The sequence below is a fragment of the Bacillus sp. FSL M8-0049 genome, from assembly GCF_038593355.1.
Classification (GTDB): Bacteria; Bacillota; Bacilli; order Bacillales; family Bacillaceae; genus Bacillus; species Bacillus safensis.
In genome coordinates, this window is the sequence record NZ_CP151986.1 from 286,114 (window position 1) to 516,799 (window position 230,686).

The 230,686-nt window shown below is 43.0% G+C and carries 180 protein-coding genes, 1 pseudogene and 3 riboswitches (2 of these 184 running past the window's edge); of the genes and pseudogenes, 125 read left to right on the forward strand and 56 right to left on the reverse strand.

All coding sequences use genetic code 11. The features are described from left to right. From NSU13_RS01565 to NSU13_RS01575, 3 genes are all read right to left on the reverse strand, one after another. Positions 1–195, reverse strand: partial view of an SAR2788 family putative toxin gene (locus NSU13_RS01565; protein ID WP_073978645.1) — the beginning only. Its footprint begins 672 nt before the window's first position; the window shows 195 of its 867 coding nt (coding positions 1–195); it begins with the start codon at positions 193–195; the stop codon falls past the left edge of the window. Positions 196–210: 15 nt separating this feature from the next. Next, a complete protein-coding gene (locus NSU13_RS01570) occupies positions 211–1,098 on the reverse strand; it encodes a S8 family serine peptidase (protein ID WP_111927573.1) in 888 nt (295 codons plus the stop codon). A gap of 885 nt (positions 1,099–1,983) precedes the next feature. Then, entirely contained in the window at positions 1,984–3,045 is a 1,062-nt protein-coding gene (locus NSU13_RS01575; protein WP_034283205.1) for a DUF4352 domain-containing protein, read from the reverse strand. A 527-nt stretch (positions 3,046–3,572) separates the two neighbouring features. On the opposite strand from NSU13_RS01575, the gene NSU13_RS01580 reads away from it, so the two are divergent. Beyond that, positions 3,573–4,001 (forward strand): cell wall hydrolase, encoded by a 429-nt coding sequence (locus tag NSU13_RS01580; protein WP_024424361.1) that lies wholly within the window; start codon positions 3,573–3,575, stop codon positions 3,999–4,001. Between the two features lie 119 nt (positions 4,002–4,120). Then, entirely contained in the window at positions 4,121–4,900 is a 780-nt protein-coding gene (locus NSU13_RS01585) for a glucose 1-dehydrogenase (RefSeq protein WP_034283207.1), read from the forward strand. 20 nt (positions 4,901–4,920) lie between these two features. Here the strand turns inward: NSU13_RS01585 and NSU13_RS01590 are convergent, their stop codons facing one another. Together NSU13_RS01590 and NSU13_RS01595 are read right to left on the reverse strand one after the other, a co-directional pair. Next, entirely contained in the window at positions 4,921–5,961 is a 1,041-nt protein-coding gene (locus NSU13_RS01590) for an acyltransferase family protein (RefSeq protein WP_098677396.1), read from the reverse strand. A 210-nt stretch (positions 5,962–6,171) separates the two neighbouring features. Next, the gene (locus NSU13_RS01595; protein WP_034283209.1) at positions 6,172–7,164 is read right to left on the reverse strand and encodes an LLM class flavin-dependent oxidoreductase; all 993 of its coding nucleotides are present in this window, start codon (positions 7,162–7,164) and stop codon (positions 6,172–6,174) included. Between the two features lie 414 nt (positions 7,165–7,578). Here NSU13_RS01595 and NSU13_RS01600 point away from each other — a divergent pair, with 414 nt between their 5' ends. From NSU13_RS01600 to NSU13_RS01670, 15 genes are all read left to right on the forward strand, one after another. Further along, positions 7,579–8,181 carry a TerD family protein gene (locus NSU13_RS01600; protein ID WP_061110417.1) on the forward strand — a complete coding sequence of 201 codons (603 nt, stop codon included), beginning with the start codon at positions 7,579–7,581 and terminating at the stop codon, positions 8,179–8,181. Between the two features lie 20 nt (positions 8,182–8,201). After that, positions 8,202–8,783 (forward strand): TerD family protein, encoded by a 582-nt coding sequence (locus tag NSU13_RS01605; protein ID WP_039176267.1) that lies wholly within the window; start codon positions 8,202–8,204, stop codon positions 8,781–8,783. 39 nt (positions 8,784–8,822) lie between these two features. Continuing rightward, positions 8,823–9,401 (forward strand): TerD family protein, encoded by a 579-nt coding sequence (locus NSU13_RS01610; RefSeq protein ID WP_007498343.1) that lies wholly within the window; start codon positions 8,823–8,825, stop codon positions 9,399–9,401. A gap of 139 nt (positions 9,402–9,540) precedes the next feature. Then, positions 9,541–10,320 carry a TerC family protein gene (locus NSU13_RS01615; RefSeq protein WP_034283214.1) on the forward strand — a complete coding sequence of 260 codons (780 nt, stop codon included), beginning with the start codon at positions 9,541–9,543 and terminating at the stop codon, positions 10,318–10,320. A gap of 99 nt (positions 10,321–10,419) precedes the next feature. Beyond that, a complete protein-coding gene (locus NSU13_RS01620; RefSeq protein WP_111927571.1) occupies positions 10,420–11,607 on the forward strand; it encodes an HpcH/HpaI aldolase/citrate lyase family protein in 1,188 nt (395 codons plus the stop codon). Next, positions 11,597–12,928 carry a phosphoribosyltransferase family protein gene (locus tag NSU13_RS01625; RefSeq protein ID WP_046313743.1) on the forward strand — a complete coding sequence of 444 codons (1,332 nt, stop codon included), beginning with the start codon at positions 11,597–11,599 and terminating at the stop codon, positions 12,926–12,928. The genes NSU13_RS01620 and NSU13_RS01625 overlap by 11 nt, the downstream gene beginning before the upstream one ends. Continuing rightward, a complete protein-coding gene (locus tag NSU13_RS01630; protein ID WP_328698998.1) occupies positions 12,921–14,030 on the forward strand; it encodes a cysteine protease StiP family protein in 1,110 nt (369 codons plus the stop codon). The genes NSU13_RS01625 and NSU13_RS01630 overlap by 8 nt, the downstream gene beginning before the upstream one ends. Further along, positions 14,027–14,842 carry an HAD family hydrolase gene (locus NSU13_RS01635; protein WP_111927569.1) on the forward strand — a complete coding sequence of 272 codons (816 nt, stop codon included), beginning with the start codon at positions 14,027–14,029 and terminating at the stop codon, positions 14,840–14,842. The genes NSU13_RS01630 and NSU13_RS01635 overlap by 4 nt, the downstream gene beginning before the upstream one ends. A gap of 70 nt (positions 14,843–14,912) precedes the next feature. Then, complete coding sequence (locus NSU13_RS01640; protein ID WP_041116552.1) at positions 14,913–16,529, forward strand: YceG family protein; 1,617 nt, start codon at positions 14,913–14,915, stop codon at positions 16,527–16,529. Positions 16,530–16,543: 14 nt separating this feature from the next. Then, positions 16,544–17,638, forward strand: coding sequence for a toxic anion resistance protein (locus NSU13_RS01645; RefSeq protein WP_034283225.1), 1,095 nt, complete (start codon positions 16,544–16,546; stop codon positions 17,636–17,638). A 399-nt stretch (positions 17,639–18,037) separates the two neighbouring features. Continuing rightward, positions 18,038–19,306: a glycine/proline betaine ABC transporter ATP-binding protein OpuAA gene (gene opuAA / locus NSU13_RS01650; protein ID WP_034283228.1), complete on the forward strand. Its 1,269-nt coding sequence runs from the start codon at positions 18,038–18,040 to the stop codon at positions 19,304–19,306. 10 nt (positions 19,307–19,316) lie between these two features. Then, positions 19,317–20,162, forward strand: coding sequence for a glycine/proline betaine ABC transporter permease subunit OpuAB (gene opuAB / locus NSU13_RS01655; RefSeq protein WP_034283343.1), 846 nt, complete (start codon positions 19,317–19,319; stop codon positions 20,160–20,162). After that, positions 20,162–21,043 (forward strand): glycine betaine ABC transporter substrate-binding protein, encoded by an 882-nt coding sequence (locus NSU13_RS01660; protein ID WP_034283229.1) that lies wholly within the window; start codon positions 20,162–20,164, stop codon positions 21,041–21,043. The genes opuAB and NSU13_RS01660 overlap by 1 nt, the downstream gene beginning before the upstream one ends. A 107-nt stretch (positions 21,044–21,150) precedes the next feature. Further along, the gene (locus tag NSU13_RS01665; RefSeq protein ID WP_065215364.1) at positions 21,151–21,903 is read left to right on the forward strand and encodes an alpha/beta hydrolase; all 753 of its coding nucleotides are present in this window, start codon (positions 21,151–21,153) and stop codon (positions 21,901–21,903) included. Between the two features lie 110 nt (positions 21,904–22,013). Continuing rightward, on the forward strand, positions 22,014–22,736 hold the full coding sequence (locus NSU13_RS01670; RefSeq protein WP_034283231.1) for an SDR family oxidoreductase: 723 nt from the start codon (positions 22,014–22,016) through the stop codon (positions 22,734–22,736). A gap of 48 nt (positions 22,737–22,784) precedes the next feature. Here NSU13_RS01670 and NSU13_RS01675 read toward each other — a convergent pair whose 3' ends face one another. Continuing rightward, positions 22,785–23,912, reverse strand: a complete 1,128-nt coding sequence (locus NSU13_RS01675; protein WP_065215363.1) for a M20 peptidase aminoacylase family protein — start codon at positions 23,910–23,912, stop codon at positions 22,785–22,787. Positions 23,913–24,065: 153 nt separating this feature from the next. Here NSU13_RS01675 and NSU13_RS01680 point away from each other — a divergent pair, with 153 nt between their 5' ends. The 3 genes from NSU13_RS01680 (at position 24,066) to NSU13_RS01690 (ending at position 28,327) form a co-directional block, all read left to right on the forward strand. Further along, positions 24,066–25,496, forward strand: a complete 1,431-nt coding sequence (locus NSU13_RS01680; RefSeq protein ID WP_034283233.1) for a YfcC family protein — start codon at positions 24,066–24,068, stop codon at positions 25,494–25,496. Between the two features lie 217 nt (positions 25,497–25,713). Next, entirely contained in the window at positions 25,714–26,661 is a 948-nt protein-coding gene (locus NSU13_RS01685) for an L-lactate dehydrogenase (protein WP_070326655.1), read from the forward strand. A 43-nt stretch (positions 26,662–26,704) separates the two neighbouring features. Beyond that, on the forward strand, positions 26,705–28,327 hold the full coding sequence (locus NSU13_RS01690; protein WP_041116558.1) for an L-lactate permease: 1,623 nt from the start codon (positions 26,705–26,707) through the stop codon (positions 28,325–28,327). A 44-nt stretch (positions 28,328–28,371) separates the two neighbouring features. On the opposite strand, the gene NSU13_RS01695 is transcribed toward NSU13_RS01690, so the two are convergent. Continuing rightward, positions 28,372–29,361: a LacI family DNA-binding transcriptional regulator gene (locus NSU13_RS01695; RefSeq protein WP_034283236.1), complete on the reverse strand. Its 990-nt coding sequence runs from the start codon at positions 29,359–29,361 to the stop codon at positions 28,372–28,374. 109 nt (positions 29,362–29,470) lie between these two features. Between NSU13_RS01695 and NSU13_RS01700 the strand changes: the two genes are divergently transcribed. The 7 genes from NSU13_RS01700 to NSU13_RS01730 all read left to right on the forward strand — a co-directional run bounded on the left by NSU13_RS01700 (position 29,471) and on the right by NSU13_RS01730 (position 36,287). Beyond that, entirely contained in the window at positions 29,471–30,796 is a 1,326-nt protein-coding gene (locus NSU13_RS01700) for a DegT/DnrJ/EryC1/StrS family aminotransferase (RefSeq protein ID WP_034283237.1), read from the forward strand. After that, complete coding sequence (locus NSU13_RS01705) at positions 30,771–31,637, forward strand: HAD-IIB family hydrolase (RefSeq protein ID WP_342489778.1); 867 nt, start codon at positions 30,771–30,773, stop codon at positions 31,635–31,637. Before NSU13_RS01700 ends, NSU13_RS01705 begins: the two co-directional genes overlap by 26 nt. Then, positions 31,634–32,680, forward strand: coding sequence for a Gfo/Idh/MocA family oxidoreductase (locus NSU13_RS01710; RefSeq protein ID WP_342489779.1), 1,047 nt, complete (start codon positions 31,634–31,636; stop codon positions 32,678–32,680). Before NSU13_RS01705 ends, NSU13_RS01710 begins: the two co-directional genes overlap by 4 nt. Positions 32,681–32,734: 54 nt before the next feature. Continuing rightward, on the forward strand, positions 32,735–33,925 hold the full coding sequence (locus NSU13_RS01715) for an MFS transporter (RefSeq protein ID WP_034283239.1): 1,191 nt from the start codon (positions 32,735–32,737) through the stop codon (positions 33,923–33,925). A gap of 92 nt (positions 33,926–34,017) precedes the next feature. Further along, positions 34,018–34,647, forward strand: coding sequence for a LysE family translocator (locus NSU13_RS01720; protein ID WP_342489780.1), 630 nt, complete (start codon positions 34,018–34,020; stop codon positions 34,645–34,647). Positions 34,648–34,953: 306 nt separating this feature from the next. Then, complete coding sequence (locus tag NSU13_RS01725; RefSeq protein ID WP_252050056.1) at positions 34,954–35,337, forward strand: UPF0715 family protein; 384 nt, start codon at positions 34,954–34,956, stop codon at positions 35,335–35,337. A 191-nt stretch (positions 35,338–35,528) separates the two neighbouring features. Continuing rightward, on the forward strand, positions 35,529–36,287 hold the full coding sequence (locus tag NSU13_RS01730) for a YqcI/YcgG family protein (protein ID WP_098677409.1): 759 nt from the start codon (positions 35,529–35,531) through the stop codon (positions 36,285–36,287). On the opposite strand, the gene NSU13_RS01735 is transcribed toward NSU13_RS01730, so the two are convergent. Beyond that, the gene (locus NSU13_RS01735) at positions 36,282–37,598 is read right to left on the reverse strand and encodes an amino acid permease (RefSeq protein WP_034283246.1); all 1,317 of its coding nucleotides are present in this window, start codon (positions 37,596–37,598) and stop codon (positions 36,282–36,284) included. The genes NSU13_RS01730 and NSU13_RS01735 overlap by 6 nt on opposite strands. A gap of 112 nt (positions 37,599–37,710) precedes the next feature. Here NSU13_RS01735 and NSU13_RS01740 point away from each other — a divergent pair, with 112 nt between their 5' ends. From NSU13_RS01740 to NSU13_RS01780, 9 genes are all read left to right on the forward strand, one after another. Then, positions 37,711–38,307, forward strand: a complete 597-nt coding sequence (locus NSU13_RS01740; protein ID WP_034283248.1) for an urea carboxylase-associated family protein — start codon at positions 37,711–37,713, stop codon at positions 38,305–38,307. A gap of 198 nt (positions 38,308–38,505) precedes the next feature. Next, on the forward strand, positions 38,506–39,327 hold the full coding sequence (gene nadE / locus NSU13_RS01745) for an ammonia-dependent NAD(+) synthetase (protein WP_342489781.1): 822 nt from the start codon (positions 38,506–38,508) through the stop codon (positions 39,325–39,327). 317 nt (positions 39,328–39,644) lie between these two features. Beyond that, positions 39,645–40,502, forward strand: a complete 858-nt coding sequence (locus NSU13_RS01750; RefSeq protein ID WP_101677021.1) for a citryl-CoA lyase — start codon at positions 39,645–39,647, stop codon at positions 40,500–40,502. Further along, the gene (locus tag NSU13_RS01755) at positions 40,499–41,932 is read left to right on the forward strand and encodes an aldehyde dehydrogenase family protein (protein ID WP_342489782.1); all 1,434 of its coding nucleotides are present in this window, start codon (positions 40,499–40,501) and stop codon (positions 41,930–41,932) included. The genes NSU13_RS01750 and NSU13_RS01755 overlap by 4 nt, the downstream gene beginning before the upstream one ends. A gap of 9 nt (positions 41,933–41,941) precedes the next feature. Continuing rightward, on the forward strand, positions 41,942–42,715 hold the full coding sequence (aroD, locus tag NSU13_RS01760) for a type I 3-dehydroquinate dehydratase (RefSeq protein ID WP_342489783.1): 774 nt from the start codon (positions 41,942–41,944) through the stop codon (positions 42,713–42,715). A 38-nt stretch (positions 42,716–42,753) separates the two neighbouring features. After that, a complete protein-coding gene (locus NSU13_RS01765) occupies positions 42,754–44,514 on the forward strand; it encodes a thiamine pyrophosphate-binding protein (protein WP_034283256.1) in 1,761 nt (586 codons plus the stop codon). Positions 44,515–44,537: 23 nt separating this feature from the next. After that, complete coding sequence (locus NSU13_RS01770) at positions 44,538–44,918, forward strand: cupin domain-containing protein (RefSeq protein WP_041116575.1); 381 nt, start codon at positions 44,538–44,540, stop codon at positions 44,916–44,918. A 125-nt stretch (positions 44,919–45,043) separates the two neighbouring features. After that, on the forward strand, positions 45,044–46,246 hold the full coding sequence (locus NSU13_RS01775; RefSeq protein ID WP_081279508.1) for a CaiB/BaiF CoA-transferase family protein: 1,203 nt from the start codon (positions 45,044–45,046) through the stop codon (positions 46,244–46,246). Between the two features lie 45 nt (positions 46,247–46,291). Next, a complete protein-coding gene (locus NSU13_RS01780) occupies positions 46,292–47,605 on the forward strand; it encodes an MFS transporter (RefSeq protein WP_025092799.1) in 1,314 nt (437 codons plus the stop codon). Positions 47,606–47,644: 39 nt separating this feature from the next. Here the strand turns inward: NSU13_RS01780 and NSU13_RS01785 are convergent, their stop codons facing one another. Then, a complete protein-coding gene (locus NSU13_RS01785) occupies positions 47,645–49,003 on the reverse strand; it encodes a hypothetical protein (RefSeq protein ID WP_268480657.1) in 1,359 nt (452 codons plus the stop codon). Positions 49,004–49,151: 148 nt separating this feature from the next. On the opposite strand from NSU13_RS01785, the gene NSU13_RS01790 reads away from it, so the two are divergent. The 5 genes from NSU13_RS01790 to NSU13_RS01810 all read left to right on the forward strand — a co-directional run bounded on the left by NSU13_RS01790 (position 49,152) and on the right by NSU13_RS01810 (position 54,443). Continuing rightward, entirely contained in the window at positions 49,152–49,925 is a 774-nt protein-coding gene (locus tag NSU13_RS01790) for an IclR family transcriptional regulator (protein ID WP_034283265.1), read from the forward strand. Positions 49,926–50,010: 85 nt separating this feature from the next. Further along, positions 50,011–50,568, forward strand: coding sequence for a shikimate kinase (locus tag NSU13_RS01795; RefSeq protein WP_003214270.1), 558 nt, complete (start codon positions 50,011–50,013; stop codon positions 50,566–50,568). A gap of 344 nt (positions 50,569–50,912) precedes the next feature. Continuing rightward, positions 50,913–51,860 (forward strand): dihydrodipicolinate synthase family protein, encoded by a 948-nt coding sequence (locus NSU13_RS01800; RefSeq protein ID WP_034283267.1) that lies wholly within the window; start codon positions 50,913–50,915, stop codon positions 51,858–51,860. Positions 51,861–51,937: 77 nt separating this feature from the next. Further along, a complete protein-coding gene (locus tag NSU13_RS01805) occupies positions 51,938–52,945 on the forward strand; it encodes a LacI family DNA-binding transcriptional regulator (RefSeq protein WP_041116583.1) in 1,008 nt (335 codons plus the stop codon). A 121-nt stretch (positions 52,946–53,066) separates the two neighbouring features. Further along, the gene (locus NSU13_RS01810) at positions 53,067–54,443 is read left to right on the forward strand and encodes an MFS transporter (RefSeq protein ID WP_342489784.1); all 1,377 of its coding nucleotides are present in this window, start codon (positions 53,067–53,069) and stop codon (positions 54,441–54,443) included. 222 nt (positions 54,444–54,665) lie between these two features. Here NSU13_RS01810 and NSU13_RS01815 read toward each other — a convergent pair whose 3' ends face one another. Next, complete coding sequence (locus NSU13_RS01815; protein ID WP_342489785.1) at positions 54,666–55,439, reverse strand: class I SAM-dependent methyltransferase; 774 nt, start codon at positions 55,437–55,439, stop codon at positions 54,666–54,668. Positions 55,440–55,555: 116 nt separating this feature from the next. Here NSU13_RS01815 and NSU13_RS01820 point away from each other — a divergent pair, with 116 nt between their 5' ends. After that, on the forward strand, positions 55,556–56,473 hold the full coding sequence (locus NSU13_RS01820) for a LysR substrate-binding domain-containing protein (protein ID WP_342489786.1): 918 nt from the start codon (positions 55,556–55,558) through the stop codon (positions 56,471–56,473). 243 nt (positions 56,474–56,716) lie between these two features. Here the strand turns inward: NSU13_RS01820 and NSU13_RS01825 are convergent, their stop codons facing one another. Beyond that, positions 56,717–57,502, reverse strand: a complete 786-nt coding sequence (locus NSU13_RS01825) for a carbon-nitrogen family hydrolase (RefSeq protein WP_342489787.1) — start codon at positions 57,500–57,502, stop codon at positions 56,717–56,719. A gap of 210 nt (positions 57,503–57,712) precedes the next feature. On the opposite strand from NSU13_RS01825, the gene NSU13_RS01830 reads away from it, so the two are divergent. Further along, on the forward strand, positions 57,713–58,669 hold the full coding sequence (locus NSU13_RS01830) for an acetylxylan esterase (RefSeq protein WP_342489788.1): 957 nt from the start codon (positions 57,713–57,715) through the stop codon (positions 58,667–58,669). Between the two features lie 35 nt (positions 58,670–58,704). On the opposite strand, the gene NSU13_RS01835 is transcribed toward NSU13_RS01830, so the two are convergent. Next, positions 58,705–59,019, reverse strand: a complete 315-nt coding sequence (locus NSU13_RS01835) for a hypothetical protein (protein WP_342489789.1) — start codon at positions 59,017–59,019, stop codon at positions 58,705–58,707. Positions 59,020–59,111: 92 nt separating this feature from the next. Between NSU13_RS01835 and NSU13_RS01840 the strand changes: the two genes are divergently transcribed. The 5 genes from NSU13_RS01840 to NSU13_RS01860 all read left to right on the forward strand — a co-directional run bounded on the left by NSU13_RS01840 (position 59,112) and on the right by NSU13_RS01860 (position 65,321). Then, entirely contained in the window at positions 59,112–59,882 is a 771-nt protein-coding gene (locus NSU13_RS01840; RefSeq protein ID WP_046313841.1) for a nucleotidyltransferase domain-containing protein, read from the forward strand. Positions 59,883–60,042: 160 nt separating this feature from the next. Beyond that, positions 60,043–60,960 (forward strand): proline dehydrogenase, encoded by a 918-nt coding sequence (locus tag NSU13_RS01845; RefSeq protein WP_070326669.1) that lies wholly within the window; start codon positions 60,043–60,045, stop codon positions 60,958–60,960. 23 nt (positions 60,961–60,983) lie between these two features. Continuing rightward, entirely contained in the window at positions 60,984–62,531 is a 1,548-nt protein-coding gene (gene pruA, locus NSU13_RS01850) for an L-glutamate gamma-semialdehyde dehydrogenase (protein WP_024424316.1), read from the forward strand. A 126-nt stretch (positions 62,532–62,657) separates the two neighbouring features. After that, on the forward strand, positions 62,658–63,890 hold the full coding sequence (locus tag NSU13_RS01855) for a helix-turn-helix domain-containing protein (protein ID WP_342489790.1): 1,233 nt from the start codon (positions 62,658–62,660) through the stop codon (positions 63,888–63,890). Between the two features lie 132 nt (positions 63,891–64,022). Further along, a complete protein-coding gene (locus tag NSU13_RS01860) occupies positions 64,023–65,321 on the forward strand; it encodes an arsenic transporter (RefSeq protein WP_034283290.1) in 1,299 nt (432 codons plus the stop codon). A 41-nt stretch (positions 65,322–65,362) separates the two neighbouring features. Here NSU13_RS01860 and NSU13_RS01865 read toward each other — a convergent pair whose 3' ends face one another. Then, the gene (locus NSU13_RS01865) at positions 65,363–66,040 is read right to left on the reverse strand and encodes an amino acid ABC transporter permease (protein ID WP_034283291.1); all 678 of its coding nucleotides are present in this window, start codon (positions 66,038–66,040) and stop codon (positions 65,363–65,365) included. Between the two features lie 12 nt (positions 66,041–66,052). Continuing rightward, a complete protein-coding gene (locus NSU13_RS01870) occupies positions 66,053–66,925 on the reverse strand; it encodes a transporter substrate-binding domain-containing protein (protein ID WP_041116601.1) in 873 nt (290 codons plus the stop codon). A gap of 181 nt (positions 66,926–67,106) precedes the next feature. On the opposite strand from NSU13_RS01870, the gene NSU13_RS01875 reads away from it, so the two are divergent. Beyond that, complete coding sequence (locus NSU13_RS01875; protein ID WP_024424311.1) at positions 67,107–67,436, forward strand: YckD family protein; 330 nt, start codon at positions 67,107–67,109, stop codon at positions 67,434–67,436. A gap of 43 nt (positions 67,437–67,479) precedes the next feature. On the opposite strand, the pseudogene NSU13_RS01880 reads toward NSU13_RS01875, so the two are convergent. Next, positions 67,480–68,243 (reverse strand): annotated as a pseudogene (locus NSU13_RS01880) (MBL fold metallo-hydrolase). Between the two features lie 115 nt (positions 68,244–68,358). On the opposite strand from NSU13_RS01880, the gene NSU13_RS01885 reads away from it, so the two are divergent. Both NSU13_RS01885 and NSU13_RS01890 read left to right on the forward strand, forming a co-directional pair. Beyond that, the gene (locus NSU13_RS01885) at positions 68,359–68,775 is read left to right on the forward strand and encodes an Lrp/AsnC family transcriptional regulator (RefSeq protein ID WP_342489791.1); all 417 of its coding nucleotides are present in this window, start codon (positions 68,359–68,361) and stop codon (positions 68,773–68,775) included. A gap of 28 nt (positions 68,776–68,803) precedes the next feature. After that, on the forward strand, positions 68,804–69,610 hold the full coding sequence (locus NSU13_RS01890; protein WP_342489792.1) for an AAC(3) family N-acetyltransferase: 807 nt from the start codon (positions 68,804–68,806) through the stop codon (positions 69,608–69,610). Position 69,611: 1 nt separating this feature from the next. On the opposite strand, the gene NSU13_RS01895 is transcribed toward NSU13_RS01890, so the two are convergent. The 3 genes from NSU13_RS01895 to NSU13_RS01905 all read right to left on the reverse strand — a co-directional run bounded on the left by NSU13_RS01895 (position 69,612) and on the right by NSU13_RS01905 (position 72,372). Next, positions 69,612–69,998: a competence protein ComJ gene (locus NSU13_RS01895; RefSeq protein ID WP_081123966.1), complete on the reverse strand. Its 387-nt coding sequence runs from the start codon at positions 69,996–69,998 to the stop codon at positions 69,612–69,614. Positions 69,999–70,118: 120 nt separating this feature from the next. Continuing rightward, the gene (locus tag NSU13_RS01900) at positions 70,119–71,816 is read right to left on the reverse strand and encodes a methyl-accepting chemotaxis protein (RefSeq protein ID WP_340899379.1); all 1,698 of its coding nucleotides are present in this window, start codon (positions 71,814–71,816) and stop codon (positions 70,119–70,121) included. 127 nt (positions 71,817–71,943) lie between these two features. Beyond that, positions 71,944–72,372: a NucA/NucB deoxyribonuclease domain-containing protein gene (locus NSU13_RS01905; protein WP_024424305.1), complete on the reverse strand. Its 429-nt coding sequence runs from the start codon at positions 72,370–72,372 to the stop codon at positions 71,944–71,946. 367 nt (positions 72,373–72,739) lie between these two features. Here NSU13_RS01905 and NSU13_RS01910 point away from each other — a divergent pair, with 367 nt between their 5' ends. The 12 genes from NSU13_RS01910 to NSU13_RS01965 all read left to right on the forward strand — a co-directional run bounded on the left by NSU13_RS01910 (position 72,740) and on the right by NSU13_RS01965 (position 125,705). After that, a complete protein-coding gene (locus NSU13_RS01910) occupies positions 72,740–74,809 on the forward strand; it encodes a hydantoinase/oxoprolinase family protein (RefSeq protein WP_342489793.1) in 2,070 nt (689 codons plus the stop codon). Then, entirely contained in the window at positions 74,799–76,787 is a 1,989-nt protein-coding gene (locus tag NSU13_RS01915; RefSeq protein WP_342489794.1) for a hydantoinase B/oxoprolinase family protein, read from the forward strand. The genes NSU13_RS01910 and NSU13_RS01915 overlap by 11 nt, the downstream gene beginning before the upstream one ends. Further along, positions 76,784–77,869: an ABC transporter substrate-binding protein gene (locus NSU13_RS01920; RefSeq protein WP_070326677.1), complete on the forward strand. Its 1,086-nt coding sequence runs from the start codon at positions 76,784–76,786 to the stop codon at positions 77,867–77,869. The genes NSU13_RS01915 and NSU13_RS01920 overlap by 4 nt, the downstream gene beginning before the upstream one ends. Positions 77,870–77,877: 8 nt before the next feature. Continuing rightward, the gene (locus NSU13_RS01925) at positions 77,878–78,969 is read left to right on the forward strand and encodes an ABC transporter ATP-binding protein (protein ID WP_098677311.1); all 1,092 of its coding nucleotides are present in this window, start codon (positions 77,878–77,880) and stop codon (positions 78,967–78,969) included. Continuing rightward, positions 78,969–79,838, forward strand: coding sequence for an ABC transporter permease (locus tag NSU13_RS01930; protein ID WP_101677036.1), 870 nt, complete (start codon positions 78,969–78,971; stop codon positions 79,836–79,838). Before NSU13_RS01925 ends, NSU13_RS01930 begins: the two co-directional genes overlap by 1 nt. Next, positions 79,831–80,634, forward strand: a complete 804-nt coding sequence (locus NSU13_RS01935) for an ABC transporter permease (protein ID WP_024424298.1) — start codon at positions 79,831–79,833, stop codon at positions 80,632–80,634. The genes NSU13_RS01930 and NSU13_RS01935 overlap by 8 nt, the downstream gene beginning before the upstream one ends. A 368-nt stretch (positions 80,635–81,002) precedes the next feature. Continuing rightward, a riboswitch (cyclic di-GMP riboswitch) is annotated at positions 81,003–81,096 on the forward strand. A 145-nt stretch (positions 81,097–81,241) separates the two neighbouring features. Further along, on the forward strand, positions 81,242–91,954 hold the full coding sequence (locus tag NSU13_RS01940) for an amino acid adenylation domain-containing protein (protein WP_342489795.1): 10,713 nt from the start codon (positions 81,242–81,244) through the stop codon (positions 91,952–91,954). 22 nt (positions 91,955–91,976) lie between these two features. Then, the gene (locus NSU13_RS01945) at positions 91,977–102,671 is read left to right on the forward strand and encodes an amino acid adenylation domain-containing protein (protein WP_342489796.1); all 10,695 of its coding nucleotides are present in this window, start codon (positions 91,977–91,979) and stop codon (positions 102,669–102,671) included. 43 nt (positions 102,672–102,714) lie between these two features. Continuing rightward, positions 102,715–106,551 carry an amino acid adenylation domain-containing protein gene (locus NSU13_RS01950; protein ID WP_328698980.1) on the forward strand — a complete coding sequence of 1,279 codons (3,837 nt, stop codon included), beginning with the start codon at positions 102,715–102,717 and terminating at the stop codon, positions 106,549–106,551. A 63-nt stretch (positions 106,552–106,614) separates the two neighbouring features. Further along, positions 106,615–116,748 carry an amino acid adenylation domain-containing protein gene (locus tag NSU13_RS01955; RefSeq protein WP_342489797.1) on the forward strand — a complete coding sequence of 3,378 codons (10,134 nt, stop codon included), beginning with the start codon at positions 106,615–106,617 and terminating at the stop codon, positions 116,746–116,748. Positions 116,749–116,762: 14 nt separating this feature from the next. Beyond that, on the forward strand, positions 116,763–124,958 hold the full coding sequence (locus tag NSU13_RS01960) for an amino acid adenylation domain-containing protein (protein WP_342489798.1): 8,196 nt from the start codon (positions 116,763–116,765) through the stop codon (positions 124,956–124,958). Positions 124,959–124,964: 6 nt separating this feature from the next. Beyond that, positions 124,965–125,705 (forward strand): alpha/beta fold hydrolase, encoded by a 741-nt coding sequence (locus tag NSU13_RS01965; RefSeq protein ID WP_065215329.1) that lies wholly within the window; start codon positions 124,965–124,967, stop codon positions 125,703–125,705. Between the two features lie 30 nt (positions 125,706–125,735). On the opposite strand, the gene NSU13_RS01970 is transcribed toward NSU13_RS01965, so the two are convergent. The 6 genes from NSU13_RS01970 to NSU13_RS01995 all read right to left on the reverse strand — a co-directional run bounded on the left by NSU13_RS01970 (position 125,736) and on the right by NSU13_RS01995 (position 130,525). Then, entirely contained in the window at positions 125,736–126,275 is a 540-nt protein-coding gene (locus NSU13_RS01970; protein WP_342489799.1) for a hypothetical protein, read from the reverse strand. A gap of 20 nt (positions 126,276–126,295) precedes the next feature. After that, positions 126,296–126,829 carry a stage II sporulation protein M gene (locus NSU13_RS01975; RefSeq protein WP_061110382.1) on the reverse strand — a complete coding sequence of 178 codons (534 nt, stop codon included), beginning with the start codon at positions 126,827–126,829 and terminating at the stop codon, positions 126,296–126,298. After that, positions 126,786–127,475: an ABC transporter ATP-binding protein gene (locus tag NSU13_RS01980; RefSeq protein ID WP_065215327.1), complete on the reverse strand. Its 690-nt coding sequence runs from the start codon at positions 127,473–127,475 to the stop codon at positions 126,786–126,788. Before NSU13_RS01980 ends, NSU13_RS01975 begins: the two co-directional genes overlap by 44 nt. Positions 127,476–127,483: 8 nt before the next feature. After that, a complete protein-coding gene (locus tag NSU13_RS01985; protein ID WP_342489800.1) occupies positions 127,484–128,908 on the reverse strand; it encodes a hypothetical protein in 1,425 nt (474 codons plus the stop codon). 64 nt (positions 128,909–128,972) lie between these two features. Continuing rightward, positions 128,973–129,272 carry a hypothetical protein gene (locus tag NSU13_RS01990; protein WP_024427284.1) on the reverse strand — a complete coding sequence of 100 codons (300 nt, stop codon included), beginning with the start codon at positions 129,270–129,272 and terminating at the stop codon, positions 128,973–128,975. A 344-nt stretch (positions 129,273–129,616) separates the two neighbouring features. Beyond that, positions 129,617–130,525, reverse strand: a complete 909-nt coding sequence (locus NSU13_RS01995) for a DMT family transporter (RefSeq protein ID WP_251027263.1) — start codon at positions 130,523–130,525, stop codon at positions 129,617–129,619. 136 nt (positions 130,526–130,661) lie between these two features. Between NSU13_RS01995 and NSU13_RS02000 the strand changes: the two genes are divergently transcribed. After that, positions 130,662–131,999, forward strand: coding sequence for a PLP-dependent aminotransferase family protein (locus tag NSU13_RS02000; RefSeq protein ID WP_268456382.1), 1,338 nt, complete (start codon positions 130,662–130,664; stop codon positions 131,997–131,999). Here the strand turns inward: NSU13_RS02000 and NSU13_RS02005 are convergent. The 3 genes from NSU13_RS02005 to NSU13_RS02015 all read right to left on the reverse strand — a co-directional run bounded on the left by NSU13_RS02005 (position 131,996) and on the right by NSU13_RS02015 (position 134,064). Beyond that, positions 131,996–132,688: a 4'-phosphopantetheinyl transferase superfamily protein gene (locus NSU13_RS02005; protein WP_176967326.1), complete on the reverse strand. Its 693-nt coding sequence runs from the start codon at positions 132,686–132,688 to the stop codon at positions 131,996–131,998. The two genes, NSU13_RS02000 and NSU13_RS02005, sit on opposite strands and share 4 nt — an antisense overlap. A 61-nt stretch (positions 132,689–132,749) precedes the next feature. Further along, entirely contained in the window at positions 132,750–133,337 is a 588-nt protein-coding gene (locus tag NSU13_RS02010) for a hypothetical protein (protein WP_342489801.1), read from the reverse strand. 82 nt (positions 133,338–133,419) lie between these two features. Then, a complete protein-coding gene (locus tag NSU13_RS02015; RefSeq protein WP_046314013.1) occupies positions 133,420–134,064 on the reverse strand; it encodes a YitT family protein in 645 nt (214 codons plus the stop codon). Positions 134,065–134,609: 545 nt separating this feature from the next. Here NSU13_RS02015 and NSU13_RS02020 point away from each other — a divergent pair. The 3 genes from NSU13_RS02020 to NSU13_RS02030 all read left to right on the forward strand — a co-directional run bounded on the left by NSU13_RS02020 (position 134,610) and on the right by NSU13_RS02030 (position 139,169). Then, a complete protein-coding gene (locus NSU13_RS02020; protein ID WP_342489802.1) occupies positions 134,610–138,212 on the forward strand; it encodes an isopeptide-forming domain-containing fimbrial protein in 3,603 nt (1,200 codons plus the stop codon). A 6-nt stretch (positions 138,213–138,218) separates the two neighbouring features. After that, positions 138,219–138,779, forward strand: coding sequence for a class D sortase (locus NSU13_RS02025; RefSeq protein ID WP_034283766.1), 561 nt, complete (start codon positions 138,219–138,221; stop codon positions 138,777–138,779). Positions 138,780–138,884: 105 nt separating this feature from the next. Next, positions 138,885–139,169 (forward strand): AbrB/MazE/SpoVT family DNA-binding domain-containing protein, encoded by a 285-nt coding sequence (locus tag NSU13_RS02030; protein ID WP_034283768.1) that lies wholly within the window; start codon positions 138,885–138,887, stop codon positions 139,167–139,169. Positions 139,170–139,209: 40 nt separating this feature from the next. On the opposite strand, the gene NSU13_RS02035 is transcribed toward NSU13_RS02030, so the two are convergent. From NSU13_RS02035 to tcyA, 3 genes are read right to left on the reverse strand one after another with little or no spacing between them, the layout of a single operon-like run. After that, positions 139,210–139,953: an amino acid ABC transporter ATP-binding protein gene (locus tag NSU13_RS02035; protein WP_024424287.1), complete on the reverse strand. Its 744-nt coding sequence runs from the start codon at positions 139,951–139,953 to the stop codon at positions 139,210–139,212. Between the two features lie 12 nt (positions 139,954–139,965). Beyond that, complete coding sequence (locus NSU13_RS02040; protein WP_024427294.1) at positions 139,966–140,658, reverse strand: amino acid ABC transporter permease; 693 nt, start codon at positions 140,656–140,658, stop codon at positions 139,966–139,968. Then, positions 140,645–141,460 (reverse strand): cystine ABC transporter substrate-binding lipoprotein TcyA, encoded by an 816-nt coding sequence (tcyA, locus tag NSU13_RS02045; protein WP_142946756.1) that lies wholly within the window; start codon positions 141,458–141,460, stop codon positions 140,645–140,647. Before tcyA ends, NSU13_RS02040 begins: the two co-directional genes overlap by 14 nt. A 304-nt stretch (positions 141,461–141,764) precedes the next feature. Here tcyA and NSU13_RS02050 point away from each other — a divergent pair, with 304 nt between their 5' ends. Together NSU13_RS02050 and NSU13_RS02055 are read left to right on the forward strand one after the other, a co-directional pair. After that, complete coding sequence (locus NSU13_RS02050; protein WP_046313885.1) at positions 141,765–142,379, forward strand: dienelactone hydrolase family protein; 615 nt, start codon at positions 141,765–141,767, stop codon at positions 142,377–142,379. 356 nt (positions 142,380–142,735) lie between these two features. Beyond that, positions 142,736–144,127 (forward strand): amino acid permease, encoded by a 1,392-nt coding sequence (locus NSU13_RS02055; protein WP_052470343.1) that lies wholly within the window; start codon positions 142,736–142,738, stop codon positions 144,125–144,127. 46 nt (positions 144,128–144,173) lie between these two features. Here NSU13_RS02055 and NSU13_RS02060 read toward each other — a convergent pair whose 3' ends face one another. Next, entirely contained in the window at positions 144,174–145,667 is a 1,494-nt protein-coding gene (locus tag NSU13_RS02060; RefSeq protein ID WP_342489803.1) for a peptide MFS transporter, read from the reverse strand. Between the two features lie 262 nt (positions 145,668–145,929). On the opposite strand from NSU13_RS02060, the gene NSU13_RS02065 reads away from it, so the two are divergent. The 8 genes from NSU13_RS02065 to NSU13_RS02100 all read left to right on the forward strand — a co-directional run bounded on the left by NSU13_RS02065 (position 145,930) and on the right by NSU13_RS02100 (position 154,548). Next, positions 145,930–147,717 (forward strand): right-handed parallel beta-helix repeat-containing protein, encoded by a 1,788-nt coding sequence (locus NSU13_RS02065; RefSeq protein ID WP_342489804.1) that lies wholly within the window; start codon positions 145,930–145,932, stop codon positions 147,715–147,717. Positions 147,718–147,913: 196 nt separating this feature from the next. After that, positions 147,914–149,239 (forward strand): LLM class flavin-dependent oxidoreductase, encoded by a 1,326-nt coding sequence (locus NSU13_RS02070; protein ID WP_065215319.1) that lies wholly within the window; start codon positions 147,914–147,916, stop codon positions 149,237–149,239. A gap of 17 nt (positions 149,240–149,256) precedes the next feature. Then, on the forward strand, positions 149,257–149,760 hold the full coding sequence (locus NSU13_RS02075) for a GNAT family N-acetyltransferase (RefSeq protein WP_024427303.1): 504 nt from the start codon (positions 149,257–149,259) through the stop codon (positions 149,758–149,760). A gap of 21 nt (positions 149,761–149,781) precedes the next feature. Beyond that, positions 149,782–150,573, forward strand: a complete 792-nt coding sequence (locus NSU13_RS02080; protein WP_034283775.1) for an amino acid ABC transporter substrate-binding protein — start codon at positions 149,782–149,784, stop codon at positions 150,571–150,573. A gap of 24 nt (positions 150,574–150,597) precedes the next feature. Further along, complete coding sequence (locus NSU13_RS02085; RefSeq protein ID WP_024427305.1) at positions 150,598–151,272, forward strand: amino acid ABC transporter permease; 675 nt, start codon at positions 150,598–150,600, stop codon at positions 151,270–151,272. 12 nt (positions 151,273–151,284) lie between these two features. Further along, on the forward strand, positions 151,285–152,031 hold the full coding sequence (locus NSU13_RS02090) for an amino acid ABC transporter ATP-binding protein (RefSeq protein WP_025093644.1): 747 nt from the start codon (positions 151,285–151,287) through the stop codon (positions 152,029–152,031). Positions 152,032–152,065: 34 nt separating this feature from the next. Next, complete coding sequence (locus NSU13_RS02095; protein ID WP_342489805.1) at positions 152,066–153,223, forward strand: amidohydrolase; 1,158 nt, start codon at positions 152,066–152,068, stop codon at positions 153,221–153,223. After that, a complete protein-coding gene (locus NSU13_RS02100) occupies positions 153,214–154,548 on the forward strand; it encodes an MmgE/PrpD family protein (protein ID WP_342489806.1) in 1,335 nt (444 codons plus the stop codon). The genes NSU13_RS02095 and NSU13_RS02100 overlap by 10 nt, the downstream gene beginning before the upstream one ends. A gap of 259 nt (positions 154,549–154,807) precedes the next feature. Here the strand turns inward: NSU13_RS02100 and NSU13_RS02105 are convergent, their stop codons facing one another. The 5 genes from NSU13_RS02105 to NSU13_RS02125 form a co-directional block, all read right to left on the reverse strand. Continuing rightward, positions 154,808–155,653 (reverse strand): GAF domain-containing protein, encoded by an 846-nt coding sequence (locus NSU13_RS02105; protein WP_034283782.1) that lies wholly within the window; start codon positions 155,651–155,653, stop codon positions 154,808–154,810. A 163-nt stretch (positions 155,654–155,816) separates the two neighbouring features. Beyond that, positions 155,817–157,193: an aspartate kinase gene (locus NSU13_RS02110; protein ID WP_034283784.1), complete on the reverse strand. Its 1,377-nt coding sequence runs from the start codon at positions 157,191–157,193 to the stop codon at positions 155,817–155,819. A gap of 174 nt (positions 157,194–157,367) precedes the next feature. Continuing rightward, the gene (locus NSU13_RS02115; RefSeq protein WP_046313897.1) at positions 157,368–158,804 is read right to left on the reverse strand and encodes an MDR family MFS transporter; all 1,437 of its coding nucleotides are present in this window, start codon (positions 158,802–158,804) and stop codon (positions 157,368–157,370) included. A 16-nt stretch (positions 158,805–158,820) separates the two neighbouring features. Then, complete coding sequence (locus NSU13_RS02120) at positions 158,821–159,687, reverse strand: TetR/AcrR family transcriptional regulator (protein ID WP_251027254.1); 867 nt, start codon at positions 159,685–159,687, stop codon at positions 158,821–158,823. A 139-nt stretch (positions 159,688–159,826) separates the two neighbouring features. After that, positions 159,827–160,201, reverse strand: coding sequence for a hypothetical protein (locus tag NSU13_RS02125; protein ID WP_326136053.1), 375 nt, complete (start codon positions 160,199–160,201; stop codon positions 159,827–159,829). 126 nt (positions 160,202–160,327) lie between these two features. On the opposite strand from NSU13_RS02125, the gene NSU13_RS02130 reads away from it, so the two are divergent. Further along, positions 160,328–160,639: a metalloregulator ArsR/SmtB family transcription factor gene (locus NSU13_RS02130; RefSeq protein WP_034283858.1), complete on the forward strand. Its 312-nt coding sequence runs from the start codon at positions 160,328–160,330 to the stop codon at positions 160,637–160,639. 31 nt (positions 160,640–160,670) lie between these two features. Here NSU13_RS02130 and NSU13_RS02135 read toward each other — a convergent pair whose 3' ends face one another. After that, on the reverse strand, positions 160,671–162,095 hold the full coding sequence (locus NSU13_RS02135; RefSeq protein WP_342489807.1) for a PLP-dependent aminotransferase family protein: 1,425 nt from the start codon (positions 162,093–162,095) through the stop codon (positions 160,671–160,673). A gap of 109 nt (positions 162,096–162,204) precedes the next feature. Between NSU13_RS02135 and gabT the strand changes: the two genes are divergently transcribed. Genes gabT through NSU13_RS02150 form a run of 3 tightly spaced genes read left to right on the forward strand, consistent with a single transcriptional unit; the run spans position 162,205 to position 166,300 of the window. After that, on the forward strand, positions 162,205–163,521 hold the full coding sequence (gene gabT / locus NSU13_RS02140) for a 4-aminobutyrate--2-oxoglutarate transaminase (RefSeq protein WP_041116674.1): 1,317 nt from the start codon (positions 162,205–162,207) through the stop codon (positions 163,519–163,521). Positions 163,522–163,542: 21 nt separating this feature from the next. Further along, a complete protein-coding gene (locus NSU13_RS02145; RefSeq protein ID WP_111927527.1) occupies positions 163,543–164,931 on the forward strand; it encodes an APC family permease in 1,389 nt (462 codons plus the stop codon). Beyond that, positions 164,906–166,300, forward strand: coding sequence for an NAD-dependent succinate-semialdehyde dehydrogenase (locus NSU13_RS02150; RefSeq protein ID WP_327825452.1), 1,395 nt, complete (start codon positions 164,906–164,908; stop codon positions 166,298–166,300). Before NSU13_RS02145 ends, NSU13_RS02150 begins: the two co-directional genes overlap by 26 nt. A 44-nt stretch (positions 166,301–166,344) precedes the next feature. Here NSU13_RS02150 and NSU13_RS02155 read toward each other — a convergent pair whose 3' ends face one another. The 3 genes from NSU13_RS02155 to NSU13_RS02165 all read right to left on the reverse strand — a co-directional run bounded on the left by NSU13_RS02155 (position 166,345) and on the right by NSU13_RS02165 (position 169,395). Then, positions 166,345–166,941: an NAD(P)H-dependent oxidoreductase gene (locus NSU13_RS02155; RefSeq protein WP_081123987.1), complete on the reverse strand. Its 597-nt coding sequence runs from the start codon at positions 166,939–166,941 to the stop codon at positions 166,345–166,347. 189 nt (positions 166,942–167,130) lie between these two features. Then, on the reverse strand, positions 167,131–167,745 hold the full coding sequence (locus NSU13_RS02160) for a DUF1775 domain-containing protein (RefSeq protein WP_041106532.1): 615 nt from the start codon (positions 167,743–167,745) through the stop codon (positions 167,131–167,133). Positions 167,746–167,760: 15 nt separating this feature from the next. Beyond that, complete coding sequence (locus tag NSU13_RS02165) at positions 167,761–169,395, reverse strand: copper resistance CopC/CopD family protein (protein WP_081123988.1); 1,635 nt, start codon at positions 169,393–169,395, stop codon at positions 167,761–167,763. A 507-nt stretch (positions 169,396–169,902) separates the two neighbouring features. Between NSU13_RS02165 and NSU13_RS02170 the strand changes: the two genes are divergently transcribed. From NSU13_RS02170 to NSU13_RS02190, 5 genes are all read left to right on the forward strand, one after another. Then, on the forward strand, positions 169,903–171,345 hold the full coding sequence (locus NSU13_RS02170; protein WP_034283798.1) for a PTS mannitol transporter subunit IICB: 1,443 nt from the start codon (positions 169,903–169,905) through the stop codon (positions 171,343–171,345). Positions 171,346–171,440: 95 nt separating this feature from the next. Continuing rightward, the gene (locus NSU13_RS02175; RefSeq protein WP_012008933.1) at positions 171,441–171,875 is read left to right on the forward strand and encodes a PTS sugar transporter subunit IIA; all 435 of its coding nucleotides are present in this window, start codon (positions 171,441–171,443) and stop codon (positions 171,873–171,875) included. A 1-nt stretch (position 171,876) separates the two neighbouring features. Further along, a complete protein-coding gene (locus NSU13_RS02180) occupies positions 171,877–172,998 on the forward strand; it encodes a mannitol-1-phosphate 5-dehydrogenase (RefSeq protein ID WP_081123989.1) in 1,122 nt (373 codons plus the stop codon). A 99-nt stretch (positions 172,999–173,097) separates the two neighbouring features. Further along, a complete protein-coding gene (locus NSU13_RS02185) occupies positions 173,098–174,846 on the forward strand; it encodes a methyl-accepting chemotaxis protein (RefSeq protein ID WP_342489808.1) in 1,749 nt (582 codons plus the stop codon). Positions 174,847–175,072: 226 nt separating this feature from the next. Next, on the forward strand, positions 175,073–175,465 hold the full coding sequence (locus NSU13_RS02190) for a RidA family protein (RefSeq protein ID WP_252050089.1): 393 nt from the start codon (positions 175,073–175,075) through the stop codon (positions 175,463–175,465). A gap of 198 nt (positions 175,466–175,663) precedes the next feature. Here the strand turns inward: NSU13_RS02190 and NSU13_RS02195 are convergent, their stop codons facing one another. From NSU13_RS02195 to NSU13_RS02205, 3 genes are read right to left on the reverse strand one after another with little or no spacing between them, the layout of a single operon-like run. Beyond that, a complete protein-coding gene (locus NSU13_RS02195; protein WP_041116688.1) occupies positions 175,664–175,900 on the reverse strand; it encodes a DUF2651 family protein in 237 nt (78 codons plus the stop codon). 25 nt (positions 175,901–175,925) lie between these two features. Beyond that, positions 175,926–176,219, reverse strand: a complete 294-nt coding sequence (locus NSU13_RS02200; protein WP_342489809.1) for a DUF5316 family protein — start codon at positions 176,217–176,219, stop codon at positions 175,926–175,928. A gap of 25 nt (positions 176,220–176,244) precedes the next feature. Continuing rightward, positions 176,245–176,622, reverse strand: coding sequence for a VOC family protein (locus NSU13_RS02205; protein ID WP_211043852.1), 378 nt, complete (start codon positions 176,620–176,622; stop codon positions 176,245–176,247). 184 nt (positions 176,623–176,806) lie between these two features. Between NSU13_RS02205 and NSU13_RS02210 the strand changes: the two genes are divergently transcribed. From NSU13_RS02210 to NSU13_RS02245, 8 genes are all read left to right on the forward strand, one after another. Continuing rightward, complete coding sequence (locus NSU13_RS02210) at positions 176,807–177,073, forward strand: excalibur calcium-binding domain-containing protein (protein ID WP_080943500.1); 267 nt, start codon at positions 176,807–176,809, stop codon at positions 177,071–177,073. A 127-nt stretch (positions 177,074–177,200) separates the two neighbouring features. After that, positions 177,201–177,956 carry a Cof-type HAD-IIB family hydrolase gene (locus NSU13_RS02215; RefSeq protein WP_024425552.1) on the forward strand — a complete coding sequence of 252 codons (756 nt, stop codon included), beginning with the start codon at positions 177,201–177,203 and terminating at the stop codon, positions 177,954–177,956. 183 nt (positions 177,957–178,139) lie between these two features. Then, the gene (locus NSU13_RS02220) at positions 178,140–178,898 is read left to right on the forward strand and encodes a 5-oxoprolinase subunit PxpA (RefSeq protein WP_034283808.1); all 759 of its coding nucleotides are present in this window, start codon (positions 178,140–178,142) and stop codon (positions 178,896–178,898) included. Between the two features lie 26 nt (positions 178,899–178,924). Then, a complete protein-coding gene (locus NSU13_RS02225) occupies positions 178,925–180,142 on the forward strand; it encodes an NRAMP family divalent metal transporter (protein ID WP_065215305.1) in 1,218 nt (405 codons plus the stop codon). Between the two features lie 5 nt (positions 180,143–180,147). Beyond that, the gene (locus NSU13_RS02230; RefSeq protein ID WP_327825456.1) at positions 180,148–180,939 is read left to right on the forward strand and encodes a putative hydro-lyase; all 792 of its coding nucleotides are present in this window, start codon (positions 180,148–180,150) and stop codon (positions 180,937–180,939) included. Between the two features lie 18 nt (positions 180,940–180,957). After that, positions 180,958–181,704 (forward strand): 5-oxoprolinase subunit PxpB, encoded by a 747-nt coding sequence (pxpB, locus tag NSU13_RS02235; protein WP_327825457.1) that lies wholly within the window; start codon positions 180,958–180,960, stop codon positions 181,702–181,704. Further along, positions 181,701–182,747: a biotin-dependent carboxyltransferase family protein gene (locus NSU13_RS02240; RefSeq protein ID WP_327825458.1), complete on the forward strand. Its 1,047-nt coding sequence runs from the start codon at positions 181,701–181,703 to the stop codon at positions 182,745–182,747. The genes pxpB and NSU13_RS02240 overlap by 4 nt, the downstream gene beginning before the upstream one ends. Beyond that, the gene (locus tag NSU13_RS02245) at positions 182,731–183,504 is read left to right on the forward strand and encodes an IclR family transcriptional regulator (RefSeq protein WP_041116704.1); all 774 of its coding nucleotides are present in this window, start codon (positions 182,731–182,733) and stop codon (positions 183,502–183,504) included. The genes NSU13_RS02240 and NSU13_RS02245 overlap by 17 nt, the downstream gene beginning before the upstream one ends. A 33-nt stretch (positions 183,505–183,537) precedes the next feature. Here NSU13_RS02245 and NSU13_RS02250 read toward each other — a convergent pair whose 3' ends face one another. Next, positions 183,538–184,173 carry an FMN-dependent NADH-azoreductase gene (locus tag NSU13_RS02250; RefSeq protein ID WP_024425558.1) on the reverse strand — a complete coding sequence of 212 codons (636 nt, stop codon included), beginning with the start codon at positions 184,171–184,173 and terminating at the stop codon, positions 183,538–183,540. A 406-nt stretch (positions 184,174–184,579) separates the two neighbouring features. On the opposite strand from NSU13_RS02250, the gene NSU13_RS02255 reads away from it, so the two are divergent. The 3 genes from NSU13_RS02255 to NSU13_RS02265 all read left to right on the forward strand — a co-directional run bounded on the left by NSU13_RS02255 (position 184,580) and on the right by NSU13_RS02265 (position 188,600). Next, a complete protein-coding gene (locus NSU13_RS02255; RefSeq protein WP_046313923.1) occupies positions 184,580–185,212 on the forward strand; it encodes a GDSL-type esterase/lipase family protein in 633 nt (210 codons plus the stop codon). An 88-nt stretch (positions 185,213–185,300) separates the two neighbouring features. Then, positions 185,301–186,383: a C45 family peptidase gene (locus tag NSU13_RS02260; protein ID WP_342489810.1), complete on the forward strand. Its 1,083-nt coding sequence runs from the start codon at positions 185,301–185,303 to the stop codon at positions 186,381–186,383. A 129-nt stretch (positions 186,384–186,512) separates the two neighbouring features. Then, on the forward strand, positions 186,513–188,600 hold the full coding sequence (locus NSU13_RS02265; RefSeq protein ID WP_061110665.1) for a transcription antiterminator: 2,088 nt from the start codon (positions 186,513–186,515) through the stop codon (positions 188,598–188,600). Positions 188,601–188,616: 16 nt separating this feature from the next. Here NSU13_RS02265 and NSU13_RS02270 read toward each other — a convergent pair whose 3' ends face one another. Next, on the reverse strand, positions 188,617–189,228 hold the full coding sequence (locus NSU13_RS02270) for a class I SAM-dependent methyltransferase (protein ID WP_046314021.1): 612 nt from the start codon (positions 189,226–189,228) through the stop codon (positions 188,617–188,619). Between the two features lie 156 nt (positions 189,229–189,384). Here NSU13_RS02270 and NSU13_RS02275 point away from each other — a divergent pair, with 156 nt between their 5' ends. Together NSU13_RS02275 and NSU13_RS02280 are read left to right on the forward strand one after the other, a co-directional pair. Further along, positions 189,385–190,254, forward strand: coding sequence for an SDR family oxidoreductase (locus NSU13_RS02275; RefSeq protein ID WP_024425561.1), 870 nt, complete (start codon positions 189,385–189,387; stop codon positions 190,252–190,254). Positions 190,255–190,548: 294 nt separating this feature from the next. After that, entirely contained in the window at positions 190,549–190,971 is a 423-nt protein-coding gene (locus tag NSU13_RS02280) for a pyridoxamine 5'-phosphate oxidase family protein (RefSeq protein ID WP_061110666.1), read from the forward strand. 620 nt (positions 190,972–191,591) lie between these two features. Here NSU13_RS02280 and NSU13_RS02285 read toward each other — a convergent pair. Together NSU13_RS02285 and NSU13_RS02290 are read right to left on the reverse strand one after the other, a co-directional pair. Continuing rightward, positions 191,592–191,774 carry a hypothetical protein gene (locus tag NSU13_RS02285; protein ID WP_046313932.1) on the reverse strand — a complete coding sequence of 61 codons (183 nt, stop codon included), beginning with the start codon at positions 191,772–191,774 and terminating at the stop codon, positions 191,592–191,594. A 13-nt stretch (positions 191,775–191,787) separates the two neighbouring features. Then, a complete protein-coding gene (locus NSU13_RS02290) occupies positions 191,788–192,006 on the reverse strand; it encodes a hypothetical protein (protein ID WP_041116719.1) in 219 nt (72 codons plus the stop codon). Positions 192,007–192,164: 158 nt separating this feature from the next. Here NSU13_RS02290 and NSU13_RS02295 point away from each other — a divergent pair, with 158 nt between their 5' ends. Beyond that, entirely contained in the window at positions 192,165–194,414 is a 2,250-nt protein-coding gene (locus tag NSU13_RS02295; protein WP_235362389.1) for a hypothetical protein, read from the forward strand. Between the two features lie 61 nt (positions 194,415–194,475). Here the strand turns inward: NSU13_RS02295 and NSU13_RS02300 are convergent, their stop codons facing one another. Together NSU13_RS02300 and NSU13_RS02305 are read right to left on the reverse strand one after the other, a co-directional pair. Continuing rightward, positions 194,476–194,772 carry a DUF3817 domain-containing protein gene (locus NSU13_RS02300; protein WP_034664017.1) on the reverse strand — a complete coding sequence of 99 codons (297 nt, stop codon included), beginning with the start codon at positions 194,770–194,772 and terminating at the stop codon, positions 194,476–194,478. A 129-nt stretch (positions 194,773–194,901) separates the two neighbouring features. Then, entirely contained in the window at positions 194,902–195,576 is a 675-nt protein-coding gene (locus NSU13_RS02305; RefSeq protein WP_186365590.1) for a GntR family transcriptional regulator, read from the reverse strand. A 153-nt stretch (positions 195,577–195,729) separates the two neighbouring features. Between NSU13_RS02305 and NSU13_RS02310 the strand changes: the two genes are divergently transcribed. The 15 genes from NSU13_RS02310 (at position 195,730) to NSU13_RS02380 (ending at position 215,369) form a co-directional block, all read left to right on the forward strand. Then, positions 195,730–196,557 (forward strand): AraC family transcriptional regulator, encoded by an 828-nt coding sequence (locus NSU13_RS02310; protein ID WP_268456394.1) that lies wholly within the window; start codon positions 195,730–195,732, stop codon positions 196,555–196,557. Continuing rightward, complete coding sequence (locus NSU13_RS02315) at positions 196,547–197,479, forward strand: DMT family transporter (protein ID WP_268456395.1); 933 nt, start codon at positions 196,547–196,549, stop codon at positions 197,477–197,479. The genes NSU13_RS02310 and NSU13_RS02315 overlap by 11 nt, the downstream gene beginning before the upstream one ends. A gap of 98 nt (positions 197,480–197,577) precedes the next feature. Next, on the forward strand, positions 197,578–198,633 hold the full coding sequence (locus NSU13_RS02320) for a tartrate dehydrogenase (RefSeq protein WP_342489811.1): 1,056 nt from the start codon (positions 197,578–197,580) through the stop codon (positions 198,631–198,633). A 72-nt stretch (positions 198,634–198,705) separates the two neighbouring features. After that, positions 198,706–200,892: a DNA topoisomerase III gene (locus NSU13_RS02325; protein WP_041116726.1), complete on the forward strand. Its 2,187-nt coding sequence runs from the start codon at positions 198,706–198,708 to the stop codon at positions 200,890–200,892. 197 nt (positions 200,893–201,089) lie between these two features. Continuing rightward, positions 201,090–202,172, forward strand: coding sequence for a glycosyl hydrolase family 8 (locus NSU13_RS02330; RefSeq protein ID WP_046313942.1), 1,083 nt, complete (start codon positions 201,090–201,092; stop codon positions 202,170–202,172). After that, positions 202,153–203,004, forward strand: a complete 852-nt coding sequence (locus tag NSU13_RS02335) for a diguanylate cyclase (RefSeq protein ID WP_046313943.1) — start codon at positions 202,153–202,155, stop codon at positions 203,002–203,004. The genes NSU13_RS02330 and NSU13_RS02335 overlap by 20 nt, the downstream gene beginning before the upstream one ends. Continuing rightward, entirely contained in the window at positions 202,994–204,706 is a 1,713-nt protein-coding gene (locus NSU13_RS02340) for a DUF2334 domain-containing protein (protein ID WP_046313945.1), read from the forward strand. The genes NSU13_RS02335 and NSU13_RS02340 overlap by 11 nt, the downstream gene beginning before the upstream one ends. Then, positions 204,699–205,967 (forward strand): glycosyltransferase, encoded by a 1,269-nt coding sequence (locus tag NSU13_RS02345; protein WP_024427352.1) that lies wholly within the window; start codon positions 204,699–204,701, stop codon positions 205,965–205,967. The genes NSU13_RS02340 and NSU13_RS02345 overlap by 8 nt, the downstream gene beginning before the upstream one ends. 4 nt (positions 205,968–205,971) lie before the next feature. After that, complete coding sequence (locus NSU13_RS02350; RefSeq protein ID WP_046313947.1) at positions 205,972–208,059, forward strand: cellulose biosynthesis cyclic di-GMP-binding regulatory protein BcsB; 2,088 nt, start codon at positions 205,972–205,974, stop codon at positions 208,057–208,059. A 69-nt stretch (positions 208,060–208,128) separates the two neighbouring features. Next, positions 208,129–208,273: riboswitch (cyclic di-AMP (ydaO/yuaA leader) on the forward strand. A gap of 112 nt (positions 208,274–208,385) precedes the next feature. Continuing rightward, on the forward strand, positions 208,386–210,212 hold the full coding sequence (locus tag NSU13_RS02355) for an APC family permease (protein ID WP_034283853.1): 1,827 nt from the start codon (positions 208,386–208,388) through the stop codon (positions 210,210–210,212). A 67-nt stretch (positions 210,213–210,279) separates the two neighbouring features. Continuing rightward, on the forward strand, positions 210,280–212,001 hold the full coding sequence (locus NSU13_RS02360) for a pyruvate oxidase (RefSeq protein ID WP_034283856.1): 1,722 nt from the start codon (positions 210,280–210,282) through the stop codon (positions 211,999–212,001). A gap of 192 nt (positions 212,002–212,193) precedes the next feature. After that, positions 212,194–213,789, forward strand: coding sequence for a T7SS effector LXG polymorphic toxin (locus tag NSU13_RS02365; protein ID WP_276531173.1), 1,596 nt, complete (start codon positions 212,194–212,196; stop codon positions 213,787–213,789). Positions 213,790–213,803: 14 nt separating this feature from the next. Beyond that, positions 213,804–214,313: a hypothetical protein gene (locus tag NSU13_RS02370; protein WP_144496850.1), complete on the forward strand. Its 510-nt coding sequence runs from the start codon at positions 213,804–213,806 to the stop codon at positions 214,311–214,313. 296 nt (positions 214,314–214,609) lie between these two features. Continuing rightward, positions 214,610–215,056: a hypothetical protein gene (locus tag NSU13_RS02375; protein WP_211043838.1), complete on the forward strand. Its 447-nt coding sequence runs from the start codon at positions 214,610–214,612 to the stop codon at positions 215,054–215,056. 88 nt (positions 215,057–215,144) lie between these two features. Continuing rightward, entirely contained in the window at positions 215,145–215,369 is a 225-nt protein-coding gene (locus NSU13_RS02380; RefSeq protein ID WP_065215288.1) for a hypothetical protein, read from the forward strand. A 40-nt stretch (positions 215,370–215,409) separates the two neighbouring features. Here NSU13_RS02380 and NSU13_RS02385 read toward each other — a convergent pair whose 3' ends face one another. From NSU13_RS02385 to NSU13_RS02400, 4 genes are all read right to left on the reverse strand, one after another. Next, positions 215,410–215,673, reverse strand: coding sequence for a hypothetical protein (locus tag NSU13_RS02385; protein ID WP_008346966.1), 264 nt, complete (start codon positions 215,671–215,673; stop codon positions 215,410–215,412). Positions 215,674–215,771: 98 nt separating this feature from the next. Then, the gene (locus NSU13_RS02390) at positions 215,772–216,341 is read right to left on the reverse strand and encodes a GNAT family protein (protein WP_034283978.1); all 570 of its coding nucleotides are present in this window, start codon (positions 216,339–216,341) and stop codon (positions 215,772–215,774) included. Positions 216,342–216,412: 71 nt separating this feature from the next. After that, on the reverse strand, positions 216,413–217,690 hold the full coding sequence (locus tag NSU13_RS02395; RefSeq protein ID WP_034283976.1) for an Nramp family divalent metal transporter: 1,278 nt from the start codon (positions 217,688–217,690) through the stop codon (positions 216,413–216,415). Between the two features lie 221 nt (positions 217,691–217,911). After that, positions 217,912–218,172 carry a GlsB/YeaQ/YmgE family stress response membrane protein gene (locus tag NSU13_RS02400; RefSeq protein WP_024427360.1) on the reverse strand — a complete coding sequence of 87 codons (261 nt, stop codon included), beginning with the start codon at positions 218,170–218,172 and terminating at the stop codon, positions 217,912–217,914. 155 nt (positions 218,173–218,327) lie between these two features. Here NSU13_RS02400 and NSU13_RS02405 point away from each other — a divergent pair, with 155 nt between their 5' ends. Further along, positions 218,328–219,158: an EcsC family protein gene (locus NSU13_RS02405; RefSeq protein WP_034283975.1), complete on the forward strand. Its 831-nt coding sequence runs from the start codon at positions 218,328–218,330 to the stop codon at positions 219,156–219,158. Positions 219,159–219,184: 26 nt separating this feature from the next. Here the strand turns inward: NSU13_RS02405 and NSU13_RS02410 are convergent, their stop codons facing one another. Then, positions 219,185–220,282: a DctP family TRAP transporter solute-binding subunit gene (locus tag NSU13_RS02410; protein WP_041116739.1), complete on the reverse strand. Its 1,098-nt coding sequence runs from the start codon at positions 220,280–220,282 to the stop codon at positions 219,185–219,187. Positions 220,283–220,364: 82 nt separating this feature from the next. Here NSU13_RS02410 and NSU13_RS02415 point away from each other — a divergent pair, with 82 nt between their 5' ends. The 8 genes from NSU13_RS02415 to NSU13_RS02450 all read left to right on the forward strand — a co-directional run bounded on the left by NSU13_RS02415 (position 220,365) and on the right by NSU13_RS02450 (position 229,029). Further along, positions 220,365–221,969, forward strand: coding sequence for a sensor histidine kinase (locus tag NSU13_RS02415; protein WP_169737561.1), 1,605 nt, complete (start codon positions 220,365–220,367; stop codon positions 221,967–221,969). Continuing rightward, entirely contained in the window at positions 221,966–222,649 is a 684-nt protein-coding gene (locus tag NSU13_RS02420) for a response regulator (protein ID WP_034283970.1), read from the forward strand. Before NSU13_RS02415 ends, NSU13_RS02420 begins: the two co-directional genes overlap by 4 nt. A gap of 124 nt (positions 222,650–222,773) precedes the next feature. After that, the gene (gene dctP, locus NSU13_RS02425) at positions 222,774–224,042 is read left to right on the forward strand and encodes a C4-dicarboxylate transporter DctP (protein WP_041107478.1); all 1,269 of its coding nucleotides are present in this window, start codon (positions 222,774–222,776) and stop codon (positions 224,040–224,042) included. Between the two features lie 197 nt (positions 224,043–224,239). Next, positions 224,240–225,262, forward strand: a complete 1,023-nt coding sequence (locus tag NSU13_RS02430; protein WP_024425375.1) for an AI-2E family transporter — start codon at positions 224,240–224,242, stop codon at positions 225,260–225,262. Between the two features lie 63 nt (positions 225,263–225,325). After that, a riboswitch (cyclic di-AMP (ydaO/yuaA leader) is annotated at positions 225,326–225,459 on the forward strand. A 76-nt stretch (positions 225,460–225,535) separates the two neighbouring features. Next, positions 225,536–226,777, forward strand: a complete 1,242-nt coding sequence (locus tag NSU13_RS02435) for a dicarboxylate/amino acid:cation symporter (protein WP_034283966.1) — start codon at positions 225,536–225,538, stop codon at positions 226,775–226,777. Positions 226,778–226,904: 127 nt separating this feature from the next. Then, the gene (locus tag NSU13_RS02440) at positions 226,905–227,816 is read left to right on the forward strand and encodes an ABC transporter ATP-binding protein (RefSeq protein WP_120208983.1); all 912 of its coding nucleotides are present in this window, start codon (positions 226,905–226,907) and stop codon (positions 227,814–227,816) included. Then, the gene (locus NSU13_RS02445) at positions 227,809–228,576 is read left to right on the forward strand and encodes an ABC transporter permease (RefSeq protein ID WP_034283983.1); all 768 of its coding nucleotides are present in this window, start codon (positions 227,809–227,811) and stop codon (positions 228,574–228,576) included. The genes NSU13_RS02440 and NSU13_RS02445 overlap by 8 nt, the downstream gene beginning before the upstream one ends. Positions 228,577–228,693: 117 nt before the next feature. Beyond that, positions 228,694–229,029, forward strand: a complete 336-nt coding sequence (locus NSU13_RS02450; RefSeq protein WP_017366657.1) for a hypothetical protein — start codon at positions 228,694–228,696, stop codon at positions 229,027–229,029. A 97-nt stretch (positions 229,030–229,126) separates the two neighbouring features. Here NSU13_RS02450 and fbpB read toward each other — a convergent pair whose 3' ends face one another. Both fbpB and NSU13_RS02460 read right to left on the reverse strand, forming a co-directional pair. Continuing rightward, positions 229,127–229,276: a Fur-regulated basic protein FbpB gene (gene fbpB / locus NSU13_RS02455; protein ID WP_065215285.1), complete on the reverse strand. Its 150-nt coding sequence runs from the start codon at positions 229,274–229,276 to the stop codon at positions 229,127–229,129. Between the two features lie 315 nt (positions 229,277–229,591). Then, the gene (locus NSU13_RS02460; protein WP_034283964.1) at positions 229,592–229,912 is read right to left on the reverse strand and encodes a thioredoxin family protein; all 321 of its coding nucleotides are present in this window, start codon (positions 229,910–229,912) and stop codon (positions 229,592–229,594) included. Positions 229,913–230,096: 184 nt separating this feature from the next. Here NSU13_RS02460 and NSU13_RS02465 point away from each other — a divergent pair, with 184 nt between their 5' ends. Then, positions 230,097–230,686: the 5' portion of a D-alanine--D-alanine ligase gene (locus tag NSU13_RS02465; protein WP_342489812.1), read on the forward strand. The gene runs 493 nt beyond the window's last position; 590 of the gene's 1,083 nt are visible here — the first part of the coding sequence; the start codon lies at positions 230,097–230,099; its stop codon lies beyond the right edge, outside the window.

Sequence of the window (230,686 nt, forward strand, 5' to 3'; positions counted from 1 at the left end):
ATTTGATATTTCAAAATTATCAACAGAAATATTTTCTTCAGATAAACTATCTTCTAACATCTCTGAAACAACTTCTTCATCAACAATCATATTATTATCAATTTCTTCTGCCTTGGTATGATTGTTTGGAAATAGACTAGCAACTAAGAAAAACACCAGTAATATTATAATTTTACTTTTAACTTTTAACCACATATAATAATTCCTCCGTTATTTTTTAAAATTGAAATCCTGAATAATCTTACTTTTATTATCCAGCATTTCCGTAGATGAACTCTCCAGATAGGTATAAACCTGTGAAAAGCTCTTTTCATCTTTATTAATTTTCTCTTTATAAAGATAATCGGCAATTACGCCCGTTATGTAAGCTGTCGAATAAGAAGATCCTGTATAAACAGAATTTTCTCCTTTATTATTTAACGATAAAACATTAACACCGGGGGCAAAAAAATCAACTTTTCCTATAGCAGAGAATTGTGGTACTTTATTCTTTGAATCAATTGCCCCGACAGAAATAACATTATCGTATCGAGCTGGAAATTGACTATTTAAACCATAAGTATTACCGCTAGCAGCAACAATAATAATCCCTTTTTTTACGGCATCGTCCACTAACTCCCTTAATTCGGGAAAATCCTTTTGAAAACCTAAACTTAAATTAATTATATCTACATTTTGAGATATAGCCCATTTAAAACCATCTAAAAAACCCTGTCTTTCAATCTTTCCATCATTTTTGATCACTTTAACAGAATATAGTTCGACATTTTGTGTAACCCCGGTAACTTCACTGTCAGTATTGTTTGCTGTAATTATTCCTGCAATTGATGTACCATGACTTAATTTATTTTCAAACTCAATGGATGAATCTATCGGATTAAATTCTTTTACAACCTTACCTTTTAAATCTTTATGATTCTTATTTATTCCACTATCTAATACCGCGACTTTAATTTTTTCATTTAATTCTCTCGTACTACTAGTTTCATTTTTCAAATCATCTTTTAGCAAAAAACTAAACACTCCAAAGTATAAAATCACCATTATAAAAACAAATAAAATGAACCATTTCTTTAACTTTAGAATTTTATCAATCATATTTTCTCACTCTTTCAGTAATCATTTCCTCCTAGCCTTTTTTATTTAAGTTATGATTCTTTTTTTAATAATAATCGATCGTACCCCCCAATAAGTCTTGGTATGTTTCTGAATTTCCATGATAGATATTACTAATGTATCTCTAAAAAAGATCTTTTCGACAACATCAGGTAACTCTTTTTGTTAATCGAGTAATTGATAACATAACTTTTTTCCTCTTCTGTCAACTAACTTATAGTAGGTCTATTAATATTTCATTTTCGAGATTTGAATTGTTGGATAAACAATATTATTTAGTTCACATTAGTATCTATACATTCGAAGGTTTCAGAAGCCAAGACATTTTATTAGACAAGATCATTTTCCATGGTAAATTTTCTCTTTGATGTGGTTACTAATTCTAGCATAATAATAATGATAAAAAGTTTAAAATTACCTTAAAATGAGCATATAGGACCTTTTTTTGAATGTTTTATAAAAATGGAATTATTTATATTTCGAAGAATTTTATTAAGGAATAACTTAAATAGAAAAAAGAGAGGGTGAATGAAAATGATGGTTTACTTTTATAATGAGTTAGGACATAAATTGTATTTATAATATAGTTCAATAGAAATGAAGAATGGGGAGTATTTTTTACTTCGAGTTTACACTTCATCTTTAACACAAATAAGCAGAAAAAAATCTTAAGTACAAAAAAGAATAATCAGGATTGAATATCTCATAGTGATCAAGCTAAAGAAAGGAACACTGATTATAGAAAGAAATGTTGTCAAGGATAAGATAACTTGACTATATTCTGGCTTTTTATGATAGAGGGGGGTCACGTTCGCCAAACCAGATGATAAATCATAACAAAAAACCCCCGGGATCGGGGGTTTTCCTTTAGTTCTTGATGAATTTCTCAACTAATGAGCTTGTTTTGTAATCGTTCAAATCAAGTTTCCATTGGTCGATATCATTTTTCTTCATGTTGACTTCTACTGTTTCTTCAGAAGATGATGGTCCTAATTTTTTAAACTCATCTGGGTAAATCGATAGTAAGTATTTTTGCGCTTCATCATAAGAAGCTGAACGGTTTTTGCTGTAGAACTCAGTTGCTTTCTCTTTCAAACGATCGACAAGCGGACTTGCATCGATTGGTGTAAGAGTGACAGTCACGACAGCTTTATCACCACTGATCGCTTTTGTTTTTGTTGATACTTTTGATTTTTCAGCTAATGTTTCTTTCACTGCTTTTAAAAGCTTATCAAGGTTTTCGTCCTTCGCTGAGCTAGAAGAAATACCAGAAGAAGTGATATAGCCTTGCTTGAATGATTTATCAAATTCGTTCACAACAGTTGATTTGTTATCACCTGTTAGTTTTTCGAAATCGTCGTTTTTCTTACCAAAAATCATCACATCAATATAAGAAGAAAGAGCTTTTGCAGATGCTTGAAGTGTATCTGCTTTTTTCATTAAGTCTTTACCTTTAATATCGAACTCTAGTGTTTTGTCATCTTTTTTAGAACCACTGCCTGGCTCTGTGTACACAAGCTGATAGTCTTTTTCTTTATCAACAACAAAGAAAAGACCGCCTTTTGTGACTTTGTCTGCATTTAAAGAGCTTGAAGATAATACTTCGTTGTAGTCATCTGGAGAGATCGTAGATACCTGTGCGTCATCTTGGTAAAGCGTGAAGTTGCTTTTATCAACATTGAGAGGCTCTTTGCTGATATTTTTTACAGATACATTCACTTTTAGTACATACTGATCATCCTGTACAGATGTATCGTATTGAGGTGGTAATGTGTACTCAGCACTTTCTACCTTTACCTCTGCTGCATCAAGAGATTTTTTGGTATCGTTTTCTTTCGCAGCTGTTTTGTCTTTTCCACCACTACAAGCAGCAGCGACAACAGTGACACACAAGATCAGAAGAAACAGGGATAATTTCTTTTTAAACATGGCGTGTTTTCCTCCTCGGGTTTATGGTGAATTTCATTGAAAAGCTGTAGTTCATATCATTCTTTTTGCACAAAAAGAAAAATACTGTATGTTTTTTACTGTAGAATGAAGCGAAAGTACTGTCAATACCTCAGTGCGTTTCTGAGGTTGATTGGCTTCAAGTAGTAAAAATGACACTAAGTTGAGAGGAGAAACTTGTAATTTATTATTTGATATCTCCTGTAGAAACTCAACATTTTATATTTTAAGGTTTTGAGTCGGATTATTGAATAGGTTCAAATGACTGTTTTTGAAGATGATGTCGCAATTAGAAGGATTTTTATGACTTGTAAATGAGTATATAGTAATGAATATTTCTTCCTGTTATGTATATGGTCACTTGGTTTGAGTGTTGTTGGCAGCGAGACACATGTCCAGCAAATTTAGACAGGCTGCCGACACTGAACATGCTTTTTCATGTAAAAATGGCAGTCATCTACACAGAAACACTACATAAAATAAAAGAGAAACGAACTGGAGGTGGATATATGGCAGTGGTAAGAGCGACAAGCTCTGATATTGATTTAATGGCCAGACTGCTGAGAGCAGAGGCAGAAGGTGAAGGGAGGCGAGGGATGCTGCTCGTAGGAAACGTGGGCATCAATCGTTTGCGTGCCAACTGCTCTGACTTTAAAGGGCTGCGTACGATTCCACAAATGATTTATCAGGAGCATGCATTCGAAGCGGTCACGCATGGTTACTTTTATCAACGAGCACGAGAAACGGAAAAAACACTTGCGCGGAGAAATATTAACGGAGAACGTTTTTGGCCGGCAAAATTCAGCCTTTGGTATTTTAAACCGCCTGGCGATTGTCCGGCGACTTGGTACAATCAGCCGTTTGTGGCAAGGTATAAGTCGCATTGCTTTTATCAGCCAACCGCCGAAACGTGTGAAAATGTCTATAACACCTTTTAGCTTGATGAAACGCACAATCCTCTTAGAGTACGAATACAGAGGGTTGTGTTTTTGTTTTTTCCAAAATGGGTAACCATTGTGTATCAACAAGATGAAGCACGTGAATGGAGGAAATAAAGATGTATCAAGATTTAAAAGGGAAAACAGCCATTGTCACAGGCTCTTCAAAAGGAATTGGACAAGCGATCGCATTGCGGTTTGGACAAGAGGAAATGAATGTGGTTGTGAACTATAAAGGCGATGAAGATGGAGCTGAAGAGACCGTACAAGCCATTCAGAAGCACGGAGGTGGGGCGGTGAAAGTACACGCAGATGTCTCCAAAGAGGAAGGCATCCAAGCCATCATGGATACAGCACTGGAGCATTTCGGTACAGTAGATGTATTCGTCAATAATTCAGGCTTCAACGGCGAAGAAGCGCTGCCGCATGAGATGACGCTGGAGCAATGGCAAAACGTCATCGATGTGAATATCACAGGTGCATTTTTAGGCGCAAAGGCTGCGCTCGCCTATATGATGGAGCATGACATCAAAGGGTCCATTTTAAACATTTCCAGTGTACATCAGGAAATTCCGCGCCCGTTCAATGTTCATTATTCCACTTCAAAGGGCGGAATGAATATGATGACGAAGACGCTGGCTCTTGATTATGCCGAAGCAGGTATTCGAATCAACGCGATTGCGCCGGGTACCATGGCAACCGAATCGAATGATGATTTACAGGATGAATTGAAAAAACAAAAGCAGCTTGAGAAAATTCCGATGAGAACCTTTGGTGAACCGAAGGAGATTGGGTCCGCTGCTGCATTCCTCGTTTCTAAGGAAGCGGCATATATCACAGGCACCACCTTATTTGTGGATGGCGGAATGACACTTTATCCTTCTCAAATCAATGATTAATCCAAAAAACATCCGCCTGTTCATCCGGCGGATGTTTTTTGTCCGTAGCGTTGTGCGGCTTTGGCTGTTTTGCCGAGCAGCATCGGATACTTGCTCAGGAAGGAGATACATGGCACCATGAGCAGCAATGTGCCGATCGTATAAAAAAGTGTCCAAGAGAGCTGTGCTGTATCAGCAATATTGATACCAAGTCCATAAAAAACAAATGCTTTCATGATATCGATGCCGGCAAACTGCAAGACAAGAATGACAATAGAATTTCGCCCTAGATACGTCAAAATAGGGGAAGTTTTCAATTTAAAGCTTAAATAAATCACGGCAGCTGAACCGAGTAGAGCACATGCATAGAAAATAAAGAGATCACCGTAGTCGTTGACGCGCATATCGATCCGTGAATTAAAGCTCTGCATGTAAGCCGTCAGCACAAGCAGACCTGTACATAAAAGAAGGGTTGGATCTGTTTTTAATTCCACAAACCATTGCTTTGCTAAAAATCCAATTGAATAAAACACAACAGCCGTCAAGGCGACATTGGCGTTCCAAGGAAGACTTTGATCTAAAAGCAAGGTAGAGGCATATCCAGCACCTCCGCAAAGAACAGTCAGCAAGATCACGGCAGCGGGTTTTCCTTTAGAAAGACGATGCATAAAGAAAAATAAAATTTCCACTAAAAAGAGCGTTGTTAAAAACCAAATCGCTGGGTTATGTGTGAGTCTTGCTTCATCTGCATTGGATATGAAAATACCTGTAAACGGAACGAAAGGGTCAATATCCGTTTGTCCCTTGAATGCGAAGAAGCGGGTAACAGAGAACCAAAATACATACGTAATGATGGAGAAATAGAGATAGGGCAAGAGTAAGCTTTTGGCTTTTTTCTGAATAAATGACAGAGCAGGGGATGAGGATGATCGAAACATCATGCCTGATAGTAAAAAGAAAAGCGGCATATGAAAAGAGTAAATGAATTGCTTGAGCGAATCTGGAATGGGCACATGCGCCATGACCACGAGCAGAATGCCAATTCCTTTAGCTGCATCTACCCAATCGAGTCTCTTTTTCATGTCTGTCATCTCCTTCTTTCTCAGCGGCGTAAACCGGTCATTGAATATGTACCTCTACTATATAAAAGGTACACCTCTTATGCGTTTACAGTTCGCTAACGATTAGAAGACACATTTGCGATCAGATGACAGACGGAAGGATTTTGACATCTTGATGTTACATTTCCCATTTTTTATGACAATGTAAAAAAGAAGCCTGGAAAGCTGGCTTCAAAATAATTCTGCTATTCTCTTGAAGGAACGTTGTTTTTCAATCGGATCAAAGGAATTGTTCAGAATCATGATGTCATCCGTTTGATAGCGGTCCATCAAGATCTGTAATTGCTCTTTCACCGTTTCCTTTGAGCCGACAATCATCCGCTGGCGGTTTTGCAGCACTTTTTCCTTTTCCTGTGTGGTGTAGTGATAGGCATTTGCTTCTTCTATAGAAGGAACGCGGCTGTCCAGTCCTTTTTCAACACGCAGCAGCCATAAATCTGTACTGCTGGCGATCCTGTCTGCTTCTTCATCGGTTTCACCGCAGATGACAAAGATGGCAAACATAGATTGTGGCTGGCTGGAAAAGACGGATGGAGAAAAGTGTGATCGATACGTCTCAAATGCTTGTGTGCCGCGTGCAGGATGGATAAAGTGGCCAAAAATATAGTTGATTCCAAGCTCCGCCGCCTGCATGGCACTATTTTCTCCCAGCCCAAGCAGCCAAACCGGCGGATGAGCATCAACAAGCGGAGCAGCTTTCACGCCTGCATGCGGATGGCCAGAAGGCAGGCTGTCTGATAAGTAAAAAAGAAGGTCCTTCAGCTGGCGGTCAAACTGAGACAGGTCTTTATGCACGCCGTCCGTCAAAGCGAGTCTCGTCCTTTCAATCCCGCCCGGAGATTTGCCGACTCCGATCTCAATCCGTCCAGGATAAAGGGCTTCAAGCTGCCGCGTGACCTCTGCTACTTTAAAAGGACTGTACTGAGGAAGTAAAATGCCGCCAGATCCGGTACGCAAGGTTGATGTATGAGCCGCAATATGAGCCATTAATATTTCAGGCGCTGTACTAGCGAGCCCTCTTGTGCTGTGGTGTTCAGCAAACCAATAGCGTTCATATCCAAGCGTTTCAGCCAGCTGAGCCAGCTGCGTTGTGTGAATCAATGTCTCCTGCGCTGTCTGACCTTTAGGAATGGCGACTTGATCTAATATATGAAGTGATGGCATCATCAACATCCTTTCATCAACATGCTGAATATAAGTATAAAGAAATCCATAGGTGGAAGGAAACGAAAGGGTTTATCCTTTTATCCTTTGCTTTTATCTTTTCTATATCGACATATGAAACCACATCAATACACTCCTTATCAGCAAGAGCTGTTCATCGGGAACTTTCGACAATGTTTCACATGAAACACTTCATTAACGATATGAACCATTTCCAATGTGCATCTTTCGTTAAAAAAATATAAAGTGTTTGAAACCTATATTGAACATAGATCGTATATACTAGTAAATAGAAAAAAGAGTAAGAGGCTCCAATGTCATTTCATGAATTTTGTCGAATTTTCATGTATGATGATTTTAATAGGGTCCATCGCTTAATAAATAGATTTTTATTATGCTGGAGGAGTGATTGATTTGGCGATTACATTAGAAAAAGGTCAACGTATTGATTTAACAAAAGGGAAAACAGGGCTAACAAATATTCTTGTTGGACTTGGCTGGGACCCTGTATCAAAAGGCGGCGGATTTTTAGGGAAGCTGTTTGGCGGCGGAGGCGGCGCTGATGTTGACTGTGATGCTTCAGTGCTCATGCTGAAAAATGATAAGTTTACGGAAAATAAAGATTTGATTTATTTTGGCAACCTAAAAAGCAAATGCGGCAGTGTGGAGCATACAGGTGACAACCTGACTGGTGAAGGAGACGGAGATGATGAACAAGTCCTCGTCAACTTGAGCAAGGTGCCGGGTAATGTGAATAAATTGGTGTTTGTCGTCAACATTTATGATGCCCTTAGAAGAAACCAACACTTTGGTATGATTCAAAATGCTTACATTCGCATCGTTGATCGTTCAAACAATCAAGAATTATTGAAATATAATTTAAAAGATGACTATGCAGGAAAAACTTCGTTAATCGTCGGAGAACTTTATCGCCACGAGAATGAGTGGAAGTTTGCGGCGCTTGGAAATGGTACAAATGATGCGAAGCTTGCCGATATTACGAGAAACTATATTTAAACAGAAGGGAGAGGTTCCTAGTGGGAATTTCTTTAGCGAAAGGCCAAAAAATTGATTTAACAAAAACGAATCCGGGTTTAACAAAAGTAGTCGTCGGTCTTGGCTGGGACGTCAATAAGTATGACGGCGGACATGACTTTGATCTAGACGCAAGTGTATTCCTTTTAGATGCGGCAGGTAAAGCAAGCTCTCCATCTGACTTTGTCTTTTACAACCAAACAACTGGCGGAGGCGGAAGTGTCGTACATACAGGCGATAACCGCACTGGCGAAGGGGACGGAGATGACGAGCAGGTCAATGTTGACCTTGCAGCTGTACCAGCAAGTATTGAGAAGATTTCATTTGTCATTACGATTCATGATGCAGAAGCACGCAGTCAAAATTTCGGACAAGTGTCTAACGCATATGTACGTATTTTAAATGCAGCATCGAATGAAGAACTCATTCGCTACGATTTGGCAGAGGATTTCTCAATTGAGACAGCCATTATTGTAGGTGAATTATACCGTCATGGCGGGGAATGGAAATTCTCAGCTGTCGGATCAGGCTATCAAGGCGGTCTTGCCCGCATTGCAACGGACTTTGGCTTAGATATCGGATAACGATAACTTCCTATTTTCAAAGACAGGAGAGATACGAATATGGCGATTCAGCTTTCAAAAGGACAACGTGTCGATTTAACCAAAACCAACCCAGGGCTGACGAAAGTGATGATCGGTCTTGGCTGGGATACGAATAAATATTCTGGCGGAGCCGAATTTGATTTGGACGCTTCGGCTTTCTTGGTGGATGCAAATAATCGTTGTCAGCAAGATACAGATTTTGTGTTCTATAATAACCTTCAGCATCCGAGCGGCAGTGTCACTCATACAGGTGATAACCGTACAGGTGAGGGAGATGGAGACGACGAGCAAATTCTCGTTGATTTCTCGAAAATTCCTGCTAACATTGATCGTATCGGAATTACAGTTACGATCCATGATGCAGAGGCGCGCAGCCAAAATTTTGGACAAGTCTCTAATGCATTTGTTCGTGTTGTAAATGAAGAGGGCGGGGAAGAATTGATTCGCTTCGATTTAGGGGAAGACTTCTCAATTGAAACAGCTGTTGTGGTATGTGAATTGTACCGACACGGAAGTGATTGGAAGTTTAACGCGATCGGAAGCGGATTCTCTGGCGGACTTGCAGCTCTTTGTCAAAATTATGGGTTAGAAGTGTAAATAAGAGAAACAAATCAATTCAAGAGGTGCTGTCAAAAGCTCATATGAGGGCCTTTCCTAAGTGAGAAAGAAACAGCGATCAAGAATAGCAGCAGGCGAAAGCCTGCTGATGCTTCTACACTTATAGGAGGAAAACCAGTTGGACATTTTGAAACATATGTTGGATACATATGCCTCGTTTTTTGATTGGCATATGTGGGCAGAGGTATTAACAGACCCTGTCTCTTGGGGGCTTATTGGGACGCTTGTCGTGCTTGAAGGATTGTTATCTGCAGATAACGCACTTGTATTAGCTGTAATGGTGAAACATTTACCAGAAAAGCAGCGTAAAAAGGCATTAACCTACGGATTAATTGGCGCTTATTTCTTCCGTTTTCTATTCATTGGCGTAGGGATGCTGCTTATTAAGTTCTGGTGGATTAAGGTCCTCGGAGCTGCTTACTTAGCATGGCTTGTTATTAAGCACTTCTGGTTAGGTGACGGCGATGATGAAGCGAAGGAACTGAAAAAAGAAGGCTGGATGGTTCGTGTCTTTGGTGTGTTCTGGGCAACCGTTATTTCTGTTGAAATTATGGACCTTGCCTTCTCGGTTGATAGTATTCTTGCAGCATTCGCTGTATCTGAGGAAGTATGGATTCTACTATTAGGCGGAATGCTTGGAATTCTCATGATGCGTACAGTCGCGCAGTTATTCCTTGTTCTCATTGACCGTATTCCAGAGCTCGAGAATACAGCGTTTATTCTCATCGGGATCATTGCGATCAAAATGGGCTTGAGTGCTGCTCACATTGAAATCCCGCATCTTGTATTCTTTGCGATTATTATCCTAGCATTTATCGGAACGTTTATTGTTCATAAAATCAATAAGAAGAAACATCAAGAAGTGACAAACGAAGCTGCGGCTTCAAAAGAAGAATAGGACGATCAAAAAGGAATGGAGTTGATTAGCGGCTCCATCCTTTTTTGAATCATCAAGTCATTTGTTCGATTTTCTCTCAACAACAGGAGGTGGCACAGCATGCGGTATTTTCAGTTTTTATCAGAGGCGAGGCAGCGTGATATTTTTTTCAAACGGCCGGGGGCGATGCATTTGATGACGCCAAGGCACTTACTTGCGCATGCATTAGGTGCTACTTTGTATATGCCTGCGACAAGACAGGATATAGCAGACATGCTGCTGTCGCAGAAATATGAAGCGCTTTGCTCTGTTGTATTTTGTTTAGAGGATGCCATCGGTGATCAAGAAGTGGAAATGGCTGAACAGAATCTAGTGGTACAACTCGCCAAACTGTCGGACAAATTAACGCATACACCTGAAATGGCTGAACAAATGCCGCTTTTATTTATCCGGGTTCGTTCGCCGAAGCAGCTCCTCAAAATGGCAGCTTTGCTTGGTTCATCTCTTCGTTTATTGACGGGTTTTGTATTTCCAAAGTGTTCTATTCATAATGCGAAGGATTATTTGGACAGCTTGAAACAGGCGTCCGCACAAACGAAGACAACGCTGTACGGTATGCCCATTTTGGAAACACCCGATTTATTAGAAAAAGAAACAAGATATACGGTGCTGTCTGAGTTAAAGCAGATCATGCTGAATGATGAAGAATATATTTTGAATATTCGTATTGGGGCAACGGATCTTTGCGGCCTATATGGCATTCGCCGTGATCGCGACACCACCATTTATGAAATCAGATTGATTGCTGATTTGATCACAGATATTATCAATTATTTTGGCCGTTCCTTTGTTGTATCAGGTGCTGTATGGGAGCATTTTGGCCCTGCACGAAAGGAGCAAAAACCTTTCATCCGTGCGCTCTCTAAGGGCGGTGAGCTGCCCTTATCTGAATTCGATGACGTACAAGGTTTACTCAAAGAGACAAGACTCGATGTAGCCAACGGCATACATGGAAAGACAGTGATCCATCCAACACATCTCAAGCCAGTTCAAAGCATGTACGTTGTGACAAAGGAAGAGTACTTGGATGCATTAAGCATTCTGGAACATGCTGACGGTACAGTTGGCGTGATGAAGAGTGCCTTTTCTAATAAGATGAATGAAACGAAGCCCCATTACAGGTGGGCAGAGCACATATTAATTAAGTCAGACATTTACGGGGTGTTTCATGAAAATAGAAGCTATATCGACATACTCACAGAATCAGAAGCGGCATACGCTGAACATCTTGGAACATATGGAGGTTGAGCTTGACCTCAAAGAAGGTGCGCTTCAGCTGGAAAAAGAGCATCTTTTTGAGATGGCGGCAAGGGTGAACAAAAAAAGAGCCTTTTTATTCGTTAGTAAGGTGCTTGGAAAGCATATTCCTGTTCATCCAGTAAAACCGCTTCTTGTCTCGGGTCTTTTAGCGATGGCATATGCCAAAGCGCAAACGGGAAAGACGCCCCCGCACCAAGATCTTATCGTCGAGGCACTCAAGACGGATGATCACACGGTGTTAACGGCAGCCTATGAAACACTCAAAGAAGAAAAGCTTTCAGCTGGCAATGTGCCTGTCGTCATCGGCTTTGCGGAAACGGCAACAGCCCTTGGACATGGTGTGTATGATGTGATAGAAGGCGCATCATACATTCATACGACACGTGAACAGCTGCTGGGTCTTGATCCGTCATTGGTATTTGAAGAAGAACATTCGCATGCAACAGATCAGCTTTGTTATGCAGACGAAGCATTACTTCGCACAGACCGCCCCATCGTGTTAGTAGATGATGAAGTCACGACAGGCCGTACAAATATCAACATCATTCGTGACCTTCATGCAAAGTACCCGAGGCATTCTTATACCATTCTTTCCATTTTGGACTGGCGGACGGAGGAGCATGAGAAAGCCATGTGCCAGCTTGAAGAAGAGCTTGGAATTCACATTACATCATTGTCTTTATTAAAAGGGCAGATGATTTTTCGAGGCAAAACGCTCGATGAGCCAGCTTATTCGTATGAGATTGCGGAGCAAGAGAATCAGCCAAGTCTCTCTTTTCACTCTCTTCAATCTTTCTTTAAGCAAGTGCCGTATTCATTTTCTCATGCAGCGAATTCGGCGGGTCATTCGCCATATATACATGAAACGGGCCGTTTTGGTTTAAAGGCAGCAGATACGGAAGCGCTCGACCAAGCAGCTGCTGAAGCGGGATTGAGGCTGCGGCAGGAACGCAAAGGAAAACAAACACTCTGCTTAGGGACAGGTGAGCTGATGTATGTGCCGATGAGACTGTCTGCACACATGGGGCAAGGTGTTCTCTTTCATTCAACAACGAGAAGTCCTATTCACCCAGTCGAAAAGGATGGATACGCTGTCCAAAATGGGTTTACCTTTATGAATCCAGAGGATGCCCGAATTCAGCACTACGTGTACAACATTCCAAAAGGTGAATATGATGATGTATTTCTCTTTTTTGAGAAAAAGGTTTCTCAGGAGGCATTGCTTCCGCTTGTTCACTTATTTGCTGAGCGGCATGTGAAGCATGTGCATATTGTGACTTTATCAGACGAGGTGAAGGTGAATGGCTAATGTGTATACAAAGATGGGGAGCTATCCAGAGCAGGATGTAACCTTCTTACTCAAAGATTTATCCTCTATTGAGATGGAGAAAAGTACAGAAGAGCGGGAGCGTTCAATTCAGAGCGGTGCACATTATTCAGAAATGCTGCCAATTGAGTACAAACCAACGGCATCTTATATGACTTTATTCTATCAATCTCTTGAAGAAAGTAAGGAAAAGGTAGCAGAAGCAGTAGCTGTTGTAGCAGAACAGATTGTGAAGAAGCGAGGCTTCCAAACCGTGCTTTGCAGTTTGGCGCGTGCGGGGACACCGATCGGGGTGCTGATCAAACGATATATTCGAAAGACGTATGGTGTCGATCTGCCTCATTACAGCATCTCTATTATTCGCGACCTCGGAATAGACGAGAATGCACTGCATTATATGCTGAAAGAACATCCAGGTTTTGAAATTGCTTTTATCGATGGATGGACTGGAAAAGGTGCGATTTCGAAAGAGCTCCAAAAAGCTGTTTTTGATTTTGAAAAAAAGTATGGTGTACGTCTCTCGAGTGAGCTGGCTGTGCTGGCAGACCCCGGCTATTGTACACATGTATACGGAACGAGAGAGGACTTTCTCATTCCAAGTGCCTGCCTGAATTCGACGGTGTCTGGACTTGTCAGTCGTACGGTACTAAACAACCGCTGGATCAATGCCGATGATTTCCATGGGGCAAAGTATTATAAAGAGCTGCTCGATGAGGATGTGTCCAATCTGTATGTGGATACGATTGAAGAAGCATTTTCCAGCCTTGAACCAAATGTACAAGAGAAAGCAGAAACCATCCTTACGCAGGGGACGCCGGCAGATTGGCGGGGAATGGCATCCATTGAAGCAATCGGTCAGGAGTTTCAAATTGAAAATACCCATTTGATTAAGCCGGGTGTTGGTGAGACGACCCGCGTGCTGCTTAGAAGAATCCCGTGGAAAATCTTAATTCAGCCTGGATCTCAGGAGAAGCTGAAGCATATTTTGCTTTTGGCTGAGGACAGAGGTGTTCCTGTCATTGAATATGCCAATATGTCCTACACGTGCTGTGGATTAATTCGTCCACTGGAGCAAACGTCATGAAGACATATGCATTTGCCAGTGATTTAGACCGGACGCTGATTTACTCACATCGAGTGCTTGAGCAGTATGCGTATGAAGGAGAGTACGATTTAGTTGAGGTGCTGGACGAAAGGCCGCTTTCCTATATGTCTGTTGAAACGAAAAAATCTTTGCAGACGATTCATCAATCAGGCTGGTTCATTCCAGTGACGACAAGAACAACTGCACAGTATGAACGAATCACCTTCTTTGAGCAAGAGCTTAAACCGGAGTATGCTGTCACAACAAACGGGGGCTGTATTCTTCATCATGGCAAGCCGCTTGAGGATTGGCAGGCCATTGTTGATGAGAGACTTAGGGAGTGTATGCCAGTCAGAGAGATGCTGAGGGCGATCTCCGAGCTTCCAGTTGCGGCATGGGTGAAGCGTACCCGTACAGCAGAGGGAAGATTCCTTTATTTGATTATGAAAGAGGAGTATCTATCTCACATTCCGCTTGCTGAATTGAAGCTGTGGGGCGAGGAGAGAGGCTGGCAGGTTTCTCTTCAGGGGCGGAAGCTTTATTTTATTCCACAGCCGCTTAATAAGTGGGATGCTGTTGCTTTTCTAAAGGACAGGCTGCAGCTAAAATACGTCTATGGTGCGGGTGATTCCCTGTTAGATGCGGGGCTCATTCGTCAGTCAGATATGGGCTTTGCCCCAAGACATGGAGAAGTTCTCGGCTTTCATCCAGAACTTGAGCCGACAGCAGCATCTGGCATGGCCGCAGCAGATGAAATCACCGCTTGTGTCATCAAGCATATGATGAACGTAAAAAAGCCTTCGATTCGATAGCAGAAGTAGAAGGCTGAATGATATGATAGTAGTAGCTTTCGAGAAAATATAGGAGAAAGGAAGGAGCGGCGTGAGTTATAAAGAAATCAATGTCACCCATACACGGGCGGAGCAGGAAGCCTGGAAAAACGTGCTGAAAAAGCCGCTCCCTGAAAGAGACGGTTATGTAAAGGACGAGCATACGTTGTCCTTGCCGCGTCTCGCCGCCCGGGTCCTTGGAACTCCGCATGATGCAACCGATTATTTTATTTATTTACATGAATTATACGAAACAGACGGCATGCATATTTTAAGTGAAACACTCAATCGCCATATTGAGCCGGAGCATTTTCAAGCACTGCAGCGTATTCATTTGATTAACCAAGAAGAAAAGGGATTGTCCGTAAATCGCTTTGTGGCTTTTTTAGATGGTGAACAGCTGATTGTACGCCATCCAAACCCTGTGATGAACCGGCATATCCGTCTTTCATTGATCAAGGTGTTTGAGCATTTCAAGCAGCTGCACGAGGGTGGATTTCAGCATCCTGATTTCCGCCGGGTCCTGCTGGATGTCGTGAAGTTTTCAAATAATCATCTAGGTCCATGGCTGAAGGAAGTCAATATCGAAGAAAAAATGCCGGCTGTCATTTGGTATGGAGAGGCGAATAAAAGTCAGCTTTATTTTCTTTACTATGTCATGCTGATTGGCTGTGATGTTGTCCTATTTCATCCAGAAGGCAAGGATTCGTTCCGCGAATTAGATCCAGAAGAAAAGCTGACTTTTATTGATCAGTACCCGGGAACTTCAAAGCTTGAGCCGTTCCCTGCTGAAAAGCCTGAGAGGAAATCAACGGTGGCGTACCGCTCGACAAGAGAGCTTGAAGAGGTGCTTCACACGGAAGATTCAATGCTCTATAAGCCGTGGCAATTCAGAGATCATACTCCTCATTCCATTACACTCAAGACAACGTATGATGAGCTGTTTTTAATTGCAAAGGAACGATCCTTTATCCGCCCCAATTTCAAAGCAGACCGGGACACGATACAGATTCCAAATCTCTTTGCGAAAATGATGGGTGTCACACGAGACAAGCGTGAATACTGGGATCGCATTCACACGTTAATGGAAGGGAAAGAGACGAAGACCATTCGCCATTTTCCTTTTACGAAAGAAGTGACATCGAATTATCAATTTCATTATCAGCATGCACTTTCTTCTGCTGGAGAGATTGATCCTGACTTATTAATGAAAAGCAATGTGTGGCAGTTTTCTCATCTATATGAGGGTACGCAGCGTGCGATTGCAGAGGCGATATCTCGAATCTGTCAGCATCCGAAGCTATTAAAAGAAGGCAATGAAACCGAATTAGATGTCCGTATTTATTTATTCAAGCAGGTTCTGCATTTAAGCCAGGATCTCATTGAACTGATTCAAACCTTTGATTACGCACAAACCGTACCGAAAGTGATTTTATACCATACGGAATATAATGGTGAGCTGACTCGCTCTGATGCGGCCGCCCTGATTTTCCTAAATGAAATGGGTGTGGATCTCTTCGTATATCATCCGGCGGGATATCAGTGTATCGAACGGTATATCGATGACCAATTATTTGATACTCATTGGCTTGATGAGATGGTCATGAACCAGGAGTTTAAAGAGCCGTCCATCGTTAGAAAGTTATTTCAATCCATTAAAAACCGATAAGGAGATCAAAGCTTATGACAAATACAAACGGAAATGACATCATTTCAATTGATAAAGAGGAAATCACGATTGAGAAAGCAGACGATATTCGCGTTCAGCTTCGAAATGAACCAGAAGTGCAAAATATTGCGAGACAGATCGATGCGAAAAATCAGCTTGAACTTCTTGAATACGGAAAACAGCCGGCCGTTGAAATCTCTAAGTTCTCTGATCGTATCCTTTCAATGATGCGTTCAACAAGTGTCACTGACTCAGGAACAATGCTGACGCAGCTTGGCAAGATTATGGATCGCTTTGATAAAAATGATTTTGACGAACCGAAGGGTGGTTTGTTGTCAAAAATCTTTAAGCGCGGCGGCAGCATGATTGAAAAGATTTTTAGTAAATATCAAACCCTCGGTGCAGAGATTGAAAAAATTAATGTAGAAATTAGTAAATATAAAGATGAAATGACCAAATCGACTGTGACGCTTGAAGAAATGTATGAGCATAACATTCAATACTATATGGAGCTTGAAAAGTATGTCGTAGCCGGTCAAATGAAAATCGAAGAATTAAAGCAATTGGTTCCTTCATATGAAGAAAAAGCAGCTAGTGGAAACCAGCTGGCGCAGATGGAGCTTGATACGCTTCGTAATGGCATTCAAGCGCTTGAAGAGCGTGTGTATGACCTTGATATGGCAAGAATGGTGGCGCTTCAAACAGCACCGCAAATCCGTTTGCTTCAGCGCGGGAATACGAAATTAATCGGGAAGATCAACTCTGCCTTCATCATCACGATTCCAATTTTCAAAAATGGGATCATTCAAGCTGTTACAGCGAAGAGACAAAAGCTTGTGGCTGATTCTATGAGTGAGCTGGATAGAAGAACAAATGAAATGCTGAAACGAAATGCTGAAAACATTTCAAGTCAAAGTGTGGAGATTGCCAAATTATCTGGCCGTCCAAGCATCGACATTGAAACGATCGAATCTTCCTTTAATACAATTGTACAAGGGATGAAAGAGACGAAACAGATCGAAGAAGAGAACAAGCGATTACGCGAAGATGGAACAAAACGTATGCTTGAGCTTCAAGATAATATTAAGCGGGCTGCCCTGGAGTCCTAAAAAAACAAGCTGTCTGTAACTAAAGTTGCAGGCAGTTTTTTTATGAATTTAAATAAAATTTGAGAAAAAAGGTTTTTATGTGACCATTTTCGGGTAAATCCTGTTCAGGGGAATGGTTCGCCCATGATTCAAAAAAACGCTATAACGAGGATTCGACTTATTTTTTAGTACAATTAGGAATTTCCAGTAAAATATTGTCTGATGAGAGGAAATACCCCGTAAAATATGTAGTTTATGAAGCATTCTATAGGATTTACGAGTAATACGGCGTATAAACTCTAATGACCAGACCTCTATATGGAATTCATACATATTGTGGGGAAATAAGCGAATTCTAAAGATTGTTCGCATCATAACGCTTATGTTACGGTTATAAAGATGCTAATTTGGAGGGAAAATATGAATTCTGAAGAGAGAAATATCAAAATCAAGATAAATAATGTATCTAAAATTTTCGGTAAAAATGCTAAAAAAGCATCTCAAATGCTTGAAAAAGGGAAAACAAAAAGAGAAATCCTAAAAGAGACCGGCGCAACTGTTGGTGTCAATCGAGCAAATTTTGATGTTTATGACGGCGAGATATTTGTCATCATGGGGCTATCAGGGAGCGGAAAGTCCACACTTGTGCGGATGCTAAACAGGTTAATCGAACCAACCTCCGGTGAAATATATATTGATGGGGATATGATAACAAATATGTCAAAGGATCAATTGCGTGAAGTCAGACGGAAAAAGATCAGCATGGTTTTCCAAAACTTCGCATTGTTCCCGCACCGTACAATTCTTGAGAACACAGAGTATGGTCTTGAATTGCAAGGTGTAGATAAAGAAGAGCGCAGATCAAAAGCGCTTGAATCTTTAAAGCTTGTTGGACTTGAAGGTTTTGAAGAGCAATACCCAAATCAATTAAGTGGTGGTATGCAGCAGCGTGTTGGATTGGCACGTGCTTTAGCAAATGACCCTGACATTTTATTAATGGATGAAGCATTCAGCGCACTAGATCCATTAATTCGGAAAGATATGCAGGATGAATTGCTTGAGCTTCATACATCTGTAGGAAAAACGATCATTTTCATTACCCATGATTTAGATGAGGCGCTTCGTATTGGTGACCGCATTGTACTCATGAAGGACGGAAATATCGTTCAAATCGGAACACCAGAAGAAATTCTGATGAACCCATCGAATGAATATGTTGAACGCTTCGTTGAAGATGTTGACCTTTCTAAAGTATTAACCGCTGGTCATATTATGAAACGTGCAGAAACAGTTCAGATCGATAAAGGAGCCCGTGTTGCGCTTACGCTCATGAAAAACCTTGGGATTTCGTCTATCTATGCAGTAGATAAGAAAAAGCATTTATTAGGTGTTATTTCTGCACAAGCAGCGAAAAAAGCAGCAGAAACGGGAGCGTCGCTTGAAACTGTTCTTGATAAAGAATTTACCACAGTATTGGAATCAACGTATTTAACAGAAATCTTTGATGCAGTGTCTGATGCGGCAAACATTCCAATTGCAGTTGTAGATGAGAAAAACAGAATGAAGGGCATTGTGGTCAGAGGTGCATTGATTGGTGCATTATCAGGTAATGATGAATATATCAACATGTCTTCTAACAAGCTAGAGGAAATTAAGACACAAGAGCCTTCTGCACAGGAGGTAGAATAAGATGTTTAGTATGAGTGATTTACCTAGAATTCCGTTCGCGGATTATATCGATCGATTTGTTGACTGGTTAACATTAACGTTTGGTGGTTTCTTTGATGGCATCACAAATGGATTAGCTGGAACAGTAAATGGAATTGTAGCTGCACTTGGCGTCATTCCATCCATTATTTTAACCCTTATCTTTGCCGGCATTGCTTGGTGGATCAGTACAAGAGGAGTTGCTCTTTTCACACTTATTGGATTTTTACTGATCGACTATTTAGGCTACTGGCATCCAATGCTTCAAACACTTGCGCTCGTTCTGACCGCTGTGGTCATTTCTATCGTGATCGGGGTTCCGATCGGTATTTGGGCATCACAGAAGGAAACTGTGCGTAAAATTGTGACACCTATTTTAGATTTAATGCAGACAATGCCTGCATTCGTTTATCTATTACCAGCGATCTTTTTCTTTAACATTGGGGTTGTTCCTGGGGTTGTGGCATCGGTTATTTTCTCCATGCCGCCAACGATTCGTATGACCATTCTCGGTATTAAACAAGTACCAGCGGATTTAATTGAAGCAACTGAAGCTTTTGGTTCAACGACATTCCAGCGTTTATTCAAAGTTCAGCTTCCACTTGCAACAAAAACCATCTTAGCTGGTATTAACCAAAGTATCATGCTGGCTCTATCCATGGTCGTTATTGCCGCAATGGTAGGTGCACCAGGACTTGGTTCAGAAGTATATAGTGCGGTAACGCAGCTGAAAACAGGTATTGGTTTTGAAGCAGGTATTGCCATTGTTATTGTGGCGATTACACTCGACCGTATTACACAAAATATTAAAACGAAAAAAACCAGGGGGAATGCTTAATGTGGAAAAAGTCTCTCTACATTGGGATGACCGCCCTGCTCGTCTTTTTACTAGCCGCTTGCGGTGCACAATCGGATTCAAATGCAAGTGCAGCACAGCAGGTCAATAAAACGATTATTGGGATTGATCCGGGTTCAGGTATTATGGCCCTAACCGATCAGGCCAAAAAGGATTATGGCTTAGAGGATTGGACGGTTGTGTCTGCATCAAGTGCAGCCATGACGGCAACGCTCAAAAAATCATACGACCGTAAAAAACCAATCATTATCACTGGCTGGAATCCACACTGGATGTTTTCCCGCTATGATTTAAAATATTTAGATGATCCAAAAAAATCTTACGGTGAAGCGGAAGAAATTCATACGATTTCACGTAAAGGCTTTGCGAAGGATCAGCCGGAAGCAGCTAAAATGCTTAGTCAGTTTAAATGGTCTCAAGATGACATGGGCGAAGTCATGATTGATATCCAAGATGGTGTGAAACCAAAGGATGCCGCCTTAAAATATGTGAAAAAACATAAAGACCAAGTAGCGAAATGGACAAAAGGCGTGAAAAAGTCGAATGGTGGAAAAGTGAATCTTGCCTACGTTGCATGGGATAGTGAGATTGCAAGTACCAATGTTGCAGCAGAAGTATTGCGTGAACTCGGGTTTAAAGTAACTTTGACTCAGGTTGAAGCAGGTCCGATGTGGACAGCAATTGCAACCGGAAGTGCGGATGCATCATTATCCGCTTGGCTGCCAAATACGCATAAAACGTATGCAGCGAAGTTTAAAGGAAAATATGATGACCTTGGTACAAGTATGAAAGGTCTTCGAATGGGGCTAGTTGTCCCGACATATATGAAGAACGTAAACTCCATTGAGGATTTGAAAAAATAGTCAATGATGTAGTGGTTCCCTTATAATAGAAGGGAGCATGTTGAAAAAGCAGTCTGCTCAAAAAGCGGCTGCTTTTTTCTTATATAGAAGGATGGAGTTGTCGGGCGATGGATAAGTCAATCATGATTTTTCTGCATGGTGGAGGAGTAAGCAGCTGGATGTGGCAGGAGCAGGTTGAAATATTGAAAAACACGTATGAATGCTTTGCCCCTGATCTCATTGGACACGGGACAAGAGCAAAAGAACAGATATTTTCAATGAATGAAAGCACCCGTGAAGTCATCTCATGGATCAAGGAAAACGCGAATGGCCGTCAAGTGATTCTGATTGGATTTTCTTTAGGTGCGCAGATTGCCGTTGATGTGTTATCAAGAGAGCCGGATATCGTAGACATAGCCGTTATCAATAGCGCTCTTGTGATGCCTTTGCCATGGCTCCACTTCATGGTGAGGCCCCTTTTGCCACTGACGTATCCATTATTAAAGAAAGATTGGTTTATTCAGCTCCAAGCCGAAAAGATGGGGCTCCCGCAACATGTACTGCATCATTATGCGGCGGAATCGAAACATCTGCAAAAGAAAACCCTTCTTACGATGTTTCAGGAAAACCTCCATTACAAGCTCCCAGACACGTTTCAGCAAGCGAAGGCACGCATTCTTGTCACAGTGGGAGAAAAAGAAAAAGGCATCATGAAACGGTCAGCAAAAAAAATAACGAATTCACATCCGAAGGCAACAGGCGTCGTTGTTCCCGGTATTGGGCATACATTTACTTTTGAAAAGAAAGAACTTTTTACAGAAATGGTCATAAACTTTATAGAGGCACGTGCATTACCAGTCGAATTAAAGGAAATCCAGTAGCTGCGCCAATCAATAAGTGAAGACGAGCATAAAAGGGGCGCCGGTCTCTTAGAATCTGTATGATATAGGTATAAAACGCTTACAGTTTGTGTGTCCTAGAAGGAGGAGCTATGAGTAAAAACTATATCATATTCGGTGCAAGTCAAGGCTTAGGAGATGCTTTTGTAAAGGGTCTTCCATCAAGTGGAGATACAGTTTGGATTGTGTCGCGAAGTGAACCAAGCAGTTTGAACATAGATGACGGTGTACATAGAATTTGGCTGAAAATCGACTTATCAAGCCAAACACATATCCCTTATATGCTCGAAGCACTTGAGAACAAGACGATTGATGTACTCATCTATAACGTCGGTTTATGGGAAAAACGAGGCTTTGAAGACGATTATTCCTTTGATCACGATCAGCCAGAGGATATTGCACATTTAATCAATGTGAATGTCACCTCAACCATTACGTACATCCAGGCACTGCTTCCTCACGTAAGGAAATCGGAGAATGGAAAAATCATCGTCATTGGCTCAACGGCGGGTCTCGATCATACGAACCTGCCGCAGGTCTCGTTTGTTGCATCTAAATTTGGCCTGCGCGGAATTGTGAATGCACTGAGAGAGCATGTGAGGAAAGATAAAATATCCGTCACCTGTATCAATCCAGGAGAACTTGCGGCGGAGGTTCCGTATGAAGATGGAGCCGAAAAGGCCATCACTCTTTATGATGAAACGAGAATCCCTGTTCAGGATATTGTGGAGCTTGCGAGATGTGTGATTCATTTATCAAGGGTATCTTGCGTGAAAGAAATCAACGTTCCAGCCATGGCAGATCTGAATGCGTAATATAAAGCAGACCACCCGCCCTGAAGAGAAGGCGGGTGGCTTTTTCATTTATGATGAATGCTGCTGGAGTGTTTGATAGACAGCCTCGGTCAAAATCTCAATGCCAGTAAAGATAGCAGAGCGGTCGAAGGTCATATACGGATGATGAAGACCGGGCTTTAAATCACAGCCTAAACCGAGCATCGTGGATTTGATATGCGGAAGCTTTGCTGCGTAAAAGTGAAAGTCCTCTCCACCTGTTGTGACGATCGGGGGATCTAGCTGCTCTTTTCCTAGAACCTGTTCAATTGCATGAGACATGATCTGGGCAGCTTCTTCATTTAAGGTGGCGGCAGGCAGACGATGGTCTGTTGAAAGTGTAATGGAAGCGCCAAAGGCATCCGCTACAGAATGAACCGCTCTTTCAATTTCTTTTTCTAGTTCATCCATCACTTCGTTTGTTTGTGCCCGTACATCTAATGTAAAAGAGGCTTTGCCTGGGATGATGTTTGAGCTGCCCCCGCCAGCATGTAAATTGGTCATTTTGACAGAATGCGCGACTCTTGGATCGACATGGATATGCGCGAGTCTCTGCACGAGGGTTGAAGCCACTTCTATGACGTTGACGCCAAGGTGTGGACGTGCACCGTGCGCTTCCTCGCCAATAATGGTGCCGACGTAATGATTACTTGATCCGTGCAATATAGCAGGAGCGCAGCGTCCGTTTAATGTTTCTTGGATTGGGCGCACATGTACGCCATATAAGAAATCGACATCTGCGAGCACACCTTTTTCAATCATTTTCAGCGCACCGCCGCCTCTTTCCTCGGCAGGCTGAAAGATGAAACGGATCGTGCCGTTCGGGCGTTCTTTTTCCTTTAATGCCATGAAGGTGCCGAGAGCCATTGTCATGTGTGCATCGTGGCCGCATGAATGATTGGCTTGAAACTCACCATCTACTTCCTGCCAAAGTGCATCAATATCGGCTCTCACAGCGACCACTGGTGCGCCTTCTCCAATTTCACCGATCACCCCTGTACAGTCGTCAAATGTTTGAGTTTTGCAGCCCAATTTTTTCAATATATCTTCAATATAAGCAGTCGTTTCTGTTTCTTCCCAGCTGATTTCTGGATGGGCATGCAAGTGTTCAAAGATGTCTGTCACGGTTTGTTTCATTTCGTTTGTCAAAGTTGTCATGAGAAGCCTCCTTGCTGACAGATAATCTGTCAAAACATTATTTTAGTGAAATAATATTGCTCTTAAATATCAACAGTGTTTATAATATAACACATCATTTGATTATTCTGAAAATTAAGTGAAATTCCGATCGGGACAAAGGGGTTTTGACACATGAAAACAGCGACAGTATCAGCACCAGAGAAACAAAAACGAAAACTTCAAATGCCGGATGCGTATGTTCTCTTATTTATGATTGCACTGATTTGTACAATAGCAACGTATTTTGTACCAGCGGGTGAGTTTGACCGAAAGACATCTGGGGAGATCACAACAGCCGTTCCTGGCAGCTATCACCGTATTGATCAATCACCAGTGAGTCCAGTTGGCTTTTTCACAGCGATACAAGAAGGAATGGTAGGGTCCTCTTCTATTATTTTTCTGATTCTATTTACGGGCGGAACCATTGCCATTTTGGAGAAGACAGGTGCTATTAACGGGATGATTCACCATGTCATCAGCCGGTTTCAAACGAAGCAATTATTGTTTATTTGTATTGTTGGGGGATTATTTTCAGTCCTTGGAACGACCGGAATTGTCGTGAATTCTGTCATTGGGTTTATTCCAATCGGCATCATTGTGGCACGATCCTTGAAATGGGATGCTGTAGCAGGAGCCGCTGTCATATACATCGGCTGTTATGCAGGGTTTAACGCAACGATTTTATCTCCATCTCCATTAGGTTTATCACAAACAATTGCAGAGCTGCCGATATTTTCTGGCATCGGCCTGCGTGTCATTATTTATCTTTGTTTTCTTATTTCTAGTATTGTGTACATCTATTTATATACAAGACGTCTGAAGAATAAAGAAAAGGGAAGCATCCTTGGCGATCAATGGTTTCCTGCTAAGGGGCTTGGCGGAGCCGATGCGGAATCTGTGGACAAGCCTGCATTTACTGGCAGACATAAGCTGATTTTAGCGGTGTGCGGATTGTCACTTGGAGGTTTCTTATATGGCGCACTTCAGCTTGGCTGGACCGATAAGGAAATGGCGGGTGTGTTCATTTTTATGGCTATCGTCGCTGGACTGCTCGGCGGATTAGCTGCCAATGATATTGCGAAAACGTTTATTATCGGATGCCAAAGCCTTGTATACGGCGCACTTATTGTTGGGATGGCACGCTGTATTTCGGTCATTTTAGAAAACGGGAAGCTGCTTGATACAGTGGTCAATGGCTTGGCGAGTATGCTGACAGGCTTTAGTCCCATCGCTGGTGCGATCGGGATGTATATTGCGAGTGCGCTTCTTCACTTTTTGATTTCATCAGGATCAGGAGAAGCCGTTGTCTTTATCCCAATTCTTGCGCCGCTCGCTGATTTAATGGGCATCACAAGACAGGTCGCTGTAGAAGCGGTAATGCTTGGTGAAGGGGTGGTCAACTGTATCAATCCGACTTCCGGTGTGTTGATGGCTGTGCTTGCTGCAAGTGGTATTCCTTATGTAAAGTGGCTGCGTTTTATGGTGCCGCTTGCCCTCATTTGGTTTGTCATCGGTCTTGTATTTATTTGTATCGGGGTCATGATCAACTGGGGACCTTATTAAATATGTAGGAAGCTGCCGACGAGCGTTTGGCAGCTTTTTTCTTGTGGAAATATGTATGGAGCCAGCGCTTTGAAAGCACAATAAATGTGTTCACAAATTCGCTACATATTTTTTTTGAGCAGCTCCCTTGCAAAAGTTTGTGAAATGTTGCACAATAAGAATGTGAAATACTTCACATAAGAAAAACAGCCTAGTTTTACTCAGGAGGATGAGATAAATGACAAACGAAAAAGTAAACAAAGTAGCCCTTATTGGAGCAGGTTTCGTCGGCAGCAGTTATGCCTTTACATTAATAAATCAAGCAATCACAGATGAATTGGTTGTCATCGATTTGAATCAAGACAAAGCAATGGGTGACGTGATGGATTTAAACCACGGAAAAGCATTTGCGCCGCATCCTGTGAATACATGGTATGGAGATTATGAGGATTGTAAGGATGCAGATATCGTCTGTATCTGTGCTGGTGCAAACCAAAAGCCAGGTGAAACAAGACTTGACCTTGTTGAGAAAAATTTAAATATATTTAAAGGCATTGTAGAAAACGTGATGAAAAGTGGATTCGACGGTATTTTCTTAGTGGCCACAAACCCAGTCGATATTTTGACATATGCGACTTGGAAATTCAGTGGTCTTCCAAAAGAACGAGTGATTGGCAGTGGTACGACGCTTGATACGGCAAGATTTAGATACATGCTCAGTGAGTACTTTGACGCAGCGGCACACAACGTGCATGCGTACATCATTGGCGAGCATGGAGATACAGAGCTTGCTGTTTGGAGTCATGCAAATATTGGAAGTGTACCGATTACAGAATTAATGAAGAGAAATGATCAATACAAACAAGAAGACTTAGATGAAATCATGGAAAATGTTCGTCATGCCGCTTACCAAATCATTGAGAAAAAAGGCGCCACTTATTACGGTGTAGCAATGAGTTTAGCCCGCATTACAAGAGCGATCCTGCACAATGAAAACAGCATTTTAACTGTCAGCACTTACTTAGATGGAGAGTACGGAGCAGAAGATGTCTACATTGGTGTACCTGCCCTTGTGAATCGAAATGGCGCAACAGAAGTAATGGAGCTCACACTGAACGACACGGAGAAAGAAAAATTTGCACACAGTGTGAATGTGTTGAAAGAGATTTTGGCTCCTCATTTTTAATCAATCAAAAGCAACCTATCTGAGCAGAAAAGGATGAATCACTATGTGGCAGCAAATATATGATCCGTTTGGTAATGAATTCGTCAGTGCATTGGTGGCAATGCTCCCAATCTTGTTTTTCCTTCTTGCATTAACCGTTTTTAAGCTAAAAGGTGTTTTAGCCGCTTGTTTTACCTTAATCGTCAGTTTTGTAACAGCTGTTTTCTTCTTTCATATGCCAGTTGAAAAAGCATTATCTGCTGTGCTGCTCGGTATATCTAATGGGCTGTGGCCGATTGGATATATCGTCATCATGGCGGTATGGCTCTATAAAATTGCCGTGAAATCTGGTAAGTTCGATGTCATTCGTTCTAGTATTGCAGGAATCTCTCAAGATCAACGTCTTCAGCTCTTATTAATTGGTTTTAGCTTTAATGCATTTTTAGAAGGAGCTGCTGGGTTTGGTGTACCGATTGCGATCAGTGCTGCTCTCTTAACAGAGCTTGGGTTTAAACCGCTGAAAGCTGCGATGCTCTGCTTAATTGCCAATGCTGCATCTGGTGCATTTGGAGCTGTGGGCATCCCAGTGATTACAGGGGCGCAAATGGGCAATATGACGCCGCTTGCGTTATCTCAAACCCTTGTATATACGATCCCGTTTATTTCATTCTGTATTCCGTTCCTCCTCATTCTGATTGTAGATGGATTCAAAGGAATCAAAGAAACGCTGCCAGCCTTGCTGGTTGTGAGTGGAACCTATGCCATTTTGCAAGCTGTCACAATGGTGACGATGGGACCTGAGCTTGCCAATATTATTTCTGCCTTGGCAAGTATGGGAGTTTTAGCTTTATTCCTTCGGAAATGGCAGCCAAAACACATTTATCGTGAAGAAGGAGCGCCAGATATTGAACAGAAACAAACGTATCGCGGCGTTGAAATACTGAAAGCATGGTCTCCGTTCTATATTTTAACTGCTGTTATTACAGTATGGAGTCTGCCGGCATTTAAAGCATTGTTTGCTGTAGGAGGACCGCTTAACTGGACGACCATTTTAGTGAAAATGCCATTTTTACATCAGCAAATTGTGAAGTTACCACCAATTGCCCAAACGGAAACACCAATTGATGCGATCTTTAAAATTGATGTCATCAGTGCAACGGGTACTGCCATTCTGATTGCGGTCATGCTGACTGGACTGTTTAGCAGACATATTACATTAACAGAAGGCGCTGTCTGCTTAAAAGCAGCGGTGAAAGAGCTTTGGGTTCCTGTTCTTACTATTTGTTTTGTCATGGGCTTTGCCAACCTGGCAAACTTTGCTGGACTAAGTTCAGCCATTGGACTTGCTCTTGCCAAAACAGGCGATTTGTTCCCGCTTGTCAGCCCGGTGCTTGGCTGGATCGGCGTGTTTATTACGGGATCTGTCGTGAGTAACAACGCCTTATTCGGTAACCTTCAAGCGGTCACTGCTTCTCAAATCGGCTCACAAGCAGGTTTGTTAATTGGGGCGAATACGACCGGTGGTGTGATGGCGAAATTAATTTCTCCACAATCTATCGCTATCGCTACAGCAGCTGTTGGAGAAACAGGGAAAGAATCTGAGCTCTTCAAAAAAACCGTGAAGTACAGTTTCATTCTGCTCGGTATTGTATGTATATGGACATTCATTCTTGCTCAATTTGTATAGGTTGATAGACTAAAAAAGACTGAGAGAGATCTCAGTCTTTTTCTTTATGTAGATTCTCTTGTCACGAGCCGGGTAGGCAGCTGGATATGTTCACGCTGCAATGGTTTTTGGTCTTGCAGGAGTGCGATCATTTGCTGTACAGACCGCTGGCCAAGCTCTACGATCGGTATGTCAATCGTGGTGATCGTTGGAGCTGTCACCTCACATATGTCTTGGTTGTCATAGCCGATGACCGCTAGATCCTTGGGAATTTGATAGCCATATGAAATGGCCTGTTTAATGAGTCCTGCTGCGACTTGATCATTGCCGGTGAAAATGGCATCAGGCGCTTCCTTCATGTGATGGATGACCTCCATTAAGCGAAAGCCGTCTTCAATGGTAAAAGCCTCTCCAAACAGCCAATCGTCTTGAAGCGGCAAACCGTGAGCAGAGAGTGCATCAAGATAGCCCTGTTTCCTTTGCTTCTGCGCTTCACTGCTTTCTGTATCAAAACAAAACCCAATCGATTTTCGCCCCGACCGAATCAAATAGTCCACCGCTTTATAGGCGGCTTCCCGTTCATCGTAACCAATAATCGGGATGTTTGCTGTTTGATGATATTCATTTGCCATGACAATGGGGCCGTTTGTTAAAAATGGCTCGATCTTTTCCCACTGATTTTCTAATGCCCCCAATATGACCCCATCTACTTCTTTTCTTTTTAATAATTGAAGCCCTTCAAGCTCCAATGCTTCTTGATAAAACGTCTGAAGCACGATGGCTTTATATCCTTGATCAAGGGCTTCTTTTGAAATGCCTTTAATCAATTGTGCAAAAAAAGGATGATCCACAGCTGGAACAGACACAGCAATGGTTTTTGTCTGATGTGACCTTAGTGTGCGGGCTGCTGAACTCGGTGTATATTCCATTTCTTTCATCACCTGTAAAATGAGCTGCCGCTTTTCTTCTGACACATATGGGTGATGGTTTAGCACTCTGGAAACGGTGGTGGTTGAAACCCCGCAGCGTTTGGCAATTTCATAAATTGTACACATATTAACAAATCCTTTACACAAAGTTATTGTTCTGAAATCGATAACATCATTTACAATGTGAAACAAGTTAAATATTAACAAAAGGAATTGATTAATTGGAGGGAATGGAATGCAAATATTGACGAAGATATCAGGTAAAAGCAAGGATTATCTTCCTTTGCTGGATATGATCAATCAAGGTGTTCAAGTAAAGGCCGATTCAGTTGAAAAGCATCTAGCAAATGAAAAGCTGGTGACGTTCCTTGAGCAAGATATAGAGCGCACAGGTTTGGAAAAAATTCTCTTCCATTATAAACAAAATAAGGAAAAAAAGATACCGTTTCTGCCAGTTGACAAACTGATTTCAGAAGATGAAATCGATGATATTATGCTGGTGCTGAAGGAAGTATTGAGCTCTGGCCGTTTTACTTCAGGGCCATATATTCCGACGTTTGAAAAGGCGATTGCAGAGTACTTAGGGAAAAAATATGTCATTGCCACGTCAAGTGGAACAGATGCATTGATGATCAGTCTCATATCAGCAGGCGTCCATCCAGGAGACGAGGTGATTTTGCCGGCCAACAGCTTTGCTGCAACAGAAAATGCAGTGCTCGCCATTGGGGCTGTTCCGGTATATGCCGATATTGATCCTGAAACCTACTGCCTCTCACCGAGCGAAATAGAGAAGCATATCACAGATAAAACGGTATGCATTCTACCGGTTCATTTATATGGAAAGCAAGCGGATATGAAGGAGATTTCGGCGATTGCGAAACAGCATGGGCTGAAAATCATTGAAGACGGATGTCAAGCGATTGGCAGCAGCGGCCTTGGCGCTTATGGAGATGGACTTGTTCTCAGCTTTAATCCATACAAAAACCTTGGAGTCTGCGGAAAGGCAGGAGCGATCGCTACAAATGATGAGGCCCTAGCGGAAAAATGCATGGAGATCAGCTATCACGGCTTTGAAGCTGGAAAGAAAAATGTCAAACGCAGTGACTACGGCTTTAATTCCAAAATTGATAATTTGCAGGCAGCGATCGGACTCGAACGAATGAAGTATTTAGGATTGCAAAACTTTAAACGTTTTTATTTAGCCAAGCGGTACATTGACCAGCTGCAACCGCTTGAGGATGAAGGATACATGAAGCTTCCGAAGCTGACGGATGATCATGTCTGGCATCTATTCCCGATCAGAGTGCTGAAGGGAGACCGCGATGAACTGGCAGCGAAATTGCTGGAAATGGGCATAGAGACAGATGTCTATTACCCGGTTCTATCGCATCAGCATCAAACAAATCTTGTTTCTCAAAAATATAGACAAACGACACTTCCACACACGGAAAAAGCAGCACAGCAATTACTTCACTTGCCGCTTTATCCAGGAATGCCGCTGCAAGATCAGGAGAAGGTCATCGAGGGGGTTCAACATGTTATCAAGTCTTCCATTCAATAAAAAACTGCTGAATCAGCCGAAGAATCCGCAGTGGATCGTCTTCTGTGACTTTGATGAAACGTATTATTCTCACGGAATGACAGAGGAGCAGAGAGAGGATATCAAGCGGCTGGAAGCCTTTGTAGCAGAAAAGAGTGAAACGGGACAGCTCTTGCTGGGCTGGGTGACGGGAAGCAGTCTCGATTCTGTCACGAGCAAAATGGAAAAAGGCGGTTTTCATCAATTCCCGCATTTCATTGCGTCGAACTTAGGGACTGAGATTGTATATACGTCGGATGCTCATTTTGGACAGCCGGATGAAGAGTGGATGAAGCGGCTGGATGCGCAGGGCTTTTCAGATGAAAAAATCGAAGACATCCTGAAAACTATCCGAGAAAAGGGAATTTCCCTTAGGCCGCAAACGCAGCTGGGCAGCTCAGGGTATAAGAAGAATTTCTATTATCAGGAGCAGGATGAGCGGACGGATCTTCATCATCTATCATTTATCCAAACACTGGCTAAAGAGCGAGGCGTGGCGGTCAACATCAACAAATGCAACCCGCTTGCAGGAGATCCTGCGGATTGCTATGATGTCGATTTTTTACCAGTCGGAACGGGGAAGGATGAAATTGTCCGCTTTATGCTGAACCAATATGATTTATCAAAAGATCAAGGCTTTGCCTTTGGTGATAGCGGAAACGATTTGCGGATGCTTCAATCCGTCACACACGGTTTCCTTGTCCAAAATGCGACAGCCGAAGCCAAACGGCACCATCACCAAATTTGTCATCATGGGTATGCAAAAGGAATCTATGAAACACTGAAAACAGTGATGTATAAACATGAGGAGGCACATTCATGAAGAAAATTGGAATTGTTGGAGCAGGGAATATTGCAAAAGCACATGCAAAAGCATTATCAACGATCAAAGGTGCAGAATTATCCGGTGTCTATGATTTGCATGAGTCGGTCGCACAGGGATTCATTAAACAGTACGGCGGACGTGTGTATTCAAGTATCGAGACACTGGCAGATGCATCTGATGGGTTGATCATTGCTTCTCCTAATTTTTGTCACAAGGACCATGCCCTTCAGTCGCTAAGAGCAGGACAGCCGATTTTATGTGAAAAACCGATGGCTGTGTCGCTGAAGGAAGCGAAGGTAATGGTGGAGACAGCCAAACAGTTCCAAGTTCAAGCCAGTATGGGCTTTAACTATCGTTATTTATCCTTTGTGAATATATTGAAAAACTTGATTGCTAACGGTGAATTAGGACGCATTTTGACCGTTAGAACTCATTTTAAGAAAAACAGTGCCCTCAGAAGAAAGACATTTTCATGGAGAGACAGCGGCGAAAGTCTGCGTACGAGCGGTGCACTAGGGGATCTTGGCATTCATTTGATTGATATGCTGTGGTACTTATTTGGCAGTGAAATGAAGAAAGAATCACTTAACACCAAGATGCTGACACATGTAAAGGAAAAAGAAGAGAAAAAGGTTCAGGTGGATGATCATACCGAAATTTTCGGGCAGATGGAGAATCAAGTGTTCTTTCATTTGGTGACATCCAAAAGCACGCAGCCTGAGGAATGTGGATTTAGTGTAGAAGTCGTTGGACATGACAAGGTATTCAAATACCATACGAACATGAAAAACGAATATGAGATCAGTGATGGATTGTGTGTGGAGCGTCATCAAATGCCGCAAACTTTGCTGACAGATCCGCCAAATGAATTTTACGGATGGTCCGATACATTCCGCGATCAGCTGATGCATTGGGTGAATACTGATCCATACCCATCTCATATGAAGGTCGCTGATTTTGAAGATGGTTATCGCGCGCAGGCTGCGCTCAATACATGCTTTGAGAGGGAAGAGGCAGTCGTCTCTGCCCAGGCATATTAAAGAGGTGGAGCGGAGGATGTGATGACTCCGCTCCTTTTTAGAGGAAGTGAAAAGATGAAAAAGGTATTTTATTTTGGCTGTGTCTTTTATTTTTTTATTGGGACCATTCATGTGTTTTTTGGCAGCTTAACGCCTTATTTGCTGTCGAGTTACGATAAAGGCCCCGGGGAATTATCATCTTTAATTTTTTTTCAGTTTATTGGTTTTTTGACAGGCGTTCTGTTATCCCCCATTCTAGTGAGAAAAAAAGGCTATGGCGCTGTGCTGACCATGGGTCTTTTGCTGATGATCGGCTCACTTCTGCTGGGGCTATTGGTGCCAGGCTGGACAACGCTTGTGCTGGCAGGTTTTTTTCTTGGGAGCGGCGCAGGCAGTCTTGAGACAACAGCTGGTGCATATGTCATTTCGATGGCAAATAGTGCAAAGCGAATCAGTATCATGGAGGTCTTTTTTGGATTAGGTGCGCTGTTATTCCCGCTAGTGATTCTGCTGACTGTCACAGAACAGACATGGCAGTATGTGTTTTTATTTCAGGTGGGTGCGCTGACATTTTTCCTTATGCTTTGGCTTGTTTTTATGAACAAACTGCCTCACGGACAGATGGATGCTCCTTCCACAGAAGGGACGAGGAAACCGTCCTTGCTTGTTGATCGAAATAATCGAATGATTGTGGTGATCATGATTTGCTTTGCCTTTTTCTACGCAGGGATTGAAACGAACTTTGCGAACTTTTTGCCGTCGATCATGCTGGAAAAAGGGGGAGAAAATTGGGGCCTCTTTGCGGTCTCTACTTTCTGGACAGCGATCGTCATTGGCAGAACCGTAATTGCGAGAAAAGCCGATCAGCTGCATCCGCTGCGTTTTTTAAAGCTAAGCGCATCTCTGATGATTCTGCTGCTTGTGATATTCGCTCTGACAACCCACATCACCGCGCAGCTGATTCTCATCTTTTTCATCGGCCTTTGCGCAGCGGGCATGTTCCCAATCGCACTGACAGCATCTGCCTTAATGATTGAAAATGCCATCGATGAGGCGACGAGTTATTTTATTGCAGCCGCAAGCTTAGGCGGAGCCTGCTTGTCCTTTTTGATTGGATTTAGTCTGGAATGGGCAGGAGCGGCAAGTGCCGTCTTTGTATTTGCCTTCTTAGCTGTTCTTCTGTTTGCAGCTGCGATTCAAATGAATCGTTCTAAGAAAAAAGAAACAATACACGCGCAGCAGTCGGCACTGAAAGCAGACCGCTAAGCATCCGCCTGAAATGATGACAAAGGACTTGTACTAAAACGCAGAAAGTTTGAATAACATGTACAAGTCAGCATCAAAAGGAGGACGTCTATGTGGCGGTGTTTTTTGGTTATATCTTTTTAGGGTTGTCACTTTCAGCGCCTGTTGGGCCAGTCAATGCAGCCCAAATCGACAGAGGGATTAAAAGTGGATTTTGGCATGCGTGGATTTTTGGTGTAGGGGCTATGGCTGCGGATATTGTCTATATGCTTCTCATCTATTTGGGTGTCGCCCAGCTTTTGACTGCACCTCTTGTAAAAACCTTTTTGTGGCTGTTCGGCTTTTTCGTTTTGACCTATACCGGCATTGAAAGTCTGCGTAAAATCAATTTGCAGGAGAGTCCGAAAAAAGACAGCGAAAACACATCAATTGGCAAATCGTTTATGACCGGATTTTTCATTTCTCTTTCTAATCCGCTCAGTATTTTGTTTTGGCTTGGCATCTATGGCAGCATCTTAGCCAATACGATCGAAAAGTATGGAGCTTCCCAAATGCTCATGTACAGTATGGCTATTTTTATCGGCATGCTGATCTGGGATTTCAGTATGGCGCTGCTTGCTAGTTCGTTTAGGCGTTATTTAAGTGAACGTGTTTTACATGGCTTATCCGTTCTTGCAGGTCTATCTTTACTTGGTTTCGGCGCCTATTTTGGGTATCAGGGGATCATGGCGTTGATTGGGTAGAAAAACAGACTGACACATTCAGTCTGTTTCAGCGTGTAGACAAACCCTCGCATTCTTTGTCAGGTCTGCGCTCCGGTGCTCACGAATGTCAAATTCGCTCTGCTCCGATGCTCGCCCTTCCTAGACTGCAAAGGTTTTCTATCACGCTGAATAGAAGACAAAGGGCTAAAATAAAGATCATTTTAGCCCTTTGTCAATAATCTGAAGCAGACTGACACATTCAGTCTGTTTTTTTGTAAGGTTTGACAGACATAACACATTCTTGAATAATGGTGGAATATTAAATGGTTTGAAGGAGCTTCTGCTATGCGTATATTTTTGCCAGTATTCAACTATGTGTGTATGTTGATTTTATCAGTCATCACAGCAACATTCGTTTATACGTTTTTATTCATGCCGCCTGAAGTGGGCTTTAGTTATGTGGAGATGACCAGTCTGTTCATTTTGTCCGCTTATGTCATTTTTGCTGCACCGATTCAGTTTGTTTTACACCGGCATCCTAAGAGGTTTCGAAGCCGTGACTTACTGATTTATTTTATTGCAGCATGGCTGGTTTGTTCGGCTTTGGCTTTATGGATTGATTATGGGCTTGTTGTGTTCATGAGCTATAAAGTCTATCTGTTTAGCTTCTGCGCAGCCCTTATTTATTGGGTGCTGGATTCCGTTTTTTTGATGAATAATCGATCGTAGGTATGACGAAAGGCTCTCTATTAACTTACACTAGTCTGATCATACATAATAGAATAAAAGAAACAAATACCTGCTCAATTTGAATGGAAACCCCATTTTGTCATGCGCTAGGAAAGTCGTGGAAGGACAGTCACCACAGCCATTTGCACCTCATAGGCTATGGAGAAGACGCTAAAACGAGGTGTAAAGAAATGGCCCAGCTGTATGCAAAAAGTTGCCTTGATCAAAATCTACGATCACTAGAAGAATGGAAGCAGGATGCTTTCACACAATTTGGCAAGATGGTAGGAGATGAAGCCGATACATTCCCATGTGTACCCGGAAGACAGGGATTTTTTCTCGATCATTTACGCTATGGGTTTGTCGGTGACCCTAGGAAAGAGGAAGCGGTTGATGAATTAGCCCAGCTGCTGAGAGAATATCAAGGCTGTGCGAAAGAAACCGGTCAATATGCTTCATTTATCTGTTTTTTTGAAACACCGCAGGACTTACAGGAAAGTTCGCTTGAAGAGTTTGAGCAGCAGTTTTGGTCGCTGCTTAAGCGGCTGCATCATAAAGATGAAGAACCGTGGCCTGAGGAGATCCCGTTAGATACTCATCATCATGAGTGGGAGTATTGCTTCCATGGTGAGGCGTATTTTATTTTGTGTTCCACACCTGCTCATAAGCTCAGAAAAAGCCGCCACTTCCCTTATCTCTTGATGGCATTTCAGCCTAGGTGGGTGTTTGAGAAAATGAATGGATCGACCAAGTTTGGACAAAAAATGAGCCAGCTCGTTCGCAAGCGGCTCAAAGCATATGATGAGGTCAGTGTTCATCCATCATTAAAATGGTACGGGGATCCGACCAATCATGAATGGAAGCAATACTTTCTCCCAGATGAAGAGGCGGAGAAACCAGCCTCCGCCAAATGTCCATTTACTGCATTAAAAAACATGATGAAATTATGATGCGGTCTGATCCTGCTTCCACTTTTTCCTCATAAATAGCACCATGATGGCAATCACTGCAATGATCCCAAGGCTGATAAAAAAGCCAGGTCGTCCGCTTGCCTCCGTTAATGTGCCTGATACAGCGGCTCCAATTAAGAGCAGCGCAAGAATCATTTCGCACGTTTGGCGGGTGGATGGCTTGGATAGCTTTTTACTTGAGAACAGAATAAAAATCCATGTGTACAGCAGGGTAAGACCGGCTGCTGTTGTGAGATGCTCGTAGATGTGTTTGGACAAAAAGAGTGCAAGCAAAATCGAGACAATTAAGCCAGCAGCAGTTAAGATAATCGAAGACCATCTCACATGCGATGGATCTTTTTGTTTAAAACAAGCAGGTGCATCTTGATGCTCTGACATTGTGCCGAGCAGCGTTGTGACCGCATAGAGAGAGGCAACCAGTGTCGAAAAACCAGCAATAATGAAAATGCCATTAAAGATATGAAGAAAGATCGATAAATGAAACGGTTCTAATGAAGTAATAAATGGACTGCTGTTCTCATTAAAGGCTGTCACTGGGACAAGCAAGAGAGCAAGTCCGATTGAGACGATATAGATGACTGCTAGAATGATCAGCATGACACGTCCAGCTTTTGCCGCATCCTTCGGGTCCTTTAAATGAACCGCCATCAGCCCCATGACTTCAATTCCCCCAAATGCATAAAATGCGTAAATCAATCCATTCCAAAGACCAAGCGGACCAAGAGGCATCCATTCGTGATCCTTGTTAGGCAGATGAAGGGTCGGTTTATGTTCTGTCAAAATGCCGAATAATACAAGCACCGCAAGAATCATAAACAGAAAAATCGCCGCTGTCTTCAGTACCGCAAGAACATTTTCTGTCTTTTGAAAAGAAGAAAGCCCAATGATAATCACGAGCAGGGCAAGAGCGGAATAAATCGCAGAAAACACCCAAAGCGGAACAGAAGGAAACCAGTGGCGGGTAAACAGAGAAATGGCGGTTAACTGACTTCCTGTAATCAGCATTTCTGCAAACCAATACACCCAGCCATTGCTAAACCCTGCCCAGCGTCCGTATGCTTTACGAGCATAGGAACAAAATGACCCTTTATCAGGATTATCAGCTGTCATCGCAGCTAAATGTTTAAAGACGAGATATGTTCCGACTGCAGCAAGCAAAAAAGAGATGCAGACGGAATAACCGGATTTTGTAATGGCGATGCTGGAACCAAGGAAGAACCCAGTGCCAATTGTACAGCCGACTCCGATGAGAGAAAGCTGCCACCAAGATAAAGATTGTTCTTCTTTCAATGCAAGTGCAACACCTTTCTATTTCAATGACATTAGCTTGTGACCGCGTCTTTTTTTTATACATGATCAAGGGGACATTTTGGGCATACTGTCATGGAAAGGAGTGCATGTGATGAACGGAGAACACGTCATTTTACCAAAGGGTAGACTCGGCTTTCGTTTAGGAAAAGGCCAATGTATGCGAGTGGTTGATGTCGAAGGCCAGCAAGTAGCAGATGTGATGGCCTATCATGAAAAAGATTTTTATGAAAAATTTGACCAAGGTGCGACGATGGACAGTTTGTTCTCGTCTAAAGTGAAAAAAGGCGATAAGCTTTATTCTAATTTATATAAACCGATGTTTACGATCATTGAAGATACAGTAGAATGCCATGATTTATACATGCCCGCCTGCCGGCAAGAGATGTATCAGCTTTTATACGGCCGGACGCACTTAGAGGTCATGCATACATGCTACGACAATTTGCGGACTGCCTTTGAGCCCTTTGGGATTCCAAAGGAGGATATGTACTATCCTTTTAATGCCTTTATGAATACAGTCATTGATGAAAAAGGAAAGCTGTCTGTCGAGCTGCCAAAATCGCTGCCCGGTGACTACATTCGCCTGCGGGCTGAAATGGACCTCATTGTGGCCGTGTCTGCATGTCCTGCTGATATTGGGAAGTGTAATGGATCAAGCTGTACATCCATACGGGTAGAAATCGATTAAAAAAGAAAAGGACCAGTCAAAAAAGACATGGTCTTTTTCACTTGTGAATGTTTGATTATCTAAGAAATAGGGGAACGTCTAACAAAATGTTCTTGATGAAAACATGGTATAATGAAGATTCAAAAAACGTTATTAAATCAATGAATTGTGAGTAAAACCTGTTCTCTTCATGTAGAGGATGCTTAGGAGGAAAAGTGTATGAGTTTGCAGAAAAAGATCAGCCAAGAGTTGCATGTGCAGCCCTCAATTGACCCAAAGCAGGAGATCGAAAAACGGGTTGGATTTCTAAAAGAGTACTTGAAAAAAACCGGGGCAAAAGGATTTGTTCTCGGTATTAGCGGCGGGCAGGATTCAACTCTTGCCGGACGTCTTGCACAGCTTGCTGTCAGTGAGCTTCGTCAAGAAGGAAAAGAGGATGCGGTCTTTATTGCGGTACGCCTTCCGCATGGTGTCCAGCAGGATGAAGATGATGCACAGCTCGCCCTATCATTTATTCAGCCAGACAAGTCGTGGAAATATGATATTGCACCTGCCGTGTCAGCATTCAGTGATCAATATCAAAAGGAAACGGGCGGCCCATTGTCTGACTTTAATAAAGGAAATGTCAAAGCTCGCATGAGAATGATCGCGCAATATGCTGTCGGTGGTGAGGAAGGATTGCTTGTCATCGGTACAGATCATGCAGCTGAAGCAGTAACCGGCTTCTTCACGAAGTATGGTGATGGCGGTGCAGATGTTCTCCCGCTCACAGGTTTGACAAAACGCCAAGGACGGGCGCTTTTAGAAGCGCTAGAAGCACCGGAACGCCTGTATTTAAAGAAACCAACAGCCGATCTGCTGGATGATAAACCTCAGCAAACGGATGAAACAGAACTCGGCATTACGTACAATGAAATTGATGATTACTTAGAAGGAAAACCAGTCTCAGGTCAAGCAGCAGAAGCGATTGAAAAGCGTTATGTTCAATCAGAGCATAAACGCCAAGTACCCGCTTCCATGTTTGATGACTGGTGGAAATAAAAAGAAACCTCTCCGATGATGGAGAGGTTTTTTTATGTCGAATTTCAAGTGGATTTGACAAAATAACCAAAAATTCATTAAATTAGTAGAACGATATACTTAAGTCCATTTAACTAAATATCGATTTTTTTGATCAAAAAAAGCAGACATAATTAGTTCGATTCACTTAATTTCACTTCTATTGACAGTATTTTCAGAAAAAATAATTGACGAACAAAAAGAATGCGCTTACAATGAAACCACATTCCGAAAAGTGAAATTAGATTCCACTGAATGGAATAAAGGGGTGATTCACCTCCAAATAAGAAGCTAAAGGAATGATTCACACAATGAAAAATCGAAGTGCACTGGAAATTTACAAAGAGGGAGGCGCATGGTGGGAGACTGAGATTAGTCATATTCAAAAAAATTCAATTGAACTACGAGGGTATCCGATTGAAGAACTGATTGGTGAATTGTCGTATCCACAAATGCTCTATTTACTGCTTGTTGGTGAATTATTGGATGATTCAAAAGCAGCTCTTTTTGAAAGTGTTCTTGTCGCAGGTGCGGACCATGGACCAAGAGCGCCATCTATTGCAGCAGCTAGAATGGCGGTGACTTGCGGCATTTCGTTTAATTCCTCTGTTGCAACAGGGGTGAATCTATTAGGTGACATTCATGGCGGAGCCGGAGAGAAGGCCATGCGTATGTTATACGAGGCCAAAGCGGTCTACGATGATCAAAAGGATATACAGGCTGCGGCAAAGCAAGTGTGTCAAACATGGTTAAATCGCAAGGAAAAAATTCCGGGAATCGGCCATCAGCTTCATGATGATGATCCGAGGGTGAGACGTCTATATGACCTGAGTCACACATATGTCCAGCAAGGTCTTATCAGCGGCACATATTTACGGTTGGCCGAAGCGATTAGACATGAGCTTGAACAACTGAAAGGGAAGAAAATCACGATGAATATAGATGGTGTATCTGCTGCCATCCAATGTGAATTAAACATTCCAGCAGAAGCAGCAAAAGGCATTTTTTCCTTATCCAGAGGAATGGGCATCGTGGCGCATGCATATGAGGAGCTCACAAAGGGAGCCCTCGTGAAAGGACCTTGTCCGAATGAAGAAAGATTGGTTCGTTATGCAGGACATGGAACGCGGCACTTGAAGGAGGGAGAAAAAATTTGAGTGGTTTAAAAGCGTTGTCATATATAAACGGCGAGTGGCTGGATACCGGTCGTGTGAAAACAGATATCATCAATCCTTACTCAGGAGAAAGGATCGGTACATCTTATCTCGCCTCATCAGAGGACATAGAACAGGCACTTTCTATTGCGCAGCAGGCTAAAAAACAAATAGCGGGAATATCGGCAATCGAACGCTCAAAGCTTCTAACAAAAGCAGCCGCCTTGCTTGAAGAACAAAAAGACCATTTTGCAAAACTGATTTCGCTAGAATTAGGCAAACCGCTTAAAAATACAAGAGATGAAGTTTCGCGATCAATCGAGACACTGGCACAGTCGGCGGAAGAAGCGAATCGATTAATAGGTGAGACCATTCCTGGCAATGTATCATCACGCGGACAGGGAGCAATGGCCATGACATTTAAAGTGCCAGTCGGAGTTGTGCTGGCGATTACCCCTTTTAATGCACCGCTCAACTTAATTTGTCACAAAGTCGGTCCGGCCTTTGCGGGAGGGAATGTCATCATTTTGAAGCCCGCACCGCAAACATCAGCTGTTGCCACAGCGTTTGCCAAACTCCTTCTCGAAGCAGGATTTCCTGAGGCTGGTTTGCAGCTTGTGATTGGCGGGGTCGAGGCCGGGAAACAGTTAGTCACTGATGAAAGAACGAATCTCATCTCTTTTACCGGCGGGGCTGCCGGAGGCGAACACATTACAACCTCTGCGGGATTGAAAAAGGTACTGCTCGAACTCGGAGGGAATGGCGCGACGATTGTTCATCACGATGCAGATATTGAACAAGCTGCATCCATGTGTGCCAAAACAGGCTTTAGTAATTCCGGTCAAAGCTGTATTTCTGTTCAAAGAATTTATGTCCATCAGGAAATGATGCCGTCGTTTACTGAGGTATTAAAACAAAAAGTAGAGCAGCTTGTCGTTGGAGATCCGCTGTCCAGTGAGAGTGATATCGGCTGTATGGTTGATGTCCAGGCCGCGCGGCGTGTTGAGGCATGGATACAAGAGGCAGAGAGCATGGGTGCCCACCTTTTATGCGGGGGGAAAAGAAATGGAGCGAGCATCACACCGGCTATTTTGCTAAACCCTCCGAAACAGGCCAAGGTCGTCTGTGAGGAAGTGTTCGGCCCAGTTGTCAGCATTCTCCCTTATGAGGAGCTGGAGCAGGCCATTAAAGAAGCAAATGATAGTCGATATGGTTTGCAGGCAGGGATCTTTACGAATCAGCTGGATGTGGCATTACACGTAGCAAAAGAGCTTGAAACTGGCGGGGTTGTCATCAATGGGACATCGAATTTTAGACTGGATCATTGGCCTTATGGCGGGATTAAGCGAAGTGGCCTTGGAAGAGAAGGTCCGCGTTTCGCCATTGAGGAGATGACCGAAACCAAAATGGTCGTGCTTCCACAGGGTCTGTGAAAGGGGCGTATGGATGTGAATGCATTTCAGCAAAAGGTAAAAAGTGTGCAGGCAGGCGGTCAGCCAATGATTTGTACGCCGCTCATCGGACAAACAAAGGAAGAATTATTTCATGAGGTCGAGGTGTTAACTGAGAAAAATCCTGATGTGATAGAGTGGCGGGCGGATTTTTTTCATCACCTTCATGACAAGGAACAAGTGATAGAAACCCTTAAGGGAATGGTAGAAAAGGCAAAGGGTATCCCATTTTTATTCACGATTCGCTCTGAAAAGGAGGGCGGCGAAAGTATATCACTCTCAGAAACTGAGAAGGTTTCTCTGCTTGCCGAGCTTTGTTCCACTCAGCTTGTGGACGCCGTTGATTATGAATTGATGCATGATGTGACACATATACAGCAAGTCAGTCAGGCGGCTAAAAGAAATGGGGTCACCTTGATTGTGTCGTATCACGATTTCGAGTGTACCCCTGAGGTAGATCGCCTCGTGCAGCTATTCGTCAATGCAGAATCAGTCGGCGCCGACATCGCAAAAATCGCAGTGATGCCGCATTCCTATGACGATGCATTAACACTGCTCTCAGCGACCAGCCATGCGAAAAAGCAGCTGTCAATTCCCGTTATTTCAATGGCAATGGGAGAATACGGGGCTTTTACAAGAATGATTGGCGGACTTTTTGGATCTGTCATGACCTTTGCTGTAGGGAAAGAAAGCTCAGCTCCCGGGCAAGTGGCGATACAGGATTTGAACAATGTTCTATCTATTGTGTTTTCAAAGAATAAGTGAGTAGCAGATTCATAGCTGCACCGTGAGAGGAGAGAAACATGAAGAAGAATATTTCTACACAGGTTATTCAGTACTTAGAAAATCGGGGAGTCGAGCATATTTTCGGTCTCTGCGGTCATACGAATATTGCTTTTTTATCAGCGCTTGAAAAAAGCTCGATTCAATTTGTCAATGTCAGGCATGAACAGATAGCGGCACATGCAGCTGATGGTTATGCGCGGGCAAAGAAACAGACGGCTGTTGTTCTCAGTCATCTAGGACCCGGACTCACCAATGCGGCAACAGGGGTAGCGAATGCAGCACTTGATTCCATTCCAATGGTTGTCATTGCAGGAGATGTCCCAAGTCATTATTACGGAAAGCACCCACATCAAGAGATCAATCTTCATTCCGATGCCTCTCAATACGAAATTTACCGGCCGTTTGTGAAAAGAGCATGGCGAGTCGATATTCCAGAATTATTTCCAGAGATTTTATCAAAAGCATTTCAGTTAGCTGAAAGCGGCCGTCCTGGCCCGGTGCTTATTTCTGTTCCAATGGATGTTTTCTCAAAGGACCTAGATGTGTCCTTGTTTGAACAAATCAACCATCATACACACACCATTGAAAAACCTTCTATTGATGATCAAACGGCCAATCGGATATTGGATCGATTGCTGCAGGCAGAAAGACCGCTCTTATATGTAGGGGGAGGCATTATATTAGCTGATGCAGCTGAAGAATTAAAGGCATTTTCTGACCATCTGAGTATCCCTGTCGCCCATTCTTTGATGGGGAAAGGAGCCATGCCGGATGATCATCCAATGACTCTTGGAATGACAGGGTTTTGGGGGACAAAATTTATCAATGATCAGTGCAAAGAAGCAGATTATATATTGGCTTTAGGCACCCGTTTTGCTGAAGCTGATGCGAGCTCGTGGGAATCAGATTATACGTTCCGCTTCCCATCAACCAAGCTCATTCATATTGACATTGACCCGAATGAAATTGGACGTAACTATCCTGTTGAAATTGGAGCAGTAGCCGATCTTAAGCAAGCCTTGACTGTACTCAATCGAGTGGCGAGAGAGAGACTGCCAAAAGGGCTGGATCGTCCTGAATTGAAAAAGGAAATTGCGTTATATCGTAAGGATTTTCAGGCTAGCAATCTGACGAATGTTCAAGATGAATCCTTCCCAATGAAGCCGCAGCGTATTTTGCAGGAAGTACGGGAAGTATTGCCGCCAGATGCCTTTATTACAACGGATGTTGGCTGGAACAAAAATGGGGTCGGACAGCAATTTCCTGTGCTCACGCCAGGTACCATTTTAACGCCAGGCGGCTTTGCAACGATGGGATTTGGAGCACCTGCCGCACTTGGGGCAAAGATTGCCCAGCCTGACCGTGTTGTTGTGTCACTCGTTGGAGACGGCGGCTTCGGTCAAAATCCATCCGTTCTTGCAACAGCAGTTGAAGAGAACATTCCTGTTGTGTGGATTGTGATGAATAACAGTGCATTTGGAACAATAGCCGGTTTGCAAATGGCGCACTATGAAACGACGTACGGCACTGTTTTCAGAAAAGGTGGAGAAAGCTATTCACCGGATTTTGCTGCCGTTGCGAGAGGTTATGGGATGAAGGGGATTAAAATCACCTCTGCTTCTGAATTCAAAGAAGCTTTAGCTGAAGCCATTGCTTCTCAGGAGCCTTGCGTTATTGATGTAGCGATGAAAAATGATCCTGTTCCTACGGATGGACATTGGAATATTAATGACATTTATTCACCAAATTCAAAGCGCTCACATGTCAGCGTGAATTAAACAGAACGAGGGAGGAATTAACAATGAAAATTAAAGTATTGAATCCGTTTCAAGATGGGAACCCATTATGGTTAGGCTTAGATCGTCCAGAGGAGCAAATGATTCGAAAGGTATTTCAAACCATTACACCAGATACTGTTGGATCAGAGCATATGATGGCGGGTCTCACCATTTTTGAACCGGGGGAAGCAAGTTCAGTGCACAATCACCCGGGTTCAGAGGAATTTGATTATGTGATTAAAGGATCTGGCGAAGTCATTTGTGATGGAGAAAGGCAGTCCTTTAAACAAAATGATTTCATGTTCATTCCAGACGGTGTTCCGCACCAGCATGTCAATACAGGAGATGAACCTTTATGGCTCATTTGGCTCTACACACCGCAAGGGCAGCTTCCGAAGGATTAAAAACCTGCACCGGTAAGCCCTCCTTTTGGATCATCAGGGCTTTCCGGGTCAATCAGAAAGATGAAAAGGGCTAAAATTAGGAATGATTTTAGCCCTTCATCACTTGAATGAAAGGGAGTCAAGCAATGAATATGAATACACCGCTCGAAGGAATAAAAATATTAGACGTCTCTACGATGATTGCTGCACCCTATGGCGCGGTGCTTCTAGGGGATTTTGGTGCAGAGGTCATCAAGGTCGAGATTCCTGGCAAAGGCGATACGCTGCGGCACGTCGGCCCTTTTGCAGATGGGGAACCACTTAGATGGTCAGGTCTCTCACGGAATAAGAAATCCCTTACACTGGATCTGCACAAAGACGAAGCAAAGGACATTTTTAAAAAACTTGCTGGTCAGGTCGATGTGCTGATTGAAAATTTCCGCCCTGGAACACTGGAAAAATGGGGCGTTGGGTACGATGTGTTAAAAGAAATCAACCCTCGTTTAATTATGATTCGTGTATCGGGTTATGGTCAAACGGGCCCGTTTAAGGACAAAGCCGGATTTGGAACACCAGCGACGGCGTTTAGCGGCTTTACATATATTCAAGGGTTTCCAGACCGGCATCCAGTCAGCCCTTCCTTTTCTCTCACTGATTATATTGCTGGCATCTATGTGGCGTTTGCTACTGTGACAGCGATGTATTACAGGGATACAAATCCAGAAGGAACTGGGCAAATGGTGGATTTGGCCCTCTATGAATCTGTGTTTCGTATGTTAGAGTTTTTGGTTGCAGAATATGACAAGCTTGGGAAGGTGCGTGAGCGTTCACCGGGGCTGAGCGGACATTCAAGCCCTGCCGGTACCTATGAGACAAAGGATGGTCATTATTTGGTTCTTGTGACGAGTACAGATTCGACCTTCAATCGATTGGCAGAGGCGATGAATCGATTAGATTTACTAGAGAATGAAAAATTCGCGGTCAATGCATCCAGGCTGAAGCATAACAAAGAAATGGATGCGATCGTTTCGCAATGGATCGCGTCGAAAACAAGGGATGACGTATTAGAAATTTTAGATACACATGGCGTACCTGTGAGCCCAATCTTAAGTATTCGAGATATTTTTGAGCATCCACAATTTAAAGCACGAGAGAATATCGTCGAGGTGCATCACCCTCGTCTTGGAAAAGTGAAGGTGCCTGGGATCATTCCGAAGTTTGAAAAAACACCTGGAAGTATCCGTCACATTGCACCTGATTTAGGCGAACATAATTATGAGATTTTAACAAATATGCTTGGCTTAACAGAAGAAGAGTGTAAGCAGTTAGAAGAAAAAGGGGTAATTTAATACGCTCAACCGAACCGCACGCTGCGGAAACAAAGGAGGATGGTTATGAAAGTGCATTCAGAACTGAAGGGGAATGAATTGCAGCCCGCATATGTGAAACCAACGAAAGCCCGTTTTGGCATATTGATTCTGTTGTTTTTTATTACCGCTATTAATTATATTGATCGAGCCAGTGTATCCATTGTTGCTCCTGCGATTCAATCTTCATTGCAATTAAATCCTGCCTTATTAGGCTTGATTTTTTCGGCATTTAGCTGGACATATACAGCGATGCAAATACCAGGCGGTTTTATTCTCGATAAATTTGGCTCAAAGGTAACGTATGGGATATCACTCGTTACTTGGTCTATTTTCACAGGCTTACAGGCGTTTGCGAACAGCTTTGCCTTTTTATTCGGCTGCCGTTTGTTTATTGGGATTACAGAATCTCCCGCTTTTCCTGCAAATAACCGTATTGTTACCACATGGTTTCCAAGGCGGGAACGGGCTTTTGCAACAGGTGTTTATACTGCTGGAGAGTATGTGGGTCTTGCCTTTGCGACACCTCTTCTATTTTGGATCATGACGACTTTCGATTGGAGAACCGTCTTTATTACGGCAGGTGCGCTCGGTATCATATTTGCTTTCTTTTGGTACAAGTATTATCACGAACCGAAAGAGCATCCGAAGATAAATGAAGATGAGTTAGAATTAATCCGGCAAGGCGATGGGCTGACAGTCGCATCACAGGAGAAGCTGAAATGGGCGGACTTTGCCGCCCTTCTAAAATATCGTAAATTGATCGGGCTTTATATTGGGCAATTCTCTGTTGCGTCTACCCTTTTTTTCTTTTTAACGTGGTTTCCGACCTATTTGGCAGAGGCGAAAAATATGGCGTTTCTCAAGGTAGGTTTTGCTGCTTCTCTTCCTTACATTGCTGCATTCTTTGGCGTCTTGTTTGGAGGTTATGTGTCTGATTGGCTGCTCAAAAAGGGCGTATCAGTGAATGTAGCGAGAAAGCTGCCAGTAGTGGTTGGCTTGCTGATGACGAGTACCATTGTTTTAGCAAACTTTACAACAAATATCCCGCTTGTGCTGACCATTTTATCCATCGCTTCATTTGCGCAAGGACTGTCTAATATCTCTTGGACGATGCTGTCTGAGGTGGCACCGCGGGAAATGGTTGGGCTGGCTGGCGGCGTATTTAACTTTTTTGCTAATTTAGCTGGGATCATCACTCCGCTGATTATCGGATTCATCGTGTCGGCGACAGGCTCTTACAATGGAGGAATTTTATTCGTCAGTTTAGTCGCTTTAGGCGGGGCATTGTCGTACATTTTTATTGTAGGTAAAATTGAACGAATTCAATTGAAACCATAGTGAGAAAGCAAAAGAGAACTCAAAGGTGAGTTCTCTTTTTTATGTATAAAAGATAATGGTGATGATCGCTGCACATGCGATGCCCATGCTGATATAAAGGCTGGCAAACCATATATTCCAGCGAGTGATACGGTAAGGGTTGACCTTCATCAAATCAGCCAATAAGGAGACAGAAACATTAAAAGGGCTAAACATAACAGTTGATGTGCCAGCAACGATCAGCATGATTGCGATCGGAAGAGCAGGCAGTTCATGGATGACTGGCGCCATCATGCTGACTAACAAAGCAAGCGAGACAAGCGGGTGAAAACCGCAAAGGGCGGTGATCAGAAAATACAACCCAATGACACAATAAACCCAAATGGCATGGTCTGATATACTGACAATAAATGCTTGAATCGGCTGCATACTGTTTGTCGCAAGGAGCATATCGACAAAGAAGCCTGCACTTAAAAATAGACACATATAGTTGGAGAGCTGACGGGTTCTTTCTTTCCAATGAGGCACAGAGACAGCGATATATTGTTTTCTTTTTTTGATAATAGAAGAGAATAATAGAGCAAATGGAATAATCGTCAGTACTACAGCGAATAAATAGCCTTTCCCAATCCATGCATCGACAAGTGAGACGACTGTCATAAAACCTAGCAGCATGAAAGCGAGCTGAAGGGTTTTTCGCTTAATTCGATGAGGATTGGCGTTTGTTTCTGAAGACTGAATGATGTTTGGTAATCGTTTGCTTTGACGAGAAAAAAGCATCCAATCTATCGCCAGCACGACGACCATTAAACCAAAAGTAATAGGTGCAATTTGATAATATTTTAGTTTGGTTGCATCAATGGTGACGCTTACCAGCACTTCAACAGGACTCCAGCTTAAACATAATGCATATGATCTTAAGAGGTTCCGTGTATAAAGATGTTGCTTCACTTGTTCTTTTAGAGATTCGAGCGACGGTTTGAGCGATGTATATAGTAAAGGAATCGTCGCGATATTTAAAAACATGCCGAGAATATGAGTGACAAATGAACTCTTGCGATAAAGCTGGTTTGAGCTCGTTGTATGCAGTGTGAGCAGTTTATTTAATTGTGTATCGAAATGTCCAACATGTATGAGAGAATGAATAAAAGGCAGCATGAAAAAGAGAGAAAGCAAGCCCAGCATGGAATGAAAGTGAAGAAAAAACGTGTGCAATGGCTGGCCGGATAAGAAGAATAAGAACAACCCAATGATGAGAAATACAGCACCTGTTTTCAAATAAAGCCCATTTGCTTTCTTAAAAGAAATGGTGAGCGAGGCAGCGGCCAGCAGACCAACAAAATAGGAGAGTATAGGAGCAGGAAATAGTTGATGAACAATATATAGACTGATAAGAAGTGTAAAAACGAGCAGGTACATTCAAATATCTCCTCCATCAAATATCTTCAAGTGATTTTATTCCGACTGGTGGAATTTGTTTTCTTTTAGTGGAACGTTTAAAATGGATTATAGCAAAATCGATCGTTGATGTCGATAAGAAATCAAAGGGGAAAAGGAGAAAATGAACATGGCTGATAAAAAGTCAAAAGAAGAATCAGGACTGCGTACAGTTCAGCGTGCTTTGGATATTCTTTATTGTTTTAGTGAAGAACGTCAAGAGCTGACGCTAACGGATATTTCAAAAGAGATGAATTTAGCAATGTCTACGACAACGAGACTGCTCAAGGCGCTTGAAATGAATCATTTTGTGGAGAAGAATCAAGAAACAATGAAATACCGATTGGGTCAAAGGCTTTATCTCCTTGGATACATTGCAGGAAAGTCCATTAAATTGAGGGAACTGGCTAAGCCACTCATGTACTCACTTCGTGATGAAACAAAGGAAACCGTCAACCTGTATGTACTGGATTCAACAAGCAGGGTTTGTATCGAACAAGCGGAAGGGCTGCAATCGATTCGCCATCTTGTCAAGATTGGTGAGAAGCTGCCATTGTACGCAGGTGCAGGCGGAAAGGTATTATTGGCTTTTCAAAGTGAAGAATTTCAACAAAAAGTATTAGCGTCTGAGGCTGATCATGTGAAGAGAGATGACTGGCAAGAGGAACGTAAACATATTCTTGACACGTATACTTCTTGCAGTATCGATGAACGAGAGGTAGGATCTGCGGCAGTAGCGGCACCAGTCTTTAACATTCATGGAGAAGTGAAGGCTTGTTTATCCATATCTGGTCCAACCCATCGGTTTACTGAAGAAGTCATTCCTAAGCTGCAGCAAAAAGTGAAAGAACAGGCACAGAGGCTTTCTGAACAGCTCGGATACGTCGTCAAACACAATTTTTAAGATTGCCTATCTTTTCGCGCTCCATTTATCATATAATAGAAACATTATGTAGCATTCCTTGTCGTAGGGAGGACGTGTCACGACCATGAAAATCAATAGAGAAATTCCTGTAAGACAGCGGAATATTGTCCTCATTGGCTTTATGGGTGTTGGGAAAACAACCATTGGGCAGCTGGTTGCCAAAAAGCTATATAGAGATTTTATTGATGTCGATCAGGAGATTGAGAAAAAGTACAACATGACGATTCCAGAGATGTTTCAGCAAAAAGGAGAAGCATTCTTCAGGCAGGCTGAAAAGGATTATATCGTCGATTTATGTGAACATACACAGCTCAAGATCGTTTCCCTTGGAGGGGGTGCATTCAAACAGGAAGAAATCAAACGCGCCTGCTTGAAGCATTGTACCGTTCTTTTCCTTGATCTATCGTGGGAGAATTGGAAGCAGCGGCTTGATATTTTAATCGAAAACCGCCCTGTTCTTCACAACCGGACGCTTGATGAGATGAAAGAGCTGTTTGAAGAGCGCCGGGAGATTTATTCTCTTCATAACTCAAGAGTGGAAACAGATCATTTAGAGGCTGAGGAAGTCGCCAATTATATTGTGGACACACTCAAGCTTGGCTGGGATTTATATTCGAAATAAAAAAAGTCTACCATTTAGGATAGACTTTTTTTCTATTGAATTCTTTTCCTTCGTACATATGATGATGTTTTGACAACCAAAATGTATTTATCCTTTTTTTGGTGTGCAGCCGTTTGGAAAAAGCGGTGATCCTCCTTCAATCAGTTCATGATGATGAGGTTTTTGATATAGATCATTTTCTTTTTCGGAAAAATAAAATAGTATCTAAATTTCAATAAGAGTTTTTTGAATTATTATAATCTTTAAAAAATAATGTTGACAACTTCCGTGAGGACATTCTATGATTGTTTACGTAAACGCTTACGGTAAACGTTTACTATAATCGAATGGGGAGGAATTTGTTGATGAAAAATAAAGAAAAATGGAGCGGTGTATTCCCGGCTGTCTTAATTCCTTTTAAAGATGACTATTCAATTGATGAACCTGCATTTCGCAAGCTTGTTCGCTGGGTGGCGGAGCACAAAGGGATTAACGGGATCGTTGTCAATGGACATACGGGCGAGATTATGACCCTGCTGCCACATGAACGAGCTGAAGCTGTGCGTATTGCAGCCGACGAATTAAAAGGGGAAGTACCTGTCATTTCAGGGGTTTCAGCTGAAGGGACAATTGAAGCAATCCAGCATGCAAAAGCAGTTCAAGAAGCTGGCGGAGAAGGTATCCTTCTCATGCCGCCGCATTCATGGCTGAGATTCGGTATGCAGCCTGAATCACCTGTCCAATTCTTTAAAGATGTTGCAGAAGCGATTGACATTTCAATCATCGTCCATCAATATCCAACGTGGACAAAAACCTCATATACAACGAATCAAATACTAGAAATGTCGGAAATTGAAAATGTTGTCTCATTCAAAATTGGTCAAAGAGACATGGCACAATATGAAGTCGATGTGCGCGCACTGAAAAAGCATGCACCAGATGTATCGCTGCTCACATGTCACGATGAATATTTATTGCCAACATTAGTTCAAGGGATTGATGGGGCGCTTGTCGGTTTCGGCTGTTTTGTGCCAGATTTGATCGCTGAACTTGTGAAATGTGTGGAAGAACAAGACCTTGCAGCAGCTAATAAAGTGTACGATAGAATCTTTGAATTAAAGCATGCTGTATATAAAATGGATGAACCTTCCTCTACCTCTCATCTGCGAATGAAGGAAGCGATGTTCCAGAGAGGCTTGATCAGCAGTTCGCTTGCTAGGAAGCCGGTATTACCTTTAACTCAAAAGGAAAAAGAAGAGATTCGCCAGGGCCTTCAAAGTGTTGGTTTGCTTAAGGAAAACGTCAGTAGATAACAGACCATTGATTTCATGATGAAGGTGAGTCAGGTTATAATAGGGTATAAAACAACAGACTCCCGGAGGTATGAAATGTGTCAGTAAGTATTAAAGATGTAGCATTGAAAGCAGGAGTGTCTATAGCCTCTGTTTCCCGAGTATTAAGTGGTAAACCAGGAGTAGGTGCTCAAACGGCTGAAAGAATCAAACAAGTGATTGATGAGTTAGGCTACCGCCCTAATTTAGGAGCGAGAGGGCTCGTGAAAAGAAAGACTGGGAATATTGCTGTAGTGGTTCCCCGCGGTTCATATATTTTGAATAATCCATTTTTTTCAACGATTTTAGATGGAATAGCGAAGGAATTAGATGAGACCGAATTCAATATGCTGATGTCATTTACATCTGTTCAGCAGCAGCGGTTACTTGAGACGCAGGCTGTAGATGGTGCCATTTTATTTTCTCCAAGAAATGAAGAATTGAGCATGGATTGGCTAAAAAGTTTGGCTATTCCCATTATCGTTGTCGGAAGTTACTTAGAGGATTCACCATTTCCATGTGTCAGGCCAGATGATGAAGAAGGTGTTTGTCAATCTGTAACGGCCTTATTTGATAAAGGTCATCGAACCATTGGGCTGGTCAATGGTCCAATGAGTTCGATGCATAGCGTGAGGTACTACAAGGGGTATGAGCGCACACTGAAACGTTTAGGATTAACAATGAACAAAGAGCTTGTGTTTGAGTTAGATGAATTTGATGGGGGAAAAGTAGTAGAAGTGGTTTCTCAATTTCTCCAAGGAAACCAGCACATGACTGGAGTTGTTTGCTCTTCAGATTTTTTGGCGATAGGGGTCATGAAAGCGGCAGAAAACGCAAATGTGTCAATACCTCATGATTTGTCTGTCGTTGGTGCCGATGATGTGCCCATTGCAAGTTTTCTAACCCCTTCTTTATCTTCTGTTCATGTTGATTTAGTTGGAATGGGAAGAAAAGCTGTTTCTTTACTAACACAGTTGTTGGAAGGAGAACAGTTAGAGGCGATGGAGCATATTTTCCCTATGTATTATATAGATCGGGGCACCACGGGAACGCCAAAAAAGATGTGATAGATGCTGAAAACTCGTATGAACGCTGCAGAATTTCAGCTTGATTTAAAATGTAAGCGATTTCTTCAGCGCTCTTCGGCATGTACTTTTGCATCATTTCCTCTCATAAGGAGGAGATACCATGACGTTAGAACTCAGCGGAAATTCAAATTCTCGTGATGAGCAAGTTGTTGATAGAGCTTCACAGCTATTGACCAGGATGGAAAGTGTGCCTTTTTCGAGGTGGCATTTAAAACCTCGGATCATTATGGGATCTGCTACCTTTTTTGATGCTTTTGATGCGCTATCTTTAGCGTTTGTTCTCCCGGTCCTCATCGGCATGTGGAATTTATCACCTGCACAGATTGGTCTTCTTATTGGGTCTGGTTATATAGGACAAGCGATTGGTGCTATTTTCTTTGGATGGTTAGCAGAAAGGCGCGGCCGTGTTTTTAGTGCAAAATGGACGGTGTTCCTCATGTCTATTATGAGTATCGCATGTGTATTTTCAGGTAATTTTATGGCCCTTTTTATTTTCCGTTTTATACAAGGGATTGGAGTCGGAGGAGAGGTGCCGGTAGCAGCCTCATATATTAATGAGTTGTCCCGAGCCCAAGGAAGAGGTCGATTTTTTATGCTTTATGAGATGATTTTTCCATTAGGATTAATGATTTCAGCACAAATTGGCGCATTCGTTGTACCTAGCTTTGGGTGGAAATGGATGTTCTTGATTGGAGGCATTGGAGGTTTAATCGTCTTTGTATTCTTTTTCATGCTGCGTGAATCGCCAAGGTGGCTTATTTCGAAAGGCAGGTTAGATGAAGCCGAAAGAATTATTGAAGAAATTGAAGCTAGTACTGACAAACGAATGCCTGTCGCAAATCAAGTATCCAGCAGTACTGAAAAAGGCGACTGGAAAGAGCTATTTTCAACTTTTTACCGTAAAAGAACATTGGTCGTATGGGGACTATGGTTTTCTGCCTACTTTGTATCGAATGGTTTAAATAACTGGTTACCGAGTCTTTATAATACTGTTTACCATTTGCCAGTCGGAGATTCATTAAGGGCAGCATCTCTCACAAATATTTTACAGACCATAGGGGTATTCGCTTGTGCGTTTTTAATTGATAAAGTAGGACGAAAGCGCTGGGCAACCATTGCATTTGTATTAACAGGTGTTTTATTAACGGCTTTATGGATCAGCGGACCGACTTCACCAGAAAGCGTCATCTATTTAGGGTCTGCTGCTTACGGAATGATGGGGACAATTACAGTTCTCCTCTATCTATATACACCTGAAATTTATCCGACACGTATGAGGGTGATTGGAACAGCATTTGCTACAGCGTGGCTTAGGCTGGCCTCAGCGATCGCTCCTATTATGATAGGTTTTATTTTAGAGGTAAGCGGTGTTTCAACTATTTTTATTCTTTTTGCAAGTGTGACGGTAGTGGGAGCAATTCTTGCTTTTAAAATGATAGAAACGCGCGAGAAAGTATTAGAGGATATTGCGCCGTAAGTGACGCGTGCAGTGAAGAACTTATTCCAAAGAGGGTAGGTTCTTTTTTTATTCAGAGGATCTAAAATGCCTCACCTATCTTCGTTCATTTATCATATAATACAAACATGATCTAGCACTCCTTGTCGTAAGGAGAGACGTGTCACGAACATGAAAAGCAATACCTGTGAGACAGTGAAGATTAAAAAAGTCTACCGACAATGGTAGACTTTTTCTATAAGGTCAATTCTTGATTCCCTGAATCATTGCAGCTTTTAAACAGAAGGAAATGGGCTGATGCTGTGCATCGAATTGAAGCTGAAACAGCTGCTTTGTGTCAGGGTCTGCGGCTTGAAGGTGGGAAACGATCTCCTTTTGAGTATTCTCTGGCGTGCGTCCACGTATAATCCAGTCCTGATAATCAATATGCAGGTCCCAGGAACGAATCTCTTTCTGAGTCAATTGGTTGTCATCGAAAAGCTCTTTCCATTCTGATAACGAGCTTTCCCGCACATGAGAAGGGTCTCTCAGTCTATTTAAGTGATTAATAAATGAATCCTGTGCAGGGTTTTCAGGTGCATAATGATCGACGAGCAGAAATTGGCCGCCTTTTTTTAAGACTCGGCTGATTTCAGACATGGCTGCCGGAAGGTTTGGAAAGTGGTGAGCAGCAAATCGGCACGTCACTAAATCAAATGATTCATCAGAGAAGGGCAATGCTTCTGCGGCTGCCTGCTCAAAAGTAATGTGGTTCAGGCGGCGTTCTTCCGCAAGTGCTGCTGCAATCTCGATCATTTTTTGCGTGACATCAATGCCGACCCCTTTAGAGATAACGTCTGAAAAGGAAAAAACGGTATGTCCTGCCGCGCAGCCAATATCAAGTAAATGCTCATGTCCCTTCGCATTTGCAGTTGTTTTCATCCATTCCAGCTCTTCTCCGGCCGCAAATATAGGTGAATCTCGATAGTTCTCGGCATTTTGTGAAAATTGGTTCTCGGCTTTAGCATATGGATTCATTTCTTTTCCCCCTTTGTGGTCTCTTTATCGTAGAATTCCTTCTGTTATTTGTCTAAGACATAAAAGATATGACATGGATAGTTAAAACCTATGAGGTGATGAAAGTGGATATACGAATGATGGAATATGTCATGGAAGTGTACCGGCAGCAAAGCTTTACAAAAGCAGCGGATCAACTTCATATTGCACAGCCTTCTTTAAGCCAGCAAATGAAGAAGCTGGAAGAGGAATTAGACACACCGCTATTTATTCGAAAGTATGGACAAGTAACGCCCACACCTCAAGGGAGACGATTCATTAAAAGGGCTGAGAATATTTTGAAGGAAAGAGATGATTTGCTGCGTGAAATGGGAGAGGCAGCTTATGAAATCGGGAAAGAGCTGAACATTGGAGCGCCAGCAGTGACTGGGGGCTATGTCTTGCCCGGTTTATTAAAAACTTTTTGTCAAACGTATCCTCATGTTCACGTTCAACTGATAGAAGAGTCTCCTCGTGAGCTCGAAAAACGTCTATTGGCTGGAAAACTGGATTTGGCTATTTTATCTATGCCTGTCGAGCATGAATCATTGAAAACGAAACAAATGCTGACAGAGCCGCTCCTTCTTGCAGTTCCGCAAGCTGCTCAGCCATGGTTATCAGAGGAATTGAACGAGATTATCAAGCAAGCAGGGCAAAAAGAGTCCGGTCACGAAATCGTTTCCTTTCAGCTTCTTGAAGGTACCCCATTTATTATGCTGAAAGAGGGATACGGTTTTCGGCAAGTGGTCATGGAGCTGTGCCGTCATCACGGTTTTCAGCCAAAAGCGGCTTTTGAAACAAGTCATATTCAAACAGCACAGGCATTGGTCAAAAACGAACTAGGGGTGACCGTTGTGCCGAAAATGGTGGCACAAGAGGATAGGAACGAGATCATTTATTTACACATTGATTCATGCCCCACCCGCACACTTGTGTTTGCATATGTGGAAGAAAGGTATTTAACGAAAGCCGCTCAAGCCTTCATGGCCCTTTATCAGAATCAAGGGAAGGCTTAAACAAACGTTTAATTAAACGCAAAAAGCAGGGGAGCACCCTGCTTTAAGATTGGTGACAAAGGGCTAAAATGATCTTGATTTTAGCCCTTTGTCTTCTTTTCAGCGTGATAGAAAACCTTTGAAGTCTAGGAAGGGCGAGCACCGGAGCGGAGCGAATTTGACATTCGTGAGCACCGGAGCGCAGACCTGACACCGAATGCGAGGGTTTGTCTACACGCTGAAAGCAGGGGAGCACCCTGCTTTTTAATATAAGTCGAGACGCTGATCCGTCATAACCGGAATTTGCTGTCTGACTTCATCCACTAGCTGAAGATCAATTTCCGCATAATAAATATCTTCGTCATCGTTTGTTTCAAGCAGGATGCGGCCGAGTGGATCAATCACCATAGAGTGTCCAGGGAATGCCGTGTCTCTGCTTGTGCCTGTTCTGTTAACAGCAATCATAAATGACTGGTTTTCAATCGCTCTTGCGATGAGCAGGCTGCGCCAATGGTCCACTCTTGCTGACGGCCATTGCGCCGTATTGACGAGCACCTTCGCTCCTTTGTTCACAAGTGTTCTGGAAAGCTGCGGGAAACGGAGGTCATAGCAAATCATTGCACCAATCGTCACATCTTCCCCATAGTCAAATAAACCAAGCTGATCACCAGCGGTTAAATAGTTATGCTCATCCATTAAGCGGAATAAATGAATTTTATCATAATCTAACAAAAGCTCACCTTGGCGGTTAAAGACATACATCGTGTTGGTGATATTTTCATCTTCTGTCCGCTTATTTAATACACTGCCTGCGATGAGATACACTTGATGCTTGCGGGCAAAGGAGGAAAAGAGCTGTTTTGTGCGTTCACCGTTTACATCCGCAAGCTGCTCGGCTTGCTCAAGGGCGTAGCCGGTATTCCACATTTCGGGTAAAATGATCAAATCAGGCTGCTCGCGAACCGCTTCTTCTAAAAACGCTGCTGCTTTTTTAAAATTCACTTCTGGTTCTCCAATTTGTACGTCCATTTGGACAAGGGCGATTTTCATACGAGTTCCTCCTTTATTTGCTATATGTCATGTGAAAATCATGAATGTATGTAATGGTTTATTTTAGTCTTCAAGGCCAGTTTCTTTATCATAAAGGTTTCCATCATCTTTGCCAATAGAAATGTCAGAAGGTTTTGTTAAATGGCTTTCTCACTCAAGAAATCGGTGTTATGATACATATAATGAATAAACAAAGGGGGATACTCGGATATGCAATTGTACGATTTACCACTTGAAGAGCTAAAAAAATATAAACCAAAGAAAACAGCACGCCCTGATTTCTCAGATTTTTGGAAGAAATCACTCGAAGAACTGCGCCAAGTGGAGGCAAAGCCAATACTTGAACCGTATGACTATCCAGTGAAAGGCGTCAGGGTGTACCACCTGACGTATCAAAGCTTTGGACATTCTAAAATTGAAGGCTTTTATGCTGTACCTGATCAAACTGGCCCGCATCCAGCGCTCGTTCGTTTTCATGGCTATAATGCCAGCTATGACGGCGGCATTCACGACATCGTCAACTGGGCGCTCCACGGCTATGCCACATTTGGTATGCTCGTCCGCGGTCAAGGCGGCAGTGAAGATCAGACAGTGACACCAGGCGGTCACGCTTTGGGGTGGATGACAAAAGGCATTTTATCAAAAGAGACCTACTATTATCGCGGTGTTTATTTAGATGCGGTTCGTGCACTCGAAGTTATTCAGTCCTTCCCTGAAGTGGATAAACACCGGATCGGCGTAATTGGCGGAAGCCAGGGAGGCGCATTAGCGGTAGCAGCTGCAGCCCTTTCAGATATTCCGAAGGTCGTCGCGGCAGATTACCCTTATTTATCAAACTTTGAGCGTGCAGTGGATGCGGCATTGGAGCAGCCTTATTTAGAAATCAATTCGTACTTTCGGAGAAATAGTGACCCGGAAGTGGAAGAAAAGGCATTTGCGACATTAAGCTATTTTGACTTAATCAATTTAGCTGGATGGGTCAAACAGCCAACATTGATGGCGATCGGTCTGATTGACAAAATTACCCCGCCATCTACTGTGTTTGCGGCATACAACCATTTAGAAACAGATAAAGACCTTAAGGTATACCGCTATTTTGGACACGAGTTTATCCCGGCTTTTCAAACAGAGAAGCTCTCCTTCTTACAAAAGCACTTGCTCAAATAAAAGAACAAAGAGGCCGCTCTATGAGGGCCTCTTTTTTAATAGCTCGTATTTTGTCTCGTTTTTTCATCAGGTACTAACGCGGTGATAATAAGGGCAAGAGCTGTGATGATATGCAGGATGAATCCAAGTATCGGAATCCAGGCGAGGCAGGATGTGATAATCCCAATGATGCTGCCAATCATTGGTCCTTGGTCTCGCTTCGATAAGACGAGTGTGATAATATGCAGAATAAGCATGACCATGAGCGGTGAATAGCCATTGCTAATAATAAATAGTCCTCCGATGACAGGGACGGCAAGACAGGCTTCAAAAATTCCGGTGATCCATTTCATGATGCGAGATATAGACATGAGATCCAACTCCTTTTTCATATATGTCTTATTCGTATTTTACCAAAACGTGAAGAAGTCATGCAGATTTCTATAGAAAGAGTTGATGGATGATGAGAGAGAGAATCAAGGAAGAGCTGAAAATCATCGAAGAAACGTATGACGTGAAAATTTGCCTCGCGGTCGAATCAGGCAGCAGAGCATGGGGATTCCCCTCGACTGATAGTGATTACGATGTTCGTTTTTTATATGTTCCTCGAAAAGAATGGTATTGGGCAATGGAAGAACATCGTGATGTCATTGAACGGCCGATTGATGATGTGCTTGATATCAGCGGCTGGGAGCTTAGAAAGGCACTTCGCTTATTCAATAAATCGAATCCGTCCATCATGGAATGGCTGTCGTCTGACATCATCTATGCTGAATCCTTCTCTTTGGCAAAGCAGCTAAGAGAATTAAAGGATCGAGCGTTTTATCCTGCCGCATTGATGTATCATTACCTCAATATGGCGAAGCGGAATGAAAGCCGGCATTTACGAGGAGAGCAGGTGCGAATCAAGAAGTATTTCTATGTGCTTCGTCCGCTGCTTGCCTGTCAGTGGATTGAACGATACAGGACGGTTCCGCCGATGGACTTTCATAAACTGCTCGAAGAACTAGTGGAGGAAGGTCCGCTTTTAGCGGAAATCCATGAGCTGCTCAAACGTAAAATGGACGGAGAAGAAATGGATGTAGAGAACCGCCTCGCTTATGTCCATCCATTTATCGACAAAGAGCTCGCGCGATTTGATGAATTGGTGAAAAGCTACAATCAGCCGAAAGACAACCTGATGCAAGAATTAAATGAGCTGCTGCAGTCTACCCTTGATGAGGTGTGGGCGTAAGCAGGGAAGAGCCAGCCGGATCGCGGCAGGCTCTTTTTTATCTCTTATTGTGATAAAACCACAAAAAAAGTCAGAATTTTTGTCATCTTCAAATATTGAGCGGACAGCTTATGAGCTTTACAATAAAGACATAGCTTACAAAGAGTGGGAGGTGCCCTTTATGGAGTCGGTCACAAGAAATTTCTTCTTGTTTTTGTCAAAGAGCAGTCTCTTGAACCATATTGCTCGTAATTGGGGAAGTGCTGTTGCATCTAAGAAAATCATCGGAGGGAAGGACTTTGAGAGTGCCATCCCTGTCATCAAACGATTAAATGACCAAGGAATGGCCGTGACAGTTGATCACCTTGGTGAGTTTGTCACAAAGGCAGAGATTGCCAATGAACGGACGACTGAGTGTATTCAAACCATTCAGCGGATTGCAGAGGCGGGACTCAATTCCCACGTGTCACTCAAAATGACATCACTTGGCCTGGATATTGACGACGACCTTGTGTATCGCAATATGAAACGTATTTTAGATACGGCAGAGAAGCACCGTATCATGGTGACAATCGATATGGAGGATGAACAGCGCTGTCAAAAAACGCTGGACATTTTTAAAGAGATGAAATCTCAATATGAGTATGTCAGTACGGTCTTGCAGGCGTATTTGTACAGAACAGAAAAGGATCTTGATGACCTAAATAAGCTGAAGCCATTTTTAAGACTTGTAAAGGGTGCCTATAAGGAATCTGCCGAAGTGGCGTATCCAAACAAAAAAGACGTCGATCAGAATTATCAAAAGCTGATCGAAAAGCAATTGCTCTCAGGAAACTATACAGCCATTGCGACACATGACGATCGAATAATTGAGTTCACGAAAAATATTGTGAAAAAACACAGTATACAGACAAGTCAGTTCGAATTTCAAATGCTGTACGGCATGAGATCAGAAACGCAGCAGGCACTTGTGAAAGAAGGCTATCAAATGAGAGTCTATACTCCGTATGGACGAGAGTGGTATGGCTACTACATGAGACGTCTTGCAGAACGGCCGGCAAACATTGCCTTTGCTCTAAAAGGGATGACGAGAAAATAATTTGAAACGGGAGCGTGACAAAAATGACAACACCTTACAAACATGAACCATTCACGGATTTTAGCCAGGAAGAAAACCGCAAAGCGTTTGAACAAGCATTAGCTAAAGTAACAGAATCACTTGGTCAAACCTATCCGCTCGTGATCAATGGAGAAAGAATTGAAACGAAAGACAAGATTGTTTCGATCAATCCAGCGAAAAAGGATGAAGTGGTTGGAACCGTATCGAAGGCCGGGAAGGAAGAGGCAGAACAAGCGGTTCAAGCAGCAGCGAAAGCATTCGAAACATGGCGCTACACGTCTCCAGAAGAAAGAGCTGGCGTATTATTCAGAGCTGCGGCAAGCATTCGCCGTAAAAAGCATGAGTATTCAGCCCTTCTTGTCAAAGAAGCAGGTAAGCCTTGGAATGAAGCGGATGCAGATACAGCAGAAGCGATTGACTTCCTAGAATATTATGCCCGTCAAATGCTGGAGCTGGCGAAAGGCAAACCAGTGAACAGCCGCGAAGGGGAACGCAATCAATATGTTTACACACCAACTGGCGTGACGCTCGTGATTCCGCCGTGGAACTTCTTGTTTGCGATCATGGCAGGAACAACAGTAGCGCCAATCGTCACTGGGAATACAGTTGTTTTAAAACCAGCGAGTGCGACGCCTGTCATTGCAGCCCGTTTTGTGGAGGAGCTTGAGCAAGCCGGTCTTCCAAAGGGTGTTGTCAACTTTGTACCAGGAAGCGGAGCAGAGGTCGGGGATTACTTAGTAGATCATCCGAAAACAAGCCTGATTACATTCACTGGATCAAGAGAAGTAGGGACACGTATCTTTGAACGCGCGGCAAAAGTGCAGCCAGGTCAGCAGCATTTAAAACGTGTCATTGCTGAAATGGGCGGTAAGGATACAGTGGTTGTTGATGAGGATGCAGATGTTGAATTAGCGGCTAATGCCATTTTCACATCAGCCTTCGGGTTTTCAGGTCAGAAATGTTCAGCTGGATCTCGGGCTGTCGTTCACGAGAAGCTGTATGACCAAGTGGTTGAGCGAGTGAAGGAAATCACAGAAACGAAAACAACAGCCAATCCACTTTCTGCGGATGTTTACATGGGACCTGTCATTGATCAAGCGTCCTTTGACAAGATCACGGATTATATCGAGGTTGGCAAACAGGAAGGCCGCTTAGTCACTGGCGGAACGAGTGATGATTCGGAAGGATACTTTATCCACCCGACCATTTTTGCAGATCTTGAGCCAACTTCCCGTTTAATGCAAGAAGAAATCTTTGGACCAGTCTTGGCTTTCTCGAAAGTCTCTAGCTTTGATGAGGCACTTGAGGTAGCCAACAACACAGAATACGGTTTAACAGGTGCTGTCATTACGAATAATCGTGATCACATCAACCGTGCGAAGCAGGAGTTCCATGTAGGGAACCTTTACTTTAACCGTAACTGCACAGGTGCCATCGTTGGTTACCACCCATTCGGCGGCTTCAAAATGTCAGGAACGGATTCAAAAGCAGGCGGTCCAGATTACCTAGCTCTGCACATGCAGGCAAAAACGATTAGTGAAATGTTTTAATATGGAAAAAGCATGAACCTGCACTGACGGGTTCATGCTTTTTTTGCCTGCTTGCGACTTGTTTCTATACAAATCTGACTGGAAAGAAGTATGATAAATGTATCACTTAATCAGGGAGCAATCGGGATGGAAGAGATATTAGAAAAGCTTCATACATTTTTTGATGTCGATAAATTAATTGCATTTATTAGCGGATATTTAAAAAAACCAGTCATTTTAGAAAGCACAGAGTGTCAGCTCCTTGCTTATAATTCTTACAGCATTCAGCAGTTTGACCCAGTCAATCAGCAAACGATTTTCTCCAAGGAATGTCCAGGATCTGTGGTCGATTGGTTAAAGAAAACAGGGGTAATTGAGCGGCTTCACAAGGAGTCAAAGCCTTTTTATGTGAGCGGCCATGACGAGCTCGGATTTAATCAGCGGGTGGCTGTGAGCGCCAAGCATAAACAAGAGGTAGTAGGCTTTATTTGGGTGCAGGACATTGAGGACTCCCTCTCTCAGGAGGAGCTGCAATTTTTACACGAAGCTTCCTTTCAGGTTGGAAAAGTGATTTATAAGAATAAGAAACAGCTTGAGAAAAAGGAAGGCAAGATTGAAGAGTTTTTCAAAAAGGTCATGGATGATCATTTTTATACAGAAGAAGAGCTGAAATGGGAGGCTGAGAACTTAAGCATTCCACTGCCAGCCGTATTTACCGTCATGGTCGTGCACGCTGCCGATAACAAAAGTGAGACGGCAGAAGATGTGAAGGATGTCATTCGAACGTATTTGCAGCTAGAGGATAAGGTGAATCACGTCTATTCGGTTCAAGCAGATATCGTCGTCATATTAGGCAGCCTGTCAGACCGGCACTCACCGAAAGCGACTGCCGCTGATGTCATCGCACATCTGCAATCAAAAATGCATGCACATCCTTCCCCTTTGTATATTGGGATGGGAAGAGAGTATCGTGATGTCATGAAAATGAGTACAAGCCGATTTGAAGCGATAGAGGTCGTCAAGGCAGTAAAAATTGTCGGAGGACAAGAACTCATTCCATATGATTATGAGAATTTAGGGGTCTTCCGGTTTTTAGATTCCATTTACAGCCATCAAAAAAAGAAAAACGACTTCAATCCAGATTTGTTACGCTTGAAGGAAAAAGACCGCGAGAGTCAAACCTCGTTTTTAAAAACGCTGGAAGTCTACTTATTGAATAACTGCAAGCTAAAGCCAGCAGCGGAGCAGTTGTTTATTCATCAAAATACATTAAACTATCGAATGAAACAAATTTTTGACATGACCTCGATCGACTTAAGTCATTTTAGCCAGCGGTGTGAGTTATTTATTGAATTGATGCTGATGAAAAAAGATCAATAATGATGATGGAATCCGCAGGTCCACGGGATCACCTGCGGATTTTCATGTGACATGCGAAAATGGCATACAACGGGTGCATTTCGTTGTATGATAGATAAAGATTTTATGAGAAAAGTGAAAGGGGGGCCACTTTTGGGATCAGTCACCTTAGCCATTTTGATTTTCATCATGACCCTCGTCCTTGTCATTTGGCAGCCAGGACGTGTCACCATAGGATGGTCAGCATGTGGAGGCGCCATTCTTGCACTTGCCTTTGGTGTCGTTCATCTGGGCGATGTGTGGGAAGTCACGCAAATTGTATGGAACGCTACCTTTGCCTTTATTGGCATTATTATCATATCGTTAATTTTAGATGAGATCGGCTTTTTTGAATGGGCTGCACTGCATATGGCAAAAGCCGCAAGAGGCAACGGTGTCCGCATGTTTATTTATTTAACATTGCTAGGCGCTGTTGTGGCTGCTTTTTTTGCCAACGATGGAGCGGCACTGATTTTGACCCCAATTGTTTTATCTGTGGTGAGAGCGTTGAAGCTGGATGAGCGCATGGTGCTTCCTTTTGTGATGGCAAGCGGCTTTATTGCAGATACAACTTCTTTGCCATTTGTCATTAGTAACCTGGTCAATATCGTATCAGCCGACTATTTTCATATTGGTTTTCTAGAATATACAGCGAATATGTTCGTGCCAAACCTTGTGTCGCTTGGAGCGAGCATGCTGGTTCTGTATGTGTTTTACCGAAAGCTTATTCCAAAAACCTACGATCTGTCTCAGGCAAAGGAACCGGCATCAGCTATTCGAGATATCCGTATGTTCCGTTTGTCTTGGTATGTGCTCGGCTGTCTGCTTGTTGGTTATTTTGCGGGGGAGCTGATCGGTATTCCAGTGTCCATCATCGTAGGCGGGATTGCCCTTGCTTTCTTGTGGCTGGCGAGAAGAAGTCCGCAAGTGGCGACAAAGCGGGTGATCAAAGAAGCGCCGTGGTCCATTGTGTTTTTCTCGATCGGCATGTATGTCGTCGTATATGGACTGAAAAATGTCGGTCTTACAGAAATATTGGCGGCATGGATCCAGCAAGGGGCTTCACATGGCTTGCTTGCAGGAACGATGTTTATGGGCGTGCTTGCCGCAGTGCTGTCCTCTGTGATGAACAATCTGCCGACCGTTTTAATTGATGCGATTGCGATTGGACATACAGATACAGCAGGTGTCATGAGAGACGGACTGATTTATGCCAATGTCATCGGCTCCAACCTTGGACCGAAAATGACCCCAATTGGCTCATTGGCGACATTGCTGTGGCTTCATGTCTTAAAGAAAAAAGGCGTCCATATCTCTTGGGGAGCGTACATGAAAGCCGGAATCATCCTGACCATTCCAACCTTGATTCTCACTTTACTCGGGTTATATGTATGGTTATGGCTCATTCATTAAAAAGAAAAAAGAGCAGATCTCATGGATCTGCTCTTTTTTTGCTACAGATATTTCGCATAGCGTTTTTCTAAAAAGTCCTGAAGCAATGAGACGACACTGCAAATACCCCAGTAAATGAGTGCGACCAAAATATACATGGTCATATAATCGAATTCTCGTCCGCCTACAATTTTTGCTTGCTGGAAGAGCTCTGGTACAGTAATCATTGCTGCCAGTGAGGAAGCTTTGATCAAATCGAGCATGACATTGGTCAATGGCGGCAGGGCGATGCGGACGGATTGAGGCAAAATGACACCACGCATCGTTTGCCAATAGCTGAGACCTAATGATTTAGCGGCTTCCACCTGTCCACTTGGAACAGAGGAGAGGGCTGCCCGGTTAATTTCTGCAATATAGGCAGCACTATTAAAGCTGAACCCAATAATGGCAGCAGTGACCGCTGTGAATTCAATGCCGATATAGGGGAACCCAAAATAGAGAATAAACAAAATCACTAGAATGGGCACGCCTCGCATGAATGAGATATACAGCCGTGCAGGCAGCCGAAGAATCCAAGAATTCGCCATTCTGGCAAGAGCGATAAAAAAGCCAAGAATGGTACCAAAAAACATGCTCACAAAGGAAATGAGCAGCGTCAGCCAGATGCCTTTCATAACAAATGGAAATGACGCCTTTGCCAGTGCAGGATTAAATATATATTCTAAATGAATATCTCCCACGATTGCGGCTCCTTATTTGGAAATGTCGACATCTTCGACATCAGCATCAATTTTCTTAGAGACGTCTGCATGATTAAAGAATTTCTCAGAAATCTTTTTCATTGTTCCGTCTTTTTTCATGTCGCCTAATACACGATTCAATTCTTTTTGAAGCTCTTTGTTGTCCTTCTTCATAACAAAACCTTGTTCATTCGGCATGTACTTCAAGTCAGGGTGAATCGTAATATTTAATTTAGGAAATGCAGCAAGAGCCAGTGTCTGCAAGTAATAATCATTTAGAATGACATCAGTACGGCCGTTTGCAACATCCTTTAAGTATTGCTCGTTTGTCGCATTATCATAAATGACTTCCTTTGCACCGTACTTACGAGCAACATCCATGTAAATCGTTGTGGCAGCCCCTGCTGCTTTCTTTCCTTTTAAATCTTTTAAAGTTTTAATGCCAGATAAATCATCTTTTCGTACGATAGCCGTTCCGTAGGAATATTTATAAGGGGTAGAAAAGGCAAACTTGTCTTTTCTGTCATCTGTGATGTCGATATCATTTGCAGCAGCATCCACTTGACCAGAATTAATGGCGCTCAGCATCCCATCATAGCCCATTTCTTTAAATTCCACTTTCACATCAAGACGTTTAAACGCTTCTTTGACGACTTCTACTTCATAGCCAGTTAATTGATCCTTGCCATTAGAAGTATCATGATAAGAAGTTGGATAAAGGGTGCCTGAAGTTGCAACCACGATTTTCCCTTTCTTTTTAATCTCATCCCACTTTGTGTCCCCAGATTGAGATGAGCCTGATTGACTGCAAGCAGACATGATAAGGATGAAAGCAGATACAACAAGCATGATCCATATAGGTTTTTTATGATAAAAACGACTCATTTAAGAATCCTCCTCTATTTTTTATACAAAACAAAACATAGCACGCTTTTTCTGTAAGGACAACGTTTTCAGAAGAAAAGTGAAAAAGTAAGAATATTATAAGCAATTTGCGTGTTGATATAATGTATAAAAAAGGAAAGTGAGCGCAAAATAAAGGCGAATAAAGGAGGGAACAACAATGATGAAAAAAATAAGTAGTTTGATCATCTTGTCGATGATGCTGTTATTTGGTTTTCATATAGAAACGGCTCATGGAGAAACACCTCAAATGGAAAAGCGCCCGGTGACACATCAAGTGAAATTAACAGCAGAACAACAAAAACAAATTGAAATCCTTGAGCAGCAAATTCTTTCTAAGCGAAAAGAAGTCATTGAGAAATATGTACAGTACGGCGTGTTAACAAAGGAACAAGGCACACACATCACGAAACGAATGGATGAGCATTACACTCATTTGAAAAAGAACGGATTTGTTCCATTGCTGAAAAAACCACAGCACCATCGCCCATGATAATGATGAAACCGGCAGCGAAGTGCCGGTTTTTTATTGTTGATCAGAAGGTGAGACTTTCCCCATCTTGAGGGACAGAAATGGCTTGATCTGCATGATGCTCTTGAATGTAAGCCTCTAAAGCAGCTCTTGTCAACAAGCAATGATTCACAGCTTCAAGATGACAGGCGACAATTTGAGCTTTTGGCTGAGAACGGTGAACGTCTAGAATCTCTTCCTTGGTCATTGTAATCGGATCGCCTTCTAAAAATTGAGCAGCCCCGCTATTGACCACAATGAGTCTGGCTTGCATGTATTCACAACCTCTTTCGGTTCATCACACCAAACGGTATCACCTGCAATATAAAGGGTAGGTTCATCAGGGTGAGAGAAAACAAAACCGCTCACCTGACCCATCCGCTTCGCCGTTTCTCCCGTCCCATGCTGTCCGCCTGTACGTTTAATATGAACGCCGCAAATGTCCATTTCATCTTCAATGCATGTGACATGCTGAAATCCAGCTTCTTCAACTTCTTTTCGATCCTTCTCCGATTGAGTATAAATTGGCCCATCTTGAGCTAATTTTCTTTTGGCCTCGTCGTCAAAGTGGTCCACATGTAAATGAGTGAGTAAGACAGCATCTGGGTGTAACAGACTGTCTAAATCTATATTTACAGGAAGCTCCACAATAGGATTGTTCAAATGTTGATTGGCTGTATGAGGGAACGGTGGATATGTTCCTTTTGCTGCTAAAAAGGGATCGATTAAAAAAGTTGAATGACCATAGTGAAGGTATAAAGTAGCATTGCGAATGAGTGTAATTTTCATAAAAAGGCCTCCTTTTTTTCTCATTAAGTTTACAGTATATTAAAAGAGTTCTATGTGACAGAGGATCATGAAAGTCTTTCATCGGAAGGGCTTGATTTTTGAAAGAGGTGAGCCAATGCTAGACCAAACAGATATGAATATTTTAAAAGAACTATCAAAGAACAGCCGATTAACGATGAAAGCTCTAGGTGAAAAAGTTCATTTAACCGGCCAAGCTGTTGCAAATCGGGTGTTAAAGCTAGAAGAAGAAGGCGTGATTGAAGCATATACCATTTCAATTGATTGGCAGACACAAAAGACGATTCAAACCTTTTTGCAGCTCTATACCCGTAGTCATCAACATGAACCACTTCTGTCGTTTCTTTATGAAAAGGAAGAAATCAAGAATTTGTTCAAGATAAGTGGTGAGAGCTGTTATATGGCTGAAGGACATTTCTCCAGTCATGATGAACTTGATCAATTTTTAACGGAGCTGACAAATTACGCAAATTACAAACTGTCTATTGCGGTTAAACGTCTCATTCATCAGTAATAGAAGAGACGCAGGAGGAAAAGGAACGATGCAAAAATTAATCGAAAATCAAGCTGAACCGATGACAAAGGAAAGAATCAAAGCAGACTTGGTTCAACTTGGTGTGAAAAAGGGCATGATTTTATGTGTTCACTCATCTTTATCATCAATCGGCTGGGTAAACGGAGGCGCTGTAGCCGTCATACAAGCATTGATGGAAACCTTAACAGAAGAGGGGACACTGATTATGCCGGCACAAACGTTAGAGCTTTCTGATCCCGCCGATTGGATCGATCCGCCTGTTCCTTACTCATGGTGGAAATCGATCAAAGAAACAATGCCTGCATTTGATCCAGCTTACACGACGCCAGCAGCAATGGGAAAGGTGGCAGAAACATTTTGGAAATACCCAGGTGTGGCGAGAAGCAATCATCCCAATTTTTCATTCACAGCCTGGGGGAAAAGAAAACATGAAATTCTGAAACACCATGCGCTTTCCTTTGGATTAGGAGAGCATTCGCCTCTTGGCCGCATGTATGATCTTCATGCTCAAGTGCTGCTGCTTGGTGCATCATTTGAGAGCATGACAGCTTTTCATCTAGCTGAATACCGAATTCCTCAGCAGGACCTCATGACAAGAGGAGCCCCTCTTTTAGAGAATGGATGGAGGGTATGGAAAGAGTACCAAGATATCATCACAAGAGAAGAACTATTTGAACAGATTGGCCGTGATTTTCTGCAATCAGGAGGCATCCATCAGCACAATCAAGTTGGACTTGCCAGTTCATATTTACTGCCCATGAGAGAATCGGTAGACTATGCGGAAAAGTGGCTTGATCTATACGATCAGTCGTAATCTACACTGTTTGGAAATTTACATAATAAACGTCTTGATCAGGCTGCTGTGAGGTGTAGCAGGTAAGCTGATAGTTTCCTTTTGGAATGGAGAAAGACAGCACATGGGCCATGACGCTTGTGATATAAACTTGATCATTTGTAAGCGTAAAGGGAACTGTTATGGCTCTATCAACCGAGACTTGGGGCTCATCGCTATTTAATGTCACAACAATAGACGCCTTTCCATTATTGATTCCTTCAAAGGAAACTCCTTGATCTCCTGTTGCAAATCCTTGAAGAATGTCCTCATCTGTCCAATCAATAACAGGTGGTGTTTCGCTTCCGGTGTATACCGTGATTTGGTGGTAGGAGATAGATAGGGAATAGGCTTGATTTAAGTGATTCATATAAAAAACTCCTTTATTTAAGAATTTTTGTTGGAACGTGAATGGTTGAAAGAGTGATTCTTGAGGAGAAAGTTAGGCAGCAAGACGATTGTCGCCGTCTTGCGCTATTTGGTGTGGGATCTAGATGTGAAATTGCGAGACCATTGCTTTTAAATCTCCTGCTAAATGGGCAAGCGCTTCTGATGAAGCTGTTACTTCTTCCATTGCAGCAAATTGCTCTTCTGTTAAACCGGCTACTTGCTGTGAATGTTCACTCGTTCGTTTCACGCCTTCTGTAATAGACGCAAAAGACTGTTTCGCATCGTTTGTATAAGCTGCGATTTTTTGTGATGCACTTGATAAATGTTTAATGCCATTCGCCATTTCTCTCATCGACTGCTGGATATCATGAAATGATTCCTCTGTATGAGAGATAAGGACAGCCCCTTGAGCCGCTTCCTCTCTTACTCGTTTGATGGCATTCGTCGAATGAGTCATCTCTTTTTGTATTTCAGAAATGAGATGGGAAATCATGTTTGATGATGCTTGAGATTCTTCTGCGAGCTTTCTCACTTCGTCTGCGACAACAGCAAATCCTTTTCCGTGCTCACCTGCCCGTGCTGCTTCAATTGCTGCATTAAGAGCTAGCAGGTTTGTCTGGCTGGCGATATCTGTAATGACTTTGGAAATATGATCGATTTCAGCTGAACGTGTTTCCAATGCTTGAATCGCTGTACCATTTTCTTCAATTGATTTGGCAATAGACGTCATTTGTGAATGAACTTCACCGATATTGTGTACACCTTTTTGGGCCACTTCTTGTGCGGAGTGACTTCTTGAAGCCATTTGTCCTGCATTTTCAGTGATGTTTGCCAGCTCGTTTGATACTTGAATCATTTTGTGCTCACTAGCTGTCATTTGAGCGGACTGTTCTTCTGAAGATTGTGCCACTTCTTGAATCGTGTAGGTGATTTTTTCTGATGCTGCACTCGTTTCTTCTGCGCTAGCTGACAGCTGCTCAGAGGATGTGGCCACTAATTCAGACGTGTTCATGACATTTAGAATGGTTTGATTTAGTTTTTCACGCATCTTATTGAAATGGCCAGCCAGATCAGACAATTCATCACCAGCAGTATCCGTCACATTGATGGTTAAATCACCTTCGCCTGCACTCTTAATGGCAGAAGCCATATGCTTGAGACGTGCCTGAATCCGCTTAGTGAAAATAGAAATAATGATGACCGAAACGATCAGACTTAACAAAAGGACGATGACAAATTGTATATAGAATGACTGAAGCATTTGTGAAATCATGCTTTGATTGGCGCCAGTATAAAAAATACCAATTGTTTCGCCTGCTTCATTTTTGATCGGCATATAAGCCGTTTGATAGTCTTTCCCGGCAACATTTGCTGTGCCGTAATAGTTTTCTCCTTTATCTAAAACAGTGGTCTTCACTTCAGGAGAGACTTCTGTACCTACAGCTCGTTTCCCGTTTAACATGACATTCGTAGCAACGCGGGTATTTCCTTGAAAAATCGTGATGGTATCACCGGTATATTCGGCTAATTGGTCAACTAATGTGTCATGATCATTGATTTGCGTATTTCCTTTGAATAGCTTATCCTCTTTAATCTGCCACGAGCCTTCTACTTTTCCATTCAGGTAGGCGTAGCCTAGTTTTAAATCACCTTTTGCTTTTTCAGTTGCCATTTGCTTGATGTTTTCTGTCATCTCGCGATTCACCACATAACCAACAACTGCGGAAAAGATGATGAGGACACTTAAAAAGATCAGCAAAATTTTGGCACCGAGCCTCAGTTTTCCCTTTTTCTTCATGCTTTTTAACTCCTTTAGGTATAAGGTAGGGTATCCCTCCTTAAGGATTATCGGCATGAAAAAAGTGTTTAAAATACCTGCATGCAGTCATGTGAAAATTTTTTTAATATAGAAAAGGGAAAGGCTGCTAATCGATGATAAATTGGATTCTTGTGCCGTCTGGATCATCCGATAATTGATGACTTACCCACGAGCCTGCGCCTCTATTATCAGAAGGGCGTACATATTTGACAGAAGCTCCTGTGCCTCCTTCTTTGCACATCGCCATTGGCCATTCGTCACGATCATACCCGCGCTTTGTTGGAACGCCATGTAATGATCGATCCCTCTGCTCATCACTATGTTTACGGTCAATTGTACAAATGGACGAATGACCTTCATCAATGGCTTCTTCTATGTGCTTGGCTGTTTCGGGATAGCGGTCTGATGGAAAATGAATCGTTTTGTCATAAGATGAATTCGCTGTCTCTTGTTTCCCTTGCTCCAGCTGGATATAGCCTGTTGCTACACCAATAACAATCAATAAAAGCAAGAGAATCATTTTAAGAAGTTTCATAGGTGCTGGCTCTCTTTCTTGTTTGCGTATTTTGTAAACAGAAGTATAGCAGAATTACTTACCAATTTCCCCTGGTTTTGAAAAAACGCCTTTTAAAATTCAAAAAACAGATTTTACAAGATTTCATGCTTTTCATTTTTGTAGAAATTCATAAAAATTTTAATTTTGTAGATCATAAAACGAATATGCTCATTCAAAATGGCTTTATCACTGCTTTTTGAGCTAATTTCAAGAATTTAACACACAGAAATTTCAAAAAAATAAAATTGACTAGACCGATCTGCTTTAATAATATGGAGTCAAATATCAAAAAATGTCGTAATTTATCAAAATATGATTCTAATTACATTGTAGGAGGGAAGTACAAATGGCGGATGTCTCATACCGGCTCGGAATAGACATAGGCGGAACATTTACTGATTTATCGTTGATAAATGAAGCAACAGGGGAGCTGACTGAACTCAAGACACCCACAGTGACTGATGACCCAGCCCAAGGAATTATCAATGGGTTAAATCTTCTAAAAAAAAGAGGTGTTGATTTATCCAACATTCAATACCTCGTTCACGGAATGACAATTGGTCTTAATACATTATTGCAGCGAAAAGGAGCAGGTTTAGCCCTTTTTGTGACAGAAGGATTTCAAGATATATTGTCACTTCAACGTTTACGACTACCCATTCCTTATGACTTCAATTCTCGTTTGCCAGAACCATTGATACCTCGGAAGCATGTATATCCAATCTCTGAAAGGTTGATACACGATGGTACGATCAAAAACCCTCTCCATCTGCAGCAGTTAGATGATGCAGTCCAGCATGTTATATCTAAAAATCTAGCAGGTATCGTCATTTCTTTTTTACATAGTTATCAAAACCCAGTTCATGAATTACAGGCAAAAGCCTATATCAATCATCATTATCCACAGTTAGAAGTCCTTACCTCATCTGAATTATGGCCTCAAATGAGGGAATACGAGCGTACAGTGATGTCTGTTGTTAATTTGTACATTCAACCAAAGGTGAAACAGTATTTGCAAACACTGAAAAGTCGTTTGAAGGAAGAAGGTGTACCAATTTCTCCATACATTACACAATCAAATGGTGGTTTAATGGATGCAGAAAGTGCGGCAACCTCGCCTGTGAAGACTCTCTTTTCTGGTCCGGCAGCCGGTGTCATCGGTGCGGCTAGAATTGCAGCATCATCTAGTGAACCCAACCTGATCACTTTTGATGTTGGGGGGACGAGTGCAGATATCTCGATTATTCAAAATGGAAAGCCTACAATGGCGCAATCGAATCAGCTTTCAGGCTTCCCAATTATTCTTCCATCTGTTGCGATGTATTCAATAGGAGCAGGAGGAGGTTCGGTAGCATGGATTGATCAGGGCGGACTTCTAAAAGCGGGGCCAGAATCAGTTGGCTCAAACCCGGGACCAGCTTCGTATGGAAAGGGAGAAAAAGCAGCTTTAACTGATGCGTTTCTCATATGCGGTTACCTCAACCAAGAACGTTTTGCCGGAGGACATTTACAATTACAGTTGTCTGCGGCGAAAAAGGCTTTTCAGCCAATTGCTGATCAGCTCAACAAAACGGTTGAAGAAGCGGCTGACCAGCTCATTCAAGTAGCCGTAGCCAATATGTACACAGAATTAAGCAATGTGATGGAGCAGCAAGGGTTTGACCCTAGAGATTTTAGTTTGCTGGCGTTTGGCGGAGCAGGGCCGGTTGTGGCGAATTTCCTTGCGAGAGAAATTCATGCGAAAAATGTGGTTGTTCCTCCAAGTCCGGGTACATTATGTGCGTTAGGTGCTCTGACTGCTGACTTTATTCATGATGCGGTGCTGTCGAAGAAAATATGCTTACAAGACTATTCGATCAACCAACTAAAACAAGATTATGAGAAGCTGTCGCGAAAAGCGACTGATTGGGTCAGCCAGCAAAATATTCAGCATATCAATCAGACATCCATTCTATTATTAGCAGACGCACGTTATCAGGGACAGGCATTTGAGATTGAACTGCCATTATCGATTGATTGGCTAAAGCAGGAACAAAATATCCACCAACTCATTGAAGCCTTTCACAAATTGCATCAGCGTCAATATGGTCATAGGGATGATCAGGCAAAAATCGAATTTACTCATTTACGCGTTCGAGTCATAGGCGAGACGCCTCCGCTGCCTTTTTCACCTGTTCATGAAAGCAGCGGACAGTCTTTGAAACCATATGAATATAGACGAATTTTTATTGAAGAAAAAGAATACGAAGCATCGGTTTATAACCGGGATACTCTGTCAGTAGGTTCTATTGTAAATGGGCCTGCCGTTATTGAGCAGGATGATACAACAACATTAATTTTGCCAAACTGGGCAGGCAGCATTGGTCCATCAGGTAACTTAGTGATTTCAAAGGAGGCGGCTTTACATGAGAACTGACCCAGCAAAGCTTGAGATGATGCGCAGTTATTTTAATGCGATTGCATCAGGTATGGGGCATGTTATTGAACGGACGTCATTTACGACCTTCGTTAAAGAATCTGCTGACTTTGCGACAGCATTAGCCACGCCATCTGGAGATTTCTTTGTTTATCCGAAGACAGTAGGTGTGACGATCTTTTTAGGGCTGAGTCTAAAAAAAGCGATTGAAGAAAGCGGGCCGATGCAGCCAGGAGACATTATCATCACTAATGATCCTTATACGACAGACGGTTTGGCGACTCACCTTCCAGATGTCCATATCATTAAGCCGATTTTTGTAGATGGTGAAATCGTAAGCTATGCTTGGTCTTTTGTTCATGTCAGTGATGTGGGTGGGCTTGTGCCTTCGAGTATTTCACCGACAGCAACGGATGTTCATCAAGAAGGATTAAGAATTCCGCCAGTGAAAATTTATGAAGGCGGGAAAGAGAATCAGGTCGTACGTACCTTTTTAAGAGCGAACAGCCGCGCTAGTCATCTAAATGATGGTGATATTAATGCGATGATTGCAGCAGTTAATACAGCAGATATTCGGTTAAAAGAAATGATTGAGAAATTTGGAAAATACGAAGTGAAACAAGGAATGATAGACTTGCTGAAGCAAGCCGAGGATCGTGCTGGAAAGGTCATTGAAGCTATACCGGATGGGACGAGTGAATTTGCTGATTATTTAGATGATGATATGATCTCAGACGTCCCTATTCGGTTGAAAATCAAGCTAACGATCAAAGGGAAACGGCTGACGCTCGATTTTTCTGAGTGTGATCCGCAAGTAAAAACAGCCTTTAACCTCGTTACCAATGGTCAGAAGCATTCCTTTCTTTATCAAGGATTGATTAATTACATCATTAGTAAGGATCCTTTTATACCGATTAATGGTGGAATAACGTATCCAATTGACGTGATCTCTCCTAAAGGAACGCTGGTGCATCCAGAATACCCGGCTTCTGTCGGGATTCGTCATTCGATTACGATGAGGCTGTACAATGTCGTGCTAGGCGCCATTGGTAAGCTGTTACCTGAAGCGGTGCCGGCAGCAGGTGCAGGTCAATCTGCCATTGTGGTTCTCTCAGTACCTGATGATCAAACGGGTGGCAGGAAAATGTCCGTTGTCGAACCATTAGGCGGAGGCGGCGGTGCTCAAAATGGTACTGATGGAGTGGACGGTATTGACCATTCGTCAGGCTTTTTGAAGAATACCCCAATTGAGAGTTTGGAACAGCATATTGATATTCATGTTCACCGATATGAACTTCTGCCGAATACAGGTGGAGCTGGTGAAAATCGAGGCGGACATGCGATTGGTTTGGAATTTGAAATGATAAAGCCTGAATCAATGGTGACAGCACGAGGAATGGAACGGATGAAGTTTCAGCCTTGGGGATTAATGGGCGGCCGAGCAGGATCGGTTGGTGAGGTCAAGCTGATCAAGACTAATGGTGAGAAACAAGACCAGCCCAAAATAGATGTTCTGCGACTTGAAAAAGGCGATATCGTTCAATTGATTTCACCAAGTGGAGGCGGCTGGGGGAATCCATTTGCCCGAAAGAAAGAAAAAGTCCTTCAGGAAGTGGAAGCAGGTCTATTAAGTGAAGAGAGAGCGCTGCAGCAATATGGTGTGAAAGTGTATTTAGACCAAAATAAATGGAAGATTGATGAGGAGCAGACGAGCAGGGTGCGAGAAAAGGTTGATGTTTCTGCATCTACTGACGTGTGGGATTTCGGAGAACAAAGAGCAGCTTATGAGAAAGTATGGACGGACGAAGCCAGCAGTGCGCTGGCCGTTCAGCTTCGTTCCTATCCGGCTAATGAACGTACGCACTATAAACATGCAGTTCATCAACATTTCAGTCATAGAAATGAGCCGTTAACAAAGGAAGATATTACTCAAGCACTTTGTCAATTGAATGGACAAAAAGGGGGAAATAAATCATGAATAGAAGATTAATTGCTATTTTTGCAGGTATCCTATCAATCGTTGTACTGCTGGCTGCTTGTGGTGGAAATGGAAAGGATCAAGGCAAACAGCAGCAGACTGTGATTGTTGGCGTATATGGAGGCGATTGGGAAAAGAATATCAAACCAATCCTCGAAAAGTTTGAAAAAGATACAGGAATTAAAGTGCAAACCGTCTCTGGGGCGGATTCTGAATGGTTTACAAAATTAAAAGCGTCAAATGGAAAAAATCCACCATATGACTTACTAATCTTACAGCCCGATACGATTCAAAGAGGTATCGCAGCAAACGTTCTTGCGCCTATCGATGAAGATCAAGCGCCGAATGTCAAAAAGCTTTACCGTTCTGTCCAAAAGAAGCTTACTGTTAATGGAAAACAATATGCAGCAGGCTTTAGTATGGGGCAGCTTGGAATTGCTTATAGAAAAGACCTCGTCAAGCAGGAACCAAACAGCTGGACTGACCTATGGAGCAGTCAGCTGAAAGGGAAGGTAGCCATTTCATCTCCGACTTATTCAGCCGGTTTGCAATTTTTCTCTGCACTTGTTCATGCGCAAGGGGGGACAGAATCAAATCCTAAGGATATTGATAAAGCATTTAAAAGTCTCGCGCAGTTAAAAGGTCATGTAGCTGCTTTTCCAGATAACCCAGGATCGATTCAAACTTTGTTAGAACGTGGGGATGTCGCGGCTGTTCCATATTGGGACGGGCGAGTATTTGCACTTGAAGAAGAAGGAATGGATATTGGTTTCTCATATCCGAAAGAAGGCGCTGTTGCAGCTGTTGCGAGCTGGGCTTTAACGAAGGGAAATCAGCACGAAGAAGCGGCGTACAAACTATTAAACTACTTGAGCGGAAAAGAAGCTCAGGAGGCATTCTCGGAAAAATCTTATTATGGCATGTCGAATTCTGATGTGAAATACAATGACAAGATTAAGGGGAAAGTGAAAGTTGGAGAAAATTATTACAGCAAGCTGACTTGGGTAGATTATGAAACAGCGACCTCTGAGCTTGGCAATTGGACAAATCGATGGAACGAAGTATTAGGCGGAGGAAAATAGGTGATCGCATGAGTGGAATTCATTTAGAACACATCAGTCAGCACTTCGGTGAGCAAATTGCTCTCAACGATGTCAGTCTTACGGTGAATGAGGGAGAGTTTTTCTCCCTTCTTGGTCCTAGCGGCTGCGGAAAATCAACGTTATTAAACATCATTGGCGGTTTTTTAGAACCAACAAAAGGTGTCGTCTATATTGGTGATCAGGATGTGACAGCTTTGCCGCCTTACCAAAGAAAAACAGGTATGGTCTTTCAAAGCTATGCACTTTTTCCGCATCTGACTGTATTTGATAATGTGGCGTACGGGCTAAAGGTTCAAAAGAAAAAGAAGGCGGAAATCAAAGAGAAGGTGATGGAAAGCTTGTCTCTTGTTCAATTAGAGGCATTTGCGAAACGGATGCCCCACCAATTAAGCGGTGGTCAACAGCAGCGGGTAGCGATTGCAAGAGCGCTGGCGATTCAGCCATCTGTTCTCCTTCTTGATGAACCGCTCAGCAACCTAGATGCCAAACTAAGAAAAAACATGCAGACAGAGCTGCGAAATATTCAAAGGAATGTCGGGATTACAACCATTCTTGTGACACATGATCAAGAGGAAGCCTTAAGTCTTTCTGATCGGGTTGGAATTTTAGGAGAGGGAAGAATTCAGCAGATTGGGACGCCTTTAGAGGTGTACCGCCAGCCAAACAATCGATTTGTAGCTGAATTCATCGGACAGGTGAACATCTTTGAGGCTGTGTACAATGAAGCTGATGCGGCATTTACAGTTCCGCATGTAACCCATTCAAACGGTCAGCATCTTCAGCTGCAGGCTGCGGAACATCAAGAGAAGAGGGAGAAGCAACTGCTTATGCTGCGTCCTGAAAGAATCAGCATCTCTTCTGAGCGGGAGGAAGTAAAGCCGAACCATGTATCAGGCGTGCTGTCAGATGTGAGTTATATTGGGCATTCATTACGTTTGGTTGTGGGACTTGATCATGGTGAAATTATTGTCCATGCTTCTGATGCGGCATTTCCCGAGCTGCCTGAAGTTGGAGAAACCGTCCATATCCATTGGCAGCCTGAAGATATCGTTTTCTTAGATTCGAAGGTGCATACGTGATGCGAATCAAGAAAAAGAATCAACGATTTCATTGGTTTATGCTGCTGCCAGCCTGTTTGTTTCTTATAGTATTTTTACTAGCTCCTCTGGTGATGATGCTCGTTCTCAGTTTTCGCGATGTCGATTCGATGATGAATACATTACAAACGTATAGCTTTTCTCAATATATTCATGTGTTCACGACAGATGCATATGTAAAGGCGATTGGAAGTACTGTGTGGGTGGCTTTGCAGACAACGGTGATTTGTTTATTGATGGCATACCCCGCAGCATACGTGCTCGTCAAAGCACCTAATCCGCGTCTGCGGGCATTTTTCTATATCCTACTTGTGTCGCCGCTTTTGACAAGTGTTGTGATTCGGACATTTGCATGGATTGTTCTTCTTTCGCAAAATGGTCTGATCAATGGCATGTTACTAGATTTACAGGTGATAGAGAAGCCGCTCTCGATGCTGTGGAATATGAATGCGGTCATTATTGCCTATGTCCAAGTCATGCTGCCATTTGCAGTACTGCCGATCGCAACAAGCTTAACCGATATGGATCGTCACTTAAGACCGGCTTCTATGAGTCTTGGAGCTGGCCGGATTCGAACCTTTTTTCATGTCACCTTACCACTGACCATTCCAGGCATGGTGACTGGCGCGATCATCGTCTTCTCACTGGCAGCAGGAAGTTATATCACTCCGCTGTTAGTCGGCGGACGGATGCAGCCGCTGCTGCCGTTGTCAATTTATCAGCAGGTCATGCAGGTGTATAATCTGCCTCTTGCTGCGGCTATGTCCTTTACATTATTGGTTTGTGTGCTTGTGGTAGTCAGTCTATTAAGCTATTTATTGAAACGTTGGGAGGCGAGGATGCATGCGTAAAAAGTCAATAGGTGACCGCTTGCTTTCCATCCTGATTTGGACTGCTGGGTCATTGGTTTATCTTTTTTTAACCATACCTGTTCTTGTGATCGTCCTATCTGCTTTTAGTCCAAATGCCTTTCCTGAATTTCCACCGACTTCGTTCTCTGTTCGCTGGTTTCATGAGGTCGTGTCAAATCCAGAATGGATGGAATCTCTTCGGATCAGTGTGATTCTGCTGTTCATCGTGACGCCTCTCACGGTTCTTTTAGGGACAATGGCTTCGTATGCTTTAGCAAGGCTTTCCTTTAAGGGAAAGGAGGCTGTCCAAGCTTTCATTCTGTCACCTCTCATGATTCCTCAGGTGGTGTTAGGGATTGCGATGCTTTACTTGTTTACGGCTATGGGCTTTACAGGGTCTTTGTGGGCGCTCGTCATTGGTCACGTCATCATTGGTTTTCCCTATGTGGTTCGAACGGTAGGCGTGAGTGTTTCGAATTTAGATCCGCGGCTTGAGCTGGCTTCAATGAATCTTGGCGCAGGACCCATTCGCACGTTTTTTCGAGTCACATTGCCTTTGATTAAGCCGGGAATCATTGCAGGAGGGGTGTTTTCAGCTGTGACGTCATTTGGGGAAATATCGATCAGTTTGTTCGTTTCCTCTCCTCAAACCATTACAATCCCCGTCAGGACCTTTAATTACATTGAGCAGACCTTTGATCCGAGTGTCAATGCGATATCTGTCATATTTATTATCATTTCTATCATTGCGCTGCTCATTATTGAGAAAACGATTGGTCTGTCTAAGGTGATGTAAATATAATGAAGAAACAAGGAGTTGTCATTTGAAATGACAGCTCTTTTTTTGTTGTTTTTACAGTAAAAAAAATTCATTTTTTTAGGGAATATAGTTCTTAAGATTTAAGAATTTGCGGGGAACGCAAGGAGACCTCTATCCTACATTTTCGGTCATATTTTCAAAATTTAAGGGAAAATATGAAATTTTTGCGGTATTTAGTCGATTATTTTCGGTTGAACGCAACTATTATTAGTTATTTTCGGTAAATATCGTCAATTCTCACAGGATCCCTTCGGTATGACGCATGAATCTTTACACCCATTTTTCGGTGAAAAAAACAATATTTTCATATAAAGTGGACGTAAATAGAAAATATCTAAAAGAAAAGAAGAAAAAGGCAAATCTATGGAAACATAGAGACGCAAAGCCATGTCCTAAGGTAAATGATTCTTTTTTTGCTAAGGTCGGCAGGCTACCGAATGAAAATGGGAGTCCCTCCGTTTTATTCGGGGTGGACTCCTTTTCTGTTAAACCGTCTATTTTAATGAAATAGACTTGGTTCTTTTGATATAGAGGGTGCAGGGTGAAATTGGTGGAGAAAACATAGAAGAGGCGGAGGATGAGAATGAATACAGTTTATTACCCCTTAACATATGCGCAAAAGCGAGTATTCTACACGGAAAGATTTTATCCAGGTACAAGTATTTCTAATTTGGGTGGATTCGCCAGGTTGAGATCAGCATCTGGTCTCGATCCTTCTTTGGTCGTCGATGTGCTTCAAGCGTACATTCGACAAACTGACTCTCTTCGTCTGAGGCTCGTGTATCGAGATGAAGAGGAGGAGCCTGTTCAATATATCAAACCTTATGAAAAACAGCCGATTCGCATGGAAAAGGGCTGGAGTGAAGAGGAGGTAAGGGCTTGGGCAAACGAGCAGATTCGTGAGCCAATGCCATTGATTGACAGCCCCTTGATTGAATTTACGGTGTTTCAAATCAGTGATCAAGAGTGCTGGCTGTTCTGTAAAGCACATCATATTGTCGCGGATGGTATTTCCATCATTTTAATGGGAAATCGCATTATTGACTTATATCATGACATGCTGCAAGGAGTAGACATCTCGCCAGTTGAGGAGATTTCCTTCGTTGATCACATCATGAGTGAGCAGACCTATGAATCTTCTAAACGTTTTCAAAAAGACCAAGCTTTTTGGAATGAGCAATTTGCTCATATTCCAGACTTCGCATCGTTAAAACCGCATAAGGGATACGAGATGAGTTTATATGCGGAGCGATTTTCAGGGGATGTTCCAGATTCTTTAAAAGAGAAGCTTCGTGTCTTTTGTGAAGAGCAGAAAGTCAGCATGCTTTCAATGTTTATGTCCACTGTCTATATTTACTTACATCGTTTTAGCGGTATGGAAGATGTCGTTCTTGGAACCTTTATGGGCAACCGGACGAATGCCAAAGAAAAAAAGATGATTGGGATGTTTGTATCCACGATTCCAATGCGTGCATCTGTTCAAGGGTCGCAATCGTTTCTTGATTTCGTAAAGCAGGTCATGGCGGATCAAATGAAGATATTACGTCACCAAAAGTATCCTTACAATCTGCTCATGAATGATTTGCGGGAAAGAGAAGGGTTTACAGGACGCCTTTTTGATATTTCTTTAGAATATCAGGTGATGCAGTGGCAGAAAAAAGAGAATCTGTCGTTCATTACTGAACCGATTTTTAGCGGGAGCGGAATGAATGATATTTCAATACATGTGAAAGACCGCTGGGATACTGATACATTGACCATTGATTTGGATTACCGTACAGATGTATTCACAGAAGAAGAAATGAGTAAGATGTTTGATCGATTCTTGATATTACTAGAAGCGGCCGTCTCTCAGCCTGATCAGCTGATCGGGACACTGCCTTTACTTTCAGCAGGTGAACAAAAGGGGCTGCTGCAATTATCTGAAGGAGAATCGTTTGAAAGGCCAGCAGCAAAACCGGTTCATCACATGTTTGATGAAACAGCTAACAAATATGCAGACCGGACAGCCGTTGTAGCAGAAAATGGAACAATTACTTATGGAGAGCTGCAACAACAGGCAGAAAAGCTGGCACGTTTTTTACAAATGAAAGGTATCTCACGTGATGTGACTGTTGCTGTTTTGATGGAGCGGAAGACAGATGCCATGGTAGCAGTCTTCGGCATACTAAAGGCTGGCGGGGCATATGTACCAATTGATCCGGCATTACCTGAGGAGCGCATTCAATTTATTGTGGAGGATTCAGGTGCTTCTATTGTGTTAACAGATGAATCTTTCATTCAAGAGTACCCAGCCCTCTCGGAAAAATTGATCGTGCAGCAGCAAATATTATTAGATGATGGACAGCTGCCTGAGCTTATAGATCAGACGGCGCCGGAGGATTTAGCCTACATGATTTATACATCGGGTACGACTGGAAAGCCGAAGGGCGTCATGATTGAGCATCTTCAGCTGCATCATTTGGTCCATGCTTTGCATCATGAGATGTATCAAGGGACGAATGAGCTACAAATGGCGCTTCTAGCCCCATTCCATTTCGATGCATCGGTCAAACAAATCTTTGCTGCCCTTTTATTTGGACATACGCTTCATATCATCCCGCGAGAAACGACGAGAAATGGCATGCAGCTAGCGGCTTATTACAGAAAACATCAAATTGAAGCGGCAGATGGAACACCGGCGCATGTACAGCTTTTACTTGCTGCGGATTTGGACGGGATGTCATTGACGCACATGCTGATTGGGGGAGAAGCGCTGCCTGCGAAAGCAGCATGTTCACTCATCGAAGCAGTTCGTATGAGTCAGCCTGATTTTACTCTGTGGAATGTGTATGGTCCAACTGAGACGTGTGTGGATGCGGCGGTGCATCGTCTAGATCTCAGTGAGCTGAGTGAACCAACTGAACAGCGCTATGTGTCGATTGGAAAACCGCTTGGTCATCATCGTATTTATATTTTAAATGAATATGATCAATTACAGCTGCATGGGGCTGCTGGAGAACTGTGCATTGCTGGTATAGGTGTTGGGCGAGGCTATGTGAATCAGCCTGAATTGACGGAGAAGGTATTCACGGCAGACCCGTTTTCTCCGCATGAGCGGATGTATCGAACAGGGGATCTAGTCAGATGGCTTCCAGATGGCACGATTGATTATCTTGGCAGAATGGACGATCAAGTGAAAATAAGGGGTTACCGCATAGAAACAGGCGAGATAGAAGCGGTAATGGAGCAGGTAGATGGAGTTGATAAGGCTGTCGTGCTAGTGGTTGATGAAGCGGATGGGGAAAAGGCGTTAAGTGCTTACTATCAAGCTCGTCAAAAAGGTGTGTCTGTTGACATGCTGCAAGCGGCTATCAAACATCAGCTTCCAGCTTACATGATGCCGCTTTATTTCAAAGAACTCGATGCTTTTCCACTCACAGTCAGCGGCAAAGTCGACCGTCGTGCACTTGCTGCGTTAAAAGGTGATAGAGCGGTTCATGCTGTTTATACGGCACCTAGAAACGATATAGAAACGAAGCTTGTTCATTTGTGGGAAGACATTCTTGATCAAGAGAAGATCGGTGTATATGATTCTTTCTTCGATCGAGGCGGGCATTCGCTCAAAGCGATGACCGTACTTACACAGGTTCAGCGAGACTTGCAAGTGGAGGTGCCGCTGTCCGTTTTATTTGAACAGCAGACGATTGCTGCTTTGGCTGCTTATATTGAGCAGGCAGAAAAGTCTTCTGAAACGGTGATACCAAAAGCGCCGGCTGCTGATCATTATCCATTGTCGCCTCCACAGCAGCGCGTCTACATGGTGAGTCAATTGGAGCAAAGCACTGCATATCATATGCCTGCTGTTGTGAGGTTAAAAGGAACTCTGCAGCTCGAGAAGCTGACTGAAGCCTTTGACAGGATGATCTCACGTCACGATATGCTGCGTACTTCTTTTCATACGATAAAAGGTGTTCCTCGTCAGCGGATAGCATCATCAGTGTCCTTTCAAATAGAACAGCTGACAGGCGGTACGATGGAAGAAAACATGCAGCAATTTGTCAGACCTTTTGATCTTGAGTGTGCGCCGCTTCTTCGAATTGGTTTGCAGTCATTGCATGATCAGGAGCATTTGCTCTTTTTCGATATGCATCATTTGATTTCAGATGGTCTTTCGATCGATTTAATGCTGCGTGAGTTGTCAGATGCTTACGAGGGCTTGGTTAAAGCACCATTGAAGCTTCAATATCAAGATTATGCTGTTTGGCAGCAGGACCAAGGCTTTCAAAAAGAAGAGGCATTTTGGCTGCAAGAATTTTCGGGCGATATTCCGGCTTTACAGCTGCTGACCGATTATCAGCGTCCAGCTGTCCAGTCTTTCGCAGGGGATCGGGTCATCAAAGAAATAGATGAAGTGTTAAAGAATCAATTACAGGAGCTTGCAGCAAACCATCACACGACACTGTATACGGTCTTGCTTTCTGCTTACTATACATTGCTTGCCAAATTTACAGGTCAAAAGGAATTCGTGGTCGGAACACCGGCGGCAGGGCGTGTGCATACAGATTTGAATGACATGATCGGTATGTTTGTCCAGACACTTGCTTTGCGGTCGGAGGTAGATCCGAATGGAACCATGTCTCAGCTGATTGAGCAAGTAAAGGAAAAGACAATGCAGGCATTTGAACATCAGCAATATCCATTTGAACGGCTGCTTGAAAAGCTGAATGTGCCAAGAGATTTTAGCCGTCATCCATTGTTTGACACCGTCTTTACACTCGCGCCGGATCATGGAGCAGCTCAGCATATTGGAGACATGCTGGTCGAGGTTGAAGAAACCAATTTCCATATTGCGAAATTTGATTTAACACTGCAAGCGATGGAGTCCGATCAAGGTTTATCCTTTGTACTTGATTACAGTACGGCTCTATTTAAACGAAGTACGGCAGAGCAGATGATGAAACATTATATTTATCTGCTGGAGCAGATGGTTCAAGCGCCGCAGGAAGCTATTCAATCCTATCGATTACTGTCTGAACAAGAAGCAGAAGCTCAGTTAAATAGGTGGAATCCGTTACCTTCGCCTTATCCAGCAGAAGAAACCATTGTGACGCAGTTTGAAAAACAGGTGCAGCAGCATGGTCATCAGCCTGCATTGCAATGTGAAGATGTGGTTCTTTCTTATCAAGAGCTGAATGACCGAGTGAATCAGCTGGCTCATTATTTGCGTGAAAATGGTTTTGAAAAAGGAATGAAAGCGGCCTTATTCTTTGAACGTTCCAATGAAATGGTGCTCTCTGTTTTGGCTGTGCTTAAGGCTGGCGGTGTCTATGTACCAATTGACCCCGATTTCCCTGATGAGCGCGTGAAGCACTTTTTAACAGACAGCGGTGCACAATTCTTACTGACACATCAAGTGCTGCGCCATCGCTCGGTGCTCACTGCATTTGAGGGAACCATCATAGAAACAGAAGATCAAGCGATTGCTCAGCAGTCAGACAGCCCTATAGATGTTCATATTTCACCTGAGGACTTAGCGAATTTGACCTATACATCTGGTACAACCGGTAAGCCTAAAGGAAATATGGTGACACACCGGAACATTTTGAGAACGGTGAAGCAATCGAATTATCTCACCATTCATCCTGAAGACACAGTGATGAGCCTCTCAAACTATGTATTTGATGCCTTTATGTTTGATGTGTTTGGTGCTCTATTAAACGGAGCGAAACTCATTGTTCTGCCAAAGGATCATATTTTAAACATGAATGAGCTTTCTGGAGCGATTGAGAAGGAAAAAGTCAGTATTTTAATGATCACGACAGCTCTTTTTCACTTACTCATCGATATGAAAAAAGACAGCCTGAAAAACGTAAGAAAAGTGCTGTTTGGCGGAGAACGTGCTTCTGTGCCTCATGTAGTGACTGCACTTGAGACAGTTGGGAAAGACAAGCTTGTTCATATGTACGGACCTTCTGAGAGCACAATTTTCACCACATATTATCCTGTGAATCATATTGAGAAGCAGGCGTTATCCATCCCAATCGGCAAGCCAGTGAGTCAAACGGCTGTTTATATTGTAGATGAGTTTGGACAAGTTCAGCCGCCGGGCGTGGCGGGAGAGCTATGTGTCGCTGGTGATGGACTGGTGAAAGGATATTATAAGCAGCCAGAACTAACAAGCGAAAAGTTTGTCAACAATCCTTTCCGCCCTGGAGAGACCATGTATAAAACGGGCGATCTTGCGCGCTGGCTGCCGAATGGAGATATTGAATTCATTGGACGGATCGATCATCAAGTGAAGATTCGCGGACAGCGTATCGAGCTTGGGGAAATTGAACACCAGCTGCTGCAGCATCCTCAGGTGAAGGAAGCTGTCGTCATTGCTGCTTCGAATGACACCTTATGTGCGTATTTCACAGCGGAAGGATCTGTTTCATTATCTGATTTGCGCGAGCAAGCAGGACGTGAACTGCCTGTATATATGATGCCGGCATTTTTCATGCAATTAGACGAGCTTCCTTTGACGAATAATGGCAAGGTCGATAGGCGGGCGCTGCCGGCACCTAATCTCAGTGAGCAGGGGGCAAATGAATACACCTCTCCTCAAACAGAAACAGAGCGTCTGCTGGCGAACATTTGGGAGGAAGTTCTTGAAGTGCCGCGAATCGGCAGGCATGATCATTTCTTTGAATGCGGAGGCCATTCGCTACGCGGCATGAAAATGCTGAACAGGCTGTATGAAGAGATGCAGGTGGAGCTCACTTTGAAGTCTTTATTTGAATCCCCAACATTAGAAGCGTTCGCCCTTGCAGTTGATCAAGCGGATCAAACGGAGATCAAGCGAGTGGAAGTTGCCAAAGAAGCGGCCTATTATCCAGTGACATCTGCTCAGAAAAGAATGTTTGTTTTGGAGAAAATGACTGATGCGGAGCAAAGCTATCATATGCCGGCTGCCTTAAAGCTAGAAGGCGTCTTTGATGAAAAACAATTTGAAAAGGCAATTGATCAGCTAGTCCAACGTCATGAAGCTTTCCGAACGAGTTTTGATTTTGTTCAGAATGAACCTGTTCAACGGATTGAAACAAATGTCTCTATAGACATAGAAAAAATTGAACAGAACGGCCGAGACATACAGGAATTGATGAATGACTTTATCAGGCCATTTGATGTAGAAAAAGCGCCTTTACTCAGAATAGGGCTGGTTTCTGTCTCCGTAAATGTCCATTATTTACTGATTGATATGCATCATATCATTTCAGATGGTGCGTCTGTTGGCATTTTAATTGAGGAGCTATCAGCCCTGTATCGGGGAGACAAACTAGAGGAATTACCTGTTCAATATAAGGATTATGCAGTTTGGTCAAAAAGTGAGGCATCTGCTGCGCAAAAAGCAGCTGAAGAGGCATTCTGGCTGGATCAATTAGAAGGGGAACTGCCTGTACTGGCACTGCCGGAAGACCTGCCAAGACCAAAAGTGCAAACATTCGCAGGAGACCGTGTCTCATTTACAATCGAAGGTTCGCTTAAAGCGAAATTGGACCAACTCGTTAAAGCGCTCAACAGTACGACCTATACAGTCCTGCTTGCTGGCTACAGTATTCTTTTGAGCAAGCTTTCAAGACAAGAGGATATCATCATTGGTTCTCCGGTTGTTGGCAGAACCCATCCTGATATTCAATCTGTGATCGGCATGTTTGTGAACACGCTGGCACTTAGAACAAGACCAGCAGGACATCAGACAGCTGCTGAATTTGCGTCAAATGTGCATCAGCTTGTGTTAGAGGCAAACGAGCATCAGCTGTACCCATTTGAAGAATTGGTAGATCAGGTGCAAACGGTTCGAGATACAAGCCGCCATCCAATTTTTGACGTGGTATTCTCAATGGAAAATGCGGATATTCGTGATTTATCAATGGATGGGCTTCACATTGTTCCACAGCCATTCGAAGAGAAGATCGCCAAATTTGATTTGACCTTAACTGGAAACGAATCCGCAGATCAAATTGAGCTCGTGTTTGATTTTAATTGTTCTATCTTTCAAAAGTCGTCAATTGAAAAGTGGAAAGAATATTTCCTTCATTTGCTTGAACAAATGGTGTCAGCACCAGATCAATCGTTAGATCAAATGCGATTATTGTCACCGCAGCAGCAGCAAAAACAGCTGAACGAATGGTCAGGGCCAGACCTTGACGTCCCATCAAATCAAACCGTTCATGCCCTGATTGAGGCTAAGGCACAAGAAGCGCCGCACCAAAAAGCGGCAACCTTCTGCGGAACGAGCTGGACGTATAAAGAGCTGAACAGCCGGGCGAATGTAGTCGCTTCAAGACTTATCGCAAACGGCACAAAACCAGGAGACCGCGTCGGTATTCTCACCCGTCCTTCTCTTGACATGACAGCCGCTGTCCTTGGCGTCCTCAAGGCAGGTGCGGCATTCGTTCCAATTGATGCAGACTATCCAGCGCAGCGTATTGCCTACATGCTGGAAGACTGCGGGGCAGAGGTACTTCTAATGCAAAAAGGACTCACTGCACCATCTTCATTTACAGGTCATGTGTTGTTCATAGAAGATGCGGTAGAAGGAGAAGCTCACGAGATTCAGGTTCATATCAAACCAACGGATCTCGCTTATATGATTTACACGTCCGGGACGACAGGACAGCCGAAGGGTGTCATGGTCGAGCACCAGTCCCTTGTGAATCTTGCATTTTGGCACAATGATGCGTTCCAAGTGACGAAAGACGATCGAACTGCGAAATATGCTGGCTTTGGCTTTGACGCCTCCATTTGGGAGATGTTCCCGACGTGGCTCGCCGGCGCAGAGCTGCACATTATCGACGAAGCGATTCGCCTCGATATGATCAAGCTCAATGCTTATTTCAATGAAAAAGGCATCACCATTGCCTTCCTGCCGACCCAGCTATGCGAGCAGTTTATGTCAATGGACAACCATTCTCTGCGTTATTTACTAACAGGCGGAGACAAGCTTAAACAGGTAAAGCCAGTTCCATACAAACTAGTGAATAACTACGGTCCAACTGAAAATACAGTCGTAGCGACAAGCGGAATGATCGATCCAGAAAAAGGCACGATTCCGATAGGAACAGCCATTGCCAATACACGTTTTTACATCATGGGTTCTTTATACGACCTGTCGCCGCCAGGCGTACCTGGTGAGCTCGTCATTGCAGGAAAAGGATTGGCAAGAGGCTACTGGAATCTTCCAGAGGAAACTGACAAACGATTTGTCCCAGATCCATTTTATCCAGGCGAGCGCATGTACCGCACAGGCGATTTAGTGAAATGGACAGAGGATGGTGAGCTGATCTATCTCGGCAGAATAGACCATCAGGTCAATATCCGCGGCTTCCGGATTGAACTGTCAGAAATTGAAGCGCAGCTTTTGACGCTGGATTCGGTCAAAGAAGCCGTCGTGACAACGGTCAAAGATGCGGGTGATCACGACGCCCTTGCCGCTTACGTAATCACGAAGAACGATACAGATACAGAGAACTTAAAAGAAAGCCTAAAACGCACGTTACCAGAATACATGGTGCCATCATGGATCATAAAACTAGATCAATTTCCAATGACGGCCAATGGAAAAGTCGATCTCAAAGCATTGCCAGCACCTGATATCGAAGCGAATCAAACGGTATACGAAGCACCAAGAGACGAAGTGGAAACACTGCTTTGCGGCATTTGGGAAGATGTCCTTGGCGTCAGCCAAGTCGGCATTCACGATCACTTCTTCTTCCTTGGCGGAGATTCGATTAAAGGCATCCAAATGGCAAGCAGACTCACGCAAGCAGGCTGGAAGCTCGATATGAAACTTCTATTCCAGTACCCAACGATTGCGGAGCTGCGCCCATATATCGAGGAAGCTGATCAAATGACAGCAGACCAATCACCTGTCGAAGGAGAAGCCATTTTAACACCGATTCAGCGCTGGTTCTTTGAACGAAACTTTACGAATCAGCATCACTGGAACCAATCGATGATGCTTCATGCGCCAAATGGTTTAAATGAGAAAAACGTTCAGCAAGTACTGGAACAGCTCATGATTCATCATGATGCCTTGCGAATGGTGTATCCGCTCGAAGAAGGGCGCGTCATCCAGCGTCATCGAGGAATCGAGGAAAATAATGTGACAATTGATGTGGTGGAAGTAACAGGAGAGCTGTCACAGCAAATTCAGCAGGTAGAAAAGCTGGCAAATGAAGTGCAGGCGAGTATACCGCTAGCAGACGGGCCTTTAGTGAGACCTGCCATTTTCCGAACGGATCAAGGGGATCATTTATTGCTGGCTGTACACCATCTTGTCATTGATGGTGTGTCATGGCGCATTTTCCTTGAAGATTTCATGGCTCTTTATGAACAGTCGAAGCGCGGGGAAACTCTTACCCTTCCTGAAAAAACACACTCCTTCCAAGAATATGCCCAGAAGCTGACTGAATACGCTGTGTCAGATGAGCTGCTATCGGAAAGAGATTATTGGAAAAAGGTGCTTGCGCATTCCGTTCCTCCACTTCAAAAGGATCATGTCACGGAGGATCAACGAATGCTTCATACACATACCATTCGTTTTACATTGTCTGAAGAGGAAACACGCAGTCTGTTGACGGATGTACATGAAGCCTATCAAACAGAAATCAATGATATTTTGCTGACGGCATTAGGGTTGTCCATGAAAGAGTGGACAGGTGAAGACAGGCACTTTATTCATCTTGAAGGACACGGGAGAGAGGACATCCTTCCTGCAGTCAATGTATCACGGACCATCGGCTGGTTTACTAGTATGTATCCTGTGTTATTGGATATGTCGCATGCAGACGATCTTTCTTATCAGATCAAGTATTTAAAAGAGGAACTCAGACACATTCCGAACAAGGGCATCGGCTATGGCGTTTTAAAATACTTAACACCTGACAAGATGAAGGACGATATCGATTTTCAAGTCACACCAGATATCAGCTTTAACTATCTTGGTCAGTTTGATGAACAGATCGGCGGCGGTGAATTGAGGCGTTCTCCATGGCATGCAGGACAATCGCTGAGCCCTGAATCTGAGAAACCTCATGCGCTGGATATTGTTGGTTTCGTAGAACAAGCAATGCTCCATGTGACGATTTCCTATCATCACCTTGAATTCGAAGAACGTACGATCGAACAGTTCAAGGAACTCTTAGAAAAGAATGTGAAGGCACTGATCTCACATTGTCTATCACAGGATGAGAGTCAGATCACACCTAGTGATGTGGGGGATGAGGATCTCACCATGGACGAACTTGAAAAGCTAATGGATCTATTTTAAGCAAAAATGAAGAGGTGGACTTATGAGCAAGCAGAAAATTCAAAAGGTATATCCTTTAACACCAATGCAAGAGGGCATGCTGTATCATGCCATGCTAGACCCTAATTCCTCCTCTTATTTCACACAGCTTGAGCTTGGAATAAGCGGAGATTTTGATCTCGATCTTTTTGAAAAGAGTCTCAATGAACTCGTACGGACATATGACATTCTGCGTACAGCCTTTGTTTATCAGCAATTACAAAAGCCTCGTCAGGTTGTACTGGCTGAACGTCATTTAAATGTGTATAGAGAAGATCTATCTCATCTGAATCATCAAGAGCAGAAAAAGGTATTGGATCAATATAAAAAGCAAGTGAGAAAGCAAGGATTTCACTTAACGAATGATCTGTTGTTGAAAGTCGCTGTTTTTCAATTAAATGAAACAAACTGGCACCTGATTTGGAGCAACCATCACATTATTATGGATGGTTGGTCCATGGGTGTGTTGATGAAAAAACTGTTTCATTACTATGAATCTTATCGGAACGGCCGAACACCGGATCGCTCACAAGGTAAGCCTTATGCGGACTATATCCAGTGGCTTGGAAAGCAAAACAAACAAGAAGCGGAAGACTATTGGAAGGAGCGGCTGGATGGTGCTGTTCAGCACCAAGGGCTGCTGCAGCAAAAAGAAGCGAACGGACAATATGATCATCGGGAATGGACGTTTACATGGGACGCTCAAACCGTACAAGCCATTCAAGATGCGGCAAGACAATGCCAAGTGACAGCACCGAACCTTTTTCAGGCTGTCTGGTCCGTTCTTTTAGGCACCTATCATGCAGCAGATGATGTCACATTCGGGACAGTCGTATCAGGCAGACCTCCAAGTGTGTCTGGGATTGAGCGGATGGCAGGGCTGTTTATCAATACGATACCTGTTCGGGTGACATTGGATCAGGAGCAGACCTTTAAACAGCTGTTTCAAACGGTTCAGCAGCATGCATTGGAAGCGGAAAACTATGATTTTATGCCGCTTTATGACATTCAGCAGAAAACAGCTGCTGGAGGAAAGCTCTTTGATCATTTGGTTGGGTTTGAAAACTATCCTTTAGATCAGGAGCTGTCTGGTGACACCATGTCTGCACGTCTCGGTTTTGCCATTGATGTAAAGGACGGATTTGAACAAACGAATTTCGATCTCAATGTTCTTGTCTATCCTGGTGAAACGTGGACATTGACATTCAAATACAATGCGATGGCTTTTGAAGAAAAGGTCATTGAAAACATATCAAAACATCTGACCAACCTCATGAAGCAAATCATTCACAATCCTGACGTACGTCTTCATGAAGTGACATGTATTACAGAAGAAGAAAAGCAGCAAATTGAAGCATGGAACCAGACGGAGCGAGATTATCCGAAGCATCTGTCCATTCCTGAGCTGCTCGAGGAACGTATCAAGGCGCAGCCTGACCATCCGGCATTAGTCGAAGGCGAGCGAACATTCACATACGAGAAGCTTGGACAAGAAATCCGTCGTTTAGCCAGCAGTCTTGTTAAAAACGGCGTTCAGCCGGGGGATGCTGTCGCGGTATATATGAACCGATCAGCAGATGCGGTGATCTCTATTTTGGCCATTTTACATGCAGGGGCTGCTTATGTACCGATTGATCCAGCTCAGCCTGAGGAGAGAATCCGTTGGATGCTTGAAGACAGCGGCGTATCCGTTTTGCTCTATGCTGACAGCCAGCCGCCAGTTGATGAAAGTATCAAAGCTGTTTGTGTGACCGGCTTGTCTCATCACTCACAAGCGGAGTTATCAGTCGAGACGTCTCCATCTCAATTGGCATATATCATGTTCACATCGGGATCAACTGGACGGCCAAAAGGAGTTCAAATTGAGCATCAGCATATTGTGAGGTTAGCATGCTCTCAGGAAAAAATAGGCTTGAACACGTCGGATCGTATGGCGCATACAGGAGCTGTCAGCTTTGATGCGATTACCCTTGAAATCTTCACTACGCTTCTGAATGGGGCGACGCTTTATCCTGTTGACCGTGATACTTTATTGGATATTCACCGGTTCGAACAATTTATCCAAACACATCAGATCACAGCGCTCTTTTTAACGACTGGTTTATTTAATCAGCTCGCTCAGCAGCGGCCGCAAATGTTCAAAGGGTTAAAAACATTATTCACCGGCGGTGATGTGATCAATGTGAAAAGTGCGGAGCTTGTGAAAAAGCAGCATCCGTCAATTACCTTGCTGAATGTCTATGGCCCAACTGAAAATACAACCATCTCGACCATTTACGAAGTAAGAGGAGATGAAACGGGTCCGATCCCAATTGGTCAGCCGATCAATCATACGTCAGCTTATATTTTAGATGACTATCAAAGACTGCAGCCGATTGGAGCGCCAGGAGAGCTGTATGTGGGCGGGGATGGTGTTTCAAGAGGGTACATCAAACGTCCAGATTTGACTGATCAAGTATTCATGGCAGATCCTTTTAAGCCGTCAGGACGGATGTATCGAACGGGGGACTTGGCTAGATATGGTGCAGATGGTCAGATTGAATTCCTCGGCCGTGCCGATGATCAGGTGAAAATTCGTGGCTTCCGTATTGAGCTTGGTGAAATTGAATCAGTGCTTCACCAAGAAGCGGGGATAGATGAAGCAGTTGTACTTGTTCAGCAGCTTTCTTCAGATGAAAAGGAAATCATCGCTTACTTCACAGGGTCACTGACAGAAGAAGAGGTACGAGATGTATTCAATCAAAAACTGCCAGCTTATATGGTGCCGCACCATGTGATGAAGCTGGATACCTTTGCACTGACATCGAACGGGAAGGTAGATCGAAAAGCTTTACCTAAGCCTGACGAAGTGCATCGCGAGGAAATCAAAATCATTCTGCCTGAGACTGAGACAGAAAAGGCACTCGCTGACATTTGGGAGGAGCTTCTTGGGAAAACGGTTGGGGTAGACGAGCATTTCTTTATGGCTGGCGGGCACTCGCTTAAAGCGATGATGATGTCTGCAAAGGTTCAAGAAGTGCTTCAAAAGGAAGTGCCGATTCAAGTGATTTTCGAGAAGCCGACGATTCGCTCATTAGCGGCTTACATCGATCAGGATGGTCAAGAAGAAGCCGGACATCCTATTTTGCCAGCAGAGCAGGCGGACGAATATCCGGTATCACCAGCTCAGCGCCGTTTATATATTTTGCAGACACTTGAACCTGACAGCACGAATTATCATATTCCGATCGTCTTAACGCTTGAAGGAACACTCGAATATCAGCGGCTCAAATCAGCATTTAATCAGTTAATCCAAACACATGAAATCTTAAGAACGAGCTTTCATATGAACGGGGAAGACATTGTCCAAAGGGTGCATGAATGGACTGAATTTGACCTTCCTGTTCATCACATCAAGGAAGAAGAGGCGGAGGCATTTCTTACTGAACGTCAATTGCCATTTGATTTAACAGCAGCACCCCTTTTGCGAGCTCAGCTGCTGAAGGTCAGTGAGAACCGTCATCTTCTCGTCTTGGAAGCACATCATCTCATTACAGATGGCAGCTCCATGAAGACATTCATTCAAGATTTGGCGAAGGCCTACGATGGAGAAGCTCTTGCTGAACGAGTCCTTCATTATAAAGATTACGCTGTCTGGCAGCTAAGTGAAGAAGAAACGGAGAAACAGAAGGAGCATGAAGCGTATTGGCTGAAGCAATTTGAAGGAGATTTACCGGTTTTAGAGCTGCCAACTGATTATCCGCGTCCAGCAGAACGTGATTTTTCGGGAGAACGATTCATGTTTGGCTGTGATCAAGCAACGACTCAGCGCATTCATGAACTGCTTCAGAAAACCGATACGACCATGTATATGTTCTTGTTATCCGCCTTTCAAGTGCTTCTTGCCTCCTATAGCGGGCAGGAAGATATCATTGTGGGTTCGCCTGTTGCTGGACGGACACACCCTGATATCCAGGACATGCCGGGGATGTTTATCAACACCATTGCGATGCGCGGAAAACCAGAACAAACCAAAACATTTTTACAGCTGCTTGAAGAAATAAAAGAAACAAGTGTTGACGCTTTTGCACATCAAAGCTATCCGCTCGAAGAGTTAATTGCACATCTTCCATTAGACCGTGATACAACTCGGAGCCCGCTTTTTAGCGTGTCATTTAACATGCAGAACATGGAGGTACCGGCGCTAAAGCTCGGCGATCTGCACATTTCGCCTTATGCCATTCAGCATCACTCGGTCAAATTTGATCTATCTTTAGAAGCATTTGAACGCGAGGGAGCATTAAAGCTGAGCTTTGACTATGCAGCGGCGTTATTTAAAGAAGAGACCGTCCGCCGGTTCGGAACTCACTTCCTGGCGATTATTCGTGAGGCGGTTCGTCATCCAGAGGAACAGATCGGCTTGCTCCATATACTAGATCAGCATGAACAAATAGAGCGTTTGGAGAAAAAAGGCGAAGGGCAAACGAATCGTCATGAGCCATTCTATGTCCAATTTTCACGTCAGGCTAAGGAAACACCGGATGCTATCGCCGTCATGGATGATCAAAGAAAACTCACCTACCGCGAGCTTGAGGATATGTCATATGCACTTAGCTGTGAGCTTAAAAAACGAGGCGTAGAGAAAGAACAAACTGTGGCACTGATTCTTGACCGCTCTGTCTATGTCATCGTCTCCATGCTCGGTGTGATGAAAGCAGGAGGAGCGTTTGTTCCGATTGATCCAGCCTTTCCGGCTGAACGAATCCGCTACACATTAGAGGATTCAGGTGCACAAGTCATCGTGACAAATGAGTCTCTATCAGATTCCTATCAAAATCATAAGTCGATTCAAGTGGTGCAGGTTGAACAAGCAGTGCATCAAAGCCATCCACTAGAATTGCCGGAAGTGTCGGTTGATCAGCTCGCTTATGTCATTTACACATCTGGGACAACGGGGAAGCCGAAGGGTGTACAGCTCACGCATCGTAATCTATCACACTATGTCAGCTGGCTGATAAATGAGGTGACATTGCAGGAATGTGATCGGACGGCACTGCTTTCTTCTTATGCATATGATCTTGGTTACACAAGCATTTTCCCTGTTTTAAAAGCAGGGGGGACACTCTATGTTCCTCGTGAAGACGTATATACAGACCCTGTACGTCTGATGCGGTTGATTGATGAACAAGAGCTGACTTATATCAAAATGACACCATCCTTATTTCATATGATGGCAGATTCTAAGGAACATTCATTTAATGCTTTACGCCTGGTGGTACTTGGAGGAGAACCGGTGATCCCTGAGGATGTTGAGACATTTATGATGCAGCATCCATGCGTGGCAGTCATGAACCATTACGGTCCGACTGAGACAACCATTGGTACAGTGACCAAGCTGATCACAACGCAAGAGCTGGACGCTTTGAAGGAACGATCTTTGATCGGGCAGCCAATTGCTCACACAAGAGCGCTCGTATGCAATCAGCAGCAGCGCCTTGTCCCTTATGGCGCGCCGGGAGAGCTTTATATATCTGGAGAAGGCGTGTCGAGAGGATATTTGAATCAGCCTGAATTAACAGCGGAACGTTTTCTTGAAAATCCATATGATCCTCAAGAGAGAATGTATCGCACAGGGGATTTGGTCAGACAGCATGCAAATGGAGATATTGAGTTTCTTGGACGAGTCGATGATCAAGTGAAAATCCGCGGCTATCGCATTGAGAAACAGGAAATTGAGCATGCCGCACGTGCACTGGCATCTATTCAAGAAGTCTATGTAAAAGTCCTGCACCTGTCCGGGTTGCCGGAGCTTGCACTCTATTACACAGCGCCTGAACACATTGGAACACTGACGTTTAGAGAAAATCTTGCGGAAACACTGCCGGATTATATGATTCCAACGTATTTTGTGAAAGTCGATCACATTCCACTCACCCAAAACGGAAAGGTGGATGCGAAGTCTCTGCCGCTTCCGCATGAGGTGCATATGAACCGTACGGCGCATGCGGCACCAGAAACGGAACTTGAGCAGATGCTGTGTGACATTTGGTCAGAAGTTCTTGGAGTGGAAAAAATGGGCGTTCTTGACCATTTCTTTGAATTGGGAGGTCATTCCCTCAAGGGCATGGTGCTCATTTCGAAGGTGCAAGCGAAGCTGAACAAGCATGTGCCGCTCAAAGTCCTTTTTGAAAAGCCAACCATACGGGCGATGGCAGCCTACTTGGAAGAAACGGATTCTTCAGTGGTGACATCCATTCAGCCGGCGGAAAAGCAAGATTTCTATCCTGTCTCTTCTGCTCAAAAGCGTATGTATGTCCTGCAGCAGCTGCATCCAGAAGCAGTCACTTATCATATGCCAGCCGTGTTAATGATGGAAGGCAGCCTTGATGTGAAGCAGCTGGAAGCAGCGCTTCAAGCCTTGATCGACAGACATGAATCACTTCGGACAGCCTTTGTAGAAATTGACGGCGTACCCGTTCAAAAAGTCTATCGCCAAGTGCCGTTTACATTAGAAGCTGTTGAAATAGAGGGCGATCAGGAGCAGTCTGTCGTCGAGTCATTCATTACACCATTCTCATTACATCAAGCACCATTAATGAGGGCAAAAGTGGCGAAACTTTCTGATGAGAAATATGTATTCATGATGGATATGCACCATATCATTGCAGATGGTGTCACACGCAGTCTGCTCATTCAAGAACTCGCAGAGCTGTATGAGAAAAAGACGTTACCGCCAGTTCAGCTGCATTACAAGGATTTTGCGGTATGGCAGCAGGAAGAAAAGCAGCAGGCGCTGCTTAAGAAACAGCGGCAGTATTGGCTGGAGCAATATGCACAGCCGCCGGAAGACTTAGCACTGCCCCTTGATTTTCCGCGTCCTCAAGTTCAGTCATTTGAAGGAGGGCGAGTCGATAGATGGTTGTCTGCTGAAAAGGTGCAGTCCATCAAAACGCTCATGGCGGAAAAAGGTGTGAGCTTGAACATGGTGATGCAAACGGCATTTGCCATTTTCCTTTCCAAGTTAACTGGGCAGACAGATATCGTCATAGGCGCAGTGACCGCAGGACGTACGCATGCTTCAATCGAGCGGGTTCCAGGCATGTTTGTCAATACACTGGCTCTTCGAAACGAAGTGCAGCCAGAAGAAACGACAGCGCAGCTGCTTGAAAAAATGAAAGATCGCAGCCTGTCAGCCTATGAACATCAAGAATTCCCGTTTGAGGAATTGGTGGCTCAGTTAGATCTTCCGAAAGACACGAGCCGCAATCCATTGTTTAGTGTCATGCTGACAACAGATGACCGTGACCTGACGTTACCGGATTTGAATGGACTCAAGTTGTCGCAAAAGCAGCAAGATACCGTTCATGCAAAATTTGATATAACGCTTGGTGTATTTGAAGAAAATGACCAAGTGGGCTTGCGCTTTGAGTATGCGGCGGCCCTGTTTAAAAAGAGCACCATTCAGCGCTGGAGCATGTATATTGAAAAAATCATAGACGATATGCTGGCTAAGCTGAATCAGCCAATTTCAGCGCTATCTCTCATAACTGAAGAAGAAAAACGAGAGCTGATCAATGAATGGTCAGGACCAGACCTCAACGTTCCGTTAGATCAAACCGTTCATGCCCTGATTGAGGCTAAGGCACAAGAAGCACCGCACCAAAAAGCGGCAACCTTCTGCGGAACGAGCTGGACGTATGATGAGCTGAACCATCGGGCGAATACAGTCGCTTCAAGACTTATCGCAAACGGCACAAAACCAGGCGACCGCGTCGGCATTCTCACCCGTCCGTCTCTTGATATGACGGCAGCTGTTCTTGGCGTTCTCAAGGCAGGTGCGGCATTCGTTCCAATTGATGCAGACTATCCAGCGCAGCGTATTGCCTATATGCTGGAAGACTGCGGGGCAGAGGTACTTCTAATGCAAAAAGGGCTCACTGCACCATCTTCATTTACAGGTCATGTGTTGTTCATAGAAGATGCGGTAGAAGGAGAAGCTCACGAGATTCAGGTTCATATCAAACCAACGGATCTCGCTTATATGATTTACACGTCCGGGACGACAGGACAGCCGAAGGGTGTCATGGTTGAGCACCAGTCCCTTGTGAATCTTGCACTTTGGCACAATGATGCGTTCCAAGTGACGAAAGACGATCGAACTGCGAAATATGCCGGCTTTGGCTTTGACGCTTCCATTTGGGAGATGTTCCCGACGTGGATCGCCGGTGCAGAGCTGCACATTATCGACGAAGCGATTCGTCTCGATATGATCAAGCTCAATGCGTATTTCAATGAAAAAGGGATCACCATTGCCTTCCTGCCAACGCAGCTATGCGAGCAGTTTATGTCAATGGACAACCATTCTCTGCGTTATTTACTAACAGGCGGAGATAAGCTGAAACAGGTAAAGTCGGTTCCATATCAACTCGTCAATAACTACGGTCCGACTGAAAATACAGTCGTAGCGACAAGCGGAATGATCGATCCAGAAAAAGGCACGATTCCGATAGGAACAGCCATTGCCAATACACGTTTTTACATCATGGGTTCGTTATACGACCTGTCGCCGCCAGGCGTACCCGGTGAGCTTGTGATTGCAGGAAAAGGGCTAGCTAGAGGCTACTGGAATCTTCCAGAGGAAACTGACAAACGATTTGTCCCAGATCCATTTTATCTAGGCGAGCGCATGTACCGCACAGGCGATTTAGTGAAATGGACAGAGGATGGCGAGCTGATTTATCTCGGCAGAATAGACCATCAAGTGAATATCCGCGGTTTCCGTATTGAGCTGTCAGAAATTGAAGCGCAGCTTTTGACGCTGGATTCGGTGAAAGAAGCGGTCGTGACAACGGTCAAAGATGCGGGTGATCAGGACGCCCTTACCGCTTACGTGATCACGGAGAACGATACAGAGGACTTAAAAGAAAGCCTGAAACGCACACTGCCAGAATACATGGTGCCAGCATGGATCATAAAACTAGACCAATTTCCAATGACAGCCAATGGAAAAGTCGATCTCAAAGCATTGCCAGCACCTGATATCGAAGCGAATCAAACGGTATACGAAGCACCAAGAGACGAAGTGGAAACACTGCTTTGCGGCATTTGGGAAGATGTCCTTGGCGTCAGCCGAGTCGGCATTCACGATCACTTCTTCTTCCTTGGCGGAGATTCCATTAAAGGCATCCAAATGGCAAGCAGACTCACGCAAGCGGGCTGGAAGCTCGATATGAAACTTTTATTCCAGTACCCAACGATTGCGGAGCTGCGCCCATATATCGAGGAAGCTGATCAAATGACAGCTGACCAATCACCTGTCGAAGGAGAAGTCATTTTAACACCGATTCAACGCTGGTTCTTTGAACGAGCATTCAGCGATCAGCACCATTGGAATCTCTCGATGATGCTTCATGCACCAAATGGATTTGACCTTTCCATTACAGAACAAGTCATGCAAAAACTGCTTTCACATCATGATGCACTGCGTATGGTATACAAGCAGGAACATGGCGGCATCCTGCAATACAACCAGCGGGAGCTCATGGAACCGCTGGCGATTATTTCTCATGATGTCTCAAAAGAGCACGACGTGAAAAAGGCATTTTCCACATATGCCAATGAGTATCAGCGTCAGCTGAACCTCGAAACAGGTCCGTTAATGAAAGTGATTTGTTTCCATGCAGAAGATGGTGAGCATTTACTCATCGTGACACACCATTTAGTCATTGACGGTGTCTCATGCCGGATTTTACTAGAGGACTTTATGTCTCTATATCAGCAGGCAGTTCAGGGACAAAAGCTTGTCCTGCCGCTGAAAACTCATTCCTTTAAAGAATGGGCAGAGGCCATTGAACGTTATGCACAGTCACAGCCTTTAAAAAGTCAGCAGGAGTATTGGGCAGAAATTGAAAGCAAACCATTAACCGCATTACCTGTGGATCATGAAGTGACGAAAAGAAAAGTTGCCGAAACCAAATCGGTTCAAATGCAGCTGACAGAAACAGAAACTGAACATCTTTTGACCGATATTCATCTGCCGTACACAACGGAAATGAACGATATTCTTTTATGTGCTCTCGGTCTTGCTGTTCAAGAGTGGACAGGTGAGTCCCATGTACATGTGCAGCTTGAAGGTCATGGTAGAGAGGATATTTTATCAGGGCTGGATGTCTCTCGCACGATTGGCTGGTTTACGAGTATGTATCCAGTTGTTCTTGAAGCGAAGCCGGATCAGACCATAGCTGATGCTATTAAAGGAACGAAAGAAATGCTGCGGCGTGTGCCAAATAAAGGAATCGGCTATGGGATCTTAAAATACATGACAGCCGCTGAACCGTCAGGGCAGCACGTACATCCTGAAATCAGCTTGAACTATCTTGGACAGATTGATCAGGAAGTGACGACAGAACTCTTTGGGCCGTCGACTTATGATATGGGACGACAGGCAAGCCCTGATTCGGAAGCTGTTTATAAGCTGAACCTTAGTGGTCTTGTTCAACAAAATCGATTCATTTTATCTTGTTCCTATTGTGCACGTGAATATGAAGAACAGACGATACAGCAGTTCATGGCATTGTTGAAGGGGAAAATTCAATCCATCATCACTCATTGCTTAGCGCAGCAAGAACGGGAATTTACGCCAAGTGACTTTTCTGCGGCTGACCTTGAAATGGATGAAATGGACGACATTTTTGACATGCTTGAGGAGAAATTGACTTAACAACACGAGATGAATCATAAAAAAGGAAGGGAGGATGAAATAGATGAGTCAATTTAAAAGGGATCAAGTTCAAGACATGTATTATCTGTCACCGATGCAAGAAGGAATGCTGTTTCATACCCTCCATCATCAAGAAAAGGGCTTTTATGTAGAGCAAATGGATATGAACGTTAAGGGCACACTGCGTTATGACTTACTTGAGAAAAGCATGAATATCATCGTGGAGCGGTACGATATTTTTCGTACCGTGTTTCTCCACGAAAGAGTCAAGCGCCCTGTCCAAGTTGTACTAAAGGAACGTCCTTTTACACTTGATGTTGTGGACTTGCAAGATCTTTCTGAAGATGACCAGCTTGAACGTTTAGAGAAATTCAAACAACAGGATCAGCTGAAAGGATTTGACCTCTCGAAGGATTCTCTCATGCGGGCATCTGTTTTCCAAACGGGACCTGCCAGCTATCGCTGGATATGGAGCTATCATCATATCCTTCTTGATGGCTGGTGCTTTGGACTAGTGGTGCAGGAGTTATTTGCGATTTACCATGCACTTTTACATGACGTCCCTTACAAGCTAGAACCGGTCAAACCATATAAAGAATATATAAAGTGGCTGGAAAAACAAGATAAACAAGCATCACTTCAATATTGGCAGCAATCATTAGCAGGATTTGATGGACAATCGACCTTTAAAGAACAGCGAAAACAAACGAATGAACATGAATTAGGCGAAATTGAATGGTCCATGAGCAAAGAAGAAACGGCCGCTTTATCAGAGTTAGCGCTGCAGCAAAATGCGACGTTAAGCAGTGCGCTTCAATCAGTCTGGTCGGTTCTGCTGAGCAGGTATCAGCGGTCAAATGATGTGCTGTTTGGAACAGTTGTGTCAGGACGTCCGGCAGATTTGGCTGGCGTTGACAGGATGGTTGGGTTGTTCATCAATGTCATCCCAAGAAGAATTCAGCTGACAGATCACATGACATTTCGTGCGCTCCTGTCAGAAACACAGCAGCAGTCTCTTGCAGCCGAGCCGCACCAATATATTCCGATTTATGATATTCAAGCAAAGACAGGCCAGCAGCAGCTCATTGATCATATTGTCGTGTTTGAAAATGTCCCAGCTGCAAAGAAGGACGAGCAAGAGGCACGGTTAGGGTTCACGGTGGAGGATATGAATGTCTATGAAAAATCAAACTATGATCTCAATCTGCTCGCATCGCCTGGAGAAGAATTACTATTGAAGCTTGCCTTTAACCAAAGAGCGTTTGATCCTCAATTTGTTCATAAGTTAAAGGAACAGCTCAGCCTATTGATCAATGAGGCGGTTAAGCATCCCGATCAATCGGTTCATACACTCCCATTCGTCACAAAACAGGAAAAACAGCTGATTCTTGAGGAATGGAATGCACCTGAGCTTGAGCATGACCAGCTGTATTTATCGAAATGGTTTGAGCATAATGTCCGCAAACAGCCAAATGCAGTGGCGCTATCAGCAGAAGAGCAGACAATGACATATGCTGAGCTGAATGAACAGGCCAATCGATTGGCAAGGCATTTGCAAAAAAATGGAGCCGAACATCAAACGGTCATCGCCATTTTAGCCGATCGAACGCCTGAACTCATTGTCAGTCTGCTTGCTGTTTTAAAAGCAGGCGCAGCCTATGTGCCAATTGATCCTGATTATCCAGAAAGCCGCATTCAATACATGCTTAAAGACAGCGGAGCAACACATCTTCTGACTCACTCATCCTTTATTGGTCAGGCGAAGGGACTCGCGTTTGATGGCACGTATCTGTTTGCAGATGATCAGGAGATTTCACTAATGAGCTCAGAGAATCTGCCGCTGGAAGCAGGTTTACACGATACGGCATATATCATGTATACATCAGGCACAACAGGTCAGCCAAAAGGCATCATGACAACCCATTCCAATATTGCCCGGGTGGTCAAAAATACGAACTACTTAACCATTTCAGAAACAGATACACTGCTGTCGCTATCCAACAGCGTATTTGATGGCTTTACCTTTGATGTATATGGTGCGCTTTTAAACGGAGCAAAGCTTGTCCTGCCGAAAAAAGACACCATTTTAGATATGCACGAACTGACGGAGCTGATTAAAAGAGAAAGCATTTCTGTCATGTTTGTTCCAACTGCTTTATTTAATCTTCTTATTGATGAAGAAACTGATTGGATGCGCAGTGTGCGCAAGGTGCTGTTCGGAGGGGAACGTGCATCTGTACAGCATGTGAGAAAAGCCTTTGATGTCATGGGGAAAGGCAGACTAATCAATGTCTACGGCCCAACTGAATCAACGGTTTTCGCCACCTATTATCCTGTAGATGAAGCTCCGCCGATCGAAGCTTATTCTATTCCAATCGGAAAGCCGATTAACCAAACGGGTGCTTATATATTGAGCCAGCAAGGACAGCTTCAGCCGATTGGAATGGTCGGAGAACTTTGTCTCAGCGGCAAAGGACTTGCGAAGGGATATTTGAACCGTCCTGATCTGACAAAAGAAGCCTTTATCACACATCCATTTGCTGCGGGAGAAAGGCTGTATCGTACGGGTGATTTGGCTTATTTTCGAGCAGACGGTCTGATTGAGTATGCAGGCAGAGTGGACGATCAGGTGAAAATTCGCGGACACCGAATTGAGCTGACAGAAATTGAAGCCCACCTTCTCATGCATCCAGGCGTAAAGCAAGCTGCCCTTATAACGGATCAGCATGGCTCGTCGCAGCATACAAGACTGCTCGCCTATATGACGTGTGAGGATGAGTGGAAGGACAAAGTGGATGTGATCAAGTCAGGGCTGAAGGAGAAACTTCCGGCATACATGCAGCCTCATGAGCTGATCAGACTTGAGAAGATGCCGCTGACACCAAATGGAAAAGTTGATAAACGTCAGCTGCCAAAGCCAGAGGCGCCTCAAGGAAACCGCCATGTGAAGCTTCCGGCCAATGAGGTAGAACAAAAGCTGCTTGTCATGTGGCGTGAAGTGCTTGAACGAGATGATATCAGTACAGATGACCATTTCTTTGAGATTGGCGGACATTCTTTAAAAGCGATGTCGCTTTTATCAAAGGTGTCGAAGGAATTCGATGTTCAGGTGCCTATTCACTTGCTGTTTGAGATGCCGACAATTGAAGCCATCAGCCGTTATATTCAACAGCAGGATCATGAAGCTGCCGGCTATCTTGTATTCAATGAATCTCAAACTTCAACAGTCTTTGCTCTTCCGCCATTACCTGGCTACGGCTTTATCTATCAGGAAGCCGCCAAAACGCTTGATAGCGTTCGTTTGATCGCCTTTGACTTTATTGAAGCTGATCACCGCATGACGCAATACGTTCATCATATCCAGCACCTTCAGCCTGAAGGACCGCTGACTTTGATGGGCTACTCTGGCGGCTGCTATCTGGCCTTTGAGCTCGTTCAATCGCTTGAACAAGCAGGACGGACGGTGGAAAAGGTCATTATGATCGATTCCTATAAGAAAATTGGAGAAAGTGATTTAGAAGGACGATCCATCGATGACGATATCGCAGCGATTGTCCATCAATCAAAGCAAAGTGAACTTGCCCAAGAAGAGCTCGTTCAAGAAGCGCTTGCTCAAAAAACGCGGGCCTATTATGAAACATTTGTTAAGGGGGTGAATCAAGGAAAGATACAAGCAGATATTGATTTCATCCAATCAGAAGAGCAAATTGAGATTCCAGATTGGATGGATCATTGGGAAGAAGCGACGACCGGTGCTTATCGCTATTATCAAGGCTACGGTGAGCACGCTGACATGTTCAAAAACAAAGAATGTGCAGCTCAAAATGCCCAGCTGATCCAAAAGATAATTAATCAAAAAAATAGAGAAGCCGTTTTGTAAACTTTAGTTCAGGCAGGGGTGCATATTGGCAGCCCTGCCTGTCAAAAAAGGAAAGGAACTCATATGAAACCATCAATTATGAACGAACCAAATGTACATGAAACAATGGATACGATTTTACAAGATGTACAGAGAACCATTTTACAAACCAACGAAATCGAACGCTTCGCTGTTTTTTCTCGTGAAAAAACCATTCGACCGCGGCCATATCACCTCTCTCATTTATTTCTCGACAATCACATGGAGCAGGAGGCCGCAGCTGAATCGATACAGACGCAAACGGCTTCCCCTGCTTTAGCGGACATGCCGCCCGCCCTTTCCTATGGAGGGGATCTAGATGTTAACGCAGGAGCCCAAACCTTACAGGACGCCTTAACAGAGGCGGCAAAAACGACAAATGGTCTGACTTATATCGTCAATAGTGAGAATGAACTCACGCAATCCTACGCGCAGTTAAAGGAGGACGCTGAGCGGGTTCTGACAGGTTTGAGGGCATTAGGACTTGAACCGGGTGATCCTGTGTTCTTTCAGTTTTCATCCAATCATGCGATGGTAACAGCCTTTTGGGCGTGTGTGTTAGGCGGATTTGTTCCAACACTAGTGTCCGCTGCACCGACCTATCGGGAAATGAATGCCTCCGTGAAGAAACTTCATCATGCGTGGCACCTGCTGGAGCATCCGCTCATTTTAACAGATGACTCGCTGATTGATGAGGTGCAAGGCTTAGCTTTATTGTGGCATACAGACAAGTTACGTGTTGCAGCCGTTGAGCCGATGCTTTCTTTAGAAAGAGATATAGAAACTTATCCCGCGTCACCGGATGATTCAGTCTTTTTTATCTTAACGTCTGGAAGTACAGGGATGCCCAAATGCGTAGAACATTCTCATCGAAACGTGCTGGCGAATGTCAAAGGAACAGTGGCAGCCAATGGGTTTACACAAGAGGATGTGTCGTTAGACTGGATGCCTTTAGATCATATTGGCGGTATTGTGATGTTTCACCTAGTCAATGTGTACACGGGCTGTGAGCAGGTTCGGGCAAGAACAGATGATTTTATCGCTCAGCCGCTGCGCTGGCTTGACTGGATGGACCGCTACCGTGCAACGAAAACATGGGCGCCTAACTTCGCATTTGCGATGATCAATGATTATGAGAAAGACATTTCGTCAGGATCTTGGGATCTTTCTGCTATGACTTGTATGATCAATGGGGCAGAAGCGGTCGTACCGAAGACGATTCACCGATTTTTACACTTGCTGGCTCCGCACGGCTTAAAGGGAGACGTCATTAGACCGGCATTCGGCATGTCTGAAATCTCTTCAGCCGTTGTCTTCTCTTTTGCGATAGAGCGGGGAGATGAAAGCAGCGGGGTTCTAACCTTTGAGGAAACATCACTCACAGAGCAGCTAAGACCAGCGGAGGCACGTGAGATAGGAACCGTCAGCTTTACAGAGCTGGGAAGACCGATTCCGGGTATCACGATTCGTATCGTGAATCATCAGCATGAGCTTCTTCCCGAAGATCATATTGGCAGTGTGCAAATTAAAGGGCCGACGACAATGAAGGGCTATTACAAGAATGACGAAGCGAATCAAGAAGTCTTTCAAACAGACGGCTGGTTTCACACGGGGGATTTAGGTTTTCTGCACGAAGGAAGGCTGACATTAACCGGAAGAGAAAAAGACATGATCATCATCAACGGGAAAAATTATCACAACTATGAAATAGAAGTCATTGCAGAGGAAGTACCCGGCGTCGAAACGAGCTTTGTAGCGGCCTGTTCCGCCCGGATGGAAGCATCTGCATCCGACGAGCTGATTCTCTTTTTTACACCGAAGCTGTATGAACCTTCTTATATCATGAGAGCAAGTCAGGATATTAAATCCCATATTGCGACAAAAATGGGGCTGTCTGCATCGCGCGTGATTCCTGTCCAGAAGCATGCCTTTCCGAAAACAAGCTCTGGAAAAATAGAAAGGGCACAGCTTAAGAAGCGATGGCAGGAAGGCGAATTTGATGAAATCATCAAGGAGCTGGACATTAGACTTGAAAATGAACACACCTTGCCTGATTGGAGTTTACAAAAGGAGTGGACACCTGCTCCGCTTCATGAAGCTGAAAAACAAACAGCAGGGAACATGGTGATCTTTGCAGACACATTAGGGCTGGCAGATCAATTAAAATCCCTTTCAAGCAATGAACAAACGTATATTACGGTTGAACCGGGTCAAGCATTCACACAACTCACACATACACACTTCATCATCCACCCGAATCGGCCGTCTGACTACGAACAACTCTTTGAGACACTCCGTTCGTATGGCGTTTCGGTGAAACAAATCATTCACCTTTGGAACTACACAACTCAAGAAGACACACTTCATGCAGAGTTGGCAAAAGAAGCACAGAAAACTGGCAGCATGAGTGCCTTATATGTAACAAAAGCGATCGCTGCCTATGAGGAGCCGGTAGAGATCACCTTTGTCTCTGCTCATGCGATGAACTTGCCGGAAGATCAAACACATGATGTGGAGAAAGCAACGACAGCAGGACTGATGACAGCTGTTCAGCATGAATGGCCGTTTATCAAGGTGCGATGCCTTGATTTTTCTCTGACAGAACCGGATGCTGGCCGTTCTCATGCATCATCGATCATGACAGAGCTTACACATGACACAAGCCATCATATCGCTGCTTATCGCGAAGGTGTTCGTTATACTCCTCTTTTAACACCGCTTCATCTAGAAAAAGAACAAATGGTGAAGAAACCGCCATTTGAATCTTCCGGGCTTTATGTGATGACAGGCGGGCTTGGCGGCATTGGACGAATGCTAAGTGAGCACCTGCTGACATCCTATCAAGCGCATCTTGTGCTGGTTGGAAGAAAGGCGCGAGAGGCTTTATCTGCGGAGCAGCATGACGTATTGATTTCACTTGAGAATCTAGCGGAAAAGCGCGGCGGCACCGTTCTTTATGAAAAAGTGGACATCACTGACGCAAAAGCCATTGAAGCCCTGATCTCAAGACAGGAGACGGCTTTAGGCAAAAGGCTGCATGGCGTTATTCATTTCGCTGGCATCATTCAAGAAGAACTGCTTCGTGACATGACGTCTGTTTCATTACATGCGATGTACGAAGCGAAGGTATATGGCACGATTTCGCTTCATGAAGCAGCCTCTAAACGGCACAATGTCTTATTCCTTTCCAGCTCGTCAGCTCGAACGTTAAAGGGCGGGATGACCGTTGGCGCTTATTGCGCGGCCAATGAGTTCGTTGAACAATTTGCTCATTATCAGAGGCTGACATCTACTGTAAAGCCGTATTGCTTTAGCTTTAGCATGTGGGATGAGACCGGAATGAGTGAAGGCTCAATGATCAAAGGCATGCTAAAAGAAAGAGGTTATTTCCCGATTCCAAAACGGGCGGGCATTCAAACAATGCTGGCATGCTTGATGACAGATGCTCCTCTCATTTATATCGGGCTGGATCGGTCGAAGCAGGAAATTCAAGAGATGATACAAGGGGAAATACAAACAGAGCAGGCCGTATATGTCTTTTTCAAAACCGATCAAACAAAGGCTTTTGAAGAAAGGCTGTATCAATCCATTTATACGTGTATACAGTCTCGTCTCTCAGGTGAATGTTCCGTCCATCTATATCCTGAAGAATACTGGAAAGAAACAGAGGATGGGATGCCGGACGAAGTGTATTTCAATGAATTAATAGAAGAAAGTGGACATGATTCTGAGGACAGAGCACCTCAAACTAAGACGGAGAAACTTTTGGCACATATTTGGTCCGAACTGCTTGATGTCTCAAACATCAGCTGTGGTGATCATTTCTTTTTACTCGGAGGTCATTCGCTCAAGGCAACGCAAATGCTGTCTGCTGTTAGACAGAAAACGGGATTTGACGTGCCGCTCGCTGTTCTTTTTGAGCATACGAGACTTGGAGAGTTAGCGGACTGGATTGATTCACATGCCAAAGCCGATGAAGCGGTTCCGATACGGAAAATAGAAAAGGGTCAGGAGCTTCCGATGTCCTATGCTCAGCAAAGACAGTGGTTTCTCTATCAATTACAGCCTGATCTGCCATTATACAATAATACGATTTCCTTTCGGATGACTGGACCTTTAGATGTGAAGGTGCTTCAGCGCAGCCTGCAGCAAATGGTGCAAAGGCATGAATCACTCAGAACATCCTTTGCAATGAACGGCGATGAACCGGTACAGATCATACATGAGCATATGACTCTTCCAGCGCTTGAGGTTGTCGATGTATCAGATCTTTCATCACAGGAAGAAAAAGAACAAAAAGCGGCTGAGTGGGCGAAAAAAGAAGCGGGCACACCTTTCCGCTTAGAGCATGATGCACTTTTTCGCGCGAAACTGATTCGGCTGTCAGACACAGATCATTTGCTACTGATGTCCATTCACCACATCGTGTCAGATGGGTGGTCGATTGGCATTGCTGCAAAGGAGCTGTCCGAATGGTATACAGCGATCATCGAAGGGAGAGAGCCTGATCTCTCACCGCTGCCGATTCAATATGCAGATTACGCACTTTGGCAGAAGGAGTATTTGACGGGAGAAACATTGCAGAAGCAGCTTTCCTATTGGAAGGAGCAATTTGCGGTACCTGTGGAAGAGTTGATGTTGCCGTATGACTACACGCGTCCGGCCGTTCAATCCTATAGGGGAAAAACGAAAAAATACCGCTTGTCGAAGCCGCTGTCTGACCAGTTGGCTGCCCTTTCTCAGAAAACAGACAGCACCCTTTATATGACATTACTTTCGGTTTTCTCTACTTTGCTGCATCGATTGTCTTCACAGGATGAGTTTGTCATTGGATCCGTCATTGCCGGGAGAAATAGGACGGAGATGGAGCAGCTCATCGGATTTTTCGTGAATACACTGGCACTTCGGATTGATCATAGCGGCAATCCAGCTTTCACAGAGCTATTAGAGCGAGTGAAGGAAACAACAATGGGCGCCTATGCGCATCAGGATGTGCCGTTTGAGATGGTGGTAGATGAGCTGAATATTGTACGTGAGGCTGGCAAGCAGCCGCTGTTTCAGGTCATGTTTGTTCTGCAAAACCTGCCCCTTGAAGCTTCTCCGATGGGTGAGGCGACATCCGTTTTAGCCATTGAAGATAATGATACGGCCAAATTCGATCTATCCCTGTTTGTTTTTGAAGGAGCGGAGGGTCTTCAATTAAAACTGGAGTATGATGCAGACTTATTTTCTGACGACACGATGGAACGGTTCCTTCGTTACTACGAGCAGCTGCTTGCGTGTATTTGTGAAAATCCAGCACAGCCAATCAGACAAATGAATTACCTGCCAGAGAAAGAGAGGGATCAGCTGCTCTATGAATGGAGCGGCAGCACAGAACAACCAGCAGGCCCGCTTCTCATCACAGAACGGTTTGAAGCGCAGGTGAAAAAGACACCTCATGCGATCGCCCTCGAATCTGGGGGAAAACAGTGGACGTATCAGGAGTTACAAGAGAAAGTCGACCGGCTTGCCGCTTATCTGCAGCAGCGAGGAGTGAAGCCGCATGAACCAGTAGGGCTTCTAATTGACAGGTCGCCTGAAATGATTTTTGGGGTGCTGGCGATTGTGAAAGCAGGCGGGGCCTACGTCCCAATTGATCCTGAATATCCAGATGCACGCATTGATTATATGCTGAGGGATACAGGTATTCAGCTGTTACTGACAAAAAATGAATGGCTGAAACAAGTCTCGATCAGTCAAACCGAGCTCATTTGTCTTGATCAGGGGTATGAAGAGTTTTTATCAGAGGCAGAACTCAAGTCTGCTGCTTTAAAACCTGATGGACTCGCTTATATCAATTACACATCAGGATCAACCGGTCAGCCAAAAGGAGTTTTAATTCCGCATCAAGCGGTCATCCGGCTTGTATGTGAAACAGATTATGTCACCCTTAATGAACAAACGCGTATTTTGCAAATCGCGAGCTTCTCCTTTGATGCCTTTACGTATGAAATATGGGGAGCCCTGCTCAACGGCGGAAGGCTGATACTGACCGATCGAAATACGATCTTATCAATGGATACACTGGCTGACACGCTGACATCTTACAAGATCACAACAGGATTTCTGACAGTACCGCTGTTTAACCGATTAACAGAGGAACATCCAGAAGCTTTAAGTGGATTTGACGCCTTATTGGTCGGTGGTGATGCTTTGTCAGCTGCTCATATCCGTAAAGCGCTACCGTATTTACCTGAAGGCCTATTAAACGGCTATGGACCAACTGAGAATACGACGTTCTCCTGTGTGCATCACATTGGGGCAGTGGATGAGGGGCAGACCTTGGTTCCTATCGGTCAGCCAATTGCTTATTCACAGGCCTATGTACTAGACGACCAGCTGCAGCCGGTTCCGCAAGGTGTCATTGGAGAGATCTACGTAGGCGGTACAGGGCTTGCACTCGGATACCTTGGAGATGAAGAAAAAACATCGCAATCATTTATCCCGCATCCTTTCCAAGAAGGAGCGCGTTTATATAAAACAGGCGATATGGGCCGCTGGCTGCCAAACGGCATCATTGACTGCCTTGGAAGAATCGATCATCAAGTAAAAATTCGCGGACACCGCGTCGAATGCGGAGAAATTGAAGCCGCCATGCTGCGCTTTGAAGACATCATAGAATGTGCGGTCATTCCGCATCAGCATGAGAGTGGTCACAAGCGATTGATCGGTTATTTTGTCCAAAAGGGCAGCATCACCACGCAACACATTCGCCATCAATTAAAAGAAATACTGCCAGATTATATGGTGCCAAGCCTATTAATAGAGCTGGACGAACTCCCGCTCACGGCAAATGGCAAGGTAGACCAAAAACGTCTCCCGCCGCCAGAGTGGAAACAGGAAAAAGTGGAGAAACCGGCTGACAGCGCACTCAGTGAGGAAGAACGCGTACTGGAAAAAGTATGGACTCAGCTGCTCGGTACTCCTTCGATTGGTGTACACGATAACTACTTTGAGCTTGGCGGGGATTCGATTATTGTCATACAAATGGTGGCGCGCTTAGCACAGGAAGGCTATGTCATTCAGCCGAGAGATGTATTTGAAAAACAGACGATTTCACAGCTGGCACTTGCTATGAAAAGGTCAGATGCTGCTGCGTTCTATGATCAGTCGCCTGTCACAGGAGCTGTTCGTCTGCTTCCAATCCAATCATGGTTCTTTGAGCAATCAATGACAAACCAAGATTATTGGAATTTATCAGCGCATATGGAATTCAAGCAATCCATACAGCTAAAGCAGCTGATACAGGTTCTCTCAAAAATTGTCGATCATCACGATATGCTGAGAGCGGTTTATACAAAAGCAGCAGATGGCTCGTGGATTCAAACCATTCGTGCGCCTGGCATCATCCCTTGTGTCACCTTCTTTGATTTGACGGGTGTTTCTCATGAGGAAGCGGTGGAACAAATCCGCATGGAGACCGCCGCTTGTCAAGAAACGTTGTCATTAGAGCGGGGAGAAGTAATCAAAGCCATTCTTTTTCACACAAGTGATGGTACGTCTGAACTCTTTATCGCTGCCCATCATCTTGTGATGGATGGAATCTCATGGCGCATCATACAGGAAGACCTATTAAATGGACTGAAGCAGCTTGCGGCAGGGCAGGAAATCGCGCTTGCAAAGAAAACTGCGTCCTATCAGCAGTGGGCAGATGCTCTTTATGAATACGCACAAACCGATCAATTACAAGAGCAGGTTCCTTTTTGGCAAAAGATCACGAGCCAAGAGGAAGAGGGTTCTCCTTTTCAAACACCTGCACTTTTCAATATAGAAGAACATGCAGAGATTTTGTCTATTCAATTGACGAAGGATCAAACAGATATTTTACTAAGGCAGGCATCACAAGCGTACCGAACAGAGGTAAACGATTTACTCTTATCCGGACTCACGCAAGCCGTTGGAAAGCCGCTGCTCATCACGTTAGAAGGGCACGGACGCGAGGATTTATTTGAACAGATGGATTTGTCACGAACAGTCGGATGGTTTACAAGCTCTTATCCTATTTTTATTCCTTTTATTCAAACCGATATTGAGAGACAAATCAAAGATGTTAAAGAAACCTTAAGAGCTGTGCCGCAAAAGGGAATCGGCTATGGCTTGCTTCAATACATGACAGCATCTCGTTTACTCAAAAAGGCAGCGCCGCAGATGAGCTTTAATTATCTTGGACAGTTAGATCAAATAGACGGTGAAGCACATCTTTATTTAGCAGATGAACGAAATGGACTTGTACATGATCCAAAAGCAGAAAGACAGCATTTGATCGATGTGTACGGATATGTTGTGAACGGTCAGCTTCAGATGAATTTTATGATCCATCGTGAACTGCTTCAGTATGAAGAGGTGCGCCTGTTACCTGAACGGTTCAAAGAAAAAATGGAGGATATTCTGACGCATTGTGTAGAGACAAAAGGCGGCTTTACGCCATCTGATTTTCCAATGGTTCAGCTGACGCAAAAGGAAATCGATGAGCTTCCAGATGGTGTAGTGGATGTGTATCCACTATCTCCAATGCAGCAAGGGATGCTGTTTCATGCATTATTAGATCAAGCGTCACAGGCGTATTTTGGTCAAGTGCATATGACACTCGAAGGCTTAACGGACGGCGCAGCCTATGAAAAGGCATGGAATCTGCTAGTAGAGCGTCATTCGATTTTGCGGACAACATTTGCTTGGGAAGGGCTAAAGGAGCCTGTTCAGTTGATTCAATTAGAAGGAAGTATTCAGCTCACTCAGCACGATGTGCGCCACCTGAGTGAAACGGATCAGAAGGAAGCCATTCAGCAATATTTGCAAACAGATCGGTCAAAGGATTTCAAACTAGAAGATACGGATGAACCGCTGATTCGTATTGCTTTATTCCATCGTGATGAAAACACATGCACGTTTGTTTTTAGCTTTCATCATATTTTAATTGATGGCTGGAGCTTGTTCAGTTTTATTGAAGAATCCTTTTCTTTGTATCGCTCTCTTGTGGATGAACGGGAGGTGGATCTTCCTGCTGTACGTCCATATAAAGATTTTATCGAGTGGCTGCAAAAGCAGGATCAAGAGAAGGCGCTAGAGTTCTGGAAAGGTTATATGTCAGGAGTAGAGGAGGCTACACCGCTTCCAGGAGAAGACGGGCCAGCTTCGGATCAAGAAGCAGGTGTTGATCAGCTAAGTATCAAACTAACGCCCGAAATGCAGCAGAAACTCGAAGAGATGACAGGCACGCAGAAGGTGACAATGAGCACCCTGATTCAAACAGCGTGGGGGCTGCTTTTGCATCTTCATTCAGGATCAGAGGATGTCGTGTTCGGAGTGACAGTATCAGGACGGCCGGCGGACTTACCACAGGTTGAAAGTATGACAGGGCTCTTTATTAACACATTGCCGCTCCGTTTGCCGATCACGCCAGAGTGGACCATTTCCAAGCTGCTGGCACATACGCAGGAAACAGTATTTCAGATGCGGGAATTCGAATATACCGTACTGCCAGATATTCAGCAGCTGACTCACATCCCGAATGGAGATTCATTGTTTAACAGTATTGTCGTGTTTGAAAACTATCCGATTGAATCTATCGAGCCTTACGGTATACGCATTTTAGACATTGCGAGTCATGAAGAAACGAACTATGACCTGACCCTTGTGGCAGTTCCGGGAGAGACGCTGGAGCTGCGGGTCACATACCGCTTCAATCAATATACAGAAAAGCAAATACAATCGCTGATGCAGCAGCTGATCCACACACTTGAAGCGATGACAGAACAAATGGAGACACCCCTCTCTTCCTTCACGATCGTCACGAATGAAGAAAAAGAGCGGATGATCACCGATTGGGCGAAAAATGCACAAGTCAGCGTGCTGTACCCAGATCAAGAAGAGGTCTATTCAGGTGTGCATGATCCTTCCTGTGAAACGGAAATATATGTCCTGAGCGAAGCGCATCAGCTCATGCCGGTAGGATTTCCTGGAGATATTTTTATCGGTGCAAAGGACATCAAAGCACTTTGCGGGGAGCTTGCCGATTGGATGGAGACGCATAAAATTCTGCACCCATTCAAACATCAAACTGGCGAATACCTCTATCCGACAGGGGATGTCGGCGTTTGGACTGAAGAAAACAAGATTCAGATTTTGGATTGGATGTAGGAGGAGAAGAAACGATGTTAGTAAGTAGACGAAAAGGACATGCAGCAAATCATATCGTCAGAATCAACGGAAAACGAATGGATCTCAAAGCATTAGAGCAAGTCATGATGCTTCATTTTCCGCTTAAGGAATGTGCAATCATTCCGAAGAAAAATCAAGAAGGCAGTCTATCGCTTGTGCTATTTGCACAGGCGAAGGACCCTTCGCTGACAAGAGAGGATCTGATGAAAGGTCCGCTTCATCCTCATGAAGTGCCAGCCGCTCTCGTCTTATTACCTTCTTTGCCAAAGACAGAAAGTGGAGCAGTCGACAAAGAGGCACTGCTTTCAATTGAAATCATAGATCAAGAGGAATTAAGAAAGATAGAAGAGCGCACCAAAGCTATAGATGGTGTAGAGGAAGCGGCTGCTTTCATTGAAAGTCAGCCAGAAAAACGAACGCCCTATCACTTAGATGATCTGTTTCCTGATCGACAGCGTACCCAAGGGAATGTACCGCTTTCGAAAAGTGAAGCGAGCGAAACAAAACCATCATCTGTCCATGAGAAGCCGCCCGCACTTGTGTATGGCGGAGATGTGATCAAAAAACCAGGCACACCTGTCACACTGACAGAGGTGCTGATTCGATCAGCCTTTATGTCACCAGACCGCGGGGTGACCTATATGAAAGAAGACGGGCGTACGTTGACCCAAACCTATCCTGAATTACTAACAAGCGCTGAACGGGTTCTGTCTGGTTTAAGGGCAGCAGGACTGACAAACGGCGATCAAGTGTTACTTCAATTGAAAGATCATCAAGATTTTATCACGGTATTCTGGGGCTGTATTCTCGGAGGAATCATTCCGACCCCGGTCTCTGTGCCTCCTGTTTATGATGAAATGAATCAAGGTGTGAATAAGCTGAAGGGCGTGTTTCAGCTGCAAAATGAACCTTTCATTATTACGAATGAAGCAAGTGCTGAGGACATTGCTGGGCTGCGCGAGACATTTGAAGCAAAGGTCATGCCTATCTTAACAATTGAAGCATTGCTGGCGTATGAACCAGATGAACAGCATTATGAGCCGGAGCCGGATGAGCCTGTGCTGCAGCTCCTGTCTTCAGGAAGTACGGGTGTTCCAAAGTGTATCCGTCATCATCATCAAAGCATTTTATCTAGAATTATTGCTTTTGAGCAGGTAAACGGCTTTACACATGAGGATGTGTCGCTTAACTGGATGCCGCTTGATCATGTTGGTGGAATTGTCATGTTTCATGTACATGACGTCTACCTTGGCTGCCAGCAGATTAGTCCATCCATCGATCAATTTATCGAGCGGCCGATGGTGTGGCTGGATTGGGTAGAAACATACGGTGTCACAAGAACATGGGCCCCAAACTTTGCTTTTGCCATGATGAATGAATATGAGGACGACATTCGTAAGGGGAGCTGGGACCTGTCTACTCTGACTTATATCATGAATGCAGCCGAAGCGGTTGTTCCGAAAGTCACGCAGCGCTTCATGCATATCATGAGTCAGCACGGATTAAGCCGTCATGCGATGGTACCTGCTTACGGCATGTCAGAAACATCCTCAGCCATTGTTCAGTCAAAGAAATTTATGCGGAACAGTGAACAGGATGGACAGCTGACGATCGATCAGACCTCGTTAACAAGTGAGATCGAATATGTGACGCACGATCATCCGAACAAGATGACGTTTACAGAAGTCGGCACGCCGATTCCTTCTGTATGGATTCGAATTGTAGATGAGCATCACGAGGTGCTGCCAGAAGATCAGGTTGGGCGCTTGCAAGTGAAGAGTCCAACAATTATGATGGGCTACTATCAAAATGAAGAAGCCAATCAAGAAGTTTTTGCGGAAAACGGCTGGTTTCACACAGGGGATTTAGGTTTTATTCATGAAGGGCGTCTCGTTCTGACAGGTCGAGAAAAAGACATCATTGTTATCAACGGCGCTAACTATTTGAATTACGAAATTGAAGCGGTTGTTGAAGAGGTGGACGGGGTTGAAGTCACCTTTGCCGCTGCGTACGGCATTTATAATCCCGAATCAAGCAATGACACGCTTGCCGTCTTTTTTGTCTCACAAAGGGATTCAATAGAGGAACAAATCACGATAATTCAACAGATGAGAGAGGCCATCATTCGAAAAATCGGAATAGAGCCCGATCACATCATTCCGGTGAAAAAAGACCAATTTCCAAAAACGGAGAGTGGGAAAATCCAGCGTGCCCAGTTAGGCGCAGCACTAAAAGATGGAGCATTCCGTGACATTGAACAGGCACTGGATCTTGCTTCTGAAAATGAACAAACACTCCCAGACTGGTTTTTCAAACGCATTTGGGCTAAGGAGCATATCGGTCCAACTCAGCCTTTTGCTGACCATGTTCTCGTTTTCGAGGATGAAAAAGGACTTTATCAATCGCTTTACGCACAATTTGAGCAAAAGAAACAGCCATATATTTCTGTGAGAAAAGGGCATGAATTTTTGCGTCTGTCCAAAGGGATGTACCAGATAAATCCGAGAATCAAGGGGGATTACGTCAGGCTCGTTGCCGCACTTGAAGCAGATGAACTAAAGACCGGGCGCATGCTCCATCTGTGGAATGTGTCAGGCAAAGAAGACATCGTGGATCCTGCGCAGTTCAAAGAGCTGCATGCCAGCACGGGTCAATCCATTTTGTACTTGTATCAAGCATTGCGACAAGCAAATAAAGAGCCCATCCGTCTTGTCGTTGTGACAAAAGGCGGTCAATTTGTGAAGCCTGGAGACGATCTTCATGTGGAGAAAACGACGCTTGTCGGTCTGCTAAAAACCATTCCGCAAGAATGGGAAGGAGCAGAGGTGTCTCATCTTGATATTGAAGCGGAGGATGTAGAACAGGATGCCAAGCATATTGCGGAAGAATTGTCTGCGATTCATATAAAAGCAGAGGTTTCTTACCGAAATGGGGACAGATTCGTACCAAAGCTGGAAAAAGTCAATATGATTGAAGCGCCTCAAACAGGAGGATTTTTAGAATATGAAGGTCTTTATTTATTGACTGGAGGACTTGGCGGAATTGGGTTTGAGCTGTCTAAGCAGATGCTCCAATTTGGCTTAAAGCTCGTATTGATTGGACGGACATCTCTGGAAGACAGCTTGGAAAAGAAAGAAGCCTTCTCACAGCTAAAAGATGTTGGTGACGTCATTTATATCCAAGCAGATGTGACCAACTTACGTGACGTCGAACAGGCGATTTATCAAGCAGAAAAGCATTTTGGACAATCGATCCGGGGTGTGCTGCATTTGGCCGGTGCTGGTAATGTGTCTGAGCATTTTCAGCAGGCGGACAAGTATACACTGGCTCATACGTCAGAAGAGGATTTCACAAAAGAAATGTCAGGGAAAGCAGACGGGGCATGGGTCCTGCAGGAAGCCTTTAAGTATGATCCGACAGTACCGTTTGTCTTTTTTGGATCGGTCAATGGCTTTTTTGGCGGCACAACATTTGGGGCATACTCTGCGGCCAACAGCTTTTTAGATGGACTCGCGCACGCTCTCACCTTTCAAGAAGGAAGACGAGCAATCTCTTTGAACTTCAGTATGTGGGATAATCTCGGTTTGTCTAAGGGGCATACCGGAGCAGCTCTCACCGTTCGCAAGGGATTTCAATTGATTGGAAAGAAACAAGGTCTCCATTCATTATGTTTAGGTGTCCGGCTCAATGAAGCGCATCTATTTATTGGTCTGGACGGAGCAAACCCAGACATCGCCGGGTATCTTCAGCCAGCTCCAATACCGGTCTTTGAGAAAAAGCTTTTTTACACCGTTCAGCCTGGCAAAGAAGTGCATGTTGAAGAGATCACGAGCGCCGCAGCAGGCAAATGGGACATTCAGCAAGTACAGGAAATACCGAAAAAACAAGATGGCTTTATTGATCATGAAGCCCTCAAACTGAATCATCACAAAAATGGACAAAGTCTTGAAAAGCAATTACCAGAAACGAAGACAGAGCAGGTTCTTGCCGCCATATGGCAGGACATTTTAGATGTAGATCGCGTGTACAAAGAGGATCAATTCTTCGACCTTGGCGGACATTCACTAAAAGCGACTCAAACCATTTCCCGGATCAATCATGTATTTTCAATGAAGGCGCCTTTAAAAATATTATTTGAAAGCAAACATCTGGCACATCTTGCGCAAATGGTTGATGACATCAAAGGGGCGCCAGCCGTTCAGGAGGCTGAAATTCCAAAGCTTGAAAAGCAAACAAGCTATGAACTGTCTCATGCTCAGAAGCGTATTTGGTTCTTATCCACATTAGAAAAGAGCCATCATTACAATATATTAGGTGCTTGGAAGCTGACAGGACCATTACACATTCAAGCATTAACAAAAGCGATTGGTCTTTTAACAAAACGGCATGAAGCACTTCGGGCAGTATTTAAATCACTTGGCGGCAAGCCGGTTCAACTCATTCGTGAAGACCTTCCGCCATCTGTGACAGTGGCAAATTTCTCGTTATTTAATGAAAAAACAAGAGCGAGAAGACTCAAGCAGCTCATTCAGCAAGAGGCAGAACGTGTCTATGATTTAGAAAGAGGGCCTCTTGCGCAGTGGACGATAGTAGATATGGGCAAGGAGGAGTATTATCTCCTTTGCGCGCAGCACCACATCATTTCAGATGCATGGTCACTCAGCCTGCTCATTCAGGAATTAGAAGTGGCATATGACGCACTGCTTGCAGATGAAACGCCGCAGCTCCCAGCCTTAGAAATCGAATGGACAGACTATGTACATTGGGAGAATGAACAATTAAAGCATCATCAAAAAGACCAAACCTATTGGCTCAATACGTTACAAGGTGAACTTCCAGTGCTGGAGCTGCCGTTTGACCGTCCTCGTCCGCCGGTTCAAACATTTAACGGTGCTACAGAGCAAATTGTACTGGATGAACCGCTTATCCGACGCTTGCAGGCTTTGTCCAAAAAGCAGGGCACGACCTTGTTCATGACGATGCTGTCCGCGTACTACGTCCTGCTTCACAAGCTGTCCGGACAGACGGATATCATCATTGGATCGCCTATCGCGGGCCGGGATGCCAAGCAATCAGAGAAGCTTGTTGGGATGTTTGTGAATACACTTGCGCTGAGACAGGACGTCTCAACAGCAGAGACGTTCGCTGATCTCTTGGAAAACGTGAAAGAGATGACGTTAAAAGCGTTTGAGCATCAGCATTATCCATTTGACAAGCTTGTCGATGACCTTTCGTTAGATCGAGATTTAAGCCGGTCACCTATTTTTCAGGCGGCTATGGGGTATGTCACCGATTCGCTCGATGTAAACCTTAAAGGGCTGACAAGTGAACATGTGATGGTCCATCATACAGTATCTAAATTTGATCTCACCCTTCATATATTTGAACAGGAAGAGCAGCTGTCGATTCATGTGGAATACAATACGGATTTATTTGATCAAGAGACCATTCATCGTTATATGAACTATTATCTCCATGTGCTAGATGGCATGACGGCACAGCCTGAGCGAACATTTGCTGATTATTGCTTAATGGACAAAGTAGAACAGGCGGCCATGATTCTAGGAAAAAATCAAACAGATACGCCATATCCAAAGCGGACGCTTCAAGAATTGTTTGAAGAACAGGTGAAGCGTGATCCTTATCGTATTGCCTTGTCCTATATGGATGAACACATGACGTATGAAGCCTTGGATAAGAAGGCGACAAAGCTTGCTGCTTACTTGCAGTCAAAAGGAATTGGACCAGGATCCCTTGTACCGATGCTATTTGATCGCTCCTTTGACATGATTGTGTCGGTACTAGGAATCATCAAATCTGGTGCTGCATATGTTCCGATGTCACCTGAATATCCTGATGCACGCATCCGTCTCATCGTTCGTGATACGCAAAGCGATGTGATCATCACTCAGTCTCATCTTGCAGATCGTCTAGTAGACTTTACAGGTACAAAGATTGACATGGACAAGCCAATACCAGAAACAAATGCAGTGTATCAAAGAGAAGCATCCATCATAGGTGAAGACCAGATAGCCTATGTCAACTACACATCAGGCTCAACAGGTACACCAAAAGGCGTGATGCTCCCTCATGCAGGAGTTGTCCGCTTGGTTAGAGAAACAAACTATATCAAGCTCGGTCCAGATGACAAAATGCTACAGCTCTCAAACTATGCTTTTGATGCCTTTACATTTGAATTATGGGGAATGCTGCTGAATGGCGGTCAGCTGATTCTGCTCCCAAAATATGCAGCACTGAATATGGAAGAATTAACGCAATTCATCAAAACGTATCAAGTGACAGCCAACTGTCTGCCAACCACTTTATTTAATCGACTGGTGGAGCACGATCCAAAAAGTGTGGCAGGCTACCGCACATTACTCGTTGGCGGGGAAGCCATGTCTAGTGAGCATGCACGAAAGGCACTGCCGCATATGGAAGGTGTGCTTGTCAATGCTTACGGTCCAACAGAAAACACGACATTAGCCACAACACATCAAGTCACACACGTGCCAGCAGGCGCAAAATCAGTTCCAATTGGTGTGCCGGTGTCGAACTCAACTGTTGTCATACTAGACGAAGCGCTCAATCCAGTACCAGCAGGCGTCAAAGGAGAAATTTATATCGGCGGAACCGGCCTTGCGAAAGGCTACCTTCATGATCCAAAGCAGACAAAGGAGCGGTTTATTGACAATCCTTTTCCTGAACTAAAGGGAGACAAGCTGTATCGTTCAGGCGACCTTGGTACATGGCGGTCAGATGGCACCATTGAATATCTCGGCCGAAAGGATCACCTGGTGAAAATTAGAGGCTACCGTATTGAATGCGGAGAAATTGAGACAGCCCTGCTCAAGCATCCACAAATCAAAGAATGTACAGTCATCGCCAAAACGTATGGCAGCTCAAAACGGCTGGCGGCCTACCTTGTGACAGATGGAGAAAACCCTGTTCCGAGCTGGAAAGCCTTTTTGCAGGAAAGCCTGCCAGGCTATATGATTCCAAGTTACTTTGTCGTACTGGATGAAATGCCGGTGACAACGAACGGGAAGGTTGATCAAAAAGCACTGCCAGAGCCAACAGAAACAATCACCCTTTCACATGATGACGACAAACCGGTCACCGAAACGGAAGAGCGGATTGTCGCCGCTTTCAAGAAAGTGCTTGGTGTGAAGCAAGTAGGTATGTATGACTCCTTCTTTGATTTGGGCGGCGATTCCATTATGAGTATTCAGGCTGTGGCCAAATTAAAAGAAAAAGGTGTTCGAGTTGATCCAAAATGGATTTTCATGCACCCGGCGCCTGCGCAATTAGCCGCACATTTGGACGCAGTGCCAGAAGCCGCTGAGAACGTCGAAAGGTCTCCGAAGGACTACGTGATCGAGCTGAAAAAAGGCGATCCAGCCGAACCGAGAATATTCTTTGCACCGCCTGCTGGTGGAACGGTGATGGGCTATATTGATGTTACTAAGCTCATGACACATCAAGGTGCTGTGTATGCCTTGCAGTCTCCTGGCCTATATGAGGATGAAGAGCCGCAATTCCTCCATTACACGGAGCTTGTAACCCTTTTTATTGAAGCTATTGAGACGTTCTACCGTCCGGGGATTGACTATCTCGCAGGGCATTCAATGGGCGGGCATCTTGCCTACGGAATGAATCAGCGGCTCTGCCATGCAGGGAAAGCACCGAAAGGGCTCATCATTTTAGATACGGTGCCAGTGCTAAGAGATGAGGCAGATCAGGCACTTCATGCCGATATGAACGAAGAAGAAGTGAAAATGCTCGCGCTTGTCCTTGGAATGGGGAATCTGGTCGGCATTCAGCCAGAAGCTTTACAAGGATTGACCTTCCAAGAAGTGAAGCAGAAAATTCTCAAAGAGGCAGAAAAGGATGAAGTTGTTCATCAATTCATGAATGATCAATATTTAGATAAATATTTGCAAATGCAAACGCATAATACGATCATGTCACAAGCCATTGAATTAGAAAAAGAACCATTCCCTGTGCCATTTTATATTGTCCAAAGCAGTGATCACGCAAGCGATTTCCAGAAGAAGTTCGCAGACTGGGAGGCTTATACGAAAGAGTCGTGCTCGTATTACCACATCAAAGGCGACCATGTCACCATGATGAAAAGACCGCAGGCAGATGAACTGGCACGGATTCTTCAAACGATTATAAAGGGGTAAAGACGTATGAATCAGTTATTGAAAACCTTTGAAAAAAAATCAGATCTCATTCAGCTTATTTGTTTTCCTTTTGCCGGCGGATATTCCGCCTCATACCGTCCGCTCTTTGAACAGCTAAAAGACGTGGCCGAAATCACAGCAGCAGAGCCCCCAGGGCACGGCACCAATCTCATGCCGCTTGAATCAAGCATTGACCGGCTGGCAGAGCTGTACAAAGAAGGACTCACGAACAAATTGAACCGCCCATTTATTCTGTTCGGACATTCAATGGGTGGGCTTGTGGTATACAGACTAACCCAGCTGCTAGAAAAGGAAGGAATTTATCCTGCAGCAGTGGTGATCTCAGCCATTCAGCCCCCGCAAACAAAACGGCAGATGCTGACGCATTTATCCAACGAAGCATTTGTACAGCATATTGCCGAAATGGGCGGGATTCCAAAGGAATTACTAGAGAACAAACCAATGATGGATTACTTTACACCGTCCTTACGTGCAGACTACCGGGCACTGGAAACCTTCCAGCACACAGATCAATCGATCATCGACACACCTGTTTATTTATTCAATGGGAAGCAAGATGAGAAATGCATGCAGGATGCAAGCGGCTGGCTAAAATGGGCAAAAACCATCGAGCGCACTAATTTCGATGGAGGCCACATGTATATCAACACACACCTTGAGCAATTTGCAGAAGAGATGAGACATGTCATTGAGCTTACAGCCAAGCAGCAATTGATCAACAATTAAGAAAAAACGACCCATCAATAGGGTCGTTTTTTACTGAGGAATCATACTTGAAAACGCTGATATGGCTAATGAAAATAAGAATAATAAAACGAAAGGAATGAAAAATTTATAGCTTCTATTTTCTTGATTTTTTACGTAAGAATAGCACCACACACTAAATGATACTATGACGAAAATATTGATGTTCCATAAAAATGGAAGTGTAATCGTTCGTTCAGCATTAGATACTTTTAGTAGGTATAAAATAATAACAATCAAGTTGCCTAGCAAAATGTAATAGTAAGCTAATATCCCTTTTTTAAAAATATTTTTATAGGAATCTTTTATTCCGAAAATGATAAAACTTAAAAAAATGACTAATGAAAAAAATAAAACCTCAACCATTGGCTTGAATATTTCTCCAATCACAGCAAGTGAAATACCTATCCACTTACTAATTTCAATTACATCTTGATTCCCATCAAGTTGTAGTTCCAGTAGGTTTTTGTTTATTTCATCCATTTTTATTATAGAAAGGATGAAAGCTATTATACCAGAAAGCATACATACTAATAAAATGTGTTTTTTCATAATAGCACCCTTTAACAATATCAAATTTTTATAAAATAAAATTCAATCATCGAAGCAATAAATAATAAGAAAACGCCGGTTATAAGCTGACTAGCATAGATTTTCCCTTTTGTTTTAAATGAAATTTTGTTTTTAGATATGATATATCCTATAATCTGTCTTGATATATCAAAAGAGACAAAATAAAAAAGGAACAAACCGACAATCTCCATCGGAGCGTGGAAAATAATATAGTATAATGCTATATCAATTCCATATATATAGGTATACGATATAAAAAATGCACCTAGGAAAAAACCATTTAGAAAAATAATCATGCTAGATAACAAACCTAAACTAACTATTCCAGATATTAATATTAGGAGTGACACAAAAAGGTTATTTAAAAAAATTTCTAGATAGCTATGAATCTCAATGTTGTTTTTAAAATCTATACTATCTATAAATGTTGAAGCAAAAATACTTAAACTAAAACCTCCTAAAAATAGTATGATAAAAACTGAAAAATTTTTAAGATAATTTTTCAAAAAATTTCTTTTCGAGTTGATCTTCATGAAAAGTCACTCCTGAAGATTTTTTTTCTGAGTGAATAATACTACCATTATCAATAAAAAGGATTTCATCACATAAGTCTGCAGCAAATTGAATGATATGTGTGGAGAGCAAAATGATTTTGTTGGCATCTCTGAAATTTCTTAAATGTTTTTTCATGTCAGCCATGTTTGTAGGATCAAGACCTGTAAATGGCTCATCTAATAAAATAATGTTTGGATGATGTAATATTGTTAAAATAAAAGACATTCTTTGTCTCATGCCTCTTGAAAGAGCAGAGGAACGGCGGTGAATTTGCTCTTCTAATCCATATTTGCTCAATAAATCCTTGATTTGTCCATTTTCTAAAGGTTCTTCTACAAGCATAGATTGATATTTTACAAGTTCAAAACAGGTTAAGTTTTCAAATAGAGTTGGATCGTCTTCCATATATCCGACAGAAGAAAAATTTTGCTTTTTATGATTTATTAATATTTGACCTTCATCAGGATTTATTAATCCAGCTACCATTTCTAAAATAGTCGTTTTTCCAGCACCATTTTTACCTAATAGTCCGATTATTCTACCCTCTTGGAAATGCATCTCAGGGATCATAACTTTAAAGTTAGACTCTTTGTATTCTTTAATTAGACCATGAATTGATAACATACAATCCCTCACTCAAATAATGTTTTAAATGATTTGTAGTTTTTATTGATTGTTCTATCCCAAAATTTAATCATTAAAAATAAAATGATGAATGAACAAGCAGCCATAACAGAATTTGTTAAAATGAAATATACTGTGCTGTATGAGGAAATCACTGATAAAGCTAGAATGAAACCATAACAAATATTTAAAGTCAATTTACTAAGAGAACTTGGAACTTGATAAACAAATTCCCAATTAAAATAAGGAAATACAACAGTAGAACCGACAGTACAAATACTGACGAGAATGCAAGTGTTTATTAAAGTAATCATCACGTAAAAAGGCTGATCTAGTTTTAATACAAAGCTTGAAAAAATGATATATAAAATACAAAAAAACAAGTGTAATATAATAGATAAAATAATCTTATTTTTAATTTTATTTTTCACTAAGTTAGGTAGATTCTGTTTCAAAGGAAGAATGGGGCCATCAATATCAAAAGAGACATATGGTTGTATGGCATTCGATATAATAATCATTGGAAAAATTACACTAAAAATAAATAAAAAATCATTTTCTATATTCAATGTTTCAAGTTGATTTGTATTAACACCATAAAGAATGAGACCAAATAACCCCCCAGATAATGTTAATATAAATAATAATACTGACCATTGAATAGGAGGATTTCTCATGAGAAGTGTAATTTCATAAAACAAAATATGATTAAACTCTCTAGATGTTCTTGTTCGTTTTTCTTTTAATTCTTTTTGGGAATTAAAAATTGGTACATTACGAACATTTCTCTTCCAATTCATCAATAACAATAAACTAATGAATGTGAAGATTAAAATAAAATATATTGAATAACTAGATAAAGAATTTGTTAATAAATTGAATCTAAATACAGTGAATACCCATAGAGCAATGAGGCCTGTAGTTATATAACCAATGCTCGATGAAATTGAGAAAAACTTTGGATTAGAAAGTAGCAACAAGACGTGTAATCTAAGTAAGTAACCAAAAATAAAAGAAGTGGCGGCCAGAGCTGCTATTGTAAAAGCTCCCTCGTACCCATTTATAATTAAATTTGCTAAGTAAGACCCTAAAATGAAGAATAATACACCCACAATAGTGCTGAAAAACTTACTCATATCTTTGCCGAAAATATATTGATCTAGATGAACTTTTAAAATAGCCATCTGTTTTTTATCAGAGGAGAAAAGTATTCTCATCAAACTCTTATCAATATTAACTGTAAACATAAATATAAACAGCGATAAATAAATTATTGATAAATCCTTAAAGAAAAAAGGAGTTAATATACCTAGTAATAGTGGTGTTATTATGTATAAAAAAGCAAAAAATACAAAAATGAGAGCATCTTTCCGATGATGTCTTCTTAAATCATTGATTAACAAGATTTTTGTATATGTTAAATATTTATGCATTTACAACACTTCCATTTTAAAGGTGTATAGAGAAGGCTGTTACACCTTCTCTATTAAATCTTTTTTAGAAAGAAATAGCGTATTTCACTCCGTATTTTCTAGCATAACTAATGACCAATGAAGCAATAGCACCAAGTCCAAAAGTACCTAAGACAGCAGCAACAGCACCCACTGTACCTGCTGCATTTAGAATTGCACTAACAGAAGTTATAGCCCAGCCAGGTATTTGAGGATAGTTTGCTACTAGATTTGCAAAAGGTGTAACTGGTTCAAGAGTCAATAAAATCATAGTTGTTAGAGTTAGAGTGAAAATAAGACTCAAGCCTACAATTGCAAAAAATCTATTTTTTAAACTCAATTCCATAATGAACACCCCCTCCCTTGCTTATATGCCCATATTATACAAAAAAAGGATATTTAATAAATGGGTTTTTTATACTGTATTTTATTTCTCTGTAACGAAAGATTTAGTAGTATTTTGATGGAATGAGAAAGGGTAGTAAAATTACTCGAGAATTAATAGCTCCTAAATCGTATTTTTTATATTGATAATGACATTACTTGAGTAACTAGCTATGAAATACAAGGTGAAATCACTTATTATATTAAATATGATATTTAATTTGGACGAAAAAAGATGCTTATACAAGACAATCAACAATTAATAAGACATAAGAAAAGCGGCCTCATTAATGAGGCCGCTTTTACTTATGAATGCTGTTTCTTCACCACATTCCCGCCAATCACCCCGCCAATGACCAGCACCCCTCCGATGAGATGATACCAATCAATCGTTTCGTGTAAAATGAGAACCCCGGCGGCGACCGTGATAAACGCGGATAAATTGTTAAAGATGCTGACCTTTGCCGCTTCTAGTTGTGAGAGTGCATAGTTTGATAAATATGCGGTAAGAAGAGATGAAAGAATACCTAAAAAGAGCATCGACCATACAAAGGATGCTTCTGTAAATGGACTGAAAAACTCCGGCAATGACCCATTGATCGAATGCCGGGTAAGCGCGGCGGCATTGAAAAAGACAAAGCCAAAGAAGGTCATCACAAAGGTGAGTTCGATCACATGGAATCGTTTTGTAATCACTCTGGCAAACACACTATATGCACTGGATGACAGGGCTGAAAGTAAAATCAGCACATAGCCGATGAAGTGAGAATGCTTGACATCAATTCCCTTCATGACAAAGAGAAGCATCACCCCGCACACAGAAAGAAAGGTAAACAGCACTTGTATCCATGTCGCACGTTCCTTTAAAAACCAGGCTGCCAGCAGCATCGTCAGAATGGGAATCGTCGCTTGAATGATGCCAGCCTCTGAAGAAGATGTATACATCAATCCCCACACTTGAAAAGCAAAGAACAAAACAGGATAAAGCAAGGAAAACGGTACGATATAAATGAGATCACGCCATTGAATGGATATGCGATACTTTTTCCGTAGAAACGGATACAGCAATAGAGCGGCTGCAAAAGAAACGGTAAAGCGGTGTGCCAATAAATCGATTGGGTTTGCTGATTCTAATGCTATTTTGACAAACAAAAAGGAAAAACCAATGATAGAGGCGTATGCGATCGCAGCAGCATACGCTTTTTGTTTTGACATATTCACAACGTGACTCCTTACATGAGCATGCATGCTTCAAATGAATTGACCGGTTCTGTTCTTCTATCGTAATCGGATCATCTAACGTGTACAATAAGAGAACGTGATATCTGTACCGGTACAAGGAGGAAAAGGTGTGAGGAAATATGATCAGCTTGTCTTGAGCTTAAAAGAAAAAATGGATTCTGGTGAGTACAGTGCTGGGATGAAAATTCCATCCATTCGCCACTTAGCGGCTCAATATGCAGTGAGTAAAAGCACTGTCATCAAGGCGCTGGATACATTGGAGCGTGAACATCTGCTGTATTCTGTAGAAAGAAGCGGTTATTATGTCGTGAAAACGAAGCAGCGAGCAGGCAAGCAGGACGGCACATGGATTGATTTTGCTTCATCTGCACCTGATCCCGTTGTGTTTCCATATGTCGATTTCCAGCACTGCATCAACCAAGCGATCGATTTATATCAAAATGACTTATTTATTTACGGCACAGCCAACGGCTTACCATCGCTGCTGCCAGTCATTTCAAAGCGATTAATGGATTATCAAGTGTTTGCTCATCCAGAACAGATCGTCATGACCTCTGGTATTCAGCTCGCTTTATCCATTTTAAGCACCATTCCTTTTCCGAATGGAAAACAAACCATACTAGTCGAACAGCCGGGTTATCACTTATATCTCCAATATTTAGAGAAAAATCAATTGCCTGTGCGCGGAATTCAGCGGACGGAAAAAGGGATCGATCTTATCGAATTAGAGCATATCTTTCGAGAAGAGGAGATTCGTTTTTTCTATACGATGCCAAGATTTCAAAACCCGCTTGGAACGAGTTTATCAAAACGAGAAAAAAGAGCGATTGTAGCCCTTGCTGAGAAATATGATGTCTACATTGTTGAGGATGATTATATAGCAGATTTAGAATTCGACACAAAAAGAGACCCGATCTACTCGTACGATCAGGCTGGAAAGGTCATTTATTTGAAAAGCTTTTCTAAAATCATTTTTCCGGGGCTGCGAACAGGAGCGGTCGTCTTACCTGAAGAACTGATTCGGCCTTTTAGCGAACACAAACGGCTGATTGATATCGACAGCTCCATGCTGTCCCAGGCAGCCTTAGAAATATATTTAAAAAGCGGGATGTTTGAGCGGCATAGAGACAGGATGCGGGCGACCTATCGAAACCGCTCCAAGCAGCTCGTGGCAAGTTTAAAAAATGATCAGAGCGCTTATCAGCTGGGAGAACAGGAGCCGGCTACCCATACACATTTACGTGTCGACCGGTCGATTCCCATGAACCAGATTATTCAGCAGCTGAAAAAGGCATCTGTTTCCATTCAGCCAATTGACCGTTATTACCTGTCGGCCTATCAAAAGGACCCCATTCTTCAGCTGAACATTTGGCAGGTGAAAGAAGAGCAGATCACACGCGGAGTCGATCTATTAAAGACGGTATTTCAGCAAAGCACGCGTTATTAAAGGCGGGACAGTACATCGCTGCAAGTGAGTCTCTCAACGCTTTCAGCCGCAGCAGGTTTTCGTGTGCATACCGCCATTTGGTAGGCAGGGTCAAGTGAGTATGTTTGAACAAAGCAAGGCGCTTCATGATCAGGTAATGTTAACGCAGCCTGTCCATCCTCTGACAGACGGGCTGTAAAGGACGAAAGCCCATAGGATAATCCTTTTCCAGTCAGCTTGATAAAGGCCTCCTTCATTGACCAAAGATGAAAGAAATAGGCTTCCTGCCGTTCTGCCGGCTGTGAGAGTAAATCCTGATACTCATCCGCTGAAAAAAATCGTTTGGCAATCGCCAGATCAATAGGCTTGATTTCCTCAATATCAATGCCCACAGGTGCATCATCTACTGCGCAAACGACCCAATCGCCAGAGTGAGAAAGATTAAAATGAAAAGAAGAAAGCTGCCGGACGACAGGTTTGCCATTGCCCTCTGTTTCAAAAACGATCTCGTCCATAGGCAGCTCGTACATATCATGGATCGTTTGACGAACCAGCACTTCACCTAACAAGGTTCTTCTTGCATCGATCAAAAAACGAAAGCGTTCAGCGGCAGCACGCTTTTCAGCTGAAACAAAGGGTTTCAGACGATCTATTTGTTGTCGTGCATCAATTTCATCTAAGTGTTGTAATTGAATAGCAAATATCTTCATAACAAACCTCTAATTTTTTACATTGATTGTACCATTGGAGAGCGGCGTGCAAAAGGGTCCATTAACGATTTACGATGTGAACACCATTCGGATCAGTTGTATCAACTCCATCAACATCCGTCATGATCACGTCAAGCAGGGAAAGCCGTTCTCCTTTTTGCCAGTGAATGGGCTGATGCAAAGGTGATAGCAGCTGATCGACTTTAGGTGTCTGTGACAAATCAGGAACAGCAATTGTCATAGCATGCAGCGCATCGGTTCCAGTTTCAATGACATCTGTACGGCGCTGTAATTCAAGCCTTAAACGAAGAGGTGTCGAAAGAAACGTTCTCCGTTCCCCAGCTTGGATTGGCCAGTTTAGTTCTTTAGCTTGTGCAAGCAGTTGATCATATTCTTCGTCTGAGACAAGAAAGCCGATGTGATCAAAAAGGACTTTTTTGCTATAGCCAAATGTGATATTGATCTGTCCTTTTCTCATTTCGATGATTCGAAAAGTCGGCTGCTCTTCTCTAAAATCATCCCATGTCAGCGGGGGATGATAGGCGCCATCCTTTGTGAAACGGCCTTTAATCTCAAAGCCTAGCGAACGATATGTTTGTTCTGTCTCTTCAACAAATGGTGTCCAGTAATGATAGTGGAAAAGCTGCATAGGTCTCATCTCCAGTATGTGAATATTCTGTTTATTTATTTTAGCACAAGAAAAGCCATTCTAATTATAGAATGGCTTGCTTTCATCTTGTAAGGGTTTGAACAGGTTTTTCTGCTGTTTTTGTAATGAGCAGCTGCAGGAGCCGTGTTGATTGCGGCAAGGAGAAACGAAGGACAAGACCTGTGAAGATCGCAGTCAAAATCGTTCCAATGCCAATCGGTCCACCGAGCATCCATGCAAATAAAAGCACTGTTAACTCAATGCCATTTCGCACCCACTGCACGTTCAGCCCCGTTTTCGCTGAGATGAGCAGCATTAATGAGTCCCGTGGCCCAGCGCCAAGATTGGCTGAAACATAAATGCCAACGCCATATCCAGAAACAACAACACCTGTAATAAATATATATAAGGCCGGAAAATAACCGTGTGGCGCAGGTAATATCGCATTAAAGAAATCAATAAACACGCCAATCAGCACCATGTTCAGTAATGCGCCGACCTTTGGAAATGATTTCGTAAAAACAGAAGTCAGTGTCACAATGAGTGCACCAATAATGATGGACCACTGTCCAATCGTGAGTCCAAAATGCTGAAACAGTCCGTAGTGGAAAGCGTCCCAAGGACCAATCCCAAGGATCTTCCCTTTCACTGTCAGCGATAGTCCAAAAGCTAATACGATCAATCCAACAAAATAAAAAAACCAACGTAAAAGATGTTCCCGCTTCAAAAGCATTCCCTTCTTTCTTAAACACTCGATTTCCATCGTAACATACTCTCACTCCCCTTTAAATGGCTTTGCTCAATTGTAATCGCTTACTTCAAAAAAAGAATTTTGTCGAATTGTAAGGGTCAAAACATCAAAACAGGCAGCAAGACTTTCGGATTGTTTTTTTTAGCAAAAGAAGCCATTAATTTCCGCATTTTAAGAGAAAAAGAAAATAATTCAATATATTTTCCCAAAAAAATAATCTGCACCAATTAAAGAATAATTATCTTTAAATAGAAGAGATTGTATATAAATCATGTCATTAGACCTGTTTGGAGGAAAAGGAAAATGCGAAGGTATACGATAAAAAAGGTCATTTTATTGGAAAAAACATAGGTGAATCAAACATCGAGAAGTGTATGTTACTAAATGACTATTTTTGTCGAAAATAGTCATTTAGTCATGTTGAGGCATTTGAAATGTTACTGATATTCTTTACCAAAGTGTGGGAGGTGAACTGGTACATACCATTACGATATGAAGCGAGAAAAAGGGGAGGTCAAAGAATGAACTTATTAAAAAGAACGAGTCAATTATTTCTTATATTGGTGCTGATCGTTGGAAATCTATTAACGGTCTCACCAGCTGTTACGAAAGCCGCTGGGACGGTTGTTGTCAATAACACGGATTCTTATATTATTGGGAGTAGGCCACTGGTTCTTCAGCAGCTCGATGGAAATAATCCAACAAATGTAAAAGCTAGTGTAGAGGTGAAAGGAATCGATATGGGTGCAGTGAATGGTGTTGCTGTAAGTGATCGAGAAAATGTTGTGTATGCAACTGCAAATAGCACGACCCCTACTCTATATAAAATAAATGCGACATCAGGGCAAGCAGAGAGCGTAACCCAATTACCAGAAGGTGCTTCTAATGCCGTTGTGTATCAAGATAAATATATCTATTCTTATGCTTCTAATGGTGAGTATTTCCTTGGAACATACGATTTAGTTACGGGTCAAAAATCGTCTAAAAAAATTGTCGGATATGACATCGGGTCTGGCGTTGGCGGAGATCTTGTCGTTGATAAGGACGGCTATCTTTGGTTCGCATCAAATGGCAGTGGGGCCATTGCGCAAATGAACCCTGATACAGCAGAAGTCATTCGTGTCATTCCGATTAAAAATGCAGATGGTAGAACGATTGACGGAGGCGTTCGGGGGATTAGCTTTTTGCCCAATGGACAAATGCTATTACAGTCAGGATTAAATGACTCCATTGGCCATTCCACTCTTTTTACACTTGATGCGAAAACATTAAGTACAACATATATGGGCACTGTAGGTGATTCATTATCTTACGATTTAGCTTCGCGGGTTAAGCCAGAATTTGATCCATATCCTCCAGAGCTTGAATCGGAAAAATCAGTTGTTTTACAGAAAAAAGCAGAGGGCAACACAGATGAGAAGCATCCAGAAGTAGGCGACACGTTACTTTATACAATTAAAGCAAAAAATACCGTGCAATATGGTATTGTCAAAAAACTGATCATATCAGATAAGCTGCCAAGCAGCCTAACGTATGTTTCAGGGTCTCTTAAGGTGGATGGAACGAGCGTAACAGATGCAAAAGATCAAGACAAAGGTGATTATACAAACGGCACTGTTTCAGGTCAAATAGGTGACGTGAAAGATACCGATTGGCACACAGTGACATTTGAAGCGACGGTAGGCAAAGGTCAGGCAGGCAAAGATATTCAAAATACCGCGAATGTCAAAGGGGAAAACGCACCTCCGGATGAACCAACAACAAACATAGAAATTTACCCGCGTGACCCAAAGCTTGAATCAAAAAAATCAGCGGTCTTACAGAAAAAAGCAGAAGGTAACACAGATGAGAAGCATCCAGAAGTAGGCGACACATTACTGTATACCATTCAAGCCCGTAATGCGATTGAAGACAGCGTCATTGAAGATCTTGTGATTTCTGACAAGTTACCTCAAGGGTTATCATATGTACCAAATTCACTTCAGGTAGATGGAAATCCAGTCACAGATGTAAAAGATGATGACAACGGGGATATGACAGACGGAACTGTCACTGGGACGTTCGGTGAAGTAAAAGATGCGAAATGGCATACCGTGACGTTTGAAGTCACAGTTGAAAAAGGTCAGGCAGGCAAAGACATTCAAAATACAGCGAGTGTCACAACCGGTAACACACCACCAGACGAGCCGACAACGAATGTAGAAATCTATCCTCGTGACCCGAAATTGACTTCTGAAAAATCTGCCGTCTTGCAGAAAAAAGCAGATGGTAATACAGATGAGAAGCATCCAGAAGTAGGCGATACCCTGCTTTATACAATTAAAACAAAGAATACGATAGAAGACAGTCTCGTTGAAAACTTAGTGATCTCAGATGAACTGCCGGAAGGATTGGCATATGTACCGAATTCACTTCAGGTGAATGGAGATGCAGTCACAGACGCAAAGGATGACGATAACGGAGACTTTACAAACGGAACCATCTCAGGACAATTTGGCGACATTAAGGATACAGATTGGCATACCGTGACGTTTGAAGTGACGGTTGAAAAAGGACAATCAGGCAAAGACATTCAAAATACAGCCAATGTCACAGGCGGCAACACACCGCCAGATAAGCCGACAACAAAAACAGAAATCTATCCGCGTGATCCAAAGCTTGAATCAGAAAAATCAGCGGTTTTGCAGAAAAAAGCAGAAGGTAACAAAGATGAGAAACACCCAGAAGTAGGCGATACCCTGCTTTATACAATTAAAACAAAAAACACGGTAGAAGACAGTCTTGTTGAAAATCTAGTGATTTCAGATCAATTACCAAAAGGGTTGAAGTATGTCACCGGGTCCCTTCAAATTGATGGGGAATCTGTCACAGATGTGAAAGACGACGATAGCGGTGACTACACAGATGGAAAGGTTACAGGTTCTTTTGGTGATGTGAAGGACACGGACTGGCATACTGTGACGTTTGAAGTGACAGTTGAAAAGGGACAGGCTGGTCAAGACATTCAAAACACAGCTGAAGTAACTGGCGAAAACACGCCGCCAGATGATCCAACAACGAAAACAGAAATTTATCCTCGTGAACCAAAACTAGCATCTGAAAAGGCTGCAAGTATTCAGAAAAAGGCAGAAGGCAACAAAGATAAAAAGACACCACAGGTAGGCGATACCCTTCTTTATACAATCAAAACAAAGAATCTTGAAGAAGACAGCATCGTCAACAATCTTGTGATTTTCGATGAACTGCCAGAAGGTCTTGAATACGTCGAAGGATCATTAAAAGTAGATGGACAAGCCGTCACAGATGCAAAAGATGACGACAAGGGAGACTACACAAAAGGTACGGTGACCGGTCAATTTGGCGATATCAAAGATACGGACTGGCATACAGTGACCTTTGAAGCGAAGGTCGCTAAAGGCCAATCAGGTAAAAGCATTCAAAACACAGCCAAAGTAACAGGCGATAATACACCGCCAGACGAACCAACAACCGAAACACACATTGATCCAAGAGATCCAAAGCTTGAATCAGAAAAAACATCAGAAATCTCTCAAAAAGCAGAAGGCAATACCGATGAAAAAGAAGTACAAGTAGGCGACACCCTTCTTTACACCATCAAAACAAAAAATAGTTTAGAAGACAGTATCATCAAAGATCTAGTGATCACAGATAAACTGCCAGAAGGTCTTGAATATGTTGAAGGGTCGTTAAAAGTAGATGGACAAGCTGCCACAGATGCAAAAGATGACGATAACGGAGATTACACAAAAGGCACAGTCACCGGTCAATTTGGCGATATCAAAGATACGGACTGGCATACAGTGACCTTTGAAGCGAAGGCTGCCAAAGGATCTGAAGGGAAAACCATTCAAAATATCGGAGTCGTGAAGGGTGAGAATGTAGATGAGCCAGACAAACCTGAAAACTCAACGACAGTAGAACCACCAAATGTGCCAGAAGTCCCAGCAAATCCAGATCAACCTTCTGAGCCACAACAGGATACACCTGGTCATCATCTTCCGAATACTGCAACAGCAATGTACAACCTTTTACTAGCAGGATTTGCCCTTGTATTAATAGGTGCATCCCTTATTGTATGGAAAAGAAGAAAAAGAAACGGATAATCGTCCATGGTTCAAAAAATCATCTCAACTCTATTGATTACAGCAGGTATTTGTCTTGTGATCATAGGATATATAAGGATCGTTGATGGACAAAGGCAAGTAGATCAATCTTTCCAGTCTGCACAAGCAGCCATTCAGCAAAAGGGGGAAACGGATTCCCCTTTTGTTCCAAAGGCTGGTGAAACCATTGGACTCTTACACATTCCAAAGTTAAACGCTGAGTTACCAATTGTAGAAGGAACAGAAGCAGAGGACTTGGCAAAGGGTGTTGGTCATTATCATGAGAGCAATTTACCAAATGAACAGGGACAAATCGTTTTATCTGGGCATCGTGATACTGTGTTTAGACGAACAGGAGAACTTGTGAAAGGGGATCAACTCGTCATTGAGCTTTCATACGGTCGGTTTACCTATGAAATTGAGAAAACAAAGATTGTAAAAAAAGATGATCAAAGTATTATTACACTACAACAGGAAAAGGAAGAACTTGTCCTGACAACATGCTATCCTTTTTCTTTCATTGGTCCTGCACCAAACAGATATATCATATATGGAAAGCGTGTTTAAGCACTGGATCAGCCTGCAACTTATCCTTTCACTAACCGATTAAAGCGCTTCATTCCTTGATAGAGAGGGAATTGCCTATATCTAGAGATGCAGGAGGGGGTCAATTTGTTAAATCAAGACTATGTAAGATATATAGATAACTTTGGAAGAATTGTTCTTCCGACAGATATAAGAAAACGGCTAAAAATTCTTCCGCAAGATTTTATGGAGATTTATCGAGAAGAAGACCAAATTGTGATGAAGCCATATTGGCAGGACAAACCTTGTATCGTCACAGGGGAAGTGACAAACTCCAATAAGGTGCTATCCGGCGGGGTGGTCATCAGTCCAGAGGGAGCGAGACTGCTCCTGCAAGATTTACTGGCGCTACGCCTGCAAAAAGAGATATAAAAAAAGGCTGTTCTCACCACGTGAGAACAGCCTTTTTTCATCATACTGGATTCAAAATCCGGTTTAAGAATTGTTTTGTTCGTTCTTCCTTTGGTCGTTTGAAGATTTCCTCTGGAGGACCTTGTTCGACGATGACGCCGCCATCAATAAAAATCACTTCGTCTGCTACTTCTTGGGCAAACTTGATTTCATGTGTGACAACCGCCATGGTCCAGCCTTCCTTCGCTAGATCCTTCATGACCTTTAAGACTTCTCCGACAAGCTCAGGGTCAAGCGCAGAGGTAGGTTCATCAAAAAGCATGAGCTCTGGCTGAATGGCAAGTGCACGGGCAATCCCGACACGCTGCTTTTGACCGCCTGAGAGCTGGAATGGATACAGATCCTTTTTATCTTCCAGACCGACCTTTTGCAAGAGCTGAATGGCTTCTTTTCGAACCGTTTCCTTTGGACGGCGCTGCACTTGGACAGGGCCTTCCATCACATTTTCAAGCACTGTACGGTGAGGAAACAGGTGATAATCCTGAAACACCATTCCTGATTTCCGGCGTAGCTTCAGCAGATCAGCTGATTTATTTTTTTTCGAAAAATCAATCGAGAAATCATCGAAGGTAAAGGAGCCGCCATTTGGTATTTCAAGTGCATTTAAACAGCGAAGCATCGTTGTTTTTCCTGAACCAGATGGACCGAGGATGGCCACAACCTGCCCTTTGTTGATCGAAAAATCAATCGACTTTAAAATCTCATTTTCACCAAAGGATTTCTTTAAGCCTTTGACTGTTAGCATGTCGTTCCCTCCTTACCTTGCGACATATCGATCAAGTCGTTTTTCAATTTGATGCTGAACGAGCGATAGAATGAAGCAGAATACCCAATAGATGAGGGCTGCTTCCATATAAATAAACAAGATCTGATCCAAGTTCGCCGCAGCAATCTCCTGTGATTTACGGAACATCTCTGCCACGAGAATTTGGGAGGCAAGGGATGTATCCTTCACCAAACTAATAAATGAATTAGAGAGCGGTGGAATCGATACACGCACAGCCTGCGGTAAAATCACGCGGACGAGCGTTTTGCGATGTGTCATCCCAATGGAATAACCTGCTTCCCATTGCCCTTTTGGAACAGACAGGACGGATGCACGGATAATTTCCGACGCATACGCACCTACGTTTAATGAAAAAGCAATAATGGCACTTGGATATGGATCCAGTGTGATATTAAATGTCGGAAAGAAATAGAAAATAATAAACAATTGCACAAAAAGCGGCGTTCCGCGAACGGCCGACACATAGATGGAGAAAATCCATCTGAGGGCTTTCATTTTAGACATTCTAGCAAGAGCTGTCACAAGCGCGATAAAAATACCAATAATAAAGGCAATGATGGCGAGGGGAATTGTATAATAAATCCCCTGCATCACCATTGGCCAAAAAGATTGCTGAAGAAGATCCCAAGGAATGACGACTCCTAGGATGTTATTTTGTAACATCTTCACCAAACCATTTCTTAGAAATCTTAGCGAGTGTACCGTCTTTTTTCATTTCTTTTAATGCGCCATTCACTTTGTCAACGACTTCGCCGCTGCCTTTTCTGAATGCGAAATACGTTTCTTGAGGATCTCCTGTTTCAAATGCAACTTTTAGGTTTTTGTTACCGCTTGTTTTCAAGTAATTCAATACAGCCAATTTGTCATTGAACGTCAGATCAGCACGTCCTTGCTGAATCAATTGAATGGATTGTGCAAGACCTTCAACGCCTTCAATCTTAGCGCCAGCATCTGTTGCTAGTTTATTGTAGTTACTTGTTAATGATTGTGCTGCTTTTTTGCCTTTCACATCAGATAGTTTCTTGATGTCGTTGTTATCTGATTTTGTCACAACAATAGCTTGAGATGTCGTATATTTATCAGAGAAATCGTATTGATTTTCACGTCCAGTTTTCCCAACTTGGTTCGCTACCACGTCAAAACGTTTTGCATTCAGTCCAGCAAACATACTGTCCCATTGTGTTTCTTTGAATTCAGGTTTTAAGTCAAGACGTTTTGCTACTTCTGTGATGACTTCTACATCATAGCCAGTTAATTTATCTGTCTTTTTGTCATGGAAGGTGAAAGGAGCATAAGTACCCTCAGTTCCGATGGTTAATACACCTTTATCCTGAATGGATTTCCAAAGGTCGCCTGATTCCTTAGACCCAGATTGTTTATTCGCGTTGTCGCTTGCACCAGATCCACATGCCGTGATCAATGCAACACAAACGCCTAACATAATGGCAAAGAACATTTTTTTCATTTTATTCCCCACTTTTCTTGTTGGTATTTACAACATATGATCTTACAGAGAAGCAACCTAAAAGTAAAGCATTTGAAACTAGCTTGAGCGAATCTCACCAACTTTATGCCCTCAAACGGTCGAACGGACAAACGATAGAACTATACCCAAGTTAAAAGGTGAATAAAACCATACACAAGTTCAAGATGATTTGATTGGTGGAAAGTTAGATAAACGATTCGGGTAAAATATGCTATGATCATCCCAACGAAATTTTCCAATCGATTCAATTGACTTCTAAGAAACAAAAGGGAAGTGTGAACATTTGCATACATCGAAACAAAAACCTGTCATGATCTTAATACACGAAATATACGGAATAAATGATCATATGAAGAGTATGATCCATTATTTCGACAAAGCTGGATTTGAGGTTTATTGTCCTCATTTATTGGGACAGGCGAAGCACTTCCCTTATGTCAGTGAAAATGAGGCTTACGACTACTTTATGAATAAAGTTGGTTTTGATAAGCCGGTAAAGAGTGTACTGAATCTGGCAAAAGAGTTAAAGACGAAGAATGCCGCGATAGATATATTTCTGCTAGGTTTTAGTGTGGGGGCAACAATTGCCTGGCGATGCAGCCAAAATGATCAGCTGTTTAGAGGAGTTATTGGATTTTATGGTTCAAGGATCAGAGATGACGTCGATCTTGCGCCCGCCTGCAAAACGCTGTTATTTTTCCCGGAGATCGAAGCATCCTTTCATCCCAGGGAGATTGCGAGTGTTTTGGAGAAAAAGAAAAAGCTTTGCGTGACAATAGTAGAGGGAGAGCATGGATTCGCCAATCCTTATTCTGCGGCTTTTCACGCTGAATCTAAAAATCGCTGCTTTCAGGAAATAGATGAATTTATCAAAGTGTGTTTGCTAAAAGCAGAATGACTTGTGACAAAAGTGATCATAAGAACTGTCTAAAATGAGACTCGAAAAGAATGAAACGAAACCAGTGTGCAACGATAAAGTTTCATGCTGGTTTTTTTGTGCAATATTTTAGATATATGGCATCCTATCAAATGGTTTGATCCACCACATAGTTGTGCGAACATTACTAAAATAAAGACTTTGAGACAGTGACCATAGAAGGAAGCATATTTATTATAAAAGATGTATAATTAGTAGGTTGTTTTGAAAATGGAATGAATCACATGGAGACATGTTTTGATAACAGAGCATCTTAGAAGAAGGAGGGCATCATTGTGGATGTTGGACAAAATCAGCCTGAACAATTGAAAAGGGCGATGACCTCCCGCCATTTATTTATGATTTCACTTGGCGGTGTCATTGGGACAGGCTTTTTCTTAGGAACGGGCTATACGATTGGACAAGCAGGACCGGTCGGAGCCGTTCTTTCATATATTGTGGGCGGATTGATCATGTATTTAACCATGCTGTGTCTTGGGGAGCTGTCTGTTGCACTTCCTGTGTCGGGGTCGTTTCATACGTATGCGACGAAATTTGTCAGCCCGGCAGCGGGTTTTGCTGTTGGCTGGATTTATTGGCTCGGCTGGGCGGCAACGGTCGCCCTTGAGTTCTTATCAGCAGGACAGCTGATGAGGCGCTGGCTCCCGCAGGTGGATGTATGGATTTGGTGTCTCATATTCGGACTCTGTCTTTTCTTATTAAATGCCCGGTCAGCGAAAGCGTTCGGGGAGTCGGAGTTTTTCTTTTCTACCATTAAGATTATTGCGATTTTACTCTTTATTGGCGTAGGCGGAGCGGCGATGTTTGGGTTTATTGATACAACGAGCGGTGAACCCGCGCCTTACTTCAGTCATTTTGTGAATGATGGGCTGTTTCCAAATGGCCTGCTTGCCGTTGTGGTCACGATGATCACGGTGAATTTTTCGTTTCAAGGAACAGAGCTGATCGGGATTGCGGCAGGAGAAAGTGAAAACCCTGAGAAAACCGTTCCCCGTTCGATCCATCAGACCGTATGGCGTACACTTGTCTTTTTCGTCTTATCTATTTTTGTCTTAGCCGGTATGGTGCCTTGGAAGGAAGCCAGTGTGCTGCAAAGCCCATTTGTTACTGTGTTTGAGAGAACGGGCATTCCTTTTGCGGCAGACATCATGAACTTTGTCATTATCATTGCTTTATTATCTGTTGCGAACTCTGGCTTGTATGCATCAACGAGAATGCTGTATTCCTTATCGAAGGAAGGAATGGCAGGAAAAGCATTTAGACGCGTCAATCAGCGCGGTATTCCGATGAATGCCTTACTGCTCACCTTCCTATTTACAGGGATTTCGCTGTTATCCGGCTTCTTTGCAGAGAAAACGGTATTTGCCTGGATCGTGTCCATTGCCGGCATGAGTGCCCAGACAGGCTGGATCACGATTACATTATCGCAGCTGCTTTTCCGTAGAAAATACTTGAAAGCAGGCGGAAAGCTGGAAAACTTAAAATTTAAAACGCCTCTTTATCCTGTGCTGCCGATCATTGCAATTACACTGAATACCATCGTATTGGTCAGTCTTGCCTTTGATCAAGAGCAGCGCATCGGGCTATATGTCGGCGTACCGCTTATGATCATTGGATATGTTGTCTATCACCGCTATGTGAAAAAGCATCAGGCACAAAGTGAGCCGCTGAAGCTGCAAATCAATGGAGATGACGAGATCCGGTTTTAAACCATCAAAAAGAAGCCAACCCAATCGGGAGGCTTCTTTTTTTGATTCAATGAACGCCTTTCATCGCTTTCTTAATCACTGGTGTCAGTAATAGCATCACACCGCATAAAACGATGGCAAGGAATCCGATGATACCGAAATAAACGGTTTCCGGCACTTTATCAAACAGTTTGACTACTTGCGCATTGATCGCCTGTGCCATCGCATTTGAAAGGAACCAAAGGCTCATCGTTTGTGCTGAGAAGGCAGCAGGTGCCAGCTTTGTTGTCGCTGACAGTCCAACTGGTGATAAGCAGAGCTCTCCGATCACGACGAGGAAGAAGCTCAGAACGAGCCATAATGGGCTCACAAGTGTGTTCGGACCAGACATGTATGCAGGAATGATCATGATGATGAAGGATAATCCTGCAAACAGAAGGCCGAGTGAGAACTTAATCGGGGTAGACGGCTGTTTCTTGCCAAGTCTGACCCATAACCAAGCAAACACTGGAGACAGCAGCACAATAAAGATCGGGTTCAATGATTGGAACCACGAAGAGGCTAGTGTCATCCCAAGGAAATTCAAGTTTGTTCGTTGATCTGCATATGTCGCTAAAATGTTTGAACCTTGTTCTTGAATCGCCCAGAACATCACCGCAGCAAGGAACAATGGAATATAAGCGAGAACTCTGGATCGCTCTACTTCGCTCGTCTTTTTACTGAAGTACATGATAATGAAATAAACAATCGGAATGAGCACACCAAGAACACTGACAAACCAAGTGAATAGATTAATCGTGAGTGCGCCTGTTTGAATGCCAATGACAGCAAAAACTGCGAGCAAGATCACAACCAATGATCCGTAAATTTTGAAGTTCTTACGTTCGGCAGCTGATAATGGATTTGTCACATAAGTGCCGGCAAGACCAAGGTTCGGTTTTTTTGTGACCACAAATGTAATGAGTCCAACAAGCATCCCGACGGCAGCAAGTGAGAACCCGAGGTGGAAATTCACTTTTTGACCGAGTGTTCCGACAATTAATGGGGAGATAAAGCCACCCATGTTGATCCCCATGTAGAAAATACTAAATCCAGAGTCCCTACGTGGATCTGTTTTTGTATACAGGTCGCCAACAATGTTTGAAACGTTTGGCTTAAGAAGACCTGTCCCAATAATAATCAGTCCCATACTAATAAAGAGCGCTGTTGCTCCACTTGGCAAAGCCAAAATCACGTGGCCAAGCATAATGAAAACTCCGCCATAAAACACCGTACTGGACGAACCAAATACCCGGTCGGCGAGCCATCCGCCAATAACTCCTGACATATAGACAAGCGCACCGTAGACAGACATGATCGAATTGGCTGTCGTCTGGTCAAAGCCTAGACCGCCTTTTGTCACCTCTGTGTACATATAATAAATAAGCAGTGCACGCATGCCATAATAGGAGAAACGCTCCCAAAATTCAGTGAAAAACAGCGTGTAAAGTCCTTTAGGATGTCCAAAAAACCCTTTTTGAGGAACACTTTTAACAATTTTATCGTGGTCAATTGTAGACATGGCATAGATCCTTTCTTAAAAAAAGAGATATGAGAAAAATGATATTCTTGTATAGTTCTTGTGTCAATATAAAACTATTCTAAAACAGGAAAATGTTAGTTCAATAGGCGTAAAGACTCAAAAAATGAAAAATTCATTGAAGTAAAAATTATCGGAAAGTTATTCCGGAAGAATTTATTTAAAATTTGAAGCAATGTACAAGCAAACCTTTGACACATGCATAGGATGACGAGAGAACATGTGTGAAAAGGAGTGATTTAGGTTGGGGGAATTGAATGAAGCTGATCTAAAAAAACCTGTTGTCAATGTACTAGATTTTGGCGTAATTGCTGACGGGAAAACGGATTGCACAGCTAAGCTCAATGAATGTTTAGAGTGGACAAAAGCACAGGGGTATTCCCATGTCTGGCTGCCGAGCGGCACGTATTTAATCGATGCGGTGTACAGAGGTGATTCATTTTTTCCTTTTCGAGGTGCGGGTATACGGGTGCTAAGTCATATATGCATTGAGATGGCGTCAGACGCTGTGATAAAGGTAAAACCAAATGATTCATGGGGGTATGCAGCCTTTTATATAGGAAAGGTTCAGCATGTGACCATCCGAGGCGGGCGTATTGAAGGGGATCGTCATGAGCATGTATACAAGCCGCTCCCCGCTGAACGAAGAACCCATGAATGGGGCTTTGGGATATGTATTGAAGGTGCCTCACATGTGGAGGTGAATCATGTCCAAATAAAAAATTGTACGGGAGACGGCATCATTGTCAGTCCCCATGGTTTATTGACAGAGGGTGAACCTTACTCTCCTGCTTCATCTATTGATATTTCTGGCTGCACCATCACAGATTCGAGACGCAACAATATTTCGATTACAGGCTGTGATGGGGTTATTGTGGAGGATTGTCTCTTGGAAAGAGCAGGAGTAAATGGGGTCGAGCCAAGAATGGGCATTGATATTGAAGGCTATGGAGAAAATGCCGTTAATATGGAGGAGCCTCTGAATATTCAGATTCGCAACAACATCGTCAGAGGAGGTGCTGCAAGCTCCATCTATAACTTTAACGGCTATGGTGTGATCATTGAAGGCAATCATACAGATAGCAGTATCTCCTATGGCTTCTCCACCGAAACGATCATTGCCAACAATTTGATTCGTGCAGTAGGAGGAGGTGTGACAAAAGCAGGGATTACGAGCTTAGGCGTCTCACTTGGCCAAACGGAAAACAATGTAATGATTATTGGCAATATGATTGAGGGGTTTGAAAAAGGAATTGATGTGAGAGGAGACAGCGTTCACATTACAGGCAATAAGATTAGTCTTTTTGAAGATGCGGCTGTGTCCGTTTATATGGCGAATCGTATTCTAATAGAAGGAAACCATATTGAATCAGGAACGAATACCGGAAAAAGAAGCGCCTCGCTGCGTATCTATCAATCGGATAGTGTCGTCTTTTCAAACAATACGGTCTACTCTGTTATCGATGCGGCCGTGGTGAGAGGAACGAATATCCTGATCCAGCACAATCAATTCAAAGAATTCAGCAGAGGAATCTGGGTGCAGGAAGGGGAAGCTGGGCTCAACGGCAACCACTTTATTCAAGAAGGACACCCGGAGCTTGGGTCTTCGTATACGATCAGTGTCACTGGAAATGCAAAGGCTTTCATTTGGCATAATCGCTTTAAGCACTATCAAAACTACGCTGTATACAGCAGCACGACGGGGGCATTAGAGATTAAAGATAATTCCTTTGAAGAAACATCCTTATATGTGGTGATGTATATTAAAAATGGTTCACCACAAATTGGAGATAACCGTTTCTATTTAAATCGATCGATTGGACAGCCGACGGCGATCTTTATTGACCAGGCCGCCTCAGCCCGTGTGCTGCGCAATAACATCATCAATATTTCTCCTCAAAAAGCAATTGCCGTCCGCACCGCCAATTCCACTCATTCTGTCATCGCTCACAACATGCTGGAGCGTAGTCAACTGGTGACACATACCACAGACAGGCTCATCGGAAATATTGAGATTGATACACCGTCATGAGTGTTTGAAATCCCTTATTTTGGAGGTTCAGAAGGCGGTTGACAATCCTGTAAAAAGGGCATATAGTAATAATTATTTTTCATTTTTCGCAACATTTGCCCTTTTTTTTATTAATAAAACCGATTAATTCAATCAGAAAAATGTATCTAAGGACTTCGGTTTGATACATTTAGGATATAGAAAGGATGAAGAACAAGTGTCACAGCCGAAAAGGAAGCTCAAGCTAGGCGTATTCATCGCAGGAACTGGACATCACGTTGCCTCTTGGAGACATCCGAATGCAGTACCAGACGCAGCCATGAATCTAGATTATTTTAAACAATTAGCGAAAAAGGCAGAGGAAGGAAAGCTGGATTTGCTCTTTTTAGCCGACAGTTTATCCATTAATCAAACCTCTCATCCGAACGTATTAACAAGATTTGAACCGCTCACGCTGCTTTCATCTATTGCTGAGTCTACTTCAACCATTGGTTTAGCAGCAACAGCTTCTACTACATACAGTGAGCCTTTCCATATTGCAAGGCAGTTTGCCTCCCTTGATCATTTATCAGGCGGAAGAGCGGCATGGAATGTGGTCACATCTTCTATTGAAGAAACAGCGAAAAATTTTAGCGGAGAAGAGCATTTAGCACACCATAAACGATATGAGCGGGCAGAAGAGTTCGTCGAGGTCGTCAAAGGTCTCTGGGATTCTTGGGAGGAAGACGCCCTTGTCAGAAACAAGGAAACGGGAGAATTCTTCGAATCTAGTAAGCTTCATGAGCTCCAGCACAAAGGTGAGTTCTTCTCAGTAAGAGGTCCTCTCAACGTATCACGCACGCCGCAAGGGCAGCCCGTGATCATTCAAGCAGGATCTTCTGAAGATGGCCAAAAGCTTGCAGCAAAAACAGCAGAGCTCATTTTCACTGCACAAAACGATCTCGACAAAGCGAAGGAATTTTATCAAAGCTTGAAGGGGAAAGTAGAGGCTGCTGGCCGTGCTAGAGAGGACGTCAGCATCATGCCGGGTATCTTTCCGATCATTGCTGATACAGAGGAAGAAGCCCAAGCGAAATATGAAGAATTACAGGAGCTGATTGTTCCTGAGATTGGACTGAGCATTCTGCAAAATTACTTAGGCGGGATTGATCTGTCTCAGTATCCTTTAGACGGACCGCTTCCAGAGATTGATCCGAGCACGTCAAATGCGGTGAAAAGCCGTTTTGATCTCGTGATGAATATGGCGAGAAAGGATAACCTGACCATTCGCCAGCTCTATCAATCGGTTGCCGGCTCACGCGGTCATAATATTTTCATTGGAACGCCGCAGCAGCTGGCAGATGTGATGGAAACATGGCTTCGTGAAGAAGCAGCAGACGGCTTTAATGTCATGCCGCCGCTCTTGCCAGAAGGGCTGGATGTGTTCGTAGACCGCGTCGTCCCAATCCTTCAGGAGCGAGGCTTATTCAAAACTGATTACACAGGACAAACCTTACGAGAAAATCTTGGATTAACAGAGCCAAAAAATCGCTACACGATATAAGGGTGAGGTGACTAACGTTGGGATACACGTTTCGTCTGGCAACAGAGGCAGATATAGAGGCGCTGCTTGAACTGACAACAAGAGCATACGAGCCAATTCGTGAGCTCGGCATCCAGTTCCAAGCAGCACATGCTGATTTCGCTCTCGTTCAGAAAAATGTACAAAAGAATCTTTGCTATGTGATGGAAGAAAACGGAGAGCTTCTATCCACCTTATCACTCCGTATGCCTTGGGGAGAGCAGCCAGGACCGTTCGGCGTCCCTCATATCTGGTGGTTTGCCTCAGAACCAGCCGCCAAAAAAGGCACAGGCTCAGCCTTGCTGGAATGGGTGGAAACCGAAGTGCTAAGGGATACACTGAAGGTGCCGTACGTGTCGCTCGGTACAGCTGATAAGCATCCATGGCTGATAGAGATGTATGAGCGTAAAGGCTATGTCAGAGCAGGAGAAAAAGATTTAGGCAAAGGTCATATCACGGTTTATTTCAAAAAACAATTAAGATCAGATATCACACAACCATAAGAGGAAGAAGGGTATACAAACATGAAAAACAAAAAGTGGCTAGTCGTTCTATTTGCAGCAATGCTGGCAGTTTTAGCAGCTTGCGGCGGCAATCAGAGTGAAGGCAAAGACGAAAAAGTGTTAAAAGTAGGCGCTACAGGACAAAGCTATCCGTTTGCTTATAAAGACAATGGCAAGCTTGTCGGATTCGATGTTGAAGTAACAGAAGCCATTGCGAAAAAGCTTGGCTACAAACTAGACTGGCAGCTGAGTGAATTCAGCGGACTGATGGGACAGCTGACGTCTGGTAAGCTCGATACAGTGTCAAACCAAGTTGCCATCACAGACGAGCGTAAACAAACATTTAACTTTACAGATACGTACGCTTACGCAGGAACACAAATCATCGTGAAAAAAGACAACAACGACATCAAAGGTCTTGACGATTTAAAAGGAAAAACAGTGGCGGCGGTTCTTGGCTCTAACCATGCTAAAAACTTAGAGAGCAAAGACCCGGACAAGAAAATTAAGATTAAAACATATGAAACGCAAGACGGCGTATTAAATGAAGTGGCAAATGGCCGCGTAGATGCTTATGTCAACGGACGAAGTGTATTACTTGCTCAAATTGAAAAAACAGGTCTGCCGCTGAAAATCGTAGGCAACCCAATTGTATATGAAGAAGTAGGCTACCCATTTGCGAAAGATAAAAAGCATGACAAACTAAGAGAAGAATTTAACAAAGCCATCAAAGAATTAAGAGAAGACGGGACACTTAAGAAATTGTCTGAGAAATACTTCAAAGACGATGTCACAGTGCCAATTAAAAAATAAAGACAGCGGCGGTGAAGAGCAGACATGAACAAAATTGATTGGCAGTATATGGTGACGGTGTTTCCGACATTGCTTCAATACTTGCCGATAACGATCTTCATGGCGATTGTCTCCATGGTATTTGCCATTATTATTGGTGTGGTATTCGCTCTCATTACGAAAAACCGGATACCTGTTTTATACCAATTTGCCAAGCTGTATATTTCTTTCTTCAGAGCGGTTCCAACCTTGGTTCAGCTCTTTCTCATTTATTTTGGTCTCCCGCAGCTATTCCCTGCGATGACCTCAATGGATGCTTTAACAGCGGTCATTATCGGATTAAGTATTAAAAACTCGGCATACTTAGCAGAAATTTTCAGAGCAGCTCTGAACTCAGTGGATGAAGGGCAGCTGGAGGCATGCTTATCTGTCGGTATGACAAGATGGCAGTCTTACGTTAGAATTATTTTCCCGCAGGCCATCAGAAATGCAATTCCAGCGACGGGGAATACCTTTATCGGTCTTTTAAAAGAAACATCTCTTGCCTTTACGATTGGTGTGGCAGAAATGTTTGCACAAGGGAAGATGATTGCATCGGCGAACTATAAATACTTTGAAACCTATTTAGCCGTAGGGATCGTGTATTGGGTGATGACGATCATTTATAGCTTCCTGCAGGACCTGTTTGAACGAAAAATCAGCAAACCTTACCGGAATTAAGGAGGTGTGGACATGATCAAGCTCACCAATTTGAAGAAATCATTCGGCGACCTTGTCGTCTTAGACGGAATCAATCTCGACGTGAAAAAAGGGCAGGTTGTGGCCATTATCGGACCTTCTGGCTCCGGTAAATCCACTTTGTTGCGCTGTTTAAATTTATTAGAAACGCCTGATGAAGGCACGATTGAAATTGGCGATGCGAGGCTCGATGCGTCCAAATATTCACGTAAAGAAGCCCATCACCTGCGTCAACAAACGGCCATGGTGTTTCAAAACTATAATTTATTTAAAAACAAGACAGCACTGCAAAACATAACAGAATCATTGCTTGTGACGAAAAAAATGACGAAGCAGCAGGCGAATGAAATCGGTATGAAACTGCTGAAGCAGGTAGGGTTAGAACAAAAGGCTGACAGCTATCCAGTCACGTTATCTGGCGGACAGCAGCAGCGAATTGGGATTGCCCGCGCGTTAGCGGTTGATCCACATGCGATTTTGCTGGATGAACCAACGTCTGCGCTTGACCCAGAGCTTGTCTCAGGTGTGCTTCAAGTCATTAAATCCATTGCGATCCAAGAAACAACGATGATCATCGTCACACATGAAATGGCGTTTGCAAGAGAAGTGGCAGACCATGTGATTTTCATGGCGGATGGTCATATTATCGAGCAGGGGACGCCAACTGAGCTATTTGATGAAACGAAGAATGAACGGACGAAACGATTTATCCAAAAAGAAGCAGCGGCTGAAGAAGCATAAGCTGCTTTTTATTCTTTAGAGGGGTGAGTGTCTAGTGAAATCAATAGGAAATGAAGATTTAAACAAACGTTTGATTCATATTCGCCGAGCGCTTCATGAGCATCCAGAGCTGGCGTTTGAAGAATATGAAACGACAAAGAAACTGCGCCGCTGGTTAGAAGAGGAAGGGATCACTGTACTTGATATCCCAGCACTTCAAACAGGTGTTGTCTGTGAAATCAAAGGAGAACAAGAAGGGCCGACAATTGCTTTGAGAGCCGATATTGATGCACTTCCGATTGAAGAGGCATCTGGCGAACCATTTTCTTCAAAGCTACCGGGTAAAATGCATGCATGCGGTCATGATTTCCATACAGCTTCTATTTTTGGTGCGGCTCTTTTATTAAAAGAGCGGAAACACGAGATCAAAGGAACGGTCCGTATTTTGTTCCAGCCGGCTGAGGAAGTTGCTCAAGGGGCGAAACACGTCATAGAGGCAGGCGTTTTAGATGGAGTCGATGCAATTTTCGGTATGCACAACAAACCTGACCTGCCAGTTGGCACGATTGGCATTAGAGAAAAAGCATTGATGGCGAGTGTGGACCGGTTTGAAATCGATATTAAAGGAGCGGGTGGCCACGCCGGTATTCCAAATCACACGGTAGACCCCATTGCCATCAGCGGGCAGATCACAAGCGCCCTTCAGCAAATCGTCAGCCGCCGCATCAGCTCCTTGCATCATGCGGTTGTCAGTATCACACGTATCCAAGGCGGTACATCATGGAATGTCATACCCGACCGTGTTGAGATGGAAGGAACCGTTCGGACGTTTGAGCCTGAAGTAAGAGCGATGATTCCGGAGCTTATGAAACAAATCGTCAGCGGAATTGCAGAAGGATTTGGAGCAGAGGCTGAAGTAAGATGGCATCCTTATTTGCCATCTGTCATGAATGATGAGCGTCTGACAAAGGTGGTTGAAGAAACGGCTGGTTCGCTTGACTTACATGTCGTGCAGGCAGAGCAGTCACCGGGCGGAGAAGATTTTGCCCTTTATCAGGAACGCATTCCAGGATTTTTTGTATGGATGGGGACTAGTGGTACGAGGGAGTGGCATCACCCTGCGTTTACATTAAATGAAGACGCACTTCCAGTTTCCGCTGCTTTCTTTGCTGAGCTTGCCGTTCGGGCATTGGAGTCTCGATCATGGAATTAACAAAACAACTGGCAGAAGCAGTGCTTTCTGCTGATCCGCTTCAAGATGAACGGGCCATTCAAATGGCGAGAAATGCACTGTTAGACGCTGCGGCATCAGCGCTTGCTGCGAAAGAGGATGAAGGGATTCAGAAGCTGATGCAACTTGTTGAACAGGAAGGCGGAACCGCTCAGATTCCTGTCATTGGACAAGGAAAGAAGGTGAGCCGCCAATCCGCAGCGATGCTGAACGGCTACCTCATCCATGCCCTTGATTATGATGATGTGCACTCAGATGTGAGAGGACATCCAAGTGCGGTCATCATTCCGGCGCTGCTATCACAGCTGACAGACGGCAAAGGGTATGGCGAGCGGTTTTTAGCTGCCTATATCACTGGTGTTGAAGTGATGGCAAGACTTGGCGAATCCATCGGCAAGGCGCATTATGAGCGGGGCTGGCATAATACAGGAACACTCGGAGCCATTGCGGCAGTATGCGCGATTGGTTATTTGAAACAAGTCACACGAGAAGAACTGATGAAAGCAATCGGCTTTGCCGGAGCGCAATCAGCCGGAATGCGGAAGCAATTTGGCTCTGATATGAAACCATTACAAGCCGGCTTAGCTGCTAAAACAGCCGTTTGGTCTATGGACTTAGCTTGTTCAGGTTTTGGCGGGAATGACTCGGTTCTTGATGGCGCACTTGGTTTCTTTTCACTCTATGGAGATCTTGAACTTGCGGAAAGCCGTTTACTAGAGGGCTATGGTTCTACATGGCGTATCGTTTCACCGGGGCTGTGGTTCAAAGTATATCCATTCTGCTCAGCAGCCCACCATGCAGCAGATGCGATCCAATCTTTAACGAAAGAGCGGGCTTTCTTGCCGGAGCAGGTGAAACAGGTCGATGTCATATTCCCGCCAGGCGGAGATGCAGCGCTTATTGAGCAGACACCTTTGACTGGAGAAGAAGGACGTTTCAGTGTCGAATACGTCATCGCACTGGCAGTGTTTGGACAGACGCTTACGCTGGATGCCTTTACGAAAAAAACCATTCCATCAGACATGCGGACATGGATGAAGCGGGTAAGCAGAGGATATGATCAAACGATTGTACCTCATTCCGATGCTGTTCCAAAAGGCCGCTTTACGATTGTGAAGCTCACCTTATCTGACGGCACCACCATCAGCAAACGTGTTGATGTTCCGCAGGGAGCACCCGGACACGCGCTATCGACAGATGATATCATGAAAAAATTAAACAGTGTGACAGACGATTCTCATGCCCAGCTTATGCGGCAGGCAGTAGAAGAGGGGAACGCTTCTTCCTTTTTGCAGCTTTTGGTATGATCACGAATGAGGCTCATCCATCGGGATGAGCCTCAGCATGTAGACAAACCCTCGCATTCGTTGTCAGTCCTGCGTGCCGGTGCTCACGAATGTTTCATTCGCTCCGCTCCGGTACTCGTCCTTCCTAGACTGCAAAGGTTTTCTATCACGCTGAAAAGAAGACAAAGAGCTAAAATAGAGATCATTTTAGCTCTTTGTCAATCATCTGAGGCTCATCCATTGAGATGAGCCTTTCTTTATGGAGTCACAAAATCACAACTTATTCATTCTTGGTAAACGTCAATCCAATATGAGCAAGTGCCTGTGGTAAGTCTTTCCGGATGGTGATGTCTTTAAACGATATATTGGATTGAATCGCACTTAAAGCAAGGTCTTGCTTAATGCCCGTTAAAACTGCCGAAATTCCTAAAAGTCTCAGTGTTTGTGCATAGCTGACCAAATATTGAATGCTTTGTTCATTCAGGCTTTTTGTTCCCGATACATCAATGACCAAATGAGAGAGCGACAGCCTGTAGCTTTCCTGTAAAATGGTTTCCAAAATATGCTGAGCACGTGTCTCTTCGATATCACCAAGCAGAGGAAGCACGGCGACACCATCAACAACAGGTACGATCGGTACAGACAATTGCTTAATCTGCCGGTTAGCACGGTCTAGTTCGAGAACGTAGCTTAATAAAGAAGCCATCGTTTCAAACATATACACATGCTCTTCTGTGAACTGCTTCGGTCTCAAATCAAGTCCGCAAATCGTCCCGTAGTTCGTCCCATCTGTAAAATCAATGGGAACCCCAATAAACGAGCCGCTTTGAAGGTGTTTCGTGACCTCTAAGTATTTAGAACGGTCATCCCTCGAAATGTCAGGGATCACAAGTGTATCCTGATGATCGACCGCCAGCTTGCAAAATGTTTTTTCATAAGGAAGTTCTTCTCCTTCTTCAAGAAGCTGCTCGTCATGATTTAGCACCTTTACAATCTGATTGGTGTTTTGATCATTTTTAGCAATAAACAGTGTATTCACATCAATGAATTGACTCATCATGTTTAAAATACTAGTAGAAGCATCATGAAAATTGCGAAACTGTTTTAATAGTTGTTGACGAGGCATTGTTTTAGGACTCCTTGTAGCTCCGAACATAGGCCGGAACGTGTAGTTGATGTGTCTCTATCATACAAAATCAAATAAGAAATAGATACACTTTAATGCGCAAAAACACTCTGATCGTCGAGATGAAAAAGACTGCCGATCCAAAGATCTGGCAGTCTGCTGATTAAAGAGAGACAGGGACAGTAGACATGGAGAAAAATTCCTCATACAAGGCTTGGACAGCTTCTTTTTCTTGCGCCGCTTTGACGCCAAACATCATGCTGACCTCTGAAGAGCCTTGATTGATCATTTCAATATTGACCTTCGCTTTTGACAGCGCCTTTGCCGCTCTTGCTGTTGTGCCAACATTATGACGCATCGCTTCTCCTACAACCATAATCAGCGAGAGATTTCGCTCTAAAACGACCTCATCTGCATCAAGCACGAGCTTCAAGCGGTCTAGCAGCTCCTCTTCAATATGCTGCTCCTCCAGCTGATCCTGCCGTAAAATAATGGTCATATCATCAATGCCAGAAGGTACGTGCTCATACGTAAGCCCGTATTCCTCTAATGTTTGCAGCACCTTACGTCCAAAACCGACTTCTCTGTTCATCAAATATTTACTAATGTAAATGCTGCAAAATCCATTGTCTGAGGCGATTCCAACAACAGGTCCATTTGTATGGTCCCGCTGATTTACGATTTTTGTCCCTTTTGCCGACGGGTTGTTGGTGTTTTTAATCTGAACTGGAATACCTGCACGGAAGGCAGGAATAAGTGCTTCATCATGGAACACAGAAAAACCAGCATAGGACAGCTCGCGCATTTCCCGGTATGTCAGCTCTGTAATCTCTTTCGGTTCATGAACAATCGTTGGATTGACGGCATAGACAGCATCGACATCTGTAAAGTTTTCATATACATCTGCCTTCAAACCGTTCGCCAAAATGGAGCCGGTAATATCGGAGCCGCTTCGCGAAAAGGTGACGATGTCTCCCGCGAGACTAAAGCCGAAAAAGCCAGGGAATATAATAATGCCAGAGCGCTCTCTTAATTTGTACAAATGATCATAAGACTCCGGCAGAACTTGCGCTTGGCCAGGCTCATCGCTCACAAACAAACCAGCTTCCTTTGGATTCACATAATGAGCTTCAACACCCTGGTGGCGGAAATAGGCGGCAATGAGCTTAGCGTTATTGTCTTCACCGCTTGCTTTAATGGCATCAAGATAGCACTCAGGGCGGGATGAATCAGCCTGTAATAATGTGTCTAGATCTTGCCTGATGGTATCGATAATGTCTTGACCTAATCCGAGTTCATCCGCTATTGAGGCATACCTCTCGATGACTGCTTCCTTTAAATCATGTGCTTCGCCTAAACGTAAATATTGTTCGCCGCAGCTAATTAATAGATCGGTGACCTTCGTATCCGTTGAATGCCGTTTTCCTGGTGCGGAAACAACGACTGCTTTTCGAGCTGGATCTGCTGTTACAATGTCAAATACCTTTTGCAGCTGCTTGCCAGATGCAAGTGAACTGCCACCAAATTTAACGACCTTCAATGCATACATCTCCTATAGTAAAAATTTTCTCACAAATTGAATAGTTCCTATTATCAACTCTTTTCCTTAAATTATCAAGGTTTTTCTTTACTAGAAATACAAATGTGTTTTCAGAGAGGACGATATTGTATGAGTATATGAAAAAAGAGCCGGCCATATGCCGAGCTCTTTTTCTTATGAAGAAGACGAGGAGGAAGATAGCTCCTGCTTCATCACTTTATTCTCACGTTTTTTTTCCTTTAAGAAAAAAGAGAGGACGAGTCCAATGACCGCAATCAGACCAGAAATGAAGAATGACGTATTCATTCCATGAACGGCCGATTTTAATGGATTGGCCAATTCTGCATTTGCAGCAGAGGTGCTCATGATGGAAACAAGCACAGCCGTTCCAATGGAACCGCCTATTTGTCTCATCGTGTTATTCATCGCTGTCCCATGAGGGATCAAATGAGGCGGTAAAGAGTTAATACCTGCGGTTGTCAGCGGCATCATGATCATCCCAACCCCAATTAAGCGAAGTGTGTAGGCGACCGTAATGAGGGCGATTGATGAATCAAGGGTGAGCAGCATAAACGGCAGGGTGGTAACGGTGAGTATCGTAAAACCGCCTAATGCCAGCCCTTTTCCGCCGACTTTATCAAAAATCCGTCCGATAATCGGTGACAGGAGTCCCATGAAGAGAGCACCTGGCAGTAAGATAAGCCCTGTATCAAGTGCAGACAGCCCTCTGACATTCTGCGTATAAAGCGGCAGAATCGTCTCTGTACCAATCAATAAAGCAAAGACAAGCATCCCAAGGAAGGTTGTTAAGCTAAAGATCGCAAATTTAAATACACCAAACTCAAGCATCGGTCTTGTTAAGTTCGACTGGCGCAAGATAAAGAAGAACAAGCTCACAGCGCCGACAATCAGCGAAATGAGAACCGTTGCACTCGTCCATCCATATGTGCCGACACTAGAAAATCCGTAAAGCAGCCCGCCGAAACCGAAGGACGACAAGATGACAGATAAGACATCAATACGTGTCTCTCTTTGCTGCGTCACATTTTTCATTAAGAAGAAAGCAAGAATGAGATCAATGATACCGATTGGCAGAACAATATAGAACAAGAACTTCCAGCTGAAGGAGTCAACAATCCAGCCGCCAAGTGTTGGCCCAAGTGCAGGTGCGAACGAAATGACAAGTCCGACCATGCCCATTGCCTGCCCGCGTTTTTCTTTCGGGAAAATGGTTAAAAAGATCGTTTGCATCAGCGGCATTAAAATCCCTGCACCGGCTGCCTGCACGATACGCGCAGCAAGTAACACCGGGAAATTTGTTGCAAATGAAGCAAGAATTGTACCGGCTGTAAAGATGCTAAGTGCCGTTAAAACTAAAGAACGGCTTGAAAATTTCTCAATGAGGAAAGCCGTAATAGGGATGAGAATCCCGTTTGTCAGCATAAAGGCTGTTGTAAGCCACTGTCCTTTGCTGACCTCAATATTGAAATCTTCCATGATATGCGGGATCGCTGGAATGAGAAGCGTTTGGTTTAAAATCGCAACGAATGCCCCAACGAGGAAAATCCCAACAATCACAGATCGATTATACGATGTAGTTGATTGGTTCATGTTATCCCTTCTTTATCTATAAAATGATGCTTTTCAGCTGTGACACGTTTTGTGATAAAACGCTGTTTTTGCCTAAATAATCGAGCAGTGAGCTGACTAAAAAGGTTCTCGGTTCATCCTTTGATAATTCTTGATTGAGCAGCTCATACGCAGAGAGGAGATCGTCTTTTTCTTCTCCGTTTGACAGTGCGTGAAGCTCTTGTTTGATCTTCGTTAAGTACGAGATGACAAGTTTTTCTTCATCATATCCGTCCTGTGAGGAAAACAAATAGGATTCCATCAGCTGATCTGTTAACACAGGCTCAATTGAGCAAGGTTTTTTCGATACACGGTCCATCACACCGATAATCATCTCGGCAGCATTTTCTAATTTGATGTTCTTGTGCTCAATCGCCAGCATTAAGATGAATTCTCTCATTAATCCATTGAGAACAATCACGAGATCCCAGACATAAGGAGCGACGGATTCACCATATGTGCTCAAAATAATGTCTCTGTGCCGCTGCATGATAATGGAGCGTGTCTCCCGTAAGTGTTTAATGACAATAGGCGAATGCTGAGAAAAAGCTTCAAAGGACAGCATGTTCAAAAATTTATGATTCTCTTTAAACTCTTCAAGCTCAAGCTTGATCTTCTTTGTGAATTTTTCCTTTTTGGACAGCGTCGTTTCTGAATGAATGATGCGGGAAATCTCTCTCATTTTGCGCTGATTGTATTTAATCAGTTCTAGTAGAAGAGCTTCCTTTGAATCAAACAGTTTATAAATAGACGCTTTTGATATTTTACAGGCATCGGCAATTGACTGCATGGAGACACTCATATAGCCTTTTTGAGAAAATAATTTCTTTGAAACCCGCAAAATCTCTTCTTGCTTTTCGTTCATCTTCATAAGTCCTTTCCGAATCGGCAAAACCATAGGGTCACAATGGAAACCGAGTGGTCACTTTTGCTATGATAACAAAACCAATGCCCTAAGACAAGAAAATGAACTTAAAAAAATACCCGTCTGCATGACAGGTATTTTATCCTTCCGCATGTGCGACATATATTTTTGTTTTGCCGTGAAGTTCGATGACCAAAATGTCTTCTCTCTCTTTCACAGAGTAAATAGCGGTCCCTTTTTGCAGCCTAGAAGCTGTACCATGTTCAAAATTTTTGGCGGCTGTTTTCTGAATGACACCTACTTGCTGATGTTTTGTGACGTGTAAGGATGTCGTCCAATCTACATTTGTTTCATAGACCGTTCCTTCCCATTGAAATAAATCTGCCTGCTGATCCATAGCTAATAACTCTTCCGCACTAGGTGGTTTTGACTGAGAATATTGGACGGACTGGCAGGCGCAGAGGAAGATCGCGAGAATCATCATCAATAAACTAATCCATATATTATGTTTCAAAATGGGTTCCTTCCCTTCAGACAGTCTCATGAATAATGGACGTTTGTGAAGCCATATCGTTACTTGACTAGTCAGCTTCAGGTGAATGAGATTGTATGTTGGCACAAAATACGATACATTTATTGTATGACGAATCCAAACCATCCAAACAAAGAAGATATGAGACTGATTTCTGTGCTGCACGCATTGGCTGATCCAATCCGGTTAGAAATTGTCCGCTGCTTAGCAGAGGCGGGGGAGAGGACATGCGGCACGTATGAGATGAATATTGCCAAATCCACGCTTTCCCATCACTTCAAAGTGCTGAGGGAGGCAGGCGTCGTGAAAGTGAGAATTGACGGGAAGCACCGTTACTATTCTTTAAGAAAAGAAGACATCGAGACCGCTTTTCCTGGACTCATGTCATCGATTCTAGCTATAGATAAAAAGCGGTGGTAAGCCAGCTGTCTGTGAAGGGCAGCTGGCTGTTTTATTTCCCGAAAATGGCGTCATACAGCCGTTTCACTGCCGGCTGAATATCCTCTTGCTTCATATGTGAGAAGCCGAGGACGAGCGGAACAAAGCCTGGCTGATGCCCCGGCAATTGCTCATCAAGGGTAAAGCGATCCATTCCGTACATTTTCAGCTTTCTTTCTTTCGCTCGCTGTAAAATCTCATGCTGCGTTCGATTTGAGCGAAACTCTGCAATAAAATGAAGCCCGGCATTTTCTCCAATAATCCGCACATTGTCAGCAAAAACCGTATTGAGCTCTTCAATAAGCTGCTTCCGTTTTTCCTCATATAAACCATTCATTCGTTTAATATGCCGTTGATACGCCCCATCTTTTATAAAATGAAGAAGGGTGTATTGTGTAAAAAGATTAGCTGTTTGAATGAAAAAATGCTGTTCCTCCTTATAGCGTCTCAATAAATGCTGAGGCAGCACCATATAGCTTAGCCGCAAGCCGGGCAGCAATGATTTTGAAAAGGTGCCCATATAAATGACTTTGTCATATCGGTCAAGACTTTGCAGCGCCGGAATGCTGTCTGTGCCATATTTAAATTCACTGTCATAATCATCCTCAATGATATAACGGTCTGGCTGATCAGCTGCCCAGTTTAAAAGTTGAATGCGCCGGGAAATCGGCATAATCACCCCTGTTGGAAATTGATGTGAAGGGGTAATGATCAACACATTCGGCTGTTTTTTATGAATGTCGCTCATCCGCACACCTTTTTGGTCAATGCCAATCGTTTCAATTTGGTGATGATTGTTTTTCAGCATTTGATAGAGCCGGCGGTAGCCGGGGTTTTCTAGCCCATATACTTGATCGGCTGGAAGAATGCTTGATAACGAATGGATCAGTGACTGTGTGCCTGCACTTAAAATGAGCTGTTCTGGATAGCATTTGACTCCTCGCGCAAGTCCGATCAGCCGGGCAATCGTTTCCCTCAGCTCATACACACCTTGTGGATGCGGAAGCTCACCGAAGGCATCTTGGTGGAGATGGATCGCCTTTTGTTCACTTTTCAGCCAGCTTTTAAATGGAAAGTTCGCTGTATCGACGGAGATATGTGAAAAGGAATACCAGTCGTCTCGTGCAATCGGTTCTTCCTTTAAATCTACAGGAAGAGAAGAGGGTTTTAGCTGACCAGATTCATGAAACGTTTCTAGTGATTCCACGAAAAACCCTTTGCGTTCAATCGAATATAAATATCCCTCGGCAAGCAGCTGCTGATAGGCGCCATTCACTGAATTAACGCTGACGTTTAATGTATCGGCTAACTCTCGTTTGGACGGTAATTGATCTTGCGGCTGAAGGTTGCGGTTTAAGATTTCCCCTTTAATTTTCATATAAATTTGATGATAAATATATCCGTTTTGCCCTGTTTGATCTAGTTGAATTGTCAGCATCTCATCATTCCATCCTCTCTGGTACCATGAAAAAAATGATATTGGTACTTTCTATCATACCAAAAAATATTCAGAATAATAAAAAAGGATATAAAGGGGATGGATGACAATGAGTCAAACGACAACAAACCGTTTTTCAACTGAAGAATGGCAGGGGAAAAGAGATCAATACGTCGCAAGAGGCGTGAGTAATGGCAACCGTCATCTTGCAGCGAAGGGGAAAGGAGCCGAGCTGTTCGATATTGATGGGAACCGATTTATCGATTTTGCAGGCGCCATTGGCACATTAAACGTAGGACATTCACATCCAAAGGTCGTGGAAGCGGTCAAAGCACAGGCAGAGAGCCTGATTCACCCAGGATTCAACGTGATGATGTACGAATCGTATATCGAATTGGCAGAGAAGCTGTGCCATCTCACACCAGGGGATCATGATAAGAAAGCCATTTTTCTTAATTCAGGTGCAGAAGCTGTTGAAAATGCGGTGAAAATTGCACGTAAATATACGAAAAGACAGGCCGTTGTGTCGTTCACAAGAGGTTTTCACGGCAGAACGAATATGACAATGAGCATGACGAGCAAGGTTAAGCCGTATAAATTTGGGTTCGGGCCATTTGCATCTGAGGTGTACCAAGCACCGTATCCTTATTACTATCAAAAACCTGAAGGATTAAGCGATGCTGCTTACGACGAGTACATCATTGATCAATTCAATCAATTCTTCGTCGCAGCCGTTGCACCAGAAACCGTTGCTTGTGTGGTCATGGAACCAGTCCAAGGGGAGGGCGGATTCATTGTGCCATCGAAGCGCTTCGTTCAGCATGTCGCTTCCTTCTGTCAGCAACACGGGATTGTCTTTGTTGCAGATGAAATCCAAACCGGTTTTGCAAGAACAGGGAAATACTTTGCGATTGAGCACTTTGATGTGGTACCGGACTTAATTACTGTGTCAAAATCTCTTGCAGCTGGCTTACCGCTGAGCGGTGTCGTTGGCAGAAAAGAACTGCTTGATGCGGCAGATCCAGGGGAGCTTGGGGGAACATATGCAGGAAGTCCGTTAGGCTGTGTGGCTGCACTGGCTGTCCTTGATATCATTGAAACAGAACAACTGAATCAACGATCTGAACATATTGGACAAGTCATTGAGGACAAAGCCAATGAATGGAGAACAGCGTATCCATTCATTGGGGAAGTCCGCCGGTTAGGGGCAATGGCGGCAATTGAAATTGTGGAAGATCAAACAACGCGTACACCAGATAAGAAAAGAGCCGCAGCGATTGCAGCATATGCAAATGAGCACGGGCTGCTTCTTTTAACGGCAGGGATTAATGGGAATATCATTCGCTTCTTAACACCACTTGTCATCACAGATGAGCTGCTTCACGAAGGACTAGGGATCATCGAGGACGCCTTCAAAGCACGCTAAACAACAAAGGGGGATGGTTGTATGCAAAAACAACAAATGGCAAAAACCATGTCGCAGTCTGACGTACTGTTTTTGTCCATTGGTGCAATGCTTGGCTGGGGCTGGGTTGTACTTTCGGGAGATTGGATTTTAACAGCTGGATTTTTAGGCAGTGTGATTGCTTTCGTTATAGGCGGTATTCTCGTCATCTTTATCGGACTTACGTATGCTGAGCTTTCGTCTGCGATTCCAGAGACAGGCGGAGGGCTCGTTTTTGTCCAGCGGGCATTTGGGATGAAAGCAGCGTTCGTCTCAGCATGGGGCGTATTATTTGGTTATGTGTCTGTGATTACGTTTGAAGCTGTCGCCTTGCCGACCGTCATTGATTATGTGATTCCAACACAGCATGCTGGCTTCTTATGGAATATAGGGGGATGGGACGTTTATTTCACGTGGGTATTGATTGGATCTGGCGGTGCATTGTTTTTAACAGCGCTGAATTACATTGGGGCGAAGCCTGCTGCCATTTTTCAGTCCGTGTTCACAGTGGCGATTATTCTGACAGGTTTTCTCCTTTTAGGCGGCGCAACATTTAATGGAGATTTTGCAAACCTTGAGCCGATGTTTCAAGGCGGGGTTGGCGGTCTTATGGCGGTGTTAGTCATGATTCCCTTTTTATTCGTTGGGTTTGATGTCATTCCGCAAGTAGCGGCGGAGATTAACGCACCAAAAAAAATCATTGGGAGAATCTTGATTATTTCCATCGTGAGTGCGGTCATTTTTTATCTGCTTATTGTTTTTGGGGTAGCTGCTGGAATGTCAAAGGGACAGCTTGAAGCCTCTTCATTAGCAACAGCAGATGCGATGGTTCAGCTTCTCGGTCATCAAGCGTTTGGAACAGTGCTGGTTATCGGCGGTGTAGCAGGGATTGTGACGAGCTGGAATGCTTTTATTATCGGTGCAAGCCGTATTTTATATGCTATGGCGGAAAGAGGTATGATTTCCAAATGGTTTGCGTATATTCATCCAAAGTATAAAACACCGACAAATGCCATTTTATTTCTTGGGGCTTTGGCTTTTTTCGCTCCATTACTAGGGCGCCCTGCCCTCGTATGGATTGTCAATGCAGGCGGTGTCGGAATCATCGTCGGGTACTTAATCGTATCCATTGCCTTTATGAGACTTCGGAAAACAGAACCTGAGCTGGAGCGTCCATACAGCATTAAATATTGGCGGACGACAGGTGTTTTAGCCATCGGACTGAGTCTTCTTTTCCTTTCATTTTACTTTCCAGGAATGCCGGCCTCCTTATCCTGGCCAGCTGAATGGATATTGCTTTTAGGTTGGGTACTCATTGGGTATATACTATATGTAATGAATCCAAGAACGAAGGAGACGATAGAGCATGACAAACGAACTCAAAGTGTATAATCCTGCAACAGGAGAAGAAATTGCTTCAGTTGCTCAGCATACAAAAGAACAGATCCAAGACGCAATTTCCCGCTCACATAAAGCATTCAAATCATGGGCAAAAACGTCAGCACATGAACGTGCCAATATCATTCGCAAGTGGTTTGATCTGATGATTGAGCATAAAGAGAGGCTTGCGAAAATCATCACAGAAGAAAACGGAAAGCCGTATCAAGAAGCATTAGGAGAAATCGTCTATGCGGCTGGTTATATTGAATGGTACGCAGAAGAAGCAAAGCGAATCTACGGCAGAACCATCCCGTCACATACGACGAACAAACGCCTTTTCGTCACAAAACAGCCAGTTGGTCCTGTTGCTGCCATTACTCCGTGGAATTTCCCTGCGGCGATGATTACGAGAAAGGCAGCTCCTGCGCTTGCAGCAGGCTGTACGTTTATTGTAAAACCTGCTGAAGACACACCGCTAACAGCTATTGAACTAGTAAAATTAGGTCATGAAGCCGGCATTCCAGAGGATGCACTGCAATGGGTTGTGGGAGACGGCAAAGAAGTGGGTGAAATCTTCACAGATAGTCTATTGATTCGAAAAATCACGTTTACAGGCTCAACGCCCGTCGGGAAGCACCTGATCAAAAACAGTGCCAGTACAGTCAAACACGTATCAATGGAGCTTGGCGGTCATGCTCCGCTCATCGTAGACAAGGATGCGAATCTTGAACTAGCTGTCAAACAAGCAGTGGCATCTAAGTTTCGGAACGCAGGGCAAACCTGTGTCTGTGCCAACCGCTTAATTGTGCATGAAGACATTCATGAAGCATTTGCGCAAAGATTCAGCAAAGAAGTAGAAAAGCTGAAAGTAGGAAATGGCTTTGAAGAAGGCACATCCATCGGTCCAATTATCAACAAGCGCGGCTTTGATAAAATTGTCGGTCAAATTCAAGATGCAGTGGATAAAGGGGCGAAAGTTCTTGTCGGCGGCGAAACGCATTTCGACGATGACAAATCATATTATTTTGTCCAGCCAACGGTTCTTACACATGTGGACCCTTCGATGAACATTATGCATGAAGAGACCTTTGGTCCAGTGGCACCTATTACGACATTCAAAACGTTAGACGAGGCAATTGAATTAGCCAACGATACACCTTTTGGCCTTGCAGCTTATTTCTTTACAGAAAATTATCGGAACGGACTCTACATTTCAGAACATCTCGATTATGGGATCATTGGCTGGAATGATGGCGGTCCATCGGCTGTCCAAGCACCTTTTGGCGGTATGAAAGAGAGCGGAATTGGCCGAGAAGGCGGCATCGAAGGGATCGAGCCTTATTTAGAAACAAAATATGTATCCATTGGTTTAGACGAATAAACGTGAAAAAGACTGTCAGAGGAATCTCGGCAGTCTTTTTTATGTTATACAGCAGGCGGGAAAAGCTGATCCACCGTTTCTTTCGTTTCTTTCAAAATTTCATGTATGTAATCTGCAGATGCCTGCTCCATGCTGCTGAACAAAAGCCGTTCGACAGGCTGAACGCCAATAAAATTGAAGACTTCAGTATCGGTTGTCATGTGATGGGAGGAGGTGGAAATCTTATTGGAATTAAGAAAAGTCCTCGGTGTATCGTGGGTGTTGATAATGACACCTTTTTTGTGCCGAAGCAGATTTTCAATCTCTCCATCCTCACTGATCTGATAAGCAAAACCTTCAGAAAAGACGCGTTCTACATATCCTTTTAGCATAGCCGGCAAGCCTGTCCACCATATTGGAAAAATAAACGTCAGCACATCCGCTTGCTGAATCAGCGTCTGCTCTCTTTGAATAGCGATTGGGACATCACCGCATTTGATGGCAGCCTTTTCTGCAATGGTGAGCTCTGGCGAAAAACCTAGGGCATAGACATCACGAACAGTCACTTTATGACCATTGTTCAATAGAGTGCTCACAACAAGATCTAATAAGGTTTGATTTAAGCTTTGCTGGGGATGAGCAAATATGATTACATGGTTCATCTCATAGCCTCCTATGTGGTCATCTGTCTCATTATGTCACGCAGCTTTATCCTATTCAATCCTATATTGGTAATAACAAGTTGGGAAAATGGAAAATAATTGATCGTCATAAAAGTAAACAGTGCGATTTGTACATGTGTAAAGGAAGAAAAAGCGATCGTTTCTAAGAAAACGATCGCTCATACACTTTTATTTCTTTCTAAAAGCAAGTCCAAGTGCAATCAGTGCCACGACTAGAGCAGCAATGGACAGACCAAGGACAAGTGGTGAGGAAGAAGCAGTGGCTGTTTCAGAGGCCTTTTCTTCTTTTGGTTTTTCCTGGCCATGTGAATCCGTTACAGTATTAGATGCCACAATGTTTGTGATGGAATGAGGTTTATCAGCATCTTTATCGCCAGTCCATTCAACGACTGTTCCATCCTTATAATATTGATACGCATCCCAAGCAGCTTCACCTGCTTTTTCAGGGTTTTTCGCTACAAAAACGAATTGCTGGAATTGTCCAGCAAGCACACCTTTACCTGTTGCTTCCCAAGTCACTCTTGTTACCTTGCCATCTTTCTCTTCAGTTGATGTTTTCCAGCCAGGTACTGGCTCATATTGCTGGAATTCTACGCCTTTAGGAATTGTCACGACAACCTTAGTCGTCGGGCTGTCACTCTCAGAAGGAACCTTTAATGTATAGGTCTCCCAAGCATTTGTCGCAGATGTATCAGGCTTGACTGTTACGTGCGCACTCACAGGAATCGCCAATAAAAATGAAGCGAGAAGCATTGGTAATAAAGCTTTAACGTATTTTTTCATATGTGATAACTCCTTTTAGTTTCTTCTAATAAATGTGGTATCGATATTCTTAAAAGAACCAGTTAACGCATGGATTTCAATTTTCCATGTGCCTTTTTCATTTAATAAGAGATTTTCAGCAGAGAAATGACCATTTTTTAATCGTTTCAGCTGAAATTCACTCGGTGTCTCATCACCGAATAAAGCCACCTTATGGATTTTGGCTGTCACAGATTGAATATCAGTGATCGTTTCGCCATTCTTCTTTGTAAATGCCACTTCGAATGAGTTTTTCCCCGGGGCATTCGGAGTAATGCTCAAGGACACAATATCACGATGCTCGACCTGATTTGCGCCAAAGAAGGGCTCTGGTGCAGGCGGAGGAGGGCTCGGAATATTGGTAAAGACAGCCGTTAATAACAAAATGGCGATCCCGATCATCCCTTCAGCTCGTAAGGAAATGCTGCGTTTCTGCTTCTTTTCCCATCTCAGCATCAAGTAATGCATAAGCCCAAGAAGGCCCATGATAATAAATAAACCAAGCTTGATTAAAAAGGTGCGTCCGTATGCTGATTGGAAAAGAGCGTCAAACGATTGCAAAATAAAGATCGCATTCACAAATCCTGAAAACACAATGAGTCCAACAGAGAGCAGTGCCCAAGGATGAAATGCTGCTAGCGTACTCCGTATGAGCGGCTCATCTTCATTTGGCAGTTTCTTTATCAATAGAAGGACAATGGCTGTTAAACCACCGACCCAAATCGAAGCAGAGATGAGATGGATGAAATCAAGTGATGTTGTGAGTATTTTATTGTCTGTTGCGGCTGGATGTCCGATTTGTGCCTTCAGCCAAAGAAGCACTATGAAGAGAAGCAGTGGAAACAGCCAAACTCGAAAAGAAGAGAAATCCCCTTTTCTCACCGCCACAATCGTCCAGATGGTGAGAAGAACAAATGACGCCATAAGCATCATCCACAGACTACCGCCAGAAGTGGACGCAATCGTTTCTTGTAAAAGCGAAGGCTGAAATGCCCCCCAAAAGGACACGTCTGCCGCTGATTTTGTCTGAATCGGCAGCTGGAACACAAGTGCTCCGCCCATCATGATCAATGACACGGTCAAAAGCCGCTTCATTCGTTTCTCCAATACAGGTGAAATCGTATTCTTAAACCAAAGCAGTCCAAACAAAATGGTCCCAAGGAATAAGCTGAATGACGTATAAAGAAAGGCTTTATCAATAGTTGAAGCCATATCTATGGATTCATCCGTTTGGCCTTGCCCTAATTGGTCAAAACCGCCGTCCGCTTTTCCAATACTAAACGGAATCATGCCAGAGACAGAGTGTCCGTCCGCTGATACCGCATTCCACTGAATGGTGTAAATCCCTTTTGGTAAATTCTTTTTTAAAGCTGCTTCCATGATCTTTTGATCTTTAATGACCGTATCTCCTTTATCCACACGATCACCTTTTGCATTTAACACCTTAATGGCATGAAAGCCGCTTTCAATTCCTTCACTAAATGTGATCGAGACTGAAGGAGGCTGCTGATCCAGCTCTTCATTTGCCGCTGGGTTCGAGCTCACGACGTATGCGTGAGCAAATGCTTCCTTTGGAATGAAAAAAGCGAACATGACCATAAGAAGCAGAAGCCACTTACTATTTTTAAACAAGGTGAATAACCGCCTTTCTACCTATGAAAATGTCTCATGTATCAGAAAGAAAGCGGCAGTAAACTGTGAGTCACAGAAAAAACCGCTCTTCCTATTGTACCGCCCTCTTTAAAAGGTAAACGAAACAAACAGCAAGATGGTTCACTTTTTCTGTGTCATGTCTGCGCAGACATTTCTTAATTGAATAGGTTTGATCAATTATAAGCCTATTCGATTTAAGAAGAGGAAACAAGAAGAGACCATTTGAAAGTTGTGAAATTCCCATGAATTTTGTTTCAAAACAACGGCAGATCAACCTTTTCGCCCCTTTTGTATTGGGATCTGAAGGTATTTTCACATCATTTTTCAATTTTGTCACACACTATGTGACAAAGTGACATTTAGTTTCAATTGAAGAGAAAGTGAAAGCGTTTTACGATAGGCATAAGGGCTTCACTGAATCTTGTTCTTATATCTTTTGACCTATAAAGCCCTAAATAAAGGGAGAGAAGAAAGGAGTTTTCATAGATGCAGGAAAAAAGCGGATTTCGAGTAAAAGTACAGCGCTTTGGAAGCTATTTAAGCGGTATGATCATGCCGAATATTGGAGCGTTTATCGCTTGGGGACTCATCACCGCATTATTCATTCCAAGTGGTTATTTTCCAAATGAACAATTAAATACACTTGTTGGTCCAATGATCAACTACTTGCTGCCGCTCTTAATCGGTTACACAGGCGGGAAGCTCGTATATGACCATCGAGGCGGGGTACTCGGTGCAACCGCTACGATTGGGGTTATTGTCGGTTCGGACATCCCAATGTTTTTAGGCGCAATGATCATGGGACCGCTTGGCGGTTATCTCATTAAGAAAATCGACCAGCTGTTTAAAGACCGAATCAAATCAGGTTTTGAAATGCTGATTAATAACTTTAGTGCAGGTATTCTAGGTGCCATTTTAGTCGCCATTGCTTTCTACGCCATCGGTCCAGTGGTTCTAGGCCTGAATAAAGCCCTTGCGGCAGGTGTAGATATCATTGTTAATGCACATTTACTTCCGCTGGCAAGTATTTTCATTGAACCAGCGAAAGTATTGTTTTTAAACAATGCAATTAACCAAGGAATTTTAGGTCCATTAGGGGTGGAGCAAGCGGCGAAGACAGGCCAGTCCGTTCTGTTCTTGCTTGAAACAAACCCAGGACCAGGTCTAGGTGTTCTTCTAGCCTACATGTTCTTTGGGAGAGGGACTGCAAAGCAGTCTGCACCGGGTGCGATTGTCATTCAATTTTTAGGGGGAATCCATGAGATTTACTTCCCATACATCTTAATGAAGCCAAAGCTCATTTTGGCGGTTATTGCTGGGGGAGCAAGCGGCGTTCTGACCTTTACACTGTTAAATGCAGGCTTAAAGGCTGTGCCGTCACCTGGAAGTATCATTGCTCTTATGCTCATGTCACCAAAAGGCGGCCACCTTGCTGTTCTAGCAGGTGTTGTCGTGGCAGCGGTCGTATCGTTCCTTGTCGCTTCTGTCATTTTGAAAGCGTCTAAAGCAGTGGACGAAGACTTAACAGCAGCAACTGAAAAAATGCAAGACATGAAAGGCAAGAAAAGTGCAGCAGCAGCTGCTCTTACAGCACAAAAAGAAGGTGCTGAAGCAAGCGAGCAAGCAGCATCTCCAGATGAAATCAATCCAGATAACGTGAACAAAATCATCTTTGCCTGTGATGCAGGAATGGGCTCAAGTGCGATGGGTGCGTCCGTTTTAAAGAATAAAGTCAAAAAGGCAGAGCTAGATATTGATGTAACAAATACATCCATCAGCAACATCCCAGATGATGCCGATGTGGTCTTTACTCATAAAGATTTAACAGATAGAGCCAAGGCAAAACTGCCAGGAGCTGTGCATATCTCAGTTGATAATTTCTTAAACAGCCCGAAATACGATGAGCTGATTGAGAAATTGAAAAAATAACATGACGAAACGGGTTGAGTCCAATTTTTCCTAATTGAACTCCCCGTTTTGGTTGTTTTCTGATTTTCCATTCTAAAAAAGGTGTGTGATCTTTCATGAAACAAGTACTTTCAAAAGACAATATTTTCCTAAACGAACAAGCGGGCTCTAAAGAAGAAGCCATTAAAAAAGCAGGCGAAGTCTTAGTGGCAAACGGTTATGTCACAAGTGATTATGTGGACAAAATGTTTGAAAGAGAAAATATTTCTTCTACATTTATGGGCAACGGAATTGCCATTCCTCATGGAACAGAGGATGCGAAAGCGGCTGTCCTTCATTCAGGAATTTCCATTATCCAAATTCCAGATGGTGTTGAATATGGCGAGGGGAATATTGCCAAAGTTGTATTTGGTATCGCTGGTAAAAACAATGAGCATCTCGATATTCTTTCTCAAATTGCGATTGTCTGTTCAGAGGAAGAAAACGTAGAGCGTATCATTCATGCAAAGGATCAGGATGAACTGATCGCCATCTTTAACGAGGTGAACTAACATGAAGGCAATTCATTTTGGAGCAGGCAATATTGGCAGAGGATTTATCGGATCTTTGTTAAAAGCATCAGGCTTTGAGCTCGTTTTTACCGATGTAAATGAAGCGGTGATCAACGAGCTGAATGAAAAAAGAGAATACACAGTGGAACTCGCAGCTCCAGGGCAGCAGCAAGAAGTAGTCGGTCCAGTGTCCGCCATCAATTCCGCAAAAGATCCAGCTGCATTAACTGAGGCAGTTGCAACAGCTGACCTCATTACAACAGCTGTTGGACCAGCTGTTTTGAACATCATTGCTTCATCGATTGCTGAAGGTTTAAAACAGAAAAAGCCTGATCATATCATCAACATTGTGGCGTGTGAAAATATGATTGGCGGCAGCTCTCATTTAAAGGAAGCTGTTTTCTCTCATTTAACAGCTGATGAACAAGAAGCGCTTTCACACACAGTTGGTTTTCCAAACGCTGCGGTTGACCGCATTGTCCCCATTCAGCACCATGAGGACATTTTGAAAGTATCAGTCGAGCCATTTTTCGAGTGGGTCATTGATGAGACAGGCTTTGTTGGAGACGTTCCTCAGATCGATGGAGCGACCTTTGTACAAGATTTAACGCCTTATATTGAGCGTAAGCTCTTTACTGTCAACACAGGACATGCACTAGCTGCTTATGTAGGGTACGAGAAAGGCGTTCAAACGATTAAAGAAGCTGTCGATACACCAGAGATTCGTCAAGTGGTCGAAGGTGCACTACACGAAACGGGCAGTTATTTAATCGCCACCTATGGCTTTCAAAAAGAAGAACATGATGCGTATATTCAAAAAATCATCAAACGATTTGAAAATGCCTTTATCTCTGATGAAGTCACGCGTGTCGCACGTTCCCCGCTTAGAAAGCTTGGAGCAAATGACCGTTTAATCGGCCCAGCGAAAAAGATCAGACAGCCAGAGTATTTAATTAAAGGCATTGTGGCAGCTTTGGCTTACGACTTTACTGAAGACGAAGAAGCTGTTCGTCTGCAGGCATTAAGAAAAGAAAAAGGCATTGAAGGTGTGCTGGAAGAGGTATGTGGACTCTCGCCAGCAGACGATCTTTATCAAGCCATTCTTAAAGAAGCAGCTCATTAATCAGAAAATCCCTTTCCATTGTGAGAAAGGGATTTTTTCTATGACTTTTTTAATACTTTTCCCTGCATGACGATATATAAAGTAAGGGGGAATTTGTACATGAAAAAGAAAGCGTTTGCGTCAAGAAGTGTCTTTTTTCAATTAATGTCTGCCATTATCGTGATCACGATTTTAACAGGTGGACTAGTTGGAACAACGGGTTATTTGTTAGCGAAACATGTCTTAATTGATGCAGGGAAAGCAGATTTAAAGCACATCGTCAGCGGAGCGATGGCCACACTTGAACAGTTGAATGACCGTGTGGAGAAAAAAGAACTGACGCTTGAGCAGGCGCAAGAACAAGCCCGGCTTTACTTGAGCGGGCCCAAAAATGACAACGGGAAGGGATACCAATCTCAAAAATCAGATTTTATCTATAAAAATAAAGGCTATCTGATCGCTTATGGCACTGACTATTCTACCCAGGTTCATCCTGTCAACGACATCGGTGTCATTCCAGATAACACGACCAATCGTGAAAAAATGGTCGCTGGCGCCAATGCAAAAGGCGAGGATGCACACTATGTGACCTATATGGATAAGGACGATGCAACCGGCGAAGAAAAAGAAAAGCTCGCCTATATGAGCCAGTTTACACCGTGGAATTGGAGTGTAGGTATCGCTGTCTTCCAGGACGAATTTTATAAAGAATTAGAGCAGATGAAGCTTTATATTATTCTCATTACAGCGGGTGTCGCCCTTCTGAGTCTAGGCGTCTTTTATTTAGCTGCTCGAGGAAAAGTCAGACTGCTGAAGCAAGTCACTGCTGCTTCAAAGGAAATTGCGGCGGGGAATATTGAACGCACGAGCTTAAAGGAAACAACGGATGAAATCGGACAGCTGGCAAAAGGCTTTAACCATATGTCAGGAGAGCTCAGAACACTGGTGAGCGGTTTACAGGAAACGAGCAGTCAGCTTGTTGAATCAGCGACAGATTTATCGGCGATATCTGAAGAAACCTCAGCCAGCAGTGAAGAAATTGGACCAGCCATCGGAGATATTTCGACTGGAACACTTCATCAAGCATCTGATCTTGAAGTAGCCAATCAACAAATGACCCAGTTTAATCAATCGATTGAGAATGTCAAAGAACAGAGTGATCAAATTAAACGGATTTCCGACCAATCGAGTCAATCATCACAGCAGGGCCAGCAAATCGTACAGCAATTAAAACAATCGAATGAACAATCGATTCAGGCGTCTCAAGGCATTAGAGCAGGAATCGAGCAGTTAAGTACAAAAGTACAGGATATCTCTCAAATCACAGATACGATTGAGAGCATTTCAAATGAGACGAATTTACTGGCACTGAATGCAAGTATTGAGGCAGCACGTGCAGGAGAGCATGGCAAAGGCTTCTCAGTTGTGGCGAGTGAAGTGCGGAATTTAGCTGAACAGACAAAACAATCAGCCGTTCAAATTCAGCAAATGATTCAAGGCATTAAAGAAGAAACGACGGCAACAGCCGGCATCATGTCGAGCACAATGGATCGTTTTGCCGAGCTGGATGAAGCGGTGCATAAAACAGAACATGAATTCAATGCCATCTCTACATTGATTTCACAAACCATCGTTGAAACAAACGCGATGGCAAAAGAGCTGAATACACTGCTGGAGCAAAACGACCTCATCACAAAAGCCATGCACGGCGCAGCACATGTTTCTCAAGAAAATGCGGCGGCGATCGAGGAAATCACTGCATCCACAGACGAACAAGTGACAGCCATCTCTAATGTGGCAAAAGCAGCAGAAAGACTTAATGAGCTTAGCATGCGATTGAATCAGGACATTGCGCGTTATCGTCTATAAATCATTTTGACGATGTATCACCTGTCAGGTACGATGAAGTTAATCAAAACCTTGCTCACGCAATCAAAAGGAGTTTTCCGGTCATGAAAAAGAAGATATTGATGTTCTTACCTTGTGGCTATGGATATTCCACTGCTGTTTTCTTTTAGGATAGATAGAAATTGGTGAAGTCTATCTACAAAACGAAGAAACTAGCAGAAAAATAAACGTGAGTGAGGGACATATCATGGAAAAAATCACGAGAAAAAACCCAGAAAGTATGCCGAAACCTGTTGGTCACTACAGTCATATCACAAGGGTGCCAAAGGGTGCGGGATTATTTGTTACATCGGGTCAGGTAGGGACAGATATAGATGGGCAGATCCCATCAAGCTTAAACGACCAAGTAACGAATACGTTTGAAAACATTAAAAAAATCCTTGAATCAGAAGGATTGAATGAAGAACATGTGATCAAGGTCAATATATGGGCAACAGAAGAAATCGACTTGGACCATCTATATCCTCAGTGGGATACGATCTTCAAAACAGCTTACCCATCAATGACGGTTGCTTATGTATCAGCTTTAGGATGGCCGGAGCTGAAAATTGAAATTGAACTATGGTGTGCGGAAATATGATTTTAAAAAAAGAACAGCGATGCTGTTCTTTCAAATTGTGGACAAAGGGCTAAAATGATCTTTATTTTAGCCCTTTGTCTTCTTTTTTCAGCGTGATAGAAAACCTTTGAAGTCTAGGAAGGACGAGTACCGGCTCGGAGCGAATTTGACATTCGTGAGCACCGGCACGCAGACGTGACACAGAATGCGAGGGTTTGTCTACACGCTGAGCCGCTTTGTGATCCATCCAGCAAGGAACGTAAAGACGGTGTAGACGATGACCCAAATGAGAAAAGATACATTCCCGCCAATAGAGGTGAACATGAAGATCAAGCTTGCTAACAGCACAATCAAAGTAGGCATCCAAACATTCTTCAAAAAGAGCGTGCCCAATATGCCAATCAGCACAGAGATAATAGGAAAGCCAAATACAATGAATAGAATAAAAACAGCCATATTGCTAACTCCTTTTAATAAGTGTTTACATCAAAACATAAAAGACCGAAGCAGCCATGTGCGGAAGTGCAAAAATCATCACAAGAAAAGCCGTATCAAGGCTCCACATGCGGTGTTCTTTTGTTTCAGAATGATAGGCTGCTCGTGTCTCTTCTCCACTTGTCCAAGCACCCATTAGCACCCCAGACATCACGACCCCAATAATAGAAATCCCGCCGCTGACAAACCCAATCCATTCAAGGTGCTGCAACATCATAGCGGCACTGCAAATCACAATCATTGAGCAAACACCGGCGAAAAAAGCATGTTTTTTTCTCATTCTGGTTCACTCCCTTCAAAGCCCATTAGGAGACCGCATCACATATTTCAATGAAATGACCATCAGGATCAGACACATAAGCGACTGTTTGACCCCATGGTTTTTTTGCAGGTTCTTTGATGATCGAAACCCCTTTTTCCTTCATTGATGCAATCGTTTGCTCCACATCATCCACAACAAAGCCAATTTCAAACGTTTGAGACGCTTGATTTGCTTCAGGGACAGGCAATCCGAGTGCTTCTTTGACATCTTGGCGTGAATTAATCGATAACGTCACGTCTCCAGTGTCAAACTCAACATAGGATTCAACCCTCAATTTTATTGGGAAACCAAGTACTTGCTGATAGAAATGAATACTCGACTCCACATCGTTTACATATAAAATGGTATATTTCATTTTCATGTGAAAAACTCCTCTCTTCATATACGTGTCAAAAACGGAAAGGTTTCCCACTCATTGTACCATATAGGATATAAGGTGTATTTCGTGCCAAAAAAATCAAAATATTTAGCTCGATAGTCTTGAAAAACAAAAAGTGGTGACATATGATAAAATTGTAAAATTAGAAAAAATAGGGGGATCTTACATGTTGAAAAAAATCATGGTGGCTGTCTTGTCTTTAGGTCTTTTACTAAGCTTTACACAAGTCGACACCCACACAGCAGATGCAAAGACAGTGAAGTACAAAAACTGTAAAGCGCTGAACAAGGTATATAAAGGCGGCGTAGCAAAAAGCAAAAACACGAAAAACAAAGGCGGAAAAACAAAGTACAAGCCATATGTATCAAAAGCACTTTATCAAAAAAACATGAAGCTTGACCGCGACAAAGACGGCATTGCGTGTGAACGCTAAGCACATGTGAAAAGACCTGTAATAAGGTCTTTTTTCTATGGGATCAAACTCGTCCCTTTGTGCCAGCTTCCTCTTTATATTAAAATAAAGATAGTTTCAAAAATCGATACAAAGTGGGGTACTCAATTTGTCAACACAAGCTCATAAGAAAGACATCCGATTGATTGCCATTGATATGGATGGCACGCTGTTAAACAGTGAGCACATCATTCCAGAGGAAAATAAACAAGCCATTAAAGAAGCTGAAGCAAAAGGGGTCCATGTGGTCATTAGCACAGGGCGGACACTGATGACATGCCGAGAGCTGGTTGAGCCGCTCAAGTTATCGTCTTACCTCGTGACAGCAAACGGAAGTGAAATCTGGGATTCAAATTTTCAGCTGATCGAACGAGATCTGCTGCATCCTGATCACGTCCAAATGATGTGGGATTTAAAAAATAGGTACGAAACCGATTACTGGGCTTCGACTGTGGATAAGGTGTGGAGAGGTGAATTCCCTGAACGGATTCATGACCATGAATGGCTGAAATTTGGCTTTGATATTCATGATGATGACGTTCGTGAGGAAGTACTCAATACATTGAAAACAAATAAGCACCTAGAGATCACAAACTCAAGTCCAACGAATATCGAAGTTAATGCAGCCGGCATTAACAAAGCGGCAGCTCTTGCAAAAGTAGCAGAACGCATTGGCTGTACGATGGACAACGTCATGTCACTTGGCGACAGCCTCAATGATATGGCCATGATTCAAGAAGCCGGATTAGGCATTGCGATGGGAAATGCCCAGGAAGTGGTGAAAGAGGCGGCTGATTGGATTACGGCTCCTAACACAGAACACGGTGTTGCAAAAGCCATCCAACATTGGGTGCTGTCTAAATAAAGTGCACTTCATTACAAGAAAAAGTGAGAGGACTTTGCCTCTCGCTTTTTTTGTTTTCTCCTAGTTCGAATGTTATATTTTCTGCCAATTTCATGTGTAGTCTATCCAAAGTTGATATAATCAATATAAATTCGAATATTCGGACTTTATATTCCGTATTTCGGAACAACAAGGAGGGATTCTATGTATCAAGTGGATATCAACTGTGATTTGGGAGAAAGCTTTGGTCAATACACAATCGGTGCAGACGAACAAATCTTAGAATATGTCACCTCAGCCAACATTGCTTGCGGTTTTCATGCAGGAGATCCAACGGTCATGAGAAAGACAGTTAGAATGGCACTGGATAAAGGGGTCAAAATTGGTGCGCATCCGGGTTTGCAAGATTTGGCCGGCTTTGGCAGACGTCCAATGGCTATCTCCGCAGAGGAAGCCTATGATCTTGTCATCTATCAAATTGGCGCTCTATCAGCCTTTCTCAAGGCCGAGGGCGGCACGATGCAGCATGTCAAACCACACGGCGCCCTCTACAACATGGCGGCTGAAAATACTGAATTATCTGAATCGATTGCGCAGGCTGTGTATGATGTGGATCCAAACCTTGTGTTATTTGGTCTGTCAGGCAGTGAACTTGCGTTAGCAGGTGAACGAATAGGTTTGCAAGTGGCACATGAAGTGTTTTCTGATCGGACGTATCAAACAGATGGGACGCTGACATCCCGCCGCGAACCACATGCACTCATTGAAGAGGATGAACGGGCCGTCCACCAGGTTGTTCGTATGGTGAGAGAAGGCAGGGTTCGTACAGTTCAAGGAGAAGATATCGAGCTCAAAGCAGATACGGTCTGCATTCACGGAGACGGCAGCCATGCGCTTCAATTTGCAAAAACCATTACAGCGAAGCTAAAAGAAGCCGGGATTCATCTCAAGGCCTTTCAATAAAAATCGTCATCAAAGGGGGAAACAGCATGAAAACAGAGAAAGTCAAACACATGAAGGCACCAAAGGGGAATCGTTCTATGCTGATGGGCGCTGCCTTTTTAATGGCGACGTCCGCGATCGGACCGGGATTTTTAACACAAACAACCGTCTTCACACAGCAGCTTGCGGCTAGCTTTGGGTTTGTCATTTTGATCTCAATTTTATTAGATATTTTTGCACAAACAAATGTATGGCGCATCATTGCCGTTTCAGAAAAACGAGGTCAGGATATAGCGAATATGGTGCTCCCGGGTCTCGGGTATGTGCTGGCCTTTTTGATTGTCATTGGAGGACTTGCCTTTAACATCGGAAATATCGCTGGAGCTGGTCTCGGTTTTCAGGTGATCTTCGGTGTCGATCCGCGAATCGGCGCAGGGATCAGTGCTGTGATTGCCATTCTCATCTTTGTGATCAAAGAGGCTGGGAAAGCGATGGACCGTTTTACGCAGGCAGCAGGCTTTGTCATGATTGGCCTGATGCTGTACGTGGCGATTTCAACAGCGCCGCCAGTTGGAGAAGCAGCCGTGAGAACATTTGTCCCAGAGACGATTGATATTTTATCCATTGTGACACTTGTGGGCGGAACGGTAGGCGGCTATATCGTCTTTGCTGGCGGGCATCGCTTGCTGGATGCAGGTATTAAGGGGAAGGAAGCACTGCCGCAAGTGACGAAAAGCTCTATTTTCGGTGTGTTAATTACATCTGTCATGCGTGTGGCACTCTTTCTTGCCACATTAGGAGTTGTCTCAAAAGGCTTGCAGATAGATCCATCCAACCCGCCTGCCTCTGTTTTTCAATTAGCTTCAGGAAATATCGGATATAAAATGTTCGGGATTATTATGTGGGCTGCGGCTATTACATCCGTCATTGGAGCAGCATACACATCTGTTTCTTTCTTCAAAACCTTCTCACCAAAAATTGAGCAAAACCAGCGTGGTATCATCATTGGCTTTATTGCCCTCTCGACCCTTTGTTTTATTACGATCGGAAGACCAGTGAACATCTTGATATTAGTTGGAGCGATCAATGCATTGATTTTGCCGCTCGCCCTTGGCACATTACTCGTTGCGGCCTATAAGAAAGACATTGTCGGCGATTACCGTCATCCATTCTTTTTGACAGTGTCAGGTGCATTTGTTGTGGTCATCATGACGATGATGGGCGGCTATACCATCATCAATGAAATCCCAAAACTATGGAGTTGATTCAAATGAATGTCTATCAAACATATGAGCCATCACAGATAAGAGAATTGATTCGCAAAAAAAAGATCACAGGCCCAACGGCTGGCTTTGCAGAGGGCTTTGCGCAAGCCAATTTAATGATTGTTAAAAAGGAACTTGCCTTTGATTTTCTTTTATTTTGTCAGCGGAATCCGGCTGCATGTCCATTGCTTGATGTACTGGACCCAGGTGATCCAGTGCCAAGACGGTCGGCGCCTCAAGCGGATATTCGTACGGACTTTCCTAAGTACCGTATTTACCGAAAAGGGATTCTTGAAGAAGAGGTCACAGATATCTCTGCTTATTGGGAGGATGATATGGTTGGCTTTCTCATCGGATGCAGTTTTACGTTTGAGCACGCGCTTATGCTGAATGACATTCCTGTCCGCCATATCGAAGACAGTCATAACGTACCCATGTATCAAACGAATATAGCTTGTGAAAAAGCAGGAGTCTTTCATGGCCCGATGGTGGTCAGCATGAGACCCATTCCGGCGCATCAAGTCACAAGAAGTGTTCAAGTGACATCTCGATTTCCATCAGTCCATGGCGGACCGATCCATATAGGGGACCCAGCGGTGATTGGCATTTCCGATATAGGTCAGCCTGACTTTGGAGAACCATCTGTGATCAAAGAAGGAGAAGTCCCGGTGTTTTGGGCATGTGGTGTGACGCCGCAAGCCATTGTCATGCATACAAAACCCGATATTGCGATCACTCATGCACCCGGTCATATGTTCATCACAGATCGAAGAGATCAAAAGCTAGGTGTACTGTAGAAAGAGAGGTGTTCTCAAGTGGCTTTTTCAACGATAAAAGATTCCATCACCTACCACCCGCTGGGAGATGCAGCGATCGTCATCCAAGCTGGAGCTGACATACGTGAGGAGATTCATGTACGTGTTGAGCAGCTGTTTGCATGTATTGAACAGCACCCATTTGAAGGATATGTAGAAGCGGTTCAAGCCTTTACAAACGTGACTGTTTTCTACGAGCCTTATACCGTTCATCAATCGGCCCAGCTTCAAACACATGACCTATCTCCATATGAATGGGTCAAAGGCTACATTGAACAACTTCTTGAAGACAAATGGCAGGAGGGAGTTCAGGTAAAGCGCCGCATCGTTGACATTCCAGTCTGTTACGGGGGAGCGCTGGGCCCTGATTTAGAAGAGGTTGCCCGTATCAATGGTTTAACGCCAGAGGAAGTCGTGCGTATTCACACTGCGGGCACGTACCTTGTCTATATGATTGGATTTGCCCCAGGGTTTCCGTTTTTAGGCGGGCTGTCTGAAAAGATCGCAGCACCACGCAGAGAAACACCAAGATTGTCCATTCCAAAAGGCTCTGTTGGTATTGCAGGAAAGCAGACAGGCGTTTATCCAATTTCTACACCCGGGGGCTGGCAGCTCATTGGACAAACCCCGCTGCCGCTTTTTCGCCCAGACGATGAAATTCCGAGTCTATTGAAAGCAGGGGACGAGGTCAGATTTGTCCAAATGTCTGAAAAGGAATTTTTCAGCATGAAGGAGGCAGAATGTTGAGTATTCATGTCATCAAGCCAGGGATGTACACAACCATTCAAGATAAAGGGCGTCAAGGCTATCAAAAGTATGGTGTCTTAACGAGCGGCGGCATGGACCCGCTCTCACTTAGAATCGCCAACATTCTCACTGGCAACCAAGAAAACGAAGCCGTGCTGGAAGTGACGTTGATGGGGCCGGGGCCTGTGTTGACATGTGAAAAAGATCAGCTCATTGCCGTCACTGGTGCTGATGTTGAGATTGATATTGATGGAGAGCGGGCACCATTATGGAAGCCGCTTTTTGTCCGATCAGGAAGCACGATCACCTTTGGTCTTTGTAAGAGAGGCTGCCGAGTTTATCTTGCTGTAGCAGGTGGATTTGATGTGGAACCAGTCATGCAGAGCAAAAGCACTTATGTCAGAGCAGGAATCGGTGGACTGAAAGGACGACCGCTTGAAAAAGGCGACATTCTGCCTGTTGGAGAGCCGTCTATCGTAGCGGATCATTTGTTTGATAGGCTAAAAAATAAAGTGAAGCAGGCGGGGTACGGCGCACCCGATTGGACAGTGAGTCATGATCATTTTTTGCCGCTGCGGAAATCGCCAGTGATTCGCGTGCTGGCAGGCAGGCATCTTTCTTTTTTTCAAGAAACATCTCAAACCGCTTTTTTTGAGCAGCCTTATCAGGTCACACCCCAATCAGATCGTATGGGCTGCCGGCTGAAGGGGGAGCCGGTTCATTTAAAAGAAAAGCTGGAATTGATCTCAGAAGCTGTCGCCTTTGGATCTATTCAAATTCCACCCGATGGCCAGCCGATTATTCTGCTGGCAGATCGGCAGACGACAGGCGGATACCCGCGTATTGGAGAAGTAGCAACTGTTGATCTGCCGCTTATTGCACAGGCGATGCCTGGGGCAAAGCTGTATTTTGAACAAATAGATCACCGGGATGCAGAGCAGGCGTTATTTAAGCAAGAAGCAGAACTGAGGGAGCTGGCCGCAAGAATCAAGCTGGAAGCATTCTCGTTTAGAAAAGGTGAAGAAGATGCAAAACACAAATAAAACGGTTGTGAAATCAATGGAGATTTTGCGGCTGTTTATCGCTCACGATCAATTAACATTAAATGAAATGATCGAGCTTTCCGGTATGCCGAAAACATCTGTTCATCGTATGGCGAGCTCTTTAGCTGATATGGGGCTGTTAGAAAAGCAAGAAACGGGTGTTTATCGATTAGGCTTAATGTTCCTTGAATACGGTCAGCTTGTGGCGGACCGCCTTGATATTCGAAGGATTGCAAGACCATTTATGGAAAGCTTACGGGATGAAGTAGGAGAAGCTGTACAGCTCATTGTTCGTGAGGGCGACGAAGCCATTTACGTGGAAAAGATTGAAGGTACGCAGCCTGTTCGTCTCTACACCGCCGTCGGCAGACGGTCCCCCCTATATGCGGGTGCCTGTGCGAGAAGTATTCTCTCCTTTTTGCCAGAGAGCGAGAGACTTGCCTATATTGACTCAATTGAGCTGGGGAAGATCGGAATTGGGACCATCACAGATAAAGAGGTTCTAAGAAACATGCTGGAAGAATCAAATGCACGGGGATATACGCTAAGCTATTCTGAGCTTGAAAACTATACAGCTGCGATTGGAGCCCCAATTTTCAATCATCTGGGGGAAGTGGTAGCAGGTATTAGCATAGCAGGATTTGAAGCAGGATATCAAAAAGAACGCTTACCTTACTTAATTAAACAGGTGAAAAAAGCCGCCAGTGATATTTCGAGGGAATTAGGATTTTCATCTGAACAAATAAAAAGCCAATGACCGTAAAGATCATTGGCTTTTTGCGTGCAGTTATTAGAAAGTTTTTCCTAAAGCTTTCGCACGTTCGATTGCATCTGCTTTAATTTGCTCTGCTTTCGCAGGCTCAGCATTGTGACCTTCAACGATAAGACCTTCGAAAGAAGGAATTCCGAAGAAGTTAGCGATTGTACCAAGGTAACGGTGACCTGCTTCAAGTTCAGCAGCAGGACCTTCAGAGTAGTATCCGCCACGTGCTTGGATGTGAAGAGCTTTTTTGTCTGTTAATAATCCAACAGGACCTTGCTCAGTGTATTTGAATGTTTTACCAGCTACAGCAACAGAGTCGATGTATGCTTTAAGAACTGGTGGGAATGAGAAGTTCCAAAGTGGTGAAACAAATACATATTTGTCAGCAGAAACGAATTGATCACTTAATTCGTTTAGACGAGCAACTTTCGCTTGCTCTTCAGCTGAAAGTGTATCGAAACCAGCGCCAGATTGAAGTTTGCCCCAGCCAGCGAATACATCTGCATCAATGTGAGGGATGTTTTCTTTGTACAAATCGATATGTACAACCTCGTCACTTGGATTTGCTTCCTTATAAGATTCGATAAATGCCTTAGCAGTAGCCATACTGTAAGAAACTGTTTCATCATGCGGATGTGCAGTGATGTATAAAACTTTTGCCATGTTCATTCAATCCTTTCTGTTTCGGTTATTTTTTTAGCGTATCCCAATGATACACTGAATATGTGGCATCTTTAATCATATTGGAATGCTATGAAAAAGATGTAACAAGCACAGTTACATGAAAACTGATATTTTCATTGTAATCACAATGTAGTTTGAAGTCAAGGTATAAAGTCTCGAAATCAAGATAAAAAGTTTGTAAATTTTTCTGGAACGCGTAAATACGCAGTTTTCAGCGCAAAGAGCTTACTCTTATTGAACAAAAAATCGTTCGATATCGCAAGTAAAGAGTTTGTAAAGGCACTGCATCTTAAAAAAAGATGGATGCCCCTAAGTCATCTGCTACAAGCAACTGTTCTCCGAATTCGTATATATAAGAGAAGGCAGGAGAGAGTGAGGGATAAGAGTGGGACGATCCTATGTTGCGATTGGAGATTCCTTAACAGTTGGGGTGGGGGCACGTTTATTTGGCGGAGGTTTTGTTCAGCGGTTTTGGTGGATGCTTGAAAAAAAGACACATGCACCGGTCGAGCTGTCCGTATTTGCAAAATCAGGGTTAACGACTGATCAGATTTTACAGCTTTTCAAACGGTCAGAGGTGAGACGTGCGATTGCAGCAGCAAACATCATCACCATCACAGGCTGTGGGAATGACCTTGTTCAAGCTGTTCAGCAGTATGAAGAAGGTGAAGATGAAAAGAAACTGCTGCAAGCAGTCATACATTGTCAGGCGAATTTTAGCAAGATGATTCAAGAAATTGCTCAGATCAAAAAAGGGCAGCATCAGCCTTACTACGTATATTTCATGAATTTATATAATCCATTTCCGCAAATACCAATAGCCGGGCGGTGGCTTCAGCAATATAATCAACAACTTCGTTTGCTTGCTGCGAATCCGCATGTAGAAGTTGTGGATGTGTACCGAGCGTTTGAAGGGCATGAAAGAGCCTACTTATCGATTGATCAATTTCATCCGAATCCTAAGGGGTATGAAGCAATGGCAGAAGCATTGTTTAAGGTATACTGTAAACAGCTGTAATCCGTGGGATTGCAGTTTTTTTCATCCTTTTCAATATATGACGGTTTCGATATGATAAAAGAAACGAAGGCGAAAGAGGTGTGGAGGCATGGAGGAGATTAGTGCATATTTTCAAGAGATGACTGGAACGGCTTATGAAGTGGGAAAACAGCAGGCTGTCTGGCTTAAGGAGAACCCGCTGCTAAAGACACAATATATTCGGACAGAACCGGTAACACAACAGGCTGTGAAAGAAACGAAGCAGCTGATCCGTCCCTTTCTTCCTCAATTAGATGAAGAGTTTGCTGGGTTTTGTGATGAAATGCAATTACATGAGCGTTATTTGACCTTTTTCTATTCATCTCATCTTCAGCCAGGCTGTTCCCACTGTGTGAGGCAGGGGGATATGGCGGCAGGCCAACAAACGGTCATGCTTCGTAACTATGATTTCTCCCCGATTTTTGATGATATGCGTCTTGTGACGACACATGTAAAAGGCTCGGCATATCATACAGGCTCGTCACTGCTCTTGTTTGGCAGATCTGATGGGATGAATGAGCATGGTCTTTCTGTAACTTTCTCTGCTTGCGGTCCGCCGGTTGGCAATGAACCCGGTTTAAAGCCCCCAGCAGTCGCCGGTTTGCAGGTGTATCATGTGATTCGCTCTGTTCTGGAAACCTGTCAAACGGTCGAGGAAGCCATTCGCTCTATCAAGGAAATGCCCGTTGCCTCAAATGTTCACATCATGCTTGCGGATCGAAAAGGAGAGGCGGCTGTGATTGAAATCATTGATGGTCAAAAAAGAGTGAGAAGACCGGAGAGAGGTTATATTGCCGCAACGAATCATCCGGTAGCTGATCAAACAGCAAAAGGGATGACCAAACATCATTCTGTTGTCAGATACGATATGTTAATGGAAGCGTTAAAAGAACAACGATCAAGTGATTCTCTTGTGAAACTGTTCCAGACAGAATATCCTGATGGTCTGGCTGTGCACAATTATGAGGAGCTGTTTGGAACGATGCGAACCGTCATGTTCCGTCCGGAAGAAGGCACAATCGATTATTGCTTTGGCTCTCCAGTATACAATCCGACTTATTCTTTAAAAGCGGGGGGTTCACTGCCTTTTCAAGAACAAAAGGTTCAATTTCATCAAAAGGATTATGGACCTTCATTTTGGAGAAGTGTCTGATGATCCCTTGTTTATATTTTGTCACAGCCGCTGTGCCAAATTCAGATCAACTTAAGATTGCAACGCTCGTTGAAAGCGTTTTATATTAAGGTGTGACAATAGACCTATTTATACAGAAGGAGGCATTTCATGTACATAACGGCACGAGAACAGAAAGTCATTAAATACATCATTCAGCAAAATCGTTATGTCACCATTCGTGAGATAGCCGATTCTGTTCAGGTAAGTACTAGAACGATCCATAGAGAACTAAAATCCATTAAACCAATATTGAAAGATTATCATCTTTCATTAGATAAACAGCCGGGGAAAGGCTTGAAGGCAGTCGGCGAACAGGAGGATAAACAGCGGCTTCTTGCTCATATGTCAAATGAGGATCAAATCGAATATAGCTCAGATGAACGAAAGCTCTTAATTCTATGTGCGCTGCTTGAAGCGAAGGAACCGGTGAAATTATACACACTCGCAGCTGACTTGCAGGTAACAAATGCGACGATCAGCTATGATTTAGATGAACTGACGGAGTGGATTGCTCCATACGGTTTGCAGCTTATCCGCAAGCGCGGGTACGGCATTGAATTAAAAGGGCCGGAGGAAGCAAAACGAAAAATTGTCGGCAATCTCATTGTTGACCGGCTCGACATTCAATTGTTTTTAGAAACGATTGAAATGAATATCAAACATCGAACGAAAGCAACGGAAAAGGTGTTTGGCGTTGTCAGCAGAGGACAGCTGCTAAAGGTAGAAAGGCTGCTCTTTCATTTGAAAGATCGACTGTCACTCTCCTTATCTGATAGTGCCTATATTGCACTTGTTGTTCACTTAACCTATGCTATCGAACGTATTCAGCTTGGGGAAACCATTCGAATGGAAGAGGAGGAGCTGCTGGAATTAAAGCGGACGAAGGAATTTGAATCATCACTTCGAATGGCAAGAGCGCTTGAACGCATGTTTAATGTGGAGATCCCTGAAGCGGAGGTCGGATATATGACCATCCACCTTCGCAGCGCAAATCGCAGCTTTCAGACTGAATACCGTATTGATGAAATTGAGCTGGATATAGCGCTGAGAACGAAAAAGCTCATTGATTTTATTTCAAATAAAACCGGCTATCATCTCAATGAAAATGATTCATTGTATGAGGGGCTCGTGTCTCATCTTGAGCCTGCCATGAACCGTCTAAAGGAAAAGATGAGAATCTATAATCCGCTCACACAACAAATTAAAAAAGACTACTTTTTGCTGTTTATGGCGATTGAAGAAGGAGTCGAGCGTTTCTTTCCAGAGATTGAATTTCCAGAGGATGAAATTGCCTTTCTTGTGCTTCACTTTGGCTCAGTGCTTGAAATCAAAAAAGAAGAAACAAAAATTCATGCGCTGGTTGTTTGCTCAAGCGGGATTGGTTCCTCGAAAATGCTCGCCTCCCGGTTGAAAAAAGAATTGCCGGAGATCGCCAAATTCGATCTATCCTCTTTGATGGAGCTAAAGGAAATCGATGCATCGAGCTATGACATGATTGTCTCGACCGTTCCAATCCCATATGAGCATATCGATTACATCATGGTCAGCCCGCTTTTAAACGAGGATGATGCTATGCGTGTGAAGGCTCATATTAAACGGAAGATTCCTTATATCATCGAGAAAAAAAGAATAAAAGAATCTCCTAAAGAATTGGTGCAAGAAACCGTTGATATGATGGCGGTTGCAGAGCAGGTGACGAACTATATGTTTGTGATTCGCAGCATCCTGTCCCATTTTACCATCGAAAAAAGAGAGACGATGCCGCAGCATGATGAAACCATTAGGCAGCTGCTTCGTCAGCTTGAAGAGGAAGGATTTATCATACATGCAGATGATGTGGCGGGCGGCCTTTTGGAACGTGAACAGCAAGGCGGCTTAGGCATACCTGGCACTGAATTTGCTCTTTATCATTTAAAGCATACATTCATCAAGGAACCAATCTTTCATATTTATGATCTTGATCAGGCATACGAGGTTAAAAGCATGGATGGCGGGCAGCAGCAGATGTCACGAATGCTCATGATGCTGGCGCCGCAAGAGCTTGGCAAGGAAGGGTCAGAAATGTTTAGTCTGATCAGTTCATCCATCATTGAAAGTGAAGAAAGCATGGCGCTTTATGGACAAGGAACAAAGGAAAACATTGAACAGAAATTACATCAGCTTTTCTATCAATTTGTCAAAGAGGCAAAGTGGTAAGAAAAAGGCCGAGAGCTTATTCGCTTCTCGGCTTTTTTGCTGTGACACAGACGGCAAGGGTAGGGCGAATTTCTTCATACTCAATAGAAAATTCGTCAAACCCTGCAAACTGCAAGTCATTTAATATGTTTTCACCCATCTCTTTTGTCCGATTGGCGTCAGCTCCTTTTTCTCTTGGCTGCATCACAATAGCGAGTGTCCCGCCTGGTTTTAAGGTGTGATAAAGATTGAGTAAGCCCGTTTTTGGATCATCCCAAATCGTAAAATTGTTAACAGACAGTACTTTGTCATACTGCTCTCCGGGAAGACGTGTTTTCTCGATTTTGCCGACATACAGACGAACCTGTTTGTCTTTTGCCCGTTTGCTGACGCGGGACTGTGCTTGCTCCTGCATGGTGGAAGAAGCATCCAGCCCATCAATGTGAAGGTCTTGATAATGCTTGAGCATATGTTTGATACTGTAGCCGGGTCCATAGCCAATTTCCAGAATGTTTTCACCATCTGTCAAATCTAAGTGGCGGATGGCCCACTGATTCAATGCTTTATTTTCATTTGCCATAATGAGTCCAGCAATGCTTCCGAGCCAGCCTTTTGGTCTGCTAAAGGTTTTCGAAATAGTAGACAGCATGTGAGAACGCTCCTTTTTGATGATCATGTAACCGATTTTTCCCCTCTTCAAACATGCTGATTTTCGGGAACACATCAATACAGCTTCATGATGTTTGAGTGAAAAAATGAGGTGGTAATGAAAGGATACATCAACAAATCAAGGAGGAGCTTACACATGGATTTACGTGAATATTTAACAAATGGCATTCCGCGCCAAACGCAGGATCAGCAGCCAGGCAGTGAAAGAGAAATGAATCCAGCGCCGATCTTTGAGGATGAATCATATCAAGGTTCTGGCAAGCTAAAAGGAAAAGTGGCACTGATTACAGGTGGAGATAGTGGAATTGGACGGGCAGTATCTGTTGCCTATGCAAAGGAAGGTGCACATGTTGCCATTGTGTATTTAAATGAACATGAGGATGCAGAGGATACGCAAAAACGTGTAGAACAAGAAGGCGTTAAATGCTTAACGATTGCAGGAGATGTCGGTGACGAAGCCTTCTGTGAGAAAGCAGTAGAAAAAACAGTTGAAGCCTTTGGTCAATTAGACATTTTAGTAAATAATGCGGCTGAACAGCATCCGCAAGAACGTATTCAAGATATTTCGAGTGAACAGCTTCACCAAACCTTTAGAACCAACTTCTATTCCTATTTCTATTTTACGAAAAAGGCACTGGATTATTTAAAACCGGGAAGCTCCATTATTAACACAACATCCATTAACCCATATAGAGGTAACCCAGTGCTGATTGATTATACGGCAACAAAAGGAGCCATTAACGGCTTTACGCGTTCTATGGCACAATCGCTTGTGAAAGATGGGATTCGGGTGAACGGTGTAGCGCCAGGTCCAATTTGGACGCCGCTCATTCCATCTACATTTGATGAAGACAGTGTGGAAAGCTTCGGAGCAGAAACTCCGATGGGAAGACCAGGACAGCCTGTTGAGCATGTCGGCTGCTTTGTCCTGCTGGCTTCTGACGAATCGTCTTATATGACAGGACAGACACTTCATGTCAATGGCGGTTCCTTTATGAATACATGATCTACCGCGGCACCGCCCAGCTTTGATTGGGCGGTGTTTTTAGTATTTCTTGCGATTTTTCTGCACAGATATGACAGACCATACGATTATGCCTACAACAACTGCCGCAATGACAAGTGAGCTCAAATGAAACATCGTTTCATGATGCATGTTCAATTTCTCCCTTCATTGAACCTGTTTTTTATAGCATCAGCCAGAAGGTCTCTTTTTATGAAAAACACATTTCTTTGTTTAATGAATGGGCTGTCGTGGAAACCTACGTATACGGATGAAATTTTGAAGGAGTGAAACGATATGTCTCAAGGAGAATTAAAACAAAAGGTATTAAACCTGTTAGATGAACAAAAGGTGGGAACACTAGCGACTGTTGAACAGGATAAGCCGCATACCCGCTATATGACTTTTTTTCATGAAGGGCTGACGTTATATACACCAACGAGTAAAGAAACACATAAAGCAGAAGAAATTGAAAAAAACCCGAATGTTCATATTCTCATTGGATATTCAGGCGAAGGATTCGGTGATACGTATGCAGAGATTGCAGGCACCGCAACATTAACCGACGATCCGGAACTGATTGACCGTCTTTGGTCTGATGAGATGGAGAAATGGTTTAAAGGAAAAGATGACCCAAATCTAGTGATCCTGAAGATTGACCCAGCCTCCATTCGTTATATGAATGAAGGAAGCCGTACACCAGCAGAATTATCACTTTAACACTTGCGCAAGCAGGGGGAATGTGTTATAGTTTGATATTAAGTGTTGAAATAAGCAAATAAATAAAGAAAGTAAACTTTCTTTTTTCTATGACATAATGAGAAGCAATAGAGCTTCTACTTGATAAGAACGAGACGCTGTCAAAGCGAACAAACTTATTCTTTTCCTTCTGCCACCGCCCCCCTATAAGAGCGGAAGAATGGAAAAAAGACGTTTTGATTTACAATTCACACTGGCACGGCTTCGGAGCCGTAAGGACGAATGAGAGGTAGGGCTTTCGTTGTCTTGTTATCCAGAACTTCCATGGCGTTTACTTTCAAACGTAGGTTCACTCGGAACACATATGACACACTGATATGATCGAATCTTAATTCATACACTCCGTAACGGAGATTAAACATTGATTATTTATTTGCATGAAAAGAGTAAGGAAAAGGCTGCCATCTATTTGGCAGCCTTTTTCATTAGGTCAAACAATAGAACCCCGAAACCAATGAGCACAAGAAAAGGAAAAACAAAGGTCGCAACCATTCGCATAGCGTCCGCCCCAAAAGGGTTTGACACTAAAAGCAGGCCGATAAATGCACAAATAATCAGAGTGAATAAAGCGAGCTTCATGATCATTTACTTTGTCCTTTTTTCTGATACCGCCAAATCCGCTCAATAAAAAAGAACATGACCGCAAACAAAATAGAAAACATGAACATATCCAGCAGTGTCACGCCTCTATTTGGATGCACAAGACCAAACCAAATGAATTGAAGAACAAAAGAGATCGCAAAATATAGAATCAATTTTTTCATCATTTTCCTCTTTTCACTTATTTTTTTGCCTCTTAAGCCACATCAGCCAAATGATGAAGGAACCAATCACACATGAGAGCAATGTGACAGGCGGCAAGGTGTGCCAGCTAGTCAGCCCCTTTACAAAACACATATAAAAAAAGAAAATGGAAATGGATACGAGTACCCATTGCTTGAACCAGCGAGGGACACGCAGCCAAGCCGCTAGAATGATTGATGATAGCTTATCCAATGAGATAACTCCTTTTTTGAATCTGATTGGATTTTATCGTAAACAACAAAGTTTGTAAAATATGGATTTCAGAGGCTTTGATGGTATTCTTCTAGCATGAAACATTTTCGCTGTACTGACGTATAAGTTTAAGGAACCTCATGAAAGGAAGCGATCAAGTGAAAAGAATACCAATCATCTTCCTCAGATATATTGTCTTCTTTATTCCAGCGATCATTCTTAGTGTCTTGGTGTGGAACCATTACCAAGATGATTTGTCAGATGGGAAAGTAACAGAGTATGACGTCAAAGGAATGTTTACATTTGATGAAGGAAAACGAGTGGTGAGTGCTGTATCAAAAGACCAGCAGCTCCATTTTGCAATGTATGATCCTCAATCAGGAAAAAGAATTAGTGAATGGACCACAGAAAGTGATACGTTTCATGAAATGCTACCATCCATTCAAGGAAACAATCTCTTACTGACTTTAAAAAATAAAGACGGGCAGCTGTTGATCGAGAAACTAACACCAAGCGGAGAAAAGAAAAAGCTCGTTCAAAATACCCTGCAGATTCCCTCATTTCTAAAAACGAATACATACCAATGGAATGGACGGCTCGTATTTACAGGAGAAATGGATGGTGCCGCTGCAGTCATCGGTGAGCTGAAGGATGGTCAGTTTCATGTGCACAATCTAAACGATCTAAAGCTGCCAGCAAGACCCGTTTCTATCGATGTCGTCATGAATTCCTTTAGAGGGCAGACGCCAATTCCTATGTTTGAATTGGCTTTGAAAAATGACCAGAAGGCGTATGTCAGCGGAATCTCAAACGAGAAGCAACAGCTTGGGGTTTATGTCTCCAAAAACGCTGAACCGTTCAGTCTCATTGAAGATAAAGTGGAGCAGCAGCTGGAGAAAACAATCGGGACATCACAAAACTTTGCAGTCGCTGTCGAATCTAACTATCCAAAAAGGGCAAGGAAAGTGAATGCAGAGGGAAGGCTTGGGGAAGTCGTTCCAACACCAAAGCCGATTTATCAAACCTTTATTTACCAGCTTAATGAAGAAGAAGTTCTTCTTGCAGGCTCTACAGCAAAGGACGAAGCAAAAGGCAATCTGACAGGTTATATATATAACCATCGCACGAATAAGGCGACGTCTGCCAGCAAGCTTTTGCAGTCGTTTTCATATGAATCTTTACAAAGAGAAGGGCTCTCTTTCAATAAAAATGTGAAGAGCGACTGGCTCTATTATTCATTCGAAAATCAATTAACGGGTGCATTTGAGACGAAAAGCAAAGAGCTAAAGGAATTTCCTTTGCAAAAGGTCATCTCAATTGAAAACGCCAGTCCGGCCCACCAAACGTCTGTTGATACCTTTACGCAATATGTTATGAAGGGCGGACCGCTCATTCTTAACTGGGCGATATGGATCTTGATCCCGCTATTATTATTTGTGCTAGCGATCTTCCTGCCGCCGATTTTGAGACTGGTGAGGAGAAACAAGATAAAGGACAGTGTCACATTAGAAGCCAATATTGTGTCTGTTAAAGAAACGGGCACCTACATTAACGAACAGCCAGTTGTCAGCATGCGGCTTCAATTTGAATATGAAGGGCAGCGCATAGAAAAGACGGTTAAAACGGTTGTATCCTACACCCAGATACCACAGCCGGGACAGCGTATTGTCATTCACTATGATCCAAAGAAGAAAAAAGCGATGCTCTTAAAAGAGGGTGACTTCTCGCAGCCAAGCGAGCCAAAGTTTATCAAAGGCGCTGTTTTAAGAAACATAGAATCATATGGAACTGTAGGACGAGGCACCGTCTTATCACTCACATTTGAATTAGATCAGAAAACGTATATCATTCCGATGATTCAAGCCGCCGGTTTTGAATTTAGAACAGGAGAAAAAGCCGATCTTGTCGATATCAACGGCCAGCTCAAAATGGCATCCTATGGCCATGAAGTGCGGAATCGATCGGGGAAAGATGTGACGTTAACAGGAACGATTCAGCGTGTGAAGCAATATCCAGTGGCCATCCATGAACAAAAGCCTATTCAGCTTGATGTGTCGGTTTCAAACGGCGATGAGTCCATCACAAAAACGGTCAGCCAATTCATCCCTGATCATATGCAGGTCACAGCCGGCACTCAAATCACGATCCAGACAAAAAAAGAAGAGCTGGATAGAGAAATGGGTCTCATGCAAGAGAAACAAGGAAGTGCAAAAGTGACCAATGTTGAATTTGCTAGCGTCATCGGCAATCTGCCGTTAGCAATCATTCAGGTTGAGAGAAATGGCATGATGTATGAAGTGAAACAGCCAATCGATCCAATCACTAGCGTCTTGCCTGGTGATGAATTATGGGTGGCGTATCACGACATGACGCGTCAAGCAGCCATTGTGAAATATGCATCGATATAAAAAAGCGTTCCCCAGCGTGGAAAAAAAGGGCTAAAACGAATGTCGTTTTAGCCCTTTTTGATTAAGCTTTTGTATCATATTGGCGGAGCACCTTATCGTAGGCGAAGTTACCGAAAGGAATGAAAGCCGCAAAAAAACCGGCGATGGACCATTTCAAATGCCAGCGAACTTTAAAAGTCACATATGCCAAAACGAGCATATAGATGACAAACAATGCGCCATGAAGAGAGCCTACAATAGTGACTGCCATCGGAATATCCGCAAAATATTTTAGAGGCATGGCAATTAAAAGAAGGGTTAAAAGAGACATACCCTCAATAAAACCCGCCTGTCGAAGACGGCTAATACTTGTATGCATATACAAATCCTCCTGTATAAAAGCTAGTTTCTCATCTTCTAATATAAACGAAAGATCGTCTGGACATGCTGAAATCTACGAAAAATTCAAAATATGTTCATGGAATGCTTAAAAAATGGGAAAAGCCCTTTATTCTTTGTTTGTTTTAGAGAGTACTTGCTTTAAGTGCATAACATCATGTAATAAGTGCTCTGTCATTGCTTGAACCGCTTCTATGGAGCGGCGCTCTTTTATTTCAGAATAGATGGCTATATGCTCTCTTTGAATGGTTTCAGCACGAGCCCCGCCGCTAAAATGGAAGATGCGGCAATAGTGAATGAGTGCATTCACGTGATTCAATTGTTTGGATAAGCGGTCATTGTGACTCGCCAACATGATTTTTTGGTGAAAGGCTTCATGTAACTGGACGATCTCTTTAGATGGCAGCTGCTGCTTGATCGCTTCGTCCGCCTGTGTGAGAACCTGCTCAATTTCATCCATTTCTCTTTGCGAGGCTTCCTTACAGGCAAGTTCAACAGCAAGTGTTTCTAAGGCCGCCCGAATTTGATAAAGCTCCTCAACATCTTTTTCTGTTAACGTATAGACGGAATAGCCTGAGCGATGATCCGCGATTAAAAGCTCGTCTTTTTCTAACAGCCTCATCGCCTCTCTTACCGGTGATCGGCTTACGCCAAATTGCTTGGCAAGCTGCGTTTCATTGATGCGCTCTCCTGGCTGAAACTGGCCATCAAATATCATTTGCTTCAGCTGTTCATAAAATTGCATGTGATACGGTGCTGGTCTTTCCATCTCGAATGAATTCATCCCATCATTCCCTCTTTTATTCATCATCTTTTGTCTCATGTTATCCAAGTTTTTCCCTCTAGGCAAGCCTGCATCGAAAAGTCAATATCGTACAATCCAAGAGAAAAAGGGTGTGCTACACTAATGATCAGTTCAGTGAAAAGAGGGATCGACATGAACACACAAGAGGAACGAACTGTACATTTTGATCAAGACTTGCAAATAGAGGCGTATCGCTTTCATGGCATCATGCAAAAGTTCCCGAATCATTTTCATACATATTATGTGATTGGATTTATTGAAGATGGTCAAAGACGTTTGATCTGCCAAAATCAAGAATACATCATTGAAAAGGGTGATATCCTTCTTTTCAATCCGTATGATAATCACGCATGTGAACAAATTGATCACAGGACACTCGATTATCGCTGCTTAAATATTGAAGCTGAGGTGCTGGAAAAAATCTTTCAGCACAAGCCGCATTTTAAAGCCCCTGTGTTTTCACAAAGTGAACGAACAAAGCCGTTATATGATCTACATCAAATGATCACAGAAGAAGCGCCTGCTTTGAATAAACAGGAAACCTTCTATTTCTTTATGAAACAATTGATTGAAGCCTATGCTGATACCTCAGGGGAAAAAATATCAGCCGCACATGCCAACGAACAAAAAGTCCAAGACGTACAGCAATATATCGAAACACACCTCACGGAAAATATCTCGTTAGATGACTTAGGTGAGCTTGTGTCCATGAACAAATATTCATTGCTGCGTGCTTTTACAAAGTTCAGAGGGATTACACCGTACCGTTATTTACAGACAGTCAGAGTGAACTATGCGAAGGAACTTCTCGCCCAAGGAGTGAAGCCTGTAGATGCGGCTGCCTCCGCTGGATTTTCTGATCAAAGTCATTTCAGTCATTTCTTTTCAGAATTTATTGGGCTCACGCCAGGGCAGTATCAGCAAATTTTTGTAAAGCAGGTAACAGCTGATGAAAAATAAACAGCTGCTTGGTCATTTAGCGGCCATGTTCACCATTTTTTTATGGGGATCCACCTTTATCTCTACCAAAATATTATTAACGGCTTTTTCTCCAACAGAGATTTTATTTTTCCGTTTTTTTATAGGGTACTTGGCTCTGGTGATCATCTATCCAGTCACCATGAAGGTGCGAAATAAAAAGCATGAAGGGATGTTTGCGCTGGCAGGTTTATGCGGTGTGGTCTTATATTACTTTTTAGAAAATGTCGCACTTACTTATACGTTTGCTTCGAATGCAGGTGTCATCAGCTCCGTTGTCCCATTCTTCTCTTTTCTATTGTCTTATTTTTTATTAAAAGATGAGCCGCTGCACAGCCGGTTTTTCATAGGCTTTTTCATCGCGATGACGGGAATCGTGCTGATCAGTATGAATGGAATGGCGACGTTTCAATTGAATCCACTCGGTGATGCGTTAGCATTAACGGCCACTATCGTCTGGGCATTCTATTCCATTTTATCGAAGATGATCAACCAATATGGCTACCATATCATTCAGGTAACAAGGCGTGTCTTCTTTTACGGACTGCTATGGATGATTCCACTGATCTGGCATTTTAAAATTCGTTTAGACTGGGAACGATTGACGAATCCATCGTTTGCCTTCCACTTGCTGTTTTTAGGCCTTTTCGCATCTGCCATTTGTTTTCTGACATGGAGCTTTTCCGTGAAAACGCTCGGTGTGGTGAAATCGAGTGTGTATATTTATGGAGTGCCCATTATTACGATGGTCATTTCAATGATCGTTCTTCACGAGAGATTGACCTTCATGTCTGCGCTTGGAACGGTACTGACCTTAGGAGGTTTGCTGCTTTCAGATAAAAAAAGTGCGGGAAGAAAGAAAAAGAAGCCCCGTGTGCTGATGCAGGATAAAAAGGCGCTTTGATCAAAAAAGCGTCTTTTGTCCATTGTAAGAACAGACACTCTCTAGTAAACTCGAATTAAATGGTCGACGGTCGACCGATGACGAAGGGGGAAAAATCAATGAAGCATGTTTCAATTGCAGCAATTCTAGGAGACGGGGTTGGAAAGGAAGTTGTGCCTGAAGCCATCCGAGTTTTGAAAGCGATATCAGATGTGCATGGCGGTCTGTCTTTCACCTTTCAGGATTTTCCGTGGAGCTGTGAATATTATTTAGAGCATGGCGAAATGATGCCAAAGGATGGATTGGAACAACTGAAAGCCTTTGACAGCATTTTCTTAGGGGCAGTCGGAGATGCCAATTTAGTGCCGGATCATGTATCGCTTTGGGGATTGCTGATTAAAATTAGACGTGAATTTGAGCAGGTGATTAACGTTAGACCTGCAAAACAGCTGAGCGGTATTCGCTCCCCGCTTGCTCAGCCAAAGGATTTCGATCTTCTTGTTGTAAGAGAAAACGGTGAAGGCGAATATAGTGAAATCGGAGGCCGCATCTATCAAGGGGAAGATCAGCTTGCCATTCAAAATGCTGTTTTCTCCAGAAAAGGGACAGAGAGAGCCATGCGCTTTGCTTTTCAATTAGCAGAAAAAAGACGAAAGCATGTGACAAGTGCAACCAAATCGAATGGAATTGTTCATACAATGCCATTTTGGGATGAAGTGTTTCAAGACGTAGCAAAGGATTATCCAGAGGTGACAGCAGACTCGCAGCACATTGATGCGCTCTCAGCCTTCTTTGTGACAAGACCAGAGAAATTCGATGTGATTGTTGCCAGCAATTTATTTGGCGATATTTTAACTGATCTTGGGGCTGCGATTATGGGAAGTATTGGCGTGGCGCCTGCCGCCAACATCAATGTAAATGGCAAATATCCATCCATGTTTGAGCCTGTACACGGATCAGCCCCAGACATTGCAGGGAAAGGAATTGCCAACCCAATCGGTCAAATTTGGACCGCTAAACTCATGCTTGATCATTTCGGAGAGGAAGAACTAGGTACACACCTGCTCGAAATCATCGAGTCAGTCACAGCAGACGGCTTTTTAACGGCAGACATCGGCGGGGCTTATCAAACACAAGAAATCACAAACGAAATTATCACGCGTTTGAAGAAATAATCCGTTATTAGAACCGCATCTCCACGTCTGCTATAATAAAAGGATGGATAGAAGAAAGAGATGTGAAATCTAGTGTCAAAAACAGTTGTATTAGCAGAGAAACCTTCAGTAGGACGTGACTTAGCGCGTGTACTGAAGTGTCATAAAAAAGGAAATGGTTTTTTAGAAGGAGATCAATACATTGTCACGTGGGCCCTTGGCCATTTGGTCACACTGGCTGATCCAGAAGGCTACGGAAAAGAATTTCAATCCTGGCGTTTAGAGGATTTGCCGATCATTCCAGAGCCGCTCAAGCTTGTCGTCATGAAAAAGACAGGAAAACAATTCCAAGCAGTAAAAGCACAGCTTGCAAGAAAAGATGTAAAAGACATTGTCATCGCAACAGATGCTGGACGTGAAGGGGAGCTTGTCGCAAGATGGATTCTTGAAAAAGCGCATGTGAAAAAGCCGCTAAAACGACTATGGATCTCATCTGTTACGGACAAAGCCATTCAAGAAGGCTTCAAACGACTAAAAGACGGCAGAGAATATGATAATCTGTACCGCTCAGCGGTTGCACGTGCTGAGGCAGACTGGATTGTAGGGATCAACGCAACAAGAGCGCTGACGACCAAGTTCAATGCGCAGCTTTCCTGCGGACGGGTACAAACACCAACGATTGCCATGATCGCCAAACGAGAAGAAGACATTCAGCAATTCCAGCCGAAGCCGTTTTATGGAATGACTGCACAAGTAGATGGACTTACCTTGACGTGGCAGGATGCCAAAACAAAGCAAAACCGCACATTCCAAGAGAATGTCATAAAAGAGCGCTTGGCAGGCTGCAAAGGAAAACCAGCAGTGATCGATGCATTGAAAAAAACAGCGAAAAAAGCTTTTGCTCCAGGGCTGTACGACCTCACTGAATTGCAGCGTGATGCGCATAAACGCTACGGCTTCTCAGCGAAAGAAACATTATCTACGCTTCAACGGTTGTATGAGCAGCATAAGCTTGTAACATATCCGCGTACAGATTCACGATTTATTTCAGCGGATATCGTTCCTACATTAAAAGATCGATTAAAAGGAATGAATGTCAGACCGTACGCTCAGCATGTGAACCGCATTTTACAATCAGGCGTGAAAGCACACAAAGGCTTTGTCAACGATGCAAAAGTGTCAGATCACCATGCGATCATTCCAACCGAGGAAGAACTGTATCCTGGTGCATTAAGTGATAAAGAGCGTAAATTATATGATCTGATTGCCAAACGATTCCTTGCTGTACTCATGAATCCTTTTGAATACGAGGAAACAACGGTGATCGCCAAAATAGGCAGTGAAACATTCACAGCAAAAGGAAAAACTGTGCAATCAGCCGGCTGGAAAGCTGTGTACGATGAATCCTATGAAGACGAGGAATCAGCCGAAGCAGATCAGCATCTGCCGGTACTTTCCGAAGGGCAATCACTTGAAGTACGCCAGCTGAAAGAAACAAAAGGAGAAACGAAACCTCCTGCTCGTTTTAATGAAGCAACCCTGCTATCTGCTATGGAGAACCCAGCTGCATTTATGCAGAATCAGGAAAAGGATTTAGTGAAAACCCTTGGTGAAACAGGCGGACTAGGGACAGTGGCCACAAGAGCCGATATCATTGAAAAACTGTTTAACAGTTTCTTAATTGAGAAAAAGGGCAAAGACATTTTCATCACATCGAAAGGGAAGCAGCTGCTCTCCTTAGTGCCTGAAGACTTAAAGTCTCCTGCGTTAACAGCGGAATGGGAACAAAAGCTTTCTAAAATCGCAAAAGGACAGCTGAAGGCTTCTCAATTCATGAGTGAAATGAAGTCCTATGCAAAACAAGCCGTATCTGAAATCAAACAAACGAACCAAACCTTTAAGCATGACAATGTCACTGGCACCCATTGTCCGGACTGCGGAAAACTGATGCTGAAAGTAAACGGAAAACATGGCACAATGCTCGTGTGCCAAGACCGAGAATGCGGCCACCGTAAAAATGTGGCGAAGAAAACAAACGCACGCTGCCCGAACTGTCATAAAAAGCTCGAGCTGCGCGGAGAAGGCGATGGCAAAATCTTTGCTTGTGTGTGCGGCCATAGAGAAAAACTGTCTGTTTTCGAAAAACGCAAATCACAATCCAATCAAAAGAAAGCCAGTAAGCACGATGTGTCTAAATATATGAAGAAACAAAAGAAAGTGGAAGAACCAATCAATAACGCACTGGCTGAGCAATTAAAGAAATTAAAATTAGATCAATAGTATTATAAAAACCCATGCGGAAACGCATGGGTTTTCCAATGTAATCAAGCATATCGACATATTGTTTTTCTGAAAATGGGAATGTCTATGCGAAAAGACTCGTAATTTGGTATAAAATATTTATTTAAATTTAAACAGAAACAATCTATAATAAATCGTTAGAATGCTAAGAGAACGGGAGTTGAAAGGGGACACGAATGGATACACCCATACATCGCATAGGTATTGTTTTACTCATTGTCATTCTACTAGGTGGATGTACCTGGAAGCAGCAGACGGAATCAGCTTATCCAGTATCACCACAGCCAGTATTGCCCGGAGAATATTTTATTACTCATCACCTCATGACAGATCAAGGCTTGATCCGCACTTCATTTGCAGAGCAGCACATCTACTTATCCGAATCGCTGGGGCTTTGGATGGATTATCTTGTTCGAAAAAAAGACCAAAATTCGTTTGACCAACAATTTGGTGTCCTGCAAGATGAATTTTTACTAGACCATCATCTTCTCAGCTGGCAAATCGAATCTGATCAAAAAAGTAAGGCTAATGCTCTAGTTGATGATTTACGGGTAGTGGCGGCACTTCAAAAGGCAGATCGTTTATGGAAGAATGCAGCGTATCAAACAACAGCAAAAGAAATCGCACAAGCGTTAAAAGACAAAAATATGTATAGAGGCATCTTGTCCGATTATTATGATGCATCAACAAATCGAACTTCACACACAATCACACTCTCATATTTAGACCCAAAAGCAATCAAAGAATTGGAATCCCTCAAAATATTCACGAAACAAATGACGAGTAACCAATTGGCCATTCTAAAACAAGCACCGAGAAAAAAAGGATTCTTTCCTAAATCCTATGACATAAAGAAAAAAGCCTATTCATTTGATCGAGAAATCAATATGATTGATCAACTCTATACGGCTCTACATGCCGATCGTGCAAAGGTGAATACGTCCGCGATCATGAAATGGCTTAAAACGACTTTTACAAAAGAAGGAAAATTGTACGGTAGATATAAACTGAGCACATTGCAGCCAGCAGTGACGTATGAATCGCCTTCTGTATATGCGCTGGTCATCTTGTATGCTCTTAAACAAAACGAACCGGAATTCGCAAAAGAGGTGTATGACCGCATGAAAGAATTACAAATTCAAGATCCTCTCAAGGATTATTATGGAGGGTACATGAACGAAAAAGACACACACTCATTTGACAATTTATTGCCTCTCATTGCAGAAAGGGAGCTTTTTAATGAATCGGTTATTCAGTAATACGTATCGTTTATATTATTCTCTGCTCCTCACGTTTGCAGGTCTTATTTTGTTTATGGGCTACCTTGGCGTACATGATGCAGAGAGCTTTTTGATGATCACACTGACTTTTGTCGTGTTAGGATGCGGGATTTTATTTGGCATCTTACCAGCATTAATTTTTACCTTGCTGATGTTGTTCTTTATAGGAAGTGCTATGTTCTTTACAGAGCTTGGCCACACAACCCCCTTCTTTACCAATCAAACATTGCAAGATGTGGTGATTTGGGGCGCAGCCCTCCTCTTTTTCGCGATTTCAGCAGGAAGCTTGCATGAGCGGATTAAGACGATGCGGCAAACCATTGAACAACAAAAGCAGGCTATGAAACAATTTGTGGCGATTGACTCCACCACTGGATTTGACAATGCAGAACGGATGAGGCTGGAATTGTCTGAGGAAATGAAACGGGCAGAACGCTACAAACAGCCATTCGTATTTATCCTTCTTCACATTCATTATGCAGCAGAATTCAAATCGTTATATGGAGAAAAAGAAATGCAGCACCTATTTCAGCAATTAAGTAACAAGATTCGCGAAAGTGTCAGAGAAACCGATAAGAAATTTCGATTATCTGAAGAACGAATAGGCCTGCTGCTTACTCACACACCAGAAGAAAATGTCTCTGTCGTCCTTGAGAAGCTAAAGGATAAATTGAAAAAGCATGTGCTGTTAAACGGCCGTGAAGTCACCTTGACATTTCATGTCTGTCATTTAACAAGCAGTTCGGATTATCGCACGCCAGAACAATTTTTAGAAGAACTAGAAAAAGAGATGATGATGAATGAACTTTAATTCTTTGATGAAATGCTGCTTGATGATTGCTCTCTTTTTGATTCTTTCGTTTCAATACATGGCTTCAGCCGACGCTCTTGCCAAGCCAGATACCCTGATCGTTTATTCAACAGATTCAGGAGAAGCGACTCCAGCAGTGCATATGCTGGATCTACTCGCTGGACATTTTTCCAAACAGACGACGATTGTATCTGATGAACATTTGGCTGAAAAGAAGATCAGCGAATTTCAGCAAGTCATCTATCTAGGGGAAATAAAGAGAACCTTACCAAAACAGACCATTCGTGTAATGAACGAAGCACAGAAGATCATAGCCATTGGATACAATGCGGAACAGCTGCGCCCATTTTCCGCGCTTACTTTTCACAAACAAGATCACACGAGTCAAATCAAATATACAGATGATAAAGCATACCGTCAGCTAGAGAAAAGGATCAGTGCGTTAACGGTTCAAGGGGCAGACTTGCAAAGGGAATTTCTATTGAAAAAACATAAAGCTGATCTTCCATTTGTGATTCAAACAAAGGAAGGTGCCGCCTATATTGGAATCCTAAATGTCGTGCAGCACAGCGAGCTTCTTGCAGAAGTGCTAGAAAAACGCCTTCCTTCTTCTAATCAACTGACCACAAAATACTTAAGGCTTGGGAACATCAGTCCTGTCACTGACGAAAAGAAGCTGCTTGAGCTTGGACAATACGTATCCACTCAGCATATTCCGTTTCTAATAGCGGTAACCCCTGTTTGGGTGGATCGAACAACAGGCGATGAAGTGACACTGAGTGACCGCCCGAAGCTTGTAAAAGTGTTAAAACAATTGCAAAGCGATGGAGCCAGCATCATTCTCCATGGATTTAGCCGTACGTATCGCACGGAGGATTCTGGTCAGGACTTTGAGTTCTGGGATGCAAAGAATGATCAGTCCATTACGTCAAATGACCCTAAAAAAGCTGAGAAGAAGCAAAGTGAAAGCCATTTTTCGAATGAAAAAGACTTCCATGCTTATACGAGATCGAATCAGCAGCAAGAAACCATCTATACAGAAGAAAAACTGACAAAAGGCATTGAGTTTCTTGCGCAGCAAGGTCTCTATCCACTGGCATTCGAGGTGCCGCATGATGCCATATCTCAACAAGGCTACGAAGTGATATCAAGGCATGTGTCCAGTCTGTTTGGACAGGTACAGCTGTCGGATCATACTTGGAAAACAGCCGGTGCTCCGCCGCTCGTGACGAAACCCGACATGCTTCATGGCATGACTTTATATCCTCAGCAATCAGTAGAGCCAGCGTCTGACGAAGAAGGTTCAAATATTTTAACAGAACAAAAGATTCAATCCATCCAGCATCTTCAATCAGCCGCAATCGGGCTGTCCTATGATGTGGAATCCGGAATAGCTGGATTGCAGAATCTGATGACGCAGATGGATGCAATTCCTTCTAGTGAATGGCTGGATTTAAAGAAAACAAAACAGACAGTCCAAACACCACATGTACAGATCAAAACATCAGGGGATGGACATATTCATGTAGAACAATCCAATAGAGCGGAAACCACAACAGTTAAACGAAGCGGCATGGAAAATATGCTGCGAATTCTCACCGTCGTGGTGATGCTGTTTATTGCGGCATTTGCTTTTTACACATTGTATTTAAGACTGACAATGAAAAAACGTATTTTTAAGGAGAGAAAATTAGGTGGCTGATGTCTTATTTTATCTTTCATTAATACTGATTTGGATCATGCTCCTATACCACATGTTTCTCATGCAGGGCGGCTTTCAGCACTACCTGACCTACGAAAAAGTGCTGCCTGAATGGACGAAACAAGGGAAAGAACTGCCGACCGTCAGCATTCTGATTCCTGCTCATAATGAAGAAGTTGTCATTCGGCAAACGCTAAAAGCAATGGTCCAGCTATCCTATCCTAAACATCTCCTTGAAATCATTGTGATTAATGACAATTCCTCCGATGGCACAGGGGACATCGTGCAGTCATTCAGTGAGCAATATGATCATGTCCATATGATTGAAACGAAACCGCCATTTGCAGGAAAGGGAAAATCAACTGCACTGAATGAAGGCTTAAAGGCTTCAACAGGAGAAGTCATCTGCGTATACGATGCAGATAACATGCCTGAACAAAAGGCCGTCTATCATTTGGTTCTTGGTTTATTGAATGACCCAAAGGCAGGCGCTGTTGTCGGGAAATTCAGGGTCATCAATGCAGCCAAAAATCTGCTGACCAAATTTATTAATATTGAGACCATCTGCTTTCAATGGATGGCGCAAGGCGGAAGATGGAAGTGGTTTGGCATTGCGACAATACCGGGCACCAACTTCGCCATCCGCCGGCACATTTTAGAAGAGCTTGGCGGCTGGGATGTTCATGCGTTGGCTGAAGACACCGAATTAACGATCCGTGTCTATAACCTTGGCTATGTCATTCGATTTTTCCCAGCTGCGATTACATGGGAACAAGAGCCTGAGACATGGAAGGTCTGGTGGCGGCAAAGAACGCGCTGGGCTCGAGGCAATCAATATGTTGTCCTCAAATTTTTAAAGCAGTTTATGAAGCTGAAACGAAAACGAATGATTTTTGATTTGTTTTATTTCTTCTTTACGTATTTCTTATTTTTCTTCGGTGTCCTGCTCTCAAATGGCATCTTTATCGTGAACCTATTTGTTGACCTTCACTTATCTGTAGGGGCTGTTGCACTGATCCTGTGGGGATTGGCCTTCTTCCTCTTTCTAACAGAAGTGATGATTACACTAAGTATTGAGAAAACAGAGCTCACCAAACAAAATATACTCATTGTGGCGCTCATGTACTTCACTTATTCTCAAGTATGGATTGCGCTAGTCGTGTACTCCTTATGTGTAGAGGCAAAGAGCCGTTTATTCAAACAAGAAGTGAAATGGTACAAAACTGAGCGTTACGATCAACAACAAAAGAAAAGCGGGTGACAAATTGAAATCGGTAAAATGGATGATTTTTATATTGATGATATCCCTTGCCATTCAGCCTTTTTTCATGGCGGGTCAAGCAATGGCGCAATCAAATCGAGTACAAGTGAAAGATGACTGGATTCGCTCATCTAAAGGAAGTCAAACGGAAACGCAAGCATTATCAGAAGATGTAGTAACCTTGTATGGACAAGAAGACCGCACTGAATTTTCCTATCAAATAGAGAGAGGAAAAGTTGAGTCTAGCAACCTTACATTAAATATAGAGGCTTCACCATTACTTATTTCGCCATCTTCGTTCACAGTCATGATTGATGGAGAGATTGAAAAGACCATTCCCGTATCAGGGAAAAATCAAAAGAAATCAATTCAAATCAAATTGAACAAAGCGCAATTGAAAAAAGGTTCTCATCAAATTCAGCTCACATTTTATGGCGTGTTAAAAGAAGGTGTGTGTATCAACCAAGAGACACCTGCCAATTGGCTGAAAGTATATCCTGAAAGTGAGCTGGATTTCAAAGGAACTCAAACGAAAGACGTGACGTTAGACAGCTTCCCTTCATTTTTCATTCAAACAGGTGATCAGAAAGAACAAACAGATATTGTGATACCAAATTCACCGGAAGCAGCTGAATTAGAAGCGGCTATGAAAGTATACCGGACGTTGAAAAACAAAGACCGCCAAGCAGACCTCAAACTCGTCCAAGAAAAGGACCTCAAGCAAATTGCTCATCCAACCATTGCTGTGGGAGCAAAAGGAAACTGGGATGGACGAGTGAAATCGATCGAGCAAGCTGCGAAAATGAAAACAGCAAGCAATCAGCTCACATTAGCGGTGAGAACCTTGACAGGAAAGAAAAAAGAACAGCCCATTTTATTTGTCACTGCTAAGCAGCCAAAAACAATTGCTGAAAAAATCAATGTCCTGACTCAACCAGAACTGACAGGTCAGCTCACTGGGACAGATTTACTCCTTCAAAAGGTTACTGTTAAAACATCAAAACCATCTCATCAAATTCGTTTAAAAGATTTTGGTGGTGATGATGTCACGGTTGGAACCAAAAAGACGGCATCTGATCATTACTATTATCCAAAGGCATTGATCGCTCATCAAAAATCAGGAGCTAAACTAAATCTATCATTTAAAAAATCTGATACAGCGAACAAAGCGGAACGCTTAACAGTCATGATCAATAACGAACCGCACGACGTACCGTTAACAAAACTAGGAAACAAAGATGAGAATGGATTCTATCATGTGTCAATTCCAGTAGATTCACAAGTACTCCAAAAGAACGAATATATTGATTTGCAATTTGTTACTACAGGCTTTAAAAACATGGAAGCCTGCAGACATACGGATGAAGAAGGCTGGATTTACATTGATAAGAACAGCTCTCTTCAAATACCAGAAGGGACGACTAGTGATACACCGGATTTAGCTGCATGGCCGCTTCCTTTCACATCAAAAACGCAGCAAGGAAAAACATTGATCATCATGCCAGATCAAATCAAGCAAGAAACGATCAATCAAATGGCGATGCTGACAGAATCATTTAGTCAGCCGGAAGCTGCCCAATATCATTTGATCGAAGCTTCAAATGTGACAAATGATCAATTGAAAGATCACTCTCTCATTTTCATCGGGGGCATTCAAACGTTCTCTCTTTTAAAAGAAAAGGCAGACGATCTCATCGTTCCAGTGAAAAAGGATCAGTATGATGTATCCTCCTTTGGCATGATCAATGAAACGACTGCTCGTATTGTATGGACGCAGCCATCTGTATGGAATAAAGAACAAACAATGACCGTCTTTTCCGGAATGAATGCAGCTGACGCTGATCTTTCACATGAAGTGATTCATTTCCTGCAAACAAATACGGAAACGGCAACAGTTGCAATCGAGAGCAAAAACAAAGACATGTTCTCTAATCATCAAACGGTCAGCAGCACAACAAATGATCTCCCAAAAGATGAAAAGCAAGGCATCAATGATTCTTGGATTTACTTTGCATGTATCGCTGCACTGATTATTTTTGTGGTCGTGATGATTATTTATTTCGTGCGAAAAAACCGCAAAAAGACTGATTGATAAACGATCAAAAGACCTTGAAAAAATGTCTTTACTTTGGTGTTAAACGGGAGTATGATCTCTTTTATAAAAGACCAATCGCTGAATCATTTCGATGAGCGGGGGAACCATTGGTGGTGCAGGACACCACGTGGGGTGAATCCTTTTTAGGTAGGGCAAAGTCTCATGCGCCCGAATCCGTCAGCTAACCTCGTAAGCGTTAAAGAGAGCAAAGACCAACCTGTGATCTAAACAATAGACGCAGGGGCATTCTATTGCCTCTGTGTCTTTTTGGCGATCCATCTTTTGTAATTTAAATCGTTTGACACTAAAGGAGCGGGCATCACATGTACAGTTTGATGAAGCGTATTTTAATTGGGAAACCATTAAAATCACAGGCAGCAGGAGAACAAAAACTATCAAAAATCAAAGCGTTGGCATTATTGTCATCAGACGCATTGTCATCCGTTGCATACGGTACAGAACAAATCTTGATAGTTCTTTCAGTCGTTAGTGCAGCAGCATTTTGGTACTCACTCCCGATTGCAGGTTGTGTATTAATTCTTTTAATGGCGTTAATTCTATCTTACCGCCAGATTATTTATGCTTATCCAGAAGGCGGCGGAGCCTATGTCGTCTCTAGCAGAAACTTAGGTGAAAAACCAGGACTGGTCGCAGGCGGATCATTGCTTGTAGATTATATTTTGACTGTAGCAGTGAGCATATCAGCGGGTACCGATGCCGTCACATCGGCTTTTCCGGCACTATATCCATATCATGTGCTGATTTCAATTGTATTGGTCATCTTGATCATGGTGCTTAACCTTCGTGGATTGACAGAATCGGCATCTATTTTGGCTTATCCCGTATACTTGTTTGTCATATCACTTCTTATATTAATTGGAGTCGGCGGTTTTAAATTATTAACAGGAGGCGTTCCTCCAGCACCTGAGCATACAGCGATAGGCACGCATGTACCTGGCATTACATTGTTTCTTTTATTAAAAGCATTTTCGTCTGGCTGTTCTGCACTGACTGGGGTAGAAGCCATTTCAAATACCATTCCATCCTTTAAAAAACCAGCTGCACAAAATGCAGCGAGAACATTATTGATGATGGGTGGATTACTAGCTGTTTTATTTGTGGGTGTGACATTGCTTGCGTTTGGTTTTGGCATCTCACCAAAGCCAGAAGAAACGGTTGTATCACAAATTGCATCAGATACATTTGGACGTACATTTTTCTATTATGTCATTCAAGCTGTCACAGCTTTAATCTTGATATTAGCGGCAAACACAGGTTTTTCCGCCTTTCCTTTATTGGCGGTCAACTTAGCAAAGGATAAATATATGCCGCGCATGTTTACTGTAAGAGGGGATCGACTCGGTTATTCTAATGGCATTATCTTTTTAGGTGTAGCTTCTATGCTGCTCATTTGGTTGTTTGATGGGAAAACGGAACACCTCATTCCGCTATATGCTGTAGGTGTATTTATTCCATTTACGTTGTCACAGACCGGTATGTGTGTGAAGTGGATTCGTGAAAAACCGCAGGGCTGGAAAACGAAAATGCCTATCAATATAGTCGGAGCACTGATTTCTTTCACCGTTCTCATGATTCTCATTTTGACCAAGTTCCATCTTGTATGGCCAGTATTTGTTTTCATGCCAATTGTGCTATTGATCTTTCATTCCATTAAAAAGCATTATCTGTCTGTTGGAGAACAACTGCGTTTAATGAATGAAACAGAGCCTGTTGAGATTAAAGGAAATGTGGTCATCGTGCCAATTGCCGGTGTAACACGTGTCGTCGAGCAATCTGTTCAATATGCAAAATCCTTATCAGATCAAGTCATAGCAGTTCATGTATCCTTTGATAAAGAAAAAGATAAGAAAATTGAAGCGGATTGGGAAAAACTGAACAGCGGTGTGCGGCTTGTGATATTGCATTCGTCTTATCGAAGTCTTATTCATCCGCTTGATAAATTTCTTGAAACGGTTGAGGCAAAAGCAAATGCGCATCAATATAAAGTGATGGTGCTCGTGCCTCAATTTATCCCGAAAAAAAGATGGCATACGATCTTGCATAACCAATCTGCCTTTTTATTAAGGTTCCGTCTATTATGGAAACGGGATATTGTGGTCGCCACCCTTCCATATCATTTTAAAAAGTAGCAGCAAGTTGAAACGTTTGATCAAAAGGGTGCGGTGGTATGGAGTAAGAAAAAAGGAGTTTTCTCACATGCCGCAAAGAACCGCAGGAAAAGAAGTAACAGCGCTACTGGAAGAGTGGGGCGTAAAACATATTTATGGAATGCCCGGCGACAGCATAAACGAATTGATTGAAGAGCTTAGGCATGAATCAAGCCAAATACAATTTATACAAACGAGACATGAAGAAGTGGCGGCACTCTCAGCGGCGGCTGATGCGAAACTAACAGGTAAGCTCGGTGTCTGCTTATCCATCGCTGGACCGGGTGCTGTCCACTTATTAAATGGACTATACGATGCAAAAGCAGATGGCGCACCCGTTTTAGCAATTGCAGGGCAGGTTGCGTCGAATGAAGTAGGAAGAGACACATTTCAAGAAATCAAATTAGAGCGGATGTTTGACGACGTCGCTGTCTTTAATCAGCAGGTACAAACAGCAGAAGCTCTGCCTGATTTATTGAATCAAGCCATTAAAGCAGCTTATACCCATAAAGGGGTGGCTGTTCTCACCGTATCAGATGACTTATTTTCTCAAAAAATTAAGCGTAAGCCAGTTTATACATCTCCTCTTTATGTTGAGGGAGAGGTACGGCCAAAGAAAGATCAACTGCTGAAGGCAGCACAGCTAATTAACAATGCGAAGAAGCCGGTCATCTTAGCAGGTAAAGGATTACGAAATGCAAAAGAAGAGCTTCTTTCATTTGCAGAAAAGGCTGCTGCACCTATCGTCATCACACTTCCTGCTAAAGGGGTTGTGCCAGACAGGCATCCATACTTTTTAGGAAACCTAGGTCAAATTGGAACGAAGCCAGCTTATGAAGCAATGGAAGAGTGTGACCTCTTAATTATGCTTGGAACTTCCTTTCCATATAGAGACTACTTACCAGAGGACACACCTGCCATTCAACTGGATATTAAACCAGATCAAATCGGTAAAAGATATCCAGTAGACGTAGGAATCGTGAGTGACAGCAAGAGTGGTTTGCAGGAACTGACCTCCTACATTGAATATAAAGAGCAGCGTGGTTTCCTTGAAGCTTGTACAGAGCATATGATGAAATGGCGGGAAGAAATGGATAAGGAAAAATCCGTTGCCACATCACCGCTTAAACCGCAGCAAGTCATTGCTAGACTAGAAGAAGCAGTTGAAGACGACGCCATTCTTTCTGTTGATGTAGGGAATGTGACCGTATGGATGGCACGCCATTTTGAAATGAAACAGCAGGATTTCATCATATCCAGCTGGCTTGCCACAATGGGCTGTGGTTTGCCTGGAGCGATCTCTGCTAAGTTAAATGAACCGAATCGTCAAGCGGTTGCTGTCTGTGGCGATGGTGGCTTCACAATGGTCATGCAAGACTTTGTGACAGCGGTAAAATATAAACTGCCGATCGTTGTTGTGATCTTAAACAACAACAACCTTGGAATGATCGAATATGAACAACAGGTAAAAGGAAACATCAATTATGGTATAGAGCTGGAAGATATTGATTTTGCTAAGTTCGCAGAAGCATGCGGCGGCAAAGGAATCTCCGTGTCATCACATGAAGAACTAGCTCCAGCTTTTAGTGCAGCCCTTCAATCAGATAAACCCGTCATTATTGATGTTGCTGTCACCAATGAACCGCCGTTACCTGGGAAAATTACGTACACACAAGCAGCTGGTTTTAGTAAATACTTACTGAAAAAATTCTTCGAAAAAGGCGAGCTGGATATCCCTCCACTCAAGAAAAGTTTAAAACGCTTTTTCTAAACAAAATGTAGTCGGTCCTCTCAAAAGAGGACTGACTTTTTTTAATGAAAGGAAAAAACATTTCAATTATCACTTGTTTTATTTCCTCTAAAAATATATGGAAATTATTTTTGTAACTTAAAGCCTATTTTTCCAATTCGCTGAGAAAGGTAAAATAGACTTTATGATCAATAATGGAGGGAGTGACTTCTTCTGGGCAAGATACTTGATGCAAAAGCACTAACCAGTGCCATGGACACAAGGGCAAAACACTACCAGGAACTCCGCGAACAAATGGTAGATTTAAAAAAGGCATTACAAGGTGTTGCCAACCTCGGTGATGATTTCACTGGGAAAGGAGCCGATAATATTAAAAGTTTCTATAAAGAGCTCGCTGGAAATGTAGACATGTTTATCAGCTTCATTGATAAGCAAAAAGCCTTTCATGAAGGTGTTTCTGGGACACTGGATGATACGAGCTTTGGCGGCGATACCTTTGTAGAAGAACACTTTTTAGACAACGCAGTACATATGGGCATCAAGAATGCTAAAAGCATTGTGAAGGATCAAAAAAAGGCACTCAAAACGATTTTTCAAGACATTGATGACCTCATTTCCCTAGAAGTATTTGATAGCCAAACCTTTGATGAAAAAATAGAAGATGCGGAAGATGAACGAAAAAAGACGGTCAAAGAACTAAGAGAGCTTGATCAAAATTTAAAAGATGAATATGCTTTGTCAGAGACGGAACAGCAAGCTACAATGGCATTGTACGCTGAAATGATGAATGCGACAAATGACGGAAAAGCGATTTCGCCTATGAATTTTGACAAGAAAGCGTATCAAAATAGCGACATCTACAAGGCAAAAAGCGATATTGAGAAGCAAACTGCTGAATATCTGAAAATCAAAAAAGAACAAGAAGAAGCCCGAAAGATTGCGAAGGAACAAGAAGCACTCGCCAACCGTCCTTGGTATGAAAAAGCCCTAGATTATGGCGGAAATATTGTCAATGAACTAACAGGTGTGAACGATGCAAAACGTGCCGCAACAGGCGTCGATCCAATCACAGGGGAGGAACTCACCGCAGGCCAGCGAGTCGCGGCAGGCGGCATGGCAGCAGCAGGCTACATCCCAATCGTCGGCTGGGCAGGCCGCATTTTCAAAGGCGGAAAAGCTGTCTATAAAACCACCCAAGCCACATCAGCTGCAGTCAGGGCAGTCGATATCTACAAGACATCACAAAAATCCTTTGACGCCCTGAAAACATCTCAAAAAGGACTATATGGCCTCACCGCCACCAACGGCTTCAGCGAAGCGATTACAGGCCGAGACATGTTTGGAAATAAGATCTCCAAAGAACAGCAGGAAGCGAGTATGAACGCGGCGCTTGGAATGCTTTTACCGTTTGGGGCGAAAGGGTTTCATGGTAAGATGGGAGTTAAGAGTGCTGTTAAAAATGGAGATAATGGTACAGTGTGGAGAAATATAAAAATTACTCAACCACATTATGAAGGTACAAAAATCCCAAAATCATTTGAATTAGCAACATCAGATGGGAAGTTTTGGGTGCATCCGAATGGAACGAAACATATGGTTGAGTATATAACAAGAGATGCAACTACACATGGTATGCCGATAAATAGCCAAACTTTATTGTCGAGTTTCCAAAGCTCTGTTAACAATGCTGCTAAGCAAGGAATTAAATACGAAGAAATTATGAAGATAGGAAATTGGGAATTAATATTTAGTAAACCCCGCGGAGACGGATTACTACCTGTAATAAAGCATGCTGTGTATATGCCTTAGAAGGAGACATGATGATGTTAAAAGTAACAGAATACAAAGACAGTCAGTCTATAAATATTGAATATGATCTTTATACACCGATTAATATAGAATTTGGTAGTTGGAATATATCAAAAGAGCCAACGATATATTGGAGAACTGGAGATTTTAAGAAATCTTTAATTGAAATAGGTATAGGGAAATATACAGGCAGCCTTCGTTCAATTACACTAACATTAAGTGAAAATGTACACAAAATGGAAAATTTTAAATTGGATAACAAAAATATAAATGTGATTAAAGGAGTACCAAATTTTCAAGTAGAAGAACATAATGATAAGACCTATATAGATGAGAAAGGTAAATTAGACGTATATATAGGGTTAGATAAGGTTTTAATTTTATTTTCAGAAAATGATACAGTGTCTGTTTTACAAAACGATACAGTAGGATTTGCTTTGGACAAAGATGAGGTAGTATGTGGCATTATCATAAGTGGTGTGTTAGAACATGAAAAGAAAACATTAGAAGATGCATTGAATTAGAGAATTATGAAATACAAAAAACCTTGATGGCTAAAAACCTTTCGAGGTTTTTGTGTTTCAGGGGAAAAGTGGGTTTAAAACCTTATGCTATTGATTCTGGTGATACAGTAAATAGCATTAGTTAAGATCAATGACAGAACATTTTTCGAAGTGAATCCTTTTTGAAACAGACGCAAATTTAGAATGCGAAAAGAAAGTGTTAGGAATGATTTCTTGAGCAGTGGGTAAGGAGATTTCATTTTAGTTAACCTAGATTTTCATTTTGCTGAAAGTTAGAAAACTGAAAGGGTTTTTATATGTTAAATGATATATTGTCAAAGAAGATAGTTCTAGAAAATGGTACTGAGTTTGAAAAATCTCTAGAGTATGGGGGACCCTACGAACTAGCAATTGTGGAATATACTTCAGGAGGGGAAGAACAACTCTTTACTGGACTAGCGTATGATATGTACGAAAACGGACATCTTGAAAGTTATTTCTATGTAGAGAAAGGTATTAAACAGGGGAAGTATGTGGAATTTTATCCAAATGGCTTTGTGAAAAAAATAGGGTATATGAGGAAGAACGCTGTGGATGGATATCAAGTCGAGTTTTTTGAGAATGGAAATAAAAAATATGAATGTGAGTGTATTGCTGGTCGAGAGATGACTTATATAAAATATGATAAAGAAGGTAATGTGAAAGAACTTAAGGCAGAACCTAGTGAATCAGATCTCATTTATGCTGAAAAGTTCAATGGTTGATCAATGTTCAAATGAATTTTTAGTTAAAGAAGTTTAAAATGAGAAGAAAAGAGATAAAAACATTTCAAATCGTAAAGGAGCTAAAACCATGCTATGGATTTTCACACAAAACCAGCAAAGTTTCGTTCATGTCCACGAAATCACAGTAGCCGGCAAAAAGATTGAAGGGATGATCGCAGGAAGCGATACTTGGGTCAAGACGCTTGGTAAGTATGACTCAAACGATCGTGCATCAGAGGTCCTTCAAGACATTGTGAAAACGATTGAAGCCAATCAAGATGCCACTGTGACTTACAGAATGCCAAATCAATAAAAAAGAAACCACCTTTCCATTGCGAAAAGGTGGTTTTTGTTTATGATGGTGTTTTTGTAAAGGCTAAAAATAAAGGAATGCCTGTGCCGACAAGGGTTGTGGCAAATAGGAACATACCGCAAATGAATAGAAAATGGCTGGCTGAAAAGACAAGTGCCAGAATGAGAAAAACGATGCTGAGTCCTGCCATGCTATATGATGGGACAAAGCGGCGTTTGTAGGTGGCTTTCTTTGTTAAGAATGAGAAGAAAATGCCAAATAATAAAGGGACAATCCATAAGTAAAATAAAATAATAAGAGACATACTTCATACCTCGATTTTTCCTTCTATTTTATCAGATGCTGATCGCAACCGATACTACAAAGCTTCACTTTGTAAAATAATTCATGCAATCGACACAATTACGTGGGCTGATTCATAGAATGCGTTTTTTCTTTCATATATTCAGGCTGCAAAAGGGCGTATACACAATGATCCGTAAAGCGGTCGCCCAGCCATTCACATTGTCTCAAAATGCCTTCAAGCGAAAAGGATAAACGCTCTGCGATGCGTCTGCTCTTCAGGTTATCGACAGCAGCCCTGATTTCAATGCGGTGCAGTCCACAATCTTCAAATAAATAATGAATGACTGCTTTGCACGCTCTTGTCATGATGCCTTTTCCTTGATAGCCTTCTCCGAGCCAATAGCCAATTGAAACAGTCCTGTCGATCCAATGAATTTGGTGGGTGCCGATGATCCCGACAAGCTCTCCATGTGACCAGATGCCCGCTTGAAAACCGTTGTTCTGCAAGGCTTGCTGCATTGCGCCTTGAATGAACGCCATGCTGTCTTCCTCTGTTTTCGTTGAATCCACCCAAAGCATCCATTCACGTAAATGCTCTCTTGACCGCTGGATGAGCAAATATAGACTTCTTGCGTCTCTTGGCTCAAGCAGCCGCATAGCTATCTCTTGATCCTGATAAAAAAACATGTGCCCACATCCTCTCAGGGGAATTTTACCATAACCATATGAAAAGAAAAAGACAGCATCACTACTGTCTTTTACATAAACGTATCCACAATTAAAAAGAGATTGAGTGCGACAACAAGAGCTGCTATCACCCAAGATATTCCTGTTACCCAGCGGGCATTCGTTAATTCGCCCATAATTCGTTTTTTACTTGTAAATAAGATGAGCGGAATTAAAGCAAAGGCAATACCAAAGGATAAGACCACCTGGCTCATCACAAGTGCAGATGTCGGATTCACCCCAGATGCAATGATCACAATAGGGGGGATCATAGTAATCAGCCGGCGGACATACAGCGGAATCCGGTATTGAATAAAACCCTGCATAATGATATCGCCTGACAATGTACCGACAGAAGAGCTTGATAGTCCGGCTACAAGCAGTCCTACACCAAATAAGATAGCTGATACAGGACCTGCGAGTGTGCTAAAATGCTGGAACGCAACATCCAGATCTTCAACAAAGAGACCATTTTTATAAAATAAAGCGGCTGCCACAATCAACATACTGGCATTGATGGCTCCAGCGACTAGCATCGCAATAAGGATATCTAAAAACTCAAAGCGGAAAATCTGTTTTTTCTCCTTTTCCGTTCTGCCGACGACTCTCCTTTGGGTTAATGCTGAATGTAAATAGATCGCGTGCGGCATCACAGTGGCACCTAAAATTCCAGCTGCAAGCAGCACACTATCTGCGCCATCAAATTTTGGAATGAAAAGCCCGCCTGCGACACTTGCCATATCAGGCTTGGCGACAAAGGTTTGCACAGCAAAAGCGATCACGACAACGAACAGCATGCCGGTGATGCCGGCTTCTAATGCGCGATATCCCCGTCTTTGCAATTCTAAAATCGCAAATGATCCGATAGCTGCAATAATGGATGCTTCAAGCAGCGGGATCCGAAAAAGCAAGTATAAACCAAGTGCAGCCCCGATAAACTCGGCTAAATCTGTGGCAATAATGACGAGTTCGCCCTGAATCCATAAACCGATGGAGACGGGTTTTGGAAACTCTTCACGTGCGATTTCAGGTAAGTTTTTACCTGTCGCTATTCCAAGCTTTGCGGACAAGGATTGGATGAGCAAAGCCATGAGATTTGATATGAGAATGACCCATAAAAGGAGATATCCATATTTAGAGCCAGCCGCAATGTTGGTGGCAAAATTTCCTGGGTCAATATATGCAATGGCAGCGATAAAAGCAGGGCCTAGAAAAGGAAGAAGCCTTCTAAATCCTTTGACCTTACCTTCAAGTGCACGCTCAGCTGCCGCTGACATGTGTGCCTGTGCCTCGATGTATTTGTTTGTCATATGTCATCACCTAGATTCTACAAAGTTTTGCTTGGGCACAAAAAGTTTCCTTGATGCAATTTTTAATCATCATATGCCCATATTCATGAAAAGTCAACTATCTGAACTAATAGGTTTGTTTATCATATGTAAGTGAAAAAAATAGATACCTTGTCAACGAGCAACATAAAAAACACCGCCTTTTAGACGGTGTCCCTACTGCTTCCTCTGTTATTTGTTTTTTAAGATACCCTTGATCCCACACTGCGGAAGATCAGGCTTAAAATAATGACAAAGATCGCTGCTCCTAAGATTGCTGGAATGATCGCAAAGCCTGCCAGACTAGGACCCCACGTTCCCAGTAATCCATGACCAATCCAAGCGCCTACAAACCCGGCAATCATTGAACCGATCCATCCTCCTGGTACACTGCCCCCAGCGAGTGCACTCCCAATGAGACCGATGACAATCGCCACAACTAATGAAATTAGAAATCCTAACATGTTGACCACTCCTCTTTTGTTTGTTTATTAAGCAATAACCGTTTTGAAAAAGATTAAAACCTTTCGGAACCGCTTCAATGTTCTATACGTATGATGGACAAGGATTGTGTATAATAACAGACAAATACTTCAGCGACATCTAAGGAGGCATATGCATGGAGGAAAGAGAGTGGCTAAAAGCACAATTAAAGGAGATTGAAAAATGGGAGAAAGACCAGCAAAAGGTATGGTTTTGGGAGAAACTCAGCCGCCTTCCATTTCAAATGCTGGACAAGCTGACGCCTGCTTTTATTCAGAAAAAAATCGGTGTGCTGCTAGATGAAATGGGTCATTACATTCAGTCTGGCGGTGCCTATTTGACGTCGGAAAAAGGCATCATTCATCAATTTCAAAAGAAGTGTGAGGGCGAATCCATCCAGCGTATAGAGGATATTGGAAAGGCCCCAATCGAATTGATGGATGCCATTAGTGAACATATGGGGAAAAACAGAACGAATCTCGCGACGGTACAAGGGGCGACAACTGGTGTCGGCGGAATGTTTACGCTAGCTGCTGATATTCCTGCGGTCCTGGGCCTCTCTCTGAAAACATTGCAGGATATTGCCGTCACCTATGGCTATGATCCTAAAAACAAAGAGGAGCGGGTCTTCATCATTAAATGCTTGCAGCTGAACTCTGCTGATGTCGTTGGAAAGAAATCGATTCTAAAAGAGCTGAAAAGCTATCATGCATCCGAAGGGAAGCATGAAAACATGATTTCTCAAATCCAAGGGTGGCGTGAGGTCGTCTATAATTACCGGGATTCGTTTGGCTGGAAGAAACTGTTTCAGCTTGTGCCCATTGCTGGGATTTTGTTTGGTGCCGTTTCGAACCGCTCACAATTAAAAGGAATTGCCGAAACAGGCATGATGCAATACCGAAAACGAAGAATTTTAACAAGATTAGAAGAGCTCACGCAGCAAGAACAGAGTGAGTCCGGCGCATAAAAAAATCCCTTATCAAAGGGATTTTTTTATTTGCTCTCATCCTCTTCCTGAAAAGCATGAATAGGTGAGTGTTCATAACGTGCACGCAGTTCGCGGATCTGTTTGATGAGGGTGGAGCCGATCGTTTTTTCGGCTTCATCATACAAAGGATCAAGGGCTTTCATCCATTTTTGTCTTTCTGCTGGCGTCAATTCATGAATGGCAATCGGCGATTCACGTTTAATGTCCTCCAGCTGATCTTTGTTCATCTGTTCTGCATGCTTTTCATTCCAAGCCGTTGTTTCTTCCATGGCTTCAAGTAAAATTCGTTTCGTTTCGGGTGTCTGGCGGTCAAAGAAGGATTGATCTGTTAAGACCACATAGCCTAAATACCCGTGATTGCTGATCGTCATATAGTCTTGTATATGATAGAATTTTTTTGAATAAATATTTGAAATGGTATTTTCTTCACCGTCTACTTTTTTGGTTTCTAATAGCTGAAACGTGGAATTAAATGATTCCTGATAGGGCTTTGCGCCAAGGAGTTTGAATTGTTTTTCAATCATGTCGCTTTGCATAATGCGGAGAGACTGGTTTTTTAAATCAGCCGGCTGTTTGATGGGTCCTTTATTAGAGGTAATTTGCTTAAAGCCATTTGTCCAATAAGCCATTCCCTTTAATCCATCTTTTTGCAGCGTGCCAAACAACCTTTGTCCAATTGCACCGTGCAGGCCTTCTTGAACCGCGCTGTAATTTGAAAAAGCAAAGGGAAGATCAAGTGCCAGCCACTCAGGAGACAGCATGCCGAGCTTCGAGGTAGACGGAGCGATAAATTGAACTTGATTCTCTTTGAGTGCATTAATTTCTTCAATATCAGAATAAAGGCTTCCGTTGGAGAAAATTTGAATGCTGATCTTTCCATCGGATTTTTCGTGCACGAGCTCAGCAAATTTCTTTGCGGCAAGTCCTTTAGGTGTATTGTCTGCCACGACATGGCTGAATTTGAACACAAGCTGGTCCTTCAGTCCTGTCTGTTCATCATCAAAGGTTGTCGCTGATTTTGGCATCATATGATAAAAACCAAAGTATAAAGCGGTTACAAAACCGATCATGAGCAAAAGTGTATAAGCGAGTAAATTCTTCATGCGTCAGATCCCCCTTATGTCAAGCATACTTGACAGAGGAAGAATTCGTAAAGATACAGGTGAAAAAATGATGAGAAATCGATTGAAATTACAACAATTATCTATTAGATGGAAGCTTACCATCCTCACATATTTCGTTGTCATTTTCGCCCTTTTAATCGGAGGAATTGTCCTTGTTGGGGGAATTCAGCAAACAGAGGAACGGGAGCTTCGAAAAAGACTCATGAACACGGCGAGAACTGTGGCTGAAATGAATGAGGTGAAGCAGGCGTTAGCTGATCAGACAAAGGAACGTGATCGATTACAGCATGCGATCGAAGAGATTCGGATTATTCAAGACGCTGACTATATTGTTGTGATGGATATGGATCATGTGAGATTAACGCATCCAGTGAAAACGAGGATTGGCCAGCGCTCAGAAGGAACTGATGAAGAGCCGGCTTTTGCAGAGCATATTTATTTCTCAGAAGCAGAGGGAGAGCTTGGAACAGCCATCAGAGCTTTTTATCCAGTCAAGGATGATCAATTTAATCAAACAGGGGTTGTGCTTGTAGGAAGAACTCTGCCAAGTATGGCAGATATATTAGGAGAAATGAAGCGCGATATCCTCATGATCCTCCTCTTGACGCTCAGCTTTGGGCTTGTGGGTTCATTTTTACTCGCCCGTCATATTAAACAGCAAATGTTTAAGCTGGAGCCGCATGAGATTGTCAGAATGCTAGAGGAACGCACTGCAACCTTTCACTCTATTAATGAAGGGGTTATCGCCATTGATAATCAGCACATGATTACCATTTTTAATGAGAAGGCGAAGCAGATTTTTGGCGTGACGGGTGATGTCGTGGGCCGGAATATTTGGGATGTGCTGTCTGATACAAGACTTCCTGAAATTATCGATCGCGCAGAACCCGTCTACAATGAAGAAATTCATATGAGCGGAAAGCGGATCATGAGCAGCCGGATTCCGATTGTGATGAAAAAGAAGATCATCGGAGCAGTTGCCATTTTTCAGGACCGGACGGAAGCGGCAAAATTGGCGGAGGAGCTCACAGGGGTTAAGAACTTTGTGGACGGTTTGCGGGTGCAAAACCATGAGCATATGAATAAGCTTCATACGATTGCCGGTCTGATTCAGCTGGGTAAAGCCGATCAGGCGCTCGATCTGGCCTTTCAAACGACAGAGGAGCAGGAACATGTGACGGACTTTCTTCACCGCGTCATAGAGCATGATGCTGTCTCAGGGTTATTGATGAGCAAAATCAGAAGGGGCAAGGAGCTTGGCATCATGGTCGAAGTAGATGAACATAGCTGTCTGCGTGATTTCCCTGAACGGCTTGATCAGCATGATATGACGAAGCTGCTCGGAAATCTCATTGAGAACGCCTTTGCTTCGTATGATACTGTAGAAAGAGACACAAAAGTCATTTCCATTAGTATCGATCAAACGGAGGATGTCCTCGCGATTTTAATTGAAGACAATGGCTCCGGGATCGAAGAAGAAATGATACCTTCTATTTTCGATAAAGGCTTCACACATGGCAAAGAGGGCGGAACAGGCTATGGCCTGTATATTGTAAAAACGATTATCGACAAAGGGATGGGAAGTGTAGAGGTCACATCAAGCATCGGCATTGGTACCACCTTCTCAATCGAATTCCCAATGACCATAGAGGAGAGAGACAGATGACTCAGATTAAGGTGCTGTTAATTGAAGATGACCCGATGGTGCAAGAAGTGAATAAAGAGTTCATTATGAGTGTTCCTGGCTTTCAAGTAGCAGCTGTCGCTGGAAATGGGGAGCAGGGCATCCAGCTGATCAAAGAGATTCGTCCAGACCTCGTGGTACTTGATGTATATATGCCAAAAAAGGATGGCGTCAAAACGCTGCAAGACATCAGAAAACAGAAGATGAAAGTGGATGTGATTGTCATTTCAGCAGCGAAGGACAAAGAGACCATCGGCATCATGCTTCAAAATGGTGCGCGGGATTATATTATTAAACCATTCAAATTTGAACGAATGAAAGAATCACTTGAAAGCTATAAGGCGTTTAAATCAAAAATCCAAACCGCAGCAGAATTTTCTCAGGAGATGCTCGATGATATCATACGAAAGCCTGCTGTTAAGCAGGAAGATACTTGGCTTCCTAAAGGGCTGAATGTGCATACGATGAACGAAATTAAAGCTTATATGGGCTTGCAGGAAGGCGCCCAGTCTGCAGAGGAAGTTGCAAATGCACTTGGCATAGCCCGTGTCACGGCACGCCGGTATTTAGACTTCCTCGTCAAAGAAGGCGAGCTGAAATTAGATATGCAATATGGGGGGATTGGACGTCCTGTGAATAAATATATCGTACATTCTGACTAAGAGACCAAAAAGACCAAAATGTACGATATGTCCATAAGCTTCACAGCCTTTGATGAAATCGCTATCATTTATCTACAGATAACAGTTAAGCGTTTACATCAAAGGGTGAGGGAGTTGATTTTTTATGAAAAGGCTTTTGAAGAACCTGACATTTCAGGTGATTGCAGCTGTCATCATCGGGATCATTGTCGGGATGGTTTGGCCAAACGTCGGAAAAGAAATGAAGCCGCTTGGTGACACCTTTATCAATGCCGTTAAAATGGTCATAGCACCAATTATTTTCTTAACCATTGTTCTTGGTATTGCCAAGATGGGGGATATGAAAAAGGTTGGAAAAGTTGGGGGAAAAGCATTTATTTATTTTGAAGTCGTCACGACACTTGCTCTGGTCATCGGTCTTTTTGTTGTGAATATCATGAAGCCAGGTGCAGGTCTTGACTATAGCAAGCTTGAAAAAGGGGATGTCTCACAATATACCCAAAATGGCGGACAGGGTATCGACTGGATGGAATTTGTTACACACATCGTGCCATCTAACATGGTTGATGCTTTCGCAAAGGGTGATATTTTACAGGTCTTATTCTTCTCTATTTTATTCGGTGTTGCGCTCGCTGCTCTTGGCGAGAAGGGGAAAGGCATCATCGAATGGCTTGATAAGCTGTCACTTGTTTTCTTTAAAATCATTGGATATATCATGCGTGCTGCGCCGCTCGGTGCGTTTGGGGCAATGGCTTATACGATCGGACACTTTGGTTTGGCATCGATTAAACCGCTGGCGAGTCTGATGCTCTCCGTTTATATGACCATGTTCTTGTTCATTTTCGTTGTACTGAACATCATTTGTAAAATGTATGGCTTCAGCCTGCTCGGTTATCTGCGGTTTATCAAGGATGAAATTTTGATTGTTCTTGGCACAAGTTCTTCAGAATCCGTGCTGCCAAGAATGATGGATAAAATGGAACGCTACGGGTGCTCTAAGTCTGTTGTTGGTCTTGTCATTCCAACAGGTTATTCCTTTAACCTAGACGGAACTTCAATTTATTTATCAATGGCCGTCGTCTTCTTGGCACAAGTGTTTGGTGTAGACTTGTCGATCGGTCAGCAGATCACTATTATCCTTGTTCTGATGCTTACATCAAAGGGAGCAGCTGGGGTGACAGGAAGCGGATTTATCGTGCTTGCATCTACTCTTGCGGCACTACAGGTCATTCCGTTAGAGGGTCTAGCACTGCTGCTTGGGGTTGACCGCTTCATGAGTGAAGGAAGAGCGATTACAAACCTCATTGGAAATGGAATCGCAACAATTGTTGTCGCGAAGAGTGAAGGTGAATTTGACGAAGCGAAGAGCAAAACAGCACTTCAGGAAATGCGGAATATGAAGCAGGCTGTTTAGTATAAAAACAACCAAAAACCGAAACCTTATGTTCTACATGGGTTCGGTTTTTTTGTGTAAAAAAGAAAAAACAATAAAATTAATACAAATCGTAAGACCTCTTTGACCTTTTATTATATAATTTACAGAAAGATCCGATATAATGTATATCAGATACGATGAAAAATAGACTTTAGTCCTGGCAGGTGTGTAACGTAATGACGGCATTTTTAAAATTGTTCGAAAAACCCGGTGTTAAGCGGTTTTCAGTATTTGTAGTATTAGCCACAGCATTATATCTATTAAGAGGAATGATGAATTTAATTCTTTTGACCTTCATTTTCACCTTTTTGATGAATCGGTTGGAAGAGGTCATTAGAGGCTTTTTAAATCGCTTCCTGAAAATAGGACAGAAATCGGTCATTACCATTTTGTATATTCTTCTGGCTGGCGGATTGACATTTGGCGGATTCGTTTTTGTGCCAATCATCGCCAAACAGGTAGAGCAGCTATTTCATTTAGGAAAGAAAATTGCAGATCATCCACAAGATTTACCCTTCTTTGACGTCATCACGAACGTATTCGGAGATTTCAAAATATCAGCTTTCTTTGAGAAAGGGTTTAATTTCCTCTATACATACATAACCGATTTCAGCACATTCAGTATCCAGGTCATTATGTCCTTAATATTAAGCATGTTCTTCCTGTTCGAAAAAGAACGCCTCATTCAATTCATGAACAAGTTCAAAACGAGTAAAATCTCCGTGTTCTATCATGAAATTGCCTTCTTTGGACGTAAATTTTCCCGAACGTTTGGAAAAGTACTTGAAGCTCAGTTTATTATTGCAACCGTTAATTGTGTGCTAACGACCATCGCGTTAGGCATTATGGGTTTCCCACAGTTATTTGGATTAGCGGTCATGGTCTTTTTGCTAGGCTTAATCCCAGTAGCGGGTGTAGTGATCTCTCTTATTCCACTCAGCATCATTGCGTATACACTCGGAGGCGGAATGTATGTCCTGTATATTGTGCTGGTGATTGTAATTATCCATGCCATTGAAGCATACTTCTTGAATCCGAAGCTCATGTCAGCTAAAACAGAGCTCCCTATTTTCTTCACGTTTATTGTGCTAATCTTCTCTGAACACTATATTGGCATTTGGGGACTTATTATCGGTATCCCAATCTTTGTGTTTATTTTAGATATTCTTGAAGTGACAAATAGGGAAGAAAGTAATTAAAAAGTTCATATGAACCTGTTTACAATTTTCTAAAAATAAGGTATAAATGGTATGAAAATATCATATTACCACACGCTTAATCCTTCTAAAGGAATGGGGGACCCATGTTTTTGGGGTGAATTTTTCTTATCTGAGAAAAAAGGACATCTCTTCGTCCTAACCCGTCAGCTAACCTCATCAGCGTGAAGAGAGTAGACAGTGGTACATGTATGGACACGCAGGCCCACGAGAAGACTCTCTCGTGGGCTTTTTGACGAGGAAGGGGAGATTTTATTGAAGCTGGCGACGAAAATTATTATTGCCTTGTTTGTAGGTGCAATCACAGGATTGCTGCTCAACCTTTTTGCTCCAGATGTATTCAAAGTGTTAGACCCTTATTTATTTACACCACTAGGTCAAATCTTCTTAAACCTGATTAAAATGCTGGTTGTGCCCATTGTATTCTTTTCGATCACGCTCGGTGTAGCAGGCCTTGGTGATCCGAAGAAGCTAGGCAGAATCGGCGCAAAAACCATTACTTATTTCCTGCTCACTACGACTTTTGCCATCATCATTGGCATCTCATTAGCCTTATTGATCAAGCCGGGAGCCTTCGGCAATTTTGATACAAAAGCGGCTGATTATTCCGCAGAGGAAGCCCCATCAATGGCAGACACACTACTCAACATCATTCCAACCAATCCAGTCCAATCGTTAGTTGAAGGAGACATGCTTCAAATTATCGTCTTCTGTGTATTTTTAGGTCTTGGCATAGCCATGCTTGGTAAAAAAACGGAAGGCTTGCTGAAACTGTTTGAACAAGGAAATGAATTAATGATGTATCTTGTCGGTGTTGTGATGAAATTTGCACCGTACGGGACATTCGGTTTGATTGCAACGGCAATCGGCAGTCAGGGGCTGGATGCCATGAAAGCGATGGGACTTTACTTCTCGGTCGTGTTAATTGCGCTTATCCTGCATTTCTTCCTGACATATGGATCAACCATTGCTATCTTAGCTAAACGAAATCCAATGGCATTCTTTAAGGGATTTTCCCCAGCGATGGTTGTTGCATTTAGTACATCAAGCAGTAACGCAGTGCTGCCGGTATCAATGGAAACAGCGCAAAAGCGTTTAAAGGTGCCAGAGCCGATTTCAAGCTTTGTGCAGCCGCTGGGTGCAACCATTAATATGGATGGCACAGCCATTATGCAAGGTGTTGCGACCATTTTTATCGCTCAAGTGTATGGGGTTGAACTGACGCTTGTTCAAATGCTGACGGTTGTCTTAACAGCTGTTTTAGCAAGTATCGGTACAGCGGGTGTCCCAGGGGTAGGGCTCATCATGCTGGCCATGGTGTTAAATTCCGTGAATCTTCCTGTTGAGGGAATAGCGCTGATCCTTGGCATAGACCGCTTATTAGATATGGCAAGAACCGTAGTTAATATTACAGGTGACGCAGCATGTGCGGTGATTGTTTCTGAAACTGAAAAGAAGCACGAGAAAGAAGCACCGACACCTAACTTATCACTGTAATAAGCAAGAAGGGCTGACTGGATCAGTCCTTTTTTTCATGGATTGATTTGTCTCGCGTGATATACTTTTTACAGGATGAGCGGTCATAACTGCCGCCACAGGCTTTACATCAGAAGGAGGAACCACTTTGCAGTCTGCTGTTTTAAAAGTAGAGAAAGTCGATAAACTAATTGGCCGGAAAATGATCTTGCAGGATATTTCTATAGACATTGGGCAAGGAGAAATTGTCGGATTACTTGGTCCCAATGGATCTGGAAAAACAACTTTGATTCGATTGATCGTTGGCTTGATGAAAAAAAACAATGGCAACATCATGATCAATGGATATTCACAAGATGAGGATTTTCTTAAAGCGATGTCATCTGTTGGTGCGATCATAGAAAACCCAGAATTTTATTCGTATTTAACAGGCTTTGAAAACCTTGAAATGTATGCAGCGATGCACGATGGCGTGACGGAGGAACGCATTCAGGAAGTGGTGGAAAGAGTTCGTCTGGAGGATGCCATTCATCAGAAGGTCAAGACGTATTCACTAGGGATGAAACAAAGGCTTGGGATTGCACAAGCTATTTTGCATCGTCCGAACCTGCTCATTTTAGACGAACCGACAAATGGACTGGACCCTGCAGGAATGAAGGAATTCCGGGAGCACTTACAAATGCTTGTAAAGGAAGAAGGAACCTCGGTGTTATTTGCGACGCATTTATTGCATGAGGTAGAGGAGCTATGTGACCGAATGATTATCATTCAAAAGGGACAGATCAAAGCTAGTACTCATCTCCGGGATATGGAGGGGAAAGAGCAGGTGCTGATGAATGTTCAGCCAGTAGAAAAGGCGGTCTCATGGCTTGACGCACACGACTATACATATGAACGAAATGGAGCGCGTGTACTGCTTCAACTGAACAAAGAACGTGTGCCAGAGCTGAACAAACAGCTTGTGCTGGCGGGGTTTGATGTACTTGAATTGATGCCTCAAAAGCAGTCAATTGAAGAGGCATTTATAAAATGGACGGAAGGCGGGACGACAGATGCTTAACCTCATCAAGAATGAGCATAAGAAAATCATGAAGAAAAAGATCACACTCATTGCTCTTTTATTGATCGTTGTATTTCAACTGGCCATGGCTCTAACCTTAAAACGAGTCATATCAAGCTTTGGCGGACAAGACACAGTCGCGAACTATTTTGCTTATTCCACGAACGTCGTGTTTATTTTGCAGGTGCTTGCTGTTGTTATTGGCGCGACCTTGATCTCAACAGAGTTTCAGAAAAGGACGATCAAGTTTCTATTGATCCGGCCAAAAACAAGACTGCACATTTTTCTGTCAAAATACATCACACTTGTGCTGACAGTCATTTATTTGTTTGTTTTTTATTATGTTTTGGCTTTTCTATTTGGTCTTATTTTCTTCGGTACTGATTTTGATGAAAGAACAGGGCAATTATTTCAGCATACGTTTGCCGTCATTGGATCTCAGTGGGTGGAAGTGATCATGATGGCAAGCTTTGCTTTTATGTGTTCCAGTTTGTTTAGAAACAGTCTTGTTGCCCTTGTGACCTCGTTTTTTGTTTTATATGCGGCGAAATCACTTGTGCCGATCATGTCTCTCTTAGAAAATCAGTGGGGGAAAATCCTCCTTTTCGCGAATACGGACTTTACTCAGTACAGCTTTCAAGCACCGCCGCCTTTTCATGGGATGAGCATTTTGTTTTCTCTATTTATAGTAGGGGCGCATTTTGTTTTCTTTATTGGATCGGCTTGGATTCTTTTTTGGAAACGTGATGTAAATGTGTAAAAATTGTGTCAAATAACAAGAAAAATTCGTGACATCTTTGTGAAAACGAGTCTGTATTTCACGATAACCTGCTGATTTTGTCTTATAATAAGAAAGAGTCATGGAGGTGGCACTATCGTGAAAAATTTCATTACGGCTTTACCAATTTTGCTGCTGCTGTCGTTTTCGTTTGTGTCTTTTGCCTTCCAATTTGATCATCTTGTTTATTTCAGACTAGCGCTGGGGATTTTTTCGTTAGCGGGTCTTTTCTTTCTGTATACACTTAAAAGAAATATGAAATGGTTCATGGTCTATTTATATGCGAGCTGGATCGTTCTTGCTGCCGTCACGACATTTGAGGAACCAGTCTTTTCTCAATTTTTCTTCGGTGGTTTAACGATGACAATGGGTTATCTCACATATATGCTCATTTATTTAGGTATGAAGCAGGACCGTGTAGCGAAATCACATTAAAACAAAAGCCGATAAAATCGAATAACAGATTTTATCGGCTTTTTTATTTTGTTGAAGCAGACAAAAGAGCAGTCAGTGATGACTGCTCCTCTCATAGTTATGATTCACGCCCAGCAGCTGCAAGCTGCTTCTGGTGTTTTTTGTCGATGGTTTCGTAAATACTTTCCATCATTTGAGGATCGCGCATGATGGCCTTTTTGTTCTCTTCAATCAATTGCTGGTAGGTTTTAATTTTCTTCTTAGACATGTGACTCATCGCTCCTTAATAAGAATGGACGTCTATAGGATTTCACATAGATGAAATTGATAATCATTTTCAATTAGCAATTCCATTATACAAAGACAAATGTCAGAAGTAAAGATTCAATTCAGAAAATTCACGTAACCGACATATTCCAAGCTGGTTCGACGCTGCATTCTTTCCCAGGAAATAATGTTGTCGTGACTTGTCGTAAGTGAAACATCAATTTGAAACGTTTTGGCTGTGCAGCTCGTCTTATGAAGAGATTTAAAAAGAAAAAAGACATCAGCAAGAGTTTGCTGATGTCCTTCGTTTCATCAATTAAGAAACGTGCTCTTGAAGAAATTCTGTCACTTCTTCAGGCGATTTTGCATTTGCACTGTGTAAATGACCTGTTTTTTCACCATTTTTGAAAATTAACAGGCTTGGAATGCCCATTACCTGATACGTTTCAGCTAATTCAGGGAAATCATCTTTATTTATTTCAAACCATTCATGGTGAGCATAAGCTTCTAGGATGTCTGGAATGAACATGTCCATTCTTGTACAGTCAGGACACCATGTTGCAAAGAATTTAACGATGACTTCTTTGTCTGATTGAATCATTTCATTGAATTGTTCAGTACTTGTGATTTTTTTCAATTTGTCACAACTCCTTTTCATTGTCATTTTAATATAAAATAAAGGCGAATGACATACAAATGCTCGGGAGGCGCTTACAACCTTTACAAATCATTTCAATTACGTAACAACAAAAATTAATTAGAGCATTTTTGCTTGAAAGTGATAAGATAGTAAAGATGAATTTTAGTGGGGGGAGTATCCATTGAAAATAAGTTTAGGATTGATTTACGGCGGAAAGTCAGCCGAACATAATGTATCACTGCAAACAGCCCTTGCAGTTACAAAAGCACTTAACACTGAGAAGTTCGATATACATCCAATTTATATTACAGAAGAGGGTGAATGGTTAAGAGGAGAAAAACTCACTGAACCAGTATCAAACGTCAAAATGCTTCAATTTGAACAGAACGCAAAGACGTTTTTACCAACTTCTTTAAATGAAAGCATGTTTCCACAGCCTGCATCGGCTGATGAGAAAATTGATGTTGTCTTCCCGTTGCTGCACGGACCAAATGGAGAAGATGGCACAATGCAAGGATTACTTGAACTGTTAAATATCCCGTATGTCGGCAACGGCGTTCTCGCGTCTGCCGCGGGTATGGATAAAGTCATGATGAAAGATGTTTTTGCACAAGCAGGACTTGCACAAGCAAAGCACCTTTCTTTCAATAAAAAAGACTACGAGAAAGCGACACCAGACAGCTTAGAACAGGTTGAAAAAGTACTGGGCTATCCATGCTTTGTGAAACCTGCCAACATGGGATCAAGTGTTGGAATTAGCAAATGCCGCAG

Bases quoted from the DNA above. Each gene is read 5' to 3' on its own strand.
- NSU13_RS01570 (WP_111927573.1), bottom strand. From the start codon at position 1,098: ATGATTGATAAAATTCTAAAGTTAAAGAAATGGTTCATTTTATTTGTT.
- NSU13_RS01575 (WP_034283205.1), bottom strand. From the start codon at position 3,045: ATGTTTAAAAAGAAATTATCCCTGTTTCTTCTGATCTTGTGTGTCACT.
- NSU13_RS01580 (WP_024424361.1), top strand. From the start codon at position 3,573: ATGGCAGTGGTAAGAGCGACAAGCTCTGATATTGATTTAATGGCCAGA.
- NSU13_RS01585 (WP_034283207.1), top strand. From the start codon at position 4,121: ATGTATCAAGATTTAAAAGGGAAAACAGCCATTGTCACAGGCTCTTCA.
- NSU13_RS01590 (WP_098677396.1), bottom strand. From the start codon at position 5,961: ATGAAAAAGAGACTCGATTGGGTAGATGCAGCTAAAGGAATTGGCATT.
- NSU13_RS01595 (WP_034283209.1), bottom strand. From the start codon at position 7,164: ATGCCATCACTTCATATATTAGATCAAGTCGCCATTCCTAAAGGTCAG.
- NSU13_RS01610 (WP_007498343.1), top strand. From the start codon at position 8,823: ATGGCGATTCAGCTTTCAAAAGGACAACGTGTCGATTTAACCAAAACC.
- NSU13_RS01620 (WP_111927571.1), top strand. From the start codon at position 10,420: ATGCGGTATTTTCAGTTTTTATCAGAGGCGAGGCAGCGTGATATTTTT.
- NSU13_RS01625 (WP_046313743.1), top strand. From the start codon at position 11,597: ATGGAGGTTGAGCTTGACCTCAAAGAAGGTGCGCTTCAGCTGGAAAAA.
- NSU13_RS01630 (WP_328698998.1), top strand. From the start codon at position 12,921: ATGGCTAATGTGTATACAAAGATGGGGAGCTATCCAGAGCAGGATGTA.
- NSU13_RS01635 (WP_111927569.1), top strand. From the start codon at position 14,027: ATGAAGACATATGCATTTGCCAGTGATTTAGACCGGACGCTGATTTAC.
- NSU13_RS01645 (WP_034283225.1), top strand. From the start codon at position 16,544: ATGACAAATACAAACGGAAATGACATCATTTCAATTGATAAAGAGGAA.
- opuAA (WP_034283228.1), top strand. From the start codon at position 18,038: ATGAATTCTGAAGAGAGAAATATCAAAATCAAGATAAATAATGTATCT.
- opuAB (WP_034283343.1), top strand. From the start codon at position 19,317: ATGAGTGATTTACCTAGAATTCCGTTCGCGGATTATATCGATCGATTT.
- NSU13_RS01660 (WP_034283229.1), top strand. From the start codon at position 20,162: ATGTGGAAAAAGTCTCTCTACATTGGGATGACCGCCCTGCTCGTCTTT.
- NSU13_RS01665 (WP_065215364.1), top strand. From the start codon at position 21,151: ATGGATAAGTCAATCATGATTTTTCTGCATGGTGGAGGAGTAAGCAGC.
- NSU13_RS01670 (WP_034283231.1), top strand. From the start codon at position 22,014: ATGAGTAAAAACTATATCATATTCGGTGCAAGTCAAGGCTTAGGAGAT.
- NSU13_RS01675 (WP_065215363.1), bottom strand. From the start codon at position 23,912: ATGACAACTTTGACAAACGAAATGAAACAAACCGTGACAGACATCTTT.
- NSU13_RS01680 (WP_034283233.1), top strand. From the start codon at position 24,066: ATGAAAACAGCGACAGTATCAGCACCAGAGAAACAAAAACGAAAACTT.
- NSU13_RS01685 (WP_070326655.1), top strand. From the start codon at position 25,714: ATGACAAACGAAAAAGTAAACAAAGTAGCCCTTATTGGAGCAGGTTTC.
- NSU13_RS01690 (WP_041116558.1), top strand. From the start codon at position 26,705: ATGTGGCAGCAAATATATGATCCGTTTGGTAATGAATTCGTCAGTGCA.
- NSU13_RS01695 (WP_034283236.1), bottom strand. From the start codon at position 29,361: ATGTGTACAATTTATGAAATTGCCAAACGCTGCGGGGTTTCAACCACC.
- NSU13_RS01700 (WP_034283237.1), top strand. From the start codon at position 29,471: ATGCAAATATTGACGAAGATATCAGGTAAAAGCAAGGATTATCTTCCT.
- NSU13_RS01705 (WP_342489778.1), top strand. From the start codon at position 30,771: ATGTTATCAAGTCTTCCATTCAATAAAAAACTGCTGAATCAGCCGAAG.
- NSU13_RS01710 (WP_342489779.1), top strand. From the start codon at position 31,634: ATGAAGAAAATTGGAATTGTTGGAGCAGGGAATATTGCAAAAGCACAT.
- NSU13_RS01715 (WP_034283239.1), top strand. From the start codon at position 32,735: ATGAAAAAGGTATTTTATTTTGGCTGTGTCTTTTATTTTTTTATTGGG.
- NSU13_RS01725 (WP_252050056.1), top strand. From the start codon at position 34,954: ATGCGTATATTTTTGCCAGTATTCAACTATGTGTGTATGTTGATTTTA.
- NSU13_RS01730 (WP_098677409.1), top strand. From the start codon at position 35,529: ATGGCCCAGCTGTATGCAAAAAGTTGCCTTGATCAAAATCTACGATCA.
- NSU13_RS01740 (WP_034283248.1), top strand. From the start codon at position 37,711: ATGAACGGAGAACACGTCATTTTACCAAAGGGTAGACTCGGCTTTCGT.
- nadE (WP_342489781.1), top strand. From the start codon at position 38,506: ATGAGTTTGCAGAAAAAGATCAGCCAAGAGTTGCATGTGCAGCCCTCA.
- NSU13_RS01750 (WP_101677021.1), top strand. From the start codon at position 39,645: ATGATTCACACAATGAAAAATCGAAGTGCACTGGAAATTTACAAAGAG.
- aroD (WP_342489783.1), top strand. From the start codon at position 41,942: ATGGATGTGAATGCATTTCAGCAAAAGGTAAAAAGTGTGCAGGCAGGC.
- NSU13_RS01765 (WP_034283256.1), top strand. From the start codon at position 42,754: ATGAAGAAGAATATTTCTACACAGGTTATTCAGTACTTAGAAAATCGG.
- NSU13_RS01770 (WP_041116575.1), top strand. From the start codon at position 44,538: ATGAAAATTAAAGTATTGAATCCGTTTCAAGATGGGAACCCATTATGG.
- NSU13_RS01775 (WP_081279508.1), top strand. From the start codon at position 45,044: ATGAATATGAATACACCGCTCGAAGGAATAAAAATATTAGACGTCTCT.
- NSU13_RS01780 (WP_025092799.1), top strand. From the start codon at position 46,292: ATGAAAGTGCATTCAGAACTGAAGGGGAATGAATTGCAGCCCGCATAT.
- NSU13_RS01785 (WP_268480657.1), bottom strand. From the start codon at position 49,003: ATGTACCTGCTCGTTTTTACACTTCTTATCAGTCTATATATTGTTCAT.
- NSU13_RS01790 (WP_034283265.1), top strand. From the start codon at position 49,152: ATGGCTGATAAAAAGTCAAAAGAAGAATCAGGACTGCGTACAGTTCAG.
- NSU13_RS01795 (WP_003214270.1), top strand. From the start codon at position 50,011: ATGAAAATCAATAGAGAAATTCCTGTAAGACAGCGGAATATTGTCCTC.
- NSU13_RS01800 (WP_034283267.1), top strand. From the start codon at position 50,913: ATGAAAAATAAAGAAAAATGGAGCGGTGTATTCCCGGCTGTCTTAATT.
- NSU13_RS01810 (WP_342489784.1), top strand. From the start codon at position 53,067: ATGACGTTAGAACTCAGCGGAAATTCAAATTCTCGTGATGAGCAAGTT.
- NSU13_RS01815 (WP_342489785.1), bottom strand. From the start codon at position 55,439: ATGAATCCATATGCTAAAGCCGAGAACCAATTTTCACAAAATGCCGAG.
- NSU13_RS01820 (WP_342489786.1), top strand. From the start codon at position 55,556: ATGATGGAATATGTCATGGAAGTGTACCGGCAGCAAAGCTTTACAAAA.
- NSU13_RS01825 (WP_342489787.1), bottom strand. From the start codon at position 57,502: ATGAAAATCGCCCTTGTCCAAATGGACGTACAAATTGGAGAACCAGAA.
- NSU13_RS01830 (WP_342489788.1), top strand. From the start codon at position 57,713: ATGCAATTGTACGATTTACCACTTGAAGAGCTAAAAAAATATAAACCA.
- NSU13_RS01835 (WP_342489789.1), bottom strand. From the start codon at position 59,019: ATGTCTATATCTCGCATCATGAAATGGATCACCGGAATTTTTGAAGCC.
- NSU13_RS01840 (WP_046313841.1), top strand. From the start codon at position 59,112: ATGAGAGAGAGAATCAAGGAAGAGCTGAAAATCATCGAAGAAACGTAT.
- NSU13_RS01845 (WP_070326669.1), top strand. From the start codon at position 60,043: ATGGAGTCGGTCACAAGAAATTTCTTCTTGTTTTTGTCAAAGAGCAGT.
- pruA (WP_024424316.1), top strand. From the start codon at position 60,984: ATGACAACACCTTACAAACATGAACCATTCACGGATTTTAGCCAGGAA.
- NSU13_RS01855 (WP_342489790.1), top strand. From the start codon at position 62,658: ATGGAAGAGATATTAGAAAAGCTTCATACATTTTTTGATGTCGATAAA.
- NSU13_RS01870 (WP_041116601.1), bottom strand. From the start codon at position 66,925: ATGAGTCGTTTTTATCATAAAAAACCTATATGGATCATGCTTGTTGTA.
- NSU13_RS01875 (WP_024424311.1), top strand. From the start codon at position 67,107: ATGAAAAAAATAAGTAGTTTGATCATCTTGTCGATGATGCTGTTATTT.
- NSU13_RS01885 (WP_342489791.1), top strand. From the start codon at position 68,359: ATGCTAGACCAAACAGATATGAATATTTTAAAAGAACTATCAAAGAAC.
- NSU13_RS01890 (WP_342489792.1), top strand. From the start codon at position 68,804: ATGCAAAAATTAATCGAAAATCAAGCTGAACCGATGACAAAGGAAAGA.
- NSU13_RS01895 (WP_081123966.1), bottom strand. From the start codon at position 69,998: ATGAATCACTTAAATCAAGCCTATTCCCTATCTATCTCCTACCACCAA.
- NSU13_RS01900 (WP_340899379.1), bottom strand. From the start codon at position 71,816: ATGAAGAAAAAGGGAAAACTGAGGCTCGGTGCCAAAATTTTGCTGATC.
- NSU13_RS01905 (WP_024424305.1), bottom strand. From the start codon at position 72,372: ATGAAACTTCTTAAAATGATTCTCTTGCTTTTATTGATTGTTATTGGT.
- NSU13_RS01910 (WP_342489793.1), top strand. From the start codon at position 72,740: ATGGCGGATGTCTCATACCGGCTCGGAATAGACATAGGCGGAACATTT.
- NSU13_RS01915 (WP_342489794.1), top strand. From the start codon at position 74,799: ATGAGAACTGACCCAGCAAAGCTTGAGATGATGCGCAGTTATTTTAAT.
- NSU13_RS01920 (WP_070326677.1), top strand. From the start codon at position 76,784: ATGAATAGAAGATTAATTGCTATTTTTGCAGGTATCCTATCAATCGTT.
- NSU13_RS01925 (WP_098677311.1), top strand. From the start codon at position 77,878: ATGAGTGGAATTCATTTAGAACACATCAGTCAGCACTTCGGTGAGCAA.
- NSU13_RS01930 (WP_101677036.1), top strand. From the start codon at position 78,969: ATGCGAATCAAGAAAAAGAATCAACGATTTCATTGGTTTATGCTGCTG.
- NSU13_RS01935 (WP_024424298.1), top strand. From the start codon at position 79,831: ATGCGTAAAAAGTCAATAGGTGACCGCTTGCTTTCCATCCTGATTTGG.
- NSU13_RS01940 (WP_342489795.1), top strand. From the start codon at position 81,242: ATGAATACAGTTTATTACCCCTTAACATATGCGCAAAAGCGAGTATTC.
- NSU13_RS01945 (WP_342489796.1), top strand. From the start codon at position 91,977: ATGAGCAAGCAGAAAATTCAAAAGGTATATCCTTTAACACCAATGCAA.
- NSU13_RS01950 (WP_328698980.1), top strand. From the start codon at position 102,715: ATGAGTCAATTTAAAAGGGATCAAGTTCAAGACATGTATTATCTGTCA.
- NSU13_RS01955 (WP_342489797.1), top strand. From the start codon at position 106,615: ATGAAACCATCAATTATGAACGAACCAAATGTACATGAAACAATGGAT.
- NSU13_RS01960 (WP_342489798.1), top strand. From the start codon at position 116,763: ATGTTAGTAAGTAGACGAAAAGGACATGCAGCAAATCATATCGTCAGA.
- NSU13_RS01965 (WP_065215329.1), top strand. From the start codon at position 124,965: ATGAATCAGTTATTGAAAACCTTTGAAAAAAAATCAGATCTCATTCAG.
- NSU13_RS01970 (WP_342489799.1), bottom strand. From the start codon at position 126,275: ATGAAAAAACACATTTTATTAGTATGTATGCTTTCTGGTATAATAGCT.
- NSU13_RS01975 (WP_061110382.1), bottom strand. From the start codon at position 126,829: ATGAAGATCAACTCGAAAAGAAATTTTTTGAAAAATTATCTTAAAAAT.
- NSU13_RS01980 (WP_065215327.1), bottom strand. From the start codon at position 127,475: ATGTTATCAATTCATGGTCTAATTAAAGAATACAAAGAGTCTAACTTT.
- NSU13_RS01985 (WP_342489800.1), bottom strand. From the start codon at position 128,908: ATGCATAAATATTTAACATATACAAAAATCTTGTTAATCAATGATTTA.
- NSU13_RS01990 (WP_024427284.1), bottom strand. From the start codon at position 129,272: ATGGAATTGAGTTTAAAAAATAGATTTTTTGCAATTGTAGGCTTGAGT.
- NSU13_RS01995 (WP_251027263.1), bottom strand. From the start codon at position 130,525: ATGTCAAAACAAAAAGCGTATGCTGCTGCGATCGCATACGCCTCTATC.
- NSU13_RS02005 (WP_176967326.1), bottom strand. From the start codon at position 132,688: ATGAAGATATTTGCTATTCAATTACAACACTTAGATGAAATTGATGCA.
- NSU13_RS02010 (WP_342489801.1), bottom strand. From the start codon at position 133,337: ATGCAGCTTTTCCACTATCATTACTGGACACCATTTGTTGAAGAGACA.
- NSU13_RS02020 (WP_342489802.1), top strand. From the start codon at position 134,610: ATGAACTTATTAAAAAGAACGAGTCAATTATTTCTTATATTGGTGCTG.
- NSU13_RS02025 (WP_034283766.1), top strand. From the start codon at position 138,219: ATGGTTCAAAAAATCATCTCAACTCTATTGATTACAGCAGGTATTTGT.
- NSU13_RS02035 (WP_024424287.1), bottom strand. From the start codon at position 139,953: ATGCTAACAGTCAAAGGCTTAAAGAAATCCTTTGGTGAAAATGAGATT.
- NSU13_RS02040 (WP_024427294.1), bottom strand. From the start codon at position 140,658: ATGTTACAAAATAACATCCTAGGAGTCGTCATTCCTTGGGATCTTCTT.
- tcyA (WP_142946756.1), bottom strand. From the start codon at position 141,460: ATGAAAAAAATGTTCTTTGCCATTATGTTAGGCGTTTGTGTTGCATTG.
- NSU13_RS02055 (WP_052470343.1), top strand. From the start codon at position 142,736: ATGACCTCCCGCCATTTATTTATGATTTCACTTGGCGGTGTCATTGGG.
- NSU13_RS02060 (WP_342489803.1), bottom strand. From the start codon at position 145,667: ATGTCTACAATTGACCACGATAAAATTGTTAAAAGTGTTCCTCAAAAA.
- NSU13_RS02080 (WP_034283775.1), top strand. From the start codon at position 149,782: ATGAAAAACAAAAAGTGGCTAGTCGTTCTATTTGCAGCAATGCTGGCA.
- NSU13_RS02085 (WP_024427305.1), top strand. From the start codon at position 150,598: ATGAACAAAATTGATTGGCAGTATATGGTGACGGTGTTTCCGACATTG.
- NSU13_RS02090 (WP_025093644.1), top strand. From the start codon at position 151,285: ATGATCAAGCTCACCAATTTGAAGAAATCATTCGGCGACCTTGTCGTC.
- NSU13_RS02100 (WP_342489806.1), top strand. From the start codon at position 153,214: ATGGAATTAACAAAACAACTGGCAGAAGCAGTGCTTTCTGCTGATCCG.
- NSU13_RS02105 (WP_034283782.1), bottom strand. From the start codon at position 155,653: ATGCCTCGTCAACAACTATTAAAACAGTTTCGCAATTTTCATGATGCT.
- NSU13_RS02115 (WP_046313897.1), bottom strand. From the start codon at position 158,804: ATGAACCAATCAACTACATCGTATAATCGATCTGTGATTGTTGGGATT.
- NSU13_RS02120 (WP_251027254.1), bottom strand. From the start codon at position 159,687: ATGAACGAAAAGCAAGAAGAGATTTTGCGGGTTTCAAAGAAATTATTT.
- NSU13_RS02130 (WP_034283858.1), top strand. From the start codon at position 160,328: ATGACGAATCCAAACCATCCAAACAAAGAAGATATGAGACTGATTTCT.
- NSU13_RS02135 (WP_342489807.1), bottom strand. From the start codon at position 162,095: ATGCTGACAATTCAACTAGATCAAACAGGGCAAAACGGATATATTTAT.
- gabT (WP_041116674.1), top strand. From the start codon at position 162,205: ATGAGTCAAACGACAACAAACCGTTTTTCAACTGAAGAATGGCAGGGG.
- NSU13_RS02145 (WP_111927527.1), top strand. From the start codon at position 163,543: ATGCAAAAACAACAAATGGCAAAAACCATGTCGCAGTCTGACGTACTG.
- NSU13_RS02150 (WP_327825452.1), top strand. From the start codon at position 164,906: ATGACAAACGAACTCAAAGTGTATAATCCTGCAACAGGAGAAGAAATT.
- NSU13_RS02155 (WP_081123987.1), bottom strand. From the start codon at position 166,941: ATGAACCATGTAATCATATTTGCTCATCCCCAGCAAAGCTTAAATCAA.
- NSU13_RS02160 (WP_041106532.1), bottom strand. From the start codon at position 167,745: ATGAAAAAATACGTTAAAGCTTTATTACCAATGCTTCTCGCTTCATTT.
- NSU13_RS02170 (WP_034283798.1), top strand. From the start codon at position 169,903: ATGCAGGAAAAAAGCGGATTTCGAGTAAAAGTACAGCGCTTTGGAAGC.
- NSU13_RS02175 (WP_012008933.1), top strand. From the start codon at position 171,441: ATGAAACAAGTACTTTCAAAAGACAATATTTTCCTAAACGAACAAGCG.
- NSU13_RS02180 (WP_081123989.1), top strand. From the start codon at position 171,877: ATGAAGGCAATTCATTTTGGAGCAGGCAATATTGGCAGAGGATTTATC.
- NSU13_RS02185 (WP_342489808.1), top strand. From the start codon at position 173,098: ATGAAAAAGAAAGCGTTTGCGTCAAGAAGTGTCTTTTTTCAATTAATG.
- NSU13_RS02190 (WP_252050089.1), top strand. From the start codon at position 175,073: ATGGAAAAAATCACGAGAAAAAACCCAGAAAGTATGCCGAAACCTGTT.
- NSU13_RS02195 (WP_041116688.1), bottom strand. From the start codon at position 175,900: ATGGCTGTTTTTATTCTATTCATTGTATTTGGCTTTCCTATTATCTCT.
- NSU13_RS02200 (WP_342489809.1), bottom strand. From the start codon at position 176,219: ATGAGAAAAAAACATGCTTTTTTCGCCGGTGTTTGCTCAATGATTGTG.
- NSU13_RS02205 (WP_211043852.1), bottom strand. From the start codon at position 176,622: ATGAAAATGAAATATACCATTTTATATGTAAACGATGTGGAGTCGAGT.
- NSU13_RS02210 (WP_080943500.1), top strand. From the start codon at position 176,807: ATGTTGAAAAAAATCATGGTGGCTGTCTTGTCTTTAGGTCTTTTACTA.
- NSU13_RS02220 (WP_034283808.1), top strand. From the start codon at position 178,140: ATGTATCAAGTGGATATCAACTGTGATTTGGGAGAAAGCTTTGGTCAA.
- NSU13_RS02225 (WP_065215305.1), top strand. From the start codon at position 178,925: ATGAAAACAGAGAAAGTCAAACACATGAAGGCACCAAAGGGGAATCGT.
- NSU13_RS02230 (WP_327825456.1), top strand. From the start codon at position 180,148: ATGAATGTCTATCAAACATATGAGCCATCACAGATAAGAGAATTGATT.
- NSU13_RS02245 (WP_041116704.1), top strand. From the start codon at position 182,731: ATGCAAAACACAAATAAAACGGTTGTGAAATCAATGGAGATTTTGCGG.
- NSU13_RS02250 (WP_024425558.1), bottom strand. From the start codon at position 184,173: ATGGCAAAAGTTTTATACATCACTGCACATCCGCATGATGAAACAGTT.
- NSU13_RS02260 (WP_342489810.1), top strand. From the start codon at position 185,301: ATGGAGGAGATTAGTGCATATTTTCAAGAGATGACTGGAACGGCTTAT.
- NSU13_RS02265 (WP_061110665.1), top strand. From the start codon at position 186,513: ATGTACATAACGGCACGAGAACAGAAAGTCATTAAATACATCATTCAG.
- NSU13_RS02270 (WP_046314021.1), bottom strand. From the start codon at position 189,228: ATGCTGTCTACTATTTCGAAAACCTTTAGCAGACCAAAAGGCTGGCTC.
- NSU13_RS02275 (WP_024425561.1), top strand. From the start codon at position 189,385: ATGGATTTACGTGAATATTTAACAAATGGCATTCCGCGCCAAACGCAG.
- NSU13_RS02280 (WP_061110666.1), top strand. From the start codon at position 190,549: ATGTCTCAAGGAGAATTAAAACAAAAGGTATTAAACCTGTTAGATGAA.
- NSU13_RS02285 (WP_046313932.1), bottom strand. From the start codon at position 191,774: ATGAAAAAATTGATTCTATATTTTGCGATCTCTTTTGTTCTTCAATTC.
- NSU13_RS02300 (WP_034664017.1), bottom strand. From the start codon at position 194,772: ATGCATACAAGTATTAGCCGTCTTCGACAGGCGGGTTTTATTGAGGGT.
- NSU13_RS02305 (WP_186365590.1), bottom strand. From the start codon at position 195,576: ATGAATTCATTCGAGATGGAAAGACCAGCACCGTATCACATGCAATTT.
- NSU13_RS02310 (WP_268456394.1), top strand. From the start codon at position 195,730: ATGAACACACAAGAGGAACGAACTGTACATTTTGATCAAGACTTGCAA.
- NSU13_RS02315 (WP_268456395.1), top strand. From the start codon at position 196,547: ATGAAAAATAAACAGCTGCTTGGTCATTTAGCGGCCATGTTCACCATT.
- NSU13_RS02320 (WP_342489811.1), top strand. From the start codon at position 197,578: ATGAAGCATGTTTCAATTGCAGCAATTCTAGGAGACGGGGTTGGAAAG.
- NSU13_RS02330 (WP_046313942.1), top strand. From the start codon at position 201,090: ATGGATACACCCATACATCGCATAGGTATTGTTTTACTCATTGTCATT.
- NSU13_RS02335 (WP_046313943.1), top strand. From the start codon at position 202,153: ATGAATCGGTTATTCAGTAATACGTATCGTTTATATTATTCTCTGCTC.
- NSU13_RS02340 (WP_046313945.1), top strand. From the start codon at position 202,994: ATGAACTTTAATTCTTTGATGAAATGCTGCTTGATGATTGCTCTCTTT.
- NSU13_RS02355 (WP_034283853.1), top strand. From the start codon at position 208,386: ATGTACAGTTTGATGAAGCGTATTTTAATTGGGAAACCATTAAAATCA.
- NSU13_RS02360 (WP_034283856.1), top strand. From the start codon at position 210,280: ATGCCGCAAAGAACCGCAGGAAAAGAAGTAACAGCGCTACTGGAAGAG.
- NSU13_RS02370 (WP_144496850.1), top strand. From the start codon at position 213,804: ATGTTAAAAGTAACAGAATACAAAGACAGTCAGTCTATAAATATTGAA.
- NSU13_RS02375 (WP_211043838.1), top strand. From the start codon at position 214,610: ATGTTAAATGATATATTGTCAAAGAAGATAGTTCTAGAAAATGGTACT.
- NSU13_RS02380 (WP_065215288.1), top strand. From the start codon at position 215,145: ATGCTATGGATTTTCACACAAAACCAGCAAAGTTTCGTTCATGTCCAC.
- NSU13_RS02385 (WP_008346966.1), bottom strand. From the start codon at position 215,673: ATGTCTCTTATTATTTTATTTTACTTATGGATTGTCCCTTTATTATTT.
- NSU13_RS02390 (WP_034283978.1), bottom strand. From the start codon at position 216,341: ATGTTTTTTTATCAGGATCAAGAGATAGCTATGCGGCTGCTTGAGCCA.
- NSU13_RS02395 (WP_034283976.1), bottom strand. From the start codon at position 217,690: ATGACAAACAAATACATCGAGGCACAGGCACACATGTCAGCGGCAGCT.
- NSU13_RS02400 (WP_024427360.1), bottom strand. From the start codon at position 218,172: ATGTTAGGATTTCTAATTTCATTAGTTGTGGCGATTGTCATCGGTCTC.
- NSU13_RS02405 (WP_034283975.1), top strand. From the start codon at position 218,328: ATGGAGGAAAGAGAGTGGCTAAAAGCACAATTAAAGGAGATTGAAAAA.
- NSU13_RS02410 (WP_041116739.1), bottom strand. From the start codon at position 220,282: ATGAAGAATTTACTCGCTTATACACTTTTGCTCATGATCGGTTTTGTA.
- NSU13_RS02420 (WP_034283970.1), top strand. From the start codon at position 221,966: ATGACTCAGATTAAGGTGCTGTTAATTGAAGATGACCCGATGGTGCAA.
- dctP (WP_041107478.1), top strand. From the start codon at position 222,774: ATGAAAAGGCTTTTGAAGAACCTGACATTTCAGGTGATTGCAGCTGTC.
- NSU13_RS02430 (WP_024425375.1), top strand. From the start codon at position 224,240: ATGACGGCATTTTTAAAATTGTTCGAAAAACCCGGTGTTAAGCGGTTT.
- NSU13_RS02445 (WP_034283983.1), top strand. From the start codon at position 227,809: ATGCTTAACCTCATCAAGAATGAGCATAAGAAAATCATGAAGAAAAAG.
- fbpB (WP_065215285.1), bottom strand. From the start codon at position 229,276: ATGTCTAAGAAGAAAATTAAAACCTACCAGCAATTGATTGAAGAGAAC.